Annotated in this window: 198 protein-coding genes, 1 tRNA gene, 2 pseudogenes and 2 riboswitches (2 of these 203 only partly in view); of the genes and pseudogenes, 88 read left to right on the top strand and 113 right to left on the bottom strand. The window is 65.7% G+C overall.

Annotation, left to right across the window (positions count from 1 at the left end; translation table 11 throughout):
* On the top strand, positions 1-18 hold the end of the coding sequence (locus AC59GX_RS13840; RefSeq protein ID WP_056057498.1) for a hypothetical protein. It extends 165 nt beyond the left edge of the window; only the last 18 of its 183 coding nucleotides appear in the window; its start codon lies beyond the left edge, outside the window; its stop codon occupies positions 16-18.
* A gap of 25 nt (positions 19-43) precedes the next feature.
* Here the strand turns inward: AC59GX_RS13840 and AC59GX_RS13835 are convergent, their stop codons facing one another.
* The 3 genes from AC59GX_RS13835 to AC59GX_RS13825 form a co-directional block, all read right to left on the bottom strand.
* Positions 44-691 (bottom strand): sigma-70 family RNA polymerase sigma factor, encoded by a 648-nt coding sequence (locus tag AC59GX_RS13835; protein WP_056489136.1) that lies wholly within the window; start codon positions 689-691, stop codon positions 44-46.
* A 96-nt stretch (positions 692-787) separates the two neighbouring features.
* Positions 788-940 (bottom strand): hypothetical protein, encoded by a 153-nt coding sequence (locus AC59GX_RS13830; protein ID WP_497301909.1) that lies wholly within the window; start codon positions 938-940, stop codon positions 788-790.
* 60 nt (positions 941-1,000) lie between these two features.
* Positions 1,001-1,804, bottom strand: a complete 804-nt coding sequence (locus tag AC59GX_RS13825) for a response regulator (RefSeq protein ID WP_353464037.1) — start codon at positions 1,802-1,804, stop codon at positions 1,001-1,003.
* A 347-nt stretch (positions 1,805-2,151) separates the two neighbouring features.
* On the opposite strand from AC59GX_RS13825, the gene AC59GX_RS13820 reads away from it, so the two are divergent.
* The 3 genes from AC59GX_RS13820 to AC59GX_RS13810 all read left to right on the top strand — a co-directional run bounded on the left by AC59GX_RS13820 (position 2,152) and on the right by AC59GX_RS13810 (position 4,304).
* A complete protein-coding gene (locus AC59GX_RS13820) occupies positions 2,152-2,241 on the top strand; it encodes a NepR family anti-sigma factor (protein WP_162236688.1) in 90 nt (29 codons plus the stop codon).
* Between the two features lie 86 nt (positions 2,242-2,327).
* Positions 2,328-3,869, top strand: coding sequence for a sensor histidine kinase (locus AC59GX_RS13815; protein ID WP_107953733.1), 1,542 nt, complete (start codon positions 2,328-2,330; stop codon positions 3,867-3,869).
* 300 nt (positions 3,870-4,169) lie between these two features.
* Positions 4,170-4,304 (top strand): entericidin A/B family lipoprotein, encoded by a 135-nt coding sequence (locus tag AC59GX_RS13810; protein ID WP_056055798.1) that lies wholly within the window; start codon positions 4,170-4,172, stop codon positions 4,302-4,304.
* A gap of 98 nt (positions 4,305-4,402) precedes the next feature.
* Here AC59GX_RS13810 and tatC read toward each other — a convergent pair whose 3' ends face one another.
* Genes tatC through AC59GX_RS13785 form a run of 5 tightly spaced genes read right to left on the bottom strand, consistent with a single transcriptional unit; the run spans position 4,403 to position 7,394 of the window.
* Positions 4,403-5,185: a twin-arginine translocase subunit TatC gene (tatC, locus tag AC59GX_RS13805; RefSeq protein WP_107953731.1), complete on the bottom strand. Its 783-nt coding sequence runs from the start codon at positions 5,183-5,185 to the stop codon at positions 4,403-4,405.
* Between the two features lie 43 nt (positions 5,186-5,228).
* Positions 5,229-5,753, bottom strand: a complete 525-nt coding sequence (gene tatB / locus AC59GX_RS13800; RefSeq protein WP_426281331.1) for a Sec-independent protein translocase protein TatB — start codon at positions 5,751-5,753, stop codon at positions 5,229-5,231.
* A gap of 38 nt (positions 5,754-5,791) precedes the next feature.
* Entirely contained in the window at positions 5,792-6,037 is a 246-nt protein-coding gene (locus AC59GX_RS13795) for a Sec-independent protein translocase subunit TatA (RefSeq protein ID WP_056055794.1), read from the bottom strand.
* 35 nt (positions 6,038-6,072) lie between these two features.
* Positions 6,073-6,675: an SMC-Scp complex subunit ScpB gene (gene scpB, locus AC59GX_RS13790; RefSeq protein WP_426281332.1), complete on the bottom strand. Its 603-nt coding sequence runs from the start codon at positions 6,673-6,675 to the stop codon at positions 6,073-6,075.
* A complete protein-coding gene (locus tag AC59GX_RS13785) occupies positions 6,672-7,394 on the bottom strand; it encodes a segregation and condensation protein A (RefSeq protein ID WP_426281333.1) in 723 nt (240 codons plus the stop codon). Before AC59GX_RS13785 ends, scpB begins: the two co-directional genes overlap by 4 nt.
* A gap of 106 nt (positions 7,395-7,500) precedes the next feature.
* Between AC59GX_RS13785 and AC59GX_RS13780 the strand changes: the two genes are divergently transcribed.
* Positions 7,501-7,707, top strand: a complete 207-nt coding sequence (locus AC59GX_RS13780) for a ParD-like family protein (protein WP_056055789.1) — start codon at positions 7,501-7,503, stop codon at positions 7,705-7,707.
* Between the two features lies 1 nt (position 7,708).
* Positions 7,709-8,482 carry a type I methionyl aminopeptidase gene (map, locus tag AC59GX_RS13775; RefSeq protein ID WP_426281334.1) on the top strand — a complete coding sequence of 258 codons (774 nt, stop codon included), beginning with the start codon at positions 7,709-7,711 and terminating at the stop codon, positions 8,480-8,482.
* 313 nt (positions 8,483-8,795) lie between these two features.
* On the opposite strand, the gene AC59GX_RS13770 is transcribed toward map, so the two are convergent.
* The 6 genes from AC59GX_RS13770 to nadC form a co-directional block, all read right to left on the bottom strand.
* A complete protein-coding gene (locus tag AC59GX_RS13770) occupies positions 8,796-9,797 on the bottom strand; it encodes a glycoside hydrolase family 3 N-terminal domain-containing protein (RefSeq protein WP_426281335.1) in 1,002 nt (333 codons plus the stop codon).
* Positions 9,798-9,835: 38 nt separating this feature from the next.
* Complete coding sequence (locus AC59GX_RS13765; RefSeq protein ID WP_426281336.1) at positions 9,836-13,987, bottom strand: translocation/assembly module TamB domain-containing protein; 4,152 nt, start codon at positions 13,985-13,987, stop codon at positions 9,836-9,838.
* On the bottom strand, positions 13,984-15,978 hold the full coding sequence (locus tag AC59GX_RS13760) for an autotransporter assembly complex protein TamA (RefSeq protein ID WP_426281337.1): 1,995 nt from the start codon (positions 15,976-15,978) through the stop codon (positions 13,984-13,986). The genes AC59GX_RS13765 and AC59GX_RS13760 overlap by 4 nt, the downstream gene beginning before the upstream one ends.
* A gap of 577 nt (positions 15,979-16,555) precedes the next feature.
* Positions 16,556-17,269, bottom strand: coding sequence for a ribonuclease T2 family protein (locus AC59GX_RS13755; protein ID WP_426281338.1), 714 nt, complete (start codon positions 17,267-17,269; stop codon positions 16,556-16,558).
* The gene (locus AC59GX_RS13750; RefSeq protein WP_056057452.1) at positions 17,266-17,724 is read right to left on the bottom strand and encodes a hypothetical protein; all 459 of its coding nucleotides are present in this window, start codon (positions 17,722-17,724) and stop codon (positions 17,266-17,268) included. Before AC59GX_RS13750 ends, AC59GX_RS13755 begins: the two co-directional genes overlap by 4 nt.
* Before the next feature lie 52 nt (positions 17,725-17,776).
* Positions 17,777-18,628: a carboxylating nicotinate-nucleotide diphosphorylase gene (gene nadC / locus AC59GX_RS13745; RefSeq protein ID WP_426281339.1), complete on the bottom strand. Its 852-nt coding sequence runs from the start codon at positions 18,626-18,628 to the stop codon at positions 17,777-17,779.
* Positions 18,629-18,794: 166 nt separating this feature from the next.
* On the opposite strand from nadC, the gene AC59GX_RS13740 reads away from it, so the two are divergent.
* On the top strand, positions 18,795-18,947 hold the full coding sequence (locus tag AC59GX_RS13740) for a hypothetical protein (RefSeq protein WP_167397683.1): 153 nt from the start codon (positions 18,795-18,797) through the stop codon (positions 18,945-18,947).
* A gap of 85 nt (positions 18,948-19,032) precedes the next feature.
* Here the strand turns inward: AC59GX_RS13740 and nadA are convergent, their stop codons facing one another.
* The 6 genes from nadA to AC59GX_RS13710 all read right to left on the bottom strand — a co-directional run bounded on the left by nadA (position 19,033) and on the right by AC59GX_RS13710 (position 22,750).
* On the bottom strand, positions 19,033-20,016 hold the full coding sequence (gene nadA / locus AC59GX_RS13735) for a quinolinate synthase NadA (protein WP_056057445.1): 984 nt from the start codon (positions 20,014-20,016) through the stop codon (positions 19,033-19,035).
* A 29-nt stretch (positions 20,017-20,045) separates the two neighbouring features.
* Positions 20,046-20,771: a DUF4230 domain-containing protein gene (locus tag AC59GX_RS13730; protein ID WP_253070842.1), complete on the bottom strand. Its 726-nt coding sequence runs from the start codon at positions 20,769-20,771 to the stop codon at positions 20,046-20,048.
* Positions 20,753-21,610 carry an MBL fold metallo-hydrolase gene (locus AC59GX_RS13725; RefSeq protein ID WP_497301904.1) on the bottom strand — a complete coding sequence of 286 codons (858 nt, stop codon included), beginning with the start codon at positions 21,608-21,610 and terminating at the stop codon, positions 20,753-20,755. The genes AC59GX_RS13730 and AC59GX_RS13725 overlap by 19 nt, the downstream gene beginning before the upstream one ends.
* A 249-nt stretch (positions 21,611-21,859) precedes the next feature.
* A complete protein-coding gene (gene grxD, locus AC59GX_RS13720; protein WP_056057434.1) occupies positions 21,860-22,183 on the bottom strand; it encodes a Grx4 family monothiol glutaredoxin in 324 nt (107 codons plus the stop codon).
* Between the two features lie 11 nt (positions 22,184-22,194).
* Positions 22,195-22,425: a BolA/IbaG family iron-sulfur metabolism protein gene (locus tag AC59GX_RS13715; protein ID WP_056489106.1), complete on the bottom strand. Its 231-nt coding sequence runs from the start codon at positions 22,423-22,425 to the stop codon at positions 22,195-22,197.
* A gap of 1 nt (position 22,426) precedes the next feature.
* Complete coding sequence (locus tag AC59GX_RS13710; protein WP_056489104.1) at positions 22,427-22,750, bottom strand: DUF1476 domain-containing protein; 324 nt, start codon at positions 22,748-22,750, stop codon at positions 22,427-22,429.
* A 161-nt stretch (positions 22,751-22,911) separates the two neighbouring features.
* Here AC59GX_RS13710 and AC59GX_RS13705 point away from each other — a divergent pair, with 161 nt between their 5' ends.
* Complete coding sequence (locus tag AC59GX_RS13705; protein WP_156362377.1) at positions 22,912-23,055, top strand: hypothetical protein; 144 nt, start codon at positions 22,912-22,914, stop codon at positions 23,053-23,055.
* A 23-nt stretch (positions 23,056-23,078) separates the two neighbouring features.
* Here AC59GX_RS13705 and AC59GX_RS13700 read toward each other — a convergent pair whose 3' ends face one another.
* The 10 genes from AC59GX_RS13700 to AC59GX_RS13655 form a co-directional block, all read right to left on the bottom strand.
* On the bottom strand, positions 23,079-24,077 hold the full coding sequence (locus AC59GX_RS13700; protein ID WP_497301901.1) for an NADPH:quinone oxidoreductase family protein: 999 nt from the start codon (positions 24,075-24,077) through the stop codon (positions 23,079-23,081).
* Positions 24,040-24,669, bottom strand: a complete 630-nt coding sequence (gene leuD, locus AC59GX_RS13695) for a 3-isopropylmalate dehydratase small subunit (RefSeq protein ID WP_056489099.1) — start codon at positions 24,667-24,669, stop codon at positions 24,040-24,042. The genes AC59GX_RS13700 and leuD overlap by 38 nt, the downstream gene beginning before the upstream one ends.
* A 97-nt stretch (positions 24,670-24,766) precedes the next feature.
* Positions 24,767-26,203, bottom strand: a complete 1,437-nt coding sequence (leuC, locus tag AC59GX_RS13690; protein WP_426281344.1) for a 3-isopropylmalate dehydratase large subunit — start codon at positions 26,201-26,203, stop codon at positions 24,767-24,769.
* Between the two features lie 153 nt (positions 26,204-26,356).
* Positions 26,357-27,271: an alpha/beta hydrolase gene (locus AC59GX_RS13685; protein ID WP_426281345.1), complete on the bottom strand. Its 915-nt coding sequence runs from the start codon at positions 27,269-27,271 to the stop codon at positions 26,357-26,359.
* Positions 27,238-27,921, bottom strand: coding sequence for a glutathione S-transferase family protein (locus tag AC59GX_RS13680; RefSeq protein WP_426281346.1), 684 nt, complete (start codon positions 27,919-27,921; stop codon positions 27,238-27,240). Before AC59GX_RS13680 ends, AC59GX_RS13685 begins: the two co-directional genes overlap by 34 nt.
* Positions 27,921-28,556, bottom strand: coding sequence for a 3-oxoacid CoA-transferase subunit B (locus AC59GX_RS13675; RefSeq protein WP_426281347.1), 636 nt, complete (start codon positions 28,554-28,556; stop codon positions 27,921-27,923). Before AC59GX_RS13675 ends, AC59GX_RS13680 begins: the two co-directional genes overlap by 1 nt.
* The gene (locus tag AC59GX_RS13670) at positions 28,556-28,864 is read right to left on the bottom strand and encodes a DUF5076 domain-containing protein (RefSeq protein ID WP_056047204.1); all 309 of its coding nucleotides are present in this window, start codon (positions 28,862-28,864) and stop codon (positions 28,556-28,558) included. Before AC59GX_RS13670 ends, AC59GX_RS13675 begins: the two co-directional genes overlap by 1 nt.
* Positions 28,864-29,742 carry an HAD family acid phosphatase gene (locus tag AC59GX_RS13665; protein ID WP_426281348.1) on the bottom strand — a complete coding sequence of 293 codons (879 nt, stop codon included), beginning with the start codon at positions 29,740-29,742 and terminating at the stop codon, positions 28,864-28,866. Before AC59GX_RS13665 ends, AC59GX_RS13670 begins: the two co-directional genes overlap by 1 nt.
* A 77-nt stretch (positions 29,743-29,819) precedes the next feature.
* Positions 29,820-30,530: a CoA transferase subunit A gene (locus tag AC59GX_RS13660; RefSeq protein ID WP_426281349.1), complete on the bottom strand. Its 711-nt coding sequence runs from the start codon at positions 30,528-30,530 to the stop codon at positions 29,820-29,822.
* Positions 30,531-30,741: 211 nt separating this feature from the next.
* Positions 30,742-31,641, bottom strand: a complete 900-nt coding sequence (locus AC59GX_RS13655) for an SMP-30/gluconolactonase/LRE family protein (RefSeq protein ID WP_426281350.1) — start codon at positions 31,639-31,641, stop codon at positions 30,742-30,744.
* 91 nt (positions 31,642-31,732) lie between these two features.
* Between AC59GX_RS13655 and AC59GX_RS13650 the strand changes: the two genes are divergently transcribed.
* A complete protein-coding gene (locus AC59GX_RS13650) occupies positions 31,733-33,376 on the top strand; it encodes a thiamine pyrophosphate-binding protein (RefSeq protein ID WP_426281351.1) in 1,644 nt (547 codons plus the stop codon).
* A gap of 293 nt (positions 33,377-33,669) precedes the next feature.
* Here AC59GX_RS13650 and alaS read toward each other — a convergent pair whose 3' ends face one another.
* On the bottom strand, positions 33,670-36,321 hold the full coding sequence (alaS, locus tag AC59GX_RS13645; protein ID WP_426281352.1) for an alanine--tRNA ligase: 2,652 nt from the start codon (positions 36,319-36,321) through the stop codon (positions 33,670-33,672).
* A 316-nt stretch (positions 36,322-36,637) separates the two neighbouring features.
* Positions 36,638-37,918: a M24 family metallopeptidase gene (locus tag AC59GX_RS13640; RefSeq protein WP_426281354.1), complete on the bottom strand. Its 1,281-nt coding sequence runs from the start codon at positions 37,916-37,918 to the stop codon at positions 36,638-36,640.
* Positions 37,919-37,989: 71 nt separating this feature from the next.
* Between AC59GX_RS13640 and AC59GX_RS13635 the strand changes: the two genes are divergently transcribed.
* Complete coding sequence (locus AC59GX_RS13635; protein ID WP_426281355.1) at positions 37,990-39,327, top strand: dicarboxylate/amino acid:cation symporter; 1,338 nt, start codon at positions 37,990-37,992, stop codon at positions 39,325-39,327.
* A 228-nt stretch (positions 39,328-39,555) separates the two neighbouring features.
* Here AC59GX_RS13635 and AC59GX_RS13630 read toward each other — a convergent pair whose 3' ends face one another.
* The 6 genes from AC59GX_RS13630 to AC59GX_RS13605 form a co-directional block, all read right to left on the bottom strand.
* Entirely contained in the window at positions 39,556-40,179 is a 624-nt protein-coding gene (locus AC59GX_RS13630) for a glutathione S-transferase family protein (RefSeq protein ID WP_426281356.1), read from the bottom strand.
* A gap of 18 nt (positions 40,180-40,197) precedes the next feature.
* Positions 40,198-41,034 carry a class I SAM-dependent methyltransferase gene (locus tag AC59GX_RS13625; RefSeq protein WP_426281358.1) on the bottom strand — a complete coding sequence of 279 codons (837 nt, stop codon included), beginning with the start codon at positions 41,032-41,034 and terminating at the stop codon, positions 40,198-40,200.
* A 517-nt stretch (positions 41,035-41,551) separates the two neighbouring features.
* The gene (gene recA / locus AC59GX_RS13620) at positions 41,552-42,625 is read right to left on the bottom strand and encodes a recombinase RecA (protein WP_056047175.1); all 1,074 of its coding nucleotides are present in this window, start codon (positions 42,623-42,625) and stop codon (positions 41,552-41,554) included.
* Positions 42,626-43,224: 599 nt separating this feature from the next.
* Positions 43,225-44,169 (bottom strand): 4-(cytidine 5'-diphospho)-2-C-methyl-D-erythritol kinase, encoded by a 945-nt coding sequence (locus tag AC59GX_RS13615; protein ID WP_426281359.1) that lies wholly within the window; start codon positions 44,167-44,169, stop codon positions 43,225-43,227.
* A gap of 327 nt (positions 44,170-44,496) precedes the next feature.
* Positions 44,497-45,774 carry a tetratricopeptide repeat protein gene (locus tag AC59GX_RS13610; RefSeq protein WP_497301895.1) on the bottom strand — a complete coding sequence of 426 codons (1,278 nt, stop codon included), beginning with the start codon at positions 45,772-45,774 and terminating at the stop codon, positions 44,497-44,499.
* A gap of 136 nt (positions 45,775-45,910) precedes the next feature.
* The gene (locus tag AC59GX_RS13605; protein ID WP_426281842.1) at positions 45,911-47,572 is read right to left on the bottom strand and encodes an electron transfer flavoprotein-ubiquinone oxidoreductase; all 1,662 of its coding nucleotides are present in this window, start codon (positions 47,570-47,572) and stop codon (positions 45,911-45,913) included.
* Positions 47,573-47,711: 139 nt separating this feature from the next.
* Here AC59GX_RS13605 and AC59GX_RS13600 point away from each other — a divergent pair, with 139 nt between their 5' ends.
* From AC59GX_RS13600 to AC59GX_RS13585, 4 genes are all read left to right on the top strand, one after another.
* Positions 47,712-48,494, top strand: coding sequence for a uracil-DNA glycosylase (locus AC59GX_RS13600; RefSeq protein ID WP_426281363.1), 783 nt, complete (start codon positions 47,712-47,714; stop codon positions 48,492-48,494).
* Positions 48,491-50,362, top strand: a complete 1,872-nt coding sequence (locus tag AC59GX_RS13595; protein WP_497301893.1) for a lytic transglycosylase domain-containing protein — start codon at positions 48,491-48,493, stop codon at positions 50,360-50,362. Before AC59GX_RS13600 ends, AC59GX_RS13595 begins: the two co-directional genes overlap by 4 nt.
* 5 nt (positions 50,363-50,367) lie before the next feature.
* Entirely contained in the window at positions 50,368-50,895 is a 528-nt protein-coding gene (gene moaB, locus AC59GX_RS13590; RefSeq protein WP_056057366.1) for a molybdenum cofactor biosynthesis protein B, read from the top strand.
* Between the two features lie 311 nt (positions 50,896-51,206).
* On the top strand, positions 51,207-51,452 hold the full coding sequence (locus tag AC59GX_RS13585) for a hypothetical protein (RefSeq protein ID WP_426281366.1): 246 nt from the start codon (positions 51,207-51,209) through the stop codon (positions 51,450-51,452).
* A 60-nt stretch (positions 51,453-51,512) separates the two neighbouring features.
* Here AC59GX_RS13585 and AC59GX_RS13580 read toward each other — a convergent pair whose 3' ends face one another.
* Positions 51,513-51,695: a hypothetical protein gene (locus AC59GX_RS13580; RefSeq protein ID WP_056057360.1), complete on the bottom strand. Its 183-nt coding sequence runs from the start codon at positions 51,693-51,695 to the stop codon at positions 51,513-51,515.
* Positions 51,696-51,864: 169 nt separating this feature from the next.
* Between AC59GX_RS13580 and AC59GX_RS13575 the strand changes: the two genes are divergently transcribed.
* Both AC59GX_RS13575 and AC59GX_RS13570 read left to right on the top strand, forming a co-directional pair.
* Complete coding sequence (locus tag AC59GX_RS13575) at positions 51,865-52,557, top strand: outer membrane protein (RefSeq protein WP_426281367.1); 693 nt, start codon at positions 51,865-51,867, stop codon at positions 52,555-52,557.
* A 43-nt stretch (positions 52,558-52,600) separates the two neighbouring features.
* Complete coding sequence (locus AC59GX_RS13570) at positions 52,601-53,671, top strand: PA0069 family radical SAM protein (RefSeq protein WP_426281368.1); 1,071 nt, start codon at positions 52,601-52,603, stop codon at positions 53,669-53,671.
* A 275-nt stretch (positions 53,672-53,946) separates the two neighbouring features.
* Here AC59GX_RS13570 and AC59GX_RS13565 read toward each other — a convergent pair whose 3' ends face one another.
* On the bottom strand, positions 53,947-54,306 hold the full coding sequence (locus AC59GX_RS13565) for a VOC family protein (protein ID WP_426281369.1): 360 nt from the start codon (positions 54,304-54,306) through the stop codon (positions 53,947-53,949).
* A 178-nt stretch (positions 54,307-54,484) separates the two neighbouring features.
* On the bottom strand, positions 54,485-56,020 hold the full coding sequence (locus AC59GX_RS13560) for an aminoacyl--tRNA ligase-related protein (RefSeq protein WP_426281370.1): 1,536 nt from the start codon (positions 56,018-56,020) through the stop codon (positions 54,485-54,487).
* Positions 56,021-56,106: 86 nt separating this feature from the next.
* On the opposite strand from AC59GX_RS13560, the gene AC59GX_RS13555 reads away from it, so the two are divergent.
* The gene (locus AC59GX_RS13555) at positions 56,107-57,000 is read left to right on the top strand and encodes a DMT family transporter (RefSeq protein ID WP_426281371.1); all 894 of its coding nucleotides are present in this window, start codon (positions 56,107-56,109) and stop codon (positions 56,998-57,000) included.
* A gap of 153 nt (positions 57,001-57,153) precedes the next feature.
* Here AC59GX_RS13555 and AC59GX_RS13550 read toward each other — a convergent pair whose 3' ends face one another.
* The 7 genes from AC59GX_RS13550 to glmU all read right to left on the bottom strand — a co-directional run bounded on the left by AC59GX_RS13550 (position 57,154) and on the right by glmU (position 66,398).
* Positions 57,154-57,678: a CcdC protein domain-containing protein gene (locus AC59GX_RS13550; protein WP_497301889.1), complete on the bottom strand. Its 525-nt coding sequence runs from the start codon at positions 57,676-57,678 to the stop codon at positions 57,154-57,156.
* Positions 57,679-57,901: 223 nt separating this feature from the next.
* Complete coding sequence (gcvPB, locus tag AC59GX_RS13545) at positions 57,902-59,563, bottom strand: aminomethyl-transferring glycine dehydrogenase subunit GcvPB (protein WP_426281374.1); 1,662 nt, start codon at positions 59,561-59,563, stop codon at positions 57,902-57,904.
* Positions 59,560-60,918, bottom strand: coding sequence for an aminomethyl-transferring glycine dehydrogenase subunit GcvPA (gene gcvPA / locus AC59GX_RS13540; RefSeq protein WP_426281375.1), 1,359 nt, complete (start codon positions 60,916-60,918; stop codon positions 59,560-59,562). Before gcvPA ends, gcvPB begins: the two co-directional genes overlap by 4 nt.
* 114 nt (positions 60,919-61,032) lie before the next feature.
* A complete protein-coding gene (gene gcvH / locus AC59GX_RS13535) occupies positions 61,033-61,404 on the bottom strand; it encodes a glycine cleavage system protein GcvH (RefSeq protein WP_333928474.1) in 372 nt (123 codons plus the stop codon).
* A gap of 1 nt (position 61,405) precedes the next feature.
* Positions 61,406-62,638, bottom strand: coding sequence for a glycine cleavage system aminomethyltransferase GcvT (gene gcvT / locus AC59GX_RS13530; RefSeq protein ID WP_426281376.1), 1,233 nt, complete (start codon positions 62,636-62,638; stop codon positions 61,406-61,408).
* A 48-nt stretch (positions 62,639-62,686) separates the two neighbouring features.
* Positions 62,687-62,794: riboswitch (glycine riboswitch) on the bottom strand.
* A gap of 1 nt (position 62,795) precedes the next feature.
* A riboswitch (glycine riboswitch) is annotated at positions 62,796-62,899 on the bottom strand.
* Between the two features lie 254 nt (positions 62,900-63,153).
* On the bottom strand, positions 63,154-64,977 hold the full coding sequence (gene glmS, locus AC59GX_RS13525) for a glutamine--fructose-6-phosphate transaminase (isomerizing) (RefSeq protein WP_497301886.1): 1,824 nt from the start codon (positions 64,975-64,977) through the stop codon (positions 63,154-63,156).
* Between the two features lie 26 nt (positions 64,978-65,003).
* Complete coding sequence (gene glmU / locus AC59GX_RS13520; RefSeq protein WP_497301884.1) at positions 65,004-66,398, bottom strand: bifunctional UDP-N-acetylglucosamine diphosphorylase/glucosamine-1-phosphate N-acetyltransferase GlmU; 1,395 nt, start codon at positions 66,396-66,398, stop codon at positions 65,004-65,006.
* A 62-nt stretch (positions 66,399-66,460) separates the two neighbouring features.
* Here glmU and AC59GX_RS13515 point away from each other — a divergent pair, with 62 nt between their 5' ends.
* Both AC59GX_RS13515 and AC59GX_RS13510 read left to right on the top strand, forming a co-directional pair.
* Positions 66,461-67,144, top strand: a complete 684-nt coding sequence (locus AC59GX_RS13515; RefSeq protein ID WP_426281380.1) for an HAD-IA family hydrolase — start codon at positions 66,461-66,463, stop codon at positions 67,142-67,144.
* Positions 67,141-67,500: a VanZ family protein gene (locus tag AC59GX_RS13510; protein ID WP_426281382.1), complete on the top strand. Its 360-nt coding sequence runs from the start codon at positions 67,141-67,143 to the stop codon at positions 67,498-67,500. The genes AC59GX_RS13515 and AC59GX_RS13510 overlap by 4 nt, the downstream gene beginning before the upstream one ends.
* Here the strand turns inward: AC59GX_RS13510 and AC59GX_RS13505 are convergent.
* The 4 genes from AC59GX_RS13505 to AC59GX_RS13490 are packed head-to-tail and all read right to left on the bottom strand — an operon-like array spanning position 67,497 to position 70,033.
* Entirely contained in the window at positions 67,497-68,486 is a 990-nt protein-coding gene (locus AC59GX_RS13505; RefSeq protein WP_426281383.1) for a nucleotidyltransferase domain-containing protein, read from the bottom strand. The two genes, AC59GX_RS13510 and AC59GX_RS13505, sit on opposite strands and share 4 nt — an antisense overlap.
* Positions 68,471-69,331, bottom strand: coding sequence for an HprK-related kinase A (locus AC59GX_RS13500; protein WP_426281385.1), 861 nt, complete (start codon positions 69,329-69,331; stop codon positions 68,471-68,473). Before AC59GX_RS13500 ends, AC59GX_RS13505 begins: the two co-directional genes overlap by 16 nt.
* Complete coding sequence (locus tag AC59GX_RS13495) at positions 69,328-69,603, bottom strand: HPr-rel-A system PqqD family peptide chaperone (protein ID WP_426281387.1); 276 nt, start codon at positions 69,601-69,603, stop codon at positions 69,328-69,330. The genes AC59GX_RS13500 and AC59GX_RS13495 overlap by 4 nt, the downstream gene beginning before the upstream one ends.
* Positions 69,604-69,607: 4 nt before the next feature.
* Entirely contained in the window at positions 69,608-70,033 is a 426-nt protein-coding gene (locus tag AC59GX_RS13490; RefSeq protein ID WP_426281388.1) for a hypothetical protein, read from the bottom strand.
* A gap of 213 nt (positions 70,034-70,246) precedes the next feature.
* Between AC59GX_RS13490 and AC59GX_RS13485 the strand changes: the two genes are divergently transcribed.
* The 9 genes from AC59GX_RS13485 (at position 70,247) to AC59GX_RS13445 (ending at position 79,220) form a co-directional block, all read left to right on the top strand.
* On the top strand, positions 70,247-71,473 hold the full coding sequence (locus tag AC59GX_RS13485) for an ATP-binding protein (protein WP_426281389.1): 1,227 nt from the start codon (positions 70,247-70,249) through the stop codon (positions 71,471-71,473).
* A 46-nt stretch (positions 71,474-71,519) separates the two neighbouring features.
* Positions 71,520-72,578 carry a substrate-binding domain-containing protein gene (locus AC59GX_RS13480; RefSeq protein WP_426281391.1) on the top strand — a complete coding sequence of 353 codons (1,059 nt, stop codon included), beginning with the start codon at positions 71,520-71,522 and terminating at the stop codon, positions 72,576-72,578.
* Between the two features lie 307 nt (positions 72,579-72,885).
* Positions 72,886-74,262, top strand: coding sequence for a phosphate ABC transporter permease subunit PstC (gene pstC / locus AC59GX_RS13475; protein ID WP_426281393.1), 1,377 nt, complete (start codon positions 72,886-72,888; stop codon positions 74,260-74,262).
* A complete protein-coding gene (gene pstA, locus AC59GX_RS13470) occupies positions 74,255-75,565 on the top strand; it encodes a phosphate ABC transporter permease PstA (RefSeq protein WP_426281394.1) in 1,311 nt (436 codons plus the stop codon). The genes pstC and pstA overlap by 8 nt, the downstream gene beginning before the upstream one ends.
* Positions 75,565-76,344, top strand: coding sequence for a phosphate ABC transporter ATP-binding protein PstB (pstB, locus tag AC59GX_RS13465; protein ID WP_426281395.1), 780 nt, complete (start codon positions 75,565-75,567; stop codon positions 76,342-76,344). The genes pstA and pstB overlap by 1 nt, the downstream gene beginning before the upstream one ends.
* 14 nt (positions 76,345-76,358) lie before the next feature.
* Positions 76,359-77,048: a phosphate signaling complex protein PhoU gene (gene phoU / locus AC59GX_RS13460; RefSeq protein ID WP_056057297.1), complete on the top strand. Its 690-nt coding sequence runs from the start codon at positions 76,359-76,361 to the stop codon at positions 77,046-77,048.
* On the top strand, positions 77,048-77,740 hold the full coding sequence (gene phoB / locus AC59GX_RS13455; RefSeq protein WP_055873047.1) for a phosphate regulon transcriptional regulator PhoB: 693 nt from the start codon (positions 77,048-77,050) through the stop codon (positions 77,738-77,740). The genes phoU and phoB overlap by 1 nt, the downstream gene beginning before the upstream one ends.
* Before the next feature lie 116 nt (positions 77,741-77,856).
* Complete coding sequence (locus tag AC59GX_RS13450; protein WP_056489016.1) at positions 77,857-78,222, top strand: hypothetical protein; 366 nt, start codon at positions 77,857-77,859, stop codon at positions 78,220-78,222.
* A gap of 98 nt (positions 78,223-78,320) precedes the next feature.
* A complete protein-coding gene (locus AC59GX_RS13445) occupies positions 78,321-79,220 on the top strand; it encodes an SDR family NAD(P)-dependent oxidoreductase (protein ID WP_426281397.1) in 900 nt (299 codons plus the stop codon).
* Between the two features lie 186 nt (positions 79,221-79,406).
* Here the strand turns inward: AC59GX_RS13445 and AC59GX_RS13440 are convergent, their stop codons facing one another.
* A complete protein-coding gene (locus AC59GX_RS13440) occupies positions 79,407-80,039 on the bottom strand; it encodes a S24 family peptidase (RefSeq protein ID WP_497301880.1) in 633 nt (210 codons plus the stop codon).
* A 113-nt stretch (positions 80,040-80,152) separates the two neighbouring features.
* Here AC59GX_RS13440 and AC59GX_RS13435 point away from each other — a divergent pair, with 113 nt between their 5' ends.
* The 4 genes from AC59GX_RS13435 to AC59GX_RS13420 all read left to right on the top strand — a co-directional run bounded on the left by AC59GX_RS13435 (position 80,153) and on the right by AC59GX_RS13420 (position 83,177).
* Positions 80,153-80,329, top strand: coding sequence for a hypothetical protein (locus AC59GX_RS13435; protein ID WP_165895153.1), 177 nt, complete (start codon positions 80,153-80,155; stop codon positions 80,327-80,329).
* Between the two features lie 2 nt (positions 80,330-80,331).
* Positions 80,332-80,652 carry a hypothetical protein gene (locus tag AC59GX_RS13430; RefSeq protein WP_426281399.1) on the top strand — a complete coding sequence of 107 codons (321 nt, stop codon included), beginning with the start codon at positions 80,332-80,334 and terminating at the stop codon, positions 80,650-80,652.
* Positions 80,653-80,719: 67 nt separating this feature from the next.
* Positions 80,720-81,904, top strand: coding sequence for an acyl-CoA dehydrogenase (locus tag AC59GX_RS13425; protein WP_056055772.1), 1,185 nt, complete (start codon positions 80,720-80,722; stop codon positions 81,902-81,904).
* A gap of 127 nt (positions 81,905-82,031) precedes the next feature.
* On the top strand, positions 82,032-83,177 hold the full coding sequence (locus AC59GX_RS13420) for a CaiB/BaiF CoA transferase family protein (protein ID WP_426281400.1): 1,146 nt from the start codon (positions 82,032-82,034) through the stop codon (positions 83,175-83,177).
* 61 nt (positions 83,178-83,238) lie between these two features.
* Here the strand turns inward: AC59GX_RS13420 and AC59GX_RS13415 are convergent, their stop codons facing one another.
* On the bottom strand, positions 83,239-84,534 hold the full coding sequence (locus tag AC59GX_RS13415; protein WP_426281401.1) for a sugar MFS transporter: 1,296 nt from the start codon (positions 84,532-84,534) through the stop codon (positions 83,239-83,241).
* 105 nt (positions 84,535-84,639) lie between these two features.
* On the opposite strand from AC59GX_RS13415, the gene AC59GX_RS13410 reads away from it, so the two are divergent.
* The 5 genes from AC59GX_RS13410 to AC59GX_RS13390 all read left to right on the top strand — a co-directional run bounded on the left by AC59GX_RS13410 (position 84,640) and on the right by AC59GX_RS13390 (position 89,622).
* Positions 84,640-85,185 carry a (2Fe-2S)-binding protein gene (locus AC59GX_RS13410; RefSeq protein WP_426281402.1) on the top strand — a complete coding sequence of 182 codons (546 nt, stop codon included), beginning with the start codon at positions 84,640-84,642 and terminating at the stop codon, positions 85,183-85,185.
* Positions 85,186-85,542: 357 nt separating this feature from the next.
* Positions 85,543-86,532, top strand: a complete 990-nt coding sequence (locus AC59GX_RS13405) for an RcnB family protein (protein WP_426281404.1) — start codon at positions 85,543-85,545, stop codon at positions 86,530-86,532.
* Positions 86,533-86,633: 101 nt separating this feature from the next.
* Entirely contained in the window at positions 86,634-87,317 is a 684-nt protein-coding gene (locus tag AC59GX_RS13400) for a prolyl hydroxylase family protein (protein ID WP_426281405.1), read from the top strand.
* Positions 87,318-87,722: 405 nt separating this feature from the next.
* Complete coding sequence (gene recJ, locus AC59GX_RS13395; RefSeq protein WP_426281406.1) at positions 87,723-89,486, top strand: single-stranded-DNA-specific exonuclease RecJ; 1,764 nt, start codon at positions 87,723-87,725, stop codon at positions 89,484-89,486.
* 61 nt (positions 89,487-89,547) lie between these two features.
* Positions 89,548-89,622: transfer RNA gene (locus AC59GX_RS13390), tRNA-Glu, on the top strand.
* Between the two features lie 543 nt (positions 89,623-90,165).
* Here the strand turns inward: AC59GX_RS13390 and AC59GX_RS13385 are convergent.
* Positions 90,166-90,453: a DUF2239 family protein gene (locus AC59GX_RS13385; RefSeq protein ID WP_426281407.1), complete on the bottom strand. Its 288-nt coding sequence runs from the start codon at positions 90,451-90,453 to the stop codon at positions 90,166-90,168.
* Positions 90,450-90,749 (bottom strand): DUF2239 family protein, encoded by a 300-nt coding sequence (locus tag AC59GX_RS13380; protein ID WP_426281408.1) that lies wholly within the window; start codon positions 90,747-90,749, stop codon positions 90,450-90,452. The genes AC59GX_RS13385 and AC59GX_RS13380 overlap by 4 nt, the downstream gene beginning before the upstream one ends.
* Before the next feature lie 282 nt (positions 90,750-91,031).
* Between AC59GX_RS13380 and asd the strand changes: the two genes are divergently transcribed.
* The gene (gene asd / locus AC59GX_RS13375; protein WP_426281409.1) at positions 91,032-91,883 is read left to right on the top strand and encodes an archaetidylserine decarboxylase; all 852 of its coding nucleotides are present in this window, start codon (positions 91,032-91,034) and stop codon (positions 91,881-91,883) included.
* 187 nt (positions 91,884-92,070) lie between these two features.
* Here asd and AC59GX_RS13370 read toward each other — a convergent pair whose 3' ends face one another.
* Both AC59GX_RS13370 and AC59GX_RS13365 read right to left on the bottom strand, forming a co-directional pair.
* Complete coding sequence (locus AC59GX_RS13370; protein ID WP_426281410.1) at positions 92,071-92,436, bottom strand: cupin domain-containing protein; 366 nt, start codon at positions 92,434-92,436, stop codon at positions 92,071-92,073.
* Between the two features lie 150 nt (positions 92,437-92,586).
* Entirely contained in the window at positions 92,587-93,249 is a 663-nt protein-coding gene (locus AC59GX_RS13365) for a TetR/AcrR family transcriptional regulator (protein WP_497301875.1), read from the bottom strand.
* 75 nt (positions 93,250-93,324) lie between these two features.
* On the opposite strand from AC59GX_RS13365, the gene AC59GX_RS13360 reads away from it, so the two are divergent.
* On the top strand, positions 93,325-94,287 hold the full coding sequence (locus AC59GX_RS13360; protein ID WP_426281412.1) for an alpha/beta hydrolase family protein: 963 nt from the start codon (positions 93,325-93,327) through the stop codon (positions 94,285-94,287).
* A gap of 224 nt (positions 94,288-94,511) precedes the next feature.
* Here the strand turns inward: AC59GX_RS13360 and AC59GX_RS13355 are convergent, their stop codons facing one another.
* Positions 94,512-95,870 (bottom strand): hypothetical protein, encoded by a 1,359-nt coding sequence (locus AC59GX_RS13355; protein WP_426281413.1) that lies wholly within the window; start codon positions 95,868-95,870, stop codon positions 94,512-94,514.
* Positions 95,871-95,962: 92 nt separating this feature from the next.
* Positions 95,963-96,178, bottom strand: a complete 216-nt coding sequence (locus AC59GX_RS13350) for a hypothetical protein (protein ID WP_426281414.1) — start codon at positions 96,176-96,178, stop codon at positions 95,963-95,965.
* A gap of 114 nt (positions 96,179-96,292) precedes the next feature.
* On the opposite strand from AC59GX_RS13350, the gene AC59GX_RS13345 reads away from it, so the two are divergent.
* Positions 96,293-96,781 carry a hypothetical protein gene (locus tag AC59GX_RS13345; protein ID WP_426281415.1) on the top strand — a complete coding sequence of 163 codons (489 nt, stop codon included), beginning with the start codon at positions 96,293-96,295 and terminating at the stop codon, positions 96,779-96,781.
* Between the two features lies 1 nt (position 96,782).
* On the opposite strand, the gene AC59GX_RS13340 is transcribed toward AC59GX_RS13345, so the two are convergent.
* The 13 genes from AC59GX_RS13340 to AC59GX_RS13280 form a co-directional block, all read right to left on the bottom strand.
* Positions 96,783-97,622 carry a glucosaminidase domain-containing protein gene (locus AC59GX_RS13340; protein WP_426281416.1) on the bottom strand — a complete coding sequence of 280 codons (840 nt, stop codon included), beginning with the start codon at positions 97,620-97,622 and terminating at the stop codon, positions 96,783-96,785.
* Positions 97,623-97,629: 7 nt separating this feature from the next.
* Positions 97,630-99,660: a serine/threonine-protein kinase gene (locus tag AC59GX_RS13335; RefSeq protein WP_497301872.1), complete on the bottom strand. Its 2,031-nt coding sequence runs from the start codon at positions 99,658-99,660 to the stop codon at positions 97,630-97,632.
* The gene (gene tssH, locus AC59GX_RS13330) at positions 99,661-102,315 is read right to left on the bottom strand and encodes a type VI secretion system ATPase TssH (RefSeq protein ID WP_426281419.1); all 2,655 of its coding nucleotides are present in this window, start codon (positions 102,313-102,315) and stop codon (positions 99,661-99,663) included.
* Entirely contained in the window at positions 102,312-103,352 is a 1,041-nt protein-coding gene (tssG, locus tag AC59GX_RS13325) for a type VI secretion system baseplate subunit TssG (protein ID WP_426281420.1), read from the bottom strand. Before tssG ends, tssH begins: the two co-directional genes overlap by 4 nt.
* Positions 103,316-105,232, bottom strand: a complete 1,917-nt coding sequence (gene tssF, locus AC59GX_RS13320) for a type VI secretion system baseplate subunit TssF (protein ID WP_426281421.1) — start codon at positions 105,230-105,232, stop codon at positions 103,316-103,318. Before tssF ends, tssG begins: the two co-directional genes overlap by 37 nt.
* Positions 105,232-105,744: a type VI secretion system baseplate subunit TssE gene (locus AC59GX_RS13315; RefSeq protein WP_426281423.1), complete on the bottom strand. Its 513-nt coding sequence runs from the start codon at positions 105,742-105,744 to the stop codon at positions 105,232-105,234. The genes tssF and AC59GX_RS13315 overlap by 1 nt, the downstream gene beginning before the upstream one ends.
* On the bottom strand, positions 105,741-106,448 hold the full coding sequence (locus AC59GX_RS13310) for a type VI secretion system accessory protein TagJ (protein WP_426281425.1): 708 nt from the start codon (positions 106,446-106,448) through the stop codon (positions 105,741-105,743). The genes AC59GX_RS13315 and AC59GX_RS13310 overlap by 4 nt, the downstream gene beginning before the upstream one ends.
* A 22-nt stretch (positions 106,449-106,470) precedes the next feature.
* Entirely contained in the window at positions 106,471-107,913 is a 1,443-nt protein-coding gene (locus tag AC59GX_RS13305; protein ID WP_426281426.1) for a hypothetical protein, read from the bottom strand.
* Between the two features lie 77 nt (positions 107,914-107,990).
* The gene (locus tag AC59GX_RS13300; RefSeq protein WP_056488962.1) at positions 107,991-108,476 is read right to left on the bottom strand and encodes an Hcp family type VI secretion system effector; all 486 of its coding nucleotides are present in this window, start codon (positions 108,474-108,476) and stop codon (positions 107,991-107,993) included.
* A 44-nt stretch (positions 108,477-108,520) separates the two neighbouring features.
* Positions 108,521-110,011, bottom strand: coding sequence for a type VI secretion system contractile sheath large subunit (gene tssC / locus AC59GX_RS13295; RefSeq protein ID WP_497301869.1), 1,491 nt, complete (start codon positions 110,009-110,011; stop codon positions 108,521-108,523).
* A 28-nt stretch (positions 110,012-110,039) separates the two neighbouring features.
* Complete coding sequence (gene tssB, locus AC59GX_RS13290) at positions 110,040-110,597, bottom strand: type VI secretion system contractile sheath small subunit (RefSeq protein ID WP_200924187.1); 558 nt, start codon at positions 110,595-110,597, stop codon at positions 110,040-110,042.
* Between the two features lie 94 nt (positions 110,598-110,691).
* Positions 110,692-112,473 carry an ATP-binding protein gene (locus AC59GX_RS13285; protein ID WP_426281427.1) on the bottom strand — a complete coding sequence of 594 codons (1,782 nt, stop codon included), beginning with the start codon at positions 112,471-112,473 and terminating at the stop codon, positions 110,692-110,694.
* A gap of 136 nt (positions 112,474-112,609) precedes the next feature.
* Positions 112,610-113,362, bottom strand: coding sequence for a response regulator (locus AC59GX_RS13280; RefSeq protein ID WP_056488956.1), 753 nt, complete (start codon positions 113,360-113,362; stop codon positions 112,610-112,612).
* 310 nt (positions 113,363-113,672) lie between these two features.
* Between AC59GX_RS13280 and tssK the strand changes: the two genes are divergently transcribed.
* Genes tssK through AC59GX_RS13255 form a run of 5 tightly spaced genes read left to right on the top strand, consistent with a single transcriptional unit; the run spans position 113,673 to position 121,043 of the window.
* Positions 113,673-115,019: a type VI secretion system baseplate subunit TssK gene (gene tssK, locus AC59GX_RS13275; RefSeq protein ID WP_426281429.1), complete on the top strand. Its 1,347-nt coding sequence runs from the start codon at positions 113,673-113,675 to the stop codon at positions 115,017-115,019.
* Complete coding sequence (gene icmH, locus AC59GX_RS13270) at positions 114,992-116,401, top strand: type IVB secretion system protein IcmH/DotU (protein WP_497301866.1); 1,410 nt, start codon at positions 114,992-114,994, stop codon at positions 116,399-116,401. The genes tssK and icmH overlap by 28 nt, the downstream gene beginning before the upstream one ends.
* A 3-nt stretch (positions 116,402-116,404) precedes the next feature.
* The gene (gene tssM / locus AC59GX_RS13265) at positions 116,405-119,800 is read left to right on the top strand and encodes a type VI secretion system membrane subunit TssM (RefSeq protein WP_426281431.1); all 3,396 of its coding nucleotides are present in this window, start codon (positions 116,405-116,407) and stop codon (positions 119,798-119,800) included.
* On the top strand, positions 119,797-120,279 hold the full coding sequence (gene tagF, locus AC59GX_RS13260) for a type VI secretion system-associated protein TagF (RefSeq protein WP_426281432.1): 483 nt from the start codon (positions 119,797-119,799) through the stop codon (positions 120,277-120,279). Before tssM ends, tagF begins: the two co-directional genes overlap by 4 nt.
* On the top strand, positions 120,276-121,043 hold the full coding sequence (locus tag AC59GX_RS13255) for a PP2C family protein-serine/threonine phosphatase (protein ID WP_426281433.1): 768 nt from the start codon (positions 120,276-120,278) through the stop codon (positions 121,041-121,043). Before tagF ends, AC59GX_RS13255 begins: the two co-directional genes overlap by 4 nt.
* 67 nt (positions 121,044-121,110) lie before the next feature.
* Here the strand turns inward: AC59GX_RS13255 and tagH are convergent, their stop codons facing one another.
* The 3 genes from tagH to AC59GX_RS13240 are packed head-to-tail and all read right to left on the bottom strand — an operon-like array spanning position 121,111 to position 124,831.
* A complete protein-coding gene (gene tagH / locus AC59GX_RS13250; protein WP_426281434.1) occupies positions 121,111-122,331 on the bottom strand; it encodes a type VI secretion system-associated FHA domain protein TagH in 1,221 nt (406 codons plus the stop codon).
* Positions 122,328-122,867 (bottom strand): DUF6931 family protein, encoded by a 540-nt coding sequence (locus tag AC59GX_RS13245; protein ID WP_426281435.1) that lies wholly within the window; start codon positions 122,865-122,867, stop codon positions 122,328-122,330. The genes tagH and AC59GX_RS13245 overlap by 4 nt, the downstream gene beginning before the upstream one ends.
* Positions 122,864-124,831, bottom strand: a complete 1,968-nt coding sequence (locus AC59GX_RS13240; RefSeq protein WP_497301863.1) for a type VI secretion system Vgr family protein — start codon at positions 124,829-124,831, stop codon at positions 122,864-122,866. The genes AC59GX_RS13245 and AC59GX_RS13240 overlap by 4 nt, the downstream gene beginning before the upstream one ends.
* 113 nt (positions 124,832-124,944) lie before the next feature.
* Between AC59GX_RS13240 and AC59GX_RS13235 the strand changes: the two genes are divergently transcribed.
* A complete protein-coding gene (locus AC59GX_RS13235; protein WP_426281437.1) occupies positions 124,945-125,934 on the top strand; it encodes a type VI secretion system protein TssA in 990 nt (329 codons plus the stop codon).
* 524 nt (positions 125,935-126,458) lie between these two features.
* The gene (locus AC59GX_RS13230) at positions 126,459-126,614 is read left to right on the top strand and encodes a hypothetical protein (protein WP_426281438.1); all 156 of its coding nucleotides are present in this window, start codon (positions 126,459-126,461) and stop codon (positions 126,612-126,614) included.
* A 401-nt stretch (positions 126,615-127,015) separates the two neighbouring features.
* Here AC59GX_RS13230 and AC59GX_RS13225 read toward each other — a convergent pair whose 3' ends face one another.
* Positions 127,016-127,882 (bottom strand): SDR family oxidoreductase, encoded by an 867-nt coding sequence (locus AC59GX_RS13225; protein WP_426281439.1) that lies wholly within the window; start codon positions 127,880-127,882, stop codon positions 127,016-127,018.
* A gap of 106 nt (positions 127,883-127,988) precedes the next feature.
* Between AC59GX_RS13225 and AC59GX_RS13220 the strand changes: the two genes are divergently transcribed.
* Positions 127,989-128,876, top strand: a complete 888-nt coding sequence (locus AC59GX_RS13220) for a LysR family transcriptional regulator (RefSeq protein WP_497301861.1) — start codon at positions 127,989-127,991, stop codon at positions 128,874-128,876.
* Positions 128,877-129,104: 228 nt separating this feature from the next.
* Here the strand turns inward: AC59GX_RS13220 and AC59GX_RS13215 are convergent, their stop codons facing one another.
* From AC59GX_RS13215 to AC59GX_RS13205, 3 genes are all read right to left on the bottom strand, one after another.
* Positions 129,105-131,480, bottom strand: coding sequence for a hybrid sensor histidine kinase/response regulator (locus tag AC59GX_RS13215; protein WP_497301859.1), 2,376 nt, complete (start codon positions 131,478-131,480; stop codon positions 129,105-129,107).
* Positions 131,481-131,643: 163 nt separating this feature from the next.
* Positions 131,644-132,000, bottom strand: a complete 357-nt coding sequence (locus AC59GX_RS13210; RefSeq protein ID WP_056488936.1) for a hypothetical protein — start codon at positions 131,998-132,000, stop codon at positions 131,644-131,646.
* Between the two features lie 283 nt (positions 132,001-132,283).
* Positions 132,284-133,849, bottom strand: coding sequence for an amino acid permease (locus AC59GX_RS13205; protein WP_426281444.1), 1,566 nt, complete (start codon positions 133,847-133,849; stop codon positions 132,284-132,286).
* 267 nt (positions 133,850-134,116) lie between these two features.
* Here AC59GX_RS13205 and katG point away from each other — a divergent pair, with 267 nt between their 5' ends.
* Positions 134,117-136,342 (top strand): catalase/peroxidase HPI, encoded by a 2,226-nt coding sequence (katG, locus tag AC59GX_RS13200; protein WP_426281445.1) that lies wholly within the window; start codon positions 134,117-134,119, stop codon positions 136,340-136,342.
* Positions 136,343-136,805: 463 nt separating this feature from the next.
* Here katG and kduD read toward each other — a convergent pair whose 3' ends face one another.
* The 5 genes and pseudogenes from kduD to AC59GX_RS13175 form a co-directional block, all read right to left on the bottom strand.
* Positions 136,806-137,561 (bottom strand): 2-dehydro-3-deoxy-D-gluconate 5-dehydrogenase KduD, encoded by a 756-nt coding sequence (gene kduD / locus AC59GX_RS13195; RefSeq protein ID WP_497301857.1) that lies wholly within the window; start codon positions 137,559-137,561, stop codon positions 136,806-136,808.
* A 117-nt stretch (positions 137,562-137,678) separates the two neighbouring features.
* Complete coding sequence (gene kduI / locus AC59GX_RS13190) at positions 137,679-138,521, bottom strand: 5-dehydro-4-deoxy-D-glucuronate isomerase (protein ID WP_497301855.1); 843 nt, start codon at positions 138,519-138,521, stop codon at positions 137,679-137,681.
* 110 nt (positions 138,522-138,631) lie between these two features.
* Positions 138,632-139,900: pseudogene (locus AC59GX_RS13185) on the bottom strand (exo-rhamnogalacturonan lyase family protein); the annotation flags it as partial.
* Positions 139,901-139,936: 36 nt separating this feature from the next.
* Positions 139,937-141,349 (bottom strand): annotated as a pseudogene (locus tag AC59GX_RS13180) (exo-rhamnogalacturonan lyase family protein); the annotation flags it as partial.
* A 20-nt stretch (positions 141,350-141,369) separates the two neighbouring features.
* On the bottom strand, positions 141,370-142,029 hold the full coding sequence (locus AC59GX_RS13175; protein WP_497301854.1) for a DUF6250 domain-containing protein: 660 nt from the start codon (positions 142,027-142,029) through the stop codon (positions 141,370-141,372).
* Positions 142,030-142,210: 181 nt separating this feature from the next.
* Between AC59GX_RS13175 and AC59GX_RS13170 the strand changes: the two genes are divergently transcribed.
* Genes AC59GX_RS13170 through AC59GX_RS13155 form a run of 4 tightly spaced genes read left to right on the top strand, consistent with a single transcriptional unit; the run spans position 142,211 to position 146,517 of the window.
* A complete protein-coding gene (locus tag AC59GX_RS13170; protein WP_426281449.1) occupies positions 142,211-143,002 on the top strand; it encodes a rhamnogalacturonan acetylesterase in 792 nt (263 codons plus the stop codon).
* Between the two features lie 29 nt (positions 143,003-143,031).
* On the top strand, positions 143,032-144,225 hold the full coding sequence (locus AC59GX_RS13165; protein ID WP_426281450.1) for a rhamnogalacturonan acetylesterase: 1,194 nt from the start codon (positions 143,032-143,034) through the stop codon (positions 144,223-144,225).
* 1 nt (position 144,226) lies between these two features.
* On the top strand, positions 144,227-145,201 hold the full coding sequence (locus AC59GX_RS13160) for an alpha/beta hydrolase (RefSeq protein ID WP_426281451.1): 975 nt from the start codon (positions 144,227-144,229) through the stop codon (positions 145,199-145,201).
* Positions 145,202-145,215: 14 nt separating this feature from the next.
* Positions 145,216-146,517 (top strand): oligogalacturonate lyase family protein, encoded by a 1,302-nt coding sequence (locus AC59GX_RS13155; RefSeq protein WP_497301852.1) that lies wholly within the window; start codon positions 145,216-145,218, stop codon positions 146,515-146,517.
* 12 nt (positions 146,518-146,529) lie between these two features.
* On the opposite strand, the gene AC59GX_RS13150 is transcribed toward AC59GX_RS13155, so the two are convergent.
* Positions 146,530-148,449, bottom strand: a complete 1,920-nt coding sequence (locus tag AC59GX_RS13150) for a rhamnogalacturonan lyase (protein ID WP_497301850.1) — start codon at positions 148,447-148,449, stop codon at positions 146,530-146,532.
* Positions 148,450-148,788: 339 nt separating this feature from the next.
* On the opposite strand from AC59GX_RS13150, the gene AC59GX_RS13145 reads away from it, so the two are divergent.
* The 11 genes from AC59GX_RS13145 (at position 148,789) to AC59GX_RS13095 (ending at position 166,046) form a co-directional block, all read left to right on the top strand.
* A complete protein-coding gene (locus AC59GX_RS13145; RefSeq protein WP_497301848.1) occupies positions 148,789-151,974 on the top strand; it encodes a TonB-dependent receptor in 3,186 nt (1,061 codons plus the stop codon).
* 134 nt (positions 151,975-152,108) lie between these two features.
* A complete protein-coding gene (locus tag AC59GX_RS13140; protein WP_056064869.1) occupies positions 152,109-152,912 on the top strand; it encodes an IclR family transcriptional regulator in 804 nt (267 codons plus the stop codon).
* A 10-nt stretch (positions 152,913-152,922) separates the two neighbouring features.
* Positions 152,923-153,687 (top strand): L-rhamnose 1-dehydrogenase Lra1, encoded by a 765-nt coding sequence (gene lra1 / locus AC59GX_RS13135; protein WP_426281844.1) that lies wholly within the window; start codon positions 152,923-152,925, stop codon positions 153,685-153,687.
* 14 nt (positions 153,688-153,701) lie between these two features.
* Entirely contained in the window at positions 153,702-155,222 is a 1,521-nt protein-coding gene (locus tag AC59GX_RS13130) for a rhamnogalacturonidase (RefSeq protein ID WP_426281458.1), read from the top strand.
* A gap of 73 nt (positions 155,223-155,295) precedes the next feature.
* Positions 155,296-155,610: an L-rhamnose mutarotase gene (locus AC59GX_RS13125; protein WP_426281460.1), complete on the top strand. Its 315-nt coding sequence runs from the start codon at positions 155,296-155,298 to the stop codon at positions 155,608-155,610.
* Positions 155,603-158,626, top strand: a complete 3,024-nt coding sequence (locus AC59GX_RS13120) for a glycoside hydrolase family 35 protein (protein ID WP_497301846.1) — start codon at positions 155,603-155,605, stop codon at positions 158,624-158,626. The genes AC59GX_RS13125 and AC59GX_RS13120 overlap by 8 nt, the downstream gene beginning before the upstream one ends.
* Positions 158,623-159,855: a glycosyl hydrolase 53 family protein gene (locus AC59GX_RS13115; RefSeq protein WP_426281463.1), complete on the top strand. Its 1,233-nt coding sequence runs from the start codon at positions 158,623-158,625 to the stop codon at positions 159,853-159,855. The genes AC59GX_RS13120 and AC59GX_RS13115 overlap by 4 nt, the downstream gene beginning before the upstream one ends.
* Positions 159,856-160,968, top strand: a complete 1,113-nt coding sequence (bglB, locus tag AC59GX_RS13110; RefSeq protein WP_426281465.1) for a beta-galactosidase BglB — start codon at positions 159,856-159,858, stop codon at positions 160,966-160,968.
* A 2-nt stretch (positions 160,969-160,970) separates the two neighbouring features.
* The gene (locus AC59GX_RS13105) at positions 160,971-163,547 is read left to right on the top strand and encodes a glycosyl hydrolase 115 family protein (RefSeq protein WP_497301844.1); all 2,577 of its coding nucleotides are present in this window, start codon (positions 160,971-160,973) and stop codon (positions 163,545-163,547) included.
* The gene (locus AC59GX_RS13100) at positions 163,537-165,081 is read left to right on the top strand and encodes an MFS transporter (protein WP_426281468.1); all 1,545 of its coding nucleotides are present in this window, start codon (positions 163,537-163,539) and stop codon (positions 165,079-165,081) included. The genes AC59GX_RS13105 and AC59GX_RS13100 overlap by 11 nt, the downstream gene beginning before the upstream one ends.
* Positions 165,078-166,046, top strand: coding sequence for a glycoside hydrolase family protein (locus AC59GX_RS13095; RefSeq protein ID WP_426281470.1), 969 nt, complete (start codon positions 165,078-165,080; stop codon positions 166,044-166,046). The genes AC59GX_RS13100 and AC59GX_RS13095 overlap by 4 nt, the downstream gene beginning before the upstream one ends.
* Here AC59GX_RS13095 and AC59GX_RS13090 read toward each other — a convergent pair.
* From AC59GX_RS13090 to rhmD, 7 genes are all read right to left on the bottom strand, one after another.
* Complete coding sequence (locus tag AC59GX_RS13090) at positions 166,043-166,879, bottom strand: alpha/beta hydrolase (protein WP_426281471.1); 837 nt, start codon at positions 166,877-166,879, stop codon at positions 166,043-166,045. The two genes, AC59GX_RS13095 and AC59GX_RS13090, sit on opposite strands and share 4 nt — an antisense overlap.
* Entirely contained in the window at positions 166,879-167,961 is a 1,083-nt protein-coding gene (locus tag AC59GX_RS13085) for a glycoside hydrolase family 43 protein (protein ID WP_426281472.1), read from the bottom strand. The genes AC59GX_RS13090 and AC59GX_RS13085 overlap by 1 nt, the downstream gene beginning before the upstream one ends.
* Positions 167,958-169,025 (bottom strand): L-rhamnose/proton symporter RhaT, encoded by a 1,068-nt coding sequence (gene rhaT, locus AC59GX_RS13080; RefSeq protein WP_426281473.1) that lies wholly within the window; start codon positions 169,023-169,025, stop codon positions 167,958-167,960. The genes AC59GX_RS13085 and rhaT overlap by 4 nt, the downstream gene beginning before the upstream one ends.
* On the bottom strand, positions 169,022-169,924 hold the full coding sequence (locus tag AC59GX_RS13075; RefSeq protein ID WP_426281474.1) for an amidohydrolase family protein: 903 nt from the start codon (positions 169,922-169,924) through the stop codon (positions 169,022-169,024). The genes rhaT and AC59GX_RS13075 overlap by 4 nt, the downstream gene beginning before the upstream one ends.
* A 221-nt stretch (positions 169,925-170,145) precedes the next feature.
* Positions 170,146-170,895, bottom strand: coding sequence for an SDR family NAD(P)-dependent oxidoreductase (locus AC59GX_RS13070; protein ID WP_426281475.1), 750 nt, complete (start codon positions 170,893-170,895; stop codon positions 170,146-170,148).
* Positions 170,892-171,749: a 2,4-didehydro-3-deoxy-L-rhamnonate hydrolase gene (locus AC59GX_RS13065; RefSeq protein ID WP_426281477.1), complete on the bottom strand. Its 858-nt coding sequence runs from the start codon at positions 171,747-171,749 to the stop codon at positions 170,892-170,894. Before AC59GX_RS13065 ends, AC59GX_RS13070 begins: the two co-directional genes overlap by 4 nt.
* A 43-nt stretch (positions 171,750-171,792) precedes the next feature.
* A complete protein-coding gene (gene rhmD / locus AC59GX_RS13060) occupies positions 171,793-172,977 on the bottom strand; it encodes an L-rhamnonate dehydratase (protein WP_426281845.1) in 1,185 nt (394 codons plus the stop codon).
* Positions 172,978-173,341: 364 nt separating this feature from the next.
* Between rhmD and AC59GX_RS13055 the strand changes: the two genes are divergently transcribed.
* Entirely contained in the window at positions 173,342-176,320 is a 2,979-nt protein-coding gene (locus tag AC59GX_RS13055; RefSeq protein ID WP_426281478.1) for a TonB-dependent receptor, read from the top strand.
* 145 nt (positions 176,321-176,465) lie between these two features.
* The gene (rpsU, locus tag AC59GX_RS13050) at positions 176,466-176,666 is read left to right on the top strand and encodes a 30S ribosomal protein S21 (protein ID WP_031393196.1); all 201 of its coding nucleotides are present in this window, start codon (positions 176,466-176,468) and stop codon (positions 176,664-176,666) included.
* A gap of 263 nt (positions 176,667-176,929) precedes the next feature.
* On the opposite strand, the gene AC59GX_RS13045 is transcribed toward rpsU, so the two are convergent.
* From AC59GX_RS13045 to AC59GX_RS13015, 7 genes are all read right to left on the bottom strand, one after another.
* Positions 176,930-177,133, bottom strand: coding sequence for a DUF5818 domain-containing protein (locus AC59GX_RS13045; RefSeq protein ID WP_120301000.1), 204 nt, complete (start codon positions 177,131-177,133; stop codon positions 176,930-176,932).
* A 148-nt stretch (positions 177,134-177,281) separates the two neighbouring features.
* Positions 177,282-177,641 (bottom strand): GIY-YIG nuclease family protein, encoded by a 360-nt coding sequence (locus AC59GX_RS13040; RefSeq protein WP_426281480.1) that lies wholly within the window; start codon positions 177,639-177,641, stop codon positions 177,282-177,284.
* Positions 177,642-177,681: 40 nt separating this feature from the next.
* Complete coding sequence (locus tag AC59GX_RS13035; RefSeq protein ID WP_426281482.1) at positions 177,682-177,870, bottom strand: hypothetical protein; 189 nt, start codon at positions 177,868-177,870, stop codon at positions 177,682-177,684.
* A gap of 100 nt (positions 177,871-177,970) precedes the next feature.
* The gene (locus AC59GX_RS13030; RefSeq protein WP_426281483.1) at positions 177,971-178,276 is read right to left on the bottom strand and encodes a cytochrome o ubiquinol oxidase subunit IV; all 306 of its coding nucleotides are present in this window, start codon (positions 178,274-178,276) and stop codon (positions 177,971-177,973) included.
* The gene (locus AC59GX_RS13025) at positions 178,273-178,899 is read right to left on the bottom strand and encodes a cytochrome c oxidase subunit 3 (RefSeq protein WP_426281484.1); all 627 of its coding nucleotides are present in this window, start codon (positions 178,897-178,899) and stop codon (positions 178,273-178,275) included. The genes AC59GX_RS13030 and AC59GX_RS13025 overlap by 4 nt, the downstream gene beginning before the upstream one ends.
* Positions 178,896-180,995 carry a cbb3-type cytochrome c oxidase subunit I gene (locus AC59GX_RS13020; protein ID WP_426281486.1) on the bottom strand — a complete coding sequence of 700 codons (2,100 nt, stop codon included), beginning with the start codon at positions 180,993-180,995 and terminating at the stop codon, positions 178,896-178,898. Before AC59GX_RS13020 ends, AC59GX_RS13025 begins: the two co-directional genes overlap by 4 nt.
* On the bottom strand, positions 180,992-181,870 hold the full coding sequence (locus AC59GX_RS13015; RefSeq protein WP_426281488.1) for a cytochrome ubiquinol oxidase subunit II family protein: 879 nt from the start codon (positions 181,868-181,870) through the stop codon (positions 180,992-180,994). Before AC59GX_RS13015 ends, AC59GX_RS13020 begins: the two co-directional genes overlap by 4 nt.
* A gap of 265 nt (positions 181,871-182,135) precedes the next feature.
* On the opposite strand from AC59GX_RS13015, the gene AC59GX_RS13010 reads away from it, so the two are divergent.
* A complete protein-coding gene (locus AC59GX_RS13010) occupies positions 182,136-183,893 on the top strand; it encodes an aspartyl protease family protein (protein ID WP_426281489.1) in 1,758 nt (585 codons plus the stop codon).
* 42 nt (positions 183,894-183,935) lie between these two features.
* Here AC59GX_RS13010 and AC59GX_RS13005 read toward each other — a convergent pair whose 3' ends face one another.
* The 6 genes from AC59GX_RS13005 to AC59GX_RS12980 form a co-directional block, all read right to left on the bottom strand.
* Positions 183,936-186,263 carry a GH92 family glycosyl hydrolase gene (locus tag AC59GX_RS13005; RefSeq protein ID WP_497301841.1) on the bottom strand — a complete coding sequence of 776 codons (2,328 nt, stop codon included), beginning with the start codon at positions 186,261-186,263 and terminating at the stop codon, positions 183,936-183,938.
* Between the two features lie 21 nt (positions 186,264-186,284).
* Positions 186,285-187,724 carry a glycoside hydrolase family 125 protein gene (locus tag AC59GX_RS13000; protein WP_426281493.1) on the bottom strand — a complete coding sequence of 480 codons (1,440 nt, stop codon included), beginning with the start codon at positions 187,722-187,724 and terminating at the stop codon, positions 186,285-186,287.
* A 14-nt stretch (positions 187,725-187,738) separates the two neighbouring features.
* On the bottom strand, positions 187,739-190,000 hold the full coding sequence (locus AC59GX_RS12995; RefSeq protein ID WP_426281846.1) for a GH92 family glycosyl hydrolase: 2,262 nt from the start codon (positions 189,998-190,000) through the stop codon (positions 187,739-187,741).
* 122 nt (positions 190,001-190,122) lie between these two features.
* Positions 190,123-191,301, bottom strand: coding sequence for a glycoside hydrolase family 43 protein (locus AC59GX_RS12990; protein WP_426281494.1), 1,179 nt, complete (start codon positions 191,299-191,301; stop codon positions 190,123-190,125).
* On the bottom strand, positions 191,301-194,372 hold the full coding sequence (locus tag AC59GX_RS12985) for a TonB-dependent receptor (RefSeq protein WP_426281495.1): 3,072 nt from the start codon (positions 194,370-194,372) through the stop codon (positions 191,301-191,303). Before AC59GX_RS12985 ends, AC59GX_RS12990 begins: the two co-directional genes overlap by 1 nt.
* A gap of 371 nt (positions 194,373-194,743) precedes the next feature.
* Positions 194,744-195,943 carry an ROK family transcriptional regulator gene (locus AC59GX_RS12980; RefSeq protein ID WP_426281497.1) on the bottom strand — a complete coding sequence of 400 codons (1,200 nt, stop codon included), beginning with the start codon at positions 195,941-195,943 and terminating at the stop codon, positions 194,744-194,746.
* A gap of 362 nt (positions 195,944-196,305) precedes the next feature.
* On the opposite strand from AC59GX_RS12980, the gene AC59GX_RS12975 reads away from it, so the two are divergent.
* From AC59GX_RS12975 to AC59GX_RS12930, 10 genes are all read left to right on the top strand, one after another.
* Complete coding sequence (locus AC59GX_RS12975; RefSeq protein WP_426281499.1) at positions 196,306-198,651, top strand: GH92 family glycosyl hydrolase; 2,346 nt, start codon at positions 196,306-196,308, stop codon at positions 198,649-198,651.
* Positions 198,652-198,724: 73 nt separating this feature from the next.
* Positions 198,725-200,650: a CocE/NonD family hydrolase gene (locus AC59GX_RS12970; protein WP_426281500.1), complete on the top strand. Its 1,926-nt coding sequence runs from the start codon at positions 198,725-198,727 to the stop codon at positions 200,648-200,650.
* Positions 200,651-200,836: 186 nt separating this feature from the next.
* Positions 200,837-201,010: a hypothetical protein gene (locus tag AC59GX_RS12965; protein WP_426281501.1), complete on the top strand. Its 174-nt coding sequence runs from the start codon at positions 200,837-200,839 to the stop codon at positions 201,008-201,010.
* A gap of 95 nt (positions 201,011-201,105) precedes the next feature.
* Positions 201,106-201,462, top strand: coding sequence for a hypothetical protein (locus tag AC59GX_RS12960; RefSeq protein WP_497301838.1), 357 nt, complete (start codon positions 201,106-201,108; stop codon positions 201,460-201,462).
* 41 nt (positions 201,463-201,503) lie between these two features.
* On the top strand, positions 201,504-201,869 hold the full coding sequence (locus AC59GX_RS12955) for a CsbD family protein (RefSeq protein ID WP_056064930.1): 366 nt from the start codon (positions 201,504-201,506) through the stop codon (positions 201,867-201,869).
* Positions 201,870-201,873: 4 nt separating this feature from the next.
* Positions 201,874-203,406 carry a PAS domain S-box protein gene (locus AC59GX_RS12950; protein ID WP_426281504.1) on the top strand — a complete coding sequence of 511 codons (1,533 nt, stop codon included), beginning with the start codon at positions 201,874-201,876 and terminating at the stop codon, positions 203,404-203,406.
* Positions 203,403-203,636: a hypothetical protein gene (locus AC59GX_RS12945; RefSeq protein WP_497301836.1), complete on the top strand. Its 234-nt coding sequence runs from the start codon at positions 203,403-203,405 to the stop codon at positions 203,634-203,636. Before AC59GX_RS12950 ends, AC59GX_RS12945 begins: the two co-directional genes overlap by 4 nt.
* Positions 203,637-203,674: 38 nt before the next feature.
* The gene (locus tag AC59GX_RS12940; protein WP_426281507.1) at positions 203,675-204,568 is read left to right on the top strand and encodes a hypothetical protein; all 894 of its coding nucleotides are present in this window, start codon (positions 203,675-203,677) and stop codon (positions 204,566-204,568) included.
* Positions 204,569-204,739: 171 nt separating this feature from the next.
* Positions 204,740-204,883 carry a hypothetical protein gene (locus AC59GX_RS12935; RefSeq protein WP_156348916.1) on the top strand — a complete coding sequence of 48 codons (144 nt, stop codon included), beginning with the start codon at positions 204,740-204,742 and terminating at the stop codon, positions 204,881-204,883.
* 124 nt (positions 204,884-205,007) lie between these two features.
* Positions 205,008-206,591, top strand: coding sequence for a phospholipase D-like domain-containing protein (locus AC59GX_RS12930; protein ID WP_426281508.1), 1,584 nt, complete (start codon positions 205,008-205,010; stop codon positions 206,589-206,591).
* 33 nt (positions 206,592-206,624) lie between these two features.
* On the opposite strand, the gene AC59GX_RS12925 is transcribed toward AC59GX_RS12930, so the two are convergent.
* A complete protein-coding gene (locus tag AC59GX_RS12925; RefSeq protein WP_426281510.1) occupies positions 206,625-207,227 on the bottom strand; it encodes a TMEM175 family protein in 603 nt (200 codons plus the stop codon).
* A 309-nt stretch (positions 207,228-207,536) separates the two neighbouring features.
* Between AC59GX_RS12925 and AC59GX_RS12920 the strand changes: the two genes are divergently transcribed.
* Entirely contained in the window at positions 207,537-208,379 is an 843-nt protein-coding gene (locus AC59GX_RS12920; protein WP_426281512.1) for an alpha/beta fold hydrolase, read from the top strand.
* 69 nt (positions 208,380-208,448) lie between these two features.
* On the opposite strand, the gene AC59GX_RS12915 is transcribed toward AC59GX_RS12920, so the two are convergent.
* Both AC59GX_RS12915 and AC59GX_RS12910 read right to left on the bottom strand, forming a co-directional pair.
* A complete protein-coding gene (locus tag AC59GX_RS12915) occupies positions 208,449-209,798 on the bottom strand; it encodes a DUF3999 family protein (protein WP_426281514.1) in 1,350 nt (449 codons plus the stop codon).
* Positions 209,795-212,686 carry a DUF2339 domain-containing protein gene (locus tag AC59GX_RS12910; protein ID WP_497301833.1) on the bottom strand — a complete coding sequence of 964 codons (2,892 nt, stop codon included), beginning with the start codon at positions 212,684-212,686 and terminating at the stop codon, positions 209,795-209,797. Before AC59GX_RS12910 ends, AC59GX_RS12915 begins: the two co-directional genes overlap by 4 nt.
* Before the next feature lie 230 nt (positions 212,687-212,916).
* On the opposite strand from AC59GX_RS12910, the gene AC59GX_RS12905 reads away from it, so the two are divergent.
* The 6 genes from AC59GX_RS12905 (at position 212,917) to AC59GX_RS12880 (ending at position 222,381) form a co-directional block, all read left to right on the top strand.
* Positions 212,917-214,086: a glycosyltransferase family 4 protein gene (locus tag AC59GX_RS12905; protein ID WP_426281516.1), complete on the top strand. Its 1,170-nt coding sequence runs from the start codon at positions 212,917-212,919 to the stop codon at positions 214,084-214,086.
* Between the two features lie 198 nt (positions 214,087-214,284).
* Positions 214,285-216,483, top strand: a complete 2,199-nt coding sequence (gene glf / locus AC59GX_RS12900) for a UDP-galactopyranose mutase (RefSeq protein WP_497302052.1) — start codon at positions 214,285-214,287, stop codon at positions 216,481-216,483.
* The gene (locus AC59GX_RS12895; protein ID WP_426281517.1) at positions 216,480-218,552 is read left to right on the top strand and encodes a glycosyltransferase; all 2,073 of its coding nucleotides are present in this window, start codon (positions 216,480-216,482) and stop codon (positions 218,550-218,552) included. Before glf ends, AC59GX_RS12895 begins: the two co-directional genes overlap by 4 nt.
* Complete coding sequence (locus AC59GX_RS12890) at positions 218,545-219,645, top strand: zinc-dependent alcohol dehydrogenase (RefSeq protein ID WP_497301831.1); 1,101 nt, start codon at positions 218,545-218,547, stop codon at positions 219,643-219,645. Before AC59GX_RS12895 ends, AC59GX_RS12890 begins: the two co-directional genes overlap by 8 nt.
* Complete coding sequence (locus AC59GX_RS12885; RefSeq protein WP_426281520.1) at positions 219,642-221,900, top strand: glycosyltransferase family 4 protein; 2,259 nt, start codon at positions 219,642-219,644, stop codon at positions 221,898-221,900. The genes AC59GX_RS12890 and AC59GX_RS12885 overlap by 4 nt, the downstream gene beginning before the upstream one ends.
* Before the next feature lie 100 nt (positions 221,901-222,000).
* Positions 222,001-222,381: a hypothetical protein gene (locus AC59GX_RS12880; RefSeq protein WP_235524733.1), complete on the top strand. Its 381-nt coding sequence runs from the start codon at positions 222,001-222,003 to the stop codon at positions 222,379-222,381.
* A 63-nt stretch (positions 222,382-222,444) separates the two neighbouring features.
* Here the strand turns inward: AC59GX_RS12880 and AC59GX_RS12875 are convergent, their stop codons facing one another.
* The 3 genes from AC59GX_RS12875 to AC59GX_RS12865 form a co-directional block, all read right to left on the bottom strand.
* On the bottom strand, positions 222,445-222,960 hold the full coding sequence (locus tag AC59GX_RS12875; protein ID WP_056489424.1) for a YciE/YciF ferroxidase family protein: 516 nt from the start codon (positions 222,958-222,960) through the stop codon (positions 222,445-222,447).
* 111 nt (positions 222,961-223,071) lie between these two features.
* Positions 223,072-223,674 carry an NAD(P)H:quinone oxidoreductase gene (gene wrbA / locus AC59GX_RS12870; RefSeq protein WP_426281522.1) on the bottom strand — a complete coding sequence of 201 codons (603 nt, stop codon included), beginning with the start codon at positions 223,672-223,674 and terminating at the stop codon, positions 223,072-223,074.
* A 171-nt stretch (positions 223,675-223,845) separates the two neighbouring features.
* The gene (locus AC59GX_RS12865; protein WP_426281523.1) at positions 223,846-224,565 is read right to left on the bottom strand and encodes a pirin family protein; all 720 of its coding nucleotides are present in this window, start codon (positions 224,563-224,565) and stop codon (positions 223,846-223,848) included.
* 223 nt (positions 224,566-224,788) lie between these two features.
* Here AC59GX_RS12865 and AC59GX_RS12860 point away from each other — a divergent pair, with 223 nt between their 5' ends.
* The 4 genes from AC59GX_RS12860 to ctrA all read left to right on the top strand — a co-directional run bounded on the left by AC59GX_RS12860 (position 224,789) and on the right by ctrA (position 229,973).
* Positions 224,789-225,694: a LysR family transcriptional regulator gene (locus AC59GX_RS12860; RefSeq protein WP_426281525.1), complete on the top strand. Its 906-nt coding sequence runs from the start codon at positions 224,789-224,791 to the stop codon at positions 225,692-225,694.
* A gap of 249 nt (positions 225,695-225,943) precedes the next feature.
* On the top strand, positions 225,944-227,662 hold the full coding sequence (gene mqo / locus AC59GX_RS12855; protein ID WP_426281526.1) for a malate dehydrogenase (quinone): 1,719 nt from the start codon (positions 225,944-225,946) through the stop codon (positions 227,660-227,662).
* A 365-nt stretch (positions 227,663-228,027) separates the two neighbouring features.
* A complete protein-coding gene (locus tag AC59GX_RS12850) occupies positions 228,028-229,119 on the top strand; it encodes an AI-2E family transporter (RefSeq protein ID WP_497301828.1) in 1,092 nt (363 codons plus the stop codon).
* A gap of 152 nt (positions 229,120-229,271) precedes the next feature.
* Entirely contained in the window at positions 229,272-229,973 is a 702-nt protein-coding gene (gene ctrA / locus AC59GX_RS12845) for a response regulator transcription factor CtrA (RefSeq protein ID WP_056064964.1), read from the top strand.
* A 191-nt stretch (positions 229,974-230,164) separates the two neighbouring features.
* On the opposite strand, the gene AC59GX_RS12840 is transcribed toward ctrA, so the two are convergent.
* Positions 230,165-230,686, bottom strand: the 3' end of a protein-coding gene (locus AC59GX_RS12840) for a phospholipase D-like domain-containing protein (RefSeq protein ID WP_426281530.1). Its footprint extends 918 nt past the window's final position; 522 of the gene's 1,440 nt are visible here — the last part of the coding sequence; the start codon falls outside the window, past its right edge — the gene reads right to left on this strand; its stop codon occupies positions 230,165-230,167.

Here is a 230,686-nt window from a genome sequence, read left to right as displayed (position 1 = left end):
CCGCATCGCCTCAATTGAGCAATGCGGCATTCGTTAGTTGGGTTTAGCGACCGCGGCTTAGTTCTTCGACATCGCCCATGATCGAATCAAGTGCGGTCTTGCTCGTGTCCGTCTCATGATCGCGTCGCGATGGTAGCGAACCATCGGTGAGGATCGTTTCGAGGGCAACGCGACCACGCGCAACGCGGCTTTTGATAGTCCCGACGGCTACGCTGCAAATTTCCGCGGCTTCTTCATACGCGAAGCCACCCGCGCCCACAAGGATCAACGCCTCGCGCTGCGGCTGAGGCAGATGCATCAACGCGCGCTGCATGTCACCTAGCTCGACGTGACGGTCCTGGCTAGCAGGAGCGGCCAGGATGCGGTCGGCGACCAGATCATCCCACTCGCCCTTGAAGCGCGCCCGGCGCATCTGTGACAGATACAGATTGCGAAGAATGATGAACGTCCACGCGCGCATGTTCGTCCCAGCCTGGAACCGAAGACGGGCGGCCCATGCCTTGAGCAGCGTTTCCTGTACGAGATCGTCGGCGAGATCGCGGCTACCCGACAACGAGCGACCGAATGCGCGCAAATGCGGGATCACCTGGGCAAGCTGAACCTTGAACTCGGCATCCGACAAGGAAACATGCTCAACCGGCTCGACAACGTTCTCGATTTCGTCATCCACGGGCGAAGCAGGCTGGGTCATGGTAATCCGATCAATCCCGATAAAACACTGCCGTACACGGACGACAGACATAGGCACAGGCCGCGGGAAATACCAGCGACCCGTTCATAATGCAGCTCAGCGCAGGATTATAAAGCCAAAGATAACAATGACCAAGACCAGGGAGATCGCCAGGATGTACCGGGTCATGTGCGGCGTGGCGCCAGCCCGTGCATCCTCGGTATCGATATGAATTGGTTCGTTCGGATCAGCCATAATCACCAAACTCACGAAAAACGTTTTGGGTCCGTAACCGTCTTGCGGTCACGAACCCGATACGCGCCGCCGCCTTCAGGCGGTCGGGACGGTCGCCTGGTCGAAGAACAGTGCCTGGCTGATCGCGGCCTTCACGGTCGACCGCTGGAACGGCTTGGTGATCAGGAACGTCGGCTCGGGACGCTCACCGGTCAGCAAACGCTCGGGGAACGCGGTGATGAAGATCACCGGGACCTCGAATTCGGCCAGGATGTCCTTGACCGCGTCGATGCCCGAGCTGTCGTCGGCGAGCTGGATGTCCGCAAGAACGAGACCGGGACGCGTTTCCATCGCCAGCGCGACGGCTTCGTCACGCGTGACCGCAACGCCAGTGACGTCGTGGCCGAGATCGCGGACGATCGTCTCGATATCCATGGCGATGATCGGCTCGTCCTCGATGATGAGAACCTTGGCGCGAGTCTGGTTTTCGATCTCGGACAACGCATCCGCAACCAGATCGTCGACCTCGCTGGTGTCGACCTCGATCAGATACGCAGCGTCCTCAGGCGTGAAACCTTCCATCGCGGTCAGCAGCAGTGCCTGACGCGACAGCGGAGTCATCCGGGCGAGACGGGCACGAGCAACGGCTTCGTGACCCTCCGCATCGCCGACGCTCTCGTCACCAACCTCGTCGAAGTTCGCCGAGTTCCAGATCGCCTGGAACATCCGGTACAGACCAAGACGGGGATCGACGTCGCGGGGAAATTCTTCGGGTGCGGCGACGATCGCCTCGAGCGTGGCGCGCACGTATTTGTCGCCGTGCATCTGGCTGCCGGTCAGGGCCCGGCCATAGCGCCGCAAAAATGGAAGGTGCGGTGCAAGTTGCTGTCCAAGAGACATGGGTAACGAATACTCCCTGATCCTACGCGGCCCCTCATGTGTCGGGTGGCTCGCGTCATTGCAATGGTGTCGGTCGAAAATGCCCCGTGTCCACGCCATCGCCGCCAGGTATCGGCCGCGATCGAGCGGAGATGCGTATTTTTCGCTCGGGTGTGGAACCATCCAGACGCTATTTGGTTTCACGAACATCTTTCGCGAGTATGTAGTCCGGTGCCCATGGGCGCAGTTTTGCTCGTCATCACATATTGGTTTGCGTCGTGCAGGGGGAAATTTTGAGTTTGGGCCACGACACGGAGAAGACAGTGCCTGCAACGAAGCCCGCCAAGGTCCCTGATAAGGACCAACAAATGGGTTCGGCGCTGCGTTCGGTGTATCAGAAGACCGTGGACGAGACGATCCCGGACGACCTTCTCGAACTCCTCGGCAAGCTGGACTGACGGTGGGCCGCGAGCCCATAGCGACCGCTTCAGATACGACCTCCCCGGAGCCAGCGCCGCTAGATAAACGCCGCTTGTTGTCTGCGATGGGCAGTTTGCCTACCGGCGCCAAACTTTTCCTGATTATCAGCGCGGCTCTTCTGCCGCTGGCCCTGATCGCCGTGTTTGCCACGTTGCAGACGACGCGACTGGCCGACGCGGAGGCGCGTGCTCGGTTGCGCGTGACGGCGGACGAAAGCGCGCGCGCCATCGCGATCGAACTCGTCGGCGACATGACCGCGCTTCGGGTTGCGGTGAACGCGCTGGGGACCGATCCTGCCGATGCCCCGAGTTGCGCGCGCGCTCAGGGCGTGTTCGCCCAGCAGTCGTCGGCTGGTACGCGCTTCATCATCACCGACCGCGCCGGCCATGTCCTGTGCGGCGTTCCGCTGCCCAACCCGGTGACCGTGCGGCAGGACAACATGCCCGTCGCCGCAGCGATCGTTCCCGACAACGGACTCATCCTCGCGATTTCCGGCCCTAGCGGCGACACATCCGCCCGCGCCTTCTTCCCACGCGCGTTCCTGGAGAAGATCGGACGTCCCTCGACTCGAGCGTCGGCATTCAGCAGCGCGATCGTACTCGACGAGGACGCGCTTCACCTCGAGACGATCGCCGACGAGCGCCCGCTCGATCGCATGGAGACGATGCGGACCGAACTCGGTGTCGCCGGGCTCGCCCTGCGGACGAGCATTCGCAGTGCGCCTGTGACGTCGTCGCTGATCGTGGCGATGCTGTTGCCGCTGCTGATGTGGATCGCCGCGGCGAGCATAGCGTGGTTCGTGGTCGACCGGCTTCTGATCCGCCCGCTCCGTCGCCTGCGCGGGGCGGTGGCCGCCTTCACACCCGGCGAGGAACTCGACTTCGGCACCGTCCACACGTTGCCCGCACAGGAAATTCGCGAACTGGGAGAAACTTTCCAGTCGATCAGCCGGACGGTTGCGCTGCACGAGGCCGGCCTTGCCGAAGGACTCGTGCGCCAGACCAAGCTTACGCGCGAGGTGCACCACCGGGTGAAGAACAACCTTCAGGTCATCTCCAGCCTGATCAACTTTCACGCCCGCAGCGCCCCCAGCCCCGACGCCACCGCCGCCTATTCGTCGATCCAGCGCCGCGTCGATGCGCTGGCCGTGGTTCACCGCAATCACTTCGCCGAGCTCGAGGAAAACCGGGGCCTGAACCTGCGGACGATGATCGGCGAGCTTTCCGCCAATATCCGCGCGACCGCGTCGGATCGCTCGCACGGCCTGGGCATCACGCTCGATATCGATCCGTATCTGGTCAACCAGGACGTCGCGGTCGCGCTGGCATTCCTGGTGACGGAGACGATCGAACTGGCGATGAGCTGCGATCCGGCGGCTCAGATCAGGATCGTGGTGAAGCCGGCCGACAAGCTTGCCGACAAACCCGACCGGGCTGTTGTCCGCGTTGTTTCGCGTGCGCTGGTCGAGAGCGATGCGTTCCGAGAGGCCCTGTCGCGCTATGGTCGCGTGATGGAAGGCCTGTCCCGCCAGTTGCGGTCGCCTCTCCACCACGATCCACTGGTTGGCGCGTACGAGATTGCCTTCGCTATTACAGGGCGCGACTAAGTCCGCCTCCAATCGTCTGATCGAAATCAAACGACGCATTTAATTGAATAGATTCGAAGAAAAGCGGGAACCGACCATCGCCCTTGCCGTTCTACACTTCGGATAGCGACTTTATGCCCCCCCGCTCTCGCTATCCAGAACACAGGCCCGGTAGCACACCCTCCCCCCCTGGTGATGCTGCCGGGCCTTTATTCCGAAAATTGCCTTTTCATGCCGGGCGTTGGTTCCAGCGGCGGAACGAATGGCGCCCCCGAACATTCCCCCTCCCGTGGCATTCAAGCCCTTCTAGGAGGAAGTATCATGCGTAAGTTGGTTGGACTGGCGATTGTAGCCAGCGCTTTGATGGTGTCGGCATGCAACACGGTCGAGGGCGCAGGCAAGGACGTGGCTTCGGCGGGCAAGACCGTCGCGAAGACCGCGGACAACGCCAAGTAAGCCTTTGCGCTTATGATAATGAAACGGGGCCCGGTGCACATGCACCGGGCCCCGTTTTCGTATTAGCACTGCTATTTGTCTAAGCGCCGTGGCTCGGGTCAGCTCTCGACGATGTCGGTGGACTCACCTTCGACCGCCTTGGCCTTCGCCCGGCTACGCTCGGTGAACCAGATACCGATCAGCGCCAGTTCGTACAGGATCACCAGCGGGATCGCGAGCAGCAGCTGCGAGCCGATATCCGGCGGCGTCAGCACCGCCGCAATCGCGAACGCCGCGACGATCGCATAGCGCCGCGCGCCGATCAGTTGCTTGCGCGTGACGATCCCTGCCCGCTCCAACAGCATCAGCAGGACCGGCAACAGGAACGAGATGCCGAAGCCGAACAGGAACTGCATCGTGAACGAGAGGTAGTTGCCGATCGCCGGCAGCGCTTCGCGATGGATCCCGCCGACCATCCCGTCGAAGCCGAGCAGGAAGTGCAGCGCCATCGGGATCGCGACGTAATAGGCCATCGCGGCACCCGTCAGGAACAGCACGGGCGTCGCGAGGATAAACGGCAGCAGCGCGCCGCGTTCCTTCTTGTACAGGCCGGGCGCGACGAACTGCCACACCTGGTTCGCGATCACGGGGAACGACAGCATCATCGCGGCGAAGAACGCGACCTTGATCTGGACGAAAAACGCTTCGAAAATCTCGGTATAGATAACCTTGTTCTGGCCTGCTGCGAGCAGCGGGTGAACCAGAAAGCCGAAGATGTTCTCGGCGAAATACATCGCCACTGCGAACGTCACGACCAGCGCGGCGATGCAGTAAAGCAGCCGGCGCCGCAGCTCGATCAGATGGTCGAGCAAAGGCGCCCGGCTTTCGTCGATCTCGCTCATGTCTGGCTTTCGGCGTTATGAAGGGTAGTCGCGGGCGCTGCGTTCACGATGACGCCACGTCGGACTTGCCGGTCTTGTCGTCGGGATGGGGCGCGGTCGCGGCCGGCGTATCCAGCGGTCCGTCGAACAGGTCCGGACCGCGATCCGCCAATGGCTTATGCTCTTGCTCGGACGGTACCGGCGAAGAGTGCCCGGACGCGGCAGTCACTACCGGCTTCTCGACCATTACCGGCTCGTCGGTATGATCGACGGACCGATAGTCACGGCGATGCTCCTCCGTCTCCGGCGAGTGCACCACCTGCGTGGTATCGGCCGTCGAGTCCGTGCCCGTCTGCGGATGCTCGCGCATGATGCGTTCGTTTTCCGACGCCCAGCGCTTTTCCATCTCTTCGAGTTCTGCCTCGCGAACCATCGAATCGAAGCCCGAGCGGAACTGCCGCGCGACGCCGCGCGCCTTGCCGACCCAATAGCCGACCACACGCATCGCCTTGGGCAGATCCTTGGGACCGATCACGACAAGCGCGACGAAGGCCACGAGCAGAAACTCGGAGGGCGCGATATCGAACATTCAGCCGCGCCTATCTAGGGTCGTCAACTCTGCCGGCTTCAGGCAGGACGGTCGTCGCGGACGCGATTGCCGTCGCGATCGAACGCGGGATCGGCAGTCTTCTGCGCTTCGATCCGGGCCGATGGCTTGGCCGGCGTCTCGTCGTCGTTCTCGGACATGCCCTTCTTGAAGTTCTTCACGCCCTTGGCGACGTCGCCCATCAGGTTCGAGAATCGGCCACCGCCGAGAAGGAGGATCGCGACGACCGCGAGAACAAGCAAGTGAATCGGGCTAAAACCGCCCATGGCAATTCTCCTGGAAACTGAACCCTATCTAAGCCTCATCCCGCCGCTTTGCCAGCCACCTCGCCATCTTCCCGATCGTCTTCGCCATCTTCGAGACGATCGAACGCCAGATCGACCGGATCGAGCAGCCCGGCGGCGCGCAAATCGTCGATTCCGGGCAGGTCGCGGCGGCTCTGCAGCCCGAAATGGACGAGGAACGCAGGGGACGTCGCGAACATCAGCGGGCGGCCCGGCACTTCGCGCCGCCCAGCCGGCTTCACCCAGCCCGCTTCCATCAGGACGTCGAGCGTCCCCTTCGAGATCTGCACCCCGCGAATCGCCTCGATTTCCGCGCGGGTCACGGGCTCGTGGTAGGCGATGATCGCCAGCGTCTCGATCCCTGCGCGGCTGAGCTTGCGCGGTTCCTCGCGGTCGCGGCGGAGCATGTGCGCCATGTCCGGTGCGGTCTGGAACTGCCAGCGCTCGCCGCGTCGGACGATGGCGATACCACGGCCGGCATAGTCGGCCGTCAGCTGATCGAGCGCCGCGCGGACGTCACCGCTGCCGACATGCGCGCGAACCGCGTCGAGCGTCAGCGGAGTCTCGGCCGCGAACAGCACCGCCTCGACGGCGCGCGTGAGGTCATCGGGCGGGGTCACGCGCGGGCTCTCAGATACAGCGGCGCGAAGGGTGACGCCTGGCGCAGTTCGATCCTGCCCTGCCGTGCGAGTTCGAGCGCTGCGACGAAGCTCGATGCCAGCGCCGACCGCCGGAGACCGTCGCCGGCTTCGGGGAGGAAGCTTTCGATCACGCTCCAGTCGATCCGTTCGCCGACTAGCATCGACACGCGCTCAAGCGCCGCCTCCAGTGTCATCACCTCGCGGTCGGCAACCACATGCATGACCGGACGAGTCCGCGCGGAAATGCGACCGTACGCGGCGATCAGGTCGAAGATCTCGGCCTGCCATGCGGCCTTACGCACCGTCCGCAGACCCTCGGGCGCGCCGCGCAGGAACACGTCGCGCCCGGTCCGGTCGCGCGCCATCAACCGCGCGCCGGCCTCGCGCATAGCGCTCAGGCGTTCAAGCCTTAGTTGCAGTCGCAGCGCGAGTTCCTCCGGGTCGGGCTCGGCGAGGGGGTCGCGTGGGAGGAGCAACGCCGATTTCAGATAGGCGAGCCATGCTGCCATCACGAGATAGTCGGCGGCGAGTTCCAGCTTCAGCGCGCGCGCGGAGTCGACGTACGCCAGATACTGCTCGACCAGCGCGAGGATCGAGATCTTTCGCAGATCGACTTTCTGCCCGCGTGCGAGCGAGAGCAGCAGATCGAGCGGGCCCTCCCATCCGTCGAGATCCAGGGTCAGTTGCGCATCGTTCATCGCCGGACGCTACAGCGCACGCTGCCGGGCATCCACCCTCCACGTTTGACGACCGACCATACGGACCGTAAACGTTTCATATGGTCAGGGTGAACGTGAGGCTTGAGTGGGTATCGTGAAGATCGACGACGCGCTGCACGAGGATGCACGGCGGGCAAGCCAGGTACTGTGCCGGTCGATCAATGCGCAGGCGGAGTTCTGGATGAAGATCGGCATGCTCGCCGAGGCCAACCCGACTCTGTCGTTCAACGATATCGTCACCGCGCAACTCGCCGCTGCGTCGGTCCGCGTTGCCGACAAAACGGCAGCCTGAGATGGTGAAGACGCCGGCAGAACTGGCGCTGATGCGCGTATCGGGTGCGTTGCTGGCGTCGGTGTTCGAGATGCTTGACGAGCAGGAGTTGGCGGGGCTGTCGACGTTGCAGGTCAACGACATGGTCGATCGCTACATCACCGACGACCTCGCCGCCCGGCCCGCGAGCAAGGGGCAATATGGCTTCGAATATGTCCTGAACAGCTCGATCAATCACGTCGTCTGTCACGGCGTGCCGAACCTACGCGACGTCATCCGTGACGGCGACATCGTCAATCTGGACATCACGCTGGAGAAGAACGGCTTCATCGCCGATTCGAGCAAGACGTATATGGTGGGCACCGTTCCGCCCGCCGCGAAGCGCCTCGTGCGGGTCGCACAGGAGGCGATGTGGCAGGGCATTCGGCAGGTCCGGGCGGGCGCGCATCTTGGCGATATCGGCTTCGCGATCGAGCGGCACGCGAAGAAGCACGGCTATGCGGTGGTGCGCGACTATTGCGGGCACGGCATCGGCCGCGAGATGCACGAGGAGCCGCAGGTGCTCAATTTCGGGCGCGCCGGGACCGGCATGACGCTGCGCGAGGGAATGGTGTTCACGATCGAGCCGATGATCAACCAGGGGACGCGCAAGGTGTCGACCGAGGATGACGGTTGGACCGTAGTGACCGACGACGGCAAGCTTTCGGCGCAGTTCGAACATACGGTGGCGGTGACGCGCGACGGGGTCGAGGTGCTGACTTTGCGGGGGGACGAGCGGGCTCGGGGGTTGGGGTGATCGCGGGGTTCGCAACCGTTCAACCCATTCCGTTCGTGCTGAGCAGACTCATTAGAGCTGTACCGAAGGTGCGTGTCGAAGCCCGGGATCCACGCGCCAACCTGTCCTTCGATACGCCGCTTCGACAAGCTCAGCAGCTACTCAGCACGAACGGGATGTCCCTTCACCAACACCACCCCGGCGCAGGCCGGGGCCCAATTGGAGGACGGTGGTAACGGAGGATCGCGCCCCGTTACCGCGACCTCTCCAATTGGACCCCGGCCTTCGCCGGGGAGGTGCGAGAAAAGACGCGCGCTACTCGTACCAAATCAGGTCATGCGCGCGCCAACAGCGCATCGCGCGTTGCGGTCAGTTCCGCGAAATCACCCTTGGCCGCGCCGACCGACTTCATTGCCCGATCGAGCCTCGCGCGCGACGCTTCCGAGATTTCGCCAAGCCGCCCGGCGATCTCGACCATCTCGTCCATGCGCGCCCAGCAATCGAGCACCAGATCGCACCCGGCGGCGATCGCGCCCGCCGCCTTGTCGCCGGCGGTGCCCGACAGCGCCTTCATGTCGATGTCGTCGGTCATCAGCAGGCCGTCGAAGCCTATCCGTCGACGGATGATCTCGTCGATCACGATCGGCGAGAGCGTCGCGGGGCGGTCGGCATCCCAGGCGTCGAAGACTATGTGCGAGGTCATGCCCATCGGCGCCTGGTTGAGCGTGCGGAACGGTTCGAGGTCGATCTCGAGGTCGGCGTCGGTCGCAGTGACGGTCGGGAGGTGATGGTGCGTGTCGACCTTCGCGCGGCCGTGGCCGGGCATGTGCTTGACGACACCGACCACGCCGCCTTCGGCCAGCCCTTCGAGCGTTGCGCGCCCGAGGGCTGCGACGCGCATGGGGTCGGAGCCGAACGTCCGCGAGGCGACGGCTTCGGTGGTGTCCGACTGCGACACGTCGAGCAGCGGCAGGCAGTCGACGGTGATCCCGACCTCGCTGAGCATCACGCCGAGCGCCTGCGCGTTGGCACGTGCCGCGTGGATCGCGGTCATTGGCGCGCGTTCATAGGCTGCATCGAACACCGGGCCTGCCGGGAATTCGGGCCATTCGGGCGGCCCCATCCGAGCCACACGCCCGCCCTCCTGATCGATCAGGATCGCCAGATCCTGGCGTCCAGCCAGCGCGCGGAGCGAGTCCGTCAGCGCGCGCACCTGCGCCCGGTCGACGATGTTGCGCTTGAACAGGATGTAGCCGGCCGGCTCGCATTCGGCGAAGAATGCGCGCTCGGCGGGGGTGATTACGGGGCCGGACAGGCCGAAGATGACGGGCTTCATGCGTTCTTCCTAGCGAAACCGGCGTGCGCGATCATCCGTCAATAATCCTTCGACACGCGGACGTTGGCGCTCTGGCGGCCGAGCGTGGAGATGCTCGACAGCAATGACAGCCAGCGGGTAACCTGGAACTCGACCTGCGTGGCGGAATAGCCCTGCCCGTCGGTGACGATCTCCGCATACAGCCGCCGCGTGACGTATTTGCCCGCCGCGATCGAGGTGCCCTGCCCGGTCTGCGGATCGGCGGGGAGGATGCGGAGGCGATCGAGTCCGGCGGCGCGGCGCACCGCGTTGATCGGGTTGAGACCGCTGCCGCCGCCCTGCAATGCCGCGACCGCCGCGGCCAACTGGAGAGCCTCGGGCGCGGACAGGTTGGTGATCGAGGTGCCGAACAACAGCCGCGAGAGGAGCTCGTCCTCGGGCAGCGCTGGCGTGCTGGTAAAGCCGATCTCGGGCTTCAACGCGTAGCCGGTGACGCGGATCGATGCGCTCAGGCCCGTCGAGTCCGCATTCGCCTCGATATCCAAAGCGGGGTTCGCCGGGACCTGACCGTCGAAGCGTATGATGCCCCGCGCCAACTCGAACTGCCGCCCCGCGAACTCGTAGTCGCCGCGGATCAGCGTGGCGCGGCCGGTGATCGCAGGGTTCTCGGGCTGGCCGGCGATCTGGAGGTTGGCCGACCATTCACTGGTGAGGCCGAGGCCGCTGACCATCACCTGGTTCGGCGCGCGGGCCTTGATCGCCAGCGTCCAGGGCTTGGTCGGGGTAGCGACTTCCTCGCCGCCGTCGGGCAGGTTGATTTCGCGGATGTTGAGCTGGGGCACCGCGCTGGCCGCGGTGGCCTGGCCGAGGCGATAGCGGCTCTTGTCGAGCACGACGTCGCCGGCGATCGTGCCGCCCGAGCCGTTCGACTTGAACGTCAGCAGCCCCGTCACGGTCGCGCCGATGTCGTCGCGGTTGATCATCACCGCCTTGTCGGCCTGTAGCGCGAGGTCGAGGCCGATCCCGGCGGCGGCGGCGAATTCGAACTGACCGGTGCCGGTGACGCGGCCGCCCTTGCCCGCGTCCGCGCCGAACCGGTCTATCACGAGCCGCGAGCCACCGAAGCGCCCGGTCGCCTGGACGTTGGTGAGGACGGTGCCGGTGGTCGCGCTCTCGATCCGCGCGCCGTTGGCCTGGACGACGCCGCGCAGGGTCGGGTTGGCAAGCGTGCCGACGACGTCCGCGCCGATCGCGACCGGGCCGGACAGGTCGAACAGCTCGACCCCGGTGAGGCGCCAGAGCGTGTCGGCCGGGCCGCTGTACCGCAGTTGTCCGAACAGGCGGGCGTTGCTGATTCGGGAGGCCAAGTCCCCCTGCCCCAGCGGCGCGAGTTGGACCTGGGCGCGGCCGATGGTCTTGCCGGCCGATGCGATGACGGCGCGCAGGCCGAGTTTGTCGGGGGAGAGCACCGCCGCGATGCCGACGTCGATCGGGCGCGACGAGAGGACGAGGCCGGCGCGGCTGAGCCCGCGGATCGTCACGTTCGCCTTGCCGGTCGGGGCTGCACCATTTGCGGTCGCGATCGTGAAGCTGCCCGACGCGCTGCCGCTGAGACCGAGGCCAGGATAAGCGATGTCGAGGATCGCGAGCGGCATGCGCGTCAGGCTGGCGTCGATCGCGGTGCTGGCGGCAGTGAAGCGGCCGCCGACCTGGGCCTCGCCGCCCGAGAAGCTGAGCTTGGTCGGCGCGAGGTGCCAGCCATCGTCTTCCTGGGTCAAAACCGCCGGCGTGAGCAGTTTCAGCGGGCGGCCGTCGAGCGTGCCTTGCGCGGAGATCGCGTAGCTCGTGGCGGTCACCTGCGTGACGCTCTGGATATCGAACGCCCGGCCGCGGGAGCCGGCGATCGATGCCTTGATCGTGCCGACGCCGCCGCGCAGCGACGCGGACCCGTTGAACCGCGCGAGGCTGAACGTGCCGCGGCGCAGGCCGAGGCCGGTCGCGGTCGCCTCGATCGAGGTGCCGGCGGGATCGAGCAACGTGACGAAATCGAGCTTGCCCTGGCGCAGCGCGATGCCGTCGAGCGTCGCGGCCTTTGCGGCGAGATGCCCTTCGACGCGCTGGATCTGGCCGACCGGGCGGAACAGGAGTTCGCCCGAAATGCCGCCGCCGGCAACCGCGAGCGCGCCGTTGAAGCCGCCATCGACGACCGCGATGTTCCCGCTCGCCTTGGTGCCGGCTACGTTCAGCGCGGCGATGGTGATCGTCGCACCGGCGCCCGGCGGCAACAGGATCGCGCCGTTGGTGGTGAACGGCCCGAGCCGCGATCCGCCCGCTGCGGTGAACGCGAAACCCTGCGGCGTCGGATCGAGATGCGCGCGGACGTTCGACAGCCCGAGCGTCGCGTTCGGGCTGGCGAAGACGAGATCGAGCGTCGGCTTCTCGATCTGGCCGTCGAGTTTCAGCGTCACCGGGCCGTAAGTCTGCTGGCGTCCGCCGCCCTCGAAATGGAAGGTCCCGTCGCGCCGCCGATAGCCGTTGCCGGTCAGCCGGATTTGCGGCGCGGTCAGCACGAGGTTGGTGAAGTGCATCACCCCGTCGGTGGTGCGTTCGAGGTTGGTGGTGATCCGCGGCAGTCCGCCCGCGAGGCTGCGGAAGAACGCGTTGTCGAGCCGCACAATCTGCGCGCTGCCCTGACCGATCACGCGCGTGCCGTGGCGGTTCGGGCCGGGGACGACACGTAAGGTCGATTTCACGTCAACGATGCCGAGACCGGGTATCAGATAGCGGCCGAGCCCGCCGTTGATGCCGACCTCGAACTGGCCGTTGCGCAGGTCGACCGCGAGATTGATGCTGCCGGTGAGTTTGTCCGAGCGGAGCTTGAGCGCGTCGCCGGTGAGCAGCGTCGGCGTCACGCGGAGCAGTCCGTCGACCGACAGGTTGCGCAGGATCCCGCCCGCGACGGTGCCAACGCCAGTCACACGCGCGGCGGTGAAGCGGATTGGGACGGTTACGGGTGCCGCGGACAGGCGGCCCTTGCCGGCGGCGTGCGCGTTCTCGAACCCGGTCTGGTCGAACGCGAAGCGGCTGGCATCGAGGCGGTAGTCGAACGCGGCGGTCGCGAACGGGCCGTCGAGGATCGCGCGAAGCTCGACCATGTTGCCGGTCATGTTGTTGAACAGCGCGGGGGGTCGGAGCAGTCGTGCCTTGATCCGCACGTCGCGGTAGGCGTTGGCGGCGAGATCGATGATGCCGGTCGTGTCGACGGCCAGCGCGGGCGTGCGCAGCGAGAGCTGGCCGTCGAGGCGGCGGTTGGCGAACCCGGCGCTGCCGTTGACGAGGATGCGCGGTGCGGTCAGCCGTTGCAGCCGGCCCTTCAGCAGCGACGACGGCGCGAGCGTGCCCGACAGCGTGTAGCGGCCGGCGACCTGCGCGAGCGCGAGATCGACGACTCGCGTCGTGCCGACGATGCCGTTCGCGCGGCCGTTCCACTTCGCCCAGCTGCCGTCGCCGGTGACCGCGACCGCGACCGCGACCGGGCCCTTCGCCTTGACCATCCGCGCGAGCACGCCGCCCGCAGCCCCCTTTGCGGCGACGTCGAGGTCGAAGCGGTCGCGGGCGGGCTCGGCGTCGATCCGGAGCTTCAGGTCGTCGCTGCCGGCAACGCGGGCCTTGAGGTCGACGAGTGCGCGGCCGGAGCGGATGTCCGCGCGGCCTTCGAGCGTCCCAATCCGCTCGGTCCCGAGCACGCGCTTGGCCAGCGTGAGGCGGCCGACCGAAAGCTTGCCGATATGGATGTCGAAGTCGGGCAGGATCGGGCCGCGCGTCTTCGACGGGCGCGTGCGCGGGGTATGCGTCAGGATCGCGCGATCGACGATCAGCCGGCGGATACTCAGGCGGTTCGAGAACCAATCGAACGGCGACCAGTCGAGCGTGACGTCGGGCGCCTGGAAGACCAACCCTTCGAGATCGTACACGCGGAGATCGGTCAGGCGGGTGTCGCCGTACAGCGAGCCGTCGATCCGACCGACCGTGAAGCGCAGTCCGTTCGCGGTCTTGATCGCCGCGATGCGGTCCGCGACGAAACGGTGGCCGACATCGGTGTCGACGATCAGCAACGCCGCTCCGACGATCGCGAGAAGCCCCAGGACCGCGCCGACGATCCAGCGCCACCAGGCTATCCGACGCTTCGGTGCGGGAAGGTCCTCGGTCAAAACGCCTGCCCCAGCGAGACGTAGACGGCGATGCGGCTGTCGCCGGGCTGCGGGTTGATCGGTGTGCCGACGTCGAGCCGAATCGGGCCGAAGTTCGAATAATAGCGAACGCCGATCCCCGTGCCGTATTGCAGCCCGGTGAACTTCGGCAGCGGCGAAGTGTAGATATTGCCCGCGTCGAGGAACGGCACGATGCCGAAGCTGCCCAGAACGCGGACGCGCGCCTCGATCGAGAATTCGGTGAGGCTGCGGCCGCCGATCGGGTCGTTGTTGGGATCGCGCGGGCCGATCGACTGGTAGCCATAGCCGCGCACCGACGCGCCGCCGCCGGCGTAGAAGCGGCGTGACGGCGCGACCTGATCGCGTGGGGCGCCGACGATGGTGCCGAGCCTGGTGCGCGCGGCGAGGACAACGCGGTCACCGAATGGTTGGTACACGCTGCCGTCAAACTGGGTGCGGGCATAACCGAATACCGAGCCTTGCAGCGACACTTCGGGGCTGATCCGGCCGCCGAGGCGGAAGCCCTTGGTCGGGTTGAGCAGATCGTCCGAGCCGTCGTAATTGAGGCTGGTCGGCAGCGCACCGATGAAGAAGGTGCGGCGCCGTGGAGCGCCGGTCGAGAGGATCACATCCTGCTCGTCCGACGCGAGCAGTTCGGCACCGACGGACCATGTCCAGGTCTTCTGGAAGAAGATGTTGGTCTGGCGCTCCAGCGTACCCGCGAGCGAATAGGTCTTCGCGTCGTAGGCGTCGCGGTTGGTATGCGCGGCGGACGCCTGAAGCGTCAGCACACGGTCGCGCGCCTTGAAGTTGTTGCGGCGGAAGACGACCGAGCCGAGCTGTTCCTGCGTTCCCAGAACCCCGCGCAGCGTCAGCGCGCCTTCGGGCGGGAACAGGTTGCGGTGCGTCCAGCTGAGTTCCGCCCGCGCGCCTTCGCCGGTGCCGTAGCCGAGTTCGCCCGCGACGGTGTGCGGCGGCGCGCGATCAAGCTTTACGGCAATGTCGACGGTATCGGGTGTCGCGCCTTGCACCGGTTTAAGATCGACCGCGGAGACGAGGCTAGTCTGGATCAGCGCGCGGCGGAGGTCGTCGAGCTTGGCGGCATCGTACAGGTCGCCGGGCGAGAAGCGCGCGATCTCTGCGACATGGTCCGCGCCGAACACCCGATTGCCGGGTAGCGCGACGACCTGTCCGAACTTGCGCGCACCGCCGGGTTGGACAGACAGGTCGAGCGTCGCGGTGCGGGTGGCGTGGTCGACGACGATGGCCGGATCGCCGACCTTGGCGAACGGAAAGCCCTCGCGCCCGATCTGCGTCGTCAGCTTGGCCTGCCCCGCAACGATCGCATCGGAATTGACCGGGTCTTCGGGCTTGATCCCGAACGCAGTCGTCAGCCCCGGTGCCTTGTCGCCTGCCGCGGCGATGCCATCGATCGTCACGCCCTTGAACTTGTAGAGCGTGCCGGGGGTGGCCGAGAGCACGACCATCGGCTTGGCACCCGGCTCGACGCGCGTGACGACGTTGGCGTCATAATAGCCTTCCGCGCGGAGCAGGCTGTTGAGCAGGTCGGCATCTTCGCGGGCGCGGCGATCGAGTTGCGCGGCGTTGGCGGCCTGGTGGTCGTTCGCGTCGAGCGTCGATAGCTGCGCGAACCGCTGTCGCAGCAGCGCGTCGTTGACCCCGTCTATGCCGTCGATCCGCCAGGCGTAGCGGCTCTCCGCATTGGCATCGACCGCGGCGACGGTGGCGGCCGGGTCCATTGGCGACGTCGCGAGATCGGGCCAGGCGACGCCGATGTCGGGGAGCGGGGCGAGCGGCGAATTGGGGTCGAGCGACATCGGTGTGTCGGCGGTCGAGCTTGCTTGCGTTTGCGCCGGCACGGGCGCGGTTTGTGCTCCTGCGGCACGTATGCCCGCGCAAGGTAGGGCACCCGCTGTCGTCAGAACGAAAAAGGCGGCGGCCGGCCCGGCTCGCCCGACGCGGAACACCATGTCCGGCTCCTAGCCGGGCTTGTCGTTGCGGAACAGTATCTAACGCCGTATTTCCGCCACGTTTCGTCCGGGCGGCGGATCAGATGTGGCGTGTGGCTGGCGTCCCATGGCTGCGCGTGGCAGGACATGGCGATGGCCGAACCGACTTCCCGCGACACCCTGCCCCCCCACAAGGACCCGAGCGCTGCGGGCGGGTTCCTTGTCGCGCTGGGGATGCTGGGTGGTGCGGGGGTGGGGTTTGCAATCGGGCAGGCGACGCCGGGGTTTCTGGTTGGGACGGGCGTTGGCGTGTTGGCGGCGGTGTTGGTTTGGTTGAGGGACCGGCGGTAGAGGGCGTTCGCCCGCCCATCTCCCGTTCGTCCCGAGTAGCCGTCGAGTAGCTCCAACGGAGCGTATCGAGACGGCGGATCGAAGGACAGGTTGGCGCGTGAGACCCATGCTTCGATACGCGCCCTCGATACGCTCCTGACGGAGCTACTCGGTCGCTACTCAGCACGAACGGGATGTGGGGTGGGCTCCCGTACCATGCTGATTTACCCGTGCCATGCTTATTTAGCGGCCACCTACCTCGTCTAGACTACCGACTCCCACGCCAGATCTGAAGCGGTGCGCTCGGGTTCAGCCCGCCCTGATGCACCGGACAACGACGATACCGAAAGCGGCGATCCAGGCAGATCCAGACCTCGTCGAGCCAGCCCTGCTTCGTCGCGGTAACCCGCATCATGTCAGCCTTCAGGCCGGGGTTCACGCCCGTCATCTCAGCCGCGAACCGGCCTGCAGTCAGTGGCGCACGCGACAACGCGTCCATGTCCGGATAGCGAAGCTTACCGTACAACCCGGCGGACTGGTTGAAATACTTCGCCGGACGATAGCCGGGCATACAGGTGCCGTGCTTGGCCCATTCGTGCTGGAGCAACTGCGCGGACGGCGTCGTGCAGAGATGCGCACGGATCACCGGAGGCGGTACGAACTCGGCGTCATGACAATATTGCGGCCAGTCCTTGCCGACCCCGTCCGGCCAGAGCCCATGCAGCGTGAAGCCGAACCGATTCCCCGCCCCGCACTGGAAGGTCGAGCCCGTCCGATCGCCATTCTCACGGCAATATTGCGGCGCCCAGGTGATCGCGAGCGTATAGCTGCCGATCGGGATATCGCGCTTCGGCTGGCTCTCCGACGGCAGGTCCGGGCGGACGCGCTCGACCGACGTGGGAGTCGAGCATTGATAAGCCTGCGCCTGCACGACGCTCGGCAGTGCGATCGCGACGGCGGCGAGGGTCAGCCTGGAGATCATGCGACGTTTCCTCTGTCGGTATCCGTGTCGAAATCGGCGTCGTCGTCCTGACCGAACCAGGCTTTGCTGCCGGGCCGGAAGAGGTGGACGGCGGCGGCGACGTAGAGTGCTTCTGCGATGAGCGAGAGGATCGATGCGGTGCCGACAATCGCACTTCCGGTCGCGAGCGTCGCAAGCGCCTGGACGGCGGCCCAGGTCGACAAGGCCGCGAGGATCACGACCACCCATTTCGCGACGACGCTCGGCGCACGCGCGGTGAAGTACCAGAGCAGCACCGTCACCGCGATCCCGATCGCCTGGAACGTCGGCAAAATCCACGTCGCCTTGGCGAGTACCGGATAGGCGGTGACGATCGCCTCGCGCTGCGTCCAGGTCATCGCCGCGACGATCGTATCCAGTATGAACGCCGCCCAATAGAGGCGCTCGTAGCGAACGATGGCAACCGGCCTGATCATGGTCCTACTCCCTGACCTGGCCAGCCGAAGGCCCGCGCCGGATCTGGCGGAGCTATTCGACGGTCGCGAAGTCCAGCCCTATATCTGCTGCGGGCGCCGACTGCGTCAAGCGGCCGACCGACACATAGGTCACGCCGGATTCAGCAATCGCGCGGATGGTGTCGAGATTGACACCGCCCGATGCCTCGGTGGGGACACGACCGGCGACGAGCGTCACCGCCTCGCGCAAGATCGCGGGCGGCATGTTGTCGAGCAGCAGGTGCGTTGCGCCCGCTTCCAGCGCCGGTTCGATCTGGTCGATGCGGTCGACCTCGACGATGATCTGCGCGATCCCCGCCGCCTTGGCGCGCCGGACCGCCTCGGCAACGCCGCCGGCAACCGCGACGTGATTATCCTTGATCATCGCCGCATCCCACAGACCCATGCGGTGGTTCTGTGCGCCGCCCATCCGCGTCGCGTATTTCTCCAGTACGCGGAGGCCCGGGATCGTCTTGCGCGTGTCTAGCAGGATCGCGCCCGTGCCCGCGATCGCGTCGACATACGCGCGCGTCATCGTCGCGATTCCCGACAGATGCTGGACGGTGTTGAGCGCGGATCGCTCTGCCGTCAGCATCGCGCGCCCTGCCCCTTCGAGCCGCATGAGTTCGGTGCCGGCCGTCACCTGCTGCCCGTCGCGGACGAGGCGTTCGATCCGCACGCCCGGGTCCAGCGCGCGGAAGAACGCGTCGGCGAGATCGAGCCCGGCGACGACGATCGGATCGCGGCTGTCCATCACCCCGGTGAACCGTGCGTCGGCGGGAATCACTGCGGCCGAGGTTATGTCGCCGATCGTGCCGAGATCCTCTGCCAGCGTTGCCGCGACGAAGGCGTCGATATCGAACGACTCGGGCAATGCTGTCTTCACCTGTCGTCTCCGGATTGTTCGTCGAAAATATGCTCGGCGCGCGGTGCCAAAAAAGAGACGGTCGGAACAGTGACTTCACGGTTCATTCGACTCATCGAATTATTTTTCCGATATAGGAACCATTCGAGACGTCGAGGGTTTGCCGATCACTACCGAGGATATTCTTATGCCCACCACCACGATGGCCGATACCGCACGCCTGCATGCCCTGCTGGACGAAGCTCTTACGCTGGCCGACACGCTACAGCTGCCGCTGGCTGCCATTCATATCGACCAGGCACTCGCCCAGTTGAGCGGTGCCGACGTCCCGGCGCTCTGAGCGCCCCCTGATCTTAACGCTTCGTGATCTGACCGCGTCGGGCTGGCATCATCCAGCCCGATCGACGACCAACCGAAACGGGCCTTCACTTCGGCCCGAGATCACCCTTCCCCACGGTATTCGATGCCATCGACAGCATGCGGTCGAGGCTTTTCTTTGCCTGTAGACGAAGGCCCTCCTCGATCTCGATCCGCGGCGAGAGATCGCGTAGCGCGACGTACAGCTTTTCGAGCGTGTTGAGCGCCATGTACGGACAGATATTGCAGTTGCAGTTGCCGTCCGCACCCGGCGCACCGATGAAGCGCTTGTTCGGGAGCGCCTTTTCCATCTGGTGGATGATGTGCGGCTCGGTAGCGACGATCAGCGTGTCGCCGGGCATCGCGAGCGCATAATCGAGGATGCCGCGCGTCGAGCCGACATAATCCGCGTGATCGAGGATGATCGGCGGGCATTCGGGATGCGCCACGACGGGCGCGCCGGGATGCTGCGCCTTAAGCTTCATCAGCTCGGTCTCGCTGAACGCCTCGTGGACGATGCACACGCCCGGCCACAGCAGCATGTCGCGGCCGGTCTTCCGCGCGAGGTAACCGCCCAGGTTGCGGTCGGGGCCGAAGATGATCTTCTGCTCGGGTGGGATCTGCGCGAGGATAGTGTCCGCCGACGAACTCGTGACGATGATGTCGGAGAGCGCTTTCACCTCGGTCGAGCAGTTGATGTAGGTCAGCGCGATGTGATCGGGGTGCTTCGCGCGGAAGGCGGCGAACTGCTCGGGCGGGCAGCTGTCCTCGAGGCTGCACCCGGCGTCCATGTCGGGAAGCACGACGATCTTGTCGGGCGACAGGATCTTGGCGGTCTCGGCCATGAACCGTACGCCGCAGAAGGCGATGACGTCGGCGTCAGTCGCAGCCGCCTTGCGCGACAGGTCGAGACTGTCGCCGACGAAATCGGCCAAATCCTGCAATTCGGGCTTCTGATAATAATGCGCGAGGATGACGGCGTTCTTTTCCTTGCGGAGCCGCTCGATCTCGGCGCGTATGTCGATGCCGGCGAAGTTCTGCTTCAATTCCATGGTCGTATCCCGAGTTTAGCGCCCGTCTTCTAGCGACGATTCCCTAGCACGTCCTGCAGCGAGCGCGAGGTGTCCCAGCGTTCGGTATTCGCGGTCGGCTCGTCGGCGAAGCGGACCGCGACGGTCGCGTCGATTCCGGCAGCCCGCAGCGGCATCGCGAAACTCCGTTCGACCGCACGGCGGGTGGCGTCGCGCGCGAGCTTGATCATCGCGGGCTCGCGCGCCTGGCGGATCAGTTCGATCTGGCCCGCACGGCGGTTGGCGGCGTCGAGGCGCTTTTCGGCATCGGTGAAGGTCGTCAGCACGCCGCCCGAGCCATATTCGCGCACCGCGTTCAGATCGACCTGCGGGCCATCGGCTTCGACGGCGGGCAAGCGCACGGACAGCGTCTTCGAAGTGCCGTCCCACGCGACATCCGACTGGGTCAGCTTGGCCATGTCGACTTCGTACCGGACCATCCCGGGCATGATCAGCGTCTTTTCGGTCGTGAAGCCGAGCTGCGATTGCTTCGAGGTGACGACCGCGACGTAGCGCGCGGCGAACGCGGAGAGCCGGTTCTGCTCGCGCAGTCCTTCGAGGCTCGCGCTGGCGATCGTCGTCGGATCGGGCGTGAGCCGGTCGCTGACGTAGCGCTGCACCCCCCAGAGCACGAGCAGCCCCGCGAGGACGAGAATCAAGACGATTCCGACGGCCTTTGCCAGGAACGGGGCCACCCCGCTCTTGCGTACGGGTTCGGTCACGCTGTCGTTCGCCATGTCTCGCCTTCCTCAATAACCAGTCCGCTGGTTTGCAGGTCGTACAGATGCGCCAGCACCGATCGTTCGGCGGCGGGCACGAGTTGCGCGCCGAGACCAACATACATGCGCTCGACCATCGCCGGGATCGCCAACGCGCCTTCGCGAAGCAGGCGAAGGATCTGCCCCTCGCGTTGCTTGCGGTGGCCGAGCATGCCGCGGACGAGCCGTTGCGGTTTGTCGATCGCCTCGCCGTGGCCGGGATAATAGACGCGGTCGTCGCGCCCCATCAGCTTTTCGAGGCTGGCCATGTACGCCGTCATATTGCCGTCGGGCGGCGAGACGATCGTCGTGGACCAGCCCATGACGTGATCGCCGGAGAACAGCGCCTTCGTCTCGGGTAGCGCGTAGGCGAGATGGTTCGAGGTGTGGCCAGGCGTCGCGATCGCCTCCAGCGTCCAGCCTTCGCCAGTAACGGTATCGCCCTCGGAGAGAACGCGATCGGGTGCGTAGGCGACATCGAACGACGCGTCTGCGCGCGCACCCGCGTCGGCGAGGTCGAACGGCGCAGCGCCGACGATCGAGGCGCCAATGAGCGACTGGAGCGGACGCGTGGCGGGGCTATGGTCGCGGTGGTGATGCGTGACGACGATCGCCTCGACCGGCCGCCCGTCGATCACGCGCAGCAGCGCGTCGATATGCGCGGGATCATCTGGACCGGGATCGATCACGGCAAGATCAGTCGTGCCAACGATATGCGTCTGCGTACCCGTATAGGTGTAGGGGGAAGCGTTGGGCGCGAGCACGCGAACGACGAGCGGCTCGAGCTGGATCGGGATACCGGTCGGATGCTCAGCCATGGATGCGAAATGGCGGCTCGACGCGGCGATGGCAAGACCTCGTTAGTCGCGGAGAGCTGTCGGAAACTCTTACAGGCCGACGTCGGGCCAAACCTGAGTTAACTATCGAACGTCGCCAAAACTGCGAACGGCGGGTTGTGGCACAGGCCATGCAACTGCTGCTCCGTCACCGAACGCGAACGCGTTCACAGGGTGGATCGACCGCTTTCCCTTCCGGTCTCGCGTCGATCCACCCACCCGGTGCCTTGATCAGTTGGCCTTCTGCGTCTCGAACAACTGCGCCAGCTCGCCGCTCTCATACATTTCCATCATGATGTCCGAGCCGCCGACGAATTCGCCATCGACGTAAAGCTGCGGGATGGTCGGCCAGTCGGAATAGCTCTTGATACCCTGCCGGATGCCCTGATCCTGCAACACGTCGACGCTCTCGAACTCGACCTCGAGATGGTTGAGGATCGCGATCGCGCGGCTGGAAAAGCCGCACTGCGGGAACAGCGGGCTGCCCTTCATGAACAGGACTACCGGGCTGGCTTTTACCAGGGCGTCGATGCGGGCGTTGGAATCGTCGGTCATGTCTTCGGTCCTCAGGAGATTGCGGTCGTAAGCTGTAGTGCGTGCAGGACGCCGCCCATCCGACCGCCGAGCGCGGCATAGACGGCCTGGTGCTGCTTCACCCGGCTCATCCCGGCAAAGCTGGCGGCGGTGACCTTGGCGGCATAATGATCGCCGTCGCCCGCGAGATCGGTGATCTCGACCTGGGCATCGGGGATCGCGTCCTTGATCATTGCTTCGATATCGTTGGCAGCCATCGGCATATCAATGCGACTCCAGCAATTGGCGACGCGCCTCGATCATCTGCTGCGCCAGCGCGCGGCGGACGGTGGCCTCGTCATGGTCGAGACCGGCCGCGGTCAGGTCGCCGACCAGTTTTCGCACGACATCGTCGTCGCCGCCGCCTTCCATGTCGGCATGCACGAGCGCAGTCGCATAGGCGTCCGTCTCTTCAGGGGTCAGCTGCATTTCCTGCGCCGCCCATCCCCCGAGCAGGCGATTTCGGCGCGCGGTGATCCGGAAGGCCATCTCTTCCTCGCGCGCGAAATTCGCCTCGCTGGCGCGTTCGCGGTCGTCGAAAGTGGTCATGTCGCGGGTCCCCGTTCAGTCTCGTCGTGGGCCCCGAGATAGGTCGGACGGAGCCCCCGCGCAACAATCGACGAAAACGTACAAAAACTACTGGAACTATGGTCTGGTTGTAACGATATATAAGTCGATCACGTGACACAGTGCACGGATAGGAGAGTGATATGACGACGCTATCCCAGCCGACATCCGTTTCCGTGGCCAAGACGCGCGCTACACCGCCGGTCGTGCACGGGCTTGCCTACGGAATTTTCGCGTCGATAGCGATGTGGGGGGCGATCGCCACCGTTGCGTATAACGTGTTTTGAACCCCCTGTAGAGGCGGCTGTACTCAGCCGACCTCTACGACGAGTTTCCCGATAGCACCACGAGCGGCCATCTTCGCGATGGCCTTGCCGCCGTCCTCGAATGCAAATGTCTCGGTTACGCGCGGCGCGATCCTTCCCGCTTCCCACAGATCGAACAGCGTTTCGATGTGCGCCTGGTTCGCCTTTGGATCACGCGCCGCGAACGCCCCCCAGAATACGCCGCACACGTCGCAGCTTTTGAGCAGCGTCAGGTTGAGCGGGAGTTTCGGGATGCCGGCGGGGAAACCGACGACGAGATACTTGCCCTCCCAGGCGATCGATCGCAGCGCAGGCTCGGCATAGTCGCCGCCGACCGGATCGTAGATCACGTGCGCGCCGTCGCGCCCGACCGCGGCCTTGAACTGCTCGGCGAGCGCCTTCGACTGGTCTTTGTCGAACGGGGCGCGGGCGTAGATCAGCGTTTCGTCGGCACCCGCGGACTTGGCGGCGGCGGCCTTCTCCTCTGACGAGACCGCGGCGACGACCTTTGCGCCGAACGCCTTGCCGAGTTCGATCGCGGCGAGCCCTACCCCGCCGGCTGCGCCGAGCACGAGCAGCGTCTGCCCAGCCTCGATGTGGCCGCGGTCGAGCAGTGCGTGGATCGTCGTGCCGTAGGTGAGGATCAGCGAGGCACCCTCGGCGAAGCTGCGGCCTTCGGGGAGGCGGTAGAGCTTGGCGGGGTCGGCGATCACCTTTTCGCACAGGCCGCCGTGGCCGAGCATCGCGATGACGCGGTCGCCGATTTTCCAACCGGTGACGCCCTCGCCGATCGAGTCGATCGTGCCGGCGATCTCGCCGCCCGGTGCGAACGGGCGTTGCGGCTTGAACTGGTATTTGTCCTCGATGATCAGGACATCGGGGAAATTGATCGCGCAGGCCTTGACCGCGACGACGACCTGGCCGGGGCCGGCTACCAGATCGGGCAGCTCGACCATTTCCAGAGTTTCAGGTCCGCCGACTGCCTTCGACACCAATGCTCGCATACCCGCTCTCCACCGTCGTCCAGGGGCGATTCGATGCGACCGCCTCCTCGAATTTCGAAATCTGGGTATCCCTTGCCAGCGTCAGGCCGACTTCGTCCAGCCCTTCCATGAGACACTGGCGACGGAATGCGTCGAGTTCGAAGGTGAAGCGGTCCTGGAACGGGGTGGTGACGGTCATCGTCTCGAGGTCGACGGTCACGGTCTGATCCTTGGCGACTTCGAGCAGGCGATCGATCGCCTCCTGCGGCAGAACGACGGGGACGATACCGTTCTTAAACGCGTTGCCAGAGAAGATGTCGGAGAAGCTCGGCGCGATGACCGCGGTGATGCCCATGTCGGCGAGCGCCCACGCGGCATGCTCGCGACTGGAGCCACAGCCGAAATTATCGCCGGCAATGAGGATCGGCGACCCGGCGTAGCGCGGGTCGTCGAAGATGTTGCCGGGTTGCGCGCGGACCGTCTCGAACGCACCGCGACCGAGGCCGGTGCGCGTGATCGTCTTCAGCCAGTGCGCCGGGATGATGACGTCGGTGTCGATGTTCTTCGCGCCCCAGGGATAAGCGCGGCCCGAGACGGTCGTGACGGGAGTCATCGCTGTTCCGTGCGCTCCGGAACCACACGCGCCGATGCGACATAGGCCGCGACGCCGCTGAGCATTGCGCCAGCCGCCAGCAATACGAAAACTTTCTTCACGCTCTTTCCCCCATCAACTCTCTGACGTCGCTCAGCTTACCGGTGACCGCCGCTGCCGCCGCCATCGCAGGTGATACCAGATGCGTGCGCGCTCCGGGACCCTGTCTGCCGACGAAATTACGGTTCGACGTGGAAGCGCAACGCTCCCCCGCAGGGACTTTGTCCGGGTTCATCGCGAGACACATCGAACACCCCGGTTCGCGCCATTCGAAACCGGCGTCGATGAAGATCCGGTCGAGCCCTTCGGCTTCGGCTTGGCGCTTGACGAGGCCCGAGCCGGGGACGACGAGCGCGCGCACGCCGGTCGCGACATGGCGACCGTCCGCGATCGCCGCAGCGGCGCGGAGATCCTCAATGCGGCTGTTGGTGCAGCTGCCGATGAAGACGTGCTTTATCGGCACGTCGCGCATCGCGGTGCCCGCCGTCAGCCCCATGTAATCGAGCGACTTCTGTGCGGCGGCCTGCTTGGCGGGATCGGCGAAGCTCGACGGTTCGGGGACGACTCCGGTGATCGGCACGACGTCCTCGGGGCTGGTACCCCAGGTGAGACCGGGGGCGATATCGGCTGCGTCCAGCACGACGGACTTGTCGTAAGTCGCGCCGGGGTCGGTCGCGAGGCTGCGCCACCACGTCACGGCCTTGTCCCAGTTCTCGCCAGTCGGGGCCATCGGCCGGCCTTTCAGATAGGCGAAGGTCGTGTCGTCGGGTGCGATCAGGCCGGCACGCGCGCCCGCCTCGATCGACATGTTGGCGATGGTCAGGCGACCCTCGATCGACATGTTGCGGATGACGCTGCCGGTGAACTCGATGACGTGGCCGGTGCCGCCCGCCGCGCCGATCTTACCGATGATCGCGAGGATGACGTCCTTGGGGCTGACGCCGAAACCGAGTTCGCCGTCGACGCGGACTTCCATCGTCTTGGCCTGCGACAACAGCAATGTCTGCGTGGCGAGGACGTGCTCGACTTCGCTGGTGCCGATCCCGAACGCCAAAGCGCCGAGCGCACCGTGCGCCGAGGTGTGGCTGTCGCCGCAGACGAGCGTCGTGCCGGGGAGCGTGAAGCCCTGCTCGGGGCCGACGACGTGGACGATGCCCTGCTCGATGGCGGTCGCGTCGATATAGTCGATGCCGAACTCGCTAGTGTTGCGACGGAGCGCGTCGAGCTGTTGCGCGCTTTCGGGATCGGCGATCGGCAGGACGCGACCGGCGGCGTCCTTGCGCGCGGTGGTCGGGAGGTTGTGATCGGGGACGGCGAGCGTCAGGTCGGGGCGGCGGACCTTGCGGCCTGCCACGCGGAGGCCTTCGAACGCCTGCGGACTGGTGACTTCGTGGACGAGGTGGCGGTCGATATAGATCAGGCAGGTGCCGTCGTCGCGGCGTTCGACGACGTGCGCCGCCCAGATCTTTTCGTACAGCGTTTGCGGAGTGGCCATGATGGAGCACGCGTTAACCGAAAAGGGGTGCGGCGCCAAGGTTGTATGTAATTTTCGATCGTTCAGACGGGCGTCAGGCTACAAGGAAGCTTGTTCTCCCGTGAAGGCGGGAGCCCAGTCTGGGTCCCCGCCTTCGCGGGGAAACAAGATGGATTACCGCGCGGGCATCGCCTTGTTCAGAAACGCGACGCTATCGACCAACACGGGCGCCTTACGGCGGAACGGTTTCGACAATGCCATCGCGACATTCTCGTGACTCAGACCCGGATAATCGATGTACGTCACCGGTGCCCCCAGCGCCTTAAGCCGCGCGGTGAGGTTGATCGCGTTGTGCGGCTTGACCTGCGTGTCGTCGCCGGCGGTGATCAGCAGCATCGGCGGGGCGTCCGCGCGCGCGAAGTGGATCGGCTGGGTCATCACCGGGTCGGCGGCGCCCTGCATCGCGTCGATCGCGCGCTTGGCGGTGAAGGGGTAGAAGTCGTACGGCCCGCACAGGCCAACCGCGGCCTTGATGATGTGCGGGTCGACGCCTTCGGCCTTCAGCCAGCGCTCGTCGAGCGTCAGCATCGCCACGGTGTAGGCGCCCGCGGAATGGCCGGCGACGGCGATCCGGTTCGGGTCGCCGCCAGCCTCTGCGATGTGGTCGCGGGTCCATTTCACCGCTTCGGCGCCGTCCTGGAGGAAGGCGGGGAAGCGCACGTCGGGGACTTTGCGGTAGTCGGGCATGACGACGACGTAGCCCGCCTTCGCATAGGCGCGCGCCGCGAACGCGTAGGCGCCGCGCGAGCCGTGGACCCAGCCGCCGCCATACCAGAAGATCAGCACCGGCAGGCCGGTCTTGGCGCCGCCGGATGGGCGCCAGACGTCGAGCTTCTGGCCGTGCGTGCCGAACGGGACGCCTTCGCGGATGCGGGCGGTGCCGCGACCGCCGCCCATCACGCCGTCGAGGACGCTGAGCGTGCCGGGGCCTGCGGTGAACGCGGTGCCTGCGATCAGGATGACGATCAGTGCTATGACGATCACGGCGCGGCGCATCAGCGGCGGAAGTCCGCAGTGATCGATCCGCATGCGACGAGGTCGGCCTCGTGGCTTTCCTCGCGCCACGTCTCGGCGAGCGCGGTCGCTTCCCATTCGCGCATCGCCGGGTGCGCGATGATCCGCTCGACCCAAGCGAGCCCAGCCGCACCGACGTCGATCCCGTAGGTCCGCACTCGGAACGCGACCGGCGCATAGAAGGCATCGACTGCCGCGAATTCGGCACCAGCGAGCCAGGGGCCGCCGAACCGGTCAAGTCCCTTGCTCCAGAGTTCAGCGATCCGCGCGACATCGCGGTCGAGCGCGTCGCTACCAGGGGCGGCGCTCACGCGGACGCCGACGTTCATCGTCCGCTCGTTGCGCAGCGCGGAGAACCCGCCATGCATCTCGGCCGTGGCGCAGATCGCCCACGCGCGTGCCTCGGCATCGACCGGCCAGACGCCGTCGTGACGGTCGGCGAGGTAGAGGACGATGCCGAGCGAATCCCACACCGTCCGCTCGCCGTCGATCAGCACCGGCACTTGGCCCGTCGGCGAGAAAGTGCGGAACGCCTCGTAATTCACGGGCGCCAGGAACGGCTCGATCCGGTCCTCGAAGTCGATGCCGAGCGCCTTCATCAAGGCCCAGGGGCGCAACGACCAGCTCGAATAATTGCGGTTCGCGGTGACGAGGGTGTAGCGCATCAGGCGGTGTAGCGCGCGGTGGTCTTCGCGGCGATCTCGTCCGCGGTGACGCCCGGCGCCATCTCGACCAGCTTGAACGGGCTGTCGTGATCCGCGCGCTGGAACACCGCCAGATCGGTGACGATCATGTCGACGACGTTCTTGCCGGTCAACGGCAGCGTGCACGACGGGATGAACTTCGGCGTGCCGTCCTTGGCGGTGTGGTCCATCACGACGATGATCTGCTTGACGCCCGCGACGAGGTCCATCGCGCCGCCCATGCCCTTGATCATCTTGCCCGGGATCATCCAGTTGGCGATGTCGCCGCCTTCGCTGACCTCCATCGCGCCGAGTACCGTCAGATCGATATGCCCGCCGCGGATCATCGCGAAGCTGTCCGACGAGCTGAAATACACCGACGAAGGGAGTTCGCTGATCGTCTGCTTGCCGGCGTTGATCAGGTCGGCGTCCTCCTCGCCCGCGTACGGGAACGGGCCGATCCCGAGCATGCCGTTCTCGGACTGGAGCGTGACGGTCATGCCGTCGGGGATATTGTTCGCGACCAGCGTCGGAATGCCGATGCCTAGGTTGACGTAATAGCCGTCCTTCAGTTCCTGCGCCGCGCGCGCGGCCATCTGGTTACGGTCCCAGGGCATCAGTGCATTCCTTCCTGGATGGTGGTGATGGTCGTGAATTGTTCACGGAGCTCGGTGCCGACGCCGTCGACGATCGCCTGCAACGCGGCGTCCTCGTCGAGACCCCAGGTGCCCGCATAGGCGCGCGCGGCGTGGCGGATCGTGTCGGCGAGGAGGTAGCCGAACACGGTCGGATCCTCGAGGATGCCCGCGTCGATCAGCACGTTGCTGCCGGCGCCGTTTGTGATCCAGATGCGCGCGACCTCGACCGATTCGCTGGTGAGTTGCGCGCCCTTGTCGAGCGCGATCGCGTTTGGGTGGTCGGCCATTAGCGTACGCCTCCTGTCGGGGCCCAGCGGACTGCTGGGGGGAATACCTCGTCGCGGTTGCCCTTCAGCGCGGTGCCGTAGACGGGGTTGGGGAGGACGAACCACCCTGCCCCCCATCTGGCCGCGATCGCGGGCGACTGGACCGCGGCGCGGCGCACGGCGGGGGTCTGGCCGGCGTTGAACAGGTCGCTGAAGTCGCCGAGCTGGTCGCCGCCCATCGCGACGACGCAGTATTTCGCGGCGATCATCTCGCGGCGGCCGTCCTTCTTCGAGCCCATCGCGTCGTCGCCGGCGAGGAACAGCGTCTCGCCGTGGCGCGCGGGGCCTAGGCCGGCGGCTTCGATCGTGGCCTCAGTTTGCGCGGCGTTGGCGGCGGAACGGTTGGTGTTGAAGATCACCGTGACGCCCATTGCGCGGAGTTGGCCGAGTGCGGCGAGGGCGCCGGGGACGGGCGCGACCTGCTTGACGCCGGTGCGCTCCCAGTCCTGCCAGCGGGGATCGGACCATGCTTGGCCGGAGGACGCGTCGTATTCGAAGCCGAGATTGAGGAGGATGGTTTCGTCGACGTCGAACACTGCAGCCTTAGGTTTGGTGCCGCAGTTGGTGAACGTCGGGGCAACGAGAGTGGCGCCTGGCGCAAGGACGACGGAAGTTGGCGCGCGTTGCGTACGGACGTAGCCTACGAGCGCGTTCCAGGCTTGAATGCTCACCGCGGCGGCTTCGCCCGAGGCGTAGAGATACTGCATCCCGGCTGGGACGCCATCGACGGTGATGGGCGCGGAAACAGTCGGCGTCGCTGCGATCGACGTCGGCGCGGACACGCTGACGCAGCCTTGGAGCGCCAGTGCCCCTGCGAACGCAGGGGTCCAGGATACCACCCGCAACGCTCGTGACCCTGGGCTCCTGCGTTCGCAGGAGAACGGGGAGCGTTTGCGATCAACCATCAGGCCTGACTTCACGCGGATACCCGCTCGCGGACGGTGCGGAATTCGATCTGCTTGTCGTAGGGCGCACCGACGATCATCCGTTTCACGTAGATGCCCGGCAGGTGGATCGTGTCGGGATCGAGGCTCCCGACGGGGACGATCTCCTCGACCTCGGCGACGCAGATCTTCCCCGCGGTCGCCATCGGCTGGTTGAAGTTGCGCGCGGTCTTGCGGAAGATGAGGTTGCCGCTTTCGTCCGCTTTCCAGCCCTTGATGATCGCGAGATCGGCGCGGATGCCGCGTTCGAGGATGTATTCCTGGCCGTCGAAGACTTTCGTTTCCTTGCCCTCGGCGACCTGCGTGCCGACGCCGGTCTTGGTGTAGAAGCCGGGGATGCCCGCCCCCCCTGCCCGGCAGCGTTCGGCGAGCGTGCCCTGCGGACAGAACTCGACCTCGAGTTCGCCGCTAAGATATTGCCGCTCGAATTCCTTGTTCTCGCCGACATAGGACGAGATCATCTTCTTCACCTGGCGCGAGCGGAGCAGTTTGCCGAGGCCCTGCCCGTCGATCCCGGCATTGTTGCTGGCGATCGTCAGGTCCTTCACCCCAGACGCCTCGATCGCGTCGATCAGCCGCTCGGGGATGCCGCACAGCCCGAACCCGCCCGCGCAGATCGTCATTCCGTCGAACAGCACGCCTTCGAGTGCCTTTGCCGCATCGGTGTAGCGCTTGTTCGCCATGCATCCTCCTCAGGTCTTTCGCCTCGCATAAGCCGGTGGTTGGCGCTCGGCAACGTAGCGCGGATCGACTTTTCACGATCCTCCCCCGCTAGGGGGAGGTGGCTGGCTCTTGCCAGACGGAGGGGGAGGAAAGGGAAACCTCTGCTCCGTGTCCTCCCCCTCCGTCACCTTCGGCGCCACCTCCCCCTGGCGAGGGAGGATCGAGTCGTTCTCAGTACGCCAGCTTCAACCCCGGCCGCTTCCAGCGCGTCTTCACCAGCCGGCCGCTGCCCGAGCAGGTGATGTAGGCATCCATCATGTCCACGCCGCCCCAGCAGATGTTGGTAGTGAACACATCGTCGGTCGCGACGAACTCGACCAGTTCCCCGGCGGGCGAGATCACGCTGATACCGCATTCGCCGATCGTTGCGACGCAGATGTTGCCGCATGCCTCGACGCCGAGCGAATCGAAGAACTTGTAGCCGGCCGGACGGTAGAGCGGCGTGCCCGAGGCGCTGGCGACCTTGCCGGGCGCGACGATGTCGAACGCCATCAGCCGGCAGGTGAACGTCTCCGCCGCGTAGAGCCGCGTGCCGTCCGGCGAGAGGCCGATGCCGTTGGGATTTTCGGTCGGGAAGATCACTTCTTCGAGCTGGGTCCCGTCGGCTTTCGCGTAGAAGATGCCGGTGATGTCGCGGGCGCGGTCGCGCGATTTGCCGTGGTCGGTGAACCAGAAGCCGCCGTGCGAATCGAAGACGATGTCGTTGGGTCCTCGCAGCACGCAGCCGAAATCGCCGTCCTTGTAGAGTATCTCGACCGCGCCGGTGGCGATGTCGATCCGTTCGATCCGGCCGCCGGAATAGTCGTCCGGCTGGCCGTGCGGGGTAAGGAAGCCGTTCGTCTCGCGCCATGCGAACCCTCCATTGTTGCAGCAATAGAGCTTGCCGTCCGGGCCGATCGCGAGGCCGTTGGGACCGCCGCCGGGTTCGGCGACCGTCGTTTTCGTTCCGTCAGGGGCGATGCGCGTGATGCGGCCGGGCTCGATCTCGACGAGGATGATGCTGCCGTCGGGCATCGCCACCGGGCCCTCGGGGAAACGCAGGCCGTCGGCGACGGTGGTGAAGTCGGTCATGATCCTCTCCGGACGAGTCGGGTTGGTCCCGGCTTCGATGTCAGCGTAACCGTTTCTCGACTTCACGCACAACGGACGGCAGGATACGGGGATGATCACACCACGCACCGGCGGCCGTATCCTGGTCGATCAACTCGTCGCACAGGGCTGCGACCGGATTTTCACCGTGCCGGGGGAGAGTTTCCTCGCGGTGCTCGACGCGTTGCACGATACGCCGGCGATCGACCTTGTCGTGTGTCGGCAGGAGGGCGGCGTCGGGTTCATGGCGTGCGCGGACGGGACGCTGACGCATCGGCCGGGGGTCGCGTTCGTGACCCGCGGGCCGGGCGCGACCAACGCGTCGATCGGCGTGCACGTCGCAATGCAGGATTCGCAGCCGATGATACTTTTCGTGGGCGATATCGATCGCGGCACGCGCGACCGCGAGGCGTTCCAGGAGATCGATTTCCAGGCGATGTTTTCGCCGATCGCGAAGTGGGCGGCGCGGATCGACGATGCGCGGCGGATCCCGGAATATGTCGCGCGCGCCTATGCGACGGCGATGTCGGGGCGACCGGGGCCGGTCGTGCTAGCGTTGCCCGAGGATATGTTGTTGGACGTAGTCGATGCGGTCGATCGGCCGCGGGTCGAGCGGGTGGCGCAGGGGTGTGACGCCGATACGATGGACTTGCTGGCCGATCTGCTGACCACCGCCGAGCGGCCGGTGGCGATCGTTGGCGGGGCGGGTTGGGATGTGGCGGCGTCCGGGGCGTTCTCGACCTGGGCAGATCGCAACGGCATTCCGGTCGCCGCGGCGTTTCGGCGGCAGGATGCCATTCCGAACGACTGTCCGGTGTGGGCGGGGAACCTGGGATATGGGCCTAGTCCGAAGCTGGTCGAGCGGGTGAAGGCGGCGGATCTGCTGCTGGTGGTCGGGCCGCGGCTTGGGGAGGCGACGACCGATGGCTATGCGCTGATCACCCCCGATCATCTGGGGCAGCGGCTGATCCACGTCCATCCCGATCCCGACGAGTTGCACCGGGCGTACCGCGCGGATGTGGCGGTATGTGCGGGGATGACGGAGTTTGCTGAGGCTTTGCTGGCGGTTGATCTGCCGGCGCGGTCTGCCGGATCGGAGGCGCATGCGGAGTGGCTTGCGTGGTCTACGCCGGTGCCGCGCGATCTGGTGATGGACCTTGGGCCGTGCGTGGCGGCGATGCGCGAGCGGCTGCCGGCGGACGCAATCATCTGCAACGGCGCGGGGAATTACTCAGGCTGGTGGCATCGGTACTGGGCGTATGCCGGGCCGGGGACGCAGCTTGCGCCGACCGCTGGAGCTATGGGGTACGGCGTGCCGGCGGCGGTTGCGGCGTCGTTGCGGCATCCGGAGCGGACGGTCGTAGCGCTCGCGGGCGACGGGTGTTTCCTGATGAACGGACAGGAACTCGCGACCGCGGTTGCGCATGGTGCGGACATGCTGGTGATCGTCGTGGATAATGGCGGGTACGGGACGATCCGGATGCACCAGGAGCGGGAGTATCCGGGGCGGGTGTCTGGAACCGGGTTGCGAAATCCGGACTTTGCCGCGCTGGGGCGGGCTTATGGGTGCTGGGCGGAGACGGTTTCTCGGACGGAGGATTTTGCGGGGGCGCTGGAGCGAGCGATGGCGCGCGGCGGGGTGCGGATGTTGCACTTGGTGACGGATATCGAGGCGATTACCGCTGGGACTACGCTGGCGAAGGTGCGTGGGGGCTGAGCCTCGTTTATTCGCGCAAACCACTTACCCAGTATTAGCACCACCCCGGCGAAGGCCGGGGCCCAATTGGGGGACGGTGGTAACTAAATGCGGCCTTCCGTTACTTCGGACGTGCCAATTGGGCCCCGGCCTTCGCCGGGGTGGAGGTGGTGGTAGCGGGTGACTTCATCAGCGCAGCCTGTTCCCCCGAGAAGGCCGGGGTCTAGGAGCCACGTACGCTGACGGTACTTAGCTGGGCCCCCGCGTCCGCGGGGGAACATTGCTTGGGGTTTAGCGTGCGGCGATGACGAGTTTCAGGCGCCCGCCGCCTCCAGCTTTGCTCGCACCGCCACGACTGCTTCCGCAGCCTTGTCTCCGTCAGGACCACCGCCCTGCGCCATGTCGGGACGGCCGCCGCCGCCCTGCCCGCCCAGCGTCGCCACCGCGATCTTGAGCAGGTCGACGGCATTGTGGCTCGCCACTAGGTCCGCCGTCACGCCGACCGCGACCGAAGCGCGGCCGTCGTTGATCGCTACCAGCATCGCGACGCCCGAACCCAGACGCTGCTTGGCTTCGTCGACCGCGCCGCGCAGGCCTTTGGCCTCGAACTCGTTGAGCACCTGGCCGATGAACGCAACGCCGCCGACTTGCTCCGGTCCTGCCGCTTCGCCCGATCCACCACCGCCCAGCGCCAGCGCCTTCTTCGCGTCGGCGAGTTCGCGTTCGAGGCGGCGGCGGTCTTCGAGCAGCGATGCGACGCGCGCCGGGACCTCGTCGGGGGTCGACTTCAGGACTGCTGCGGCTTCGCGCAGGCGATCGTCGCGGCCGGTCAAATACACGCGCGCCGCTTCGCCGGTGAGCGCCTCGACACGGCGGATGCCGCTCGAGACCGCGCCCTCGCCGACCACCTTGAACAGGCCGATATCGCCGAGCGCGGTGACGTGCGTGCCGCCGCACAGCTCGATCGAATAGGTGCCGTCCTCAGTCGACCCCATCGACACGACGCGGACCTCATCGCCGTATTTCTCGCCGAACAGCGCCATCGCGCCCATCGCGATCGCGTCGTCGGGGGTCATCAGCAGCGTCGTCACCGCACCGTTGCCGCGGACCTGCGCGTTCACGTCGGCCTCGACCTGCGCGATGTCGGCGGGGGTCATCGCGACCGGCTGCGAGAAGTCGAACCGCAGGCGGTCGGGGGCGACGAGGCTGCCCTTCTGCGCAACGTGCGTGCCGAGGCGTTCGCGTAAGGCCTCGTGCAAGAGATGCGTTGCGGAGTGGTTCGCGCGGATCTGTGCGCGGCGGGCGACGTCGATCTGGAGCTTGACCGGGTCGCCGACCTTGATCTCGCCGGCGTCGACGATCGCGTGATGGACGAACACCCGGCCGAGCTGCTTCGAGGTCTCGGTGACGTTCGCGCGCAGGCCGCTGTCGTTGGAGATGTGGCCCGCGTCACCGACCTGGCCGCCGCTCTCGCCGTAGAACGGCGTCTGGTTGACGACGATCGAGACCGTATCGCCGGTTGTGGCGTGGTCGACGCGCGTGCCGTCCTTGACCAGTGCGACGACCTCGCCCTCGCCGGTATCGGACGCGTAGCCGAGAAATTCGGTGCCGCCGGTCTGCTCGACGATGTCGAACCAGATGTCGTCCGAAGCCTTCGCGCCCGAGCCCTTCCAGGCGGCGCGGGCGGCGCGCTTCTGCTCGGCCATCGCGGTGTCGAAGCCGGCACGGTCGACCGCGATGTTGCGTTCGCGCAATGCGTCCTCGGTCAGGTCGTACGGGAAGCCGTAGGTGTCGTAGAGCTTGAACGCGACGTCGCCGGCCAGCGTACCGTCGGTCATCCCGGTGGTCGCTTCGTCGAGCAGCTTCAGCCCCTTGTCGAGCGTCTGGCGGAAGCGCGTCTCCTCCTGCTGCAACGTCGCCTCGATCAGCGGGCGTGCACGCGACAGTTCGGGGTACGCGGCGCCCATCTCGGTGACGAGTGCGGGGACCAGCCGATGCATCAGCGGCTGCTTGGCGCCCAGAATGTGCGCGTGGCGCATCGCGCGGCGCATGATCCGGCGCAGGACATAGCCGCGGCCCTCGCTCGCGGGCAGTACGCCGTCCGCGATCAGGAAGCCGGCGGTGCGCAGGTGATCGGCGATCACGCGGTGGCTGGCGGTGTTGGCGCCGTCGGTCGCGGTGTGCGTCAGCGCGCCCGACGCCGCGATCAGCGCCTTGAACGTGTCCGTATCGTAATTGTCGGTGACGCCCTGCATGACCGCGGCGATGCGCTCGAGCCCCATGCCGGTGTCGATCGAGGGCTTGGGCAGGTTGCCGACGATCTCGGCGTTCTCCTGCTCGTATTGCATGAACACGAGGTTCCAGATCTCGACGAAGCGATCGCCGTCCTCGTCGGGGCTGCCGGGGGGGCCACCGAAGATGTGGTCGCCATGGTCGTAGAAGATTTCCGAGCAGGGCCCGCACGGCCCGTTGTCGCCCATCGACCAGAAATTGTCCTTGGTCGGGATGCGGATGATGCGGTGATCGGGGAGCCCGGCAACCTTCTTCCAGAGATCGAACGCCTCGTCGTCGGTGTGGTAGACGGTGGCGGTCAGCTTGTCGGGCGACAGGCCCCATTCGCGCGTGAGCAACGTCCAGGCGTGGACGATCGCCTGTTCCTTGAAATAGTCGCCGAACGAGAAATTGCCGAGCATTTCGAAGAAGGTGTGGTGGCGCGCGGTGTAGCCGACATTGTCGAGATCGTTGTGCTTGCCGCCGGCGCGGACGCATTTCTGGGACGAGGTCGCGGTGGTGTAGGGGCGCGATTCGAGGCCGGTGAAGACGTTCTTGAACGGCACCATCCCGGCGTTGACGAACATCAGCGTCGGGTCGTTCTGCGGCACGAGCGGCGCGCTGGGCACGATCTGGTGCGCCTGCGATCCGAAATAGTCGAGGAAGCCGCGGCGGATGTCGTTCGTCGATGTCATGCGCGGGGACTTAGGCGAGCGGGGCGGTTCGCTCAAGTGGAGGTGTGGGGCTTGCCTTGCACGCATCGCATTGAAACGAAGATAGCGTGTTTCCCCGCGAAGGCGGGGATCCAGACTGAGCTCCCGCCTTCGCGGGAGAACAAGGTAGGTAAGAGCGGCCGTTCGCCCCGATGTTCCACCCCGGCGAAGGCCGGGGCCCAATTGGAGAGGTGGAAATAATGGAGAGCAGCGCTTCGTTATCGCCGTCCCCCAATTGGGCCCCGGCCTTCGCCGGGGTGGTGGAGTGCGCGGCGAGGGCGACTGCCTCGTTGGAGTATTACCCTAGTGGCGCATCCAGCGACTTAGGCGGCTCGCTGAACCATTTCGGGCCCGCATCGGTCATGTGGAAGCAGTCCTCGATGCGGACCCCGTATCTGCCGGGAATATAGATCCCCGGCTCGTCGGAGAAGCACATCCCCGCCGCCAGCCTGGTCGTCTCGCCGCGGACGAGGTTGACGGGTTCGTGGCCGTCCATGCCGATGCCGTGGCCGGTGCGATGCGACAGGCCGGGGACCTTGTACCCCGGGCCGTAGCCGAGCGTCTCGTAATGCCGCCGGACCGCGTCGTCGATGCTGCCGGCGGGTGCACCGATCTTGGCCGCGGCGAACGCGATCTGTTGGCCTCGGGCGACCTGGTCCCACGTCTTGCGCTGGTCGGCAGTTGCCGCGCCGTGCACCCAGGTGCGCGAGATGTCGGACTGATAGCCCTGGACGGTGCAGCCGCAGTCCATCAGCACGACCTGGCCGTCGGCGACGCGGTGGATTTCGCGGCTGCCGTGCGGGTAGGCGGATGCCTCGCCAATCAGCGCCAGCGCGAACTCGGGCGCGCCGCCGAGTTTCTTGGTCGCGGCGTTCATGAGCGCGCCGATTTCCGGGCCGGTCATGCCCTTCTCGACGCGCGGCTTCGTCCAGCGATACGCGGCCAGCGTGACCTCGGTCGCCGCCTGCATCAGCGCGATCTCGGCGGGGGTCTTGACCATCCGGCAGGTGCGGACGACCGGGTCGGCGGACACGATCTTCGCCTCGGGCAGCACGCGCGCGAGTCCGGCATAGGCAAAGTACCGCACCTCCGCCTCCAGGCCGATCGGCAGCGCGGCGAGCTTGCGGTCGCGCAGGAACCCGGCGACCACGGCGAGCGGGTTCTCGTCCTCCTGCCAGACGCGCATCTCGGCGGGCACGGCGAGCGTCTCGCGCACCGAGGGCTCTTCGAAGAACGGCGTGACGATGCACGGTTCACCCTCGACCGGAAGGATCGCCAGCGTCAGCCGCTCGCTCGTATGCCAGCGGACGCCGGTGAAGTAGATCATTGACGATCCAGGCTCGATCAACACCGCGCCGATGCCCGCCGCCTTCATCAGCGATTGCGCGCGGACCAGCCGCGCGGCGCGTTCGGTGGCGTCGATCGGCCTGGTGCCGCCGGTGATGTCGGACAGCGCCGACAGGTCCGGCTCGGCAGCGCGGAGGATCGCGGTGGTCGACAGCAACGGGGCCGCGATTGCGAGGCTCAGCAGGTCGCGGCGCGAGGGGCTGAAGGCGGGCTTGGGGCGTACGGTCGACATCGCCGGACGATAGGGTCCTTGACCCGGGCGCCGCAATCCCCTTCCCTGTCCGCACTTCTCGGGAGCGATTAATGGCCAAGCGGCTAACCTATTACATCTTGTTCGGCCTCGTCGCGGGGATGGTCGTCGGCTGGATCCTGAACGCGTCGATCGACAACGGCACGGCCGAGTCCGCCGAACGGCTGAAGGACATCGCCGGCTATTTCTCGATCGTGACAACGCTGTTCCTGCGGCTGATCAAGATGATCATCGCGCCGCTGGTGTTCTCGACGCTGGTCGTGGGCATCGCGCACATGGGCGATACCGGTGCGCTCGGGCGGGTCGGATTGCGCAGCCTCGGCTGGTTCATCTGCGCGAGCCTGTTGTCGCTCACGCTGGGCCTGATCCTCGTCAACGTGTTGCAGCCGGGCGTTGGCCTCGCGCTCGCGATCCCGCCGGCGACCGCGTCGAGTGGCGTCGACCGCGCGGCGTTCGATCTCGCCAAGTTCATCACGCACATCGTCCCCGATTCGATGATCGCGGCGATGGCGGGCAACGAGATCCTCCAGATCGTCGTGTTCTCGGTGTTCGTCGGCGTCGCGATCACCGCGGTCGGCGAGAAGGCCGCGCCGCTGGTCAAGGCGATCGAAGCGCTGGTCGCGGTGATGCTCCAGATCACCAACTATGTGATGCGGTTCGCACCGTTCGCGGTGTTTGCGGCGGTGACCGCGACGCTTGCCGAGCGGGGGCCGACCATCCTCGGCCAGCTCGGTTATTTCATGCTGAGCTTCTATATCGGGCTGGCGCTGCTGTGGGCGGTGCTGATCGGGATTGCGTTCCTGCTGATCGGTCCGCGGACGCGGTTGCTGGTGCGGTATATTCGCGATCCGCTGATTCTGGCGTTCTCCGCGGCATCGTCCGAGGCGGCATATCCGCGGACGCTGGAGGCGCTCGACCGGTTCGGCGTGCCCCCGCGGATCGCGAGCTTCGTGCTGCCGCTCGGCTATTCGTTCAATCTCGATGGGTCGATGATGTACATGACGTTCGCGTCGCTGTTCATCGCGCAGGCGTACGGCATCCACATGCCGATCGGGCAGCAGATCGCGATGCTGCTGGTGCTGATGGTGACGTCGAAGGGGATCGCGGGGGTGCCTCGCGCGTCGCTGGTGGTGATCGCGGGGACGCTGTCGATGTTCAAGATCCCGGAGGCTGGGATCTTGCTGATCCTGGCGGTGGATCATTTCCTCGACATGGGGCGCTCGGCGACGAACGTGATCGGGAATGCGGTGGCCGCGACCGTGGTGGCGAAGTGGGAGGGTGGGCTCGATGAGCGCGAGCCTGCCGATCGGGATTTTCCGCATGCGCCGACGGGGCATGGGCCGAGGGTGGACGTGGATAGTTACGAGAAGATCGGGCCGGGGCAGGTTTGAGGTTGGACGGCGCTGTTGAACCGATGAGCCTTGAAAGATGCCCTTTTATGCTGGCGGTCCACTGAAGAAGTACCTCCCCGGCGAAGGCCGGGGTCCAGTTGGGAGACGCCGATGGTGACCGCCGCCCCTCGTTAGTCCAACCTTTCCAACTTGGCCCCGGCCTTCGCTGGGGTGGTGTTTAGGGGGGGTTGCGTTCTCATCCTCAATGCAGTTTCCGATCTGCAGCCCTCAAGCGTAGGCGTAGGGGCCGCCCTTTTTCAGGCCGGCCTGATACGCTGGGCGCGCGTGAACCTTTGCCAGCCATGCGATCGTCGCGGGGCGGGACTCGTTGAGGCCGCCGCGGCTGCGGGCGGCTTCGAGGGGGAAGCTCATCATGATGTCCGCGGCGGTCATCTCGGCGCCGGCGAACCAGGGGCGCTTCGACAGTTCGGCTTCGACATAGTCGAGATGGACGTCGATCATCGGCTGGATCTTCTTGGTCGCCGCCTTGCCCAGGATCGGGATGCGCGCGAGCACGAGCTTCAGCAGCAGCGGCGGCATCATCGAACCTTCGGCATAGTGGAGCCAGAACCGGTACCGCAGCGCGTCGGCGCGGTTGGCCGGGGCGCCGAGCTTACCGTCCGCCTTGTCGACGAGATATTCGACGATCGCGCCGGTTTCGGCGACCACCTGGCCGTCATCCTCGATCACCGGCGACTTGCCGAGCGGGTGGACCTGCTTGAGCTCGGGCGGGGCGAGCATCGTCTGCTTGTTCCGCTCGTAGCGCTTGATCTCGTAGGGGAGTCCGAGTTCCTCGAGCATCCACAGGATCCGCTGCGATCGCGAGTTTTCGAGGTGGTGGACGATGATCATGCGGGCTCCCCTGTTGGTCTAATCAGCCGATTTGCGCGCGGTCCAGATCCAGGCGGCGGCGGGGAATTCCACCGTGTCGCCGCTTCGGTACCGGTCGCAGACCTGGGTGAGACGCGCGATGTGGCGCTCGCGTTCCTCGGGGGCGGCGTCGCGGATGGCGGAGGCTGCTGGACCGATGCGGCGGAAATAGTCGATCGCGTCGGCTACGGGGTCGGTGCCCTCCCCTGCCCGGTAGGCGAATTCGACACGCTCGGGTGACGCGACGTGCCAGCCGGATTGCTTGAGGATGCTCGCGACGTAGGTCGGGTCGGCGAAGGCGAAGGGACCGGGTGCGGTGGTTGCTGGAGCGTCTGCATTGCCACCGGTCGCGGTGATGATTTCGGTGGCCCAGCGGTTGGCGGCGCGGTCGGCAAAGCAGGAGAAGACGAGCGTTGCGTCTGGGGCGGCGGCTTCGGCCAAAGTGGTGAGGGCGGCGACGGGGTCTGCGAAGAACATGACGCCGTGGCGGGAGACGTAGAGGTCGATGGGGGCGTGGTTCGGGGCGGCGGCGATGATGTCCGCGCACTCGAAGTTGGCGTTGGTTTGGGTTTTGGCGCGGTGTCTGGCGATCTCGATCAGGCTGGGTGAGAGATCTATGCCAGTCATCTGCGCGGTCGGGAGCGCTTGCGCGGTGGCTAATGAGGTCGCGCCGGCGCCGCAGCCTATGTCGATGACCTTGCGTGTTTGGGGGGTGGCGGCGGAAAGGATCGCTGCGTTCAAATGCGGGGTCAGGTTGGTGAAGCTGCGGTCGGTTCGGCGCCATTCCTCTGCCCAGACGTCACCTATTCTGCCGGTCCAGTCGTAGGCGGTGGTCATTCGGTGATCCGTTTCATACTCGGGCGGGGGGACGATTGGACGGTCTAGAGGGCCTCACATAATCGGTACATTGGGTCCGAAGTGCACAAAGTGCAGACGCTGGCGCGGTATTTGTGACGCGGTGTTTTGCGGTCCGATGTAGGCGAGCATACTGACATCATTAGCGTTGTTTCCCGCGAACACGGGAATCCAGACTGGGCTGCCGCCTTCGCGTGAGAACAGGGAAGCATAAGAACAAGGGGAAGCAGGCTCGACGTCGAATGTGAGTTGCCGACTCGAACGAGCTTGGCCTGGCGCGGGCCTCTATTGCTGCATCATGCCAACTGGGCCCCGGCCTTCGCCGGGGTGGTGTTAGGGATAGGTTGGCACGGTTTCAGTTCGCTACGCGTCTGAACCGTCCGCCGTGCACATGCTTGGCCACCATGAGCCAAGCACTGGACACTACGTCCCGCGTGCCCTCACCCTCCCATTGCGGAGGCAACGGGTCCCTCTCCCCTGAGGGAGAGGGAAAGTAGGGTTACGCGTCGTCGCCTTCTTCGGGGCCGGCCATCATTTCCTCGGCGACCTTGTCGGTGCGCGCGCGGATCTGCTTTTCGAGGCGGTCGGCGGTTTCGGGGTTGTCCTTGAGGAAGGTCTTCGAGTTCTCGCGACCCTGACCGAGGCGCACGCTGTCGTAGCTGAACCACGCGCCCGACTTCTCGACGAGGCCCGCCTTCACGCCGAGATCGAGAATCTCGCCGAGCTTGGAGACGCCCTGTCCGTACATGATGTCGAACTCGACCTGCTTGAACGGCGGCGCGACCTTGTTCTTGACGACCTTCACGCGGGTCTGGTTGCCCGTGACCTCTTCGCCTGCCTTGATCGCGCCGATGCGGCGGATGTCGAGGCGGACCGAGGCGTAGAACTTCAGCGCGTTGCCGCCGGTCGTCGTCTCCGGGTTGCCGTACATGACACCGATCTTCATGCGAAGCTGGTTGATGAAGATCACCATGCAGCGCGAGCGGCTGATCGAGCCGGTCAGTTTCCGCAGCGACTGCGACATCAGGCGGGCCTGGAGGCCGACATGGCTGTCGCCCATCTCGCCTTCGATTTCAGCACGCGGCACTAGCGCTGCGACCGAATCAACGACGAGCACGTCGATCGCGTTCGAACGGACCAGCGTGTCGACGATCTCGAGTGCCTGCTCGCCGGTGTCGGGCTGCGACACAATCAGCTCGTCGATGTTGACGCCGAGCTTCTTGGCATAGACCGGGTCGAGCGCGTGCTCGGCATCGACGAACGCCGCGGTGCCGCCGCCCTTCTGCGCTTCGGCGATCACGTGGAGCGCGAGCGTGGTCTTGCCCGAGCTTTCCGGACCGTAGATCTCGATCACGCGGCCGCGCGGCAGGCCGCCGACGCCGAGCGCGATGTCGAGCCCGAGCGAGCCGGTCGAGATGACCTCGACCTGCATGGTTTCCTTGGAGCCCAGGCGCATTGCCGAGCCCTTGCCGAAGGCGCGGTCGATCTGCGCGAGCGCGGCGTCGAGCGCCTTCTGCCGGTCGTTGGTTGCGGTTGCCATGCCGGTGTCGATCACTTTCAGATTAGCGGCCATCGAATATGCTCCCATCGCTAAAGCAAGCGCGCGTGCCATTCAACGCGTCAAACACCATGTATTCTCTTTGTTCTTTTGGAACAAGTGGGGAACGATAGGTAATCCGGAAAAAGGTGTACGTTTGGTAACGCCCGCGGGTGGTTGCCAAGCCTAGTCATGCGGGGCTTGGTGAGCATGCGCCGTTCCGCGCTCGTCGACCATTGAGTACGCGGAGCGCTGGCCTCTGAACACGGCGGCGGCTGTCCCTTGCGCGTAAGTAAGACATGTCTCCCCGCGAAGGCGGGGATCCAGACTGGGCTCCCGCCTTCGCGGGAGAACAAGGCGAGGGCGTGGTGCCGTACGACTGCGGACTTACACATGTTCGAAGGAATAAGTGCCGAACACGTCGGGGTTGCGAAATACGCCGGGCGGAGTTTGGTCGAGAACGGTCCTGGTTGTTCGAGCGCGGGCTTGGCGGCGATCGACTCGTTGATGGTGTCGAGAACTGGTTGTGACCAGCGGTTTCGTTTGCCGCCCTGGATCCTGACTTTCGTCAGGATGACGGGTCGTGCCAATTGACGTGGTCGACCGTCAGATGCCTGCATTTTGGCGACGATCAATCAGGCGAGCTTTGTCGCGAGGATCCACCAGTCTTTGGCTTGGGCGGCGGTGGCGGCGGTGTCTCTGGCTTCGGGGGTTTCGAACAGGGCGAAGCAGGTGGCGCCGGAGCCGGACATTCTCGACAGGAGGGTGCCTTGGGCTGCGTCGAGGAGCGTGCGGACTTCGGCGATCACGGGAGCGAGGGTCAGCGCGGGGGGTTCTAGGTCGTTGCGGCCGGCTTTTGCACGGTCGAGAAGATTGCCTTCGGGGATCGGGCCTCGGTCGTGGCCGTCCCAGGTCTTGAAGACGGCGGCGGTGGAGACCGCGACACCTGGGTTTACGAGCAGGAGGGGGGTGCCGGACAGGCCTTCGAGGGTGGTGAGGGTGTCGCCTTTGCCGGTGCCTAGCGTGGTGCGGTTGGCGAGGCAGGCGGGGACGTCTGCGCCGAGCTTTGCGGCGATTTCGTGGAGGCGGGGGTCGGTTCGGGCTATGCCGTGGAGGCGGGCCAGCGCGCGGAGCGTGGCGGCGGCGTCGGCTGAGCCTCCGCCTATGCCTGAGGCGATGGGGAGGTGCTTTTCAAGGGTTATGGCGTGGTGGGCGTTTGGGGCGAAGGCGGTGGTGAAGGCGTCCGCTGCGGCGGTTACGAGGTTGCCTTGCCAGGGGGCGGCGCCTGTAGTGGCGCTGGACGAGTGCGGTGCTTCGTCATTGTCCGACTCCAATTGGGCCCCGGCCTTCGCCGGGGTGGTGTTGGGGATCGGGGTGGTGTTTTGGGCGGGGAGGAGTGCTGCGGCGAAGGGGCCGGTTATGGTGAGGCTGTTGGTTTGGGCGGGTGCTACCGTGATCAGGTCGCCGTCGGTGGCGAAGGCGAAGAGCGTTTCGAGGTCGTGGTAGCCGTCGGGGCGGCGGCAGCGGACGTGGAGGGCCAGGTTGATCTTGGCGGGGGCGGGTTCGATGATGGCGGGCATTGGGGGTCTCGGGGTTTGGCGGCGAAGGGGTCTAGCGCAGCTTAGCGTAATACGCGTGATGTCTGCGGGTTTAAGCGCGTCATCCTGACGAAAGTCAGGATCCAGGGTAACGATTGGTGCCGTGCTTGGCTCTGGATCCTGACTTTCGTCAGGGTGACGGGAGGGGATGCCGCACACCTCGCTAGTTGCTGGCGTTGTCACGATCACTTCCGCGGGTGCTCGGAATTAGTGGTGATCTCGCGAAACGGCCCCTTCGGCGTAAGCTCACCTTGCCCTCACCCTTCCCACGCCTGCGAGGCCCTTCCCTCTCCCAGCGGGAGAGCGGTTCTAGCGGCGGGCTTTTGGCGGGAGGCCGTTGGCGATCTTGGCGGTTATGCGCGGCGTGTCTGCGGGTTCGGCAGTCAGCAAGGCGGCGCGCCAGGCGTAGCGCGCTTCGTAGTTTCGGCCGGTGCTCCAATAGGCGTCGCCAAGGTGGTCGGCGATTTCGGCGTTGGTGGGTTCGGCCTGCGCAGCGGTTTCGAGCAGCGGGAGAGCGCGCGTGGTGTTGCCGGAGAGGTGATAGGCCCAGCCCAGCGAGTCGGTGATCGAGGCGTTGGTCGGGTCGATCCGGCTGGCGCGTTCCAGCAGCTTGATCGAGGCGGGGATGTCGTCGCCGTGCTCGACTTGCGCGAAGCCTAGATAGTTGAGCGCGAGCGGTTGCGCGGGGCCGCGGGCGACGGCTTTTTCGAGCGCATCGCGCGCTTCGGGCCAGCGGCCGGCCTGGTCGAGCGCGCCGCCATATTGCAGCCAGTTGCCCCAGCTGCCACCCTTCGCTCCGTCGGTAGCGATGATGCGCTGGTACCAGGTCGCGGCTTCGGCGGGGTTGCCGGTGGTCAGCAACAGGTCGGCGTAGCGTTGCCAGTCGGCGGGCTCAGACCCCTTCTGGTCGACGCGGTTCTTGGCGGCGGCAAGCGCTTCGCCGTTGCGGTCGGCGGTGGCGAGGATGTCGATGCGTTCGGCGGCGGCGGCCGGGGAGGAAGGGCTCTTTGCATCGATGGCGTCGAGGACGACCAGCGCGCGGTCGACCAGCTTGTTGCGGGCGAGCGCATCGGCGAGGAGGACGCGCGCCGCGTCGTAACTCGGGTCGGCGCGGAGTGCTGCCTGGGTCAGTGCGATCGAGAGTGGCGAGGGTTCGCCTGCGCTGAGGTCGCTGGCGAGGCGGGCGAGCAGGCGCGAGACGCCGATCGACAGCGTTTGCCTGCGCGGTGCCGCGGCGATCAGCGCACGCGTTTCGGTGGCGAAGCGGTTGGCGACGGGGTCCTTCGCAGCGGTCGCTAGCGAGGGTTCGGGGTCGCGGCCCTCGGCATGTGCGACCCACGCATAGAGCGAGGGTGCCAGGACCACGAGGGGACCGCTCGACAACGTGGAGATCGCAGCGCTCGCGGCCTTCGCATCGCCCCGTCGTGCAGCGTCGGAGAGCGGGATCAGCGCGGCGTCGGCGGGGGCTACGCCGGCCTTGTTCAGCACCGCGACGGCGCGGGTCGCGAGCGGCACGTCGCCGGCCTCCAGCGCCTCGCGATAGGCGCGGATCGCGACGACGGGATCGTCGGGCGATGCCGCCAGCACCCTAGCGTAGCTGGCGGCGGCCAGGCCAGTCTCGCCGGCAGCATCGGCGGCGCGGGCCTTCAGATAGGCGGAAAGGTCGGCCGGCGCCGCCGTGGCGGGCGCCGCCGCGGCGAGACCGAGTGCGATAAACAGACGCTTACATGTTGGGATAATTGGGGCCTCCGCCGCCCTCGGGTACGACCCAGTTGATGTTCTGGGTGGGGTCTTTGATGTCGCAGGTCTTGCAGTGGACGCAGTTCTGCGCGTTGATGACGAACTTCGGATCGGCCGTGTCCTCGCCGACGACTTCGTAAACGCCGGCCGGGCAATAGCGTTGCGCGGGCTCGTCGTACATCGGCAGGTTGTATTCGATCGGCACGCTCGCGTCCTTGAGCGTCAGGTGGACCGGCTGGTCCTCCTCGTGGTTGGTGTTCGAGACGAACACCGACGAGAGGCGATCGAAGGTGAGGACGCCATCGGCCTTCGGATAGACGATCGGCTTGACCAGATCCTTGCGCCACAGGCTTTCGTTGTCGGGGTGGTGGTGCATCGTGAAGGGCATCTTGATCCCCAGATGCTCGGCCCACATCGTGATGCCGGCGAGCCCCGAACCGACCAGGTCGCCGAACTTCTTGACCAGCGGCGCGACGTTGCGGACGACCGACAGCTCCTTCTTGACCCACGACTTCTCGAACGCCTCGGGATAGGCGGCGAGCTCGTCATGGCCACGCTGCGAGACGATCGCCTCGACCGCGGCCTCGGCGGCCATCATGCCGGACTTCATCGCGGTATGCGTGCCCTTGATCCGCGGCACGTTGAGGAAGCCGGCGCTGTCGCCGATGAGCGCGGCGCCGGGCATCACGAGCTTGGGGATCGACTGGAGCCCGCCATCGCTGATCGCACGCGCGCCGTAGCTGACCCGCTTGGCGCCCTTCAGCAGCGCGGCGATCTCGGGATGCGTCTTCCAGCGCTGCATCTCGCTGAACGGCGAGAGATACGGGTTGGTATAGTTCAGCCACGTGACGAAGCCGATCGAGACCTGGCCGTTCGCCTGGTGATAGATCCAGCCGCCGCCGTTCGAGCCGTCGGTCTCGGACAGCGGCCAGCCCTGCGTATGGATGACGCGGCCGGGGACGTGGAGTTCGGGATCGATGTCCCACAGCTCCTTGATGCCGAGGCCGTAGACCTGCGGATCGCTGTCCTTGTCGAGCGCGAAATTGCGGATCAGTTCCTTGGTGAGGTGCCCGCGGCAGCCTTCCGAGAAGAAGGTGTATTTGGCGTGGAGTTCGAGGCCGGGCGTGTAGTCGCCCTTGTGCGTGCCATCGCGCGCGACGCCCATGTCGCCGGTCGCGACGCCCTTGACCGAGCCGTCGTCGTTGAACAGGATTTCCGCCGCGGCGAACCCCGGGAAGATCTCGACGCCTAGCTCCTCCGCCTTGCCCGCGAGCCAGCGGCAGAGGTTGCCGAGCGAGCCGGTATAGGTGCCCTTGTTGTGCATGAACGAGGGCGTGACGAAGTGCGGCATCTCGCTCTTCTTCGTCTTGGTCAGGATCCAGTGATGGTTCTCGGTCACCGGCACCTCGGCGAGCGGGCAGCCGTCCTCGCGCCAGTTCGGCAGCAGTTCGTCGAGAGACTTGGGATCGATGACCGCGCCCGACAGGATGTGCGCGCCTACTTCGGAGCCCTTTTCGAGCACGCAGACGCTGATCTCGGCGTCCTTCTCGGCCGCCAGCTGTTTCAGGCGGATCGCCGCCGAGAGACCGGCCGGGCCAGCGCCGACGATCACCACGTCGTACGGCATCGATTCACGTGTCGTCATCATCGTCTCCCGGGGGATGTCCCCTCTTGCCTCAGCATTGCGCCCCACCCTTCGTTCGGGCTCGGGCGGGCACCGTCTTGTCCATTATGGCGATTGCCTGAGTTGACCGCCACGTCAACCGTGCAGCATAGGTTACTCCGTGGGGGCGGACCAAACCATCGACTGGCGAAATACAGCGGCGAGCGCGCTCGACTGGTGGCACGAGGCTGGCGTCGACACGCTGGTCGACGACGTCCCGCGCGACTGGTTTGCGGCACCTGAGCCGCTTGTCGTACCGGCCGTTGCACCCGCTGCGCCGGTCGTGGCACCGTCCGCCATGCCGCTTTTGCTGGCCGATTTCCTGGCCTGGCGGAGCAGTGCGGAGGTTCCCGAGGCGGACTGGAGCGGGGTTTCGCTCGCTGCCGTAGGTCCGGCTGACGCTACGGTCATGGTGCTTGTCGATTGCCCCGACCGCGACGACGGCGATGCGGGCGCGTTGTTGAGTGGCGCATCGGGACGGCTGCTCGACAAGATGCTCGCGGCGATCGGACTGACGCGCGACGAAGTGCATCTCGCGGCGGTCTGCGCGAAGCGGCCGACGGCGGGGCGGATCCAGAGCGAGGTCGAGGCCCGGCTGTCGGAAATCGCCAAGCATCACATCGGGTTGGTTGCGTCCAAGCGGCTGCTGCTGCTCGGCAATGCGGCGAGCCGTGCGATCCTCGGGATGGAATTACAGGCCGCGCGTGGGCGTTTACACGGATTTAACCATAAGACCGGACAAACGGGGTCCGGTTCGGCGTCTGACGAAGCTTCCGACGAGACGGGCGTGGTCGCGAGCTTTCATCCGCGGTTTCTGATCGAGAAGCCCGCGGCCAAGGCCGAGGCCTGGAAGGATTTGCAGATGCTGATGCGCGGACTGACGTCGCAAGAGGGTGTGAGATGATTCGGACTCTGGCTATCATTCTGGGGCTGAGCGCCCTCCCCCTTCCGGCTCTGGCGGCAACCGTTGCCGATGAGCCGGGCGGTAATGCGCGGCTCGGCACGACGCAGTTGATCGGCGCACCGACGATCGAACAGATTCCCGACCAGCTCGATGCCAGCCAGCGCGAGGCCTACAAGACGGTGTTCGCGGCGATCCGCGACGGCAAGTGGACCGACGCGCAGATCGGGCTCGACACGATGAAGCCCGGCCCGCTGCACGCGATCGCGCGCGCAGAGATGTATACGGCGAAGGGCTCGCCGCGCGTCGAGATGGAGCCGCTGGTCGCGCTGCTTAACGAAGCGCCCGAACTGCCCGAAGCCGCGCAGATCTCGCGCCTCGCGACGACCCGCGGCGCGGTCGACCTCCCTCCCCTGCCCGCAGCTCAGCGGCTGATCTGGCAGGACGGCGCGCCGCGTCGCGTCCGCGCCAAGAGCCTGCAGGGCGACATGATCGCCGCCGATCTGGCGCTGAAGATGCAGCCCTACGTGAAGGCGGACATGGGCCGCGAGGCACAGTCGCTGCTCGAGAGTACGCCGGGGCTCACTCCCGAGGCGCTGACCGAGTGGCAGCAGAAGATCGCGTGGATCTATTTCCTCCAAGGCGACGACGTGAACGCGCGCGTGATGGCGGCGAAGGCACAGGACGGCGTCGGCGACTGGGCGGTGCAGGGTCGCTGGGTCGGCGCGCTGTCGGCGTGGCGGCAGAATGATTGCGCGAATGCCGAGACCGGGTTCGAGGGCGTCGCGGCACGCGCTGGCGACGTCGATCTGCGTGCGGCGGCACTGTACTGGGCGTCGCGCGCGGACATGGTCTGCTCGCGCCCCGACAAGATCGAGGGCCGGCTGAAGGCCGCGGCACAGTTCGGCGAGAGCTTCTACGGCCAGCTCGCGCGCCAGCAATTGGCGATGAAGGACAAGGGCACGTCGGTCGGCGGGCTCGTGGCCAGCGACTGGAAGGTCGTCGGCAAGCGTCCGAACGTCCGCGTCGCGGCGGCACTGGTCGAGGTTGGCGAGACCGACCTGGCCGATACCGTCATCCGCCAGCAGGCGAAGATCGGCGATCCGCGCGAGTTCGCCAACCTGGTCCGGGTGGCGGAAGCGCTGAGCCTGCCCGCGACGACCGTCTGGCTCGCGCACAACTGCCCGCAGGGGGTCACGTCGACCGCCGAGGCGCGATATCCGACGCCGAACTGGACGCCCGACAGCGGCTGGCACATCGACAAGGCGCTGGTCTACGCGCACACGCTCGAGGAATCGCGGTTCCGCAACACGATCAAGAGCCCGGCCGGCGCGTATGGCCTGATGCAGATCATGCCCGCCGCCGCGACCGACTTCGCGCGTGAGCGTGGCACCTCGATCGACGTGAAGGCGCTGACCAAGCCGAGCACCAACATGGATGTCGGTCAGCGCCATCTCGAGCGGCTGCGCGACATGGCGGGCGTCACCGGCGGGCTGCTGCCGAAGGTGATCGCAGCGTATAATGCAGGCCCGCGCCCGGTCGGCGACTGGAACGCGATCGTCCACGATAACGGCGATCCGCTGATGTATATCGAGAGCATTCCGTATTGGGAGACGCGCGGCTACGTCACCACCGTGCTGCGCAATTACTGGATGTACGAGGCGCAGGGCGGCAAGAAGGCGTCGACCAGCCGCAATGCACTGGCGCAAGGCATGTGGCCCCGCTTCCCCGGCCTGCCGGGTGCGACCGCGGTGCGGCTGGCGGCCAAGCCGTACACGCAATATCGTGCCAGCACGGCGCCCTTGAATGCCACCGTCGCGGTGAATGCCAGCGTCGGTCCGCAATCCACCACTGTCACGCGCGCGGACTGAGTTTCATGCCGATCGATGAAAGCCGGACGTTCCTGCCGGTCCGGATCGCCGTGCTGACCGTGTCGGACACGCGTGGCCTTGCCGAGGATCGCTCGGGCGATACGTTGGTCGCGCGTCTGACCGAAGCGGGCCACGTTCTCGCCGACCGCCGGATCGAGAAGGACGACGTCGAGACGATCGTGTCCCGCCTGCACGCGTGGATCGGCGATCCGGAGGTAGACTGCATCATCACCACCGGCGGCACCGGCGTGACCGGGCGCGACGTGACGCCCGAAGCTGTGGAGCAGGTCGCCGAGAAGATGATTCCGGGGTTCGGCGAGCTCTTCCGGATGCTCAGCTACCAGACGATTGGCACCTCGACCGTCCAGTCGCGCGCGTGCGCCTGCGTGTCGCACGGCACCTACATATTCGCGCTGCCCGGCTCGACCGGCGCGGTGAAGGACGGCTGGGACGGCATCCTGCGCGACCAGCTCGACAGCCGCCACCGCCCCTGCAACTTCGTCGAGCTAATGCCGCGGCTGCTGGAGCGCTGAGCCTCTTGCTCGAGGGGTGCTGGTAACTCCCCTGCCGTCCCGTCCCCGGCTAGCTGCTGCCCCCCTGCCTGGCGTGCGAAAGAGCGGCGGGCGCCGAATACCGCCCTTCCCAATTTGCTGCAATTTTTGCCAAGTTGTGGCGCATCCCACCAGTCAGAACGGACCGGAACTGCGTCAGGAACTGGCGAAAATATCTTGCTGACTGAACACCTTCACCGCTGTGTGCTGCTGTGTTACCTAACTGGCACGGTCGATGCAGTAGTCGAGATACCGCCCAGCCGGGCGCGTCTCAACTACTGAAGGACGCTACCATGACCTCGATGATCCTGAAGAGCCTGGCCCTCGCCACCGTACTCGTCGCCAGCGCGCCCGCCTTTGCAGCACCTGCCCGCCCTCAGCAGACGGTCCTCAAATACGATGCGAAGACCCACCAATATTGCCTGACCGAACCCGCTGTGACCGGAAGCCTAATCGGACGAAAAACCTGCCAGACCGCCGCGCAATGGTCAGAAGCCGGATTGAACATGCCGAAGTCGATCGAGCTTGCACAGAAGTGACCGGCGCGACGCGGCTCGCCGGGTGGCGGGCCGCGTTGCGGCGTATGCACGACCAGACGGTCAGCCCTTGGCGGCGTGGATCAGGTCGACGAGCTGTTTGTTGATCGAAGCCCCGTGCAGATGGAGATGCACCGCGTCATACCCCTCGCGCCGCAACCGTTGGCGCAAGTCGTTGACCGAGTTGCACGCACCCGATCTTGCTAACTCGAAGGCGCGTTCCACCGTGGTGATCTGCTCCGTCATCTCTCTGCCCTAGGCGCTCTGCCGCACCTCTGCGAGCGATCTTTCGCACCGGTGCAAACAGATCGAAAACGAATGTTTCACTACCGAATTAACCGTCTGGAAGGCACGTCGAATCCATGAACCCGGCGTGGGATCGGCCAGGGGGCCGGTCCAAAGGGGACATCGTCGAATGTACAAGTTCATGCTTATCGCGGCACTCGCCGCAACGCCGGCGGCGCCTGCGTTCGCACAGTCCGACACCGGGCGGGATTTCGGTCGCGATGCCGGACCGGGCTACGGCGCAACCGACGGCGTCAGCGGCTTTCGTGCCGAGCCGCGCATCGGGTACGACCGCGTGATCACCGAATTGAACGTCGAGACCGCGGACGATTCGGCTAGCGTGCGCGAGGGGAAGAGCGGCGTCACCTATGGTGGCGAACTCGGCTACGACATGGTCGTGAACACCGACATGATGCTGGGCGTCTATGGCGGCATCGAGGGATCGAGCGTCGAGCAGTGCTTCCCCGGCAACGGGCCGGAAACGTGCCTTACCCCCGGCCGCAACCTGACGGCAGGCGTACGCGGCGGCTTCCTGCTGAACCCCAACACGGTGTTGTACATCAAGGGCGGCTATTCGAACGGCCAGATCCGCATCGGCTATTCGGACCGTGACTTTCCCCAGGACAATTTCCGCGTGTCGGACAATCTGAGCGGTTTCCATGCCGGCGCAGGCGTGCAGACCGCATTCGGGCGCAATTTCTACGGCAAGCTCGAATATGTCTACACCGACTATAACGGCTACGAGATCACCGACGGCACCGACAAGGCCAGCCTGGATTTCAGCCGGCATCAGGTAGTTGCGGGGCTCGGCGTTCGCTTCTGATTTCGTTCTTGCTATGTTCCCGGGCGGCGCTTAGTTTCAAGTCATGAAACAGGCCCGTCCGGTTCGTGGTGCGACGCTAAATAGCGAGAGCCGGCGGTTCAATCTGCCGCAGACCGAAGCAGATGGCGACTGGCTGGACATGCGCGAGGGAATCGACGGGATCGCGCCGAAACTTCGGACGACGGTGACAGTCGAGACCCCGCGCACGATCATAAGCCGCAACGCGTCGCCCGACGTGCCGTTCGACCGCTCGATCAATCCATATCGCGGATGCGAGCACGGCTGCATCTACTGCTTCGCGCGGCCGAGCCATGCGTTTCATGATTTGTCGCCGGGGCTCGATTTCGAGAGCAAGCTGTTTGCTAAATCGTCTGCGGCTGGCTTGCTGCGAGCCGAATTGTCGAAGCCCGGCTATGCCGTCGCACCGATGGCGTTGGGGACGAACACCGATCCGTACCAGCCGATCGAGACCGACTGGCGGATCACGCGCGGTATTATCGAGGTGCTCAGCGAGACGGATCATCCGTTGACGATCACCACCAAGTCGGACCGCGTGGTGCGCGATATCGACTTGCTCGCGCCGATGGCGGCGAAGGGGCTGGCGGCGGTGGCAATGTCGATCACGTCGCTCGATCCGAAGGTGGCGTTGACCGTCGAACCGCGTGCACCGCATCCGGAGCGGCGGCTGGCGGCAGTTCGCAAACTCGCCGATGCGGGGGTGCCGGTCTACGTTTCGATCGCGCCGGTCATCCCGGCAATCACCGATCACGAGATCGAGCATCTGATTGCACGGGCGGCCGAGGCTGGGGCGACGCGGGCGTTCTTCATTCCGGTGCGATTGCCGCATGAGGTGGCACCGCTGTTCCGGGCTTGGCTCGACGAGCATTTTCCGGATCGCGCGGGGAAGGTGATGGCGACGATCGCATCGCTGCGCGGCGGCAAGGATAACGATCCGAACTTCTTCACGCGAATGCAAGGGCAAGGGCCTTGGGCGGACTTGCTCGGGACACGGTTCCGGATTGCGTGCGCAAAGCACGGGTTGAACCGGGAGCGGGTAGCGTTGCGGAGTGATCTGTTCCGGGCGCCGAGGGGGCCGCAGGGGGAGTTGTTTTGAGCGAAGGCTTGGCGGATGCGCGGTAGATGGCTCGGCGGGCGATCCCCGCGCTATCCCCCACGCGGGTCAGACGTGCCGTTCTGCTCCCCTCCCCTGGAAGGGAGGGGTTGGGGGTGGGTCAGCTTCCGCGCGTCCGAACCGTCATGGCTCAATTGGGCCAACCCACCCCCGGCCCCTCCCTTTCAGGGAGGGGGGAAGTCTTGGCGCTCGCCCGGTCGAGTTCTAGTACGCCACGAACCCGGCAGCTCGTCAGACCAACTTAGCGCTTATCGTCCTCATGCAGCGCCCTCGGGTTGCCAGAGTTCGATCGGGTTGCCTTCCGGATCGTGGATGCGGGCGAAACGGCCGAAGCCGGGCATGTCCCACTCGGGATTGGCGATCACCGCAATCCCGGCCGCGCGGAGCGTTGCGATCAGGCCGTCGAGGTCGTTGACGCGAAGATTGAGCATCCACGGGCGATCCGCGGGGAAATAATCGGCGTCGACCGCGAACGGCGTGAAGACGCTGGGTCCGGCCTGCGTCTCCCACGATCCATAGGGCACTGAGCCGACACCGAGATGCTCGACATACCAGGCACGTATCGCCTCCGGGTCCTTTGCCCGGAAGAAGAAGCCGCCGATCCCGGTCACGCCCATAGCCGCCCCCTTAGTGTCGCCCCGCCAAAGCCAAGGCGATGATAGCAGACGGAGCATGGCGACACAGCCGACAGACCGGTCCGTTTCGGTTGCTCTATGGCATCGGGTGTCAAGGCTACTTCCGGCACAGCGCCGGTAAGCAGCCTTGGACGTGACGCCGGTCCCAGCTTGTCAGCGACTAGTAGGCGCGGCCGATCAGGATGCGTTCCACCGCGGGATCGCCAGTGAAGATGCAGGCGCCATCGTCGCACCCGGTTTGCCCCATCGGTGCGTTGCGGATCGTGAGCTTGAGCGCCTTGAGACGCTCGACGACCTTGTCGAGTGCCGCCCCCGTCGGCTTCGACCAGCGCACGTCGACCCAGCCGGGGTTCTTCACGCCGTCCGCAAAATGCGCCTCGACTGCGGCGAAGTCGTTGGCGGGGACGATATTGCCCTTCACGCGGTTCATCGACTCGACGTGGAGCGTCGCCTGCACTTCGGCCAGCATGCCCGAGACCTCGCCGACGAACGCGTCGCGCGGTGTGGCGACGCTGTCGAGCTTGCCGTCCTCACGGTAAAGCCGGTCGCGGCGGATCACGGTGACGTTGCCGCCCGCCATGTCGCGCCCGCCGACCTCGATCACGATCGGGGCGCCCTTCTTGACCCAGCCCCAGCGCTTGGTTGCGGCCTTGGCGGGCTTGAGGTCGAGCAACGCACGGACCGGCTCGCCGAGCGCGGACTGCTTGGCCAGTTCGGCCTGGAGCGACTTGCAATACTCGACGATCGCCGCGTCCTCGGGGACGTCGCGCATCATCGGGACGATCACGACCTGCCACGGCGCGATCATCGGCGGCACGCGCAGGCCGTCGTCGTCGCCGTGGACCATGATCACCGCGCCGATCATCCGCGTCGACACGCCCCAGCTGGTGGTGTTGCACAGCTCGAACTCGCCGCCCGCATTCTGGAAGCGGATGTTCTGCGCCGACGCGAAATTGGTGCCGAGGAAATGTGAGGTGCCGGCTTGCAGCGCCTTGCCGTCCTGCATCATCGCCTCGATCGAATAGGTCGCGACCGCGCCGGGGAAGCGCTCGTTCTCGGGCTTCTCGCCGGCGATGACGTGGACGCCGAGGCATTCCTCCGCGAAGTCGCGATAGACTTCGAGCATCTTGAGCGTCTCGTCACGCGCTTCGTCGGCGGTCGCGTGCGCGGTGTGGCCTTCCTGCCAGAGGAACTCGCTGGTGCGCAGGAACATGCGGGTGCGCATTTCCCAGCGGACGACGTTGGCCCATTGGTTGATCAGCACGGGCAGGTCGCGCCACGACTGGATCCAGCGCGCGAACGCGGCGCCGATGACCATTTCGGAGGTCGGGCGGACGACAAGCGGCTCCTCGAGCTTGGCGTCGGGATCGGGGATCAGGCGACCATAGCCATCGGCCTTGAGGCGGTGGTGCGTGACCACGGCCATTTCCTTGGCGAACCCGTCGACGTGCTCGGCCTCCTTCTCGAAGTAGGAGAGCGGGATGAAGAGCGGGAAATAGCAGTTCTCGTGACCGGTCGCCTTGATCCGGTCGTCGAGCAGGCGCTGGATGCGCTCCCAGATGCCATAGCCCCAGGGGCGGATGACCATGCAGCCGCGGACGCCGGATTCCTCGGCGAGATCGGCCTCGGAGATGACGGCCTGGTACCAGGCGGAAAAATCCGCCTCGCGGGTGACGGGGAGTGCGCGCTTTATCATGGGGTGCGGATAGCGGGTGTGGCTGTGTTCGTCACGTGTGAGTTGCGGGGGTGGCGACGCGGCGGTGGTTTGCGTAGGGGTCGCGCATGCCCACCGACCGCATCCTTCCCGCCATCGGCATGCGGTTGCTGTCGGTCGTGATCTTCGCGCTGATGAATACCGCGATCAAGCTGGCCGAGCGGCACGGCGCCAGTGTGTCGGAAATCCTGTTCTTCCGGCAGTTCGGCGCGTGTCTGCTGGTGTCGGCGGTGATCGTCGTGGGGCCGGGCCTGCCTTCGATCGCGACCAAGCGGATGCCGGCGCATGTCGTGCGGGCGATCGTCGGACTGTCGGCGATGGCATTTACCTTCAACGGGATCGTCGCGTTGCCGCTCGCGGAGGCGACGACGATCGGGTTCACGGTGCCGGTGTTCGCGACGATCCTGGGGGCGCTGGTGTTGCGCGAGCCGACCGGGTGGCATCGCTGGGCGGCAGTGGCCACTGGCTTTGCGGGGGTGTTGATCGTCGCGCAGCCGGGCGGGGATCACTTTCCGTTGTGGGGCGCCGGGTGTGCGCTGGCGGGGGCGTTCGGGACGGCGAGCGTGTCGATCCTGTTGCGGCAGATCGGCAAGACCGAGAGCGCGCTGACGACGGTGTTCTGGTTCTCGGCGCTTTCGTTGCTCCCGCTGTCGCTGTTCTACGGGCGAGCGGCGCAGTCGCATGATCTGGTCGCGTGGGTGTGTCTGGCGAGCGTCGGGACCTTCGGCGGGCTGGCGCAGATCGCGATGACGACGTCGTTGCGGCTCGGGCCGGTGTCGGTGGTGGTGCCGATGGATTATTCGAGTTTGCTCTGGGCGACGTTGCTGGGGTGGCTGGTGTTCGACACGCTGCCGGCGAAGGCGACCTGGGTCGGGGCGCCGGTCATCGTGGCGAGCGGGTTGTATATCGTGTGGCGGGAGCATGTGCGACGGCGGGAAGAGACGGAGCAGGCGGTTGCTTGATGGCGAACCCCTCGATCCTCCCCCGCCAGGGGGAGGTGTCGCCGAAGGTGACGGAGGGGGAGGATACGGAACCAACGTGGCTCCTTACCTCCCCCTCCGTCTGGCAAGAGCCAGCCACCTCCCCCTAGCGGGGGAGGATCAGCACGTAGCGCGCTATCTAACCCGCGCTGTCTCCAGCATCCGCTTCGCGCGCAGGTACATCTCGATGCGCTGCGTAGTGAACAGGCCGAGCGCCAGCGCGACCAGCATGTCGGTGATCGCGAAGGCATCTAGATGGAGCGCGTGGCCGTCGCCGATCACCGCGCGCGCGCCGGTTCGGACTGCGACGATCGCTACGATGAACAGCACCGCTGCCGGGGACGACGTCATGTTGAGCGCGTGGCTGTCGGGATCGATCGTGATCCGCATGAGCTTGCCGCGCTGCCAGCCGAGCACTGCGCCCATGACCAGGGCCAGCGCGCAGAACAGCCAGGCGAGGCCGTGCGGGGGGTACATCACGAACATGTAGAGCGCGACGGCGGCGTAGAGCGCGGGGAAAACCCAGAGGCGTTCGAGCCTGAGCGGCTTCACCACGCTCATGCGGCGCCAGCGAACCGCGAAGACGATGCCGATAATGACCGCGGTGATCGCGTAGCTGATCCAGCCTTGTGCTTCGGGCGCCTGCATTGCGTCCCCCACGCGATCACCTTCAGTTGGTGTAGCATGGCAGCAATACAGCCGAGGTAAAAGAGGCGGCATTTTTGAACTGCCACCCCGGCGGAGGCCGGGGCTCAATTGGATAGGTGGCAATAACGACACGCCGCCATCCCTTAGCAGCGTCTCCCAATTGGACCCCGGCCTTCGCCGGGGTGGTATTATTCTTCGGGTGGAAGCGTCACATCCCGAATATCACCTGCTTCCCTTACTCCGCCGCCTGCGCCAGCGGAGCCGGGTCCTTCCAGACCAGCACCGGCTTGCGTGCCGCGAGCGTCTCGTCGAGGCGGGCGCGGGGGGCGAAGTGGGGGGCGGTCTTTAGGCTGGGGTCGCCGGCTTTCGCGCGTTCGGCGACCGAGCGGAGTGCGGCGATGAACTGGTCGAGCGCCGCCTTCGATTCGGTCTCGGTCGGCTCGACCAGCATCGCGCCGTGGACGACGAGCGGGAAATACATCGTCATCGGGTGGAAACCCTCGTCGATCAGGCCCTTCGCGATGTCGATCGTCGAGAAGCCCGCGGCGAGGCCCGAGTCCGAGAACAGCGCCTCGTGCATGCACGGCCCCGACGGACCGAACGGTGCGTCGAGCGTGTCGTCGAGGCTGCGCAGGATGTAGTTCGCGTTGAGCACTGCATCCTCCGACACCTGGCGCAGGCCGTCCGCGCCGTGGCTGAGGATGTAGGTCAGCGCGCGCGTGAACATACCCATCTGGCCATGGAACGCGACCATGCGGCCGAAGCTACCGGCGTGATGTTCGCCTGCGGTTTCTTCCTCGACGAGGACGAACTGGCCGTCCTGATTCTCGACGAACGGGAGCGGTGCGTAGGGGGTCAAAGCTTCCGAGAACACGACCGGACCCGAGCCTGGGCCGCCGCCGCCGTGCGGGGTCGAGAAGGTCTTGTGCAGGTTGATGTGCATCGCGTCGATGCCGAGATCGCCTGGCCGGACGCGGCCGACGATCGCGTTGAAGTTCGCGCCGTCGCAATAGACGAAGCCGCCCGCCGCGTGCACCGCATCGGAGATCTCGCGCATGTCGCGCTCGAACAGGCCGCAGGTGTTGGGGTTGGTGATCATCACGCCGGCGACGTCGGGGCCGAGCCGGGCCTTTAGCGCGGCGGTGTCGACGCGGCCTTCGGCGGTGGCGGGGATGTCCTCGACGCTATAGCCGGCGAAGGCTGCGGTGGCGGGGTTGGTGCCGTGTGCGCTCTCGGGGACGAGGATGATCTTCCGCGCGCCTTCGCCCTTGGCTTCGAGTGCGGCGCGGATCGCGAGGATGCCGCAGAGCTCGCCGTGTGCGCCCGCCTTGGGGCTCATCGCGACCGAGGTCATGCCGGTGAGCGTGACGAGCCAGTGCGCGAGCTGGTGGATGACTTCGAGCGCGCCCTGCACGGTGTCGACCGGCTGGAGCGGGTGGACGTCGGAGAACCCGGGCAGCCGCGCCATCTTCTCGTTGAGGCGCGGATTGTGCTTCATGGTGCACGAGCCGAGCGGGAAGAAGCCGAGGTCGATGCCGTAGTTCTGGCGTGAGAGGCGCGTGTAGTGGCGAACGGTTTCCGGTTCGGAAAGACCGGGGAGGCCGATCGGTGCGGTGCGCGACAGGCCGGCCAAGCGGCTTAGCCCTCTCCCCTCCGGGGAGAGGGTTGGGTGAGGGGCTGTTCCGGGTGCAGCATTGCTTGGCTGCCCCTCACCCCGACCCTCTCCCCGGAGGGGAGAGGGAGCAGCGAAATCTACGCCGGTGGTGTGCGCGTCGCCGATCTCGAAGATCAGCGCTTCTTCCAGCATCAGGGCCTTGTTGCCGGTTACCGATGCGGGGACGTTACTCGTATTCTGCTCCGGCGAGGTCGGGCGCCAGCCGCTCTGGTTGATGCTCATGCCAGTATCTCCTGGAGTGCGGACGCAAGCGTTTCGACGTCCTCCGCGGTGGTCGTTTCCGTCACGGCGACGACGAGGCCGTTCGCAAGGGCGTCCTGCCCGGGGTAAAGACGGCCGAGCGACACGCCGGCGAGGATACCGCGATCGGCTAGCGTGCGGACCACGGGGCGGGCTTCGACGGGCAACTTCAGCGTGAACTCGTTGAAGAAGCTGTCGTTGACGAGTTCGACGCCGGGGATCTGCGACAGGCGCTCGGCGGCGGATACTGCGCCTGCGTGGTTCACTTCGGCCAATTGGCGCAGACCGGCTTCGCCGAGCAGCGTCATGTGGATCGAGAACGCCAGCGCGCAGAGGCCGGAGTTGGTGCAGATGTTCGACGTCGCCTTTTCGCGGCGGATGTGCTGCTCGCGGGTCGACAGCGTGAGGACGAAACCGCGGCGGCCGTCCGCGTCGACGGTCTCGCCGCAAAGGCGACCGGGCATCTGGCGGACGTATTTGTCCTTGCAACCAAACAGGCCGACGTAAGGCCCGCCGAACTGGAGGCCGACGCCAAGCGACTGGCCTTCGCCGACGACGATGTCCGCGTCCATCTCGCCAGGCGAAGTGATCGCGCCCAAGGCGACCGGCTCGGTGACGACCGCGATCAGCAGCGCCTTCTTCGCGTGGCACGCATCCGCGAGCGGGCGCAGGTCGGCGATGCGGCCGAGGATGTCGGGGTACTGGACGACGACGCACGACGTATCGTCGTCGATCTTCGCGATCAGCTGGTCGAGGTCCATGTCGGCGACCAATTCGGGCGCGGTCGTGTCGAGCACGTCGCCGGTGAACTTGGCCATCGTGTTCGCGACCGAGACGTAATGCGGGTGGAGACCCGACGACAGGATCGCCCTGCCCCGCTTGGTGATGCGCCTAGCCATCACGATCGCTTCCCAGCACGCGGTCGAGCCGTCGTACATCGAGGCGTTGGCGACGTCGGTGCCAAGCAGCCGCGCGACCTGAGTCTGGAACTCGAACAGCATCTGCAGCGTGCCCTGCGCGATTTCGGGCTGGTACGGCGTGTACGCGGTGAGGAACTCGCCGCGCTGGATCAGGTGGTCGACCGACGCCGGGACGTGGTGCTTGTAAGCGCCGCAGCCGAGGAAGAACGGCGCTTCGCCCGCGGTGAGGTTCTTTTTCGCGAGCGCCGACATGTGGCGTTCGACCGCCATTTCGGAGGCGTGCATCGGCAGGTCGCGGACCGGGCCGTCGAGGCGGGCGGCTTCGGGGACGTCGACGAAGAGGTCGTCGATGGTCGAGGCACCGATGACGGCGAGCATTTCCGCACGGTCGGGCTGGGTCAGGGGAAGGTAGCGCATTCTAGTCTCCTCCCCTCCCGTTCACGGGAGGGGTCGGGGGAGGGAATGAGACGGGGAACGACTGTAACAGCCCCTCCCCCGACCCCTCCCGCAAGCGGGAGGGGAGCAGTTAGATCAGAGCCCTTCGACGAAGGCTGCGTAAGCGGCTTCGTCCATCAGGCTGTCGAGCTCGCTCGGGTCGCTGAGCGTCAGCTTGAAGAACCAGCCTGCGGCTTCGGCGTCCGAGTTCACCAGGCTGGAATCGTCGGTAAGCGCCGCATTGCCTTCGGTGACGGTGCCCGAGACCGGGGAGTACACGTCGGACGCGGCCTTGACTGACTCGACGACCGCGGCTTCGTCGCCCTTGGTCAGCGTCTTGCCGGCTTCGGGGACGTCGACGAACACCACGTCGCCGAGCTGGCTCTGCGCGTATTCGGAAATACCGACGGTGCCGACGTCACCATCGACGTCGACCCATTCATGATCCTGCGTGAAGTAACGGCTCATATCACTTGGCTCCTGCGCGGACGTAGCGGTGGGGAATGAAGGGCATCGCGGTGACGGTGGCGGTGTGGACCTTGCCGCGTTGCGCGATCTCGATACGGGTGCCGGGCGTCGACAGCGCGAGCGGCACATAGGCCATCGCGATTGGCTTCCCGAGGGTGGGTGCGAAACCGCCGCTGGTGAGGCGGCCGATCGTCGCGCCGGTGTCGTCGATCACTTCGGCGCCCTCGCGCGCGGGCTGGCGGCCCTCGACGATCAGGCCGACGCGCTTGGTGGCGGGGCCATGCTCGCGCTGGGTAAGGATACGCTCGGCACCGGGGAAGTCGGCGGCTTCCCGGCGACGCTTCGAGAGCGCGAAACCGAGGTCGGCCATCACCGGCGTGATCTCGGGATCGAGGTCGTGACCGTAGAGCGGCAGGCCGGCTTCGAGACGCAACGAGTCGCGTGCACCGAGACCGATCGGCTTGATCTCGGGGAGCGCGAGCAGCGCGTCCGCGAACGCGACGGCATGTTCGGCGGGGAGCGAAATCTCGACGCCGTCCTCACCGGTATAGCCCGAGCGGCTGATCCAAAGCGGTACGTCGTTCCAATAGAACGCACCGGCGGTCATGAACACGAGGCCGTCGATACCGGGGACGATCCGCGCGACCGCCTCGACCGCTTTCGGACCCTGCACGGCGAGCAGCGCCTGGTCTTCGAGGATGTTGATGGTGACGTCGTCGGGCAGATACTCGATCAGATAGCTGATATCGTCATACTTGGTCGCGCCGTTGACGACGACGTAAAAGCTGCCGCTCGCGGTCGGCGACGGATGCAGTGGATCGTACGCTTCTGGCTCGACGTCCTGCGCGGAGAAGGGCGAAGGCTGATCGTCGGGCAGGCGCGTGGCCATCAAATCGTCGAGGATGCCGCCGTCCTGCGCGAGCAGCAGCGAATAGCGCATCTTGCCTTCGCCGAGCCCGGCGATGTCGCCCGGCAGGACGGTTTCGAGCGCGTGCGCGACGCCTTCGCCGGAGAAGACGAGCTGACCCATGTGGCTGACGTCGAACAGCCCGGCCGAGTCGCGCGTCCAGGCGTGCTCGGCCATGATGCCTTCATACTGGATCGGCATTTCGTAGCCGGCGAACTCGACCATCCGCGCGCCCTGCGCGCGGTGCCACGCGTCGAGCGGCAACGGCAGAATCTCGGGCTCGACGTAGTCGTCCGCCTGATCGATGATGCTGGCGTAATCGCTCATAAACGGTCTCCGTCGAAGGGGCGCGCGGCACCCTGTGGTGCAACGATCCAAACCCCCTCTGTCACGGGACCTGAGAGCTTTCGCGCGGGACTTGTCCAGCGCTTACCCCTTCGGTGGCCCTCGGCGCGAACGCCAGGACGCTTTCCAGAGTGTCGATCAGCCCCGCGCGGTCTCTGGTGCCTGAGAGATTCCGGGGTGGTTGCTCCTTCGGCGGTTCCATCAGCCCTGAAAGGACCGGAAACGCTCTCCCGCGCGGTGCCATGCCGGTTGCCCGACATCGACGCCGCGGGTTGTGACGCGACGCACAATCTTAGTCAATCTAGGGTTTGGCGCGGCGGCAAGAAATCGGTGGATACCCCGCCATTAGCACCACCCCGGCGAAGGCCGGGGCCCAGTTGGCAAGGTCGCCGTAACAGCGGACCATCCGTCGTTACTACCGTCCCCCAACTGGGCCCCGGCCTTCGCCGGGGTGGCGGACTTATCTCGAGGTGTACGACCCGACGGAAAGCTGACCGTTATTCGACCGTCACGCTCTTCGCCAGATTCCGCGGCTGGTCGACATCCGTGCCCTTGAGCACGGCCACATGATACGCCAGCAACTGCACCGGTACCGCGTACACCAAAGACGCGATCAGCGGGTGGACCTTGGGCATGGTGATCGTCGCCATGCAGCCTTCGCCGGCCGCCTGGATGCCGTCGTAATCCGAGATCAGCACGACCTTGCCGCCGCGCGCCATGACTTCTTGCATGTTGCTGACGGTCTTGTCGAACAGCGGACCCGACGGTGCGATGACGATGACGGGGACATGCTCGTCGATCAGTGCGATCGGGCCGTGCTTCATCTCGCCGGCGGCATAGCCCTCGGCATGGATGTAGCTGATTTCCTTCAGCTTCAGCGCGCCCTCGAGCGCCAGCGGATAATCCGTCCCGCGGCCCAGATACAGCACGTCGCGCGCGCCGGCGATGTTGTGCGCCATCGCCTCGATCGCCTCGTCATACGCGAGTGCACCGTTGAGCGCGGCGGGTGCCTCGGCGAGGTGGCGGACGATCTCGCGCTCCTGCTCCTTCGACAGCAAACCCTTCGCGCGCGCCAGGTTCGCGGCGAGTGCGGCGAGCACGGCGAGCTGGCAGGTGAACGCCTTGGTCGAGGCCACGCCGATCTCGGGGCCCGCGTGCGTCGGCAGCAACAGGTCCGCCTCGCGTGCCATCGAGCTGGTCGGCACGTTGACGACGACCGCGATCTTCTGGCCCTCGGCCTTTGCATGACGCAACGCCGCGAGCGTGTCGGCGGTCTCGCCCGACTGCGAGATGAACAGCGCGAGGCCACCGTCCTCCATCACCGGCGCGCGGTAGCGGAATTCGGAGGCGACATCGAGGTCGACCGGCACGCGCGCGAACTGTTCGAACCAGTATTTGGCGACCATGCCCGCGTAGAAGCTCGTGCCGCACGCGACGATCGTGACGCGCTTGATCGTGGACAGATCGAACTCGGGGATCGGCAGCGTGATCTCGCCTTCCATCCGCTTCAGATACGAGCGCAGCGTCTGAGCGACGACGATCGGCTGCTCGTAGATCTCCTTGAGCATATAATGCTTGTGGTTGCCCTTCGAGATCACGTCGCCGGTGATGCCCGAGATCGTGATCGCGCGTTCGACAGGCGTGTTGTCGCGGTCATAGACCTGCGCGCCATCGCGGGTCAGGACGACCCAATCGCCTTCGTCGAGGTACGCGATACGCTGCGTCAGCGGCGCAAGCGCCAGTGCGTCGGAGCCGAGATACATCTCGCCTTCGCCGTGGCCCACGACCAGCGGCGAACCGAGCCGCGCACCGATCAGTAGGTCAGGATGCTGGCGGAACAGGATCGCGAGCGCGAACGCACCGTGCAGGCGGGGCAGCACGTCGCGGACGGCGGCGATCGGGTCCATGCCCGCCTCGATCTTCTCGCTGACGAGATGCGCGACGACTTCGGTATCGGTCTCGCTGGTGAACGTCCGGCCGCGCGCGATCAGTTCGTCGCGCAGCGGCTTGAAGTTTTCGATAATGCCGTTGTGGACCACTGCGACCTCGCCGGTCGCGTGCGGGTGCGCGTTGTTGGTGGTCGGGCCGCCATGCGTCGCCCAACGCGTATGCGCAATACCGGTCTTGCCAGGCAGCGGATGCGCGGCGAGTTCGTTCGCCAGATTAACCAGCTTGCCCGACGCACGACGCCGCTCGATCGCGCCGTCATTGTCGGTCGCGATGCCAGCCGAATCATAGCCGCGATACTCGAGCCGCTTCAGCCCATCCAGGAGACGACCGGCAACATCCTCGCCGCTCAGGATTCCAACGATACCACACATTTACATCATACTCCGTGGAACGGGTCTTACTTGCCGCTTGCCTGCGCGGCCTTACGCGCGATCATGCCGTCGCGAAAGCGCTTGGCCCAGCCGGCCCTTGCGGTTTGCAGCGGGCGGACCAGCGCAAGGGCATCGGCCTCGACGTCCTCTGTCAGAACCGATCCCGCCGCGACGATCGCACCTGCACCGATCGTGACAGGTGCGACCAGTGCCGAGTTCGAGCCGATGAATGCGCCCGCGCCGATCACGGTGCGGTATTTGAAATAGCCGTCATAGTTGCAGGTGATCGTCCCCGCGCCGATGTTGGCGCCCGCGCCGATATCCGCGTCGCCGATATAGGTGAGGTGGCTGACCTTCGCGCCTTCGCCGATCACGGCCTTCTTTACCTCGACGAAGTTGCCGACCTTGGCATCCGCACGCAGGTCCGCGCCGGGGCGGAGGCGGGCGAACGGCCCTACGTTCGCGCCCTTGCCGACCGAGGCGCCCTCGATGTGGCTGAACGCGTGGATCGTCGCGCCGTCAGCGATGCACGCGCCGGGGCCGAATACGACGTTGGGTTCAATCACGACATCGCGGCCGAGCTGCGTGTCGTGCGAGAACCAGACGGTGTCGGGGGCGATCAATGTCGCGCCGTCCGCCATCGCCTGCGCGCGCCGCGTCGCCTGCCACGCGGCTTCGACACCCGCAAGTTCACCGCGGCTGTTGACGCCGGCTACCTCGTCCGCGCCGGTTTCGATGACGGCGGACGAGCGACCGGCGGCTGCGGCAAGCTCGACGATATCGGTGAGATAATATTCGCCTGCCGCGTTGTCGTTGCCGAGCCGGTCGAGCAGCGAGAACAGGTCGGTCGAGTGCACCGCCATCAGTCCGGAATTGCACAGCGTCACCGCGCGTTCCGCCTCCGACGCGTCCTTATACTCGACGATCCGATCCATCCTACCCGCGGCGTCGGCGATGACGCGACCATAGGCGCCTGGTTCCGCCGGGCGAAAGCCGAGCACGACGACGGCAGGCGTGTCGTCGCCGTGCAACCGGTCGACCATCCGCTCCATCGTGGCGGCGGTGACGAGCGGGACGTCGCCGTACAGGATCAGGACGTCGCCTTCGAACCCCGCCAGCGCGTCGCGAGCCTGCGCAACTGCGTGGCCGGTACCGAGTTGCTCTGCCTGGAGCGAAGTGGAAATACCGAGCGGCGCGACCGCTGCCTCGACCTGTTCACGCCCTGCCCCCGTCACGACGACGGTCTTCGCCGGCTGCAACGCCGCCGCGCTTGCGACGAGATGCAGTAGCATCGGCCGGCTGGCGATCGGGTGAAGCACCTTGTGAAGATCAGATTTCATCCGCGTACCCTTGCCGGCAGCGAGGATCACGACTGCGATGGGGTGGGCTGGAATCGGTTGGTCGATGGAATGCGTCGTCATGGAAGGATCGCTGCCACGAAAGCCTTGCCAATTCCATAGTCTCGCTGGCAGGCCCGCATCCAATGACGCATTTTTTATTCGATATCGTCGGGTTCGACCTGGACGGCACGTTGCTCGACACGAGCGGCGACCTAGCCGCCGCCGTCAACCACGCGCTCGCTACGGTCGGTCGCCCGCCCCTCACCGTCGAGGAGGTCAAGCCGATGATCGGCGGCGGCGCGCGGCATATGCTCAAGCAGGGCCTGACCGCGACCGGCGGGTATGACGAACCGATGCTCGATGCGCTGCACGCCGAACTGCTCGCCTATTACGAGGCGAATATCTGTGTGCTGACAAAGCCTTATCCGGGGGCGATCGATGCGCTGGACGCCTTGGCTGCGAAGGGCGTGACGCTGGGGATCGTCACCAACAAGGTCGAACGGTTCGCGCGGACCGTGCTGGGCGAACTTGGGCTGGCCGATCGATTTGCCTGCATCCTGGGCGGCGATACGATGGCGGAGTCGAAGCCCTCTCCGATGCCGATCCACGAGATGGTGAAGCTTTGTCGTGAAAGCGGGGGCGGCGGAGACCGCGCTGCGTTCGTCGGCGATTCGATCTTCGACATCCAGGCCGGGCAGGCGGCGGGCTTACCGACGATCGCGTGCAGCTTCGGTTTTCTGATGCAGCCCGTAGCAGAGCTTGGCGCCGACGCGGTGATCGACGGTTTCGACGAACTCGTCCCGACGCTCGAAAGGCTCGGCGCATGAACCGGACGACGCTCACGCGCGTCGCGCTGGTCGTCGCGGTGGTGTTCGCGGTGACGATGGCTTTGCTGCCGAAGCCGCCGCACATGCCGATCGACCAGTTCGGCGACAAGTTCGGGCATATGCTTGCATTTGCGACGATGGCGCTGCTGGCGGCGCTGTCGTTTCCGACCGCGCGGCTGTTCCGGATCGGCGAGAGGCTATCGTTTCTCGGCGCGATGATCGAGGTCCTGCAGGCCATCCCATCGCTGCACCGCGATTGCGACATCTACGACTGGATCGCCGATACGCTGGCGATCACGGTCGTGTTGCTGATCGTCTGGGCCGTCCGACGCAGGCGTGGCGCGCGTCTCAACTAAGCCTTGCGCCACTTCGTCCACAAATGGCGGGCAAGCATCGCTGGCGGCATGCGTAACCAATGCGAGCGGACGTAGAAGGCGAGCCGGGCGACCGGTCGGGTCGGCCTGCCCCAGCCGTCTCGCGCGGTGATGCGGCGAATGTAGAGACGATCGGCCCCGCGCGCGGTTCCTTTGGCGAAAAGCGCATCGACGAGGCGCAAGGACCGGGCCACTTCGCGGGATAGGCCGTGACGTTCTGCCTCCTCGTCGAGGCCGTCGGTGCCGAACTCCTCGATCAGACAGCGGATGTCCCACAGGTTGCGGAGACCACCGGCGAGGTCTCCATCGGCGAACAGATGCGCCGCCGCGTGTATAAGCATTCCGTTGGGGGAGAGGGTCCGCAGGCCGTTCTCCAGTGTGAAACACCCGGCGATTAACGCCGCCGCATCAGGCGTGATCCGCGCGGTCAGTGGCAGGATGGTGTGGTGGACATCGATCATCCGGTCGCGGTCGCGGTGGATCAGCGGCGGGAGCTCGTGCATCCAGCGGCGATAATAGACATCGTCATACGGGTCGGGCTTCACCCATTCCCAGCTAGCCGCGAGCAGCGCCGCCTCGACCGCATCGAGCGATGCACGCGGCACAAGAATGTCCAGATCGCCGATCGATCGCCCCTGCCCTGCCGATAAGCCTGCCGCGACGAATGCGGTGCCCTTTAGTAGGATGACAGGGCATTCGATCGCAGCCAGCGCTCGCCGTGCCATCTCGGCCTCCCATAGCGCGGCACGGCGGCCGTGTTCGGCGGCGGCGCGCGCGTCGGCCAGGATAAGCTTCACGCCATCCGGCATCGCCAAGCCGTCGAGACGCATCGCCAGCGTACCGATTAGCTGCTCCGCTCGCGCCATCGTCAGCAGTGCGGTCCAGCCGTCCGCATCGAGCCCGACGACGCTGCCCGGATCGGCGAGCGCGCGGGCTAGGATGCGGGCGTCGCTTACCGCGCGGACCATAGCGCCTCGACCTGCTCGATCGCGCTTGCCCCGTCCGGATAATCGATCGCGACCGAAGGGACGTCGGCGATCAGGCCCGTCAGCGCCCGAAAGCCGGCCTCGCCCAGCGCGACGTAATTGGTCGAGGCCTGCGTCATCCGCACGAACGCCTCGGCCGGCGGCACCGGTCGCGTCTCCGCCCCGAAACCATAGCGCGGAAACACCAGCAGCGCGGGGGTCGCAGGCACGTCCATCGCCGCGATCGCGCGCGTGTCGGGGACCATGTGGCGGATGTTGCCTTTCGGCGTCGCTGGCATCAGCGGCCCCATCCGCGCATCAGGCCACGCCGACTCGGCCGCAGCAATCGCTACGTTCTTGAGACTGATCAAGCGCGGGAACGCATGGATCAGCCCGGTCGCGGGATCGAGCAACGCGAACTCGTCCCCCATGAACCGCCAGCCCTTCGCCGCGAGCAAGGTTGCGAGCGTCGATTTCCCTGCGCCCGAGATGCCGGTCATCAACAGGGCACGACCATCGCGCTCGACTGCGGACGCGTGGAGCAGAAGATAACGACGGGCACCTAGGGCCATCTGGAGGTTCATCGCCATCTCGGCAGCCAGCAGTCCCTGGCGCAACGGCAGCGGTGCGGCTTCGGGAAGCATGTAATCGCCACCGATCTCGACAGATGGGCGTATGATCCTGCGCCACGGACGCCTCGCGAACAGGCGCACGGTGAAGTCCGGCACGCCGTCGTGCGGCTTAGGGTAATCGCGGTACAGGCTTTGGAGTTCGGTGATCGGCGCGCGCCAGTCGGAGCCGATGCGGAAACCGATCGGCCCGATGCGGACGAAAAAAACGTGCCTCATGCCCGCTCGATCAGTCCGGCTTCGACGAGTTCTTCGAGCCGTGCCGCCAAAGCCTCGCGCGTACCGTCATCGAGATCATAGTCTCGTCCAAGCCGCTCCAGGAGGACGTCCAGCGACGATGCTCCCTCACATAATACCGCCAGAATCTGCGGTGCGGGTTCGGTCAGCAGGTGCGTGATCCCCGACGCGCGATGATATACCGCGGTGAATTCATCGAGCGGCGCGATCAGCAGGCCTCCGTCGGGCGGTCCCCGAAAGATCGTCCCCGACACGGCTTCAGCCGCGCGGCATCTGCAACGATGCGAAGCAGGTGAAGCCGCCCTGGCCGCGCTGCAACCGACGGATATATTTGACGTACGCGCGGCTGCGGTCGGAGTCTGTGCCGGGCAGCGTGCTGCCGCTGGCCATCGCGCGCTTCACCTCTTCGCCCTTGAACGCGCGCGTCGAGGGTGGGAATGCGCCCTTGGTACGTGCCGGTACGACGCCGCCGTTCGCATCAATATAGCTGCCGGCGCGGCCCGGATCGGGCACCGGAATCTCGCAATTCAGCACCGAGCCCGCGGTCTGCGCGAGCGCCGGGCGAATCGACACTACCATGCCTGCGGTCACCGCTCCGAGCGCCAGCACGCGGCGACGCGTTGGAACGCCGGTGTCGGTCTCCGCGGTTGCGACCGGGTCTTGGTTGAGTTCGATGTCGTCCATGATGCCCCTGCTAGACCACAGCCCTTTCATAATCTTGAAGCGCTGACAACATCGCCGTATCGACGCTTGGGAGAGCGTGCCGGAGTAGGACGACTTCGCACGCCGTTCGATTCCGCGGTCGGCAAGTCGGCGGCGCCAACAGACGATACCGGTTTGCACCGTGCCGCTGTATGGCGCTGCGCATGGACGTCGATTCCGTCCCAGGAGACCGCAATGCTTTCCGGATTTGGCCTGCGTACGTTTTGGGCGATCGTCGTGGTCGTTATCGCTGCCGTGGCGGTGTTCGCGCTTACGCATGACGTGCAAAGCGCGATCGTCGCGCTTGTCGGGGGAATCGCAGCCGCGCTGGTGGCGGCCGGCACCGGGGACGAGACGCCTGCCATGGATGACGCGACGAGCGTGTCGCCGTCGGTGCTCGACGACGTTCTCGATGCGATCGTCGCGCCGGTGATGCTGGTCGAGGACGGCCGCGTAGTGGTCGCCAATCGTGCCGCGCGGACGTTGCTCGGCGCGCATATCCTTGGCGAGGACGCGCGCGTTGCGATCCGCCATCCTGCGGCGGCAGAGCGCCTCGGGACGCCGGGGCCGATCGACGGCGAGCGACCTATCGAGCTGGTCGGGCTCGGCACGCGGGATCAGCGCTGGGAAATGCTGCTCAGCGAGACGTCGGAAGGCCAGCGAATCGTCCACCTTGTCGACCAGACCGGCAACTATGCCGCCGAGCGGATGCGGATCGATTTCGTCGCCAATGCGAGTCATGAATTGCGCACGCCGTTGGCTTCGATTCTCGGGTTTATCGAGACCTTGCGCGACGAGGCGGGCGAGGATGCCGAGGTGCGCGCGCGGTTCCTGAAGGTGATGGACGACGAGGCGCGGCGGATGCAGCGGCTGGTCGAGGACCTGATCTCGTTGTCGCGCATCGAGGCGGAAAAGTTTCGCCTACCCGACCAGGCGGTCGATTTCGCGCAACTGGTCGAGGACACGCGCGAGGAACTCGCCGACGCCGCGGGTGATCGCGGGCATGATCTGGTCGCGACGATCGATCCGAACCTCTCCTCGGTGTCGGGGGATCGGGTGCAGCTGTCGCAGATGCTCCACAACCTAATAGGCAATGCGATGAAATACGGGCGTGCGGGGACGCCGGTGACGATCGAACTGAAGCGCGACGATGCCGGTATGATCCGCTTGTCGATCCGCGACGAGGGCGACGGGATCGCGGCGGTGCACATTCCGCGGCTGACCGAGCGCTTCTATCGCGCGGATGCGGGACGCAGCCGGTCGCTAGGCGGGACGGGTCTCGGGCTGGCGATCGTCAAGCATATCGTCGAGCGGCACCGCGGTCGGCTCGATATCGCGAGTCAGGTCGGCGTCGGTACGGTGGTTTCGGTCATCCTGCCCCCGAGCGGCGGCGCGACCAAAGGCGCTGTCATAAAAGGGTAACCCAACTGTCACACAGGATCGTCTTAAGTACCGCTAAGGCCGGTGCATGACGGGAATTCTGGTGCAGCGGTTCGTTCTTCTAGGGGTGGTTGGGGCTCTGGCCGCGTGCGTCGATCAGGCGAACGGCGGTGGTGCAGGGTCGCGCGACCAGATCACGGCGGTTGGGTCGTCGACGGTCTATCCGTTCACGACGATGATCGCCGAGCAGCTCGTCGCGAACGATCCCGATGCGAAGGCGCCGGTGATCGAATCGACCGGGACCGGCGCGGGGATGAAGCTGTTCTGCGCAGGCGTCGGTGCGGCGCATCCCGATATCGAGGATGCCTCGCGGCGGATGAAGGCGAGCGAGTACGCGACGTGCGCCAAGAACGGCGTGCGCGACGTGATCGAGATCCAGGTCGGGATCGACGGCATCGCCTTTGCCGAGGCGAAGAACGGCCCGAAGATGCAGCTTACGCCGACCGATCTCTACAAGGCGCTCGCCGCCAATCCGGGCGGCAAGGTGAATACCGCTCGAGTGTGGCGCGACGTGAATCCTGCGCTGCCCGCGGTGCCGATCCAGGTTTACGGGCCACCGGCGACGAGTGGCACGCGCGATGCGCTGGCCGAGCTGATCCTGACCAAGGGGTGCGAGGCGAGCGATCCTTCGGCCAAGGCGCTCGCGAAGTCGGATGCCGAAGCGCACAAGGCGCTGTGCACGCGGGTGCGCGAGGATGGGGTTTATGTCGATGCCGGTGAGAACGACAATCTGATCGTCCAGAAATTGCAGTCGAACCCGAATGCGATCGGCGTGTTCGGGTACAGCTATCTCGAAGAGAATAAGGACGACGTGAACGGGGTATCGATCTCGGGCGTGGCGCCGACCTATGCGACGATCGCGGACAATGCGTATCCGGGGTCTCGGCCGCTGTATATCTACGTGAAGAAGGCGCATCTGACCGCGATCCCGGGGTTGCGGAACTTGTTGAAGCTGTATGCGGCGAACTGGGGGGCTACGGGGCCGTTGGTGAAGCGGGGGTTGATTGCTTCGCCGGCGTCGATTCAGGCTCGGTCGGCGGCGATAATCGCGAATGAGACGGTGCTGGATCCGGCGGTGTTGTCGTGATGCCACTTCCGTTCAACTGCACGCCCTTGCTAGTTCCCCCGCGAACGCGGGGGCCCGTGAGCCGAGCGCACGATCGGAACTTAGCTGGGCCCCCGCGTCCGCGGGGGAACGGCGGCTTGGCGTCGGCAACATCACGTAACGGGGACACCACCCCGGCAGAGGCCGGGGCCCAGTTAAGCTGCGTTGCATTGGTGGGCGCTGCGCTCCGTTACCTCGACCTTTCCAACTGGGCCCCGGCCTTCGCCAGGGTGGTGGCTCGTGGGATAGCGCGTGCGCGCGCGACCAAACGCCACGGGCGAGAACTATAATGTCCCCCATCGCCCTCCTCTTCCTAGTCCTCGGCCTAGGCCTGATCGGCTGGCTCACCGCCCGAGTCCGCGCCACCCGGTTCCGCGCCGGCAGCACCGTGCGGTTCAGCTCGCTGCCGTCGCATCACGGCTGGTACGTCGCGCTATGGACCGCGATCCCGCCGCTCGTCTTCCTAGTGATCTGGTCGATGACCGCGCCCGCGCTCGTCACCGATGCTGTGCTCGCCACGCCCGCCGCGATCCAGCTCCCGCCCCCCGGCTTCGACCGCGCGTCGATCCTGTCCGAAGCGCGCAGCCTCGCGGACGGTCGCAGCTTCGGCGCGTTCCACGGGCTCGCCCGCACGCTCGCCCCGTCCTACGCCGCGGCGCAATCGCGCTACGACTGGATCGCCACCGCCGCCGCGTTGCTGCTCGCCTTTGCCGGCGGCGCGTTCGCCTTCACCCGCGTGAAGCCCGGGTTCGGCGCGCGGACTCAGGTGGAGCGGGTCGTGATGCTGATGCTGCTTGGCGCATCGCTGATCGCGATCCTGACCACGGTCGGCATCGTCGCCTCGCTGCTGTACGAGTCCGCGCGGTTCTTCTCGGTCGTGCCGATCACCGATTTCCTGTTCGGCACACACTGGAGCCCGCAGGTTATCGACGGCCGCGATCCGGGCGCGTCGCTCGGCGCGGTGCCGCTGTTCTGGGGGACGTTCTTCATCGGCGCGGTGATCGCGATGACCGTCGCCATTCCGTTTGGTTTGATGAGCGCGATCTACCTCACGCAATATGCAGCACCGAACACGCGCAAGTGGATGAAGCCGATCCTCGAGGTGCTCGCGGGCGTGCCGACCGTCGTCTACGGCTATTTCGCCGCGCTGACGGTCGCGCCTGCGGTGCGTGACCTCGCCGTGTCGGTCGGGATCAGCTGGGCGTCGTCGGAGAGCGCGCTCGCTGCGGGCCTCGTGATGGGCATCATGATCATCCCGTTCGTGTCGTCGATGGCGGACGACTCGATCGCGGCGGTTCCCTCTTCGATGCGCGACGGCAGCCTCGCGATGGGCGCGACCTCGTCCGAGACGATCCGCCGCGTGCTGCTTCCCGCCGCCCTCCCCGGCGTGGTCGGCGGCGTGCTGCTCGCGGTATCGCGCGCGATCGGCGAGACGATGATCGTCGTGATGGCCGCGAGCGGGGTCGCGACGCTGACGCTCAACCCGTTCGCCAGCACCACCACCGTCACCAAGCAGATCGTCGACCTGCTGACCGGCGAGGCCGAGTTCGACAGCCCCAAGACGCTCGCCGCGTTCGCGCTGGGCCTGACGCTGTTCGTGGTCACGCTCCTTCTCAACATCGTCGCGCTGCGCGTCGTCAAACGGTACCGCGAAGCCTATGAGTGACACGCTCGTGCCCCAAATTCCGGTGACCCCCTCCGTCATTGGCGCGGAGCCGGTGCGCCGCGTCCCGACCGACTGGACGACGCAGGCGATGCAGTCGCGCATCCGCCGACGCTATGCGTCCGAGCGCCGCTTCCGCTTCGCCGGGCTCGCCGCGGTGTGGTTGTCTGCCGCGTTCCTCGCCTATCTGCTGGTCACGATGGTGATGCAGGGCGCGAGCGGGTTCGTCGAGACGCGCGTGTCGCTCCCGGTCGATCTTGCTGCCGCCAAGCTGCCGATCGAGCCCGCCCGCCTCGTCGGTCGCGGCGCCGATCTCGCGCTTGCGGGTGCAGGGTTGGAAGGCACGGTCGACCTCGCCGCGACCAAGGCGTTCGGCAAGGACGGCACCGACCTTCTCTCCGACGGCGCCTGGGCGGTGGTCCGCGATGCGATCAAGGCCGACCCGTCGCTGCTTCAGCGCAAGACCGTGTTCGAGGTCCCCGTCTCCAGCCCGATCGACGTCGCCGCCAAAGGCAACGGCACGCGCGACGCCGAAGCGATCGTCGCGCGGCTGAAGGCGAGCGGGGCGTTGACCCGTGGCTTCAACGCGGGCTTCCTCACCTCGGCGGACTCGACCGATGCGACCCGAGTCGGGATTTGGGGGGCGTTCAAGGGGTCGCTGTTGACGATGATCGTCACGTTGCTGCTGGCGTTCCCGATCGGCGTGCTGTCGGCGCTGTACCTCGAGGAATATGCGCCGAAGAACCGCTGGACCGACCTGATCGAGGTCTCGATCAACAACCTCGCGGCGGTGCCGTCGATCATCTTTGGCCTGCTGGGGTTGGCCGTTTTCCTTGGCACGTTCGGGATGCCGCGTTCGGCGCCTATAGTGGGCGGCCTGACGCTCGCGCTGATGACGATGCCCGTGATCGTCATCGCCGGGCGCAACGCGATCAAGGCCGTGCCGCCGTCGATCCGCGACGCCGCGCTCGGCATCGGCGCATCGCCGGTCCAGGTCGTCTTCCACCACGTCCTGCCGCTCGCGTTGCCCGGTATCCTCACCGGCACGATCATCGGCATGGCGCGCGCGCTGGGCGAGACCGCGCCGGTGCTGATGATCGGCATGCGCGCGTTCATTGCCGCGCCTCCGTCCGGGCTAAGCGATCCCGCGACCGTGCTGCCCGTCCAGATCTTCCTGTGGTCCGATCAGGTCAGCCGCGGCTTCGTCGAGAAGACCTCCGCCGCGATCATCGTCCTGCTCGTGTTCCTGCTCGCGATGAACGGCGTCGCGATCTACCTCCGCAACCGATTCGAGACCCGCTGGTGATGCCAAAACATTCTAAGCCTCCGATCCTCAAGATGACGGCGCGCAACGTCTCCGTCGCCTATGGCAGCAAGCTGGCGATCAACGACGTCTCGATCGACGTCGACCAGGACGAGGTCGTCGCGTTCATCGGCCCGTCGGGCTGCGGCAAGTCGACCTTCCTGCGCACCCTCAACCGCATGAACGACACCGTCGCCAGCGCGCGCGTGACCGGCGAGATCAAGCTCGACGGCCAGGACATCTATTCGCCCGACATGGACGTGGTGCAGCTCCGCGCGCGCGTCGGCATGGTGTTCCAGAAACCCAACCCGTTCCCGAAATCGATCTACGAGAACGTCGCCTATGGCCCGCGCATCCACGGACTGGCCGGTGCGAAAGCGGACCTCGACCGGATCGTCGAGAAGTCGCTGCGGCGCGCCGGCCTGTGGGACGAGGTCAAGGATCGGCTGAGCGACAGCGGTACGGCGCTATCGGGCGGCCAGCAGCAGCGGCTGTGCATCGCGCGCGCGATCGCGGTCGATCCGGAGGTCATCCTGATGGACGAGCCGTGTTCGGCACTCGATCCGATCGCGACCGCCAAGATCGAGGAGCTGATCCACGAACTGCGCGGCCGCTACGCCATGGTGATCGTCACGCACAACATGCAGCAGGCGGCGCGCGTCAGCCAGAAGACCGCGTTCTTCCACCTCGGCACGCTGGTCGAATACGGCAACACCTCGGACATTTTCACCAATCCCCGCGAAGAGCGGACCAAGGATTACATCACCGGCCGTTACGGCTGAGTCGGGAAACGACCATGAACACGCATACGGTCAAGGCCTTCGACAACGACATCGGCGAGCTCCGCGGGTTGATCTCGCAGATGGGCGGGCTCGCCGAGGACGCGATCGACAAGGCGATGCAGGCGCTGCAACGCAACGACCTCGCGCTCGCGGAACAGGTGCGCGTCGCCGACAAGCAGATCGACGTCATCGAGGCGGAGGTCGAGCGGCTGGCGGTGCGGATCATCGCGCTGCGCGCACCGATGGCGGTCGATCTTCGCGAGGTGGTCGCCGCGCTGAAGATCGCCGGCGTCGTCGAACGGATCGGCGATTATGCCAAGAACATCGCCAAGCGCGTGCCGATGATCGAGAGCGAGCACCGGATCGAGCCGATCTCGATCCTGCCGGCGATGGGCCGAATGGCGAGCGAGATGGTCCACGACGTCCTCGACGCGTTTGCCGCACGCGACCCCGAGGAAGCCGTCCGCGTCGTCGAATGCGACAATGCGCTCGACGATTTCTACGACAGCATATTTCGCACGCTCGTCACCTACATGGTCGAGAACCCCCGGACGATCGGCCAGGTCGCGCATCTGCTGTTCGTCGCCAAGAACCTCGAGCGGATCGGCGACCACGCCACCAACGTCGCCGAGATGGTCTATTTCGCCGCGACCGGCACGCAGATGGTTGATCGCGAACGCGGCATAAAGAAGGAGCAGGCATAATGGCACGCGCAAAAATGCTGCTGGTCGAGGACGATGCTGCGCTGGCCGAATTGCTGGTCTGGCATTTCAAGCGCGAGGATTTCGAGATCGCGCATACCCCCGATGGCGAGGAAGCGCTGCTGCTCGCCAAGGAGAAGGTGCCCGACATCGTCCTGCTCGACTGGATGGTCGAGGGGCTGTCGGGAATCGAGGTGTGCCGCCGCCTGCGCCGCGCACCCGAGACGCAGAACGTGCCGATCATCATGCTCACCGCACGCGGTGAGGAAGAGGATCGCGTGCGGGGCCTCGAAACCGGCGCGGACGACTACGTGACCAAGCCATTCTCGCCGCGCGAACTCGTCGCGCGCGTGGGTGCCGTGCTGCGCCGGGTCCGCCCTGCCCTCGCCGGCGAAGCGCTCAGCTACGCCGACATCGAGATGGATACCGTCGGCCACAAGGTGCGTCGCTCGGGCGAAGTCGTGTCGCTCGGACCGACCGAGTTCCGGCTGCTCAAGCATTTCCTCGAGCATCCGGGCTGGGTGTTCTCGCGCGAGCGGCTGCTCGATGCGGTGTGGGGCCACGACTCGGATATCGAGAGCCGGACGGTCGACGTGCACATCCGGCGGCTGCGCAAGGCGATCAACGTCGGCGAGCGGCCGGACATTATCCGCACCGTCCGTTCGGCGGGTTATTCGCTCGATACGGGCGGATAACGACTCTGTCCCGCGATGGGGCGAATGGAATCGGATGCGAAACGAAGGACCCAAGCGCGACTTAGTGCGTTCAGACGTCGCGCTACCAAAATGGTGCACCCATTTAGGAGATTCACATGAAGTCCATCCTTCTCGCCGCTGCCGCTCTTCTCGCGTCGCCCGTGATCGCCCAGACGACGCCGCCGGCAGACCCCGCCGCGCAGACTGCGCCGGCCGATCCCGCGATGCAGACGGCACCGGCCGATCAGGCTGCCCCTGCCGACCCCGCAGCGCCTGCTGCACCGGCGGATCAGGCGATGGCCGCTCCTGCCGATCCGGCAGCGGCACCCGCCGCACCAATGGCAGGCGCACCGATGGCGCCTGGCGCGGGTCGCGTGACGTTCGGCCAGCCGACGGTAACGCCGCCGACGCCAGCACCGGCGACGTATCCGGTGTGCTCGAAGACGGTCAAGGACGGCTGCCGCAACCGCGGCGGCAAGTAACTGACGTCTGCGTAGGTGGCGGATCTATCCGCCGCTTGCACGGCTAGCTTTACGTTCTAGGAAAGGCGCTCCAACGATAAGAGAGGAGCGCCTTTTCCATGTCTATTCGCTTTGACGGCCGGGTTGCCATCGTGACCGGTGCGGGTGGCGGCTTGGGGCGCGAATATGCGCTCGAGCTCGCTCGCCGCGGCGCGAAAGTCGTCGTCAATGATCTCGGTGCGTCCCGCGACGGCACCGGACATTCCGACGCCGCGCTGAAGGTCGTCGAGGAAATCGAATCGGCCGGCGGCGAGGCGATGTCGAACGGCGGCAGCGTCATCGACTACGACCAGATGGTCGAAATGGTCGCCCGCGCCTCCGAGAAATGGGGCGGCGTCCACATCCTCATCAACAACGCCGGCGTGCTGCGCGACAAGAGCTTCGCCAAGATGGAGCCCGCCGACTTCAAGTTCGTCGTCGACGTCCACCTCAACGGCTCGGCCAACGCCACGAAGGCAGTGTGGGACACGATGCGTGCCCAGAATTACGGCCGCATCCTGATGACCGCGTCGTCGACCGGTCTCTTCGGCAATTTCGGCCAGGCGAACTACGGCGCCGCCAAGCTGGGTCTCGCCGGCTTGACCAAGACGCTCGCGATCGAGGGCGCCAAGAACAACATCAAGGTCAACACGATCGCGCCGACCGCGGGCACGCGGATGACGCAGGACATCTTCCCCGAGGAAGCGTTCAAGGCCTTCTCACCCGACAAGGTCGCGCCCGCCGCGGTGTTCCTCGTGTCGGAGGACGCGCCTACCAACATGATCGTCGGGGCCGGCGCCGGTGTTTTCCAGGCGGCGTACGTGACGCTGACGCAGGGTAAGTTGCTGACCGGCGACGACCTGTCGGTGGAGGGTGTCGCGGCACATTGGGACTCGATCATTGACCGGACTGGTGAGATCGTCCCGCAGTCGGGCTCGGAACAGTCGATGACCATCCTGAGCAAGCTGCAGGGGCGCTGACGGTCGCACTTAGTCCAGGTCGCAGAACGCCATCGTAAACGATCCTCCCCCGCCAGGTGGAGGTGGCAGGCGTCAGCCTGACGGAGGGGGCGGCATGAGATACGGTCCGTGCCGTGCCCTCCCCCTCCGTCACCTTCGGTGCCACCTCCCCCTAGCGGGGGAGGATCAGAGCATCGACCGTCACCCTTATCGTGGCTCGCGCATTTGCCAGACTACGCGGCCGATGACGGCGATCGCTCCGTCCGGCACAGCCGCCGCCGCCGGATTATCACTCGTCGCCACTAGCGCACCGCGTACCGAGGCCACGCGCTTCACCATCACCGCGTCGTCGATCCGGATGACATACACGCCGCCCTTCGCGCGCGGCGTACGGTCGGCGGTGTCGACCACGATGTGATCGCCATCGAACAATCCCGGCTCCATCGAATTGCCGCGCACGCGGATGATCGCCGCCCGCCCGTCCCTTAACCCGAGTTTCCGCGCGAGGCCGGGGTCCAGCGTGTCGGTGCCGAGCACGATCTCGCCATCGACCAGCGCGCCCGGCCCCGCCGACGCCGCGACGCCGAGCTTGCGGATGCGAAACCCTGCCGGCCCGTCGGCGGGTGCGCCCAGCGTTACCTTGCTCACCCCCAGATATTCCGACAGCAATCGACGGTCGCGTTCGCCGAGCACCCGCGGCGATCCACGCCGGACATATTGCTGAAGGTACGCCGCGTTGCGCCCCAGCATCGCCGACAGCGCCGCCAGACTGTCGCCACGCGCAGCGGCCAGCGTTGCCAGCGCGGTTCTTGGATCGGGATCGGACACGGTTCTAGCCACGCCCGAACCGTAGCGTAGGAATTTTCCTAGACAAGTAGGATTTGCCGGAACAGATCAAGAACGCAAACAAGGCTCGGCCAGGGACTCGGGGCCCAGAACAGGAAGGAACGACCATGTCCGTTCTCATCAAGATCGACCGATATCTGCGGCAGACCGGCATGCCGACATCGAAGTTCGGCCGGTTGGCGGTCGGCGATCCGCGGCTGGTCCACGATCTCCGACTCGGCCGCCAGCCGCGTGCGCCGATGGTGGCGCGGATCGAGACCTTCATAGAACGGCACGGATCGTGAGGATGGACGCGATCCGTGGCCCCGATGCGGGCACGCTGCTTATCCGTGCGCTTCGCGGCCATGCGGCGGCGACAGGCCTGACGATGCACGTCGAGTCGATCGCGTGCACGCCTTGGGCGAGCGCTACGTTCGTCGGCACGCTGCATCGGTTGACAGTCGCGGCGGTGCCCGTACCCGGTCTTCGAGACTGGATCGACGCGTTGTTCGAAGCGGAGTTCGCGATGCGCGGGCATATCGTCGCCGATCTGGTGGTCGACCGCATCGAGTCGATCGGCGACCGCGAGCATGTGACGATCACGGTGCTGACGCTGATCGACGCGTAAACGTCTCGACAGGGGTGGACTTTCGCTGGCCGAACCACGAAGTCGGCGGTCAACGAAGGAGATTCATATGGCCGGGATGGGCAAGTTCGACTGGGCGGATCCGTTCCTGCTCGACGATCAGCTGAGCGAGGACGAGCGAATGATCCGCGACAGCGCGAAGGCCTATGCCGACGACAAGCTCGCGCCGCGGATCATCGACGCGTTCCAGCACGAGCATACCGATCCCGCGATTTTCCGCGAAATGGGTGCGCTCGGGTTGCTGGGGCCGACCATCCCCGAGGAATATGGCGGCGTCGGCGCGTCCTATGTCGCGTACGGGCTGGTCGCGCGCGAGGTGGAGCGGATCGACTCGGGGTATCGCTCGATGATGTCGGTGCAGTCGAGCCTGGTTATGTACCCGATCAATGCGTTCGGGTCCGAAGAGCAGAAGCGCAAATACCTGCCCAAGCTCGCGACCGGCGAGTGGATCGGCTGCTTCGGGCTGACCGAGCCCGATGCGGGGTCGGATCCTGGCGGAATGACGACGCGCGCAAAGAAGACGGCCAACGGCTATGTGATCTCGGGTGCGAAGACGTGGATCTCGAATTCGCCGATCGCCGACGTGTTCGTGATCTGGGCGAAGTCCGACGAGCATGGCGGCGGCATCCGCGGCTTCATCCTGGAGCGCGGGATGAAGGGGCTGGAGACGCCCAAGATCGAGGGCAAGCTCTCGTTGCGCGCGTCGATCACGGGCATGGTGATGATGGACGAGGTCGAGGTCGGCGACGACGCGCTGCTGCCCGACGTGCAGGGGTTGAAGGGGCCGTTCGGCTGCCTCAACCGTGCGCGCTACGGGATTTCCTGGGGTGCACTGGGCGCGGCGGAGTTCTGTTTCCATGCGGCGCGGCAGTACGGGCTGGACCGAAACCAGTTCGGGACGCCGCTGGCGGGGCGTCAGCTTTTCCAGAAGAAGCTGGCGGACATGGAGACCGAGATCGCGCTCGGGTTGCAGGCGTCGTTGCGCGTCGGGCGGCTGATGGACGAGGGCCGGTTCGCGCCCGAGATGGTCTCGATCGTCAAGCGCAACAACGTCGGCAAGGCGCTCGATATTGCGCGGATGAGCCGGGACATGCATGGCGGGAACGGGATTTCGGGGGAGTATCAGGTGATGCGCCACCTGATGAACCTGGAAACGGTCAACACGTATGAGGGTGCGCATGATGTTCATGCTTTGATCTTGGGCCGGGCGATCACGGGTATTGCTGCGTTTTGAGTTCAACCCCTACGTCCTACCACCCCGGCGAAGGCCGGGGCCCAATTGGGGAACGCGCATTGGCTGATGCAGTGCGCTGTTACTTCGACCTTTCCAATTGGGCCCCGGCCTTCGTCGGGGTGGTGTTATGACGGAGGAACGCAAACCCTCCCCCCTTGCCGGTCTCAAGGTCGTCGAACTCGCGCGGATTCTCGCAGGCCCGTGGGCGGGGCAAGTCCTCGCCGATCTCGGGGCCGACGTCGTCAAGGTCGAGAGCCCGGCCGGCGACGACACGCGCACTTGGGGTCCGCCGTTTATCGACAACCCCGACGGCACGCGTGATGCCGCCTATTTCCACGCCGCCAATCGCGGCAAGCGATCGGTCGTGGCTGACTTTACCACGCCTGAAGGACAGGCTGTCGTGCGCGAGTTGATCGCCGATGCCGATGTCGTGATCGAGAATTTCAAGGTCGGCGGGCTTGCGAAATACGGGCTCGACTACGCCGCGCTCTCTGCGATCAACCCGCGCCTTGTCTATTGCTCAATCACCGGGTTCGGGCAGGACGGCCCCTACGCGCCGCGCGCGGGCTACGACTTCATCGTGCAGGGCATGAGCGGGATCATGGACCTGACCGGCGAGCCGGACAGCGCGCCGCAGAAGATCGGCGTCGCGTTCGCCGACATCATGACCGGGCTGTATTCCGTGATCGCGATCCAGGCGGCGCTGGCGATGCGCGAGCGGACCGGCCGGGGTCAGCAGATCGACATGGCGTTGCTCGATACGATGACCGGGGTGCTGGCGAACCAGGCGATGAACTGGTTTGCGAGCGGCGTGTCGCCGACGCGGGTCGGGAATGCGCATATGAATGTGTGTCCGTATGCGGTGTTTCCGTGCGCGGATGGGTGGTTCATCCTGGCGGTCGGGAATGACGGGCAGTTCCGGCGGTTCTGCGACGCGATGGGCTTGCCCGAGATGCGCGACGATCCGCGGTTCGCGACCAATGCCGGAAGGTTGGCGTTCAAGGACATCTTATTCGCTGGGATCGAGGCGGCGACGTCTCTGGTGCCTAAGCTCGAGTTGCTGGCGCGGTTGGAGGCGGTCGGGGTGCCGGCCGGGCCGATCAATACGGTGGCGCAGGCTTTCGACGATCCGCAGGTTGTCGCGCGGGGGATGGCGATCGACGTCGCGCGGCCGGATGGGTCGACGGTTCCCGGACTGCGTACGCCGATCCGGTTTTCGGATGCGGATCTGGCAACCGGACGGGCGGCGCCGATGCTTGGGTCTACCGACTAAGCATGTGTCCCCGCGAAGGCGGGGACCCAGTCTGGGCCCCCGCCTTCGCGGGGGAACACGCTTAGTAGGCCGCTTCGACCACCGGCTTCCGGGCATACAACCCGTACGCGAGGATCAGCGCGTAGCAGATCGCCGGGAGCAGCAACGCGAAGTGCAGGCTGCCCGACTTGTCCGCCAGCATGCCCGTCAGATACGGGACGATCGCGCCGCCGACGATCGCCGTAGCGATCACGCCCGAGCCTTCCGCCGCGCGCTTGCCGAGACCTTCGGAGGCCAGCGAGAAGATCGTCGGGAACATCACTGCGTTCATCAGGCCGATCGCCAGCAGCGCCCAGCCCGACACTGCACCCTCGGTGTTCGCCGAGATCAGGATCAGCGCCAGCGTGCCCGTCGCCACACCTGCCAGGACCTTGCCCGGCGACACCTTGTTCAGCACGTACGCACCGATGAACCGGCCGACCAGTGCGCCGCCCCAATAGAACGGCACGTGCTTGCCCGCCGCGACGTCGCTCAGGCTCATCACGCTCGGCTGCATCAGATAGTTGACGATCAGCGAGCCGATCGCGACTTCGGCGCCGACGTACAGGAAGATGCACGCCGTCCCCATCGCGAAGCGCGGGCGCTTGAGCAGCGTGAACGCGTGGAAGATGCTGCCGGTCTGGTCCTGCTCCTCGTTGAGCCGGTTGCGGCGGGTCCACACGACCGCGGCGACGATCAGCAGCGCGATCGCGAGGCCGATATAGGTGTGCACAACGGTCCGCGAAGACTCGGTCCGGTAGGCGTCGAGCGCGGCGCCGGTGAGCGTCGAGGAGTCGACCGTCGCCAGCCCGCCGAGGATCAGCGCGGAGCCGACATACGGGAAGATCGTGGTGCCGAGCGAGTTGAACGCCTGCGCGAAGGTCAGCCGGCTCGATGCGGATTTGGGATGGCCGAGCGCCGAGATCAGCGGGTTGGCGACGACCTGCACGACGGTGATCCCTGCGCCGAGCACGAACAGAGCGAACAGGAACATGCCGAAGCTCGCCTGCCCTGCGGCGGGGATGAACAACAGGCAACCCGCGGTCATCGTCACGAGGCCGATCGACGCGGTCCGCATATAGCCCGCTTTCCGCACGATCGCTGCGGCGGGGATCGAGAACAGTGCATAGGCGAGGAAGAACGCCGACTGGACCAGCATCGCGGTCGCATGGTCGAGCGTGAAGAGCTCCTTCATCTTGGGGATGATGATGTCGTTCAGCGAGGTGATGCCGCCGAAGATGAAGAACAGCGCGAACACGAACACGCGCAGGTCGGGCGCGTCGTAGCCGTGGCTGGCATCGCCTCCGGCTGCTGGTGTGGATTTGGTATCGACGTGCATCGTGGTGCGCCCCCTCGCGGTATTATCTGCGCGACATAAGCCGGGGCGACGGCGCGTGGCAATGCCGCGTGGTGCGATCCGTCCCGGCGAGCTAGGACGGCGGGCATGAGCCGCTTCACCGTCAACAACGAACCGATCGAATACAAGCTCGACAACGATACGCCGCTGTTGTGGGCGTTGCGCGATGCGTCGAACCTGACTGGGACCAAATATGGCTGCGGCACGGGGCAGTGCGGCGCGTGCACGGTCGATATCGATGGGCGCGCGGTGCGGAGCTGTCGGGTGCCGATCGGCTCGATCGAAGGCGCGTACGTCACGACGATCGAGGGGCTGTCGCGCGAGCGTAACCATCCGGTGCAGCTGGCGTTTATCGCGGAGTCGGTGCCGCAGTGCGGGTTCTGCATCCCGGGGATGATCATGGCCGCCGCGGCTTTGCTGAAGCGCAATGCCGACCCGAGCGAAGCGCTGATCCGCGAGCAGATCACGAACCTGTGCCGATGCGGGGTGTATCCGCGGGTGGTCGAGGCGGTGCAGCGCGCGGGGCGGGCAATGCGCGGGGAAGAGGTTATTCCTGCGGGTCCGCGGCCGGGGATCGACCCGGCGGACTCCGCGCGGCTGGTGCCGGCGCTGGTGCCACCGCCGGCGCGGTAGGGTACGCTTCAGTCCCAGCCAAAGCTTGTTCTCCCGCGAAGGCGGGAGTCCAGTCTGGGCTCCCGCCTTCGCGGGAGAACAAGGTTCGCGATGAACACGTCGGCGGTTTCCACCACCCCGGCGAAGGCCGGGGCCCAATTGGAACGTCCAAGGTGATAGAGCGCGCGCTTCATTACCTACCTTCCCCACTTGGGGCCCGGCCTCCGCCGGGGTGGATACTTCCGGGTGAGTAACAACCGGCCCAACTAAACCTGTCTAATCGCTGACGAACCCATTCAGCCTCGCCACACACCGCAACGTCTAGACCCTACACATCATAGGAGCCGGCTCGTGCGCCGGCAGTCGAGGACGACGGCGATGACGGGCAAGTTTCTCAAACTCTTGATGGCGGCTTCCGCGTTGGTGCCGGCAACCATGATGGCATCGACCGCGACCGCGCAACAGGTCGATCAGGACCGCGGTGATCGTGGCCAGCGGCCAGACCGGGGCCAGCGTCAGGATCGTGGCGATCGGGGCCCACGTCCGGACGGACAACCCTTCCAGCAGCAGCGCCCCGACCGCCCCGCCGCGCCCGACCAAGGCCAGCGCCCGCAACGCGCCGATCTCGGCACGCAGCCGCAAGTCCGCGGCGACCGACCGGATGGTCAAGGCCGTCCCGATTGGAACGGGCAGCGCGGCGGACAGGGTGGAGACCGTCAGGCTTGGAACGGCCAGCGCGGCCCCGGCCAAGGCTGGAACGGCCAGAACCGTCCCGACCCGCAGGCCGGTCAGACCCGCCCCGACTGGAACCGCGACCAGGGACGCCCCGGTTTCGATCGCGGCAGCCAGCAAGCGGATCGCGGCCAGTTCGATCGCAATGGTGGACGCGGCGATTGGCGCAACGACGGGCGCAATGACAACCGGGGCGACAACCGCGGCGACTGGCGCAACGGCGGCCGCGATGGCTACCAGAACCGCCAGCCCAACCGCGCCTACGGCAACGTCCAGGGCTATGGTCGCGGCGGCTACAACCAGGGGCATTACAACCAAGGCGGCGCATGGAACCGTGGCTGGCGTAACGACAACCGCTATGCCTGGAGCAATTACCGCGCATCCAACCGCGGCGCGTACCGCCTCCCACGCTACTACGCGCCGAGCGGCTGGGGTTCGGGCTATCGTCGCTTCGGCGTCGGCTTCTCGCTGAACAGCATCCTCTACAACCAAAATTACTGGATCCAGGACCCGTACACCTACCGACTGCCCGAGGCGTACGGCCCGTATCGCTGGGTGCGCTATTACAACGACGCGTTGCTGGTCGACCTCGACAGCGGCCGCGTGGTCGACACGGTGTACGACATCTTCTGGTAAGCTCCAGCTTACCGTCACGCAGTAACAGGGGAGAGCCCCGCGGTGGTCCAGATCACCGCGGGGCTCTTGCGTTTTGAAAACGTTTCGCCAAATCCTGCGACGTGGGTATCTTTTCAAAAGCCAAGAAGGTCGATCCGGCCGCGGCAGTCCGCCAAGCCTTCGGATCGCAGGTCGCCGCGCGCCTCGACGCCAATCCCGCGGTGCAGCGCATCGCGATGGACACGGTGCAGTTCTATTATCAGGACAAGTTCCTCGATCCCGCGACCTGCAAGCGGCTGATCGCGGTGATCGATTCCAAGCGGCGGCCGTCGACCCTGCTGTCCGATCGCCCGAACAGCAATTTCCGGACCAGCGAGAGCTGCGACATGGATCGCTGGTCGCCTGAGGTGCAGCCGACCGACGAGGCGATCGCGACGTTGCTCGGGATCGACCTGCTCCACGGCGAGACGATGCAGGGCCAGCGCTACGCCCCCGGCCAGCAATTCCGCGCGCACCATGATTATTTCCACGAGTCCGAGAGCTATTGGGCGAAGATGCAGGAGCAGGGCGGCCAGCGCACCTGGACCGCGATGGTGTTCCTGAACGACGTCCCCGAGGGCGGCGCGACCTGGTTCCCGCAGGCCGGCGTGAAGATCGCGCCGAAGCGCGGCATGTTGCTTGCATGGAACAACATGAACCCGGATGGGACGCCGAACGGGCTGACTTTGCACGAGGGCATGCCGGTGGTGGAGGGCGTGAAGTATATCGTGACGAAGTGGTTTCGCGAGCGACCGTGGATGAAGTGAGGGTTGCGTAGACCGTTGCGTCTCGTGCGCGGTCGCGTCCCCCCTTCCGTTCGTCCTGAGTAGCCGTCGAGTAGCTGCCTCAGCAGCGTATCGAGACGGCGTATCGAAGGACAGGTTGCCGCGCGGAACCCATGCTTCGATACGCGCCCTCGATACGCTTCTACGAAGCTACTCGGTCGCTACTCAGCACAAACGGGGGTGTCGGGACTTCGCCATCGTTAAGCCTCCGCCCTACCAACGACACCCCCCCCTTCACTACGTCATCCTGACGAAAGTCAGGATCCAGAGCCATGAGCGCCCGCCTGCCGTAATTCTGGATCCTGACTTTCGTCAGGATGACGGTACGAGCAGCCACCCCCTGCAAGGTCCGCTCGACAATCCCCCCAGAGCCACTACGTCCTAGGCATGACAGTTCTCGGCGTAACCTCCTCGATCCTCGGTCAACCCTGGCGCTGGCGCGCGCTCGCCGCAGACGGCCGTGACGGTTTCGGGATCAACGGTTCGGGCGACGACCTCGTCACCCAACTCCTCCTCGCCCGAGGCTGCCCCCGCGACGCGCTCGACGCGCACCGCACGCCGTCGATCCGCGCGTTCATGCCCGACCCGTCGATCTTCCGCGACATGGACCGCGCCGCCGATCGCCTCGCCGACGCGGTGCAAGCCGGCGAACAGGTCGCGATCTTCGGCGATTACGACGTCGACGGCGCCACCTCCGCCGCGCTGATGGTGCTCGTGCTGCGCGATCTCGGCATCGAAGCCCGCCCGTACATCCCCGACCGCCTGCTGGAAGGCTATGGCCCGTCGGGCGAAGCGCTCGTCCGCCTCGCCGGCGAAGGCGCCACGCTGATCGTCACGGTAGACTGCGGCGCCCAAGCGTTCGACGCGCTCGACACCGCCCGCGACGCGAAGGTCGACGTGATTGTCATCGACCACCACAAATGCTCGACCGCGCTCCCGCACGCGCTCGCACTGGTAAACCCCAACCGCCTCGACGAGACTGAAGGCGCCGCGCATGGCCATCTAGCCGCGGTCGGCATGTGCTTCCTCGCCGCCGCCGCGCTTGTCCGCACGCTCCGCACGCGCGGCTTCTTCAAGGACCGCGCCGAGCCCAAGTTGATCGACCTGCTAGACATCGTCGCACTCGGCACCGTCGCCGACGTCGCCCAACTCCGCGGCCTCAACCGCGCGTTCGTGTCGCAAGGCCTCAAGGTCATGGGCGCGCGCAAGAACATCGGCGTCGCCGCGCTGATCGAAGCGTCGCGTCTGACTCGCAACCCGACCTGCACCGACCTCGGCTTCGCGCTGGGCCCGCGCATCAACGCCGGCGGCCGGGTCGGTCGCGCTGACCTCGGCGTCCGCCTGCTCACCACCCGAGACCCCGACGAAGCCCGCCAGATCGCCACCGAACTCGACCGCCTCAACGAAGAACGTCGCGCGATCGAAACCGCGGTGCAGGAGGCCGCCGACCTCCTGTCCAGCCGCGACCGTGCAGTCGCCGTGGTCGCTGGGCGCGGCTGGCACCCCGGCGTGATCGGCATCGTCGCCGGTCGCCTCAAGGAGAAGCTAGGCCGCCCCGCGATCGTCATCGCGATCGACGAGAACGGTATCGGCAAAGGCTCCGGCCGCTCAATTCCCGGCGTCGATCTCGGCGCAGCGGTGATGGCCGCCCGCGAACACGGCCTGCTCGTGGCGGGCGGAGGTCACGCAATGGCCGCCGGCCTGACGATCGCCGAAGCCGCAATCCCCGCCTTCACCGACTTCCTCGAAGACCGCCTCGCCGCCGCGGTAGAACGCTCCAACGACGACCGAGCCCTGCTGCTCGATGCCGTCCTCGCGGCAGGCGGCGTTAACCCCGGCCTCGTCGAATCGATGGAAGCCGGCGGCCCCTACGGCATGGGCTGGCCAGCCCCTCGCGTCGCGATGGGCCCGGTCCGCGTCATCAAGGCGGACGTAGTCGGCAACGGCCACGTCCGCACGATCGTCGCGGGCGACGATGGCCGCAGCATCAAGGCGATGGCCTTCCGCTCGGCCGAAAGCGCGCTGGGCCAAGCCCTGCTAGGTGCCGCCCCCCACCGCAAGCTCTGGCTGGCGGGGCGCGCGAAGATCGACGACTGGTCCTCGCGCCCGTCGGCCGAGCTTCATGTCGAGGACGCGGCATGGGCGGACTAAATTCTTGCACCGAAACGCTTGACGCCCCGCCCCCTTCCCCTTAGTCGGCCTCCACCACGCAGGCCCCTTCGTCTAGCGGTTAGGACGCGGCCCTTTCACGGCTGAAGCACGGGTTCGATTCCCGTAGGGGTCACCATTCGCCACATTCGTGGCTGAGACGTGCGGCTAAGCCATTCCTTGCCCTTCGCTGGTACAGCAACCTGGTACAGCGAGCACCCAAAAATGGCCCTCATGGCGACATCCTGGAAGCACCCGACTACCGATTTTTATTATTTGCGTTGGCAGATACCGGCAAAGATGCGCCCAGCCTTCGGCGGTAAGGCGCTATGAAAGGTTCCGCTCAACACGAAGTGGGCCGCCGCAGCCCATATTCTGTTCCCGCAAGCCAACGCGGCTTTGAAGCAGGAGTTCGAGGAGATCCGGGTTCGGATCAAGACAACTGGCGAACCGCTTCCTTCACAGCGTGATCGGGCCGGCGACATGATCGCTGTGTACTTTAGGCGCCCCAAGCGCGATGCAGATGGATTGGATGGCACGGAACGCCTTCTCCTGGCTCGCCTGGAGATCGACCGCGGACTTTGGAACATGACGCCCACCGGGTGCTCTCCGGTTGCGGCGTCGACGACGTTCTCTCGATCGGTGGTTTGCAGCGGGCCGGTGCGTGCGCAGGCGACAATCCTCACGATCCTTCGGTTTTCCGATTGGGTTGGGCTAGCGTAAGGGCATAGTCCCGAACGTCTGGCGGCCACGTTGCCATTCGGCCCGCAAACGCTTTATCCTCACCAGCAAACGAGGCACGGATTGCTTCCTTGTAGCCGGGAAAATCGCCGGCCAGCCCAGACAGGAAGAGATACGTGCGCTCATGTGCGGCTTTGCGATCGGCCTGGCCGTCATCTGCACGACGCGCTTCGTCAACAAGGCGGCGCAACGCCTGCGAGGCTCCCCCCCGGGCTGCGTTGCAAGTCATTCCCGATGACGCGGCAGCAGCGTCACTTCGCGCGCAACCAGGCCAAGTTTTGGTCGGCGTCTCGATCGGATCGAGCTACCTGCCAGTTCGCGCCTCGCTGTCGCCAGCGCCTCGAGTTCGCCATGGTCTGTAGATCGCGTAACGATCTCCGCCGTAGTGCCTCGAAGGTCGAGGTCAATCACCGCGCCTGACGTATCATTGAAGGTAACGACAGGGCTCTGCGTGTCGGCTTCCGTCGATTGCTCATTCCGGAAATCGTCTATTTTTGCCTGAGAAACGGGAAAGATCGCGCTCAATGAATGGCCGCTATCAGGCCCCGGATCGGCACTCTGGACGTCCGGGCGTTGGCGAAACTACCCGGCAATGCGGGGCTTCGTAAGGGATTTACGAGCAGGCATTTACGCCCCCCTCCCCGCTGCCCGACTTCAGCCATTCGATCAGATTGAGAGGTGTCGGTTTCGGCGCCAAGCCGGCCTACTTCCGGCGATCAGGATACCTCGTCGCTTGAACGCGAATTGCGTAGGTCGGCCTGACCGTTCATAGCCCTACGAGGATGGTATCGACGCTCTGGAGTTCTGATGTCTGATCGCCTGCCGGTCCTACTCCAATACATATTGCCCAAGCAGAGCCTCACCACGCTGGCAGGTCACATCGCCAGGGCGCATGGGGGTGCGATGACAACGCGGCTCATCCGCTGGTTCGTTGGCAAATATTCCGTCGATATGAATGAAGCCGCGGATGCGGACATTCGGAGCTACAAGAGCTTCAACGAATTCTTCACCCGTCCCCTCAAAGCGGGGTCACGCCCTATCGCGGCTGCCGACTTTGTCTGCCCAGTCGACGGCGCAATTAGCCAGTTCGGCTCAATTGATGACCATCACATGCTACAAGCAAAGGGGCATCGGTTCACCACGACGCAGCTTGTTGGCGGCGACGCCGCACTGGCCAGTCAGTTTCGTCACGGCAGCTTCGCAAACCTGTACCTGTCCCCCAAAGACTATCACCGCCTGCACATGCCTTGCGATGGCAAGCTCACGCGCATGATCTACGTGCCCGGTAAGCTTTTTTCAGTAAACCCTGTCACAGCACGCGGCGTGCCGAACCTGTTTGCGCGCAACGAGCGAGTAGTTTGCGTCTTTGAATCGGTAGAGCACGGCTTATTCGTCATGGTGCTGGTGGGAGCCACCATCGTTGGAAGCATGGCGACTGTGTGGCACGGCGTGGTCAATCCTACGCGCATCAACAGGACGTCGGAGTGGGCATATACCGACCAGGACATCGTGCTGAAAAAAGGCGAGGAAATGGGCCGCTTTCTCCTTGGTTCAACGATCGTGATGTTGTGGAAGCGGGGCGCCATTGCGTTCAACGAAGACTGGATGCCGGAACGGAAGGTGCGCTTGGGCGAACTGATGGGACAGCGCGCGACCTGAGCTTCCTGCGCCGTTGGCCGGGATGGAAAGGCCCATTTCCCGACACGCAGGCGCGCTCTCCTACTTCCCGGATTCGGACGCTCGTTCATCTTGGCGAATTTACCGCTCTGACGTTCGGCTACCGGCTTACGAACGCCGTCATTTGGAAGCAGCGTACGTTCTCCTTAAGCGACGCGGATCGAGAAGGTCAGCTTAGCTGCTCTTCCAGGCTGCGGGTACGCAGGGTCATCTCATCGCCGGTGTGCTTGGTTTCGGCCGGCTCGATCAATAAGACCCAACACTCATCCAGTGCCACGGGATTATGCCGAATGCGGCTCGGCACTGTCAAAAAATCCCCTTTCTCGAGCTCAACCGCACAGTCTTCGAACTCGATCCGCAGGGAGCCTTTGACAATATAGAACAGCTCGTCTTGCCCGTCATGGGCGTGCCAGACCAACTCGCCTTTCAGCTTTGCAGCCTTTAGCAACTGGTTGTTGACCCGGCCGATCACCTTCGGCGACCAATAGTCGGTTACTCTATCGAACGCGGCCGCGAGTGCTGTAGGGGACAACATACCTATCTCCAGGTGGATATCGGATTGGATGCAATATACTTGAAGCGATAGACATTGGCGATCGTGCCGTCGCTTTTGCTCGTCAGTTTGGTGAGCGAGGAGGAAAAAGAGTAGCCGATGGGGTGGACGCATGTGGGCTGCCTGATCCGCTCACGAATGTGACTGCCGATGGCGTAATCCATCGATGAGCAGGTTCAGGATGCGCCCGGCATGCGCAGAGCCATCCTCGCCTGTCGCCACTCCAAGATTCCCAATCGCTCGCAGCAAGTCGTAAGGCTCGACATCGTCCCGCACTTCCTTCGTCGCTGCTGCCGCATCGAGTAGGGAAGCAAGCGCAGGCTCGAAGTGCGCTCGAAAATAGGCTGGCAGCTCGTCGAACGCCGGGTCGCCAGAGTGGAGAGCTACTGCGAGGCCCTTCTTCGTGCCAAGGAATTGCGCGTACCGTTTCAGCCAACGCTCCAGTGCCTCTCCAGGCGTGTAGCGTGTCGCCAGTGTTGCCGCTTCCGCAGCGCAGGCATCGACTTCGCGCCGAAATACCGCAGCAATAAGGTCCGATCGCTTTGGAAAGCGACGGTAGAGCGTGCCCATACCGACACCGGCCCGATCTGCGATCTGCCTCACCGTCGCATCGACGCCCGCCTCAGCAAAAAGAGCTTTGGCCGCCTCCAGCACAGCGTCTTCACTGCGCTGTGCATCAGCGCGAACGCGCCGCTTTGGTGCTCCTTCCGCGCTAGTCGCGGCCTTCTCACGTTCCGTCAAAGTACCATCCATCATAAACGGCTTGTCATACGGAGCATTGCTCCGCATATGCATATACGGAGCAATGCTCCAGCTAGCGCGGAATAGCCAACCGGCGTTGGCTTGCAAACAGATGAAGCGAGATATGACGTGAACAATCTTATCGACAAAGCTCGGCGGCTTCCCGTGAATGCGGCAGTCACCACCATCTCGATCAGCCCGGTAACTCTGTCGATCCCGGATCACGAGAGAGAGCTCGAACTCCGTATTACCGCGCCGATGAGCGGTCGCGACCTCCCGATCATCCTGCTTTCGCACGGACACGGTCCCTCGCTCTACATATCGTCGAAGGACGGTTACGCACCGCTTGCGAACTTCCTGGCGGAGCACGGCTTCGTCGTCATCCAGCCCACGCACGCAAATTCGAGGGCGGGAGGCCTGGCACCTGACGCACCAGGCGGCCCCCTGTTCTGGCAGGAGCGCGTTCAGGAATTGACCTGCATCCTCGATCAGATGAAAACCATCGATGCATCGGTTCCAGCCCTTACCGGCCGAATTGATCACGATCGGATCGCGGCTGTCGGCCACTCACTTGGCAGCCACACCGTAAGCGTGCTGCTAGGTGCCCGCCTCAGCGACCAAAACGAGGCAGCTCGCGACGTCGACATGCGTGACCCACGAGTAAAGGTGGGCGTGTTGCTCGCTGGGCTAGGTCGCGGCGAAGACCTCGACGGACCGATGGGCTCGCGCTACCCCGCGCTCAGACTCGATTTTTCCACCCTCACCACCAAGACCCTGGTCGTATCAGGGGACGCCGATGTTAGTCCGCACCTGACGACCCGCGGTGCTGACTGGCATGCAGATGCCTTTTCCGATGCCCCGGGGGCCGACAGCTTGCTGACCTTGGCGGGAGCCAAGCATGGCCTTGGCGGCATCGCCGGCTACGACGCGAAGGAGACGGACGACGAAGATCCCGACCGCCTCGGCGTCTCGCAACGCATGGTTTGGGCATATCTGTGGTCGGCCCTAAACCCAGGCAATGCCACTTGGCAGGACGCAATTTCAGCTCTCGAGAACGAAGCGACGGAGTTCGGTAAAGTAGATAGCAAATGAGTTCTGCCCTGGCGTTTTTTGACAACGGGCGACGGGGCAAAATCTGAAAAGAACCTATCGAACTTGCCGAACAGTCGCGGCTGGTGGTCGAGAGGATCGCGGCGTAGCGTCTGGCCGGCGTCAGGCGTTCGCGACCGATCGCGCCATCCAACGCGGACGCGATGGATGCAACACCCGCGGCGGTTGATGATCGAGCCAAAGCGTCTGGCTCTCGAATATCGATTTCAGGCCGAATGCCGGCGCGCGGGCGCGGCGCGCGGGGGCGCTCCCGGCAACGCCGCGAATTCCAGCCGCACCTCGCGTTCCCTGGCCGCGGTGCCGGGATCGTCCGGAAGCGCGCCTTTCATGATCCCGAACGCATCCTTAAGCGTCCCGATCGCATCGTTGAACATTCCGAACGCCGCAGCGGTAACCGCCGATCCTTCGCCATCCACCGCGAAGGTCGCTGCCGCGGACCCGCCACCGGCCCCGTTGAAGATCGCGGGGTAGTTTATCGCGGCAAAACCTGCGTTGGTCGTTACCTCCGCCGCCTGTACTGCCATCTCGACAAGCCCGGCGCGGCCGTCACGTGCGCGCAGATCACGCAGCTTTGTCGCATACGTCTCGGCCGTCTTCGTGCGCTCCGCGCACATCGCGATGCCGACGGGGATCGTGTAACGCCCCCGAAAGCCGACAAGACGTCCGCGCGCCGTGCCGCGTCCCTCGAGTAGCGCCGCGATGCTTCGGGCCACGCGCTCGTTGTCCTGCACTTGCTGTTGATCGAGCAGTTCCACCAGCCGCATCGTCATCCGATCGAGGAACGCGTAAAGATGGGCGACCTTGCCGCGATACACGGCAATGTTGCCCTCGATCGATGCGATCGACGGCGTCAAATCGCGACCGCTGACGAGCGTCGCGGCCTTGCCCAAGCCACTGCTTCTAAGAACGCCGCCCCCGATCTGGGTGGCTCGCCCAGCGCCCATCCCCCGATCATAGGCCCGATCGAGCGACTTCACGTCGTTGTCGATGCGGACGCCCCATTCGTCGACGGTCTTCCAGCATTGTACGAGCTTTTCCATCCCGTCGATGATGCCGCGCACCAGCCCGATGATCGCCGCCGCGCCGCTCACCCCCATGGTAAAGCCGGAGAGGCCGAACGCCGCGGCGCTGAGTGAAAGGGTGACGGTGACGATGGCGCCGTCTATCGCGGTGTGCTTGCGGACGGCATGCCACTCGCCAAGAGTGCTGTAGTGCTGGGCGATCTGTGCTTCGATCGCTTTTCCGACACCCGGGCTGTTATCCGCCAAGATCTTGCTGACGCTTGCCCGCAGGATATCGTCCACAGGCCAGGACGAATTTATCTTCGGCGCGATCTTGTCTCGAATCATGGCCTGCATTGTCTTCGACACGTGGGCCACCACGTGCTGGTAGAGTTGCCCGTGCTTATTGAGGTCGGCGGCGACGCGGTTCGGCACCTCGGCGATGACAACCAGTGGGATTGCGTCGAAGCGATCGTCGAACTCGTGCTTACCCGCGCCACGCAGGGCGCCGCCGAGCGTGTGAGTGTACAATTTGATCTTCTCGCGCGGCGGGCCAGCTGGCACGATCCCATCTCCTCTCCTGGACGGTGGCGACGGGATCGTCGCGCCTGGGGTTACGAGGACGGCAATAGCTTTCGGTGCACTTCAGCCGGATTTCAGATGAGCCGCTCTACGCTACGAATGACATATTCGGCGGACGCGTCGGTCGGAGGCGGCGGGGGGCCGGGCACCGCAAGCAGCTCCTCGTCGCTCGACAGTCGCCGTATGTCGGTATTGACGATCAGCACCGTCTCGTTCTCGTCGCAACTCGCGCCGTCTGCGGGTACGGCGGCATGAGCGTCGATCGGTGCTGCCGACGTCGATCGCGCCATTATCACTTTCTAATCCTAGTGCTCCAATGACAACGCTACTAAATCGGGTCGAGGGCACTTATTTTTCATTTCCAAAGGATTATAGCTTTGCGCTGAGAGCGGGATAGTATTCCAATGAAACTCGTTATGCGATCTGTGGTACTAGCCTTTGGTTTGGCGGCAGGTTTCAACGCTGGCACCGCCAACGCCGAACATACATGGGGTCGCTACGTAAACGATCGGTATCGATTCCAAATCTGCTACCCGGCGGCGCTGAAGGCGCAGGCAGAAGCGCCAAACGGCGACGGCCGTGTATTTCGTGCCGCGGACGGTGGAACGCTCACCGTTTTCGGCCGCAACGACGTGCTGAACGCCGGGATCGACGCTACCGCAAAGGAGGTCGCAGCTGATCTTGCCGGTCGAGGAGGTCGAACGACCTATGCTGCGGGACGTGGCAATTGGCGCGTCGTGTCGGGTGCCGATAGAGCCGGAACGATATTCTACGGCAAGGTGCTGCAACGCGGCGACCAGTTGGCAATCTTCCAGTTGCGATACCCAAAGACGGCCAACCGGTATCAGTCGATCGCTGCCCGGATGGGCGCATGTTTTTCGATGCTGAAATAGGCTATCGCGAGACTGCTGCCGGCGCGTTGTAGCGGTACAAGTCCCGGCTGCGCATGATCGTCTTGAGCAATGTTCCGTAGTGGGTGTCAGTAGCGTAGCGCCCGGTCAGTGCGTCGGCATAGGCGTCGGGATCATCGCTATGGCGACGCGCTTCGCCATAGGCTCGGTGCGTGGCGAGCAGCCGGCCATGCGCTTCGAACGCCTCGGCCAGGGTTGCGAACCTTCGGAACGGTGCGCGGATGTGGAAGGATCGGCCGCTGCGAGTCTCTTCGCGCGTGCGCACCGTGACCGACGGCTGCCCCGCCGCCGCCTTGATCCCGAACGGGTTGTTCGACCCGGGCGGCATATGCCGGCCCTCGCCGCTTTCGAGTATCCACTGGGCAATGCTGATCGAGGCGGGAACGTGCCAGCGCTGTTCCGACTGCCGGGCCGCATCGATCACCTCGATGGGGGGCTCGCGGCCAGCACGCCGGGCCGGTACGGCGTGCGATACCGGTCGCGGCGTGGGTGGTAGGACAGCACGCGGTAATACCGGCGACGGCGTCGAGGTCGCGCGGGGTGCGGCGCGCGGCACGGAGCGCATGGCGTTGAGCAACCGCAAGGTGGGGCCATTCGGATCGATGCGTCCGTCGGAGCGCGGTCGACCGACGAGGCGGTACTGCGCCTCGGCGATCGCACGAAGCGTTTGGGTCCCGCACATCCCGTCCACGCGCAAAGGCCGCGACGACCAGGCGGATCGCCGAATGTTTAGCAATTGCTGGATCGCGCGCACATCCGTCGACCGATTGACGCCGCCCCGGCCGACCGCGCCGCCGATCGTGACATGAGGATAGCCCGCCATGTCCCGTCTACCGCGACGATGCCGCCGGGCGGCCGTCGGCCCGAGAGTCGAGACGCGCCCACTGCCCGTTTACCTTGGTTTCGACGTGACCGTCATACCGCCGCAGCAACGTAAAGCCGTATTGCGCATAGCCCGAGAACCCACGCTTGAGCGCGGCAGAAATGCAGGCGTCGCGGCTGCGTACCCCGACATCCTGCCAGCGCCCCTCTCTGTAGCGGCGACAAAACGCGGATGCCTTGGTCGGCGGGGAAACCGAAGATGTTTCCGTTCCGACGGAGGTCGCCCCCTGCACCGGGTAACCGTCGGCGATCGGCGTCGAGGACGTGCCGGGTAATCCCCGACCGATTCGTGTCTGGGCAGTCGCCGGAAGGACGATCCAGGACACGATCACGGGCCAGTTCTTCCGAACGGCAAGGCTGCGGTAGCGTTCGATGCTGGCTCCCGCCGACGCCGCCGGCAATACCGGCAACGAGGACGCGCCATCGAGAACCGCCAGGACCGCGTTCCCCGGTTCGTTCGCGCAAAGCCGTACGCGGTATCGTCCCGCACCATCCTGTAGAACCGTCCCACGCCGATCCGCGGATCGTGCCCATTGCTCCGCGCTGCCCGAAACGAGTGTCCGCGGCTTGCCCGACGGCGAGACAAACACCAGCGTTGCCGTACGCGTGTCGACCATGCCGTCGATCGTCGCGGTGATCGTCGTGCCGCCGTTCCTCCGGCACAGAGCGGTTCCCCGGCGCCGGTCGGCGCTGGTAGCCGCAACGATCGACAAGGGTGGAAGCGCACTGCCGATCGGCGGGGATTGCGCAGCCGGTGAGGAGGACTGCGGCGGCGTTGCAGAGGGCGTTGCGGGCGGCATCGATCGAACCGACGCAATTGCAGGCCGTGATGTGGGAATGGCAGGCGCCGGCTTGGGACGAGACGGCTGCGAGTCCGTGCCGGGCCACGCCAGCCATACCAGCACCGACGCGACGATGACCGTGACGAGCGCAACGACCAGTTTCTTGTCGACCGATCGAGCCGGCCTGGACTTAGGGCGGCCTGCGCGTTTCGGCGTGGCGGGCGGCGCGACCGTCGGGCCGGCTGACGGCTTGGCCGACGGCGCGGCCGGCCGGCCGGCAGGTGGAGCGGCGGGCGACGCGGCAGGCGTCGCGGCCCGGACGATCGGTGCGCTATCGAGCGCTCCGACTACCGCATCCATCGACGCGGGACGCTCGGCCGGGTCCGGCTGCAGCATGGCGCGGAACAGCGGATGCAGACTATCGGGCAGCGCGGACAGATCCGGCACGCTGGATCGGCGCTCCATCGCCTCGGACATGGTCCGTCCCATGTCGATCGGTTCGGACCGCGCGAAGGCGAGCAGGACGAGCGCGGTGCTGTAGATGTCCGTCCACGGGCCGATGCGGTTGCCGTACAGGCCGAACTGTTCGGGGGCGACATACCCAAGTTTGCCGGCGAACCCCTCGATCACGACCGTCCGATCATCGGGCTCGACATATTTCGCGATGCCGAAATCGATGATCTTGGCCTCGTCGATCCGCCCCCCGGGAAGCAGGATGTTGTCGGGCGACATGTCGCGGTGGACGGCGCCGAGCTCGTGCGTGACTCGCAGTCCGCCCGCCAACCGCCGGATCAATCGCGCGACTTCGTCAGGCCCAGGAACCTCGCCATGCAAGCGCGCGGACAATGCGTCGCCGTCGATGAAGTCGGTGACGAGATAATGCACGCCGAGCGTCGCATCGCGCGCGAACACACGGTATTGAGCGACTGCCGGGTGCGCGACGCGGATCAGCAGTCGCGCCTCGCTGCGGAACAGCGACAGGATCTTCGGGTCTTCGGAGAGCCGCGGCAACATGACCTTGATCGCCACCAGCTCCTCGGTCTCGACATTGCTGCCGAGATAGACGTCGCCCATGCCGCCACGCGTCAGGAACCGGTCGATCCGGTAGATGCCGTTCAGGATGGTGCCCGCGCTCAACCCGAACGCTGCCGCGATCGCCGGCGAACTCTCGTGCGGATCGCGAATGCCGGTGTCCATCTATTCGGCCGCTTCCGCTCGAACGATCTGCGGTCCGGTCATCTCGATTGCGCGGAAGGCGAGTTCGTCGTCGTCGACCCACAGCGCGATCTCGGCAGGAAGGTCGCCGAGCGCCTGCGCACGGAGCACCATCGTCGACAGTTCCGGCAAGACGTCACCGGTCAGGATCGCATCGATCATGCGCCCCCCCGATGCCGATTCGCGACAGCGCGACACGATCAGGTCGACGACCGCCTCGTCCCAGCGCAGCCGGATCACGTGATTGTCGGCCATCCGCCGGGCAATCCGCCCAAGCTGGAGGCGGACGATCGCGGTCAGCGTGGCAGCATCGAGCGGCCGATAGGCGAGCACCTTGAGCCGACCGAGCAGGGCTGGCGGAAAGGTCTGCAACAGGTCGTCGCGGATCGCGTCGGCCAGCCTCGGCCCGTCCGGCGCGGTGAGATCGTCCGCACACAACGCCGCGATCGTGTCGGTGCCGATGTTCGAGGTGAGGAGGATCAACGTGTTGCGGAAGTCGATGAACCGCCCTTCCGCATCCTCCATATAGCCCTTGTCGAACACCTGGAAGAACATCTCGTGGACGTCCGGGTGCGCCTTCTCGATCTCGTCGAGCAGGACGACCGCATAGGGCCGCCGCCGGACCGCCTCGGTCAGCACGCCGCCCTGGCCGAAGCCGACATAACCGGCCGGCGCGCCCTTCAAGGTCGAGACGGTATGTGCTTCCTGGAACTCGCTCATGTTGATCGCGATCAGGCTGTCGTCGCCGGAATAGAGAAGTTCGGCGAGCGCGTGAGCGGTCTCGGTCTTGCCGACGCCGGATGGTCCGCAGAGCAGGAACACACCGACCGGCTTGACCGGATCATCGAGCCGGGCGCGGCTGATCCGGATGCGGCGTGCGATCGCGTCGAGTGCCGCGTCTTGGCCGACGACGCGCTCCTTCAGGCGGTCCTCGATAACAAGGGCCGCGGCGATGTCGTCCTTGACCATGCGGCCGACGGGGACGCCGGTCCAGTCGGCGACGACCGCTGCGATGGTGTCGGCATCGACCTCACCGAAGACCATCGGCTGATCGCTGCGCAACCCGCGCGATGCGGCGATGGCGTGGTCCAGCGCTGTGCCGGTGGCTTCGTTGTCCCCGAGTGCGTCCCTCGCCGCGTGGATTGCCGCGACGGCATCGCGCTCGGCGCGCCATTGCGTCTCGGTCTCGACGAGCGTGGCGCGGGCGAGTTCGAGCGTCTCGGCGAGCGGTGCCGCCGCCGCGCCGTCGGCGTAGCGCTGGCGCTGTTCGCGTTCGGCCGCCTCCAGCGCCGCCTCGACACGGGCGATCCGGCTGCGGGCGTCCTCGACCCGCGCAGGCGTCGCGTGCTGCGACACGCCGACGCGTGCCGCGGCGGTGTCGAGCAGACTCACGGCCTTGTCGGGAAGCTGGCGCGCGGGGATGTAGCGCTGTGACAGCCGCACCGCCGCGTCCAGCGCCTCGTCGAGAATGGTCACGCCGTGATGCCGCTCCATCGGTTCGCGTACCGAGCGGAGCATCGCCACCGCCGTCTCGTCGTCAGGTTCGCCGACCGCGACCGGCTGGAACCGGCGGCTGAGCGCGGGGTCCTTCTCGACATATTGGCGGTATTCGGCCCAGGTCGTCGCCGCGATCGTCCGCAGGCGACCGCGGGCGAGCGCTGGCTTGAGCAGGTTCGCCGCGTCGCCGGTGCCTGCCTGCCCTCCAGCGCCGATCAGCGTATGCGCCTCATCGACGAACAGGATCACCGGCCTGGCGGCGGTCTCGACCTCGTCGATGACCTGCCGCAACCGCTTTTCGAACTCGCCCTTGACCCCCGCCCCCGCCTGCAGGAGCCCGAGGTCGAGCGCATGGAGCGACACGTCGGCGAGCGCGGGTGGCACGTCTCCATCGGCGATACGGCGCGCGAGACCCTCGACGATCGCAGTCTTGCCGACGCCCGCTTCGCCCGTGAGGATCGGGTTGTTCTGGCGACGACGCAGCAGGATGTCGATCATCTGCCGGATTTCCGGGTCGCGCCCGACGATCCGATCAATCTCGCCGGCGCGGGCGCGTGCGGTCAGATCGACCGCATAGCGCGCGAGTGCCTCGCCGCCCGCGGTCGGCGCCGCAGCGGTGCCGCCAGTCATCGGACTATCCGCAGCGGCTGCCGACATCGTCCGCTCCGTGCTTCCCTGGACCAGCGTCTCGAACCGGTCGACGACCGTATCGGCGGAGAGGCGCCGGAAGGTCTCCGAGATCGCGAACAGATGCTCGCGCAGCCGCGGGGTCTTCAGGATCGCGACGAGGAGATGCCCGGTACGCACCTCGCCCGCGCCGAACAGCAGCGACGCGTAGAGCCAGCCACGCTCGACCGTATCCTCGATCTGGGGTGCGAAATCGCTGACCGCCGTGGCACCTGACGGCAATCGATCGAGCGCCGTCACGATATCCGCGGACAGACGCGCCTCGTCGAGCCCGCATGTCTGCACCAGCGCCGCGACGTCGGTATCGCGATCCTTCACCAGCATATGCAGCCAATGGACGAGTTCGACGTACGGGTTGCCGCGCAGGCGACAGAACCCCGTTGCGCTCTCGATCGCACGGGTCGCGGCGGGGCCGAGCTTCCCGAACAGCACCTGCCGTCTGATATCCGTCATGCCGGTTCCTTCCGTTGGGATTGCGTCATCGTCCGCGCGCCGGCGCCGAGCCGGATATCGGCGCGCGAGCCGGTCTCCAATCGCGATCCGAGCCACCCGGTCCATCCGAGCCGGGAGCCGCTACCGAGCCGAGCGGGCCGCATCGCGGCAGGCAACGTCTCGATTTCCACATCCCAATCGAGATGCGTCGGCACGAAGGCCGCGATCGCCTCCTCCAGCAACCGGTGGCGACCGCCGCCCGGCAACAGCGCGATCACCTCGCGGTGACTCCCGGCGGTGACCGTCACGCGAAACGCGTCGGCGACCGTGCGGACACGTCCGCCTGCCAGCGCCTCGCGACCGAGCACCATCATGCTACCGCCAAGCGTGGAGCGATCCTCCGGCTCGAGGTCGCGCCAGCGCGGCATGAATTCGGTGAGACGAACCGGCATCCGCATCAGATCGGACAGTGCGTCTGCGATACCCGCCGGGCTGCGCGGCGTGATGAACACCGGTGCATATCGGAGCCGCGCGCGCGCCGGGAAGGCGGAATCGTCGGTTGCGCCGTCCTGCGCGCCCGACAGCGCCGCGATCCGGTCAGCGGCGTAATCGTCATCGGGGCGATCGCCGCTCGCGGTGGGCGACGTGCTCGCCCAGGCGCGATAGAACAGCTGGAGCATCCGTCCGGCGATGACGTCGAGAAAGCCGTTGAACGGGCGCTGCTTCGAGTAGCGCCGTTCATACGACGCGAACTCGCTGATGTGCAGCGGTAACGGCGCCATGGGCCCCGTCAGGCCAAGCCAGTGCCCCTCGACGCGCGCGCGCTCGTCGTCCACCGCGATGCCTTCGATGGTCGCGGCAGGAAAGGCCAGCGACGGCGTCTGGGCAATCTCGACGACGTCTTGCTGCGGCAGCCGCGCGGTACCGATCCGCGGCAGCGCGCGCGCCCGCGCCTCCGCACCGCGCAGCAGCTCGAACGGGGCGAGTGCCTGCACGCGCTGGGCGCCAAGACGCAGGTACGTCAGATGGTCGGTCGACGACCGAGCCTTGCTGGCCATTGCGTCACGCCCTCCCTTCCCGTGGTTTCGAGTGCGGTTTCGGTGAAGCTGTTGATCGAGGCGAACTCGGCAAGGAACCGATCGATCACCGCCGCGAACAGCACCATCCGGCCATTGTCGAACCCGGCCTCGTCGAGACCCAGATGCAGGCGCTGGCCTCGCACGAACGCGCTGGGTCCCGCACCCGGAGCGCGCCGCGATACCGGTTCGGCACGTACCGTTTTGACCGCCTCGACCTGGCGCCGGGCGACGGCATCCTCGGGCCGCGCATACAGCGCCAGATGATGGCGCAGTGCGCCCGCGTCGCATTCGTCCGTGCCGCGGCCGGCAAAGCCGAACTGGTTGGGTGTCAGATGCGCGATCACCCGCCACGCCCCGTCGTTCAGCCCGAGCGGCGCACGCGGCGGCGTCGGCGGCCGCAGCATGGTGATGCCGCTGACCGCCACGCCGTCGATCGAGAAGGCGGTGCCGCGACCGCGGCCCATCCGTTCGGGCAGATCGCGGTTGGTGACCAGTGCGCGGATCGACAGTTCGTGGATGTCCTCCGTCCTGCTCGCGCGGGCGGGTGCAGATACGCTGATCCACGTTTCCGTGCCGACGTAATCGGACCGTCCATTCGCCCGGCGCTCGCGTGCGGGGAGACGTCGCGGCGTCAGGCGCGTGGCGTAGAACAAGGCGTCGCTCCAATCGTACGACAACCCGGCAAAGTCGTGCATCGGCACCACCGGCAGAGTACCACCGTCACGTCGGTGCGCGCGGACGTCGAGCAACCGGTTGACCTCGAAATCGAGCGGGCGCGTGCGATCGGCGATCGTCAGCCGCTCATGATCGAATGCAGTGACCGCGACCCGGTCGAGCTGCTTCTCGAACAGGTTGACCGCTGGGGTCGCGTACAGCCGCAGGTTGGCAGCGGTCACCGATCCGACGAGCGCGGTGGCGCGGCGGCGGAACAGGATGACCACGTCGCATTCGGTCGCCTCGCCGCACGCGGCGAAGCGACGAGCCAGTCCGTCGAGCGCAATGAACAGGAACCGTTCGGGACAGGCGAAATATTCGGACAGGAGACGGTATCCGCGATGCGTCCGTCCGTCGCTGGGGATCAGCGCGCACTCTTCCTCGAAGCCATGGGCACGCGGCAATGGCAGATCCGCCGAAGGAGCCCCAACGCTGTCGGTAGGGCACAATACGACCGACACCGCATCCGCCACCAGTTGCCGGTACAGCTCGCCCGGGATCGCCTGTGACCCATCGAGGTAGAGCGGGAGCGGACCGGGCGCGAGCTCCGACAATTTCGCGCCGCCCGTCGCGGTCAGGCGGATCCGAAGCCCGGCCTCGGCACCCTCCACGGCGCCCCTGCCCCCTGCGTCCCTGCCCCCAGCGTCCTTGCCCCCAGCGTTTTTGCCGAGGAACGGTGCCAGCGATGCGCGCGACGGGAGATACTCCGCCTGGGTCAGTTGCAACGGCCAGAGCGTCACGTCGTGCCCGGTCCGGAACGTGACGGTCGCGCCGTCCCGTTCGCCAGCGAGCGCATTGAGGTGACTGAGCCGCGGGATGTCGATGCCATCGGCCAGCGCGCCGTCATTCTCGCGCGGTTCGAACGCCACCACGCACATCGACGGCGTCGGCGCGAGGTAATTGGGCTGGAGCGCATGCAGCAGATGTTGGGTGAAATCAGGAAACTGATCGCGCAGCTTGAGTTGCACGCGCGCACCGAGAAACGCGACGCCCTCCAGCAGCCGCTCGACATGGGGGTCGACTTCGGCGGGAGACTGCAGGCCCAGCCGGCCCGCGACCGTCTGATGCTCTTCTCCGAACTCGCGCGCGGCCTCGCGCAGGTAGACGAGTTCGTCGTTATAGGCCTGGAGAAGACGCGGATCCATCAGCCGACCCTCAACGATACGCTGCCGGTGTCGATCTCGACCTCGGTCCGCAGTTCGACCGGCACCATGTCCGCAAGGTCCCCGCGGATCACGAAGCCGACGCTGTTGGGACGATCCGGATCGACGTCGACCTCGACGTCCAGGCTGCCATAATCGATCCGCGGCTCGAACCGGCCGATCGCCTCGCGCATGTCGCGCGCGCGCTGCTGCAGTTCCTGGCGGTAGAGCATCTTGCCGGTCAGATCGCCGAGGCCGTAGTTGAGCGTCGACAGCGCGACTTCGGGATATGCGGAAAGGTCGGCGACGGCGGCCAGATTGGTGGTGTTCAGCAACCAGTTCAGCTCGCGCAGCAGTGTCGCCCGCAACGCCTTGTCACCGAACCGATCAAGCCGCGGCACGGCATAATGCCGGAGCGCGCGGTCGAGATTCTCGACGTCGGAATCGTCGCGTAGCCCGTCGAGCGCGAGATCGCCCACCAGCTTGTCGAACAGCGTCGGTTGCGGACCACTCATGCGGTGTTCTCGAAGCTAAGGTGGCGAAACTCGAGGATCGGCACGTCATGCCCGGTTGAGGTCGTCCAGATCCGCTGGCCGACCCCGTGGATGCCGCCGCCATGTTCGCGCCATTCGGTGCGTCGAGCCAGCCGCAGCATGGTATCCGCTTCGGCGGCGGTGCCGGGGTAGGTCACGGGCAGGAGCGCGGCGAGCCCGCTGCCGTCGCGCAACCGGATCTGCGCGGGCAACCAGACCAGGTCGCGCAGGTCGACGGGGCCCTCGGTGTCGATCGAGAGGATGGTCGCGAACGGGATCAGCCTCCTCGTACCACCGACGACCGCCTCGAGATTCGGGCCGAACCGCGTGTCGCCGTCGAACAGGAAATCGAACCGCTGGCCGTCAACCTCGCCCGGCGTATCCGGCGCGTCGGTGAAATCGGCTTCCGCGATCTCGCCGTCGCGCGCCTTCATCGCCTCGATCGCCTGCGCATAAGCGCGTGCGAGCACCTGTAGATCGGGAGATTGACCGCCCAGCACGCAGAGCTGCGCCTGTGCGCGGTCCCAGTCCGCGCCGACGCAGAGGACCTGGAACAGGACCATGCGGGTATCGCGATCGCCGGGTGCGGCGCGCAGACGCGACGCCAACGCGGCCACCGCGCCGGACAGGTCGCCGGCGCGGACAACAGCCTCGATCTCGGGGCCAGCCAGGGTCGAACGCGTCATGCGAGGCCTTTCAGCGGCGCGATCATGCCGCAACCGCACCCTTCACCGCGCTGTAGGCGTCCAGCGCGCCCAGGCCGAATTCCTTCGACGTCGCGAGATACTCGACCTTGCAATCCTCCGAGATCGAAGACTTCGCTTCCTCAGGATAGTTGTGCCGCAGCGCGTTGATCACACCGCCGGCCGAGGCGCGCCATTCGTTGAGGGTGGTGGCAACACCGATGATGCCCGTCACGTTCGGGACCTCGCTGTCCGTGACGATACCGACCTTGCTGGCGAACCCCATCAGCGATCCACTCGTCAATGCTTCGGTCTGGCCCGCGAACCACATGCCGACTCCGAAGACGAGTGCGCCGCCCTGCTCGGCCGCATCCAACCGGTTCATCGTGGTTTCGCGCTGAAACTGCTGGACCTGCGTCCGCATCTTCTGTGCGATCACGCGCCCGACATCGTAATAGGTCTTCAGCCAGAGGATCGACACCTGGCCGCGAAATCCGTCTCGCTTGCGCGAGACGCCGGCCGTACCGCGCTCGTCGCCGATGATCCGCACGGCGAGCGCCTCGTTGGTCGCAAGCTTTGCCCTGTCGTTGGGGTCGGTCGACATCGCGAGCTCCTCGTCGACGTCCAGAAGGTCCATGAGGATCGCGGTGAGTGCGTTCGCCTCCTTGACGAGGTGCGACAGTTTGACCTCATATTCGGCGATCGCACTCTGAAAGCCCGATACCGATGGCCCCAGCGATCGTCCGTTGGCGAAGGGAAGCTGGTTCAGCTTCAGGTTGGTGGCCATGATGTTTGCAACGGCCTTCCCGCCGAGCGCAGCTTTCTTCGCCACGCCGCGGTTCGACTGAGCGCCGTGCAACTGGCTGCCATACGCCTCGCCCATCTTGCGCACGTGGCGCATGACGTTCGCCTCGGACGTCTGGACGTCTCGCCACGCGCCGGCGAGCGCGCCGATCGTGGTCGCGACCGCCGACCATGCGCCGAATATGGCGGGAATGGACGTCACGCCGAACGATGCGGCGGCACTGGCCAGTCCCGCGCCGGACGATACCAGCCCCATCACGCACTTGGCGCAAGTGAGCGCGTTTTCGACCTTCGCCTTGCGCCAGCGTCGCAGGCCGGCCTTCTGGCCCTGTCCCGCCTGCTGTACCCACAACGGCACATCGCTGGCCGCCTTTTTGAGGATCGGGCTGTTGGCGCTCAGCGTACCGGTCCGCTTGAATTCGGCGGCGAATTCGGGCGCGATCCTGGTCGACATCTGACGCCCTACCGCGAGCAGGATTTCGGTGTGAAGAAGAGGCGACCGCACGACCAGCTTGTACGATGCACGGTCGAGCTCTGCCGTGTAGACGACATCCTCCGCCTGCAAGCCGGGCGGTGCCGTGCCGCCGCCGGCCCGGAGCAGCGTCGCCGTCGTGCCGCGAAACACGACCAGCGGATAGGTCGTATTCGATGAGAAGATCGACATTCCTCGGCTCCGCTGATCAAAACGTCGTGGTCGCCGCAGGGCCCAAGCCCCGGCGGCGAACGTATCCATGGCGGGGATCAGGCGGCCTGATTCTTGCGGATGTCCCATTTGAAGGGAATGTCACCAGCCGAACCGCCGGTGGCGGACTGCGGCTTGTACTTGACGTTCACCTTCTCGAAGTTGAGCGTGACCGTCTCGGTGGTCAGCTCGTCGCCGAGGCTGCCGCCATGCTGGACACCGGATACGAACACCTGGTCCATCTCGATCTCCAGATATTCAAGCGGCGCGTCGCCACCGACCTTGCGGCAGAACAGCGTCGCCTTGGTGAAATGCTTGCCCTTGGCGCAGTTCTCGAGGATCGTGCTGGTCGCCTTGTCGACGTATTTGGTGATCGTCAGATCGTGGAAGCTCGCCTTGCCGGTGCCGGAGCCGCCGCCCAGATGGCCGGAGCCCTGGTTGGCGACACCCCAGTTCCAGGCGAGGATGTCGACCTGGTTCTCGTGACCATTCGCAATCGATTCGCCTTTGCACGCATCGAGATCGAGGAACATTTCGACGGCCATGATGATCTCCTAGACAGTAAAAAACGGAAACAGGACGTTGTGGATCAGTTCGACTTGGGGAGGCGCGAGACCATGCTCAGCGTCACGTCCATGCCTTCCAGCTGGTAGTGCGGCACCATCTGGAAGATGCCGCGGTAATAGCCCGGGTTCTCCGGGTCCGGCAGCACCTGGACGTTAGCCTGCTTGAGCGGCTTCCTGGCCTTGGTGTTCTCGTTCGAATGCTCGGGCTGCAGATCGACATACTGCATGATCCAGCTCTGCAGGTCGCGTTCGAGCTGCGGTGCCTCGCGGGTGCCGCCAATCCAGTCGCGGACCATGCATTTCAGGTAATGGCCGAAGCGGCAGCTGGCGAAGATGTACGGAAGCCGCGCTGACAGGTTTGCATTGGCGGTGGCGTCCGGATCTTCGTAGGCCTTGGGCTCGTGCACCGTCTGCGCGCCGATGAAGGTCGCGTGGTCGGTGTTCTTGCGGTGGATCAGCGCCATCAGCCCCGCCTTGGACAGCTCGGCCTCACGACGGTCCGAGATCGCGATCTCGGTCGGGCATTTGACATCGACGCCGCCCTCGTCGGTCGGGAACAGCGATACCGGCAGATCCTCGACCGTGCCGCCGGATTCCACGCCGCGGATGCGGGTGCACCAGCCATAGGTCTTGAACGCCTCGGTGATCCTTACCCCCAACGCATAGGACGCGTTGAGCCAGAGGTAATTATCGTGGTTGCCATCGACCTCTTCCTCGAACGAGAAATCGGCGACCGGTTCGGTCAAGGCACCGTACAACGGGCGACCGAGGAACCGTGGCAGGGTCAGCGCGAGGTAGCGGCTGTCATGCGAGGCGCGGAACGATCGCCACGCCATGTAATCCGTCGCATCGAACTGCTTGGCGATGTCGCGTGGATTGGCGAGTTGTCGCCAGCTGTCCATGCCGATCAACTGCGGGGCCGCCGCGGCGATGAACGGGGCGTGCGCCGCGGCGCCGATCTTGCTCAGGCCCTTCATCACTTCCAGGTCCGGGCCGTAGTGATCGAACTGGTAGTCGCAGATCACCGCACCGTAGGGCTGGCCGCCAAGCTGTCCGAACTCCTGCTCGTACAGCTTCTTGAACAACGGGCTCTGATCCCAGGCAGCGTCGCGATATTGCCGCAACTGCCGCCGCGTCTCTTCCTTCGAGATGTTGAGCACGCGGATCTTGAGATCGCGCCCGGTCGACGTGTTCCCGACCAGATACCAGAGGCCGCGCCACGCCGATTCGAGCGCCTGAAAATCGGGATGGTGCAGGATCAGGTTGATCTGCGCGGTAAGTTTCCGATCGATTGCCGCCTTCAGCGCGTCGACCGTGAGGTAGACGTCCTCGCCGATCACCGCGGTATCCGCCAGCGCCTGTTGCGCCATCGTCTTGACCGCCTGCTCGATCCGCGCCTGCTTGGCGTCCGAGCCGGATTTGAATTCGCGTTGCAGCAACGCGGTAAAATCGTCGACCACGGCGTCATGCACGGTCGGCTGCAACGCGTGGTCCTGCACCATCTGTTCGGCCATCACCTGTCTCCAGTTTGCGAGTTCGCGGTCACTTCTCGGTGCCGTCGGGGTCGATGGCGGACACGGCGTCGGATGCTGCGGCCGCATCCTCTCGTGCACGCTCTTCAGCAAGCGCCTGCATCAGCGCAGGATCCTTCAGCACACGGTCGAGCAGGTCCTGCGCACCCGCCTTGCCGTCCATGTACAGCATGAGGTCGTTGAGTTGCTCGCGTGCTTCCAACAGCTTGGCGAGCGCTGGAACGGTGCGCGCGATCCTGCCGGGCGAAAAATCCTCGAGCGTCCTGAACGTGATGTCGACGCCAAGCCGGCCTTCACCGGTCAGGCTGTTCTCCACCGCAAACGCGGCACGGGGGGCGATCGAGTCCATCCGCTCCTCGAAATTGTCCATGTCGAACTCGAGGAAGTCGCGCTGTTCGAAGGGCTTCTTCTCAACGTCGCTCTTGCCCGACAGATCCGACATTACGCCCATCACGAAAGGCAGTTCGATCTTCTGTCGGGACCCGTAGGTCTCCACCTCATATTCGATGTGGACGCGTGGTTTCCGGTTTTCGCGGATGAAGCGCTGTCCGCTCTTGTCCATCAGCATGTTTGGCCTCGCCGGTTGCTGCGGGCACCATGCCGGTGCCGCCTGCGCAAGAGATGCGGCTGCCGGGCTTCACCCGGATTTCAGATCGGGCGTTCTATGCTACGATTGTCACATTCGACGACACCCGCGGGTGGGTCGAAGGACCTTCGGGGGTGTTTGGAACCAGGCTCAGGGCAAGCGCATGGGCAAGGTTGGCGGGCTGGAATGGGTAACGGACAACCGCTCCCCCCTGTACCACCTGCCCAAGAAACTCGGGTTGCGGCACCGCGACGAGCAAGGGTGCCGTAATGCCCGCGATCCGCAGACGCGCGGCAAGTTCATCCGCCAACCGCGGATCGAAGCTTGCTACGACCGCAACGTCGATGTCCCCCTCGATAGCGTCGAGCGTCTCGGGACTGGTGATGCCGATCGGCTCATAGCCCAGCGCGGCGAACAATTCCTCGTCGTTGGACAGCCGTTGCCCGTCTGTGTTCACGATCAGCACCGTTTCGCCCGTACCCCTGTTGACGTCGCCCGCCAGCGGAGCGTCGCCGTCCGCAGCCAGCGGGATCCAGACCGTGAAACGGCTGCCGACGCCGACGATACTGTCGATGTCGATCGCGCCGCCAGCTGCCTCGATGATCTCGCGGGCCGTCGACAGACCCAGGCCTGTTCCGCCCTGCCGCGTGGTATAGAAGGCATCGAAGATGTGCGGGATCGCTTGGGCCGGGATCCCGCGCCCTTCGTCGGACACCGCGATGGTCGCGTAGCGTCCTCGGCGCAGCACGTTGTGGCTCAACTTTATCGGATCGTCGAGCAAACGAAACGTCGACACACAGGCGATCGCGCCGCCGCCCGCCATGGCGTTGTCGGCGTTGCTGCACAGGTTGAGCAGTACCTGTTGCAACTGCCCGAAGTCGCCCTCGACGTGCATTGGCTCATCGGCAGTTTGCCAGTCCAGCGTCACGCCGCTCGGCAAAGCCGCCGTGACGAGTTTGTGCGTTTCGGCAAGCAGTGCGGCCAGTGAAACCGTCTCCGCCGGCCCTTCGACCCGGCGGCCGAAATGAAGCACGTCCGACACAAGGCCGCTCGCGCGTTTTACCGCCTGCCCGATCTCAACGAGGTTGGCGGATACCACGCCGTTCGCTGGCACGTGCAACGCGGCGGTCGCGCGAAACCCGTCGATCGCGGTCAGAATATTGTTGAGGTTATGCGAGAGCCCGCTGGCCAGTGCGCCGATCGCCTCCATTCGACGACCGAGCGCCATTTTCTGGTCGATGACCAGCCGTTCGGTCTCCAGCCGGTGACGCTGCTCGAGTTGCAACGCGGTCTGCAGCGCGGAGGCGAGCCCGTGGATCGTCTCGGGATAGACGACCCATCGATTGCGCGCGGTCAAGCACAGCAGCACAAGGTCCTGATGCTCTCGCGAGCGCATCATCAATGTCGTCGCCCAAGTGCCGCGCTGTCGGGTCATGACCTGGTTCCAGGAGGCTACCGACCGCGCGCCCGGTTCGACCAGGATCGTATTTTCGTCCCAAGGAAAGCGATCAACGATCCTGGCGGTTCGCGCCTCCGCGTCCTGCTGAGTGAGAGCCTGGTGAGACCCGTCTGCGGACCAGCCGTAGAATGCGTCGACATCGGCATCCCCACCGACCAGAAGCCATACCTGATCCACACCGATGATCGAGCCAAGGTCGGCAAGCGCATCCTCGATCCGCAGACCGAGCTCCGATGACGGCCCGTCCAGCAACAGCGTGAATACGGCCGAGTGCATCGCTTCCAGACGCAAACGACGGTCATGTGCCCGCCGGTGGAGGCACCAGACCACGGCCATCGCAACAGCCAAGCCCAGCAAGATGATTGCCGGACCTGCCTCGCTCGGCAAATGTGTTGCCATCAAGTCGGTCTACTTGGTTCTACCGGCGGCAATCGCGCCTGGACCCTATGTGACGCCATGGGCGGCGGCGGCGCAGCACATCGTGCCCGCTCGTCCACGTGTCGGCGTGCTCGAGCATGCACGGATTTCACGGCGCTCAGTGGATCGTTACATCGGCGTCGAGAAGATAGCCGAGGCCGCGCTCGGTCCTGATCAGTCTGGGCGAACGCGGATCGATCTCCAGCTTGCGACGCAGACGCAGAATCTGGACGTCGATGCTACGATCGAACACGTCCTCGTGCAGACGGGTCGCCTGCAACAAATGCTCGCGGCTGAGCGGCCGGCGAGGCGCAGTGACAAAAGCGCTGAGCAGCGCAAATTCATTCTTGGTAAGCGTGACCGTCTCGCCCGTCGGGCTGATCAGCCGCCGCGTCCGCTGTTCGAAACGCCAGCCTGCGAACGCGTAATCGAGCTCGGCATGCCGCGCAGGCGCACTGCGATCCATCGTTCGGCGGCGGAGGTTCGAACGAATCCGGGCAAGCAGCTCGCGCATGTCGAATGGCTTCAGCAGATAATCGTCGGCACCCAGCTCCAGGCCCACGACCCGGTCGATCTCATCGCGCAAATGCCCTGTCATCAGAATAACCGGCACGACACTCTTGCCGCGAATCTCACGCAGGAGATCCAGGCCATCCTCTTCGCCAAGATGAATATCCATGACGATCAGGTCGGGTTCGCGCACCGCGAGGGTATGGAACAGCCCCTGGCGACCGGGAACGGCAGACGCACGGAGGTTATGCTCGTTCAAATAATTGACCACTGAGCGTCGCATTGAATCTTCGTCATCGACGACCAAAACACGCGCGGAATGAAACGAATTATTCGTAGAAATCGCTTCGATAAACGACATGCGGTACCGCTCCGACAGCTCGACGCTCTTTTTAAGCGAGCGCCTTGTTATTACCGTAAGAAAAATGTCACAAACATCAGCATAGACTTGATACTGAATTGCTAAGCACATTCTTACAATACCTACGTAGTCGAACTTTAAACCTTACTGGCAGATGAACGTCCAGACGGGCGGGACGGCGTCATGTTTCAACCGTAACCCGCCGTGCAGTCCTCGACACGGCGTTGAAACCGGAACGCCGCAAGACGGTGGCCATGTCCATCGTTTCGCCCCTCGACGTTCCGCCCGACGACGCCCGCAGGTCGCAGTCATGGTAAGCCGCAGCCGGGTCGCATGGCGTGAGGGCCTGTTCCTGCGCCAGCAGCATTTTCAGCAGCAGGATCGGCATCTGGACGCGGCGATCGCCGCGCAGGGACGCAATGCCGGACCGTACCGCTGGGGCGTGACCGAGCTGGTGATCGACCGCGAGCTCGCCGGACTGGGCAAGTTCGCGATCGAACGTCTGCGCGGCGTGATGCCCGATGGAACGTATTTCGCGATTCCCGACGATCTGCCGCCGCCAGCCCCGATGGACATGCCGGCCGATGCGCGCGACGCGATCGTCTTCCTCACCTTGCCCGCGAACCAGCCCGGTGCGGTCGCGTTTCGCAACGACGCGCATCCCGCCGCGCACACGACTCGGTTCGTGGTGGTGGAGGACGAGGTGATCGACACGTTCTCCGAAGATCGCAGCGCCGAGGCGGTCGAACTCGCTCGACCCAACCTCAGCTTCGGCGTTAGCCGCGACCAGACCTATGGACGCGTGATCCTGGGGCTGGCGCGGGTACGCGAGATCGTCAACGGTGCGGTGCAGTTCGACGCGCGCTATGTCCCGCCGGTGCTCGACATACGCGCAAGCGACCGCGTGTCGGCGATGCTGCGCGATATTCTCGGCCGCGCCGCGCAACGTATCGACGAACTGGCACTGCGCGCGGTGGAGGCGACCGAGGGCGGAGCCGAGACCTTCGTCAACTTCCTCCTGCTGCAGACGCTCAACCGCTGGCACGCGCAACTGGCGCATCTTACCGCGCTGCCGATGGTGCACCCGGAACGGCTGTACGAAATGTTGCTGGGCATGGCGGGCGAGATCACCACGCTGACGCATGTCGACCGGCGTCCGCCAACGTTCCCGAGTTACGATCACGAGCGGCTCGCGGACAGTTTCGAGCCGGTGGTGGAGTCGATCCAGGCCGCCTTGTCCGCAATCTTCGACCGTGCCGCCTTCCAGCTGCCACTCGAACAGGCGGGCCCCGGTGCGTACACGTCGCGCATCACGGACCCCGCGCCCTACGTATCGGGCTTCCTCTACATCGCGGTGAGCGCACGGATGCCGCTGGAAGACGTTCGCACGCGTTTCCCTGCGACCGCCAAGATCGGTCCGGTCGGCAAGATGCAGCAGATCGTCGAGTCCGCGCTGGCCGGCGTCCCCCTGCGTCACGTGCCGACCGCGCCCCCGCAGATCCGCACGCTGCCGGGCTACGCCTATTTCGAGCTCGACCGACAATCGCCTGACTTCGCGGCGCTCGCGACCTCGCCCGCGCTCGGCCTGCATCTGTCGGGCGACTGGCCCGAGCTGCAGATCGAATTGTGGTGCGTCAAGCGGGGGCCGAGGCGGTGAGCCGGCGCGGCGACGAGAGCGAGCAGACGATCTTTCGGCCGAGCCCGCTGCAGGAGTTGCGCGCGCGGCAACAGGGCGCGACGCTGTTCGTCTCGTCGGATCGGAATGATGCGCCGCCGGGTGTTACGCACGACTCCCTGCCGCCCCTGCCCCCTTCGTCCCTGCCCCCGTCGATCGACGAGGACTTCCCCGATCCCGGGGTCGCGCGGACGGCGCGCAATCCGGTGCGCGAGGCGGCGACCCCGCTGCTCGCGCTGATCTCCGCCGTGCGGTCCGGGCGGATAGACCTGCCGCTGCCCGAGCTTCATCGCCGCGCCAGTGCCGCCGCCGCGCGGTTCGACCAGGCGTTGCTGCACATCGGCCTCGACGTCGAGGAACAGCGGCGCGCGCGTTATGCGGTCTATGCCACCGTCGACGATGTCGCGCAGACGCTGCCGGGGCGCGGCGCGGAAGGCGTCGAATGGGCGCGGCGCAGCATGGTGGTCCGCGGTTTCGGCGAGAATATCGGCGGCGACCGGTTCTGGATGCTGCTGGCGGACATGCTCGCGCATCCGGCTGGTCATGCCGACCTGATCGAGCTTTATCACGCCTGCCTAGCCGCGGGGTTCCACGGCCGCCACCGGGTCGGCAACACCGGCAGCGCCGACCTCAACCGGACGATGGCCGACGCCTATGCCGCTTTGCCGCATGTCCGCGCCGTGTCGGAGACCGAACTCGTGCCGGCGTGGCGCGGCCGCCCCACGCCGCGCCGTACCGCCGGGGCATGGGCGCCGCTGTTGCTGGCCGCCAGCGTACTTGCCGGGGGGCTGCTTGTGCTGCTGCTCGTGCTGCGGCTTATCCTGGGGCAGACCGGCCAGCCCGCGCTGGCGGCGATGGCGGCGATCAATCCCCAGACCCCGCTCCGCCTGTCGCGCCGCGCCGATGCCGCCGCCCAGCCGACGAGTGCCCAGCAATCGCGGATCGCGGGGCTGCTCGCACCGGAAATCGCCCAGCATCTCGTCACGCTCGACGAGGATGCGAACAGCGTCCGCGTACGAACCACGATCGGTCAGCTCTTCCGTTCGGGCTCCGACGTGCTCGAACCCGGGCGGCAGGCACTGTTCGAGCGGATCGCGCGCGCCGTCGCGCAGGAGCGTGGCGCGATCCGGATCGAGGGGCATGCCGACAGCGATCCGGTGACCAGCCTGGCCTTCCCGGACAATCAGGCGCTGTCGGACGCACGCGCACAGGCGGCTGCGACGGTGTTCCGCGGGTTGCTCCCGGATCCTAAGCGGGTGTCATCGCAAGGCTTCGGGGCGACCCGCCCCATCGCCACCAACGCCACCGCAGCGGGGAAAGCACTCAACCGCCGCGTCGAAATCGTCGTGCCGCGCACGGAGTAGACGATGAGCGGAATCGAAAAACTGCAGCGCAACTGGTACGTGATGATCGTGCCCGCGGGCGTCATCATCGCACTGCTGGGCTCGGTCGGCCTGCCGATGCTGTTTCCCGCACTCAACAGCTCGCGCTTCCGGTTCGGGCTGATCATCGCGGTGGTCGTCGTGTTCGGCGCGGTCGCGGGATGGCGCGCATGGCGGGGACGCCGCAACGCCGGCGCGATCGCCGAGGGCATCGCCACACCCGACCGGGGCGAGGCAGACGCGGCGGCGGTTTCAACGCGGCTGCGCGAGGCCTTGGCCGAGTTGCGCAAGGCGTCCGGGCGCCGCAAGAACTATCTCTACGCCAAGCCGTGGTACGTCATCATCGGCCCGCCCGGCGCCGGCAAGACCAGCGCCTTCCTCAATTCCGGGCTGCGCTTTCCGTACGCCGACGGTGCGCTGAAGGGGGAAGGCGGCACCCGCAATCTCGATTTCTGGTTCACCGACGATGCCGTGCTGGTCGATACCGCCGGCCGCTACACGACGCAGGACTCCGACCCGCGCGGCGATGCCAAGGGGTGGGAGCGATTCTTGACGCTGCTGCGCCGGACACGCCCGCTCGAACCCGTCAACGGCATCATCGTCACGATCGGTGTCGACATGCTGGTATCGGAGGATCGCGAGCGGATCGACGCGCACGCCGCGGCGATCCGCCGTCGCCTCCAGGAACTTCGGTCCACGCTCCGGATCGCCGCACCGGTCTATCTTTTGCTGACAAAGACCGACCTGCTCGAAGGCTTTGGAGACTTTTTCGCCGATCTCGCCGCCGATGGCCGTCGCGCGGTGCTGGGTGGCACGCTGGCGATCGACGAGCCCGTCACCGCCGCGACCATGACCGCGGCGTTCGATCGGATGGTCGAGGCGATCGACGCACGAACCGCCAAGCGCCTGCAGGATGAGCCCGATCGCCAGCGCCGTAGCCGGATCATCGGTTTTTCCGCGCAATTGCTGTCGCTGCGCGAACGGTTTGCCCGGCTGGTGGGCGGCATGCTGCCCGAGGACGACGCGCCGGGCCATCGCCTCCGCGGCTTTTATTTCGCCAGCAGCAAGCAGGAGGGATCGCCGATCGACCGGCTGCTGGCATCGCTCGCCACCTCGTATGATGGCATTGCCAGTCCGGCGGCCACCACGCGAACGCGAGCGTTCTTCCTGAACCGCCTGTTCGCCGAGGTCATGTTTCCGGAGGCGGGGCTGGTCGAAGCGGAGCCCGTCGTGCAGCGACGCCGGCACCTCGCCAATATCGGCGGTATCGCCGCGTTCGCCGCGGTTGCGATCGTCATGCTGTTCCTGTGGGATGGCTCGTTCCAGGCCAACAAGGGCTTGCAGGCGGCCGACCTGTCGGGCGCGCGAGCGGCAGCGGCGGCAATCACTGCCAGCGGCGCCGACCTGGCGGAGGTGCGTGCCGACGATCCCGACCTGGAACAGATGCTGCCCGTGCTCGATCGGCTGCGGGCACTACCGGGCGGCTATGCCGCGCAACTGTCGGGACGGCCGTCGTGGCGAATGCGGCTCGGCCTCTACCAGTCCGGCCATGCGCAGGCGGCACGCGCGACGTATCTGGAGGCGCTGCAACGGATCATGCTGCCCCGCCTGTTGCTCGAACTCGAACAGGCGCTTCGGACCGACGCGCAGACGCCCATCCGACTGTACGATCCGCTCAAGACCTATCTGATGCTGGGCGGCTACGGCCCGCTCGACGCGCGTGCCGTGGGCGCCTGGGTCCGGAACGACTGGGCGACGACCGCCTTGCCGGGCGCGGACCGGGAGGATGTCCGACGCCGCCTGGCGGAACATCTCGATGCGCTGCTTGCCGACGACGATCTAGGGCGGGTGTGGGCAAACCGTCGGGCACCGCTCGATGGCCGGTTGCTCGCCCAGTCGAGAGCGGCGGTGATCGGGCTGCCGCTCGCCGACCGCGCTTATGCGATGTTGCGCCAGCGTGCCGCCGCCTCCGGGCATTCCGACTGGCTGGCAAGCGCGGTGATGGCCGAAAGCGATGGCCGCGCATTCCGCAACGGCGACACGGTCATGGCGCTGTCGGTCCCGTGGTTCTTCACCCGTGACGGCTATAAGCGGGCGTTCGGTCCGGGACTCGCGGACATCGGCGCGGAACTCGACCGCGACCTGTGGGTATTGGGGTCCGACGGGGCCAAGGTGTCGGTTCGCGATCAGTTGACCGCGATCAACGATACCGTCGCGCGCAGTTACGCACAGGACAATATCGCCGCGTGGGATCACGTGCTGGCAACGCCACAGCCGGCCAATTATTTTGGCGATCGCCAGGCGCTCGGCAGCTTCACGCGGACGCCATCGCCGCTGCGGACGCTGTTGGATCAGACCGTTAAGAACACCACGCTCGGGACGTCGCAAGCATCGAGTGCGCGGTTCGATGCGGGAACCGCGATCCAGGCACATTTCCGGCCAGCAGCGGCCTTCACGCGCGGCGAGGCCGGAGCACCGCCGCCGGTCGACGCGCTCGTCCAGGCGGTCCGGCAGGCTGCGTCAGCCGCGTCGGCAGGCGCCATGCCAGGCGCGAACGTCGGCGGTGATGCGCTGCGTGGCCAGTTCGCCTCGGCGCTGGGCGATCTCTCCACCGCCGGCGTGTCCGCCCCACCACAATTGCAATCCTTCGTCGGTGGTATCGGCCGCAACGGTCGCGGTGCCGCCGCCAGGACAACGGAGACCATGCTGAACGACCAGTACAGCGCGACGATCCTCGCCAGTTGTCGCACGACCACGAATCGCCGCTTCCCGTTCGACGCCGCCGCCACTACCGAGGTGTCGCCGGCCGAACTGCAACGCGTCTACGGCAACAACGGCGAAATCGACGGGTTCGTCCGCGGCAACCTCCAGCCGCTGCTCGTACAGGCACCGGAGCGGTGGCGCTGGCGGACGAACGACACGGTCGCCAGCCGGTTCTCGCCGTCGAGTGCCGACTCGTTCCGCAAGGCCGCGGCGATCCGCGACCTTACGGCCGGCGGGCTGGTCCTGCAGGTCTCGCTCCAGACCGCGGGCGCCGATGTCACGACCGTCGACCTCGCGGTCGGCAACACCCGTTATGCGCTGGCGGCGCGCGATCCGGCCTCGTACCCGATCGTCTGGACCCCGACGACACTGCCGCAGGCGTCGCTCGCGCTGATGAACGGCACACAGACGCTGTCGCGGATCGACCGGCAGGGCAGCTTCGCGCTGTTCCGGTTGATCGCCGCCGCCGAACGCATGCAGAATGCCGGCGCGCAGGCGATCGTCGTCTGGTTCGGCGACGCACCCCACCGCACCGCTTTGCGCGTGACCTACGCATCGGCCGCCAACCCGTTCGCGCGCAACGGCCCCTTCTCCTTCCGCTGCCCGGAGCGGTTATGAGCGAAACCCGCCCCTTCCTGTTCGGCAAACTGCCCGCGTTCGGCGATTTCCTGTGCCGTGGCCTGACCCTGGAAGCGCAGCGTATCTGGGACCGGCGCTGCATCGACACGCTAGCCACAACACGCGCGCGCGGCGGCGAGGCGTTCGACCGCATCCTCGAGACGACGCCGCCCCGTGGCTTCGTCCTGGAGCCGGGACGCGGCGAAGCCTATTGGCAAGTGGGGTGCGCGGCCTTTTCGTGCGACCGGGTCGGCCGGCCGTTCCTGTTCGTACTGGGCGTGGTCGGCGGTCGCGGACTGCGCGACGACGGCGAATGGATGGCGCCGAGCCTCGAACGCTGCCTGTACGACGCGTTCCTCCAGCAGCGTGATGCTGCCGCGATCCTCGACGACGCCGTCAACGCGCTGGCCAATATCCCTCCCAAGGCCGAGATCGCCTCCCCGCCGATGCGGGAATGGCAGGCGGACTGGACATTATGACGATGCGATCGCCGGCGGCCCTCCGTCTCGAGCAGGCATATCGGACTCATCCGGGCACGGTGCGTGCGGTCAACGAGGATGCAGGGGTGGTCCGTCTGCAAGCCGGGCTATGGGCCATCGCCGACGGGATGGGAGGGCATGAGCGCGGCCAATGGGCCTCGCGCACGATCGCCGACGCCCTGGAGCACATTGCGCTTCCGCTCGCCATAGAGGGCGCGGCCGATGCCGTGACGGAGGCCCTGAACGCTGCCAACGCCACGATCTGGGCCGCGACCCGCAAGAGCGGCGCACCGATCGGATCGACCGTGGCGGTATTGCTGATCCGCGACGACCGCTATGTAGTGTTGTGGGCCGGCGACAGTCGCGTCTATCGCCACCGGGCGGGTACGCTGACCCAGCTCACCACCGATCACACCGAGGTCGAACGAATGATCGCGCGGGGGCTGCTCGATCGGCGGGATGCTGCGGACCATCCCTTTCGCAACGTGCTCGCGCGGTCGGTCGGCACGTTCGAGGCCCTGCTGCTCGACCGGATCGAGGGATCGCTCGCGGGGGGCGACGTGTTCCTGCTATGCAGCGACGGGTTGAGCGGGATGGTCGATGATCGTGAAATTCGCCGTGCGCTCGTATCGGCATCTCCCGACCGGGTCGCGCAACTGCTGCTCGATCGCGCCCTCGAACGTGGCGCGCAGGACAATGTGACGGTGACGATCATCGGCTGCGAACAGGCGACCCAGATCGGCGCGCTGCTGCTCGAAATCTGATGGCGTGGGAACGGCGCTGTGACGATCGTTCCCCCTTTTGCGTTGGCGACCTGCGCCGATCTGCTGCCTATCGACGTGGGCGAGCAGCCGCCGCGGCATCCAGGCAGCGCGCGTATTCGGTGCGGAAGGCCCTGCTGAACAGGTCCATGAACGCTTCGTCGGCATCGCGCACCACGCCCTCGAATTCGTCTTCATAGGCATGCCACAACGCCGCGGCGCGCGCTTGCGGCAGCAGCTTCGCCAACCAGCCGCCACCCCGCCGCCGCGCGCGGATCGCGGCGGGCGAGAACCGCTTGATCGTCTGCTCGATCGCCGCACGCATCGCCGCCGCCGTCGCCATCTCGTGCAGCTGGATATCGCGGAACGCATCGTCGATCGCCAGCTCCGCCGGCATGAAACCCGGCTGCGGCGGCTGCAACAGCGTGTCCAGCATCCGCTCGGGCGACCGAATGAACTTGATCGGATTGTTGCCGTCGAGCTCGATCGTCGTCGACACGACGCCGAGATCCGCCTTGGCTCGCGCCCGTGCCTCGACCAGCGCGGCCAGGCCACCCAGCATCCGCAGCATCAGATCGGTGCGGGGCGGAACAGTGACGTCCGGCTCGGGATCGCGCGGTTCCGTGCTGTCGTTTCGCGGTTCGGTGCCGCGTGTCGGGACATCCTCCAACGCGCCCCAGCCACGCGCGACCTCGGGCGGCGGCGGAAGGACCGCATCGACCGGTTTCGTGCCGCGCTCCGCCAATTCTCCCCAGAGCTGCGCGGCGGACGGCGACAACTGTTCCGACGGTTCGCTCGCCCAGGCCGAGACCGAGAGCGGCGCCGGCGTGTCCCATCCACCCCCGTCGAACGGCAGCGGTACCGCCTCCTCGTTCGTGTTGGCGGTCGGTGAAGCCGACCGGGATGACGGTGCCGGCGCGACCTCGTTCCATTCGCTCCATCCTGGGCCGACGACCGCGGCGGGTGGCGATGCCGCGCCGGCACATTCCGCCAGCACCTCGTAAGCGCCGATCACGATCCGGTCGCCGTTCGCAATCCGGTGCGGCGCCGACAGCCGCTCGGTCGCACCGTTGACGAACGTCCCGTTGGTGCTGCGGTCGGTCAGTACATAGGTCCCGTCGCGGTAGCTGATCTCGCAGTGGCGCGACGACAGATGGTTCTTGCGGTCCGGCAAACTCCAGTCGGCATGGACCGACCGCCCGACGATGGCGCCGTGCCGTACCAGCCTCAGCATCGTCGGCGCACCATTCTCGAGCGTGTCCATGCCCTGTATCGACAAAACCAGCGTCATGCTGCGCACTCCATCGTTTCTGCCATCCGCGCACCGGCGTCGAGGACCGCGTCCAGCCCGGCATCGCCGTGCGGTGCCGCCGCCAGGATCACCGCCGCCGCGGCAAAGCGACCGGTCGCATCGCGCGGCGCGAGGAACGGCGCGGAACCCTCGGGGGCGACGGATCCGCCCGCCATGAACGCCGCCCAGGCGCATAGTCGCTCGGGTGTCGGCGTGCGCATGGTCCGCGCGATCGCTTCGGCGTCGCGACGGCGCACTTCCGACGGGTCGCGCAACCAGGCCGTGACGGTCGCCATCGCATCCGCGTCGGGCTGGCGCACGAGATCGTACACGCCCCGTGCCGCCCACAGCACCGCCTCGTAGCGCGGCATCGCCACCGCGAGGAAAGAGGCCGCGTCCGCCCCCCTGCGTCGTGCCCGCAGTCGCGCGAAGCAGTCATCGGGCGCCAGCCGGTCGTCGGCACCCGCCGGCCACTCCAGCAGCGATCGCACCTGCCCCGCCTCGGTCCATACCGATCCATGCCAGGGCTCATTCATGCGATGACCACCGCGCCGCCGAGCACGTTCACAGCCGCCTTGCCGTGGATCGTGCTGACGGTGCCTTCCCAGGTGAGCGCGGACAGGGCGTTGCCGGTGATGGTCGTGCCGTTCAACGTGATCCCGGCGGGCGTCAGGCTGATCATATTGGGGCCAACCGCGAGCGTGATGCTGGTCGAGGTCATCGTGATCCGCGACGTCCCCTGTGCAACGGTTATGGTCGCGGGGGTCATCAACACGCGGCTCGTGCCGACGCGCAGCATGATGCGCTGGCGTGCCTGCACGGTCGACGCGCCGCGGGTGATCGTCAGGCTGTGGTTGCCGGTCTCGACCGTCGTGCTGTCGTTGCGCCGGACGGCGGTCTCGCGGTCGCGGCCGACCCGGTTCGCCTGGTCGCGGTTCACGGTTTCCGCGTCGTCGTACAGCACGTCGGTGCGGCGATTGCGCTGCGCACGCAGATAGACTTCCTCGGCCCCGCCCTTGTCGTCGAAGCTGAGTTCGTTGAACGCCGGCGCGCGCGGCCTGGTCTCGGCCCCCCCATAGCTGCCCATCTTGCCGATCGTATTCGACCGGTACAGCGACCGCGTCCGATTGGCGGGCAGCGCGTAAGCATGTTGGTGACGTGAATTATAGACGCGGCCGGTCACGATCGGGCGATCGGGGTTGCCGTTGAGGAAATCGACGATCACCTCCTCGTCAAGCCGCGGCAGCGTCACGTGGCCAAAGCTCGCGCCCGCCGACGGATGCGAAACGCGCAGCCAGCATGACCGCGCCTTGATGTCGGCCTCGTCGGATTTCTTCCAGAGGAAGCGGACCCTTACCCGGCCCATGCGGTCGACGCGGCTGTCGTCGGCGCCGCCCTCGATGACGATCGCGGTCTCCGGCCCCGCGAACGGCGCCGGCGTCACGATCGGTGCGCGCCACTTCGTCTGGCTGGTGATCGCCTCGATCGAGACCTCGCGCCGTGCCATGTCGCCGTCGCTGCGCCACGGTTCCGCGTCCATGGCATAGTCTAGCGTGGTGACGATGAACTCGCGGCCACGATCAAAGGCGTCGGTGGAGTCAAGCTTGAACAGCCCCCCGCAGGCGATGCCGATCGTGTCGCCCGATCCCGTATAGACCCGTTGGTCGGCGCGCGCCGCCTCCAGCCGCACCTGCGCCCAATGCTTGGCCAGCGTCGGATCGACGAAGTCCCCAGTATAGTCGTGAATTTCCTGCGTATCGGCCGGGCCGCGCGTACCGCCGTCCGCGCGTCCATCGCGGACCAGGGTCTTCTCATAGTCGAAGCTCTGGATCAGCACGCGCCGTTCGCCGCCGCTCCGTACATGCTCGTGCCACTCCCACAGCGAGTCCTCGGTACCATGACCGCCGACGAGGTCGGGACGAAGCTTCACGGTCGCGGCGCGGGGCGAGGGCTTGTGAGCGGCCCGACTGTCGCACAGCACCATCGTGTGCTCGCCCTTCTCGTGGCGAAAGTAGAAATAGATCCCCTCTCGCTCCATCAGGCGCATGACGAACGACAGGTCGCTCTCGCGGTACTGCGCGCAGTAAGGCCAGGGCCGATAGGTCTCGGTCAGCCCGCCATAGTCGATATGTCGACTATGGGGCGCGAGCACATCGCGCAGCATCTGCACTACGGTCTTCTGCTCGAAGATCCGATACGCACGATTGCTGTCGAGCAGGTGCAGCCAAGGCCGCAGCACCAATGCGTAATGATGCCCCTCGTCGGTCTGTCGCAGGTGATGCGCCTCGATCACCAATCCATGGAAATACCGGACCGGCGCGTCCACCTCGTAAACCGTGATGCAGGCGGGCTTGCCCAGCGCAGGCAGGATGTCGACCCGGTCCTCCAGCACGACTTCCGCTTCGATCTGGAAAGGCTGGCTTAGCCGCTCGGCCGAATGGAAGCCAATCAACCGGGCCCTGGATCCCAGTGCCACATCGATCTCTGCCTGCCGCTTCATGCGACCGCTCTTGCGTTACGTTCGACATCATTGCGGCGATTGCTGCACGCCGATTGACGGGTTAGCCCGCATCGCCGCCATCGTGGCGTCACGACCGACACGGAGCGGCCTGCATGACGATCGATCTCGAACGCTTCCTCGCCCCGATATCCGGCGACGATCCCGCCGGACCGGACCTCGCCTACGACCCCGACCGTTTCCGCATCGAACAGGCGTTCGACACGACGTCCGGAGGCGATGGATCGACGGATGCTCCGGCTATTTCGGTCGACTGGCGCGAGATTGTCGCGCTGATCGTCGATCAGGCGGATCGCACCAAGGATATCTGGCTTGCCATCTATCTCGCCCGCGCCGGCGCGAGGTCGGGACGCCTGGACGTGACCGTTGCTGGCGTACAGGCGCTCGCCGGGCTTACCGACCGCTTCTGGGATACGGTCCACCCCCGGCTCGAGGATTACGGCTTTCCCGGCCGCCGCGGTGCCTGCGACACGCTCGCCAACTTCACGGCGTTCGTCAGTCCGCTCCAAGGTATCGCGCTGATCGAGCATGAACGTTTCGGACGCTTCGACGGCGCTGATCTGATCCGTTTTGCGCGTGGCGGTGCCAACGAGGACGGTTATGGTGCGTTTCGTGCCGCGCTCGACGATCCGGCGATCGGCCCGGAGAACTTGGTTGCAGCCATAGCGCATCTCGACGTGCTCACCGAGGCGCTCAGGGAGGTGGACGCAACGCTGGTTGCCTTCGCCGAGGGCGATACCGGCAGCAATTTCGCGCCTGTCTACGTTGCGATCCGCGCGATCCGGGCTGCGGCGAACGCGCTGCTGCCGGCGGAACTGCGCGACCATGCCGACACGGAAACGATTGTCGCGGTACCCGGCGGCAGCGCCCTCCCCGATGTCCTGAACGGTCGTGCCGACGTCGCCAAGGCGCTCGACCTGGTGATCGATTTCTATCGCCGGCAGGAACCCTCGAGCCCCATTCCTCTCCTGCTGGAACGCGCGAAGACGTGGATCCCGCTCGATTTCATCGAGATACTCGACGATATCGCCCCCCGTTCGATCGACGAGGTCAAGAACATCCTGTCCGCGCGTGCGCAACGTTGAAGGGCCAGGATCGCGCATGTTCGCCATCGTACTTTCCCGCGTTACCTTGACCTGCCAGACTGCTTAGGTCCGCGGGTTTGGCGGAGAAACATCATTTGAGTTTCAGACGAAACATCGGCCGCGCAGTTGCGAGTATGGGATCGACGTAGAAGGTATCGACACGAAGCCGCGCAGAGGCGAAACCCGTTTACCCGAACGAGGCGTCCATTAGCCAACTGCGGTGCGAACCAATTCACTGACAGGGCCAGCTTCAGCCCCAGCGCAAGCCCCAGCAACCGCGTGACGCGGGCATCGATCGGCTCGACCAACCCGCTCCGTGCCCGGACCGGCAGCCCATCTCCGTCGGTGCGATCGACGACAATCTCGCTCACCCGGGCCCTGCCCACTGGTCCGTTATCGAGCGCTACCGGCGAAGTGGCAGCCGCATCCTATGTTCGCGATCGTGATTGACACCGATGTGCTGGGCTCGTCCTGGCGATCGCTGACGACCTGGCGGCGTGCAAGATCGGGACGAGGTGTTCTCGATGGTGCGCGTCCAGAAAGACCTGATGAAAGGCAGCGTGGCACATCCTCAGTATATCAGGCCGTGGGCTACAGCGCTGACCCACAAGCTTGTGGGTATCGATCACGTCGACGCCGCGGCCACACCTGTATCGCTGCTGATCGCTTGGAAGTCCTGATCGAGGCAGGACACGACGCACCCGATCTATTCCAGGCGTTTCACCAGGAGCCGTGCCGCTCGAAGGCAAGACGGGGGTAGTGACGGCACCTGCGATAGGGTCGGCGACCGCCTCGTCCAGCTTGTCAGATGGCAGGGGACGCAGGTGGTCGCCGTCGCATCGACCAAGGACGGGGAGCTGATGCACCAGCTGCTACCGCTTCGTCGACTCTACCAAGGATGCGGCCAAGGATGCTATCGACGATGCGGAGCTTGTCGTTGACGCGGTCGGTGCCGCGAACATGGAGCGTTTGTCGCCTACCTTGAAACCGGGCGGTGGCCTTTTCATGGTCCAACCGCGCAACGGTCACAGTGCGTTTGCACAAAAAGGCGCATCGCCAGGTTCGAGGCATGCACTCGCTGCTAGCCAGCGGCGAGTGCCTCGGCAGTCTCGCGATAGGTGTGCAGTGGACGGCCCAGCAGTGTCGTGAGACGCTCGACGTCGTCTTCCTTCGGGATCATGCCGTCGCTGACGTAGCGCTCGGCCATCAGGCGCATTTCGTAGGCGCTCCACTTGGGCATGAAGGTCGCCATGTTGGACTCGAACCCGCTCGGATCGTCACCGCCGTACACCACGTGCCGGCCAAGCACGTCGGACCAGATCGCGGCGATCTGGTCGCCGGTGAGCGTCTCCGGGCCGACGACGTTGATCGTTGTCATCGGCAGTTTGCCCGGTGCCTCATCCCGACGGATCAGCTCTAGTGCGGCGAGCTCGGCTATGTCGCGCGCGTCGACCATGGCGACGCCCTTGCCGCCGATCGGTATTGGATAGACGCCGTGCTGCAAGATCACGTCCTTCACCATCACCTCGTTGTCGATGAAATAGGTTGGGCGCAAAATGGTCGCGCTGAAGTCCATTGCTTCGAGCATCCGCTCGGCACCGTATTTGACTGCGAAGTGCGGTACGTTGACCGCCCGGTCAGCGTCGAAGACCGACAGGTACACGATCCGCTCGACACCCGCCTCATGCGCAACGTTGAGGGTTACCAACGCCTGGGTAAACTCGTCGCCGGTCACGGCATTGAGCAGGAACAGCGTGCGGACGCCGACGAAAGCGGCACGCAGCCCATCGATGTCGAGCAGGTCTCCCTGGACGACCTCGACGTCGGCCGGGAAATCCGCCTTCGCAGTATCGCGCGTCAGGACACGAACACGGGCGTCGCGGTTCACGAGCTGGTCGACGACATGGCGGCCGACACGGCCGGTTGCACCAATCACGAGAATGGTCATTGGGTTACTCCTTCGATTTGTCTTGCTGACGAACCGAAGATGCGTGATCCATCCGCAAACGAATAGACGTGCAATCTGGACGCGCCGTCTCACCAGTGGAACGCTTATGGATCTGCTTGCGCTAGCCGACTTTACTCTTGTCGCCCGCCATGAGGGGTTCGGAAAAGCGGCGCGTGCGAGCCACCGCCCCAAGGCGACGTTGTCGCGACGCGTTTCCGAACTTGAAGCCGCGCTCGACGTGCGCCTGTTCGAGCGTGGTGCACGAACATTGAAGCTGACCGAAGAAGGCCGGGCGCTGTTCGCCCGTACTGGCCCATTGCTCGCCGAGTTGGAGGAGCCCGCCGTCGCGATCGGTTCGGGTGGCGAGACGCCGCGCGGGCGGCTGCGGATCAGCGCGCCGCTATTGTTCTCGCAGACGGCCATGGGTCGGCTGGCCGCGGAATTCATCCGCCGTTACCCGGATGTTCGCCTGGAAGTGACCACGGACGACCGAATGGTGGACATGATCGAAGAGGGCTACGATCTCGTCATTCGGGTCAATCCCGCGCCAGACGATACGCTGGTCGGTCGTCCTTTCCTGCATGACCGACTGGTGGTGGTGGCTGGTCCCGGCATGGTGCGGTTGGCAGCGGGGATCATGCCCGCCGTGGTGCGCGGCAACGACCCTGAGCGAAGCTGGACCGTCGACACGACGGGCGGCCCTATCGAGATCGCGGTCAACCCTGTGCTGCGCCTGTCATCGCTGATCATGATCCGCGATGCAGTGCGTACCGGGGTCGGCGTGACCAAGCTGCCATTATCGCTCGTCAGCGAGGATATTGACTGCGGGCGGCTGGTGCCTTGGGGCAACGTTGCGAAATCTGAGATTGCGTTATGGGCGCTCTACCCAACGCGTCGGCTGCTTAACGCTCGCGTATCCGCCTTCCTGGATTTTCTGAGAAACTCCTTCCCGCGGGCCGCACCAGAAGAACTCGCTGCCTATCTAAAGAGGTAAGGCCGGCATCGACATGCTCCCAATTCGATCCCAATCAGAGATGCGTTACGCTGTTGCATGAGGCAGGACGTAGACGTCCGGATACCTTAGCAGTCGCTTTCCTACTTTATCGCTATGGCGGTGGGGACGCTAGAAAACGCGCAAGGCCTGATAGACCTGATCATGCCCCCTGTTCGAGCTTGTCTACGGGAGCAAGGCGCGCGCGCCTGTTGCACTTCGCCCGCTCAACTACGCTGATGACGAAGAACTCCCGATCATCTCCGCAACCTTGGCTGCCAGCCCTTGCATCGTGAAAGGCTTGGTGAGCAACGCCATCCCGGGTTCGAGATGCCCGTTACCGACCGCCGCATTCTCCGCATAGCCGGTAATGAAGAGCACCTTCAGGTCAGGGCGGAGAGAACGCGCCGCGTCAGCGACCTGCCGCCCGTTCATGCCGTTGGGTAAGCCGACGTCGGTGATCAGCAGCTCGATCTTGGCACCCGATTGCAACACCTTGATGCCTGCTGCGCCATCCGCTGCGCCAATCACGGTATATCCCTGCTCGTCGAGCACCTCGTCGATGAGATGTCGGATCGTCGATTCGTCATCGACCACCAGGATCGTCTCGCCGCTAGCCAAGGCAGCGGATGCGATCGCCTCTTCCTGATCACTCGGCAAGGCATCGCCCGCATAGCGAGGAAGATAGATGCAGATCGTGGTTCCCTGCCCCAGCTCGGAGGAGATCCTCACCTGTCCACCCGACTGGCGAGCGAAACCGTAAATCATCGAAAGACCGAGCCCGGTGCCCTGACCAATCGGCTTGGTCGTATAGAAGGGTTCGAAGGCGCGCTCGATCGTTGCCGGCGACATGCCCGTGCCGGTGTCGGTGACGCAGACCGACAGATATTGGCCGGGCGGCAGGTCGCGCTCCAGAGCCGCGCGATCGTCCAGCGATGTCTTCGCCGTATCGATCGTGATCCGCCCGCCTTCGGGCATGGCGTCCCGTGCGTTTATGCAGAGATTGAGAATCGCGCTTTCGAGTTGCGTCGCGTCGATCATCGCGGGCCACAGCCCGGCCGCGCCCACCACCTCGATATTGGCGGTCGACCCGACCGTCCGGCGCAGCAGATCCTCCATTCCCGCGATCAGGCGATTGACGTCGGTTGGCTTGGGATCGAGCGTCTGCCGACGCGAAAACGCGAGCAGCCGCTGCGTCAGGGAAGCGGCCCGCCGTCCGGCACCTTGGGCAGCGTTGATGAAGCGCTCGGCGTCGTCGAGCTTGCCACGTTCCAGGCGCAACTGGAGCAACTCCAGGTTGCCCATCATGCCGGTAAGGAGGTTGTTGAAGTCATGCGCCAGACCACCGGTAAGCTGGCCGACCGCTTCCATCTTCTGTGCTTGGCGTAGCTGATCTTCGATTTGCCGCTGCCCGGTCATATCGACGCCGGTTCGCCGGACAGGTTTGCCGTTCTCGTCGAAATAGGTGTGTCCACGGGACAGCACCCATCGGACCGATCCGTCCGGATGAACCAATCGATATTCTAGCTCCAGATCTCCCGAGCGTTGCAGACCGCCAGACATTGTCTTCTGCAGCGAAATACGGTCCTGCGGATGAACGTTGGCGAGGAACTCCTCGCGAGGCAGGCCGGCGGCACCGCGCTCGGGGTCGAGTGCGTACAACGCCGAGACCGCCGCGTCGCAAAAGAAGAGGTCGGTGGCGACGTCGTAGGTCCACACGCCGACGCCCCCCACGGCCGACAGGGCGAGGCGCGCGAAATCCTGCTCGTCGTGCAGCCTCGCCTCCATCTCGCGCTCGGCCGTGACGTCGCGGCCGGTAGCGTAGGTGATGTCACCAGCCGGTGCGGCGACCCATGAGATCGTGCGGTTCGAGCCATCCTTGTGCCTATACCGGTTTTCGATTCTCAGCTGGTTCCCCGCCGCGGCCGTCTCATAGGCGTCGACCGTCTTGTCATGATCGTTCGGGACGACGAACTCGTTGACATGGTGTCCAATCAGCTCGTCGGGCTCATAGCCAAGAACCGTGGTCCAGGCCGGATTGACCCGGCGGAACATACCGTCGAAGTCGACCGCCACGAGAAGATCGGGCGAGGTGTCCCACATGCGGTCGCGCTCGGCCGTACGCTCATTGACCTGCCGCTCGAGCGTCGCGTTCAGCTTACGCAACTTCGCCTCGCTCGCTTGAAGAGCGGCCTCTGCATCGCGCCGGGCACTGATGTCGCTTGCCGCTCCGAACCATTCGATGATCTCGCCTGCCGCGCCCAGCAGCGGAACGGCGCGCGACTGCGTCCAGCCGACAGTGCCGTCCGAACGGACGACGCGATGTTCGAGATCGAACGTCGTCTTGAGCCGGATCGCGTCATCGATGGCTGCGGTCACCGCGGCGTGATCGGTCTCGGGAATATAGGACAGCAACCACGAACGATTCGGCTTCGACGAAGACGTGCTCGGCAGGAAGCCGCCGCCGTCGAGCTCCTTCATCTCTCCCCAGTCCGGACTCATTCGGTAGAGGACGTCCGAACTCGCTTCGGTCAGGAGGCGGAGGCGGGCTTCGCTCTCGCGCAAGCGCTGTTCGACGCTAACCGCATTCTCGGTCCGATCTGTCATAACGTCCTTAGCGCGCCGATCTATTCCAGCCATTTACCAACTGCCGAACACAGTGCAAATCGCACCTGATTACCTACGCAATTGAGGTGCTCCGATCGTTCCATAACGCGCCCGACCTCGGGCGGGTTCGAGCTGCGGCTTTGCGACTTTGCCGCGTATGCCGCTATTCGGATACGCGGTGTTTCAGCATGCTGGCTTTGTACAGAAGGCGTTCCATTTTTCCTATCGCGGCGCCCGACAACGTCAGGGGATCGTCGAGATCACCGGTGCCATCGCCGACGATCAGGCCCTCGGCGGTCAAATGCAGGAGCCAACGGGATGCTACTGCGGCTGGAATGCGGTGCAACTCGCTGATGTCTCGCCCGGTCATGCGGACACTGCGCGCGTCGGCAATGAACAGTTCGAGAAGAAAGTCCCAGCTGGGTTCGCCGAACAGCGATGCGGGAAGTTCCTCGGTACGGCTGCGCCGGAAGGCCAGCATGAACGCCGCCAGATCGGCAGCTTCGTCATGATCGATCACCCCACGGCACTCCGATCTTCGCGTCTCTTCACAAACAACACCTACACGACGTGGTGGTTGCGACGGTTCAAGACGAAGGAGGAGTGGGCGCGTCCGCGACCGGTTCAAGGTGGTCACGCGCCCTACACATTTGGCAGCCATCACGGTCAAGTGTTCTCATCCCCTCGACCGACAGGCTGATATATCAACAGCCCGACCAGATCGTCCGCACCTGTCCGCCCCTGCCCCGCGCTTTCGTCCAGGTCGGACGCCAAACCCTCTGAAGACAGCCCCCTGAAAAGGCTCAGGGCTGCTCCCCGACCGGTGCGACATACTCGCCCATGTCGGGAGCCTCATCCTGCAACTCGCCGCGCTGCAGGTTCGAGTGGCGGATGCCATAGGCGAAATACAGCACCACCCCGCCCGCCAGGTACCAGAGGAAGAACATCAGGACCTTCATCGGCACCGTCGTGATCAGGTAGACGCACGACGCGATGCCCAGCAGGGGCACAACCGGATACAGCGGTACGGTGAAGCCACGCGGCAAGTCTGGCGCGGCGCGGCGCAGATAGATGACCGACAGGCAGACGATCGAGAACGCCGACAGCGTCCCGACCGAAGTCATGTCACCGAGCACGTTGATGTCGAAGAACCCCGCCGCCACCGCGGTGATGACGCCGACCAGGACCGTGTTGACATAGGGCGTCTTGAACGTCGGATGCACGGTCGCGAACACCCGCGGCAACAGGCCGTCGCGCGCCATCGTGTAGAAGATCCGAGTCTGGCCGTACATCAGCACCAGCACCACCGACGTCAGGCCGATGATCGCGCCGATCTTGATGAGCTTGGCGAGCCAGCTCCAGGTCGGGCCGAAACTGTCGACTACCACAGCGACCGGATCGGGCACGTTGAGCGCGGTATAGGGCACCAGCAGGGTCATGATCGCTGCCACGAGCATGTAGATCAGCGTGCAGACGACCAGCGCCCCGATGATCCCGAACGGCATGTCCTTCTTGGGATCCTTCGCTTCCTGCCCCGCCGTCGAGATCGCCTCGAAACCGACATAGGCGAAGAACACGATCGAGGCGGCGCGCATCACGCCGTCGACGCCGAACTTGCCGTCGCCCTGGCTGGCGGGGATGAACGGCGTCCAGTTGCGCGCGACCAGTTCGTTGAAGTGCGACAGCACGATCGCGCCGCCGACCGCGATGAAGGCGACCAGCACGCCGACCTTGATCGCTACGATGATCGTGTTGACCTTGGCCGATTCCGCTACGCCCCGCACCAGCAGCGCGGCAAGTGCGAGGCAGATCAGGAACGCCGGCAGGTTGAAGATCGTCGTCACAGGGTGTCCGTCGACCAGCACCGGCACGCCGCCCCGCATAAGCGGGTAACCGGCCGGCCCGGTGAACTGCGGCGGAATGTGCACGCCAAAATCGCCCAGCAGGCTGACGACATAGCCCGACCACCCGACCGCCACCACCGACGCCGCCAGCCCGTATTCGAGCATCAGCAGCGCACCCATCATCCAAGCGACGAACTCGCCGAGCGTCGTGTAGCCATAGGTGTAGGCCGACCCCGACACCGGCAACGTCGACGACAGCTCGGCATAGCACAGCCCGGCGAACGCGCAGACGATACCCGCCACGACGAACGACAGCAGCACCGCCGGTCCGGCATGCAGCGCGGCCGCCGAGCCGGTGCGCACGAAGATGCCCGCGCCGATAATGCAGCCGATGCCCAGCATCAGCAGGTTCCATTTGCCCAGCGTTCGCTTCAGCTCGCTCGCCGCGGTTTCGCGTTGCACCTGCGCAATGGATTTGCGCGCGAACATGCGCTCGACGATGCCCCTCGCGGCCTTGGTTGCCATATTTCCCCCGGGGTCAGATAAGCCAGCCAACGCGTCTAAGCGCAGCGACCAACCGGGACAACGCAATCTTCCTACTTTCTAGGGGGTTAGCGTTTCGAAGCCCGTGCCATTCACACAGCTGCCCTACGCTCCGTTACGCGACACAAGGCCAGTGTTGGTGATCGACTGCTGTCATCAATCGTATCCGAATAATCGATTGGACAAATGTCGGTCATTTCCTGCATCTTCCGATCACGCAGGTAACACTGATTGAGAGAGGACGCCGACATGGCCGATTACGAACAGCCCAAGAGCAGCGGTTGCCCGATGGGCCCCAATGGCGGCGGCGAGGTCAAGGCCCGCTCGCTGCTGGGTCGCACGAACAAGGATTGGTGGCCGGATGCGCTGCCGATCGACATGCTGCATCAGCATGGCGTCTCCCCCGACCCGATGGGCGAAGAGTTCGATTATGCCGAGTCGTTCCAGCAGCTCGACTATGGCGCGCTGAAGGCGGACCTGACCGCACTGATGACCGACAGCAAGTCCTGGTGGCCTGCCGATTACGGTCACTACGGCCCGTTCATGATCCGCATGGCGTGGCACGCCGCCGGCACCTACCGCGTGACCGATGGTCGCGGCGGGTCGTCGTCGGGCCAGCAGCGCTTCGAGCCGCTCAACTCGTGGCCGGACAACGGCAACCTCGACAAGGCACGTCGCCTGTTGTGGCCGCTGAAGCAGAAGTACGGCAAGAACATCAGCTGGGCCGATCTGTTCATCCTCGCCGGCAACGTCGCGATCGAGAGCATGGGCGGACCGGTCTTCGGTTTCGCCGGCGGCCGCAAGGACGTCTTCGCCTCCGAGGGCGACACGTTCTGGGGCGCTGAGGAGCTCTGGGTCAACGAGGGTGCGCAGACGCGCATCAGCGAGGATATGCCCGAGCTCGAAGGCCCGCTTGCTGCGATCCAGATGGGTCTCATCTACGTCAATCCGGAAGGCCCGGGCGGTGATCCGAACCCGCTCCTGTCGGCACGCGACATGAAGGCGACGTTCCTGCGGATGGCGATGAACTCCGAGGAAACCGTCGCGCTGACCGCCGGCGGCCACGCGTTCGGCAAGTCGCATGGCGCCAAGCCTGCCCCGCATTTCAAGGCTCCGTCTTCGGAATCCGTGCACATGCAGGGTCTCGGCTGGCTGACCGACAGCGAGGAGATCGGCCAGGGCCACATCACGACCTCGGGCATCGAGGGCGCATGGTCGAACAACCCGACCAAGTGGACCGGCGATTACCTGCGCCTGCTGTTCAAGTACGACTATGAACTGACCGAGAGCCCGGCCGGCGCAAAGCAGTGGCAGCCGGTCAACCCGGCACCGGAGGACATGGCACCCGACGCACGCGATCCCAACAAGCGCGTGCCGACGATGATGACCACCGCCGACATGGCACTGAAGACGGACCCCGAGTTCCGCGAGATCGCGCTGCGTTTCCGCGACGATCAGTCGGCGCTCGACGACGCGTTCGCACGCGCCTGGTTCAAGCTGACGCACCGCGACATGGGTCCGCGGGTTCGCTACCTCGGGCCTGAGGTTCCGGAAGAGACGCTGATCTGGCAGGATCCGGTTCCCGAGGGCACCGCGCCGTCGGACGCCGACGCCGCTGCGTTCAAGGACGCCGTGCTGTCGAGCGGGCTGACGATCGGCGAGCTGGTCAAGACCGCCTGGGCGTCGGCATCGAGCTATCGCCGGTCGGACCACCGCGGTGGTGCGAACGGTGCGCGCATCGCGCTCGCCCCGCAGAAGGACTGGCCGGTCAACGAGCCAGAGCAGCTGAGCAAGGTCTTGGCCAAGCTCAACGAACTGCGCGGCGATATGTCGCTCGCCGATGCGATCGTGCTTGCCGGTTCGGCAGCGGTCGAGAAGGCGGCGCGCGATGCCGGTCACGACGTTTCGGTGCCGTTCCTCGGTGGACGCGGCGATGCCACGCAGGAGTGGACGGATGTCGAGAGCTTCGTGTGGATGGAGCCGCAGGCTGATGGCTTCCGTAACTACCTGAAGACGCGTCACCCGGTGAAGACTGAGGAGCTGTTGCTCGACAAGGCGTCGCTGCTCGGCCTGTCCGCGCCGGAGATGACCGTGCTGGTCGGTGGCTTGCGCGTACTGGGTGCGAACTTCGGCGACGCGCCCGAGGGCATCCTCACCGAGCGTAAGGGCCAGCTGACCAACGACTTCTTCGTCAACCTGCTCGACAACGACACCTTCTGGGATCTGGTCGACACGTCGAGCGACGAGAAGTTCATCGGCTATGATCGTGGTGGTCGCGAGAAGAAGTGGCAGGCGACCCGTACCGACCTGATCTTCGGCTCGAACTCGCAGCTGCGCGCGACGGCCGAAGTCTATGCCGAGAACGGCCACGAGCAGAAGTTCGTTCGCGACTTCGTCAAGGCGTGGGTCAAGGTCATGAACGCCGATCGTTTCGACGTCACGGCCAAGCCTGTTTCGTCAAACCAGGCGACCTGAACTTCGGTGACATGAATATAAGCCGTGGTGGGTCGGACAATGTTCCGGAACACCACGGCTTAGCTATGACTGGCCTATGTAGTTCATAGGCAATTACACGGTACCCGCCCTCGCTCGTCGTCTGGGGCCATTGCGCTACACACGTATGCGAGGCGGTCTGCGAAAGCGCCGGTTATCAGATCTTCGCGAAGATGATCGCATTCGTCACGCCACTTCAGGAACGCCCAAAGTCACCCGTTTCGGCGGTAGACAGACGGATCGCGTGATCGTGACAGCGCCAGCCAGAGAAGCCGATTTTGACAGGTTCCTGGTAAAGCTCATCGACCCAACCAAAGTTACGCGGATGCCTTAGCTCACGGCGCAGTCCGTATGAGCATTTCGCGCTAAATCTTATAACTCTCGGCAAAGGCTCGGGAGGAGACGGAACCCTAACGTCTCGCAATTCTCGACGATGAGTTGAAGATCACCGTGCGAGCCAGCCGCCATCGACGGCAAGGATGTGGCCTTGCACGTAGTTGGCTGCCGCCGACGACAGGAACACCGCCGCACCGCCGAGATCGCTCGCGTCACCCCATTTGCCTGCCGGTATGCGGTCGAGGATCGAACGGTTGCGGGTCTCGTCCGCCTGGAGTGCAGCGGTGTTGTTCGTCGCGATGTATCCCGGTGCGATCGCGTTGACGTTGATGCCCTTGGCCGTCCATTCGTTCGCGAGGAGCTTGGTGAGGCCGCCGATCCCCGACTTCGATGCAGTATAGCTCGGCACGCGAATGCCGCCTTGAAACGTCAGCATCGAGGCGATGTTGACGATCTTGCCGCCACCGTTCGCGATCATGTGGCGACCGGCCGCCTGGCACAGGAAGAACACCGACTTGAGGTTGGTGTCGATCACCGCGTCCCAGTCGGCTTCGGTGAAGTTGACCGCGTCGGCGCGGCGGATGATGCCGGCGTTGTTGATCAGGATGTCGAGACCGCCGAGCTTGGCCACCGTCTCGTCGACGACGCGCTGGACCGGTTCGATCGTCGACAGGTCGGCCGACACGATCTCCGCTTTCCGTCCGAGCGCGCGAATCTGCGCGAGGGTATCTTCGGCAGGCGTACGACCGACGCAGGCGACGTCCGCGCCGGCGGTCGCGAGCGCGAGGGCGATCGCCTGGCCGATGCCAGTGTTCGCGCCGGTGACGATGGCGACCTTGCCGGTGAGATCGAAGGGGTTTGTCATGCTTTCTCTCTCATTCCCCTCCCGCCTGCGGGAGGGGCTAGGGGAGGGGAAATGCGGACCAACGCTCGTGGACACGCCCTCCCCCGACCCCTCCCGTTAACGGGAGGGGAGCAGAAGTTACGCCAGCTGGCAGATATCCAGGACGTTCATGTCGGTATAATCCTGGTTCTCGCCCGCCATCGCCCAGATGAACGCGTACGCCTTCGTCCCCGAACCCATGTGGATCGACCAGGGCGGGCTGATCACCGCTTCCTCGTTCGCCATCACAATGTGGCGGGTCGCTTCGCCCTCGCCCATGTAGTGGAACACGCGATCCGTCTCGAGATCGTCGAGCTCGAAGTAGAAATAGATCTCGCTGCGACGTTCGTGGATATGCGGCGGCATCGTGTTCCAGACGCTGCCCGGCTTCAACACCGTGAGGCCCATCACCAGCTGTGCGCTGTCGCAGATCCCGGGAATGACCATTTGGTAGATCGTCCGCTCGTTCGAGTCCTCGAGGCTGCCGCGCTCCAGTGTCGTCGCATCACCGACCGAGATCACGCGGGTCGTGAACGCCTTGTGCGCCGGGCACGACGCCAGATAGAAGCGCGCGCCGTCGCCGGAAAACTGCACGTCCTTGGCGCCCATCGTCACGTACAGGCAATCCTTGTTGCCGAGCATGAACGTCTCGCCGTCGACCGTGACGGTGCCCGTGACCTTGCCGACGTTGACGACCGCGAGTTCGCGACGCTCGAGGAACGGGTGCCCTGCAGCCGATGCCGGCTCGGCCTGGTCGGGCAGCTTCACCGAGCCGCTTGCGACGGCGACGCCGCCGATAACGAAACGCTCGGCATGGGTGTAGTTGAGCACGCACTCACCGTCGCGGAACAGGTCCTGGATCAGGTATCGGTCGCGCAGTTCGTCGTTAGAGACGCACTCCATCATGTCGGGGTGCGTGGCGTAATAAGTGCGGTCGTACATGCGGGACTCCGATGGCCGAGAGATGGATGCCGGAAGCGACACCTCAGTTAATAGAACCGATACCGCTCCGCATATTTTGGCGCAAGTGACCACAATACGGGATTTTCAAATCAATCGCGTCCGGCGTCGCCAAGACGGCGTTTGCCCAATGTCTCCGGCGATTGGATGGTCGCGCGGTCGAGCGCCTCGGGGATCAGCGCCATGCACTGGATCGCGGCGAGACCCCATTGCGCGGACGCGTTGGTCGAAACGCCGGGCCATTCGGTGACGTGCCCCTCGGTATGCCGCGGATCGGTCGGCCATGTACCAAGCCCCGCATCAACAGACAGGAATTCGCCCGCCGCTCGGGCAGCGAGTGTCGCATCCTGCGTTTCGTGCGCGACGTACGCGGTGAGCCGCGAATGCGCCTCGCGGAGGTTGCGTGGGCCGAACGGTGCGCCGAACTTCGCCAGATATTCGGCCTGGGGCGCGTTGTACCAGCGACAATAGTCGAGCCAGGCTGTCCGATAGCGCGGCACATCGAGCAGGCGGATCAGTTCGGAACTCACCTCGACAGCGCCGAATACCGCGTTCAGATGCGAGAGCCGGATACCGCGGTTCTGGTCGACGAACCGTCCCGAGGCGAGATCGAACGGCGCGCTGCCGGTCATCCAGCCGTGCGGCAGCCGCCCTATGCTATCGAGCCCGGCGACGATCCGGTCGCGCCAGCGGGAGTCGCCGGTCCGCTCCCATTCGGTCAGCCACGCCGCAGCGAGCGGGCACCAGGTCGTGCCGAAGGTCATCTCGATCGTTCCCGTCGGCAATACCGGCTTCTTCGCCCCCGGTACCTTCCGCCCGATCTCGACCTGCTGGAGCGTCTGGTCGGAGGTGAGCAGGTCGCGCATCAGGTCGCCGACGCGCTCGTCCGCGGTCAGGTAATAGAAGATGCGGCGATAGCTGGCGTTGCTGACGCGTGGCTGTTTCGAGCTGTCGCTCCAGTGCTGGACGCCGTGGCGCGTGCCCATGCCGGCGAAGCGACCGCCGTGATACACGTCGACCTCGCCGGTGTGGCGAGTCATCGCCTCGGCAAAGCGGAACGCCTGCGCGTTGCCGGTGCGCAGGACCGAATACCAGAGCCAGAGGTCGGGCGAGAGTTCGCTGTTATCCCACGCGAACCCGCCGATGTCGTACCGCCAGCGATGCCGGTCGCTGTCATAGGTATGCATGATGTCGCCGTGGTTCCAGAATCCGTACCAGGACCGGCGGTCCACTTCACCAGCGTAGAAATCGATCAAATTGTCGAGCTGGTTCTCGATCGCGGTGCGGTTCGGCGTCGAGCGATCGGGCAGGCCCCAATCGCCGAACACGTGCGCGGCGTGGAGGTGTTCGGGGCTCGCCATCAATTGCGGCGGTGTCGCTTGAGCCTTCGCCATCTGCGCGAGCGTCGCGGTGTCGGGCGTCGCAGGCAGCGCCCAGAGCGTCAGTTCACTGGTGCGGGCGATGCCGGATGCGTCGTCCCAGCCGGGCTCGTAATCCTCATAGGTGACGGACAGCCCCTCGTTTTGCGCGGCAAATCCCTCCATCCCCATTGTGCCGTGATACGGACGCAGGTCCATCGCTGGCGCCTCGGGCGACCATAGCCAGACGGTCAACTGCGCGGTGTCGTGGTCTGCGCCATCGATGTGAAGCGCGGTCGGATGACGCTGCCAGAAATAGCGCTGGCCGAGCGCGACGCCGCCGTCGGGACCGCCGACATACGCAAGACCCGGCGCCCGCGCGCCCTCGTCGGCGTCGATCCAGCCCTGGCCGGGCGCGGTTCGCTTGGTCAGTTGCCAGCCATTGGCGTTGGGCTGTTCGAGGCGGAAGTCGCCCCAGGCCGGAATCCGTTCGAGCGTATCGCGCACTGCGCGCGCCATGCCCGCAAGCGGCGGGGTGGCGTGACCGGCGATCTGCGCCTCGCGGAAGGTACGACCGGGATCACGGCGCAGGCCGGTCAGCGGTCGCACGCCCTCGGCGAACATCTGGCCGTCGGTGGCGATGCGGACATGGCGATCGTGGAGCGCGCCACGCATCGGCACGGACGCCTGCACGCCCAAGCTCGCAAGAAAGTCATGGCCCGCATTGCCGTCGAACACGAAGCTGTGGACGATCCGCAACGCCGCCGATCCGGCATAGGCATAGAGCCGCACCGTAAAGGGGAGCCAGCGACGATCGGCCATCGCGTGCCGTCCCTCGATCTTGACGACCGCGCGGACGGGTCCGCGTTGCTCGATGGTGACCTTTTCGATCTCGCCGGCGAACGACACGGGTTCGCCGTGGAGCGGGTCGGGCTTGACCGAACCGACCAGAGAAACGGCGCCGAGCACGGGCTTCCCGGACTGGCTGGCCGAGCGGACCAATGCGGGGCCGGTGCGACCGATCTCCCAGCGCAAGTCACCGACGTCGATGACCACTGCATCGGTCGACTCGGTGACCTTCACCGCGCGCGTTGGTGCCGTCGCCCGACCGCGCGTGACGATCAGGCCAGCGGGCGCGACATCGGCGGGTATCGCATGGGCGGTCCATTTGATCGAACCGTCGGGCCAGGTCGCGGTGGTCCAGGTCTGCGCGGGTATGTCGGCACCATCGGCGGTGCGAACCGCCAGCGCGGTGTTGCGCTTCAGAACGCCGCGCGGCCACGCGACGCCAAACGTCTGCCCCAAGTGCATCGTCGGCGCGGCCCCGTCGATCCAGCGGATCGGGGCGGGCTGGAACGCAGGCGCAGGCGCGGCATCGAGCCGGACCGGCAACAAAGCGGTCGCACCGCCGAGCAGTGCGACCTTCAGCGTATCGCGCCGCGTAGGGTTCATTGGGGTCATGATCGTCTCCATCAGCGGCGCGTGATCGACAGGTGGCGGATGCGCAGGTGGCTCCACGTGGTCCGCAGCCCGAACTGTCCGGACGCATAGGGTGCGGGATCGTCGAGCGTGAACACCCGCCGCCCGTCGCGCTCGACCGCCACCGTCCACCCGTCCGCGATCAGCCGGATCGTCGTCCAGCGATTGGGCTGAAGCATGTCGGCGATGTCGCGCCTGTCGTGCTGGGGCAGCAGCGGCCGGTCGCCGACGCGGCCGACATAGCGGCGGAAGCGGGCCGTCGTGTTCCGGTTGCCGCCGATACCGACATAATAGGTGCGCAGGCTGTCATAGTCTGCGAACGCACCACTGCGACGGTGCGTGAACACCGATCCGCCGTCGTCTTCGTGCGCCATCCAGAACGCGTTGAGGTCGCTGGTTTTGTCGTTCGCGCCACCTTCGGACACCGCCATCGCCTCGAACCGAATGACGACCGGCGCCGCGACGGGTTTGCGCCACCAGAGCGTCAGGCCCTTCGCGGTATCGATATCGATGATCCCGCCGCGTTCGGTGACTCGCGCCGCGGGATCCTCGGCTTCGACGACCCAATCGGCGAGCGGCTGGCGGGCGATCGACATCGACGGCACGCTGGCGAGGATACCCGCCGCGATGTGAAGCCGTGCATTCAAGCGCATGCTGCCCTCCCCGTGCGCTGTCATCGCGCTCCGCCATTGCATAGGCCGCGAAATCGCCGCCGCCAAGTTCGTGCCGAATATTAGTTATGCATTCCACATGATGGTTATTTCATCGAGATGCCGGTTGCTCTTTCCGGAACCTCGTCGCATCATGCGGGAAAGAAGACGCGGGAGAGTGTGGGTGAAGAACGGCCTGTTAATAGCCATCGCTCTGGGTGCGCCTTCATTGGGTGGTGCCTCCCCTGCCCCGATGCGGATCTTCATCGCCAGCGACTCGACCGCGCAGGATTACAAGGCTGACCGGTATCCGCAGTCGGGTTGGGGAACGATGCTGCGTTGTGCGGTGGCGCCAAACGTCAGCGTCGAGAACCGCGCGATCGGCGGGCGCAGCACCAACAGCTTCATCCGCGAGGGCCGGCTCGACAAGATCGCCGCGGACCTGCGGAAAGGCGACACGCTGCTGATCCAGTTCGGTCACAACGATGCGGGTGTCGACAAGCCTGAACGCTTCACGACTATCGAGCAGTATCGCGCGAACCTTCGCCGCTTTCTCGACGTCGCCAGCCATGCGGGTGCGAAGGCAGTGATCCTGACCCCGGTCGCGCGACGCGATTTCAAGGACGGAGTCGAGCAACCGAGCTTTCCGACCTATGCCGACGCGGCGCGACAGGTTGCACGCGAGACGCGGACGCCGCTGATCGATCTCGGCAAGACGTCACAGGCCTGGGTGCAGGCGGCCGGGGCCGACGCGGCGAAGGGCTATTATTTGCATTACACCGGGGCGGCAGGAGCGCCCGGCTATCCTACCGGCGTGGCCGACGACACGCATTTCAGCGAAATCGGCGCGCGGCGGGTTGCCGATCTCGTGGCAACCGGGCTCCACCGTCTGAAGCTGCCGATCGCGCGCTACGTGACGCCCGGGACTCCCGCCCTGACACGCGCGACGCCGGCGGGTGGCCCGTCGTGCAGCTGATCGGCGCGCTGGCTCTGGGATTTGCTTTGATGAGTACGGCGGCCGAAGCGCAGGTGCGACGGTTCGTGTTCGGTGGTGGCGCGGCCCCAAAGGACACCGTCTCGGTGGCGGCCGGGCGCGCTTATGCGGACGGCTTCGGTTTCGAGGGCGGTAACCCCGCGCTGTTCTCGGTTGGGGTCCCGCCGGGCAATTACCGGGTCACGGTGACTCTCGGCCTGCCCAAGATTCGTACCGACACCAGTATCAAGGCGGAGTCGCGACGGTTGATGCTCGATGCGGTCGTCGTGCCGGCAGGGCGATCAATCACGCAGAACTTCGTCGTCAACGTCCGTAACGCCGCACTCACCCCGCCGCCGCTGAATGCGCCGGGTGGGACCGGGGTGCTGCTCAAGCCACGCGAGCGCGGTTCGTTCAGTTGGGACGACCGGTTGACGCTGGAGATGCTCGGAACGCACACCGGGGTGACCGCGATCGCGATCGAGCCGGTGACGGTGCCGACGATATTCCTGCTCGGCGACTCCACCGTCACCGACCAGCCCGCCGAACCTGCTGCGAGTTGGGGGCAGATGCTCCCCACGTTCTTCCGTCCGGACATCGCCGTCGCCAATCACGCGGAATCGGGCGAGACGATGAAGTCGTTCATGACCGAATTGCGCTTCGCCAAGGTGCTGGAGTCGGCGAAGCCGGGCGATTGGGCGCTGATCCAGTTCGGGCATAACGACCAGAAGGCGCAGTGGCCGCAGACCTACGCCGCAGCCGAGACGACCTATCGAGATTACCTTCGCGCGTGGATCGCGGAGTTTCGTCGACGGGGCGTCGAGCCTGTGCTCGTGACCTCGCCAGAGCGGCGGATGTGGACCGGCGACAAGATCCGCCCAACGCTCACGGACTATGCCGCGGCGGTAAAGGCGGTCGGCGCGCAATTGCGCGTGCCGGTGATCGACCTGAATGCCGCGAGCATCCGCTTCTACGAAGCGCTCGGATCGACGCGCGCACCGCTCGCGTTCAACGATGGCGGCAAGGACGCGACACACCACGACAATTACGGCGCGTGGGTGCTCGCGCGGGCGGTCGCGGCGGGCATTGCTACCGCGAAACTGCCGCTCGCCGAGCATCTGAAGCCGGACCTGACAGCATTCGACGCGGGCCATCCGCCCGACCCTGCCACGTTCCGGCTTGCGCCGAGCGTGGCGCATGATTCCACCCGACCGGACGGAAACTGAGATGACCACGCGACGTGCGATCCTGGCCGGTGGTCTCGCGAGTGGGCTCACCAGCCTGTTGCCCCTCCGCGCGTTCGCACAGGATACGACGCTGGCGGTGGAGCAGTTCGCGCTCTGGCCAGGTGCCGCACCCGGCGGCCCGACACCGGCGATTATCGACCAGTGGGTCAAGCGATCGCCGACCGGCGCGGCGGACGACATCGCCTGGCCGCATGTCGCGACGCCGATGCTGACGGTAGTGCGGCCGGCCAAGCCCAACGGCGCGGCGGTGCTGATCTGTCCCGGCGGCGGTTACGCACGCGTAGCGGTCGGCCGGACCGGCGGCGGCATTGCACGCGATTTCGCGGCGCGCGGCATCACCGCGTTCGAGCTGCTCTATCGCCTGCCGCACGATGGCTGGGCGGCGGGACCAGATGCGCCATTGCAGGATGCACAGCGGGCAATGCGCGTGATCCGCGCGGGTGCGGGGACGCGCTGGACAGTCGACCCGGCGCGCGTTGCCGTCACCGGCTTTTCCGCCGGTGGGCATCTCGCGGCACGGCTGGCATCCCGGTCGAGTACGCCGACCTACACGCCGATCGACGCGGCCGATCGCCTGTCCGCAAAGCCCGTGATCGCCGGGCTCTTCTTTCCCGTCGTGACGATGCTCGACGACGGGGTGCACGCGCAGTCGCGTCGCGAATTGCTGGGTCCGCACGCCGCCGATCCAGCCTGGCAGCGGCGCTATTCGACGCAGATCGACCTTCCGGCCGACATGCCGCCGAGCTTCGTGATGGCGAACGCCGATGATCCAGCAGTGCCGGCGCGCAACAGCATCCTGCTGTACGAAGCGCTGCACGCCGCCAAGATCCCCACCGAACTGATGATATTCGAAAAGGGCGGCCACGGCCCCCCTGCCCCACACCGCGACGGGACGGCGATACCGTGGATGGACCTGTTCCTGGCCTGGTCGCGCGACCATGGCTGGCCTGCCTAACGAAGGATCTGACGATGCGAAACAGTGTATTCGGGCTGAGCATCGCGCTCGCCATCGCCGCACCCTCGATCGCGGCGAAACCAGTCTCGTGGGTCGATGCGAAGACTGGTCACCGGATCCTGCGACTGTCCGACGCGCCCGGCAATTACGCGCTCTATTTCAACTACAACGCCTACACGCCGCAGGGCGACCTGATGATATTCCAGACTGCCGACGGTATCTCGGTGGCGGATACGAAGACGTGGGCGGTCAGATCCTTGCTGCACCGGCCGGGCGCTCACCTGCTGTTCGCCGGTCACAAGACACGCACCGCGTATTTCTCCGAACAGGCCAAGGGTGGCGACGACGCGCTGATCACGATCTTTGCCGCCGACATCGATACGGCCAAGGTCCGCAGGATCGCGGTGGTGCCGAAGGGTAGCCGCATCGATACGCTCAACGCCGACGAGACATTGCTTGCCGGGCAGGTCGCCTCGCGCGACATGCCGCTCCAGCCCAACGCGGCGGGGGTCGATATCAAGACCGGACAGACGGCGTACGCGGCGAACTGGCCCGACGGCCGGCCGATGGTCTATGCCGATGCCAAGGAATTCCGGCTGAACCAGCGGCTCGACGCCAAGATCCCGATGGAGATCTTCACCATCGACGTGACGACCGGGCAGCGGCGCAGCGTGGTGAAGGCGACCGACTGGCTCAACCACCTGCAATTCTCGCCGACCGACCCGACGCTACTGATGTATTGCCATGAGGGACCGTGGCACCGCGTCGATCGGATCTGGACCATTCGCACCGATGGCAGCCAGATGACCAAGGTTCACACTCGGACGATGAACATGGAGATCGCCGGCCACGAATTCTGGTCGCCCGACGGCAAGACGATCTGGTACGATCTGCAGACGCCGCGCGGCGAGGATTTCTGGCTGGCCGGCTATGACGTCGCTACCGCCAAGCGCCGTTGGTATCATCTCGAGCGCAACGAATGGTCGGTCCACTATAACGTCTCGGCGGATCAGACACTGTTCTCGGGCGACGGCGGCGACAGCGAGATGGTCGCGCACGCCCCCGACGGGAAGTGGATGTACCTCTTCCGTCCTAAGCCCGTGCCCGATGTCGCCGGGATCCGCGCCGACAATGCCGACAGCCTCATCGAAGCGGGAACCTTCGCCGCGGAGAAACTCGTCGACATGGGCAAGCAAGATTACAAACTCGAGCCCAACGCGCGCTTCTCGCCGGACGGAAAATGGCTGATCTTCCGTGCGAACATCGAGGGCAAGGCGGCGATCTACGCGGTGGAGATCGCCAAGGCTCGGCTCTGAGCGTCGGGCGCCTCAGTCGCCCTCGTCCGACGGCGTGAGGCTGCCCGGAAAATAGCCGAGATGCGGCGGCTGGTCATAGGCGGTGTTCTGCCACGCGACGCCCGCGCGGTAGACCGGGTCCTGCATCAGCGTGACGAGGCGGTGCCTGGCCGAGTACGGTGTCACGTAGATGCGCAGTTCGCGGTTGTCGGCCGAGCGCCAAACGACCTCCTCGCGCCAGTCGCCGAGAATGTCCGCCTGTAGCGCAGGGTTGGATTTGGTGCCGTTGTTCGAGGCGACGCCCTCCGGATGCAGCAATGGCGAGGCGGTGCCCGTCTTCCAGTTCCATTTGCTGATCGTCGTGCCGTCGAGCAGTTCCTGGAGCAGGTCGCCGTCCCAATAGAGCGCGAAGTTGGTCTGGCGCGGCGCCGGTCCGATCGCATTGCCCTTCACGTCGAACAGGTCGCGGCTGTTCGAGCCCCATAGCTCGGCCCCGACATGACGTGGGTCGATATCCGCGGCGAGCCCGCGGCCCGTGTCGGTATCGGCAGGCTTGGTCCACAGGACCGCGCCGGTGCGCGCGTCGAGCAGTGCCGAGCCGATCCCGCCATTGGTCTTTACCTGCTCATGCACACCCCATTTCTCGAGACCCGGACGCAACGGGTCGAGATCGGCGACATGCATCGCATCGCCGTGGAACAGCGGCACGGTCCACAATCCCTTGCCGTCGTCGTCGACCGCCATCGAGCCATAGATTACCTCGTCGCGGCCATCGCCGTCGACATCGGCGATGCTCAGCTGGTGGTTGCCGCGGTCGGCATAGTCGGCGTTACCCGGCGCCGCGCTGTCGAACAGCCAGCGCTTGGTCAGCTTGCCGCCGCGATAATCCCAGGCGGCGATCGCGGTGCGCGCATAATAGCCGCGGCCGAAGATCATGCTGGGGTGCTGCCCGTCCAGATACGCTGTCCCGGCCAGGAACCGGTCGGAGCGGTTGGCATAGCCATCGCCCCAAGTCTCGCGCATCTGGTCGAAGCTTGGATTACCGCCGGGATAGCGAGGTGGATCATAGGCCGCGGTAGCGAGCGCCTTGCCGGAGCGGCCATCGAACACCGTCAGATATTCCGGGCCCTTCAGGATGCGGCCGACAAGCGGCGCAACCTTGGTGCCATCCGCGAGCACCTTCGCGCCGGTCTTATCTGGTTGCGGAACTTCGCCGTCGCGACTGCGCCAGTCCGCCTTGGTGTCGCCGATCGTGACTCCGGTGCCATCGACGGTACCGTCCGCAGTCTTCATCGCGATTTCGGCGCGGCCATCGCCATCGTAGTCGGCAACCTGGAACTGCGTGTAATGCGCACCCGCGCGGATGTTGCGGCCGAGGTCGATCCGCCAGAGCCGCTTGCCGTCGAGCGTATAGGCGTCGACAAAGACGTTGCCGGTGTAGCCCGCCTGGCTGTTGTCGTGGCTGTTGGTCGGATCCCATTTCAGGATCAGTTCGTAACGCCCGTCGCCATCGAGATCGCCGACGCTGGCATCGTTGGCGATATAAGTGAACGCGTCGCCATCGGGCGTCGTCCCGCCGGGCGGGGGCACGAGCGGGATCGAGAGATATCCGTTCGGTGCCATCAGCGCGCGGGCACTCGGCGCCCCCGCCTTGCTGCCGACGAGGGCACGAATGGTATAGCGGGCGCGATCATTGCCCTGGCGATCAACGAACGACGTCGCGTCGGTGACCGGCTGCGGCGTGATCTTGCGGCCGTCGCGATAGACGTCGAAGCGGGTCGCGGACGGATCGTCCCGCAACAGCCGCCAGCTGACGAGCCAGCCGCCGTCCTTCGCGGGCGTCGCGACGACGCCGCGATCCAGCCGCTCTACCGCGCGGGACGGCGATGCCGCCAGCGCGGGCATCGCAACGCCGACCATGAGCGCCAGAAACGCGCGGCTGCCTATAGTCATCATCATCTCCATCGCGGCGTGCCAATTATCGCACTTATCCCAATTATTATGATTGCCCTTCAGGAAATGGCAAACTAATAAACGGGACAGAGCTTCACAATATGGTTTTTCGTCGGTCATGGTACCGGCGTTGGCGACGGTAACGACCGCGCCGAGACGAGGGGATGATGATGACTGGACCCAGCACAGAAATCGATCGCGCAACATGCCGCAAGGCCTGTCGCGTCCGTGCCTTGTCGACGCGCCCAGCTGGCTAGCCCAGCCACCTAGCACGGTGACTTCACGATGGGCCGGCTACCGCATGCGTTGCCGCCCGGAACGTCTTTCGGGGGAAATATGATGACACTTCACACTTGTTCGGTGCGCAATCTGGCGATCACGACATCTGCAATGGCGCTGATGCTGGGCTCGGCGACCGCCGCTACCGCCCAGACTACCGCACCCACGACGCCCGCCACAGACGTTGCGCAACCCGCACAGAAGCCCGCGCCCGACGCGACCCTGCCGGACGGCGCAACCTCTGAAGACATCCTCGTCGTCGGCACGCGCGCGTCGCTGCAATCGGCGATCGCCCGCAAGCGCAAGGCCGGCACCGTGGTCGACTCGATCGTCGCCGACGACATCGCAAGCTTTCCCGACAAGAACCTCGGTGACTCGCTGGCCCGCGTCACCGGCGTGCAGCTCGACCGCGACTTCGGCGAAGGCACCAAGGTGTCGATCCGCGGCGTCGAACCCGATCTCAACCGCATCGAGATCAACGGCGTCACCCAGGCCAGCGCCGATGGCAGCCGCTCGGGCGATCTGCGCGATCTCGCGACCGAACTCGTCAAGTCGATCGACGTCTACAAGGGCTATAGTGCCGACCTGACCGAAGGCGGTCTCGGCGGCACGGTCAGCGTCGAGACGCGCCGCCCACTCGAACTGGCAAAGCCACTTCTCAGCGCAGTGGCCTCCGCCCAGCATCTCGACACCGCACAGAAATGGCGTCCCCGCCTCACCGGCATCTTCGGGACACCCCATTTCCTGCTCGATGGCCTCGGCATTCTGGGCACCGTCAACTACGAGAAGAAACAGCTTCGCCAGGACTATATCAGCAACACCAACTGGAAGCGGATCGCGGATTTCGATCGCTCGGACGAGAAGACCGTCGCCAACCCCGCTTATGCCAATTTCAACACCTATGGCAGTTGCGCAGGCGTCGGCGGAGCGAATGCGGCAGCGGCGACGACGCGCCGGCTGGCTTGCGAGACGCAGTTCTTCGACTGGGTCCCGACCGTGCCGCGCCTGCGCCAGCGCCGGATCGACGACCAGCGCCTGTCCGCCGATCTCCAGGTCCAGTATGAATTCGCGCCGAACTTCCGCGCATTTGCCGAAGCGATCATCACCAACCGCAAGCAGCAGTTCAACGACGTCAACTACTCGCTCGATCTCGGCCGTTTCGAGCGCTTCAACTACGACGCTGCGCTGCCGGTCGGCCTGAACGGCGCCACGTCGCGTCCGCAGATCACCGCGGGCACGTCGACCAGCGAGAACCACGTCGTCACCAGCGCGCTGACCGCGCTCAATTCGGTCAACGTCGGCACCGCCGCTGCACCGGTCTGGAACGGCGCCAGCAACATTCTGGGCGTCCAGCGTCGCGATTTCACCTATGACCAGCGCACCCGGTATTACCTGACCGGGTTCGATTGGACGTTCGACGATCTCAAGATCAAGGCACTCGCGTCGCATTCGACGGGCCGAACCGTCAACAATACCAACCTACTCGCCTATTCGACCGGCATCGGCGGGATCACCGTCGACCGCCGCAACGACCTCGGCATTCCGGTGTTCGTGTTCCCCGAGAACTTCGACCCGAATTCGACCGGGGCCTATGTCCGCCCCGGCACGATCAACGCGCCCGGACGGCAGGCTGGACCGACCGTCCAGTACCGCCCGGAGGACAAGAACAACAAGGAAGACCAGCTCAAGCTCGATGCGGACTGGAACACCAACCTGCCGTTCCTCACGAGCATCGAATATGGCGGGCAGTTCCGCTGGCAGGAGTATGAGAACTACAACGGCGGCGGCTCGCGCCTGCTGACGCCAGCGGTTTCGGCGAATCCGTCAACCGGCGCCGCGGCCGTCCCTGCCGTGTATCAAACGAGCGCCAACGTTTCGTACACCACCGTCGTCACCGATACGCCGCCGGCCGTGCGCGCCGCGAACACATATTACATGACGCAGGCCCAGTACGCACAGTTCATCGCGGCCAATACCGGTGGCTTGCCGGGCGCGGGCCTGTTCACCGGGCTCAAGGGTGCGCCGGCCGGCCTGCCGTCGCAACTGTCGGTACCGACGATCAATTTCGACCGACTGGGCCAGATCTACGACCTGTCGGGCTTCGATCAGGATCTGGTCCGCAACGCCGATGGCCAGTCGCAGATCCCGACCGTTTTCATCAAGGAAACCGTCGCCGCAGCATATCTGAAGGGTAATTTCGAACAGGACGTCCTCGGCATGCGGTTCAGCGGCAATGCCGGCGTTCGCTATATCAAGACGACCGACAAGGGCACCGGCACCAACATCAGCCGCCAGACGCGGATCCGTCCCGGCACGGGCGTGCCCGGTATTCCCGCAGTGATCGAAACGGTCACGCTTGCGGCAAACTCGCTGTCGTTGAAGAACAGCTACACCGACTGGCTTCCCGCGTTCAACGGCGCGCTGGAAATCACGCCGAACCTGACCTTCCGCGCCAACTGGGCTCGCAATCTCGCCCGTCCCAAGCCGACCGATCTGGTCCCCAACGTCAATTGTCTCGATGACTCGACCGACATCACCGGGCTGCAGGACGCCTGCACCGCGGGCAATCCCGATCTCGTGCCGTATCGCGCCGATCAATGGGAAGTGAACCTCGGCTGGTTCCCGAACAAGGACACCGCGGTCAGCATTGGCTATTTCAAGAAATACGAGAAGAGCTTCGTCATCTCGAACGTGACGCGCGGCGATGTCGATCTCTTCCAGGACGGCTCGCTGTTCACGGTCCGCCAGCCGGTCAACGGCTTCGGCGCGTTGCTGGACGGGATCGAAGGGAGCGTACAAACCGCCTTCACGTTCCTCCCCGCACCGTTCGATGGTCTCGGGGCCAGCGGCAACTTCACCTATGCGCGCGCCATCCGGACCAACCTGACCAACGTCGCCACCGGTCAACCGCTCAACGACTATCCCGGCCTATCGAAATGGACCGCGAATGCGAGCATCTTCTACGACAAGGATTGGCTCAACATCCGCGTCAACTACAATTACCGGTCGAACTGGCTGGCGGTCGTGTCCGACGTCAACTTCGACAACAGCCCGATCTATCGTCGCGGCGAAGGCTATTTCGATGCGAAGGTGACGTTCCGGTTCCCCGAGCAGCACACCCAGTTGTTCATGGAGATCCAGAACATCAACAAGGAGTCGTCGGCGAGCTACATCGACAAGGCGCGGCCGGTGGAATATTATTACGCGGGCCAGCGGTTCTTCGCCGGTCTTCAGCTGAAATTCTAGAGCGCTCCCTCCTCGGCCGACCGGCACAAGACGGTCGGCCATTTTTTCTCGGTTTTCCAATCGTGTAGCGCGGCCGGAATCGACTCAAGATTCGCCGATTGCCAGCATGTAGGAGGCCGTCTTATGGAGTGGGCATGAACACTTCCACGACGAACATCGACAAGTCGGAGTCGGCCGGAAACGGCGTCGGTGCCGGCAGCCAGACCCTCATGCGCGGGCTCGACCTGATCGAGGCGGTCAGCCACGAGGTACTGACGCTGAGCGAACTCGCGGTGAAGCTCGACCTGACCAAGAGCACGACACACCGGTTGCTGAGCGCGCTGGTCGATCGCGGGTATCTCGCGTTCACGCCGCGCTCCGGATACCGGCTCGGACCCAAGCTGTTGCTGCTCGGCACGCTTGCGCAGGCGCAGGCCGATCTGGTGCAGGTCGCCCGGCCCTATCTGGAAGAGCTTGCCGCGTCGACCGAGGACACCGTGCATCTTGGCGTGTTCGACGGTGATTTCGCGCTGTATCTCGACAAGGTGCCGGGGCGGCGGCGGATCACGATTTCGAGCCGGGTGGGCGATCGCCAGCCGCTCAGTTCGACCGGGCTTGGCAAGGCGCTGATGATCGATTCCCCCCCCAAATATTGGCAGGAGCGCTTCGACGCGGACCAGGCGGCGGGTGCGCCCAGGGCCGATGCGAAAGTGTGGCGCGAGCGGATGCAAGGCTATGCGACCTGCGGGCGCGCGTTCGATCTGGAGGAGAACGAGGATCAGATCCGCTGCGTTGCCGCGCCGATCCGCGATGCCGCGGGCAAGATCGTCGGCGCGATCAGCGTGTCGAGCGCTGCACAGTATATGAGCGACGACCGCATGACGACGCTGACCGACGAGGTTCGCGGCACCGCGGGCGCGATCAGCCGCGAACTCGGCTTCGAGCCGCCAACCGACTAACTGGGAGAAAATAATGTTGCTCGAAGGCAAGACCGTGCTGGTGACCGGCGCATCGGCAGGAATCGGCCGCGCGGTGGCTATCGGTTGTGCGCGACACGGCGCCGACGTCGCGCTGAATTTCGCGCGTGACGTGGCGGGTGCCGAGAGCGCCGTGGCCGAGATCGAGGCGCTCGGGCGGAAAGCCCTCGCGATCCAGGGCGACGTCGCCGATCCGGATACCGCGCGCGACTTCATCGACAAGGCCGTAGCGGCGCTCGGGCGAGTCGACGTGTTCGTCAACAACGCCGGGATCTGCCCGTTCCACGCGTTCCTCGACATGCCGGTCGAGACGTTCGAGCGGACCATGCGCGTCAACCTGCATGGCGCGTATTACATGGTCCAGGCCGCGGCCAACCAGATGGTCGAGCAGGGCGACGGCGGGTCGATCATCGCGATGTCGTCGATCTCGGCGCTGGTCGGCGGCGAGTATCAGACGCACTACACGCCGACCAAGGCTGGCCTGCATTCGCTGATGCAGTCGGTCGCGATCGCGCTCGGCAAGCACGGCATCCGCTGCAACTCGCTGTTCCCGGGGACGATCCTGACGGACATCAACAAGGACGATCTCGCCGACGAGGGCAAGCGGTCGTACATGGAAAAGCGCATTCCGCTTGGGCGGTTGGGCAAGCCGGACGATCTGGTCGGACCGACCGTGTTCCTCGCGTCCGATCTCGCGCAATACGTCACCGGAGCCTCGCTGCTGGTCGACGGCGGCATGTACGTGAACCTGCAATAAGCGGCTCTGGGGCCTTGTCCCTGACGCGCCGCGACGTCGGGTTGGGGATCGGCGCGGCGCTGCTTCCCTTCCCTGCGCATGCCGCGATGGTGAACGACGTGCGCAAACTCGGCGCGCGCGGCGATGGGAGCGCGATCGATAGCGCCGCGATCAATGCGGCGATCGTTGCCGCCGCGCGGCAAGGCGGCGGGACGGTGCTGATCCCCGCGGGACGGTACCTGTGTTTCTCGATCCGGCTGCTGAGCCATGTGACGATCCAGCTTGCCAGGGGCGCGGTAATCGAGGCGGCCGATCCGGCGCGCTATGCCGGGCACTACGACCTGCCCGAAGACCGCGGCGAGCAACTGTACCAGGACTTCGGCCACAGCCATTGGCGCAACAGCCTGTTCTGGGGCGAGGATGTCGAGAACGTCGCGATTGTCGGCCCCGGCCTGATCCACGGGATCGGGCTGACACGCGACGGTCCCGGTGCGCGGTGGAAGGCACAGACGGGCGAGCGGCCGCTGTCGATGCGCCAAATGACCGCGGCTGAGATCGCCCGGCTCGAACCCGATGCGCAACGCATGAACGGTCTCGGCAACAAGGCGATCGCGTTCCGGAACGGGCGCAATATCCGCCTGTCCGGTTTCTCGATGCTCAAATGCGGGCATTTCGCGATCCTCGCGACGGGCACGCGCGACCTGCAGATCCACGACCTGACGATCGATACCGACCGCGACGGAATCGACCTCGATTGCGTCCAGCGTACGATCGTCGAGCGGTGCCGCGTCAACACGCCCAACGACGACGCGATCGTCATCAAGAGCAGTTTCGCGCTCGGCCGCGCGATCGCTTCGGAGGACGTGACCGTTCGGCATTGCGCGGTTTCGGGTTACGACCTCGGGACCATGCTCGATGGCACGCGGCGGACGACGCAACTGCTCGCGCCCGACCGCGACCGCGTGACGGGGCGGATCAAGCTTGGGACCGAGAGCAACGGCGGATACCGGCGCATCCTGATCGAGAATTGCAGCTTTACGCATTGCCGGGGGCTCGCACTTGAGACCGTCGATGGCGGCGTCATGGAGGACGTCGTCGCGCGCCGCATCACGATGCGCGACGTGACGACCGCGCCGCTGTTCCTGCGGATCGGTGACCGACGCCGCGGTCCAGCCGGAACGCAGGTAGGCGCGATCCGGCGGGTGACGTTAAGCGACATCGACGCGACGGGGATCGATGACCGCTTCGCCGCGGCGATCGCCGGGCTCCCCGGCCATCCGGTCGAGGACATCTCGCTATCCCGCCTCCATCTGTCCTATCGCGGCGGCGGCACGCCCGAAGATGCCGCACGCAGGCCTGAAGACCTCGCGGGTGCCTATCCGGAGCCGAGCATGTTCGGCATACTGCCCGCCTGGGGCTTGTGGGTCCGGCATGCGAAGGGCCTTGTAATCGACCGCCTCGACCTCGCGACGACCACGCCCGACGCCCGCCCTCCCTTCGTTGTCGAGGACGCGACCGGACTTTCGGTGACACGGACCCAACTCTGGCGCGGTTAGCGTTTGACCTGAGCCCGGAACGCCTTTACCAAATCGTACATAGCAATACCACATAGTGGATTGGGAGGGTGCGATGTCGATCCATGCGTTCAGGATGCAGCTGAAGCCTTGCGTGGTCGACGAATACCGCAAGCGCCACGACGAAATCTGGCCCGAACTGTCCGCCTTGCTGACCGAAAGCGGCATCCATGATTATTCGATCTTCCTCGACGAGACGACGCTGGCGCTGTTCGCCGTTCTGCATCTCGCCGAACCGAACACCCGCGATGCCCTCCCCGATCACCCGGTGATGAAACGCTGGTGGGATCACATGGCGCCGCTGATGGAGGTTGAGGATAACAACCGCCCGAAGGAATGGTCGCTCCCGCTGATCTTCCATCATGATTGATCGCACGCGCCTGATCGCGCTGGCGCTCGCCACCGCGCTGACGCCGGTCGTCGCGACGGCGCAGGTCGCACGCCCGACGCAGAACCTCGCCGCGCCGGTCAAGACATTCGGCCGCGTGTCGTACGATGCACGGTCGCTGATGATCGATGGCAAGCGTCAGGTGATCTGGTCGAGCGAATTTCACCCGTTTCGCCTGCCCAGCCCCGATCTGTGGCGCGACATCCTGCAGAAGATGAAGGCGAGCGGCTTCAACACCGTCGCGCTGTATTTCGACTGGGGCTATCACAGCCCCAAACAGGGCGTGTACGACTTCACCGGCATCCGCGACGTCGAGCGCGTGCTGGCGATGGCGCAGGAGGAGGGGCTCTACGTCATCACCCGCGCCGGGCCGTACGTGAATGCCGAGCTGTCGCGCGGTGGGTTTCCGGGCTGGCTGGTCAACCAGAAGGCCCGCGCGAGGACCGACGATCCGGCGTATCTCGCCGCGGTCGACGAGTGGCTCACCCACGTCAACGCAATCATCGCGCGGCACCAGATCAACGGCGACGGCAAGGGCCATAGCGGCAGCGTCATCTTCCACCAGATCGAGAACGAACTGGCGCTGACCACGCCTGCACAACGCCGCTACATGGACCATCTCTATGCCAAGGCCCGCGCCGACGGCATCACCGTGCCGCTGTTCCACAACGATCAGGGCCGCAACGGATACTGGGTACCCGAGACCTCGACCGTCGCGAACGTCGTCAAGGGACCGGGCAATCTCTACGCGTTCGACGGTTATCCGGGTGGCACCTGCACCGTCGCGGGCAAGCCGACGCGCGGCGTGGCGGCACCCGACTGGGGGTTCTACGGTCCCGGTGGCGCGAAGGGCGGCGCGTCCGCTTCGCCCGACACGCCGGCTTTCCTCGCCGAGTTCGGTGGCGGCTGGTTCGATTACTGGGGCTCGAACGGCGGCTACGAATGCAACGCGGTGCAGCGCGGCAAGCGGTTCCAGCGCGTGTTCTACGGCACAAATCTCGCCAACGGGATCGACATCCAGAGCTTCTACATGGGCTATGGTGGGACGAGCTGGGGCTGGCTCCCTGCCCCCGTCGTGTTCACGAGCTACGATTACGGCGCGGCGATCTCCGAAGCGCGCGAGGTGCGGAGCAAGGCCGAGGAGATGAAACAGCTCGGCGGGCTGATCGCCGCGGTGCCTGACCTGGCGGGCATGGTCCCCGCCGCGCCGGTACAGGTGTCGTCGCCGAACGTGCAGGCGTATCACAACCGCAGTCCGGAAAGCGATGCGCGCTTCCTGATGGTGACCCACAAGCCGTCCAACGGCCAGACCGACGACCGCTTCACGATCACCGCAGACCTGCCCGACGGGCGCTACACCTTCCCGCAGGCCGAACCCATGCGGCTGAACGGGTTCGACGCGAAATGGCTGGTCGCGAGCGTGAATGTCGGCGGGCAGCGGCTGGTCTATTCGACGTCCGAACTGCAGACCGCGCTGACGATCGATCGCGGCGACATGATGCTGCTGTACGGTCGCGCGGGTGAGACCGGCGAGACGGTGCTGCGCTATGCGTCCGCGCCGACCGTGACACTGCTCGAAGGCACCGCCACCACCGCGTTCGACGCAGCGAAGGGCGATCTCCGGCTCGATTATACGCATGCCGGGCGCGCGGTAGTGCGAATTACCGGCGGCGGGCGCCCTGCCCTCACGCTGATCCTGGCCGACGAGGCCGAGGCGGTACGCTATTGGCGGGGCAGCGACGCGGTGCTCGTGCGTGGGCCCGCGTTGCTGCGCTCGACCAAGGCGACCGGCGGCACGCTGGCGCTGACCGGCGATACTGCCGACACGACTCCGCTCGAAATCTGGGCTCCTGCCGCGCTACGGTTGGTGCGGTGGAACGGGACGGCGGTTGCGACGAAGACGACCGCGATCGGTAGCCGAAACGCGACGACGGCATTGCCCGGTGCAGCGCCCGTCGTGCTCCCAGCATTGACCGGATGGCGGGTGGCCCAGGGTTCGCCCGAAGTCACGAGCGGCTTCGACGACAGCAGCTGGCAGGCAATCGACGGACGCGGCAGCGCGACGACGACCGCCAAACCCGACGGCCAACCGAACCTGACGATGGACTCCTACGGTTTCCACGACGGCGACGTCTGGTATCGCGGCCGCTTCACCGGCACGCCCGATGCGAAGCAGATCGCGCTGTTTTACGGCGCGGGCGGCTCCGGCATGGTGCAGGTCTGGGTCGATGGTCAGTTCCTCGGCCAGAATGAGCTGCCGAGCGGACTGCCGCGGCCGATCACGACCGGGCTCGCACGGTTCGACCTGCCCGCCTCCGCACAGTCGGGCGGCGAGCACGTCGTCAGCGTGATGGTGCGCAACAACGGGCATAACTGGGACCTTGATTCCGACGATTATCACAAGGAAGCGCGCGGGCTGATTTCCGCATCGATCGAAGCGCCGGGCGGACGCAGCTTCGGCGTACCGATCGCGTGGAAGATCCAGGGCAAGCTCGGCGGCGAGGACCTCCCCGATCCGGCGCGCGGCCCCGCCAACAACGGCGGCCAATATGGCGAACGGGTCGGCTGGCACCTGCCCGGCTTCGACGACAAGGCCTGGGCCGCAGCGACGATCCCCGCCACCACGGCGACGCCCGGCACGACCTGGTATCGTACGCACTTCGATCTCGCCGTGCCGAAGGGCCAGGACACGACGATCGCCCTCGCATTCGGCGACACGACGACGCCGCGCTCGGTCGCCCGCTACCGTGCGCTGCTGTTCGTCAACGGCTGGAACATGGGCCAATTTATCGCGCATGTCGGACCGCAGCGCGTGTTCCCGATTCCCGAGGGCATCCTCAACCACCACGGGGCGAACACCGTCGCGCTCGCAGTCACGTCCGACGGCGCGCCCGGCGATGCGATCGAGCAGGTCCGCGTGGTGACGATGCGCAACGTCAAGGGCGGCGTGCCGGTGCGGATGGTCGCGGCACCCGACCGGCTGGGCGCCGCCAAATGATCACGCGCAGAACATTTGGCGCGGGCGCTGGGGCGGCCTGTCTCGCCGGCATCGCACCAGCCGCAAAGGTCGCGAACGTTGCGAGGCCGTGGCCGTATCTGATCGGCGCGGACGTCTCGTGGATCCCGGAGGACGAGTTCGCCGGGGCAACGTATTTTGAGAACGGCGTCGCCAAGGACCCGCTCGCAATCCTGCGCGATGCGGGATTCAACGCGATCAAGCTGCGGCTTTTCGTCGATCCTGCGAAGGGGTATTCGAGTGGCAAGCCGGGCGGGCCGTGGTGCGACCTGCCGCGCACGATCGCGTTCGCCAAGCGGATCAAGGCCGCCGGTTTCCACCTGTCGCTGACGCTGCATTATTCGGACACCTGGGCCGATCCGCAGCATCAGGACAAGCCCGCCGCCTGGGCTGCGCTCACGTTCCCCCAACTGGTCGAGGCGGTCCACCGCCATACCGTCGACGCGCTGTCGGCAATGAAGCGGGCGGGCGCCGCCCCCGACCTCGTCGTGATCGGCAACGAGACGACCTTCGGCATGCTCTGGCCCGACGGACGCGTGCCGCTGACGATTCCGACCGGCAATCCGCAGACCGATGCGGTGCACATGAACGTGCCCGGCGCCGGCGGGTACGACCGGTTTGCGCTGCTGTTGAAGGCCGGGATTGCCGGCGCGCGCGAAGCGACGCCCGAGGCACGGGTGGCGGTGCACAATCATCTCGGGCGGCATTGGCCGATCGTCCGCTACTGGATGGACAATCTGCTCCAGCGCGGCGTCAAATTCGATGCCACCGGCTTCTCCTGCTACCAGCAACAGGCGCAGGGCGACTGGGCGCGAACCTTTACCGAGTTCGCCCAGGCCTATCCCGATCACGGCTTTCTCGCGCTCGAATATTCGTCGCGCAAACGGTACGTGAACGACCTCGTCCACGCGCAGCCGCACGGCTGGGGCAGCTTCATCTGGGAGCCGACGCGGCACCAGGAAGCGATCTTCACGCATGAAGGCACGCCCGCCGGCGAAGGGCCAAAGCCCGACCTCCTCTCGCAGGGGATCAACGCCGCCGAAGCACCCGGCGCCGTGACGACACCAACCGCACCGACGCCACCGAACGGCACGACGCCATCGACCGGTCATGGCGGCCGCTACGACGCGGACCCCGAATTTCTCACCCTCTATCGGACGATGGCGCGCGACTATGGGCTCGGCCCTGCGCGTCCCAACAGGAGACTATAAGTGGCTGCCCTCACCCATAATGTGCCGCGCGCGGACGTGACCGCTGCGATCGCCAAGCTGATGGACAACCTCGTCAACATCAAAGACGAGACCGGCGAGTTCCTGCTGCGCCTCGAAGACGGCCGGATCATCGACACCAAGGGCTGGGCCGGCTGGGAATGGACGCACGGCGTCGGCCTGTTCGGGATGTGGCGCTATTACGAGCAGACCGGCGACGCGGGCGCGCTGGCGATCATCAAGCAGTGGTTCGAGGATCGTTTCGCCGAGGGCACGCCGACCAAGAACATCAACACCGTCGCGCCGTTCATCACGCTCGCCTATCTCTACGAGCGCGAACCCGACCCGCGCTACATCCCCTATCTCGACACCTGGGCCGAGTGGCTGATGGCGCCGGACGGGCTGCCCAAGACCGAGGAGGGCGGGTTCCAGCACATCGTCTACAATGACGAGAACCCGGGCGAGATGTGGGACGACACGCTGATGATGTCGGTGTTGCCGCTTGCCAAGATCGGCCTGCTGCTGAACCGCCCGCACTATGTCGAGGAGGCGAAGCGGCAGTTCCTCGTCCATATCAAATACCTGTTCGACAAGAAGACCGGGCTCTGGTTCCACGGCTGGGACTTTAACGGACGGCATAACTTTGCGGAGGCGCTTTGGGCCCGCGGCAATTGCTGGGTGACGATCGCGATCCCGGAGATCATCGAGATCCTCGACCTGCCGGTGGGCGACGCGTTCCGCACCTTCCTGATCGATACGCTCGCAGCGCAGGTGAAGACGCTCGCCGAGACGCAGGACGAGAGCGGCCTATGGCACACGCTGGTGATGGACCCGACCAGCTATCTCGAGGCGTCGGCGACCGCGGGCTTCGCCTACGGCATCCTGAAGGGCGTCCGGAAGGGCTATCTGCCGCGCCATTACGAGGTGGTCGGGATCAAGGCCGTGCAGGGCGTGCTCGCCAATATCGACGAGGCCGGTGAACTGAAGCAGGTCAGCTTCGGCACAGCGATGGGCGACACGCAGCAATTCTACAAGGACATCGCGCTCACCTCGATGCCTTACGGCCAGAGCCTCGCGATGGTCGCGCTCGCCGAGTTCCTGCGGACCTATATCTGACCTTGCGGCGTGCCTTGCTTGCGGCCGCGCTATGGCTCGGGGCGCCAGCCTCAGCCGAGCCGGTCGCACGTCTCGTGTCGTTCGAGCCCGGGGCGGGTCTCGCACTGGCGGACGCGCAAGGCACGGCGCGCGTGGTGACGGCGCCGGGTGACCACGAGGTCGTCCGGATCGCCGCCGCCGACCTGACTAGCGACCTCCGGCGCGTGACCGGTGCGACAACCGCCAACGGCACGCAGATCTGGCTCGGCACGCTCGGTCGCAACCCCGCGATCGACCGGTTGGTCCGGCGTGGCATACTCGACGTCTCGAAACTGCGAGACGCATGGGAGAGCTTCGTGATCGCCACCGTCGCCAACCCCGCACCCGGTATCCCGGCAGCGCTGGTGATCGTCGGCAGCGATCGTCGCGGGACCGCGTTCGGCGCGTACGAGCTGTCGCGCGCGATCGGCGTGTCGCCGTGGCATTGGTGGGCCGACGCGACGCCCGAGCATCACGCCGCGATTTTTGCGGCGACCGGTCTCCACCGCTTCGGGCCGCCATCGGTCCGGTATCGCGGGATTTTCCTCAACGACGAGGACTGGGGGCTGCAACCCTGGGCTGCCGGCACGTTCGAGCCAGAGGCCGGCACGATCGGGCCGAAGACCTATGCCAAACTGTTCGAGCTCATGCTGCGGCTGAAGGCGAACATGGTCTGGCCGGCGATGCACAAGGTCACCGCGCCGTTCAACGCGAACCCCGAGAATGCGCGCCTTGCCGACCGCTATGCGATCGTCATGGGATCGAGCCATGCCGAGCCGATGCTGCGCAACAATGTCGGCGAATGGACGGCGCCGGCGACAGAGTTCAACTATCTGACCAACCCCGCCCGCGTCGCGGACTATTGGCGCACACGCGTCAGGGCGAACGGCCAGTACGAGAGCGTCTGGACGCTCGGGATGCGCGGCATCCACGACAGCGGAATCGTCGGCCCGACCACCGACGATGCGCGCCGATCATTGCTCGAACGCATATTCACCGACCAGCGCGCGATGCTGGCGCGCGGCGTGAACCGGGATCCGACGCGCGTCCCGCAGGTCTTCACGCCGTACAAGGAAGTCCTCGACGTGTACCGCGGCGGGCTGAAAATACCCGACGACGTCACGCTGATGTGGCCCGACGATAATTTCGGGTATATCCGTCACGTCCCCGACGCCGCCGAGCGCGCGCGAACGGGCGGATCGGGCATCTATTATCATTTGTCCTATCTCGGGGCGCCGCTGTCGTATCTCTGGCTGTCGACCACACCGCCCGCGCTGATCCGGGAGGAACTGGGACGTGCCTGGGATGCGGGTGCACGGCGGATGTGGGTCGCCAATGTCGGCGACCTCAAGCCCGCGGAACTCGCGACCGATTATTTCCTGCAGCTTGCGTGGGACGTACCGGGCACGCGCGGCAAACCGATCGATACGGTCGTCGCGAACTGGGCGGCGGATACTGTCGGCGCGGATGTCGCGCCGGAGATCGCCGCGATCATGGCCGAGCATCACCGGCTGAACTTCCAGCGCCGGCCTGAGCATCTGCAATGGTGGCTGCCCGGCGAACTGTCGAAGCCGAGCCCGCTTGCCCCTGCCGACATCCCGACCCGCCTCGCCGCCTTCGATACGTTGCGCGCGCGCGTCCGCTCGATCGCGCCGCGCATTGCGCCCGACCGACGCGACGCGTTTTTCGAACTGGTCGACTATCCGGTGACCGCGGCGGCGCTCGCCAATACGCGCATGTTCGATGCCGAGGCGCATGCTCGCCTGCGCGATACCGATCCGGTTGGTGCGGCAGTCGCAGGCGAGCGTTCGCGCGCAGCGGATACGGAAATCACCGCGCTGACGTACCGCTACAATAATGAGATCGCGGGCGGAAAGTGGCGAAGAATGATGGCGGTCGAACCCGCCGACGGGCAGTGGCGTCGCTATCGCTTGTCGCCACCGATCCTGCCCGCCCCAGCTATAACTCCGCGGCGAAGGACGGGGCCCAATTGGAATGCTCCTGGTGAAATCGTGCCGTCCTCCGTTACCTCACTCACTCCAACTGGGCCCCGGCCTTCGCCGGGGAACCGGGCAGTTTTGCAGGCTTCGACGATCGTGGTTGAGGCGGAGACTTCGGATAGCCCGCGCAACGGCTGGCGCGTGGTCGACGGCCTCGGCCGCAACGGTGCTGCGGTAGCCGCGGCGGCGCTGGCAACGCTGTCGTACACCGTCACGCTCCCGCCTGGTCGCTGGCAACTCGCAGCGGAAATCTTGCCGACCTATCCTACGACCGAAGGCGCCGACCTCGCGGTAACGATCGCGATCGACGGCGGGGCGCCCGTTCGTGTCGGTGTTCCACGCAAGACCGGCGACCGGGCATGGGCGCTCGCGGTGCTCGACAACCGTCTCGACCTTGCGCTGCCGACACCGCTCGCGGCCGGACGGCACAGTGTGACGATCGGGATCGACGACCCCGCGATCGTGTTCGACGCGCTGCGCTTCGATCCGCTTCCCGCCTCATCTCCAGCCGCCTCATCTTCAGCCAACGCCGGTACCCAAGGACTTTCGCATGGCCACTGATCCGATCGCCGCCTGTCCGGCCCTGCCGCTCGCGCCTGCCCGTCCGGTACGCTGGTATAATCTGCTCGCCTACGGATCGAACGACGTGCTCGGCGCGGGGTCGATGGCGGTCATCAGCACGTGGATCCTGATCTTCTACACCAGCTTTTGCGGACTGTCCGCGGCGCAGGCGACGATCATCTTCGGCGTCGCGCGCGTGCTCGATGCGTTTACCAGCCCGACGATCGGCCACCTGTCGGACAATCTCGGGCGAAGCTGGCTAGGGCGCAAGTTCGGACGGCGGCGGTTCTTCATCCTCGCCGCGATCCCGCTGCTGCCGTCGTTCGCGATCATGTGGGTCGCGGGGCAAGGCTTCTGGTATTACCTCGTGACGTACGTGCTGTTCGAGATGGTCTACGCGATGGAGATCATCCCGTACGAGACGCTCGCGTCGGAGATGGCGACCGACTACCGCACCAAGGCGAAGTTCGCCGGTGCGCGTATCCTGTGCGGCCAGTGCTCGGCGATCGCGGCGGCGTTCCTGCCGGGCTGGCTGATCGCGTATCTCGGGCCGGATTCGCCCGACACGTATCTGTATATGGGCATGATCTTCTCAGGTTTGTTCATGGGCGCCGCGGGTCTGCTGTACGCGTTCAGCTGGGAGCGGCAGCGGCCGGAGGGGCTCGACGAGGTCCAGGCCGTCGAGAAAGCGTCGCTCGGCGCGGGGTTCAAGGCGCTGTACCGCAACCTGTTCTCGACGCTGCGGATCCGCGCGTTCCGTCTGCATCTCGGCATGTATCTGGGCGGCTATATCAGCCAGGACATCTACAACGCGGCCTTCACCTATTTCGTGATCTTCGCGCTCGCCGGATCGACCGCGATCGTCGCGAACCTGGTCGGCGTGACGTACATCGTCCAGCTGGTCGCGGTCGTGCTGGCGATCAACTTCGCGCTGCGGCTGTCTCCGGCGGCCGCCTACCGGTTCGCGGCGTTGAGCTTCGCGATCGGCGTGGTGATCTTCCTCGCGATGTACGCGGCGGGCTATACCGCCACGTCGGCGCTATTCTGGCTGCCGGTGGTGTTCGCCGGGTTGGGGCGCGGCGCGCTGAACTACATCCCTTGGGCGACCTACAACTACATGGCCGACGTCGACGAGATCGTCACCGGGCGCCGTCGCGAGGGCGCGTTCGCCGGCGTGATGACGTTCGTGCGAAAGATGAGCCAGGCGCTGGCGGTGATCTTGGTCGGGCAGGTCATGCAGGCATCGGGCTTCGTCTCGAAGGCGACCGCACAGAGCCCCCAGGCGATCTATGCGATCGTCGCGGTGCTGGGCGCGGGGACGATCGCGATGCTGGTGTTCGGCGTGCTCGTGTCGACGCGGTTCCGGCTGACGCCCGCCACGCATGCCATCCTGCTGGAGGAGATCGAGCATCTGCGGCGTGGCGAGCGGACGCCATCGACGCCGGACAACGCGCGCGTGGTCGAGGACCTGTCGGGCTGGTCCTATGACAAGCTCTGGGGCAACAACCCCGTCGCGGCGGCGGGCACGCGGTGATCCTGCTCGCCGCTGCGTTGCTCGCAGGCGCAGGCTCGCCAGTCGCGCCGAAGCCGCTATTTCGCGATCCGGTGCACGACGGCGCCGCCGATCCCTCGACCGTCTACGATCCCGCCCGCCGCGAATGGGTGATGTTCTACACCAATCGCCGCGCCGACCTGCCGATGGCAGACGCGAAGGACGTGCGCTGGGTGCACGGTACCGCGATCGGCACCGCCCGCTCGTGGGATGGCGTGCACTGGCGTTACGGCGGCACCGCGGCGATCCCCGCATCCTGCACCGGCGCGACCTTGTGGGCGCCCGAGGTTCAGTACCTCGCGGGCCGGTGGCACATGTGGCTGACCGTCGTGCCGGGCGTCTTCCGCGACTGGAACGCCCCGCGGTTCATCGTTCACCTGACCTCTCGCGACCTGAAGCGCTGGACGTGTGGCGAGCGGCTGTCGCTCGGCTCCGACCGGGTGATCGATGCGAGCGTCGCGGCACTCCCCGGTGGCGGTTATCGGCTGTGGTACAATGACGAGCGGCTGAACAAAGCGATCCGCTACGCCGACAGCGACGATCTGGTCCACTGGCGCGTGAAGGGCACGATCGTCGACACGCCCGGCGAGGGACCGAAGGCGTTCCGCTGGAAGGGCCGCTGGTGGCTGATCTCCGACGCGTGGAAGGGATTGCTGGCGATGCGCTCGACGGATGGCGAGCACTGGACGCGACAACCGGACTATCTGCTCGCGACGCCCGGCCGCGCCGAGACCGATCGCGCCAAGGGGCAGCATCCCGACGTCATCGTCGCCGGCGATCGCGCCTACATCGTCTATTTCGTCCAGCAGTCCGGCGAACCACAGTCCACGCGCGATCCCGAATGGCACCGCCGCAGCGTGCTTCAGATTGCCGAACTGAAGGAAGCCGAAGGTATCCTCACCGTGGACCGCGACGCGCCGACCGAGATCCGGCTCGCGCGCCGCTAGTCGAGAAAACCGACCTGCCGCAGCCACGCCTCGCACAGCGTCGGCCAGATCGAGACGGGCAGCCCCTGCGTATCCAGCGCGAAACCATGCGGCGCGTCGGCGAAGACGTGGAGTTCCGCCGCACCGCCTGAGGCCTGCCACGCCGTGTGGAGCCGGCGGACATTCTCGACCGGGACGACGGGATCGTTGCCGGCATAGACGATGAACGCAGGCGGCGGCGACGGCAGAAGTTGCGCATCGGGTTGCAGCCGATCGTACATCGCCTGCTTCTCGACCGGCGGCAGCGGCGGCTTGTCGGCGATGATCGTCCGCCCCGCCGCGTTGGTGGAGATCGGGGCATAGCCAATAACCATCACGTCGGGCCGCGTCGGCTCGTTGGGATGGCGCGACGCTGGCGGCGTCCACTCGTCCGGATACGCCGCGGCGAGGCATGCAGCGAGGTGACCGCCAGACGACAGTCCGACCACGCCGAGCCCTGCCGCCGCCAGACCGCTCGCGCGGATGCGACGCATCGCTTCCCGCGCGTCGTCGAGTGGTGCGGCAATACCGTTCGCAGCGTTGGGGAAGCGGTGGATCAGGACGAACGCATGATAGCCGAGCCCCGTCAGCCAGGCCGCGACCTGCACCCCTTCCCTGCCCGCCATCAACTGCGTGTAGCCACCGCCGCCAAGCACGAGCATCACCCGGCCGTTGGGCTTGGCGGCACGAAACCCGAGCAGCACCGGCTGGTCGACCGCCGTCACGACCGCAACCTCGGCCGCGCCCGACGAATCTTCGAACGTCACCGCGGGTTCGTCCCCCCACAGCGGCCACACATCATCTGCACCCAGCATCACGAACACCCCGGTTTAGCATTGTCGAACGACGAGTGCCCCGGCGTGCAGGGATGCGTCGGATACGCCTCGCCGTCGAGTTCGGTCGCCTCGCGTACCACCGCCAGCCGATCGCCCTCGTCGCGCATCTCGTAGAGCTTACCGAGCGCGAAGTTGAACGGGCGGTGGAGGATCATCATCAGCCTGCCGTCGAACGCACGGAACAGCATGCCGTGGCCGCTGTCGCGTTCGACGAGCGGGCCGAGTTGCTCCCACGGACCTTCGATGCTGCCCGATCGCGACCGCGCCTGCCCCTCGACATAGCCCTTCTTGCCATAGCTCGACCATAGCATCAGCAGCGCACCAGTTTTGCTGCGATACAGTTCCGGGCCGTCGGTGACATAGACCGTGTCGCCATCGGGTTGTTTCTGGCCGACCACCCAGGCGGCGTCGTTCGCTCTGAACAGGCGCTTCGCCGAGCCCGCCGCGGACAGGTCGTCGTTCAGCGGCACGGCTTCCATCGTGCCGATCGTCGTCTGCCACCATTCATGCGCGTAGACGAGCCACGGCTTGCCCTTCGGGTCGACGTACAGCGTGCCGTCGAGCGACATCTGGTCCTTCGACACGATCGGCTCGCCGCCTCGGACCAATGCATAGGGCCCGTCGATCTTGTCCGCGACCGCGAGGACGGTCCCGCGGCGATAGGTCGCGCGCTTGCCGTTGGGCGTCAGCGGCGAGGCCGGATCGTGGAACGTCGCGAAAAGATACCAGCGGTTCTTCCAGCGGTGTACTTCCGGCGCCCAGCTTCCCGCCTTGGCCCAGACGTCGCCGGGCAGCACGAACACCGGCTTGGGCCTGGTCCAGTGCTTCAGGTCGCGGCTCGCATACATCATCGTGCCCAGCCGTGAGTCGCCGGTCATCGCGACCTCGTTGCGGGTGAAGAGGTAGTAGGTGCGACTGGCCTTGTCGGCGACGATCCACGGATCGTGGAGGTGCATCGCGGTCATCACCAGCGGGGCGTCGGGCTCGCGCGGCGGGGTTGCGGGTGCGGCCCCCGCGAGTGCAAACAGGCTGGCGGCGATCAGGTGCGCGATCCGGGTCATGCGACGGTCTCCACCGCTATGCTGTTGCCATAGCCGATCACCACGGTCGCGATCAGCAGCAGTGCCACGCCCGCCCAGACCACAGCCTTGATCCGCGCGCCGGCGTCCTTCCACTCGCGGAATGCAAAGCCCCACAGCGTGCCGAAAATGATGATGCTCGCCATGTGCAGCGTCCAGCTCGAGAAGCCGAGGCGGCCCATCTGGCTCTCCCCCATCGTGTAGAAGAAGAACTGGAAATACCAGGTGACGCCAGCGAGTGCGCTGAGCGCGTAGTTGCACAGGAGTGGCGGGCGGGCGCCTTCGGCGGTGCGGCCGAGCCATTGCTTGGCGCTGCGGTTCTTCACGATCAGCCAAGCGCACCAGGCGCCGTTGGTGACGAGGCCGCCCGCCATGATCAGGCATAAAACGGGGAGCCCGGTCCAGAGCGACCCGGTCCCGGCGGTCGCCGACAGCGCCTTGATCGGCTCGCCCGCAGCCAGCCCGAACGCGAAGCACGCGGACATGATCCCGGCGCCGATCGCAACGACGATGCCCTTGCGGAAGTCGAACTCGGCGACGACCGCCAGCTTTTGCTCCGGCGTCAGCAGCGCATCCTTCATCGCGCCCGCGATCGCGACGACGACGATGCCGGCCAGCGTCAGGCCGATGCCGGCGAGGACGATATTGCCGGATGTGGTCGCGATCAGCTTTTCGTGGAACTCGCCCGTGAACGCCGGCGGGATCAGCGTGCCGAACACGGTGCAAAGGCCAAGCACCACCGCCATACCGAGCGACAGCCCGAGATACCGCATGACGAGCCCGTAGCCGAGTCCGCCGAACCCCCACAACACGCCGAACACCATCGGCCACCAGAACGCGGTCGACGGCGCGCGCCCGAACACGCCGAGCAGGTCGTGCGTCTGGAGGCTGGCGAAGAACCACGGCGCGACCAGCCACGATACGACGCCGCCCGTCAGCCAGTAGATCTCCCACGACCAGCGCTTCACGCCGCGATAGGGCACGTAGAAGCTGGCCGACGCGAGCCCGCCGAGCCAGTGATACAGTACCCCGAGCAGCGGGTTCACAGGTCGAGACCCAGCCGGTAGATCCGGTTCGCATTGCCGCCGAACAGCGCGCTGCGTTCGTCTTCTGCGAAGTCCGCGACCAGCGAGTGATAGGTTTCGAGGTAGCGATCGATCGGCGCGAACAGCGTGTCGGTCGGCGCGTCGCTGGCGAACAGGCAGCGATCGGTGCCGAACAGGTCGATCGCTTCGAGCAGGAAGGGCCGCACGCTTTCCGGCGTCCAGGCGCGCGCGATGAAGCCGAGCCCCGACAGCTTGATCGCGACATGCGGCAGCGCCGCGAGCGCGCGCAGGCCGTCGCGCCATTCCGCGATGCCATCGGGATCGGCGAGCACGGGCATGCCGAGATGGTTGATGATCACCGGGATATCTGAATGACGCGCGATCAGCGGCGCGAGGCCCGGCATTTGCGCGGGGTAGCATTGCAGGTCGAACGAGAGCGCGTGCGTACACAGCAGCGCATAGCCCGCCTGCCACTGGGCATTCTGCGTCAGGTCGCGCGCTGTATAGGTGCGGGCCGGATCGGCGTGCCAGTTGACGATCTGGCGAATGCCCCGAACATGGGGGAACGCCGCCTGCGCGGCGAGGTGCATATCGACGTCGGCATCGTCCAGCGGTGCGTAGGCGACGATCGCGTTGGGCAAGCCGTGCTCGGCGGCGATTCCCTCCAGCCAGCGCGTCTCGTCGAGCGCTTGCACCGGATCCGCACCCGCATCGACATGCACCGCGCCGACGACATTCCACCGCGCGAGCGCCGCGCGGTACTCGGCGATTCCGAAGTCGCGCGCAATTGGCTCTACGCTACCGTTGGGGCCATCATCGGCGAACGGCGGCGACAGCCACGGATAGCGGATGTGGCTCAGGTCCCACAGGTGGATATGCGCGTCGACGAACGGGATCATCGCCTTCTCTCCTGGGTTTGTTGAACCGTACCGCCTCGTGCCGGGCAGCGTTGGCTGAGCGATTTGGGATGACAGTCGGAACGATCCTCCCCCGCCAGGGGGAGGTGGCGCCAAAGGCGACGGAGGGGGAGGATACGGAACAGCGGTTCCCCCTTTCCTCCCCCTCCGTCTGGCAAGTGCCAGCCCCCCCCCCCCTGGCGGGGGAGGATACGAAAGTCCTCCTAGAACGTCGTCCGTCCCCCCGACGTGTCGAAGGTCGACGCCGTCGTGAAGCTGCATTCCTCGGACGCCATGAAGCAGACCATCGCGGTCGATTCCGGGATCTCGCCCAGTCGCCCCATCGGGATCTTCGAGCGCATATACTCGACCTGGCTCGCGGGCAGCTGCTCGAGGATCGGGCTCTCGAACGTCGCCGGGGTCAGCGCGTTGGCGATGATGCCCTTGCCCGCGAGTTCCTTGCCGAGACTCTTGGTCAGGCCGATCACCGCCGCCTTGGTCGCCGAATAGGCGGACGCGTTGGGATTGCCCTCCTTGCCCGCCACCGACGACACGTTGACGATGCGGCCATAACCGTTCGCCAACATCAGCGGCACAACCGTCCGGCAGCAATAGAACAGCCCGTTCAGGTTGATGTCGACGACACGCTTCCAGCTGTCGAGCGGGTATTCGTGGACCGGCGCGGTCGCCCCGGTGATCCCCGCCGAGCAGATCAGGATGTCGACCTTGCCGAGCACGGCCGCGCTCTCGGCCGCCGCCGCGACGACCGCGTCGACGTCGGACACGTCGAGCGCGACGACATGCGCCGCGCCGACCTCGTCCTTCGCGACTGCGAGCTTTGCGGCGTCGAGATCCCACAGCGCGACGCTGCCGCCCTCCGCGACGATCCGCTTGGCGACATCCTTGCCGAGCCCCGACGCGCCGCCGGTGACGATCGCGCAGCGACCGGCAAACCGCCCCCCATAGATCGTCATGCGATCGAACCTTCACCCAGATGGCGCCATTCGACGACCGACTGACGCTGCGTGCCGAGCCCGGCAATGCCGAGTTCCATCACGTCGCCGGCCTTCAGGAAGATCGATTCGGGCTTCTTGCCCTCGCCGACGCCCGGCGGCGTGCCGGTGATCAACAGGTCGCCGGGGTACAGCGTGATATATTCGCTGACGTAGGAAATGAGCTGCTTCAGGTCGAAGATCATCGTCTTCGTGTTGCCGGTCTGCATCCGCGCGCCGTTGACGTCGAGGTGCATGTCGAGGTCCTGCGCGTCGCCGATCTCGTCGGGCGTCACCAGCCACGGGCCGACCGGGCAGAAGGTGTCGTGGCCCTTGCCCTTGCTCCACTGCGACCCGCGCTGCTTCTGGTTGAAGCGCTCCGACACGTCGTTGGCGAGGACATAGCCCGCGACCTTGTCGAGCGCCTCGTCCTCCGAGACGTAGCGGCAGGTCTTGCCGATGATCACGCCCAGCTCGACCTCCCAGTCGCCATGCGTCGAACCGCGCGGCAGGACGACGTCGTCGTTCGCACCACTGAGGCTGGACAGCGGCTTCATAAACATCATCGGTTCGGTGGGGATCGGCAGGCCGGATTCGATCGCGTGATCGCGGTAGTTGAGGCCGATCGCGACGATCTTGCCAATGCCCTTGATCGGAACGCCGTAGCGCGGCGTACCGTCGACGACCGGCAGCGACGCGGGATCGGCCGCGAGCGCCTGCGCCAGCGTTGCGACGTTGAGGTCGTCGATCACGCCCGACAGGTCGCGGATCGCGCCGTCGGCATCGACGATGCCGGGCTTTTCCTGGCCGGGTTGGCCGTAGCGGCAGAGTTTCATGAGGGGACTTTCGGAAAAGAGAATGGCGAAAAGAGAGACTGGATCAATGCATGTAGGGGCGGTGCATCGCGATCTCGGGGTTGAGCGTGACGCCGAACCCCGGCGCATCGAGCGCGCTCGCCTTCATCCGGCCGTTCTGCGGCACGGGCTCGCCGAGCAGCTGCGGATGGAACATCGGCACCACCTCGGTCGGTCCCGGATGCATCATCAGGAACTCGGCGAACGGCGAATTGTGGCGCGTGATGACGAAATGGTAGCTGTAGACCGACGATCCGTGCGGCACGACCATCTTGCCGTGCGCATCGGCCAGCGCGCTGATCTTGAGCAGTTCGGTGACGCCACCGCACCAGCCGACATCGGGCTGGATGATGTCGCAACAGTCCATCTCGAGCAGCATCCGGAAGCCCCAGCGCGTCGCCTCGTGCTCGCCGGTGGTGACCAGCATGCCCTTGGGCACGTTGCGCTTCAGCTCGGCATAGCCCCAGTAATCGTCGGGGCTGATCGCCTCCTCGATCCATTTCAGACCATGTTCGTGCGCGGCGATCGCGAGCCGCGTGGCGTAATCGACGTCGAGCGCCATCCAGCAATCGAGCATCAGCCAGAAATCGGGACCGCATTTCTCGCGCATGTCGGCGATCATGGCGATGTTCTTCTTCATGCCCTCGGCGCCCTCGGCGGGGCCGTGGTGGAGCGGCATCTTGCCACCGATGAAGCCGAGCTCCTTGGCGACGTCGGGCCGCGCGCCGGTCGCGTAGAATTGCAGTTCGTCGCGTACCGCACCGCCGAGCAGGTGATAGACCGGCTCTTGGCGCAGCTTGCCCAGGAGATCCCACAGCGCGAGATCGACCCCAGAGATCGCGTTCACGACCAGCCCCTTGCGGCCGTAATATTGCGTCGAGAAGTACATCTGATCCCAGATCTTCTCGTACTCGGTCGGCGAGCGTCCTTCGAGGAAGCGCGCGAGGTGCTTCTCGACGATGAACGCCGCGGGCTCGCCACCGGTGGTGACCGCGAAGCCGACCGTGCCGTCCTCCGCCTCGATCTCGACGACCAGCGTGCCGAGCACGTTGATGCCGAAGCTCTGGCGCGACTCGCGGTATTCGGGATAGCGGCTCATCGGCGTCGCGATGTGGTCATCGATCCAGTGCCCCGCGCCCTGGTCGTGATAATCGGCACCACCACCACGGACGACGAACGCCCGGACGTGCTTGATCTTCGGCAAAGTCACAATCGCCACGCTCAACGCTCCTCATCCCCCGCGCCCCACCGAAGGCGCGTCGCACACACCATCGAACGATGTCCGCGTCCTGCCCGCCCGGTCTGCTCCGACCCGGCAACGCAGCACATTTACGTCTCACTCAATGATTTGCATCATCTCATTTTGTGAGACGAATGGTTACTTGATGAGAATGTCCGCGTCAAACGTAGACTTGAGCTGGTACCGGAAATCCCTCCTGCATGCCTGCGGACTGGCTCGCATCCGACCCCACGCGGAAAAGGCCTGACACGGCCGTAAATTGATGATATATGATCAGCCATCTTACAATGTGGTAAATCACCGAAGAGTGGTTCTGCGCAAAGGGGGGATACCAATGAACGGTTTACGTCTCACGGCCTGCATTCGTAGCGGCACATCGATGCTCGCGCTCCTCTCTGCCGGGGTTGCGACCACCGCCACGGCTCAGCAGGCATCCCCGCCGACGACGACAACTGCGGAGACGCCCCCCGAACCCGCCACGCCAGCCGACGCAATCCAGACCGACGACATCATCGTCACGGGTTTCCGCGCGTCGCTCACCACCGCGATCAACCAGAAGCGCAACGAGACCGCGGCAATCGACAGCATCGTCGCGGAGGACATCGGCAAGTTCCCGGACTCGAACCTGGCCGAATCGATGCAGCGCATTCCCGGCGTCGCGCTTGCCCGCGGCGACGGTGGCGAGGGCCGCAACATTTCGGTCCGCGGGCTGGGCGCGGCGTTCACCCGCGTCCGCATCAACGGCATGGAAGGCACGTCGCAGACCGGATCGTCCGACATCTATGGCGGCGGCAACAATGGCCGCAGTTTCGATTTCAACGTTTTCCCAACCGAGATCTTCTCGTCGCTCGCGGTGCGCAAGACGCCGTCCGCCGATGTCGAGGAAGGCTCGCTCGGCGCGACCGTCGACCTGTCCGCACCGAAGCCACTGGCCGGCAAGCAGGACTTCACGCTCAGCGCCACCGTACGCGGCGTCTACAGCGAGCTAGCAAAGAAGGTGAACCCGCGCGCCTCGCTGCTGATCGCGAAAAAATTCGACGACGGAAGGTTCGGCGTCCTCGGCTCGGTCGCCTATCAGGAGCGCGACATCCGCGAAGTCGGCTATTCCGCGGTCGACATCCTGTCCGCCAATACCAACGGGCTGTTCTGTTCGCCGGTCGGCTTCGCGCCCGCCACGCCGGCGATCGGCAGCAAGGGGGCCGATGCCGCGAACTGCTATCCCGGCACGCCGCGTACCAGCACCGCGGCGGCGTTCAACACGGTGCTCGCCGCGCGCCGCCCCGACCTGCCCAACACCGCCGGCAGCGGCGCGTTCTTCCCGCGCATCCCGCGCTATCTGAATTCGGAGCAGAAGCAGAAACGGCTCGGCGGGACGCTCAGCTTCCAATTCCAGCCCGACGCGGCGACCGATATTTCGCTCGACCTGCTCTATTCGCGCTTCCACGTCGTGCGCCGGGACAATTACATCGAGGCGATTTCGTTCGCGCGCTCGGCCGCGAACAACGGCCAGCCGGTGATGTCGATCAAGGACGTCCAGCTGACACCGCAAGGCGGCCTGATCTACGGCCTGTTCGACGGCGTCGACGTTCGCTCCGAAGGGCTGGTCGACGATTTCACGTCGACGTTCAAGCAGGCTAATCTCAACATCAAGCACGACTTCACCGACAGCTTCGGGATCACCGCGCTGTTCGGGCTCAACCAGGCCAAGGCGTTCGGCAAGCGGCGTTTCCAGTATTTCATGGACGCCATCGACACGCCCAATTTCTCGATCGACTACCGCGACGGCAAGGATACGCCGAAGCTCGGCTTCGGTTTCGACGTGTCCGATCCGACCCGCTTCAACTACGGACCTGCGCTTGCCGATGGCACCGTGCGCGGCGGCTACAGCTTCCAGGCGCGTCCCTCGACCAACACCAACAACGGACTGACCGCGGAAACGAACCTGCACTGGAAGGTCGCCGACGTGCTGACGCTGAAGGCGGGCGGCCAATATCGCCGCAGCGATTTCACACTGCGCAACGTCATTCCGTACACCGCCGACACGCTCACTAGGGCGCTGCCCGCCGGTACCACGCTCGCCGACATCACGCACCAGATCAGCGGCGTCGGCAATCTCTGGGGCAACGGCGCGCCGTCGAGCTGGGTTTCGCTCGATCCCGACAAGTTGATCAGCACGTTCAACCTGGATGCGGTGCGCTATTGCGGCACCGAATGCGGCGCGCAGTCCAGCCGGGTGCTCGAGGAAGTCTCGTCGGCTTATGCGATGGCGGCGTTCGATCTCGGCGACCGGCTCGGCGGCATCGGTGTCCGCGGCGATGCGGGCGTCCGCTTCGTCCACACCGACCAGCTGTCGTCGGGCTTCATCTCGGTCGCGCTCGCAGGCTCGCCAACCGGCGTGACCGGGCGGTTCGCCACCGCCAACAAGCGCTACAGCGACTGGCTGCCCTCCGGTAACCTCGTCATTGAGCCGATCGAAGACCTGTTGTTCCGCTTCTCGGGCGCGAAAGTGCTCGCCCGACCGGAACTCGGCGTGCTGACCCCCACCAGCGGCGTCAACGCGATCACGCGCAACGGCAGCGTACAGAACCCACAGCTCGATCCGATCCGCGCCAACACCTTCGATGCCGCGATCGAATGGTATTTCCGCCCGGGCGCACTGCTGTCCGCCGCGTTTTTCTACAAGGATCTGAAATCCTACGTGCAAAGCGTCAACACGCTCATCCCTTTCAGCGATCTCGGCCTACCGAACGAACTCCTTGCGGGCAGCAACACGTTGCCGAGCGAACAGTTCACGATCGCGCAGCCGCTCAACACGCCAGGTGGCCCGTTGAAGGGCGTCGAGGTCAACGCGCAGGTGCCGTTCACCTTCCTGCCAGGGTTCCTAAGGAACTTCGGCGCGCTGGCGAACTATACGCACGTCACCTCGCGGATCGACTATATCCTCGCCAGCGTGAACGGCGTGCCGACCGTCACGACCACCGCGAACCTGATCGGCCTGTCGAAGAACACCGCGTCCGGCACGCTCTATTACGAGGACAGTAAGTTCAGCATCCGCGGCACCGCCAATTACCGCGACGGCTTCATCCGCGGCATCCCCGCTTCCCCCGGCAGCGATCTCCAGGGCAATGACAGTACGCTGTTCGTCGATGCGTCCGCGTCGTTTGCGGTGACGGACACCGTGAAGCTCATCCTCGAGGGGACCAACCTGACCGACGAGCAGAACCGGCTTTATACCGACAGCGTCCGTCAGGACACGCTGTTCCAGACCCGGATCGGTCGCACGGTGACGTTCGGCGTCAACTTCAAGCTGTGACGATCGACCCAAACGGGTGAAAAATCCCCTTCAACGACGGCCGCGTGGTCGGCCAAGCCGATAGGGACTTGGCTTCCTGTCGCGGCGCTCATAAAGCGGGCGTTGATTCGAAAGACCGTCACGATAGCCGAGAGCCCTAGATAGCATGCAAATAATCGTTCGCGACAATAACGTCGACCAGGCCCTCCGCGCCTTGAAGAAGAAGCTGCAGCGCGAAGGCGTGTACCGCGAGATGAAGCTTCGTCGTCATTACGAGAAGCCGTCGGAGAAGCGTGCCCGCGAGCATGCTGCAGCTGTCAGCCGTGCACGCAAGGCCGATCGCAAGCGCGCCGAGCGCGATAACTGATCGTTCCCGGACCGGGCCTTGCACGAGAATGGTCGTGCAATGTCCGGTCCGACATAATGCGCCGTTCCGGAATGGCGCCTGCGGCACTGGCCGATTGATTCGCGACATCGCGTATCCACTCGATCCCGACATCCTGCCGACGTAACCGTGAGTTCACAGCAGCAGCATCGCTGCTGACGATCACGGCTGCCTGACGACTTTGACATTAGAGACCGTCCCAGCTCCGCCCTAGGCCTCACGCCGCCATCCATACCTTGACGCGTCTATTCCGGGGCGACACCGTCCGCGTTGACCAGGTCGGCGCCGACGAGAGTACCACGCACGCGCACCCGCTTCTCGACCAGATCGACCGGTACGCGGTGCAGCTCGAGCTGATAGCGACCGCCGATGTCCCGACGCAGATAGAATGCACCGCCATCGCGAAGCAGCATCCCGGTCTCGTCGATTACTGTCCCGATTGTCGTCATGCGCGTGCCATTCCCGTTGATCGAGATAGCGCGTATCCCAAGAAGCGAGGCGTTTCCATGCAGTTACGCCGCATATTATTTCTCCGCCCCAACGACTAGGTCGATCACTGCATAGAACGATAGTCTCCGCATCGATGCCAGCCGCACGCTAATGGCCGCCCTCGACCCACGGGACGCCCGCCTCTCGAAACGCATCGGCGAGCGCGGCTTCGAGTTCGAGCGACTCCCATTGCTGCATAGGGTTCAGATGCTCGACGAGCCCGGGCAGCAGATGCGCCCCGAACCTCCTGACCGCACCGCTCGCCTTGTACCCCAGCTTGTGCTGATCGAACCGCCAGTCCGGATCGCGCGACGTCTGCCCGACATATAGTCCCCAGCGCTCCGGGGACCGCGAGTCATGCAGCAACACGATATAGACGGAGTGCTTGGCGTTGCGCGAACCGGCGGTCGCGGCGCGAAAATTCTCACAGGCTCGCCGAGCCGCCGGCATCCAGCCGATCGATGTCATCCTCGTCGATTCGCCGACAGGTCGATACGGTCCGAAACCTCTAGACGTCTTTCCCAGTCTTGGTCTTGCCCGAGCGCGCCGGCAGGCGGTTCTCTTTCGCCAGTTCGGAGAGATGCTCCGCCGCCCGGATGTGCATGGCGCGGATCTCTGTAATCGGCGAGGCGACCGCCGCAGCGATATGCCTGGCCAGTTGTTCCCGCGGATCGTTCAGGAACGGTGATTGCGCCACGCTCTACTCCCCTACTACGCCGCGCACGTCGCGCGTGTCGGCTGCCGTTCAAACGCTGCGGGCCCTCGTTCGGTTCACCCCGCTACGCAGTCGCCTGCCCTCACCCCATCATCCGCCCACGAAGGTTGAACAGGATCACCAACGTACCCGACACCATCAGCGCGATGATGAGCGTGGAGAAGAGGATCAGTTGCAGGTCGTGCCGCGACGAGCGCTTCAGGCTGATGTGGAGGAAACAGCGGAACTGCACCGCCATCTGCACGAGGCCCAGCGCCAGCACGCCGCCGAAGATCGCACGCGCACCGAACGACGGCCAGCGGACCATCGCGAAGGCCGCCACGGTCAGCGCGAGCGACAAGGCATAGCCGACCGCATAGGTGCGCAGCTCGCGGGTCCGGTCGCTCATCCGATGTTCCCTTGCAGATAGACGACCGAGAAGATCGCGATCCAGACGATATCGAGCAGGTGCCAGAACAGCCCCAGCCGCAACAGGTTGATCCGCACTCGCGCATCGAGGCCGTACGCGCAGACCTGCCCGACCATCACGACCAGCCAGAAGCACGCGACCGCGACGTGGAGTCCGTGCAGCCCGACCAGCGCAAAGAACGACGACAGGAAACCGCTGCGCATCGGATAAGCACCGTGCGCGAACATCGTCGCGAAGTCGTTCGCCTCGAGCGCGAGGAAGACGAGGCCGAGGCCCAGCGTCGCGCCGAGCCACCCGAACAGCACGCGGCGCGGTTCGTCGTACTTCATGGCGATCGTCGCGCGGCCGAACGTCGCGCTGCTCGTCAGCAACAGCAGCGTCTCGACGAACGCGGGCAGCAGCTTGAACTCGGAGGCGGGCGTCGGGCCGCCGACGGTGCTGGCGATCATCGTGCCATAGGTCGCGAACAGCAGCGCGAAGATCACCGCGTCGCTCATCAGGAATATCCAGAAGCCGAAGATCGCGTTCTCCGCCTGGTCCTGCGTCAGCGCGCCGGTGTCGCCGAGGTTGAGGCCGGCATGCGACAGTTCGGGTTCGCTCACGCCACGATCTCCGCAAGGCCACGATTGACCGCGGCGGTCTCCAGTTGCCGCGGAATCGCGGGCGTCGCCCGGACGCGCGTCAGCCAGGCCTCATGCTCGCGCGCGACCTCCGCAGCGGGAATGGTCCGATGCTGGTCGCGACCGAAGCTGCGTAGCACGACCGCCGCGACGATCACCTGAAACGCGACGATCGTCAGCCCCCAGATCTCCCAGATCAGGCCGAACGCGGCGACTGCGGCTGTGAGCCCGATCACGACGCTGGTCGCGCTGCCCTTCGGCACGACGATGTCCTCGTAGGCTAGTGGCGAGGCGTAAGGATCAGGCTGGCCCTCGTCATGCTTGTGATCGTAGAACGGGTTGCGTCCGTCGATGAGCGGCAGCACCGCGAAGTTGTATTCGGGCGGCGGTGCGCTGACCGACCATTCGAGCCCGCGGCCATCCCACGGGTCGCCCGCTTCCACGCGTGTCTTGGCACGATCGCGGATGCTCACCCACAACTGGATGCCGAGCGACGTCAGTGCCGCCAGCAGGACGAACGCGCCGACGCCGGCGACGTACAGCCACGGCCAAAACGACGGTTCGAAGATCGCCTGCGTCCGCCGCGCCATCCCGCTCGCGCCGAGCACGTACAGCGGGAAGAAGGCGAGGTAGAACCCGACCACCCAGCAGGAGAACGCGATCCGCCCCCAGCGCTCGTCGAGGCGGAACCCGAACGCCTTGGGAAACCAGTAATGATAGCCCGCCAGCATCCCGTACAGCAGCCCCGGGATCAGCATGTTGTGGAAATGCGCGACCAGGAACAGCGTGTTGTGGACGAGGTAGTCGAGCGGCGGCATCGCCAGGATAATGCCGGTGAAGCCGCCCAGCACGAACGTCATCATGAACGCGAGCGCGTACAGCATCGGCACAGTGAAGCGCACCTCGCCGCGAAACATCGTCCAGATCCAGTCGTAGATCTTGACGCCGGTCGGCACGCCGATCGTCATCGTCGCGATCCCGAACGCCGCGTTGACGTTAGCCGACTGCCCCATCGTGAAGAAATGATGGACCCACACGGTGAAGCTTAGCACCGCGATCGCCATCGTCGCGATCACCAGCGAGGTGTAGCCGTACAGGTCCTTGGTGGAGAAGGTCGACACGACCTCCGAATACACGCCGAACGCGGGCAGGATCAGGATGTAGACCTCGGGATGACCGAACAGCCAGAACATGTTGGCATAGTTCATCATGTTGCCGCCGAGGTCGTTGGTGAAGAAATGGAACCCCAGGTAGCGGTCTAGCGCGAGCAGCAGCGTGGCGACGGTCAGCGGCGGCATCGCGAAGATCATCAGGATCGACGTGCACAGGCTGGTCCATGCGAACATCTGCATCCGCATGAACCGCATCCCCGGCGCACGCAGCTTGTAGACGGTGCAGGCGATGTTGATCCCCGCCATCGTCGAGCCGATCGACCCCAACGTCACCGCCCAGATCCAGTAGTCGACACCGACGCCGGGGCTGAACGCGCGCTCGGTATAGGGCGGGTAGCCGCTCCATCCGCCGGTCGAGAATTCGCCGACGACGAGGCTGGCCATCATCAGCCCCGCGGCGCCGATGGTGAGCCACAACGCGATCGAATTGGCCCAGGGAAATGCCATGTCGCGCGCGCCGATCTGGAGCGGCAGGACATAGTTGATCATCCCCGTCAGGAACGGCATCGCCATGAAGAAGATCATGATCGAGCCGTGCGTCGAGAACAGCTGGCCGAAATGGTCGGGCGTCAGGAAGCCGGGGTTCTCGATCGCCACCGCCTGCTGCATCCGCATCAGCACCGCCTCGACCAGCGCGCGCGACAGCATCACGAACGCGACGACGATATACATGATGCCGATCTTCTTGTGGTCGAGGCTGGTGAGCCACTCGGTCCACAGATACCGCCACTTGCCATAACGCGTCAGCAGCGCCGCGACGACGACCGCGCCGACCACCACCAGCGCGCCTGCGAACGCGCCGATGATCTCGCTGATCGTCGGGTTCTCCCATGCGCGCACGAACGGCAGGTCCTGCCAGCCGAACCGGCCGAGCACGGCGGGCCAGAGGGGAACGGAAACGGTCATCGAACGGCTTTCGGAGAAGAATGGGTCATGCCGCCAGTCGCGGCGACGACGTGCTCGAAAAGGTGTGGCGTGACATGCGCGAACTCGACGGGCCGGGTGATGATCGACCGCGCGGACAGCCGTCGCCAGGTTTGTGCGTCGAGCGTGCGCTTGCCGCTTCGTGTAGCAGCCGCCCAGCGGTCATAGTCGGCTGGCGACACTGCAACGACATCGAACTTCTGCTGCTGGAAGCCGGCGCCGTTATACTGCGTGTTCTCGCCGCGGAACCGTCCCGGCCGGTGCGCCTGGATATTCAACTCGGTGGTCATGCCGCCCATCGCGTAGATCTGCCCGGCGAGTTGCGGGATCAGCATCGACTGCATTACCGTGCCGCTGGTCAGCTTGATATGTACCGGCCGTCCAGCGTGAATGGTCAGTCGATCGACCGACGCGACGCCGAGGTCGGGATAGACGAACACCCATTTCCAATCGAGCGCGATCGCCTGAACCTCGACCGGCGCCGCGCCCGGCAACCGCCGATACGGATCGTCGATCTGTGTCCAGTGCCACAGCAGCACGGCGAGCCCGATGACAATGCCGGCGGGCGGGATCCAGATCAGGCCTTCCACCCACCAGGAGAAATTCCACTTCGGCCGGTACGCGTCGCCGCGGTTGGACAGCCTGTAATGCCACGCGAACAGCGGCGTCAGCAGCAGCACCGGTCCGGCGACGAACAGCAGCACGATCGATACGGTGACGAACAGGTCGCGCTCATGCCCCGCGACCGGCCCCTGCGGGTTGAAGAACCCGTGCGACAGCGCCGTGCAGCCCCCTAGCCCCATCAGGATCGAGAGCGGCGCCAACCGCGATAGACTCCACTTCAATCGAACGAACACCTGGCCCCCTTGTCGCACCGCCCGCGCCCAGGAACGGTTTCGCGCCGGCTCCGTAAAGAAGCCATCCCACAGCGTGATGCTCCAGGGTCCCCTTCGCCGCAACGCACGACTACCAGTACGGCTGCTCTTTAACAAAAACTTCATACCGATATCCGGTTTCCGTTCGATCGTCCAAATGCTCCGCGTGACACCGTCGTCACTTGCTCGTGACCGTCGCTTCGATAGTCTTCCGCCGGGGATCAAGGGTCGGGATCGGGAGACGGGCATGCGCGGACGGGTTCGGTTGGGTGTGCTCGCGCTGTTGAGCCTGACGGCGGCTGGGCCGGCGGTGGCTGCGTGCAAGGTCAGCAAGATCGCCGAACTGCCCGTGACCCTCACCGGTCGCCGCGCGATGGTCGATGCGAAGTTCGGCACGCACGACACGCGATTCATCGTCGATAGCGGCGCCTTCTACAGTACGGTGTCGCGCGCGTCGGCTGCGGAGTTCGGGCTGTCGAGCGAGCCGGCTCCCCCCTGGTTCCGGCTGCGCGGGGTCAACGGCGACACGTCCGCAGCGATCGCCAGCGCAAAGGACTTCTCGCTCGCCGGCCTGCCGATCCCGCGGGTGAGCTTCATCGTCGGCGGCACCGACACGGGGACGGCCGGTCTGCTCGGCCAGAACATCCTCGGTCTCGCCGATGTCGAATACGATTTGCCGCACAGCGCGGTGCGGCTGATGCGGGTCGATGGCTGCGGCAATGTCGGGCTGGCCTATTGGGCCGCGGGAAAACCGTTTTCGACGATCCCGCTCGAACGCGGCGGCACCGGACCGTGGAAGCCGCACACGATCGGCACCGTCCTGGTCAACGGCGTCAAGATGCGCGCGGTGTTCGATTCAGGCGCGCAAACCACCGTCATGACGCTCGCCGCGGCCAAGCGGGCAGGCATCACACCGACCAGTCCCGGCGTGACCGCGGTCGGATTGAACTCGGGCATCGGTTCGAAGCAGCTCGCGACCTGGCGCGCTCCATTCGATACGATCGACCTCGGCGGCGAGACCGTGCCGCACCCGAAATTCCAGATCGCCGACATCCGGATCGACGGCGACATGCTGATCGGGTTCGATTTCTTCCTGACGCACCGCATCTTCGTGTCGAACGCGAACCACCTGCTCTACATGACCTATGAAGGCGGCCCGGTCTTCGGGCTGACGCCGAGCGGCGCGCGTACCACCGCGGGCGAAAAGCTCGACCTGACCGACACCGCCGCCGTGCCGACCGATGCCGAGGGGTTCAGCCGACGCGCCGCGGTGTTCCTGTCGAAGCGCCGGATCGAGGAGGGGCTCGCCGATCTCGACAAGGCGGTGGCGATGGCGCCGACCGAAGGACGCTACGTGTATCAGCGCGCACAAGCCCGGCTCGCGCACGGCCAGCTCCTGCTCGCCGCGGCCGATCTCGACAAGGCCGTGACGCTCATGCCCGACAACACCGATGTCCGCCTGTTGCGCGCACGCCTCCGCTTGATGAGCCGCGATCCAGATGGCGCGGGCGAAGATGCCAAGGTCGCCGGTCGCGCGCTGCCGGCCGGGTCGGATCGCCGGCTCCAGCTTGCCGGCCTGTACGAAAATCTCGACCAGCCCGAGCTCGCGATCGTCAATTACGATGCCTGGCTGAAGATGCATCCCGAGGACGCCGCCCGCTCCACCGCGTTTAACGGCCGATGCTGGGCGCGCGCGCTGCTGAACCGCGAACTCGATCGTGCGATGTCCGACTGCAACACTGCCCTGAAGCTCCGTCCCGGCTATGCCGCGTATCTGGACAGCCGCGCGCTGGTGAACCTGCGTCTCGGCAAGCTCGACGCCGCGCTCGTCGACTATGACGCCGCGGTCAAAGCCAACCCGCGCAACGCCTGGTCGCTCTACACCCGCGCGATCGCGGAACGACGCGCGGGCAAGATTGAAGCGGCGGACGCGGACCGCAAGGCCGCGCTCGCGATCAACCCAAACGTCGCCAAACGCGCGGCGCGGTACGGGCTCGACGGCTGACCGGACGCCGACGTCTACCTGCTGGCGCCCGGCGCAGCACCCTTATCGCGGCTGAGACCCGAACGACGGCGGACGGTCCGCCTTGGCAGTGCCGAACGACGACGGCTTCGGTCCCATCGTGAATTCGAGTTCGCCACCCTGCGCGATGTCGGCGTGTGCGATCCAGTTCCGTGTCCAGGGCTTGCCGTTCCAGCGGACCGACTGGACATAGGGGCTGGCCGGCGCATTGCCCTTGGCGACGACGCGCAACGTGCGTCCCTGGCCGAGATCGACCTGCGCCGCGTCGAACAGCGGCGAACCGAAGACATAGACGCCACTGACCGGGTCGACCGGGTAGAAGCCGAGCGCGGAGAGGATGAACCACGCGCTCATCTGGCCGCAATCGTCGTTGCCGATGACGCCGTCGGGCTCGGCCTTGTACATCTCGGTCAGCAGGCGACGGACCATAGCCTGCGTCTTCCACGGCGCGCCCGCATAGGCGTAGAGATAGGCGGCGTGCTGGTCCGGCTCGTTACCGTGCGCGTACTGGCCGACCAGCCCGGTGATGTCGGGCGGCGCGTTCTTGGGCAGCGTCGACGGCGCGGTGAACAGCGCATCGAGCTTTGTCACGAACCCCGCATCCCCGCCGAACAGCGCAATCAGGCCATAGACGTCGTGCTGGTTGAGGAACGTCACCTGCCACCCGTTCGCCTCGGTATAGTCGCGCTGTTTCTCAGGGTTGTGGCCGAGCTGGATCGGGTCGTAATCGGCCCACCAGCTGCCATCGGCAAAGCGCGGCCGGGCGAAACCGATCCTGGGATCGATGACGTTGCGGTAGTTGAGGCTGCGCTTACGCAGCGCGGCGGCGTCGGCCTTGGCGCCTGCCGCATCGGCGAGCACCGCCATCGCCCAGTCGTCATAGGCATATTCCTGCGTGCGGCTGACCGACTCCCAGGTCTTGTCCGCGGGCACGAAACCGAGGTCGTAATAGAAGTCGCGACCGAGCGTGCTGTCGACGTCGGGAAAGCTGCGATCGAACGCACGGCTGCGGATCTGCGGCCACGCCGCAGCGTAATCCGCCTTGATCCCCTTGGCACAGGCTTCGGCGAGCACCGACACCGAATGCCAGCCGATCATGCACGCGGTCTCGACGCCCTGCAGCGGCCAGACCGGCGATCCGGTCGGGCTCTGCACCGTCTGGCGGACGAGATCGCGCGTAAATTGCGCCGCCTTGTCGGGCTGGACGAGCGTCAGCAGCGGATGCAGCGCGCGGTAGGTGTCCCACATCGAATAGGTGCTGAACGCGGGTTCGGCGGCGGTCGTCTGATGCACCTTGCGGTCGAGCCCGACATAGCGGCCGTCGCGGTCGGTGAAGAGCGTCGGCGACAGGAACGCGTGATACAGCGCGCTCGCCATGATCGTGCGCTGTTCGGGCGTGCCGCCATCGACGCGGACGCGGTCGAGTTCGGCCTGCCACGTGCGCGCCGCCGAGCGCCGCACCGCGTCGAACTGCCAGCCTGTGGCTTCACCCTGGAGCGCGGCCTTGGCACCCGCGACGTCGACCGCGGAGATGCCGGTTTTGATCAGGATTGGCGCGCCGCCCGCCTGGTCGAAGAACAACGCGACCTTCAGGCGGTTGCCGGTGACGCCCTTCGCGCCCGCCGGTGCAGGCGCGTCGTCGTCGCCGAAGAACTGGACGCGGTCGGGTTTGCGCGACAGCAGCATCGCGAAATGGATGCGCCGGCCCTTCGCCCAGCGGTGGACGCGGCGGCTGCCCGTCAGCATCCCGTCGGCGGAGATCGCCAGCGAGGCCTCGTCGATCAATGTCCCCTTGTCCCAGACGTCGAGGATCATGTGCGCGAAGTCGACGAGTATGTGCCCCGGCCCCTGCGGGAAGCTGTAGCGGTGGTGGCCGGTACGCTCCGTCACGGTGAGTTCCGCGAGCACGCCCGATTCGAGCTTCACGCGGTAATAGCCGGGTTCTGCTAGCTCGTCGGTGAAACGCTGGCGATACCCCTGTTCGGGTTTGCCGAGCGCACCGGGCTTCAGTTGCAACGGCCCGCGCGTCGGCACGACCAGCACGTCGAGCATGTCGCCAATCCCGGTGCCCGACAGATGCGTGTGACTGAAGCCCATGATTGAGCCATCGTCCTGGTGATAGCCCGAGCACGCATCCCAGCGGCTGTTGTCGGTGTCGGGGCCGAGCTGCACCATCCCGAACGGCAGCGATGGGCCGGGATAGGTATGACCGTGCCCGCCGGTACCGACGAACAGATCGGGTTTGCCCGCGACGGGCGCCTGCGCGGCCGCGGCGTTGGTGACGGGCAACGCAGCGGCGAGGCCAGCAAGCCCTGTGCCGGCGAGCACCTGGCGGCGGTTGGCGGTGGTCATGTGTATCTCCCGGAATTCATATCAGTAGCGGGCGGCCAGCAAGGCAGGCTTGCGGCGCTCGAGGTCGAGGATCAGCTCGCCGAACAATCCATTGGCCCAGGCGAACCAGCTGCGCGTGAACTTGGCCGGATCGTCCTTGTGGAAGGATTCGTGCATGAACCCGGTGCCGCCGTGCGTGGTCTTCAGCCACGCAAGGCACTGGCGGATCACGGCATCGTCATCGCTGTTCATCGCATGTGTGATGATCGACATCGGCCAGATCATGTCGAGCCCGATATGCGGCCCGCCGATCCCGCGCGCGGCGGTACCGGTGAAGAAATACGGGTTGCGATCGCTCCACGCGAGCGCGGCGGTGCGGCGGAACAGCGGGTCGCTGCGATCCGCCGCGCCGAGCAGCGGCAGGCCCGACAGGCTCGGCACGTTGGCGTCGTCCATGAAGATCGCGTTGCCGAAGCCATCGACCTCATACGCCCAGACCGCGCCGCCCTGCCCGTCCGGCATCCGGCCATGCGCGCGGAGCGCCGCCTCGACCTCGGTCGCCAGCGCCTCGCTGTCGGTCGCGCCCGCCATATCGCCGCGCGCCTCGCGCTGGACCGTCGCCAGCATGCGCAACGCCGACACCGCGAACAGGTTCGACGGGATCAGGAACGGATAGAGGCACGCATCGTCCGACGGGCGGAACATCGAATGGATCAGGCCGACCTTCCGCGTCGGGGCGCCATAGCCCTCGAACATCAGCGTCTCGGTCGGCGAGACGTTCAAGCGCTGGAAATGATACGGGCCCTTGCCATCCTTGCGCTGCTGTTCGCGGAAGGTCGCGATCGCGCGGCGCATCGCCTTCGCCCACAGATCGTCGAACGGCGTCTTGTCGCGGGTCGCGGTCCAATAGCCGTGCGCGAGCCGCATCGGGTAGCATAGCGAGTCTATCTCCCACTTCCGCTCGGCGACGCCCGGCTTCATGTCGGTCTGGTCGGTCCGCGCGCCGAGGTTCGACTTGGCGGTCGGATCCTCCATGAACGCGTTGGCATAAGGATCGATCAGGATGCAGCGTGCCTGCCGCGCGATCAGCCCGGTGAAGACGCGGCGCAAGCCGGCATCCTTCGGCGCGAGGTGCACATAGGCCTGCATCTGCGCCGAACTGTCGCGCAGCCACAGCGCCTCGATATCGCCGGTGATGACGAACGCATCGGGCTTGCCGTCGACCGTGCCGACCTTGACCGTGGTGTCGAGCGTGTTGGGATAGCAATTCTCGAACAGCCAGGCGAGTTCGGGATCGGCGATCTTCGCCTTCACGCGCGCGATCTCGGCCTCGACCGCGGGACTGACGAAGCGGCGCTGGCCGCGCGGCGGTCGCTTGCTTACGAGTAGCGCGGCGGCAGCGGCGGACGCGGCGCGCGGGAGGCTGGCGGTGACGGCCAGCGCGGCGGCGCCCGTCATCACGTCGCGTCGACGAAGGCGCATTCCGGTTTCCATGGTCAACGTCCCGCCACCGGTGCGCTCATCGAGAACGGCGCGTCGGCCTTTGCCGCACCCCAGGCGGTGTTCGGCGTCGGCCCCATCACGAACCGCAGCGTGCCGCCCTGCTGCAACGCCGCGCGCGTCAGCCAGGGCTTGTCGTGCGGAGTGCCGTTGAAGCTCGCCGACTGGATGTAGACATTGCCGGGGCCATTGTTCGCCGCCTCGATCGTCAGCGTCTTACCGCCCGGCATCGTCAGCTTCACGGTCTGGAACAGCGGGCTGCCGATCGCATATTGCCCGACCGCAGGCGTGACCGGGTAGAAGCCGAGCGCGGAGAACACGTACCACGCCGAGGTCTGGCCGTTGTCCTCGTCACCCGGATAGCCGTCCGGCGCGGGCGAGTAGAGCTTCTTCATCACGTCGCGGACGTGATATTGCGTCTTCCACGGTGCGCCGGCCCAGTCGTAGAGATAGGTCATGTGCTGGATCGGCTGGTTGCCGTGCGCATATTGCCCCATGTCGACGATCTGCATCTCGCGGATCTCGTGAATGGTCTGCCCGTAATAGCTGTCGTCGAAGATCGGGGGCGTGGTGAAGATCGAATCGAGCCGCTTCACGAACGCCTCGCGCCCGCCCATCAGGTCGGCCAGCCCCTGCACGTCCTGCATCACCGACCAGCTGTAATGCAGCGCATTCCCCTCGGTGAACGCGTCGCCCCATTTGTACGGGCTGAACGGCGTCGACCAGCTGCCGTCCTTTTTGCGGCCCCGCATCCAGCCGCTCTGCGTGTCGTAGAGCTTGCGGTAATTCTGCGCGCGCGCGGCGTAGAGCTTCGCATCTTCGGTCTTGCCCAGTGCCGTCGCGAGCCGCGAGATCGAGAAGTCCGCAGTGGCGTATTCGAGCGTGCGCGCGGCATTCTCGTTGATGCCGACGTCATACGGCACATAGCCGAGCCGGTTATAATATTCGACGCCCTCGCGCCCGACCGCGCCGACGACCTTGCCCTTCTTGTCGACCGGGCGGCCCTGCGACGTCGTCGCGTTCTTGACCATCGCCTGGTACAGCGTCTCGACGTCGAACCCGCGCACGCCGTTCAGATACGCGTCGGCGATCAGGTTCGCCGAGTTCGATCCGATCATCACGTCGCGGTGGCCGGGACTGGCCCATTCGGGCAGCCAGCCGGACTCCTTGTAGGTGTTGACCAGCCCCTGCATGATCTCGCTGTCGCGCTCGGGATACATCAGCGCGAAGAACGGGAAGACCGCGCGCCACGTGTCCCAGAAACCGTTGTCGGTGTAGAGGAAGCCCGGGTGCACCTTGCCGTCATACGGGCTGTAGTGGACCGTCTGGCCCTTGGCATCGACCTCGTGGAACATCCGCGGGAACTGCAGCATGCGGTACAGCGCGGAATAGAAGATCCGGCGGTTGTCGAGATTGGGATCGGTGACCTGGACGCGGTCGAACTCGCGCTGCCAGATCGCCTTCGCCTTGGTCTTGGTCTGCTCGAACCCGTCGCCGCCGATCTCGCCGCGCAGGTTTCGCTCGGCCTGTTCGAGACTGATGAACGACGACGCGACCTTGACGCCGACCTGCTCGCCCTTGCGTGTCTTGAAGCTGACGACCGCGCCGACATGATCGCCCTCGCGCGTCGGCGTCGCGGTGACCTGGCCCTTGCCGTCCCAGGTCTGGCTGACGGTGAAGTCATGGTCGAATTCGGCGACGAAGTAATTGTGGAAATTGTCGGGCACGCCGCCGTGGTTGTTGCGGACATAGCCGGTGATGCGGCGCTTGGCCTTGTCGATCGAGACCATCGAGCCGCCGGCATAGCCGTCGAGGATGATGTGCGCGTCGTTGCTCTGCGGGAAGGTGAAGCGGAACTGTGCGGCGCGGTTGGTCGGCGCGACCTCCGCGGTCACGTCGTAATCGGCGAGATAGACCTTGTAGCTGTACGGCCGGCTGTCCTCCGCCTTGTGGCTGTACCAGGACGCGCGTTCGTCCTCCTTCACCTTCAGCGCACCGGTCGTCGCCATCAGCGAGAACGCGGCGTAGTCGTTCATCCACGGACTGGGCTGGTGCGTCTGCTTGATGCCGTTGATCTTGTTCGCGTCGTAGGTGTAGCCCCAGCCGCTGTTCGTCTTGCCGGTGACCGGCGTCCAGAAGTTCATCCCCCACGGCACCGCCACCGCGGGATAGGTATTGCCGTAGGACAAGGTGTAGTCGGAATCGGTCCCCATCAGCGGGTTGACCAGATCGACCGAAGGCTGGTCCTGCGGCTGCATCGCGCCGTTGGCCGACGCGGCGGCCGTCGCCTTGGTCTGGGCCAGAATCGGCGCGGGCGCGACGAGAGCGAGCGACGCGACCGCCGCTACCGTGCCGCGCAAATTGGCGATCGCCCTGTTTCTCACATCGCTCTCCCTGAATTTCGTGTCGGCTTCTGCACGCCGATCGGTCGCGGCTTCACGCCCGTATTGGTCATCACCACCGGCTCGATCCGACCATCGGTGGCAAAGACCATCCTGTCGATCGCGATCTGGCGGTGTTCGCCGCGATCGGTCTCGAGCGGGCGGCGGTGATACGCGATGTACCAGTCGTCGGTACCCGGCACGTTGACCACCGAGTGATGCCCCGCGCCGCGCGCGATGCGCAGGTCCTGCGACAGGATCTTGCCGCGCGGCGTGAACGGACCGGTCGGTCCCGGCCCGGTCGCATAGGCGACGCTATAGTCCGGGCCGGTCCAGCCGCCCTCCGACCACATCAGGTAATAGACGCCCTTGCGCTCGATCATGAACGAGCCCTCGACATAGCCGGGTGGCGTCACTTCCTTGTAGGTCGAGCCATCGGCGAACGGCAGGATGCGCGTCAGGTCGGAGCTGAGCCGGACGACGTTGCAATGCTTCCAGCCGCCGTAGAACAGATAGACCTGGCCATCGTGATCGCGAAACGCGAACGGGTCGATCGGTTGCGCGCCGTTGTGGAACGCGCCGACCAGCGGCTTGCCGATCGCGTCCTTGAACGGACCACCGGGCCGGTCGCTGACCGCGAGGCCGATCCCGCCAAGCTCCGCATCGCTCTGGATGTCGTTCGCGCTGAAGAACATGTAATAGCGACCGTTCGCCTGGATCACCGATGGCGCCCAGATCGCATAGGCCGCCCACGCTGCGTTCCGCACGTCAAACACGTGGTCGTGCTTGGTCCAGTGCACCAGGTCGGGTGACGAGAACGCATTGAAGAAGGTCTGCATCCCGTAGGACTGACGCACCGTCTTGCGTTGCCGCGCGAGCGTCTGCGCGGCCGAGAAGCGGCTGGTGACGTCGGGCTTGCCGTAATGATCCGAATAGGTCGGATAGATCCAGTAGCGCCCGCCGAACACGCGGATCTCGGGGTCGGCATACCAGCCGGGAACGATCGGGTTCGACGCACTCGCCAGCCCGCACATCATCAGCGCGGACGCGGTCAGCGCGATCCGAACCCCGCGCCGACCGCGCGTTTCGCCAACATGCGGTGACCCGACGCCGCGAGAAAAGGGAGGGTAGCGCCGCGAAGGCGCCACCCGAGAGACAAGCCGATCAAACCAGGTCATCAGAAGTTGAACGAAACGCCCACATAGGCCCGCCGCCCGAAGTAATTCCGATAGGTGAAGCGGTCCTTCGTATCGTTGCCGAGATGGCGGCTTTCCTCCGCCTTGGTGAGGTTGATCACCGAGGCGGTGAGGTTGAGCCGGTCGGTCAGCGCATAGGCCGCGTTGAGATCGACCTGCGCATACGGATCGGTGTATTCGTTCAGGCCCGACTGCAACCCGCCGACGACTTCGCCGCGCCGGTTGTACGAGGCGCGCATCAGCACCTTGCCGTGCTCATAGAAAACCGAGGCGTTGACCTGCGTCTTGGCGCTGCCGACGAGCGCGGACGAACCGATCTTCTGCCCGTCGAGCGTCACGTCCGCCACCGACGTGTCGTTATAGGTGAAGTTGACCTGCGCGCCGAGACCGAACGACAGCGTGTGCTGCGCGTACAACTCGACACCCTGCGACCGCGCATTCGATCCGTTCGCGACCGTCGAGTAAGGCTGGATCAACTGCTGCGTTCCGTTGACGTCGCGCGTGACGTTGAGCACCAACGGCACCACGAAGTCCGACACATCCTTGCGGAAGAAGGTCGCGCCGAGCACCGAACCGCGGTGGAAATACCATTCGATGCCAAGGTCGTATTGCCACGCCGAGAATGGATTCAGGTCAGAGTTTCCGCCGCTGCCCGACCAGCCGGCGAACTCGCCGAACTGGCCACGATCGAACGCATACGCATCCGAGCGGAACGTGAGCGACCGCTGCGACCCCAGATTCTCGAACGATGGCCGCGCGATCACCTTCGCGACGGCGCCGCGAACGAGGAGATCAGGCGTGACTTCGTACGACACGTTGAAGCTCGGCAGCCAGTCCGTGTACGTCTTCGACTGGTCGGCACGCGTGTTGACGATCGTCTCGCGCACGCTGAGTGGCAGCACCTGGCAATTGCCATCGGGGCCGAGCGGACGGTTGGGATCGGCCGCCCCGCCGGGGCCGTTGACGCAATAGTCGTTGAGATATTGCAGGCGGTCGGACGTGTTGCCCGACTGTTTCGTATTGGCCATGCGGAGGCCGACGTTACCGCGAAGGCCACCGGTCCCGAAGTTTACCTGCGCATAGCCGGCGAAGACCCGCTCCCCCAGCGCATAGACAAAGTCGGGTTCGTACACCCGCACCGCCTGGCCGTAGGTCGAATTCAGATACTTCAGATATTCGTCAAAATTGATGCCCGGCACGACGTTCGCGTTGAAGCCGCCGTTAATGTTGCCAATCTGGTTCGCGTAAAAGAATTCAGGCCGCGCGACGGCACCGGCGGCGGTATCCTGGTAGCGAAGCAACGTCGCCGGATCGGCATACCAGTCGTTGCGGCCGGTCTCGCGGCCGATCTTGAGGTCGCGCCATTTGCCGCCGATCTGCACGGACTTCAGGAAGCCGTCGAACCGCCTTGTCAAGTCGAGCTGCGCATAACGCTGGCCGAGATCGCTGTTGACGAAGCTCGAGTTGGTCGAGCCCACGTCGATTTGTGCGATCCCGTTGCGGAGGTTGTTCTGCAGCTCGGGTGAGAACTCGAAATTGGCGATGCCGTCCGAGATATCCCAGTTGCTCACCAGATTGCCGTTCTGCTCCCGGCCCGGCGTCGTCAGGCGGGGCTTGGCGGCGACGCTGAAGCGCACCGACGGGCCACCGCTCGACTTGGTCTTGCCCAGTTTCAGGACGGCGTCGAAGCGATCCTGGCTATATTTGACCTCGGTCTCGAACGTGTTCGAAACCTGTTTCTCGCGACTGTACGTGCCGGCGATCTGCGGCGTCTCCATCGTGCACGGGGTCGGGCGCGCGAGACAGCCCGTTCCCGCCGCCGGCACCGCGAAATTGGCCGACTGGAAGATCGTCCCGCTCTTGTCGAACGTCGCGCCGGTAAAGAAATTGTCGTAGCCCCATTCGGGGATCTTCAACACGTTGGATGTATAGTTGCTGCTATAGCCGAACCGGAAATAGTTCGCGGTGACCGTGACCGCCTCGAACGGCTTGAACTGCGCGGTCGCCTGGATCCCGTAACGCTCGCGTTCCTGGTCGAAGACTTCGGCGTTGACCGACTGCGGCGCCCAATAGCCCGAATAATGCGTGCCATCGCGCGCGGTCGTGCCCTGGCCGGGCCAATAGGAGATCGCATCGTTGTTCGCGAAGGTCTTGCCCTCGACGTCGGTCGCGGGCTTCAGGACGTTGCCCTGCGCGTCGCGATCACTCCACCACAGCCAGCTCTCGGACGAGCTGCGCAACTCGCGGTTGGTGCGCTTCTGCCAGACGCCGCCGACCAGCAGGCCGAACGTCTCCTCCTTGTTCTTCCACGACACCTGCCCGCCAAGCTGCGGTTCGTACTTCTCGGTCGTGTCCGAATACGTCCCTTCGGCGGAGACGAAACCCGACCACGCCGGCACGTCGAACGGCCGCCGCGTGTTGAGGATGATCGTGCCACCGACGCCACCTTCCTCAAGCCGCGCTTCGGGCGACTTGTACACCTCGGTGCTGGCGATGAACGTGGACGGCAACAGCACGTAGTTGAACGACCGCTGCGGCTCGCCACTATCGGCGCCGGCGAGGAAATTGCCGTTGAGCAGGGTGAGCGTCAGGCCGGACTGGAGGCCGCGGATGCTGACCCGGCTGCCCTCGCCGCCGTCGCGGGTGATGACCACGCCCGGCACGCGCTGCAACGCATCGGCGACGTTCTTGTCGGGGAACTTGCCGACGTCTTCGGCGGTGATGACGTCGACGAACGCGTTCGCCTCGCGCTTCCGAGCGAGGCTCTTCTCGATCGAGCGCCGATACCCGGTAACGACGATGTCGCCAGTGTCCTGCGCCGACCCATCCGGCTGTGTCGTGCCGGCGGCTTGCCCGGACTCCGCCGTAGCAGTCGAGGCGGGCTGCGCCTGGTCGGACGGCGTCGCGCTCTGGGGAGGCATAGCGGAGGGCGCGGCCTGTTGAGCCTGCGCGGCACCGGCCAACGCAGCAGTAAGACTGACCGTGGCCAACATGAACGACAACGGACGATGGCGACGCGCCACGATCGAGCACGATTCTATGCTTGCGGTCATCAGACTTTCCTCTTCCTCGTGAGGATGCCTGCGCCCCCTCACTTACCCCTGCGAATAGCGCGCCTGCCCACCGTTTTCGGTTGGGCTGTCCGGTTGAATCGGATCCTGTCGGCGTGCAGTCTCGACCCGTCTATTTGCCAATTGTAAAAGCAAATTGTCAAATAGATTGTTGTGTTAGTTTTGGACCGTTGCGGACGCAACTCGGTGAATACCCTTCGATACGCCGATAGTCTGGGGGAAGACACCGCGAGGATTCACGCCTGCCGTCGCGTATTCGTACGCAAACGAAGACCAACAGCCCGCACTCGGCAACGCCAAGCGCACGGAGGCCTCACATGCCAAGATAGCGGTACTGAAACCGATTACCGGTGTCAGTCGGCTGCCACGCCAGAATCCTTCCAAAGCGCTGCGGCCTTGGGCAGCAGGAAATGACTGAACGGTAGGATCGCCGCACCAACGGCAGGCGCATCCTCCGACAGCGCGGCACGGCGGACCGGCGCGATCGCAGGCGCATCGGTCGCGTCCCGGATCAATGCGTTGACGCGCTCCGCCACCCGTTCCACCACCCGGCTCGGCAGGCGCCCGCCGATCAGGATTACCGCCGGATCGATCAGGCAGTTGATCGCATCGAGGGGCGTGCAGAGCGTATGCGCTGCCCGCTCGACCCATTCCTCCAGGCAAAGCTCGACGTCCGGCGCCCAATCGGCCTGATGCAGCACCTGCCCGATCTCGAACCCCGAATTCGCCAGATGCTCGGCGAGCCCGGATAGCGATACCAGTTTCTGCACGGTCTCGCGTCCCCGCTTGCCGCCGCCGGCCGCCATGAACCCCAGCTCGCCGCTGCGTCCATGCGTGCCGCGAACATACGCGCCATCCGCAACGAAGCCGCCGCCCAGCCCCGACGACACGAGGATGTAGAAGAAACTGCTGTAATTCTGTCCGAAGCCCAGCTGCATCTCGCCCATCGCGGCGGCGGCGGCATCGTTCTCGACGAACACCGGCAGCGACAGCGGCTTGTCGAACAGCGTCGCCATGTCGATTCCGTCCCACGCCGCATAGGCGGCCGGACGGCCCGGCATCGCGACCAGCGCGAGGTCATCGGGTCGCGCCACGCCGATGCCGACCAGCTTGGCGGGATCGACCTTCGCGCTTTTCAGCATCTGGCGTACCGAGCGCCGGAACAGATCGCGGACGTCGTCGGGCAGCGCGAAGCTGATCTCGATCGACTTGCGCGCGAGGATCTGCGCGAGAAAATCGACCAGCACGATCGTGATATGGTCGCGGTCGATATTGACGCCGATCGAGTAACACGCGTCGGCCCGGACGACGAGTTTGGTCGGCGGTTGACCACGTCCACCGCGGCGCTGCCCCGCCTCCTCGATCATGCCTTCCTGCAACAGCCGCCGCGTGATGTTGGCGATCGCCGGCCCGGTCAGCCCGGTGATCCGCGCAAGGTCGATTCGCGTCAGCGATCCGCCGAGGCGAATAGCATGCAATGTCACGCGCTGGTTGTGATCGGCGGCCCGCTCGAGGTTGGTTCCCGACAGACGCGGCGGCGTTTGAAGAGTCATGCGGACCGATAATCCAGGCTCGAGAACAGAAGACGAAGCCGCACTGCGCTGCAACATAGCGACTTCAGCGTCGGCGACGAAGTGATCCCGCGATTGCGAAGGCTTGGCAAGCGCACACTATTGGCGTTCAGTGAACGCGCGGCATATCGGCCCGGTCTGAAGACCATCTTCTGCATCCCCCTCGCTTCCAAACTGTTCGTTTGAATTATCCAATTTGATGTTCTAATCCACTTCTGCGGTTGCGCAAGAGCTGGCGATGAAGCCAGTCTGGCGACCGAACGAATAGAGGGGATGTGCGCGACATGGTTCACCTGGCACCCGGCAAGCTCCCCCGCCTATTTCCCTCCGAACGGGTGACCTCGATGTCCATCTTCACGCGATCGTGCCTCGTGGGTGCGCTGTTCACCACGATCCTCGCCGGCCCCGCCTTCGCGCAGGATGCTGCCAAACCGAGCGATGCGGTGGATCCGTTCATCGGCACCGGCGGCGAAGGCCACACCTTCCCCGGCGCGGTCGCCCCCTTCGGCATGGTCCAGTTGTCGCCGGACACCGATACCTCCTGCGTGATCCGCACCTGCTACGGCCACGCCGCCGGCTATCGCTACGACGACCCGACGATCGAGGGGTTCAGCCACACGCATTTCTCGGGCGCGGGACATTCCGATCTCGGCGACATTCTCGTCATGCCGGTATCGGGCGAGACCGTGCCGATGGACCCCGGCACGCCCGCCGCGCCCGGCTATCGCTCGCGCTTTTCGCATGCCAGCGAGGTCGCTAAGCCTGGCTATTATGCCGTTACGCTCGACGGGCCCGGCGTACGCGCGGAAATGACTGCGGGCACTCGGATCGGCGTGCATCGCTACAGCTTCCCCAAGGGTAAGGCCGCGCACCTCGTCGTCGATCTCCGGTCTTCGCTCTATAATTACCCCGGCAAGATCCTGTGGTCGGGGCTGCACCTGCGCGACGACGGCGTGCTCACCGGCTTTCGCGAGACGCGCGGCTGGGCACCAGGCCGCAAGCTCTACTTCGCGATGCGGTTCTCGGCGCCGCTGGTCGGCCACGCGCTGGTCAACCGCGAGAAGGACATCCCGTACAAAGGGTTCCAGGGCCCAGGCCGCGGCAGCGATGCGCTCGCGGAGAAACTCGGCCAGGCACTGGAAGCGCGGCTGGATTTCGGCCCGCTCGATGCACCGCTCGAAGTAAAGGTCGGGATCTCCGGCGTCGACGAAGCCGGGGCGCTCGCCAACATCGACAGCGAACCCGGCGGCTTCGACGCCGTCCGCGCCAAGACCGGAAACGACTGGGATACCGCACTCGGCGCGGTCAAGTTTGAGGCGCCCGCACCGATGCGCCGCATCTTCGCGACCGCGCTATATCACAGCCTGCTCGCCCCCAGCGTGTGGAGCGATAGCGACGGACGCTACCGCGGCCCTGACGACCAAGTGCGTCAGGCGTCCGGCTTCACCGTCCGCTCGACCTTCTCGCTATGGGACACGTTCCGCGCCGAACATCCGCTGCTGACGCTGATCCAGCCGGAGAAGACCAATAGCGACATCGTGCGCTCGCTGATCGCCAGCCAACAGCACAGCCCCGACGGCATCCTTCCGGTCTGGCAATTCGCCGGACGCGAGACGTGGACGATGATCGGCTATCACGCCGTCCCCGTCATCGCCGACGCGTATATGAAGGGCATTGGTGGCTTCGACGCGGACGCGGCGTTGCAGGCGATGGTCGCGAGCGCCGACCACGCCTCCTATGGCGGGCTCAGCGAGTATATCCAGCGCGGCTACGTCCCGATCGACAAGGAGCCGGAGGCCGCGTCGAAGACCGTCGAATACGCCTATGACGACTGGACGATCGCGCGGATGGCGCGGCGGATGGGCAAGACCGCCATCGCCGAGCGGTTCGAGACGCGCGCGGGCAACTGGCGCAACAGCTTCGACGCGAAGTCCGGCTGGCTGCGCGCAAGGCTCGCGAACGGAACGTTCCGCACGCCGTTCGATCCGACCGCGATCAATTACGGCTCCGATTATACGGAGGGCAATGCGTGGCAATATAGCTGGTTCGTGCCGCAGGATCAGGCGGGACTGTTCCGGCTGCTCGGCGGCGATGCGAAGACCGTCAGGAAGCTCGACGCGATGTTCGACTTCGACAATTCGAAGGTCGATTACAGCCATGCGGAGGATATCGCCGGGCTGATCGGCCAGTATATCCACGGCAACGAACCGAGCCACCACGTCGCCTATCTCTACAGTTACGCCGGCGCACCGTGGCGGACGCAGGAGCGGCTCGGCCAGATCGTGCGGAGCCAGTACGGCGCCAAGCCGGAAGGGCTGAGCGGCAACGACGATCTCGGCCAGATGTCCGCATGGCTCGTCTTCACCGCGCTCGGCTTCTACCCGGTCGCACCCGGATCGAACGAATATGTCATCGGCCGCCCGTTCCTGTCGCAGGCGACGCTAGCGCTGCCCGGCGGCAAGCAGTTCGCGATCCGGACCGACAATCTGTCGGACGCCAACCCGTACATCCAATCGGTCACGCTCAACGGCAAACCCCTCGCCCGCAGCTATCTGCGCGACGACGAGATTCGCCAGGGTGGCGAACTCCGCTTCGTGATGGCCGCGAAACCCAACAAGCTCTGGGGCAAGGGCGCGAAGGCCCGCCCGTTCTCGTCCTCGACCGCGCCATCGACCATGCCGCGCCACTAAAGACTGTCAGACCGATTGCCCCCGCGCCCCGGTTGCGCCTAGCTTCGCCCCAACGCTTCCGGAGTCCGTCGCCATGTCCGTCAAATTCGTCCTGTTCGCCTCGATCGCCCTCGCCACCACTGCAATCGCGCAGGACAAGACCGCACCCGTCGGCGGCGACATCCCCGCCAAGTTCGTGCCGCCGACCGCCGCGCAGGATTACGTGAAGCGCGAGGTGATGATCCCGATGCGCGACGGGACCAAGCTCTACACCGTCATCGTCTATCCCAAGGGCGTCGCGAACGCGCCGATCGTCCTCACCCGCACGCCCTACAACGCGAAGGGTCGCGCGAACCGCTCCGACAGTTCGAGCATCCTCGCCACGCTGCCGCTCGCCGACGAGATGTTCGTCAAGGCGGGCTATATCCGCGTCTACCAGGACATCCGCGGCAAATACGGCTCGGAGGGCGAGTATGTCGTGACGCGCCCCGTGATCGGCCCGCTCAACCCGACCAAGGTCGACCACGTCACCGACGCGTACGACACCATCGACTGGCTTGTGAACAGGGCGAACCTGCCGGAGTCTAACGGCCGCGTCGGCATGATCGGCTCGTCCTACGAGGGCTTCACGGTCGCGATGGCGCTGCTGAACCCGCACCCCGCGCTGAAGGTCGCCGCGCCCGAGAGCCCGATGATCGACGGCTGGATGGGCGACGACTGGTTCCACTACGGCGCGTTCCGCCTCGCCAACATCGCATGGCTCGGCAGCCAGACCGGCTACAAGGGTGCGGGCAAGGCACCGCCGACCGGGGGCTATGACGATTACGACAATTTCCGCGAGGTCGGCTCGGCCGGCGACTGGGCGAAGAAGTCCGGCTACGATCAACTACCCTATTGGCAGCGGATGGTGTCGCACCCCGCCTATGACGGCTTCTGGCAGGGTCAGGCGCTCGACAAGCTGCTCGCCGCCAACCCGTCGAACGTGCCGACGATCTGGGAACAGGGCCTGTGGGACCAGGAGGACATGTACGGCGCGATCACCGCTTGGGAAGCGCTGAAAGCCAAGGGCAAGCTCGGCAACAACCACCTCGTGATGGGTCCGTGGCGCCACAGCCAGATCAACCGCGAAGGCCGCAGCCTTGGGCCGTTCCAGTGGAATGGCGACACCGCGCAGCAATTCCGCGAGGACATGCTGCTCCCCTATTTCAACCAGTATCTGAAGGACGGCCCGGCCGTCACGCTGCCCGCCGCCGCGATCTACAACACCGGCGAGAATCACTGGGACAAGTTCGCGACATGGCCACTCGCCTGCGAGACGGGCTGCACCGCGCCGCTCAAGCCGATCTACCTGCAGGAGGGCGGCGCGCTCGGCTTCGGCAAGGCGGCGGCCGGTGGTGACAGCTACGTCTCCGACCCGTCGAAGCCCGTGCCGCATTTGCCACGCCCGGTGAACTTCGGCGACGGCCGCTGGGGCGACTGGCTCGTCAGCGACCAGCGCGGCGTCGATGGCCGTCCCGACGTGATGACCTACACCACCGAGGCGCTGACCGCGCCGGTGCGCGTGTCGGGCGCACCGATCGCCGACATCTTCGCCAAGACGACCGGCACCGATGGCGATTTCGTCGTCAAGGTGATCGACGTCTACCCGGCCGAGAACGCGACCGATCCCAAGATGGGCGGTTACGAACTGCCGATCAGCCTCGACATCTTCCGCGGCCGCTATCGCCAGAGCTTCGCCAAGCCGACCGCGATCCCAGCGGGCAAGGTGCAGGAATACAAGTTCCGCCTGCCGACCGTGAACCACGTGTTCCAGCCGGGCCACAAGATCATGATCCAGGTCCAGTCGAGCCTGTTCCCGCTTTACGATCGCAACCCGCAGACCTTCGTCCCCAACATCTTCCTCGCGAAGAAAACGGACTATAAGCCGGCAACGGTCACCATCGTCCGGGGCGGCGCATCGGCTAGCGCGGTCTGGTTGCCGGTCGTCCCGCTCGACCAGTCCGCGGCGCTGGCCAAGTAATCGATCGAACCAAGCCGACATAAGGATGGCATCGTCGCCCGGCCAACTCGGCCGCGGCGGCGTCCCCGCAGCGTCATTACCCCCTGACGCCAGACTGATCATACTACCGCATCGCCTAGTCGTTTCCGATCACGCGCGGCCGCCTGCAATTTCGTACTGAAGGCGCAGGTTACCAAGGGCAATGCGATGACGAAGGTTCAAGACGACAGCCACTTCCCCGCCGACGACAACGACGATTCGAGCTATTTTCAGCGTCGAGCCGAGTGGCATGAGGGCCGCGCCGAGGTCGCCGAGGATTCGAGCACGCGGTCGCTACATCTGCGGTTCGCGCGGCTCTATGCGGCGCGCACGACGTCCTGATATGGTACATTACAGCTAGTATTCTTACACAAAACTACCAGGAACCAAGAGGTTACCGGTAGGTTTATGCGTCCAGTCCCGTCGCGATACCCCGCGTGCGGCAAGATACTGGAGCTGCTCACATGAAGCGCATGACGTCCGCCACCGGGGCCCTGGCCCTGCTGGCGTCCATTGCCGGTTGCGCCGCGCCCGCGACGCGCATCTCGACCGGGCTCCAGCGCTACGGGCTCGATCAATCGCGCTCCGATTGCGTCGGCGGTCGGCTTCAGGCGAACCTCTCGCTCGGCCAGTTGCAGCGTCTGGGCAAGGCCGCCGCGGCGTACCGCCAGGGCGACACCACGCCCGGCGTGCTCACCCCGTCCGATCTCATCCGCGTCGCCTCCGAGCTTCGCGATCCGAAGATCGCGCTCGAAGTCGGCAAGGCCGCCGCGGGCTGCGGCGTGCTGCCGTAACCCGCGCCCTCTCCACCGAATTTCAAACGTAAGGATCTGACATGAACAAGGACGAATTCCAGGGCGGCGCCCGCTATGTCGGCGGCAAGGTCGAGAAGGCTGTTGGCGACACCGTGAACAGCCGCGACTGGCAGGTCGACGGCGTCGTCGACCAGGTCGCCGGCGGCGCACAGAACCTGTACGGCCGCGCCAAGTCGGCGATCGAGGATGCCGTCGACGGTGCCCCCGAACTCGCCGACAAGATCGGCAGCGAGGCGCGCGAAGCCGGCGATCGTGCCGCCGACGCCGCTCGTCGTGCGGCCTCGACTGCGCAGGCATCGGCCAAGGACGCGCCCGTCCTCTGGGCGCTCGGCGCCGCCGCAATCGGCTACGGCCTCGCCTGGCTCGTCCACGGCCAGCGCGACTGATCGCATGACCGTGGCGCCGCCTCTCAAGTCGCTTCGTGACTCCGCCGATCTGCGCCATCTGCGCCAGATCATCGCGGGGCTGGACGAAGGCGTCATCCTCGTCGATCCCGACCAGGACATCCTGTGGGCCAACACGGCCGCACTCGGGATGCACGGGGTCGATTCGGTCGAGGATCTCGGTGCCACGGTCGACGATTACCGCCAGCGTTTCCAGCTGCGCTACCGCAACAACCACAAGCTCAACGACGCCGACTACCCGATCGAACGCGTCGTGTCGGGCGAGGCCTTCTCGGAGGTCGTGGTCGAGGTCGCGGTCGCCGGTGAGGACGAGCCCCGCTGGGTGCATCAGGTGCGCAGCCTCGTCCTGACCAACGACGACGACGAGCCCGAATGCCTCGTCATGATCATCCAGGACGTGTCCGCGCGGTTTGAGGCCGAGGATCGCTTCGAACAATCGTTCAACGCGAACCCCGCGCCTGCGGTCATCTGTCGCCTGTGCGATCTTCGCTTCGTGAAGGTCAACCAGGGCTTCATCGACATGACTGGGCACGACCGCGATGCCGTCCTGTCGCGCACGGTCTATGATATCGACGTCCTCGAACGCGGCGAAAAGCGCGATCTCGGCAAGGAGCGCCTCGCCGAGGGCCGCACCATCCCGCAGATGGAGGCGGAGCTCAGCCTTCCCGACGGCGAGACCAAGCTCGTGATCGTCGCCGGCCAGCCGATCGACATGGGCGATCAGCCCTGCATGCTGTTCACCTTCGCCGACCTCGAACCGCGCCGGAAAGCCGAAACGCAGCTGCGTCATAGCGAGGAGCGCTTCATGCGGACCTTCTCGCTCGCACCCGTCGCGCTCGCGATCGGCGCGCGCGACGGTCACCGGCTGTGCGACGTCAACGAAGCCTTCACCAGCCTCACCGGCTATTCCTCGGCGGAGATCATCGGTCGCCCGCTCGGCGACGTCGACCTGTGGGAAACGCCCGCACTGCGCCATGCGATCGAGGCCGATATCGACGCCGGCCTCCCGATCCGCGACCGCGAAGTCCGTATCCGCGGCAAGGACGGCGACATCATCGACTGCATCGTCTCGACCGAGCCGATCCAGCTCGACGACGAAGCCTGCGTGCTGTGGGCGATGCGCGACATCAGCACCCGCAAAGCGTCCGAGCGCGAACTCGTCAACGCGATCGAGGCGGTGATGAAGGACACGAGCTGGCTCAGCCGGTCGATCATGGAAAAGCTTGCGCGGATCCGCACGCCGAACGCCGAGCCGGTCGGCGTCGGGCTCGACGAACTGACGCAGCGCGAGCGCGAGGTGTTGGCGCTGATCTGTCGCGGGCTCGACGACAAGTCGATCGCGCGCACGCTCGACGTTTCCAGCAACACCGTGCGCAACCATGTCGCGCGGATCTATTCGAAGATCGGCGTCAATCGTCGCAACGCCGCCGCCGCCTGGGCGCGCGCGCGGGGGTTCGATGGCGATTCCATCCCGCACGCGCTCCACCTCAAGGCGCCCTCGAAGGAGATCGCCGCATGACGCGCGACACGGACAAGCCGGACCAGGACGACGCCCGCACCCGCCAGGCGAAGGGCTCTATCCAGGAGGCGATCGGCAAGATCATCGGCAACGCCGCGATCGAACAGCGCGGCTCGCAGGAAAGCGAAGCCGGCGCGCGCCAAGCCAAGGCCGACGAAGCCTCGAAGGCCGGAACCGCGAAGACCGACAAACAGATCGACACACCCATCGATAGGCACGGCAAAGACTGACGCCGTTCCTCGAATATCGTGAATAACAGGAGTGAATTATGGCTAACCATGTAAATCCCGGCGTCCTGCCGACGGACGACTTCCGTCGCGTGAAGACCCCGACCCGCATCTCGTGGGGCGCAATCTTCGCCGGCGTCGTGATCGCGATCGCGATCCAGCTGGTGCTCGGCATCCTCGGCACCGGCATCGGCCTCAGCCTGGTCGATCCGGTCGAGGGCACGACCCCCGGCGCGACCGGCTTCGGCATCGGCGCAGGGATCTACTGGATCATCACGACGATCATCGCTCTCGGCGCGGGCGGTTATGCCGCAGCACGCGGCGCTGGCGTACATGATCGGTTCGACGGCCTGATCCATGGCCTCGTCGTCTGGGGCGTCACCCTGATCCTCACCATGTACCTGCTCACCTCGGCCGTCGGCGGCATCATCGGCGGCGCATTCCGCACCGTCGGTTCAGTCGCATCGGCAGCCGGCACCGGCATCGGCGCAGCAGCCCCGAAGGTTGCCGACGTCGCCAATGTCGACGTCACCGACGTTCGCGCCGAAGCTGCTCAGTATCTGTCGGACGCACCGTCGGATCCCGCGCAGATGACGCCGGAGCAGGCGCAGAAGGAAATCGCCAAGGAGCTGCCCGCACTCGCAAAGGGTGGCCAGGACGGCGCACAGGCTGAAAGCCGTATCGTCGACATCGTCGCGGCTCAGCGCAAGATCAGCCGTCCGGAGGCTCAGGCCCAGGTGACGCGCGCCAAGGCACAGTTCGTCCAGACCAAGAACAAGACGATCGAGACCGCCAAGTCGGCGACCGACACCGCCGCTGGCGCAGCCGCAGGTACGTCGTTCATGATCGTGATCGCGCTGCTCATCGGCGCTGCCGCAGCAGGCTTCGGTGCCACCACCGCCGCCCGCCGCCGCATCTACACCGACGCCGTCTGATACGGCCGATCGGTTCGTGTAACGGGCGCCGTCCGCGTAACGGGACGGCATCCCATTCGGCGAACGGCCGCGCAATCGCGCGGCCGTTCGTTCGTCAAACAGGTTACATCGTCGCTGCCGACCGAGTAAGGACCCGCGGCGAGGACCTGATAGAAATCCAAGGGTACCGAGATGACCACGTCGCAACAGGATCGCCGTTCGCTTCGCATTGCCATCGTCCGCGCGTTGCAACTTGCCGACGCCCAGGACGACCATCTCGTGGCGGCCTTGCTGGCGCAGGCGCTCGACGCAGCCGAAAACGAGCTGTCCGAATAAGATACCGATGATGCGTGCGCGCCACGAACATTTTATAATGAATGCTGCCCGCAGTTCGTCCATCGAGGGGCAAAACGCGCCTCCGTGGGTTGGCTGATCGCGCCAAGCCTGCGATGGCAGCACCATGAATTCTCACGGAACACTGCTCGAGCCCGGTCGCAACTGCTGGCGGATCGAACCCGCCAAGCAGGCCACCGTCATCGTCGACGCCGACGATTATTTCAAAGCCGCCCGCGCGGTGATGATGAAGGCCAGGAAGCAGATCCTGCTCGTCGGCTGGGATTTCGACGCGCGCATCCGCTTCGGTGGCGGTGACAGCGGCGGCGACGACGACGATGGCGGCCCCGAGCGCGTCGGCGAATTCGTCACCTGGCTCGCGCGCCGCACGCCGGGGCTCAACATCCACATCCTCCGCTGGGATACCGGGGCGATCAAGACGCTGTTCCACGGCCAGACGCTGTTGCGCATCGCCAAGTGGATCCGCGACCCACAGGTCCACCTGCGGCTCGACGGCCATCATCCCCCCGCCGGCTCGCATCACCAGAAAGTGGTCGTGATCGACGACGACGTCGCGTTCTGCGGCGGGATCGACATGACCGTCGACCGCTGGGACACGCGCGCGCACGCCGACGACGAACCGCGCCGGATCGAGCCCGACGGCTCGCCTTATGGTCCGTGGCACGACGCTACCACGATCCTGCAGGGCCCGGTCGCGCGCGCGCTCGGCGACATGTGCCGTGGCCGCTGGGAAGTGTCCGGCGGCGGCGCGCTGGAGCCGGTGACCGATGGCGCCGACTGCTGGCCCGGTCATGTGAAGGCCGACTTCACCGACGTCGAAGTCGGCATCGCGCTCACGATTCCAGAAATGGCCGAGCAGGAGCCCCGCCACGACATCGAGGCGCTGTACGTCGACCTGATCGCGCGGACGAAGCGCTTCTTCTACGCCGAGAGCCAGTATTTCGCGTCGCGCAAAGTGGCCGAGGCGATCGGCAAGCGGTTACGCGAACCCGACGGTCCCGAATTCGTCATCGTCCACCCGACCACGGCGGAGGGCTGGCTCGAACCGATCGCGATGGACTCCGCACGGGCGCGGCTGGTCGAGGCGCTGCACGAACAGGATCCGCACAATCGGCTGCGGCTCTACCACCCCTTCACCGCGGGTGGGCAGCCGATCTACGTCCACGCCAAGGTGACGGTGGTCGACGACGAAGTGCTCCGCGTCGGCTCGTCCAACTTCAACAACCGTTCGCTGCGGCTCGACAGCGAATGCGACGTCGTCATTGACGCCGCGCGCGATCGCAACGCCGGTGAGCGCGACACGATCGCCAGCATCCGCAACGGCCTGCTCGCCGAACATCTCGACACCGACGTCGCGACGATCAAGACGTCGATCGCCGAAACCGGCTCGCTGATCGAGACGATCGAACGGCTGCGCGGCGACGGCCGCTCGCTCCGCCCCTACGAGGTCCCCGAACTCGACTCCGTGCGCGAGTGGCTGGCCGACAACAAGATCCTCGATCCCGAGAGTCCCGGCGAAATGTTCGAGGGGCTGTCGGGCCGCAAGCCGCTGCTCAAGAACCTGCGTCCGCACCTCCACCGCGCCGACGGCAGCATCTCGCCGATCATGGCCGCGGTCGCGGTCGGCGGCACCGCGGCCGGCATTGCGCTGGTCGGCACGATGCTGTGGGGACTCCGCACCAAGAAATGACGCGCAAATCCTCCCCCCTCGAGGGAGGAGGACTCAGCCTCGAAGCTCATCCCCAAACGCGCGCACGATCCGGCGGTCGGGGATCAGCCACAGCGCAACCACCGCCACGTACAACGCGATCGCGAACCAGCGGCTGACGAACGCGAGCGGCACGCCGGTGAAATACAGCGCGATGCTGCCCCACCCCTTCCAGTCCGAACCGATCGCGCGCGCGACTGCGGACTCCTTGCCGTTGCAGGCGATGATCGCGCGTTCGGTCAGCGAATAGCCGATCGCCGCCAGCCCCAAGACGATGCCATAAGCTGCCGTCGCCCCCGCCGCGAACGTACTCTCGTCGAGCCAGCGGATCACGAACGGCACCAGGCTCAGCCAGAACAGCAGGAACAGGTTCGCCCACATCACGCGCCCGTCGACGCGCTCGACCGCGGAAAACATGTGGTGGTGATTGTTCCAGAACAGCCCGACGTTCACGAAGCTCAACACATACGCCAGCAGCACCGGCGCACTCCCGATCAACGCGTGCAGGTCGCCCGTTTCCGGCACCTTCAACTCAAGCACCATAATCGTGATGATGATCGCGACCACGCCGTCGGTGAAGGCCTCGACTCTCCCCGGCCCCAGTCGTCGTCCGCTCATAGTCGCCCCCCGCCAGCTCTCACCGTGAGCTTGGCCACAATAAGAAATGTGAATTCAGTATCTTGCAAGAAACCGGCCCGGTTTCCGCCGTGCCGATGCTTTTCCTATATCCGATCGACCGATCTATCCCAGTCCGATCCAGGCTTTTACATCACACGACGGCATGGCAGTCATGCGCGAACGCGGTTTCTGTTTGCCATTCTCCAGACGCGATCGACGCGCGGCAGATCAGGAAAACCTGTGTTCGGAGAGGCTTGACCCTGGATCGCACGCTTCCTTGCACTTCCATGACAAGACGGAGATACCGAAATGAGCAGCGGCTTCATCAAGACCGAAGACGGCGTCGACATCTTCTACAAGGATTGGGGACCGAAGGACGCGCAGCCGATCGTGTTCCACCACGGCTGGCCCTTGTCGTCGGACGACTGGGACACGCAGATGCTGTTCTTCCTCGCCGAGGGCTACCGCGTCGTCGCGCATGATCGCCGCGGGCATGGCCGCTCGTCACAGGCCGAAACCGGCAACGACATGGACCATTATGCCGCCGACGCCTCCGCCGTCGCCGAGCATCTCGACCTGACCAACGCAGTGCATATCGGCCACTCGACTGGCGGCGGCGAAGTCGCGCGCTATGTCGCGCAGTTCGGCCAGCCGCAGGGCCGCGTCGCCAAGGCCGTCCTCGTCAGCGCGGTCCCGCCGCTGATGCTCAAGACCGACGCCAATCCCGGCGGCACGCCGATCGCGGTGTTCGACGGGTTCCGCAAGGCCCTCGCCGAGAACCGCGCGCAGTTCTTCCTCGATGTCGCATCGGGGCCGTTCTACGGCTTCAACCGTCCGAACGCCGTCGTCTCGGACGGCGTCATCCGGAATTGGTGGCGCCAGGGCATGATGGGCAGCGCGCTCGCACATTACGACGGCATCAAGGCGTTTTCGGAGACCGACCAGACCGCGGATCTGGAGGCGATCACCGTGCCGATGCTGGTGCTGCAAGGCGATGACGACCAGATCGTCCCCTATGAAGACGCCTCGCTCGTGCAGGCGAAACTGCTCAAGAACGCCACGCTGAAGATCTACAAGGGCTTTCCGCACGGCATGCTGACGACGCACGCCGAGGTTCTCAACCCCGATCTGCTGGCGTTCGTGAAAAGCTGAACACCCGCCACGATCGGCCCGCAGCATAATCTGAATCCCGCTGCGGGCCGATACCTTGGACCCTGACCGTCAGCTCGGATCGCGCGGCGCTTGCGTCGCCTGTTGCCGCCACAGCATCCACGCCACCCCGGCCAGCACTGCCGTCGCCGCAAGCAGAACCGCCCACAGCACGATATTCCGCGTCGGCGCCCCCGCATCGCCGAGCGCCGACAGTGTCACCGTCGCGGCCGGCACCGACACCAGCCGCGCTTCGCCCGGCCTGCCCTGCCCATCGGCAAGATCGGCGGGCGACAGGAACACGTCCTTCGCCGCAGCGCGCCCGGCCGCCAGCGTGAACGGCGCGGTGCCGCTGGCGAGGAAGATCACGCCACGGTCCGCAAAACCGATCCGCAAGCGCGGCGCGACGGTGAACCCCGCGCTGCGAGCATCGGCCTCGATCCGGATCGCACGCGGTGCGTCGCCGGACAGCGCGATGTCGCGCCCGCCATCGCTGCGCGCGACGCCTTGCCCCAGCAGAGCCCAGGGCTGCTCGCGGTCGTCCCGCCCCAATATCCGAACCGGTACGACGCCATCGCCTTCGACCGGTATCACCCGCAAGCTCGCCATCGGTGTCGCGAACGGCACCGCGAAATCGACGATGCGCGCAAGCCCGGACGTCGGCGCGGGCGCCTGAGCCTCGACCGTTTCCGACGCCGCCGCACCGTCCGGCCGCACATCGAGCACGGCGCCACGGATCGCGACCGGCGCCAGCAACCGCGACCCCGCGCTCCACGTGATCCGCAGATACTCCCGCGCCACGGTGGCACCGTCCAACGCGACGATCGACGACCGCACCGCCTCGCCCGCGCGCCGATAGACCGTCGCCTTGCCCAACCGCCGCCACTCGCGCAGGTCGCCACTGGCCTCGACCGTCAACGTCACCGGCTGGCCCACCGGCAAGTCCGCGGCAACCGCAACCCGCTCGACCGCGCCCGACACCCGCCGCGCATCGAGCAGCACGCCGAGCAGCACGGGCGCGCCGCCAGCCGCAACCGGCTCGCCGCGCACTTCGGCGACCTGCGCCGCACCGCGCCCATCGAGCCTCAACGACACGCCCGACACCTTCAGCGCATCGGGCGCCCCCAGGATGGGCATCGGATCGAGCGACACATGGCCGACCACCGCGGACGCGCCTGCACGGGCGATCGGCATCGCCCGCCCCTTCGCATCGAACACGCGCAAATCATGCCCGTCGCGGGTCTGCAATCCTGCCAGCACCGCGGCCGGCAACGCTAGTCGCTGGACTTTCGCACCTGCCTCCACCGACAGCGGCAAGCGAAGCGCATAGCCGTCCGGCTCGCCATCCGATCCCGCCGGCGCCGCAGCGATCAACAGTACCGCGCCGACCAGTGCGCCCAACCGCCACCGAACCCCGCTCATGCCACCGCCCCGCGCTTCGTATCATCCGACGCGACCTTGGGTGGCAGCGGCGCCAGATACCCGACCAGCAGCATCAGCATCCCGACCGCGATGAAGGCGATGATCCGCGCGCCGCCGCCGGTCGCGTACAGGTCGACGACCAGCAGCTTGACGACGGTCGCCCCCAACAGGCTCGCCCCGGCCAGCCAAAGGCTGCGCGTTGCACGCCGATGCGCGACGACCATCAGCGTCAGCGCGATCACCGTCCACAGGATCGCGATCCCGGTCTCGACCAGTGCATTGCCGAGCAGCGTATCCGCCTCCCATTCCACGCCCGCCAGATGATGCGCCGTCCGCAACCACGCACCGTTCGCCGCGGCGAAACCAAGCGCGGCGATTGGCAGCCAGATGCGCTTGCTCGCCAACAGCGCCGCGCCCGCCGGCACCGCATCTGCAGCCAGCACTGCCCGCCGCCACTGCAACAGCACGCCCGCCGCCAGCGCGACCATCACGTCGACCGGATTGAGCAGCGGCACGAACGGCAACGGCGCGGTATCGCCCGACGAAAACAGCGCGATTGCCGCGGCGCCACTGAAGATACCCAGCGCGATCGGCACCGCCGCCGTCCAGGCATAGTCCACCGCATGGCGATCGAGCGGCCACCGCGTCGCGGCCCGGACGCCGCGCAACGCCGGTCCCGCCCACAGCGTCAGGCCCGCAAGCACCACCACCCCGCCCGCCAGGAACGTCACTTCGTTCCACGCCGTCGACCACAGTGCCGCGCGATCGATCCCGTACCACAGCATGTCGGCGATCAGGACCACCGCCAGCCAGACGCCCGCGACATGGCTTGCCGACGCCACCGCCCGCGTACCCGGTGTCGCGACGTCGTCACGGTCGCTGCGGAACAGCATCCAGCCATGCACCGCGAGCGCGACGATCCACAGGAAACAGCCGGGCGACGACAGCACGGTCCCGCCCCGATCGGCCTGCGCGACGAAGCCGATCCACAATGCGCCCACACTCACGCGCGCCGGCCACGCCGCGACCGGCCAGTCGCGACGCCGAGCGATCGTCTGGAACGCCGCTGCGCTGACCAGATACGCCAGCATCGCCAACAGGATCTGCACGTTCGTGGAGAACACCGACACCGGCGACAGCGATCGCTCGACCGCCGGATAAAGCCGCGTCGCCTCCATCAGCCAGCCGATCCACCACGCCGCAAACCCGGTGAGGAACGCAGGCGTCGCGATCACCGCCTCGCCCCGTGCATAGGCCCGCGCAAGTCGCGTCTCGCCGGGCACGATCGTCTCCTTCGCGAACCATGCCGTCGCTAACCAGCCGAGTGCCACCAGGATCGCACCGACGAACGCCGGATTGGCGAACGGCAGCGCCGCAACGTTGTCGTCGAGCGTGCCGAGATACAGCAAGGTCGCGACGACCTGCAGCGCCAGCCCGAACAGCCGCGGCATCCAGCGTGCCTGCCGCATCCCGACCCAGAACGCGCCCGCGCCTTCCAGCGCCCACGCCGCCGAGGTCCAGCGCGCGCCCAGCGCAAGCGGGATCGCCATCGTGACGAAGCCGATGCCGATCGCCAGCATCGCCTCGTTCATCACGCGCAGCCCCTGATCTTGCCGGCGCCGCGCCACCAGCGAGACACCCAGATACAGCGCCGCAAAGCCCAATGCCGCAAACGCGCTGCCGAACGGCCGGTCGCCGATCAGCGCGACCTCTAGCCCGAACCCGGCCAGCGCCGGCCCGAACAACAGCGTCGTATCGACCGCGTTGCCGAACTTGCCGGGCGTCGCCCGCGTATAAAGCACGGCGGTCACCACGTAGATCAGCACCGAGACGATGAGGAATATCTGTGCGATCAGGAAATGTTCGGGCCGATACGCGGTCGCGCCCCACAGGCTCGCAATCCCGAACGTCGCGAAGAACCCGACCAGGTTCAGCACGCGCCATGTCCGCGCCCGCGCGATGAACAGGATCGCGAGGTTCAGGATCGTCCCGTACCCGAACAGGCCGAGCGCATTGCCGCCCTCCCCGCCCAGCAGCAACGGCACCGCGAACCCGCCTGCGAACGCCGTCACCGCCAGCGCCTGCGAACGCTGCAACAGCGCCAGCGCACAGCCGAGCGCGCAGACTGCGATCATCAGCACGAACGCCGCCGACAGCGGTACGAGATCGTAGAAGCGCGCCGCCCCGAACAACGTCAGATAGATGATCGCGACGCCGCCGCCTTGCAACGCCAGCGCGAAATCCGGACGCTTGGTTCGCGTCCGGAAGCCGATGCCGAGCAACGCGATGCCGAACAGGCCGACCACCGCGAGACGGAACTCGATCGGAAACAGCCCCGCCGCCGCCGCATAGCTGGCAAGGAACGACAGTCCAACGAACAGGATGACGAGACCGAGCCGGACGATAGTGTTGCCGCCGAACAGCCAGCCGCGCGCGGCCGCAACGCCGCTCGCCAACCAGCCCGGCTCGCGTGGTTCGGCGGGCGCAGGTACAGACGCAACGCGGTCGCCCGAAGGCGGCGAACCCCACCGGCTTCCCGCCGCGGTATCGAAGTCGGTTAGTGCTTCACGTTGCGATACGACCTCCGGCGCGACCGTCGCGGTCGACGGCTCGGCGACCAACGGCTCGATCGATCGCGGCGTAGTGCGGACCTCGGGCACATCGGCGACACCGTCCGTGCGATAGCGCGGCGCGTCCATCAGTTCGTTGACGTGGGCCCGCAACAAGGCGACCTCGGCGCTCAGTACCGCCGTCTCGCGCACGATCTCGATCCGCATCGCCCGCCGCAACGCCCAGCCGATGCACAAGCCAACCGCCCCGCCCAAGAATAAAGCGGTTTCTGAAAAGCTTCCGAGCACCCAGCCGAGCAAAGCACCGACTATCGCCATCCAGATTAGCATCGTCCGCGCTGCCCTCGCCTAGTCATCGCCCCACCTACTCATGGACGTCTTTGCACTAACATGGCGCAAGCCCCCCCGCCGGTCGAGCGTGATTGCGAATACGCGCGCCGACTAAATTTAAGCTGCATGATCCCGTTTCTCGATTTCGCCCGTTAAGTGCCTGCCCTGCAACGAAAGGGTGCAAGACCAGGGGAGATACCGATGCAGGGAATGCGTGCATGGTGGCGTTGAGCGAACGACGATCGGTCGTCGTCATCAGCGACTGGGTCGACGGCTGGCCTCCCGCGGATCCCTCCGCCGCAACGCCTCCTCGCGACGGATCGGCATGGCGCGCGCTCGATCCCGCGAGCCAACCCTGGACGGGTGCCGCCGACCACCGCGAGCCCGTCGCCGGCGGGTATCTCGAACGCCTTCCCCTCGCGCTCGCCGCGGCCGGCATCGTCGAGCAGGCCGAGATCTGGCATCACTGGCGCGGCGACGGGGACCCGCCATTCCACCGCGATAGCCCGGTGCTCGCGCGCCGCGCCTTCCGCCTCGACCACGACCACGCACCGTTCGCCTCCACCGAGATGATCGATTTCGTGCGGACCTTCGGCGCACCGCACATCCTCGTCGTGCTGGGTCTCGGCGTCGCGCCCGAACTCCTCGCGCTCTGTGCGAACAGCATCATCCTCTACAATTCGATCGACGCGCCCTCGTTGCGCGTGCCGCCCGAAGTCAGCGAACATTTCGATCTCGTCATCACCGGCGCGCAGTGGCAGTCGGACGAAGTCGAGGCCCGCCACCCCGGCATGCGCACTGCGATCCTGCCGGTCGGTCCCGAATTCGCCGCGATCGACCAGTTCCGTCCACTCGGCAAACCCAAGGACGTCGACCTGATCTACGTCGCCGCCGCGCAACCGTATAAGCGCCACGACATCCTGTTCAACGCACTCGCACAACTGCCGCGCGACGTGCGTGCACTTTGCGTCTTCGGCTATGGCGAGGATGCCGACGCACTCCGCCAACGCGCACGCGACCAGAACCTCTCGATCGAATTCGTCGGACCGCCGGGCGTGCCTATCGACGAGGTCAACCGCCTGATGAACCGCGCCAGGTTCGGCGTCGTCTGCGGCATCGACGACGGCGCGCCGGCGATCCTCACCGAATACATGCTCGCCGGCCTGCCCGTACTCGCCAACGCCGAATTACGCTGCGGATTGCAGTTCATTCGGCCCGACACCGGCATGACGGCTTCGACGAACGGGTTTGCCGATGCAATTCTTACAATGCGCGAAACCTACGAAGAATATCGGCCCCGCCAGGCCGTGTTGGAACGTTGGACGTGGCAGCATAGCATCGTGCGTTTGAGGGCAATTATCCAGCAAATACATGATGCAAAGCAATGACATTTACATAGTCAGGTTTGAGGTGTGGGCTTAGGTTCTATCGACAACGCGGATAACCGCGGATTTGCGGATTGGAAGAGCGTGCACGGTATCGGACCTATTCTCACGCCCTCGAAGTCCGACGATGCCGCCCCGCCGCCGCTGATCTGCTTCTCGCATCTCCGCTGGGATTTCGTCACGCAGCGCCCGCAGCATCTGATGAAGCGGTTCGCGCAAACCCAGAGCGTGTTCGTCTGGGAAGAACACATCCCCTGCGACCATCCGCTGCCGTTCCTCGAACATCACCCGTTTCCCGCCGACAACGTGATCGCACTGCGCCCGCGGCTGCCGCATTGGTGGAATGCCGAGCAGGTCGAGGCGGGCTTGCGGCAACTGCTCGATATGCTTGTCGCGACGAGCATTCGGGCCAAGCCTTTGCTATGGTTCTACACGCCGATGATGCTCCCGTTCGCCGAGCATCTCGACGCCGCCGCGGTCGTCTACGATTGCATGGACGAACTGTCTGCGTTCCGCTTCGCCGACCCCGCGTTGCTCGACCGCGAAGGGAGGCTGCTCGCGCGCGCCGACCTCGTCTTTACCGGCGGCTACAGCCTCTACGAAGCCAAGCGCGGCCGTCACTGCGACGTCCACGCCTTCCCCTCGGCGGTCGACGTGGCGCATTTTGCACAAGCGCTGACCGGCAACAGCGAACCCGAAGACCAGAGCCACATCCCCGGTCCGAAGCTCGGTTTCTTCGGCGTCATCGACGAACGCATCGACCTTGCATTGCTCGACGCGGTCGCCGCGCAGCGCCCCGACTGGTCGTTCGTGATGATCGGCCCGGTCGTGAAGATCGACCCCGCGCACCTGCCACGCCGCGCCAATATCCACTGGCTCGGCGGACGTGGCTACAACGAACTCCCCGCCTATCTCTCCGGCTGGGACGTCGCGCTCATGCCGTTCGCGATCAACGCCGCGACGCGCTTCATCAGCCCGACCAAGACCCCCGAATATCTCGCCGGCGGCCTGCCCGTCGTCTCGACGCCGATCGTCGACGTGATCCGCCACTACGGCGACGCAGCGGCCGTCTCGATCGCCGCCGACGCGCCCGCGTTCGTCTCAGCGTGCAAGGCCGCGCTCGCCCTCCCCCGCGAAGGCGCATGGCGTGACGAAGCCGACCGCCTGCTCGCCACGCAATCCTGGGACCGCACGCAAACCGCCATGGCCACCGAGATCGACCGCATCTTAAACGGTAAAAAATACACTCCCGCCCCGAAGCTTGAACGCTACGACACGCTGATCGTCGGCGCAGGGTTCGCCGGCGCGGTCCTCGCCGAACGCCTGGCCAGCGACAGCGGCCAGCGCGTCCTCGTCGTCGACCGCCGCCCGCACATCGGCGGAAACGCGTATGACGAACACGACGCGGCGGGCGTGCTGATCCACCGCTACGGCCCGCACATCTTCCACACCAATTCCAACGACGTGTTCGACTATCTCTCGCGCTTCACCGACTGGCGACCGTACGAACATCGCGTCCTCGCCAGCGTCGACGACAAGCTCGTGCCGATGCCGATCAACCGCACGACGCTCAACGCACTCTACGGCCTGTCGCTCAAGGACGACGCAGAAGCCGCCGCCTTCCTCGCCAGCCGCGCGGAATCGGTCGAGGACATCCGCACCTCCGAAGACGTCGTCGTCGCCGCAGTCGGTCGCGATCTCTACGAGACGTTCTTCCGCGGCTACACGCGGAAGCAATGGGGCCTCGACCCGTCCGAACTCGATCGCGCCGTCACCGCGCGCGTGCCGACCCGCACCTCGACCGACGACCGCTATTTCACCGATAAATTCCAGGCGATGCCCGCCAACGGTTATACCCGGATGTTCGAGGCGATGCTCGATCACCCCGGCATCACGCTCGATCTTGGCGTCGAATATCGCGACGTGATCGACCGCATCGACGTCGACCACATCGTCTTCACCGGCCCGATCGACGAATATTTCGACTTCCGCTTCGGCAAGCTCCCCTATCGCAGCCTCCAGTTCCGCCACGAGACGCACGACGTCGCGCAGTTCCAGCCGGTCGCGGTCGTCAACTATCCCGACGAAGCCGTGCTCCAGACGCGCATCACCGAGTACAAGCACCTGACCGGCCAACTGCACGCGAAAACCAGCATCAGCTACGAATTCCCCAGCGCGGAGGGCGACCCGTATTACCCGATCCCGCGCCCCGAAAATCACGCGCTGTTCAAACGCTACGAGGCACTCGCCGACGCGGAGGAAGGCGTGACCTTCGTCGGTCGGCTCGCGACGTATCGCTACTACAATATGGACCAAGTCGTCGGGCAGGCGCTCGCGACGTATCGCCGCATGGTCGCAAAGTCGGCCGTTCTCGAGACCCCCGTTATGGCCGCCGAATGACCCGCATCTGCCTGTTGACCGACAGCCTCGCCCCGTCCGGCGTCGGCGCACACATGATGACGCTCGCCGAAGGACTGGGCGGAGACGAGATCGTCGTCGCCGCGCGCCCCGGCACCGGCCTGCTCGAACACGCAGCCGCCAGGGGTTATGCGGTGAAAGCGCTCGACGACGATGCAAACCTCGCGCGCTGGCTCGACCGCGCCGCGCCCGACATCGTCCACGTCCACGCCGGCATAGGATGGGAAGGCCACCCCGCAGTCCGCGCCGCGCACGCTGCCGGCGTCCCCGTGATCCGCACGGAACACCTCCCCTACCTCCTGACCGACTTCGCGCAGCGCGACGAGCACCGCGAAACCTCGGCCGCACTCGCGCGCCTGATCTGCGTCTCGGACGCAGTCGGCGACAGCCACCGCGCAGCCGGCGTCGATCCGGCACTGGTCGCGACGATCCACAACGGCGTCGGCGCGCACAAACCCTCGCGCTCTCGCGAAGCCCTCCGCAGCGAATGGGGCGTCGGCAATGCCCCCGTCCTCCTGATGGTCGCACGCTTCGCCAAGCAAAAAGGCCACGCTCTCTTGCTCGACGCGCTGCCCGCGATCCGCGCCGCGCACCCGGACGTGATCGTGCTGCTAGCAGGCGAAGGTCCCCTCCTCACCCAGACCGCACGCGCCATCGCCGCGAAGGGCTTGGCCGGCACCGTCCGCATGCTCGGCGCCCGCAGCGACGTCGCCGACCTCATGACGCTCGCCGACCTGCTCGTCCTCCCCTCCGCGTTCGAAGGCCTGCCGCTGGTCGCGCTCGAAGCGATGGCCGCCGGCCTCCCCGTCGTTGCCACCGTCGCACCCGGCAATGCCGAAGCGATCGAGGACGGCGTCACCGGTCGCCTCACCGCCGCAGACCCGGCCAGTTTCGCCGATGCCGTCGTCACGCTGCTCGCTGACCGCGACAGCCTGAAAACGATGGCCAGCGCCGCGATCGAACGCCAGCAGGACCTATTCTCGGCCGATCGCATGATCGCCGACACGCGCGCGGTCTACGCCGCCGTGCAAGACCAGACAGATAGACAACCAAAGGGAGACGGCGTGGAGCGGACACGGATCGGGTTCATCGGCGCAGGCGGGATCGCCAATCGCCATTTCGGCGTGCTGGAGCAGTTCGACGACGTCGCGATCGTCGCGGTCGCCGACGTCGACATGGCGCGCGCGACCGACGCCGCCGCCCGCTTCGGCGCGCGGGCGTTCAACGATGCCGCCGCGATGCTGGCCGCGGTCGAACTCGACGCGCTCTACATCTGCGTGCCCCCGTTCGCGCACGGCGAACCCGAGCGCCTCGCGATCGAGCACACGCTGCCGTTCTTCGTCGAGAAGCCCGTCGCGCTCGATCTCGGCACCGCGGAGGATGTCGCAGCGGCAGTCGACCGGCTCGGCCTCGTCACAGCGGTCGGCTACCACTGGCGCTATCTCGACACCGTGGACGAGGTGAAGGCGCTGCTCTCAGCGACCCCCGCACGCCTGCTATCCGGCTATTGGCTCGACTCCACGCCGCCCCCGCGCTGGTGGTGGAAGAAGGACGCATCGGGCGGCCAGATGCTCGAACAGACGACGCATCTCGTCGATCTCGCGCGCTATCTCGTCGGCGACGTCGTCCGCGTCTACGGCCAGTCGGGCCACATCGACCGCGCCGCCTTCCCCGGCCTCGACGTCGCGACCACCAGCACCGCGATGCTCACCTTCGCCAGCGGCGCGATCGCCAATTTCGCCTCGACCTGCCTGCTCAACTGGAACCACCGCGTCGGCCTGCATCTGTTCGGCGAAGGCCTCGCGATCGAACTCACCGACCGCGACGTGATGATCGACATCGGCCGCGGCCGCCCGGTCCGCGGCACCGGCAGCGATCCGGTCGTGCTCGAGGATCGCGACTTCATCGACGCGGTCCGCGGGGGCGAAAACCGCATCCGCTGCCCCTACCCCGCCGCGCTCGAAACGCTCCGCCTGGCGCTGGCGATCGAACGCTCCGCCGTCGAAGGCCGCGCGATCGACGTCCGCGAACGGGAGGTCGCGCATGTCTGAGTGGCGCCACGTCCGTTCGCTCGGCGTCGAACGTCCCGGCCAGGCCTATTTCTTCGGCTATGACGAAGCACCCCCAGGCGACGGCCAAGTCCGCCTCGACCTGCTCTACACCGGGTTCTCCGCCGGCACCGAACTCACCTTCGTCAAGAACAGCAATCCGTATCTCCACTCCCGCTGGGATGCTGGCCGCGGCGTGTTCGTCCCCGGCGAACCGAGCGCGCACTATCCGGTGCCGTTCCTCGGCTACATGGAATGCGCGCGCGTCAGCGACAGCCGGGTCGGCGATTTCGCCAACGGCGACGTCGTCGGCACCGTTTTCGGCCACAAGACCGGCCACACCGCGGACCCGTTCAACGACCTGCTGACCAAGCTCCCACCCGAGCTCGATCCGATCCTCGGCATTTATATCGGGCAGATGGGTCCGATCGCCGCCAACGGCATTCTTCACGCAGACGTCGAACTGCTCGGCCCCAACGTCGTCAACCTCGGCGACGGCATCCGCGGCCGTCCCGCTTTGGTGATCGGCGCAGGCATAGTCGGCATGCTGACCGCCCTGTTCGCACAAGCTGCCGGGGCAAGCGAAGTCGTGATCGCAGACCCCTCCCCCTTCCGCCGCCTGCGCGCCGAATGCCTCGGTATCACCGCGATGACCGAGGACCAGGCCTGGGCGTACGCCAAGGCACGCTGGCTCCACGGCGGCGACGATCGCGGCGCGGACGTCGTGTTCCAGACCCGCGCCGACGCCGCCAGCCTGCACGCCGCGATGCGCGCGCTGAGACCACAAGGCACGGTAATCGATCTCGCCTTCTACCAGGGCGGCGCCGACCGGCTCCGGCTCGGCGAGGAATTCCACCACAACGGCCTCAACCTCCGCTGCGCCCAGATCAACCGCGTCCCCCGCGGGCTAGGCTTCCAATGGGACCGTCGCCGCCTCGCGAATGAGACGGTGAAGCTCCTTCTCGCCCGCGGCCCCGAGATCCGCGCGCAACTCATCACGCACGTCGTGCCCTATGACGAAGCCCCCAAGTTCATCGCAAAGCTGGTCGGCGAGCGACCCGAATTCCTCCAGATCGTCTTCAAGGTCGGCGATTGAGCACCGCACTCACTGCCGACGCCCGCCCGATCCGCATCCTGTTCGTCTTCGCCTGGCTCGTCGTCGGCGGCGAGGAGACGGAAGTGCGTCTGCTCGCCCAGGCGCTCGACCCGACCCGCTACCGGATCGAGGTCGTCGCCTGCTTCCGAAAAGACGGCATGCCCGAGCAGACTCACGCGCAACTGGAAGCGATCGGCGTCCCCGTCGACCGCACCCCTTATGCGCTAGGTTTCGACGAGACCGTCGCCTACCTCGCCAGCAAGCTGCCTGCTTACGACGTCGTCGTCTCATGCCAGAACGTCGCGGACATCTATCCCGCGCTCGAACGCATGCACCTCCGCCCGCCATTGATCGAGCATGGCGGCCTCGTCTCCGAAGCGCTCGCCGGCCCCAAGCATTTCACCGCACGCTATGTCGGCGTCTGCGCCTCGATCCGCGACGCCGCCGCCAGCCGCATGCCCGGCCGCGAACACCACGCGATCGAGATCCCGTCGATGGTCGACACGCGCGCCTTCGATCCCACCCGGCGAGTCCCCGTCCGCGCGGCACTCGGCATCGCCGACGACATACCGCTGATCGGCTGGCTAGGCCGGCTCGACCCGAAGAAGCGCGTCGAAGACTTCATCGAAGCCGCCGCGCTCATCCACGCCCGCCACCCCCGCGCGCGTTTCGTCGTGATCGGCGGACCGGACGCCTTCATTCCCGAATACGCCGTCGCCCTCCGCAACCGCGCGCACGTCCTCGGCCTCGACACCGCCCTGACCTTCCTCGGCGACCGCGACGACGTGCCCGACCTGCTCGCCGCGCTCGACATCTTCGTCTGGCTCTCCCGCGGTGAAGGCATGCCGCACGTCATCGCCGAAGCCGGCGCCGCACGCCTCCCCGTCATAGCGACCCGAGACAACGGCTCCGAACAACAGATCGTCGACGGGATCAGCGGCCTGTTCGTGCCCCACGAAGACCCGTCCGCGGTCGCTACCGCCATCACGAAACTCATCGAAGACCCGGCACTCCGAACCCGCCTCGGCATCGCCCTCCGCGCTAAGGTCGACAGCGAGTACGTTGTCGCCGCGGTCGTCCCCCGCTGGGAATCCCTATTCGCCGAAGTCCTGTCCGACCGGTCACCTTTACCTCGTCCGACCGGACTTTTCCGCAGCTTCCTGCAAGGCGGCTTCGAATCCTCCACGCACCGCCGCGCGCATGACCGCAAGCGCGTCGACGTCATCGCCGCCAGCCATCACGACACCCTTGCCGCGCATGATTACAGCGAACTCGCCAAGCTCGGCATCCTGACGGTCCGCGACGGCCTGCGCTGGCATCTGATCGAACGCGAACCCGGCCGCTACGACTGGTCCAGTCTCGACCGCCAGCTGGAAGCTGCCAAAGCGATCGGCACCGAAGTCATCTGGGACCTGCTCCATTACGGCTGGCCCGACGACATCGACATCTGGACGCCCGCCTTCGTCACACGGTTCGCGGCCTTCGCCGCCGCCGCCGCGCGCCATATCGGCCCGGCCGCACCCGGCGAAACCCGTTTCTACGCCCCCGTCAACGAGATCTCGTTCTTCGCCTGGGGCGGCGGCGACGCAGCCTATCTCAACCCGTTCGCCCGAGGCCGCGGCTACGAACTCAAGGTCCAACTCGCCCGCGCGTCGATTGCGGCGATGGAGGCGATCCTTGCGGTCGACCCCGCCGCAAGGTTCGTCCACGCCGACCCGGTCATCAACGTCATCACCGACCCCGCCCGCCCGCACGACGCCCCCGCCGCCGAAGGCCACCGCCTCGCGCAATACCAGGCCTGGGACATGATCGTGGGCAAAGCCTGGCCGCAGATCGGCGGCCGACCGGCGTTGCTCGATATCGTCGGCGTCAATTTCTACCACAACAACCAGTGGATCCACGGCGGCCCCCCGCTAGCCTACGACCACCCCCTCAGCCGCCCGCTCCACACGATCCTCGCCGACGCCTACGCCCGCTATGGCCGCCCGATCTTCATCGCCGAAACCGGCATCGAAGGCAGCGCCCGTCCCGCCTGGATCCGCATGATCCTGCGCGAGGTGAAGATCGCCCAGTCGCTCGGCGTGCCGGTCGAGGGCGTGTGCCTCTACCCGATCCTGGACCACCCCGGCTGGGACGACGATCGCTACTGCCCCAACGGTTTGCTCGCTTGCTCGCCGGACCTCGCCGACCGCGTACCGAACGCCGCGCTGGCCGACGTGATCCGGCAGGCGCAGGGGCGCGATATCCTGCGTTAACTTGGGCCCGGATACTGATCGAAGTCGATACGATCGAGGGGACATTTCCGCCGCCACGTCGCGTTGACGGTCGCCACAAAGGCATGCGGAGAGAGATCACATGGCCATTAAATTTGCAGGAACGATGAACGCGATCAATCGCGGGCTCGACGCGACCAAGCCCACCAAGGGTGCCGACATGGTCGAGGATTGGGAAGCCGCGCTGGCCGATACCGACGTCTCCGGCGCCAAGGGCATCCTTCGCGATCTCGGCTCGCTGCGCAAGCAGTTGGAGAAGGACACGCCCGACGCGGACCGCGTCCACGCGCTGCTTCACCGCCTCGGTACCGCGACGACCAAGATCGCCGACAAGGCCGACAAGTCGCAGGACAAGCTGAAGGCACTCGGCGAAGCACTGACCGAAGCCGGTGAGGACGCGCCGGACGAGGAAGAGGACGTCGCAGCCGCCGCCGCACCAAAGCGCGCGCGCAAGAAGGCCTGAACGAAAAACGGGCCGGCGATCGTCAGATCGCCGGCCCGTTTCCTTAGTTACGTCGCGAAAACCTCAGGCGGTCACCGCCTCGGCTTTCGGATTGACCTTCGACGTCGCCATCGCGGTCAGCTTGTCGTCGGTCGCATATTCCTCGTCGAGCGTTTCCTTCAAGATCGCCGCGATCTCGCTGCGACCAAGCTGGTTCGCCCACGCGATCAGCGTGCCGTAGCGCGTGATCTCGTAATGCTCGACCGCCTGCGCCGACGCGATCAGCGCCGCATCGAGCACCGCCTTGTCGGCGATCTCGCCCGCGACTTCGTTGGCTTCCTTGATGATCCCGTCGATCGCCGGGCAGGTCACGGCCTTGGCCTTCTCGCCGAGCAGCTCGAAGATCCGCTCGAGCCGAACGATCTGTCCCTCGGTCTCGCGCAGGTGCGTTTCGAACCCGGCCTTCAGACCCGGCGCGGTCGCCTTGTCGGTCATCTTCGGCAGTGCCTTGGTGATCTGGTGCTCGGCATAATACACGTCCTGCAACTGGTGCAGGAACAGGTCTTCGAACGTCGCGATGTCCTTGGAAAACAAGCCCATGATCATATCCTCGCATAGCTGGTGCACGCGAAGCGAAATGCTCCGGTGGTGGGGAAACGCCCTTACCGCGGGGTAAGTTTCGTCTCCCCCAACCACCGGAGCGTCGGGGGATCAGCCCTTCAGCTTGGCCGCCGTCTCGGCGATCCGCTTGCCCTGGTAGCGCGCGCCATCAAGCTCGTCCTTGCTCGGCATGCGGCTGCCGTCGCCATCCGAGATCGTCGTCGCGCCGTAGGGCGAGCCGCCCTTGACCGCGTCGACACCCATCTGCGCCTGGAAGCCATAGTCGAGCCCGACGATCGTCATGCCGTGATGGATCAGGTTGGTGATGATCGAGAACAACGTCGTTTCCTGACCGCCATGCTGGCTGGCCGTCGAGGTGAACGCACCGCCGACCTTGCCGATCAGCGCGCCCGAGAACCACTGGCCGCCGGTCGTGTCCCAGAACTGCGCCATCTGCGCGGGCATCCGGCCGAACCGGGTCGGCGCACCGACGATGATCGCATCATACCGCTCGAGCGCGGCGGGGCCTTCGATCTCGGCGTGCGCGGTGTCGGTCTTGAAGTGCGCGGCCTCGATCACCGCCTGCGGTGCGGTTTCGGCGACGCGGCGGATGTCCACCTCGGCCCCACCGGCGCGCGCGCCCTCGGCGACGGCATCCGCCATCTGCTCGATATGGCCGTAGGACGAGTAATAGAGCACGAGAACTTTGGTCATGGTAATTTCCTTCTTAGGCTCCCCCTCCCGCAAGCGGGAGGGGGCTGGGGGGTGGGCACCCGGTTTCATCAAACGAGCCGGATCGAAGTGCGTATCTTCAATAACGATCACGGCGGAGGTGAGCGCGACCCCACCCCCTGCCCCCTCCCGCTTGCGGGAGAGGAAAGAAGCTTACTCCGAGTCTACCAGAACGATCTCGGCGTCCTCTTGAGCCGTGATCGTCACCGTCTGGCCGCCCAGCAACGCCGCTCCGTCGCGCGCTCCAAAGGCTTCGTCGCCGATCGTGATCGCACCAGTCGCTGGCACCAGATACACATGGCGCCCCTCGCCGACCGCATAATCGACGCTATCGCCAGCCTTCAAAGTCGCCGCCAGCACGCGGGCATTCGCACGGATCGGCAGCGCATCGCCGTCACCCTCGAACCCGCTGGCCAGCGTCACGAACTGGCCCGAACGCTCGCCCTTCGGAAACGGCTTGGCACCCCAACTCGGCGCGCCGCCCTTACGCGAAGGCTCGATCCAGATCTGGAAGATCGTCGTCGTCTCCGGCTCAAGGTTATACTCGGCATGCCGCACGCCGGTTCCCGCGCTCATCACCTGCACGTCGCCAGCCTCGGTGCGGCCTTTATTACCGAGCGAGTCCTGATGCGTGATCGCACCGCTGCGGACATAGGTGATGATCTCCATGTCCTGATGCGGATGCGGCGGGAAGCCCGAGTTCGCAGCGATCTGGTCGTCGTTCCACACGCGGATCGCACCCCAGCCCATCCGGGCCGGATCATAATAGCTCGCGAACGAGAAATGATGGCGTGCGTTCAGCCAGCCATGATCGGCGTGGCCGAGGCTGTCGAAGGGGCGGCGTTCAACTTTGGAAAGGGTCGTGGTCGTCATGATAGGTCTCCACTGGTTGAACCCAAGATAAGCGCTGCGATTACGCCGTAAATAGAAACGCTGGAAACCGATCGTTTCGGTGGCTAACATCCCCTACTTACCCCCCTCCCTGAAAGGGAGGGGTTGGGGGTGGGTCGGCCGCTTGGCGAATGCGACGTTCCCTCGATAGCGACCCACCCCCAGCCCCTCCCTTCCAGGGAGGGGGGAAGATCTGGAGACCCACATGCGCCTGCCCGATCTCGAAGCCTGGGCGATCTTCGCCAGCGTCGTCGAGCACCGCTCGTTCAGCGCCGCCGCCGACGCGGTCGGGCTCAGCAAGGCGACCGTGTCGAAGGCAATCACCCGGCTCGAAGCGCATCTCGGCCAGTCGCTCTTCCATCGCACCTCGCGCCGCCTCGCGCTCACCGAAGCCGGCAAGCCGCTCGCCGAGCACGCCGCGCGGATCCTCGCCGAAGCCCGCGCCGCCGAGGAATCCGCACACGACGCCGCCAGCGCGCATACCGGCCGCGTCCGCCTTGCCGCCCCGATGAGCTTCGGCGTCACCAACGTCGCGCCGATCCTCGCCGAGTTCCTCGTCGTGCACCCGGGTATCGAGGTCGATTTCCACCTCTCCGACGCGCGCGTCGACATCGTCGCCGAAGGGTTCGACGTCGCGCTGCGGATCGCCGAGCTTCCCGACAGCTCGCTCCGTGCGCGCCGCCTGTGCAGCATCCAGGCGCACACCGTCGCCGCCCCCAGCTACCTCGCGAAGCATGGCACCCCGACGCACCCGGCACAACTCGGCGAGCACCAATTGGTCGGCTATTCGAACGTCGTCGGCCCGTGGCGCTTCCACGGCCCCGGCGGCGCGGACGTCTCGGTCCGCCTGCAGGGCCAGCTCACCGCCAACAGCGGCGAGGCGATCGTCCCCGCGCTGATCGCCGGCCTCGGAATCGCGCGCCTCCCCGACTTCATCGTCGACCGGCATATCGCGTCCGGCGCACTCGTCACGATCCTCGAAGACTGGGCGCCCGCGAAGATCGGTCTCCACCTCCTGACCCCGCCAAGTCCCCTCCGCCCGGCCCGTGTCGAAGCACTCATAGACTTCCTCGCCGCACGCCTCCGGGATCCGAACGCAGGGCAAGCGTAAAGCGGCGACCTTGCGCAAAACCGGGCCGGATGCCATGTAAGAGGCTGGATAAACGCTCGAGTTTGCACCCCAGCGCGATCCCAACGACACCCGATACCGGGATGAGGACTTTGAGCAGCGGCCGCGCTCAGTCGGTAGTATTTGTATCGATTTACGTAATTTCCGCGTGGCTGACCCGATAATCCGGTCATGGATTCTCGTCGTCTTCGGCCTGTGTCGGGACAGCGGACCATGCCGAAACGAAAAGGCATGACCATGCGGCCAGACGCTAACGACACGATGTCCCCAGAAACCAAGACCGGCGTGACCCGCCGCAACCTGCTCGGCTCGGCGATCGTCGCCGGCGGTGCAGCCGCGTTGCCGATCGCGCACGCCGACGCCGCGACCACCGAGCGCACCGTCGACGTCCTGCTGATCGGCGGCGGCATCATGAGCGCGACGCTCGCCGTCCTGCTGCGCGAACTCGAGCCGACCTGGACGATCGAGATGGTCGAACGCCTCGACAAGGTCGCCGACGAAAGCTCGAACGGCTGGAACAACGCCGGCACCGGCCACTCCGCGCTGTGCGAACTGAACTACACGCCGGTCAACAAGGCCGACGGCAAGGTCGAGATCGCCAAGGCGGTCGAGATCAACGAGCAGTTCCAGGTCACGCGCCAGTTCCTCAGCCACCAGGTCGATACCGGCATCCTCGCCAACCCGCGCTCGTTCATCAATTCGACGCCGCACATGAATCTCGTGTGGGGCGATGCCAACGTCGCCTTCCTGCAAAAGCGCCACGCCGCGCTCCAGGCGAGCCCGCTGTTCTCGGGGATGGAATTCACCACCGACCCGAAGCAGATTTCGCAGTGGGTGCCGGTGATGATGGAGGGCCGCGCGCCCGGCACGAAGCTCGCCGCGACGCGCTCGCCGCTCGGCACCGATTGCGACTGGGGCGAAGTCACGCGCCAGTACATCGGCTCGCTCGCCAAGCAGGACAATTTCACGCTGACCACGGGGCATGAGGTCCGCTCGCTCGAACGCGAGACGATCGGCGGCAAGAAGGCGCGCTGGCGCGTCACCGCGCGCGACATGAAGACCGACGAGAAGCAGGTGATCAAGGCACGCTTCGTGTTCGCAGGCGCAGGCGGCGGCGCGCTGCCGATCCTTCAGAAGTCGGGCATCCCCGAGGCCGACGACTATGCCGGATTCCCGGTCGGCGGCTCGTTCCTCGTCGCGGACAAGCCCGCAATCACGCACCGCCATCTCGCCAAGGTCTACGGCAAGGCGGCGGTCGGTTCGCCGCCGATGTCCGTGCCGCATCTCGACACGCGCTTCCTCGACGGCAAGCAGGCGCTGTTGTTCGGCCCGTTCGCGACCTTCTCGACCAAGTTCCTCAAGGAAGGCTCGTATTTCGATCTTCCGGCGTCGGTCACGCTCGACAATTTCCGGCCGATGCTCGCGGTCGGCTGGGACGATTTCGACCTCGTCGAATATCTCGCGGGCCAGCTCATCATGTCGGACAGCGACCGGATGGACGCACTGCGCGAGTATTTCCCGGGCGCGAAGGACGCCGACTGGCGCCTGTGGCAGGCAGGCCAGCGCGTCCAGATCATCAAGCGCGATCCGGAAAAGGGCGGCGTGCTGCGCCTCGGCACCGAGATCGTCGCGTCGAAGGACGGCTCGATCGCCGCGCTGCTGGGCGCCTCGCCTGGTGCCTCGACCGCGCCGTCGATCATGCTCAACCTGTTGAAGAAGGTGTTCCCGAACCACCTCGCCACCGCCGGGTGGCAGGCGAAGATCCGCGAGATCGTGCCGACCTACGGCGTGATGCTCAACGAGACCCCGGACGTCCTTGCCGAACATTGGGCCTCGACCGCGGACACGCTGCAACTCGCGATCCCCTCGCCCACGGTCGGCGTCGCAGCCAGCCCACGCCCCGCGGCGATGCGCGTAAAGCCAGACCGTAGCCCCGACCTCGCACTTTAAGTTCGAACGACGGCTATACTGCAATCCTCCCCCGCCAGGGGGAGGTGTCGCCGAAGGTGACGGAGGGGGAGGACACGGAACGGCGGTCGTCGCTTACCGCCCCCTCCGTCTGGCAAGCGCCAGCCACCTCCCCCTGGCGGGGGAGGATCAGCGAGCGCCGTTTCCGGAACGTACCTTAAGTCCTTGGAACGGCTGTCCTACGCTGCGACGATCTGCCACGGTCGCAAGATGATCGCCCCGCCCTCCTCGCAAAACCGCCATCAAGCCAGCCTCGGATCCGCTCCAAAAGCCGGAAGTGCACACTCCGCACAAACCGCGCCAGCGTGTGCACTTTGTGAACTTCCGGCTTTTCGGCGGGCCGCGGCATGAACCGCCTGGCCCCCGATGCAGACGATTCGCGCTTCATCCGCCGCGTCATCCTGACCATCGTGATCGTCGCGGTCGTCGCCGCGCTCTACAAGGCCGGCGACCTGCTCATCCTCGCCTTCGGGTCGATGCTCGGCGCGATCGTCATCCACGCGATCGCCGATCTCTACCGCGACCATCTCCGCGTTCCACGCAAGCCGGCGCTAGGCCTCGGCATCGCCACCGTACTCGGCGTCATCGCGTTCCTGGTCTGGTTGTTCGGCGTGCAGTTCCGCAGCCAGGTCAATGTGCTGATCGCCCAGACACCGGCGCTGCTCGACCAACTCGCCGCGTATCTCTCGCAAAGCGCGGTCGGCGCGAAGCTCGTCGACGCCGTGCAACAGGCCTATGCCGGGTCGAAGGTCGCGCAGGACGTCGGCGGCCTCGTGACGGGCGCGGGCGAACTCGTCCTCAACTGCCTGTTGCTGCTGGTCGGCGCGCTGTTCTTCGCCGCCGATCCCAAGGTGTACGAACGCGGCTTCCTGCTGCTGATCCCGCGATCGAAGCGCGCCGCGGTCGAGGATGCGCTGTTCGACGTCGGCTCGACGCTGCGGCTGTGGCTCGGCTCGTCGCTGATCCTGATGACGACGATGGGCATCCTGGTCGGCATCGGTCTCTGGTTGTCGGACGTCCCCAGCGCTGCCGCGCTCGGCCTGCTCGCCGGATTGTCCGAGTTCATTCCGTATATCGGCCCCACCGCGGCGATGATCCCCGCTTTAGGACTCGCCGCGACGCAAGGGACCTCGTCGATCGTCGGCACGCTCGTCACCTATGCGGTCGTTCGGCTCGTCCAGACCAATTTCATCACGCCGTACGTGCAGAACCGCGTGATCTCTATCCCGCCCGCGATCACGGTTTTCGCGATCATCGGTATCGGTACGATCTTCGGCCTGTTCGGATTGTTCTTCTCGGCCGCATTGCTGGTGGTCATCTTCACGCTCGTCCGCAGCCTGTATCTGCGCGAGGTTCTCGGCGAGGATATCCCGAAGACGGTTCACCGGACGTTGCTCGGCCCCGACCTGACGCCGAGCCCTCCGAGTGAAGATTTGTAAAGAATTCAACTGCTCGGCAGTGATCCGATCGATTCGCCGCGTCAACCTTAGTTCGAAATTAACCTTTTGCCTTCAGATGTTGTGTGGTTAATGAATAGAAGTCGAGCGGCTGGCATGGGGTGTCGGACGGTCTTGCGAAGAGGGGACGACGCATGCGAGTGCTGCTGATCGAGGACGAGCCGACGACGGCCAAGGCTATCGAGCTGATGCTGACGACCGAAGGGTTCAACGTCTACATCACCGATCTCGGGGAAGAAGGCCTCGATCTGGGCAAGCTGTATGATTACGACATCATCCTGCTCGACCTGAACCTGCCCGACATGCACGGATACGACGTGCTCAAGCGCCTGCGTGTCGCCCGTGTCGCGACGCCGGTGCTGATCCTGTCGGGCGTCAACGAGATGGACTCGAAGGTCCGCAGCTTCGGCTTCGGCGCCGACGACTATGTCACCAAGCCGTTCCACCGGGAGGAACTGATCGCGCGCATCCACGCCGTCGTCCGTCGTTCGAAGGGGCACAGCCAGTCGGTCATCCGCACCGGCAAGCTGGCGGTCAATCTCGATGCGAAGACGGTCGAGGTCAATGGCAGCCGCGTTCACCTGACCGGCAAGGAATATGCGATGCTGGAGCTGCTCTCGCTCCGCAAGGGCACGACCTTGACCAAGGAAATGTTCCTCAACCATCTCTACGGCGGAATGGACGAGCCCGAGCTGAAGATCATCGACGTCTTCATCTGCAAGCTGCGGAAAAAGCTCAGCCTCGCCTGCGACGGCGAAAATTACATCGAGACCGTCTGGGGTCGCGGCTACGTGCTGCGCGAACCCGACGAAGTGCTCGAATCCCAGGTAGCGTAACTCCCCAGTTTTCGGGAGCACGAAGGCCGCGGCATCGGGGGGTGCCGCGGCCTTTCCTATTTTTCGGGATAGCCGCCGAATTTCGTCATCCTGACGAAAGTCAGGATCCAGGGTACAGAAGGCCGTCCTCGATTGCTCTGGATCCTGACTTTCGTCAGGATGACGGACTATTTTTCGAACGCAGCGCCCCGCTAGGCGTTACGCCGCCACCGCCGAAATAGCCCCCGCTGGCTGAGCGACTCGAACATCTCCTGAGGGCCCTCCGGATCCAGCACCTCGTTATCCGCCAACCAAGCCTCGACCGCAGTCAGGTCGGGCACCTCGTAACACCGCAGCGTCTTGCTCACGCCGACCCGCTCCTGCCGCAACCTCTCGATAGTCTCGATCAACGAGCCCGTCTCGGCGATCATCGCACTGACCACCTCAACCGCGACACCGAGATGCTCCGCCATCAACCCGTCCCGGATCGCCGCAATCCCCTCCGCGGTCGCCGCATCGACAGCCCGGATCGCCAGGTCGCACTCCGTATCGAGCCGCAGCGACCGATTATTGACGTTCGAAGACCCCAACCGAAACACGTCGTCATCGGCGATAAGGATCTTTGCGTGGCAATAGATCGGCGCGCCGTCCTTGGTGTACGGATGATACATCCGCAGCCGCCGGTGCGTGTCGCGCCGGTGCAGCGCCTCCATCAACCGCGCCCGCGCCGTATC

The sequence above is a fragment of the Sphingomonas sp. 320_CC genome (genome assembly GCF_059691795.1).
This window is presented reverse-complemented; position numbering and strand designations above follow the sequence as displayed.

Coding starts and splice junctions, on each gene's coding strand:
- AC59GX_RS13835 (WP_056489136.1), bottom strand. CDS start 691: ATGACCCAGCCTGCTTCGCCCGTGGATGACGAAATCGAGAACGTTGTC.
- AC59GX_RS13825 (WP_353464037.1), bottom strand. CDS start 1,804: ATGTCTCTTGGACAGCAACTTGCACCGCACCTTCCATTTTTGCGGCGC.
- AC59GX_RS13820 (WP_162236688.1), top strand. CDS start 2,152: ATGGGTTCGGCGCTGCGTTCGGTGTATCAGAAGACCGTGGACGAGACG.
- AC59GX_RS13815 (WP_107953733.1), top strand. CDS start 2,328: ATGGGCAGTTTGCCTACCGGCGCCAAACTTTTCCTGATTATCAGCGCG.
- AC59GX_RS13810 (WP_056055798.1), top strand. CDS start 4,170: ATGCGTAAGTTGGTTGGACTGGCGATTGTAGCCAGCGCTTTGATGGTG.
- tatC (WP_107953731.1), bottom strand. CDS start 5,185: ATGAGCGAGATCGACGAAAGCCGGGCGCCTTTGCTCGACCATCTGATC.
- tatB (WP_426281331.1), bottom strand. CDS start 5,753: ATGTTCGATATCGCGCCCTCCGAGTTTCTGCTCGTGGCCTTCGTCGCG.
- AC59GX_RS13795 (WP_056055794.1), bottom strand. CDS start 6,037: ATGGGCGGTTTTAGCCCGATTCACTTGCTTGTTCTCGCGGTCGTCGCG.
- AC59GX_RS13785 (WP_426281333.1), bottom strand. CDS start 7,394: ATGAACGATGCGCAACTGACCCTGGATCTCGACGGATGGGAGGGCCCG.
- map (WP_426281334.1), top strand. CDS start 7,709: ATGGTGAAGACGCCGGCAGAACTGGCGCTGATGCGCGTATCGGGTGCG.
- AC59GX_RS13770 (WP_426281335.1), bottom strand. CDS start 9,797: ATGAAGCCCGTCATCTTCGGCCTGTCCGGCCCCGTAATCACCCCCGCC.
- AC59GX_RS13760 (WP_426281337.1), bottom strand. CDS start 15,978: ATGGTGTTCCGCGTCGGGCGAGCCGGGCCGGCCGCCGCCTTTTTCGTT.
- AC59GX_RS13755 (WP_426281338.1), bottom strand. CDS start 17,269: ATGATCTCCAGGCTGACCCTCGCCGCCGTCGCGATCGCACTGCCGAGC.
- AC59GX_RS13750 (WP_056057452.1), bottom strand. CDS start 17,724: ATGATCAGGCCGGTTGCCATCGTTCGCTACGAGCGCCTCTATTGGGCG.
- AC59GX_RS13740 (WP_167397683.1), top strand. CDS start 18,795: ATGCCCACCACCACGATGGCCGATACCGCACGCCTGCATGCCCTGCTG.
- nadA (WP_056057445.1), bottom strand. CDS start 20,016: ATGGAATTGAAGCAGAACTTCGCCGGCATCGACATACGCGCCGAGATC.
- AC59GX_RS13730 (WP_253070842.1), bottom strand. CDS start 20,771: ATGGCGAACGACAGCGTGACCGAACCCGTACGCAAGAGCGGGGTGGCC.
- AC59GX_RS13725 (WP_497301904.1), bottom strand. CDS start 21,610: ATGGCTGAGCATCCGACCGGTATCCCGATCCAGCTCGAGCCGCTCGTC.
- grxD (WP_056057434.1), bottom strand. CDS start 22,183: ATGACCGACGATTCCAACGCCCGCATCGACGCCCTGGTAAAAGCCAGC.
- AC59GX_RS13715 (WP_056489106.1), bottom strand. CDS start 22,425: ATGCCGATGGCTGCCAACGATATCGAAGCAATGATCAAGGACGCGATC.
- AC59GX_RS13710 (WP_056489104.1), bottom strand. CDS start 22,750: ATGACCACTTTCGACGACCGCGAACGCGCCAGCGAGGCGAATTTCGCG.
- AC59GX_RS13705 (WP_156362377.1), top strand. CDS start 22,912: ATGACGACGCTATCCCAGCCGACATCCGTTTCCGTGGCCAAGACGCGC.
- AC59GX_RS13700 (WP_497301901.1), bottom strand. CDS start 24,077: ATGCGAGCATTGGTGTCGAAGGCAGTCGGCGGACCTGAAACTCTGGAA.
- leuD (WP_056489099.1), bottom strand. CDS start 24,669: ATGACTCCCGTCACGACCGTCTCGGGCCGCGCTTATCCCTGGGGCGCG.
- leuC (WP_426281344.1), bottom strand. CDS start 26,203: ATGGCCACTCCGCAAACGCTGTACGAAAAGATCTGGGCGGCGCACGTC.
- AC59GX_RS13685 (WP_426281345.1), bottom strand. CDS start 27,271: ATGCGGATCGATCACTGCGGACTTCCGCCGCTGATGCGCCGCGCCGTG.
- AC59GX_RS13680 (WP_426281346.1), bottom strand. CDS start 27,921: ATGCGCTACACCCTCGTCACCGCGAACCGCAATTATTCGAGCTGGTCG.
- AC59GX_RS13675 (WP_426281347.1), bottom strand. CDS start 28,556: ATGCCCTGGGACCGTAACCAGATGGCCGCGCGCGCGGCGCAGGAACTG.
- AC59GX_RS13670 (WP_056047204.1), bottom strand. CDS start 28,864: ATGGCCGACCACCCAAACGCGATCGCGCTCGACAAGGGCGCGCAACTC.
- AC59GX_RS13660 (WP_426281349.1), bottom strand. CDS start 30,530: ATGGCGAACAAGCGCTACACCGATGCGGCAAAGGCACTCGAAGGCGTG.
- AC59GX_RS13655 (WP_426281350.1), bottom strand. CDS start 31,641: ATGACCGACTTCACCACCGTCGCCGACGGCCTGCGTTTCCCCGAGGGC.
- AC59GX_RS13650 (WP_426281351.1), top strand. CDS start 31,733: ATGATCACACCACGCACCGGCGGCCGTATCCTGGTCGATCAACTCGTC.
- alaS (WP_426281352.1), bottom strand. CDS start 36,321: ATGACATCGACGAACGACATCCGCCGCGGCTTCCTCGACTATTTCGGA.
- AC59GX_RS13640 (WP_426281354.1), bottom strand. CDS start 37,918: ATGTCGACCGTACGCCCCAAGCCCGCCTTCAGCCCCTCGCGCCGCGAC.
- AC59GX_RS13635 (WP_426281355.1), top strand. CDS start 37,990: ATGGCCAAGCGGCTAACCTATTACATCTTGTTCGGCCTCGTCGCGGGG.
- AC59GX_RS13630 (WP_426281356.1), bottom strand. CDS start 40,179: ATGATCATCGTCCACCACCTCGAAAACTCGCGATCGCAGCGGATCCTG.
- AC59GX_RS13625 (WP_426281358.1), bottom strand. CDS start 41,034: ATGACCACCGCCTACGACTGGACCGGCAGAATAGGTGACGTCTGGGCA.
- recA (WP_056047175.1), bottom strand. CDS start 42,625: ATGGCCGCTAATCTGAAAGTGATCGACACCGGCATGGCAACCGCAACC.
- AC59GX_RS13615 (WP_426281359.1), bottom strand. CDS start 44,169: ATGCCCGCCATCATCGAACCCGCCCCCGCCAAGATCAACCTGGCCCTC.
- AC59GX_RS13605 (WP_426281842.1), bottom strand. CDS start 47,572: ATGACGACACGTGAATCGATGCCGTACGACGTGGTGATCGTCGGCGCT.
- AC59GX_RS13595 (WP_497301893.1), top strand. CDS start 48,491: ATGATTCGGACTCTGGCTATCATTCTGGGGCTGAGCGCCCTCCCCCTT.
- moaB (WP_056057366.1), top strand. CDS start 50,368: ATGCCGATCGATGAAAGCCGGACGTTCCTGCCGGTCCGGATCGCCGTG.
- AC59GX_RS13585 (WP_426281366.1), top strand. CDS start 51,207: ATGACCTCGATGATCCTGAAGAGCCTGGCCCTCGCCACCGTACTCGTC.
- AC59GX_RS13580 (WP_056057360.1), bottom strand. CDS start 51,695: ATGACGGAGCAGATCACCACGGTGGAACGCGCCTTCGAGTTAGCAAGA.
- AC59GX_RS13575 (WP_426281367.1), top strand. CDS start 51,865: ATGTACAAGTTCATGCTTATCGCGGCACTCGCCGCAACGCCGGCGGCG.
- AC59GX_RS13570 (WP_426281368.1), top strand. CDS start 52,601: ATGAAACAGGCCCGTCCGGTTCGTGGTGCGACGCTAAATAGCGAGAGC.
- AC59GX_RS13565 (WP_426281369.1), bottom strand. CDS start 54,306: ATGGGCGTGACCGGGATCGGCGGCTTCTTCTTCCGGGCAAAGGACCCG.
- AC59GX_RS13560 (WP_426281370.1), bottom strand. CDS start 56,020: ATGATAAAGCGCGCACTCCCCGTCACCCGCGAGGCGGATTTTTCCGCC.
- AC59GX_RS13555 (WP_426281371.1), top strand. CDS start 56,107: ATGCCCACCGACCGCATCCTTCCCGCCATCGGCATGCGGTTGCTGTCG.
- gcvPB (WP_426281374.1), bottom strand. CDS start 59,563: ATGAGCATCAACCAGAGCGGCTGGCGCCCGACCTCGCCGGAGCAGAAT.
- gcvPA (WP_426281375.1), bottom strand. CDS start 60,918: ATGCGCTACCTTCCCCTGACCCAGCCCGACCGTGCGGAAATGCTCGCC.
- gcvH (WP_333928474.1), bottom strand. CDS start 61,404: ATGAGCCGTTACTTCACGCAGGATCATGAATGGGTCGACGTCGATGGT.
- gcvT (WP_426281376.1), bottom strand. CDS start 62,638: ATGAGCGATTACGCCAGCATCATCGATCAGGCGGACGACTACGTCGAG.
- glmS (WP_497301886.1), bottom strand. CDS start 64,977: ATGTGTGGTATCGTTGGAATCCTGAGCGGCGAGGATGTTGCCGGTCGT.
- glmU (WP_497301884.1), bottom strand. CDS start 66,398: ATGACGACGCATTCCATCGACCAACCGATTCCAGCCCACCCCATCGCA.
- AC59GX_RS13515 (WP_426281380.1), top strand. CDS start 66,461: ATGACGCATTTTTTATTCGATATCGTCGGGTTCGACCTGGACGGCACG.
- AC59GX_RS13510 (WP_426281382.1), top strand. CDS start 67,141: ATGAACCGGACGACGCTCACGCGCGTCGCGCTGGTCGTCGCGGTGGTG.
- AC59GX_RS13505 (WP_426281383.1), bottom strand. CDS start 68,486: ATGGTCCGCGCGGTAAGCGACGCCCGCATCCTAGCCCGCGCGCTCGCC.
- AC59GX_RS13500 (WP_426281385.1), bottom strand. CDS start 69,331: ATGAGGCACGTTTTTTTCGTCCGCATCGGGCCGATCGGTTTCCGCATC.
- AC59GX_RS13490 (WP_426281388.1), bottom strand. CDS start 70,033: ATGGACGACATCGAACTCAACCAAGACCCGGTCGCAACCGCGGAGACC.
- AC59GX_RS13485 (WP_426281389.1), top strand. CDS start 70,247: ATGCTTTCCGGATTTGGCCTGCGTACGTTTTGGGCGATCGTCGTGGTC.
- AC59GX_RS13480 (WP_426281391.1), top strand. CDS start 71,520: ATGACGGGAATTCTGGTGCAGCGGTTCGTTCTTCTAGGGGTGGTTGGG.
- pstC (WP_426281393.1), top strand. CDS start 72,886: ATGTCCCCCATCGCCCTCCTCTTCCTAGTCCTCGGCCTAGGCCTGATC.
- pstA (WP_426281394.1), top strand. CDS start 74,255: ATGAGTGACACGCTCGTGCCCCAAATTCCGGTGACCCCCTCCGTCATT.
- pstB (WP_426281395.1), top strand. CDS start 75,565: ATGCCAAAACATTCTAAGCCTCCGATCCTCAAGATGACGGCGCGCAAC.
- phoU (WP_056057297.1), top strand. CDS start 76,359: ATGAACACGCATACGGTCAAGGCCTTCGACAACGACATCGGCGAGCTC.
- phoB (WP_055873047.1), top strand. CDS start 77,048: ATGGCACGCGCAAAAATGCTGCTGGTCGAGGACGATGCTGCGCTGGCC.
- AC59GX_RS13450 (WP_056489016.1), top strand. CDS start 77,857: ATGAAGTCCATCCTTCTCGCCGCTGCCGCTCTTCTCGCGTCGCCCGTG.
- AC59GX_RS13445 (WP_426281397.1), top strand. CDS start 78,321: ATGTCTATTCGCTTTGACGGCCGGGTTGCCATCGTGACCGGTGCGGGT.
- AC59GX_RS13435 (WP_165895153.1), top strand. CDS start 80,153: ATGTCCGTTCTCATCAAGATCGACCGATATCTGCGGCAGACCGGCATG.
- AC59GX_RS13430 (WP_426281399.1), top strand. CDS start 80,332: ATGGACGCGATCCGTGGCCCCGATGCGGGCACGCTGCTTATCCGTGCG.
- AC59GX_RS13425 (WP_056055772.1), top strand. CDS start 80,720: ATGGCCGGGATGGGCAAGTTCGACTGGGCGGATCCGTTCCTGCTCGAC.
- AC59GX_RS13420 (WP_426281400.1), top strand. CDS start 82,032: ATGACGGAGGAACGCAAACCCTCCCCCCTTGCCGGTCTCAAGGTCGTC.
- AC59GX_RS13415 (WP_426281401.1), bottom strand. CDS start 84,534: ATGCACGTCGATACCAAATCCACACCAGCAGCCGGAGGCGATGCCAGC.
- AC59GX_RS13410 (WP_426281402.1), top strand. CDS start 84,640: ATGAGCCGCTTCACCGTCAACAACGAACCGATCGAATACAAGCTCGAC.
- AC59GX_RS13405 (WP_426281404.1), top strand. CDS start 85,543: ATGACGGGCAAGTTTCTCAAACTCTTGATGGCGGCTTCCGCGTTGGTG.
- recJ (WP_426281406.1), top strand. CDS start 87,723: ATGACAGTTCTCGGCGTAACCTCCTCGATCCTCGGTCAACCCTGGCGC.
- AC59GX_RS13385 (WP_426281407.1), bottom strand. CDS start 90,453: ATGACTTGCAACGCAGCCCGGGGGGGAGCCTCGCAGGCGTTGCGCCGC.
- asd (WP_426281409.1), top strand. CDS start 91,032: ATGTCTGATCGCCTGCCGGTCCTACTCCAATACATATTGCCCAAGCAG.
- AC59GX_RS13370 (WP_426281410.1), bottom strand. CDS start 92,436: ATGTTGTCCCCTACAGCACTCGCGGCCGCGTTCGATAGAGTAACCGAC.
- AC59GX_RS13365 (WP_497301875.1), bottom strand. CDS start 93,249: ATGCATATGCGGAGCAATGCTCCGTATGACAAGCCGTTTATGATGGAT.
- AC59GX_RS13350 (WP_426281414.1), bottom strand. CDS start 96,178: ATGGCGCGATCGACGTCGGCAGCACCGATCGACGCTCATGCCGCCGTA.
- AC59GX_RS13345 (WP_426281415.1), top strand. CDS start 96,293: ATGAAACTCGTTATGCGATCTGTGGTACTAGCCTTTGGTTTGGCGGCA.
- AC59GX_RS13340 (WP_426281416.1), bottom strand. CDS start 97,622: ATGGCGGGCTATCCTCATGTCACGATCGGCGGCGCGGTCGGCCGGGGC.
- AC59GX_RS13335 (WP_497301872.1), bottom strand. CDS start 99,660: ATGGACACCGGCATTCGCGATCCGCACGAGAGTTCGCCGGCGATCGCG.
- tssH (WP_426281419.1), bottom strand. CDS start 102,315: ATGACGGATATCAGACGGCAGGTGCTGTTCGGGAAGCTCGGCCCCGCC.
- tssG (WP_426281420.1), bottom strand. CDS start 103,352: ATGGCCAGCAAGGCTCGGTCGTCGACCGACCATCTGACGTACCTGCGT.
- tssF (WP_426281421.1), bottom strand. CDS start 105,232: ATGGATCCGCGTCTTCTCCAGGCCTATAACGACGAACTCGTCTACCTG.
- AC59GX_RS13315 (WP_426281423.1), bottom strand. CDS start 105,744: ATGAGTGGTCCGCAACCGACGCTGTTCGACAAGCTGGTGGGCGATCTC.
- AC59GX_RS13310 (WP_426281425.1), bottom strand. CDS start 106,448: ATGACGCGTTCGACCCTGGCTGGCCCCGAGATCGAGGCTGTTGTCCGC.
- AC59GX_RS13305 (WP_426281426.1), bottom strand. CDS start 107,913: ATGTCGATCTTCTCATCGAATACGACCTATCCGCTGGTCGTGTTTCGC.
- AC59GX_RS13300 (WP_056488962.1), bottom strand. CDS start 108,476: ATGGCCGTCGAAATGTTCCTCGATCTCGATGCGTGCAAAGGCGAATCG.
- tssC (WP_497301869.1), bottom strand. CDS start 110,011: ATGGCCGAACAGATGGTGCAGGACCACGCGTTGCAGCCGACCGTGCAT.
- tssB (WP_200924187.1), bottom strand. CDS start 110,597: ATGCTGATGGACAAGAGCGGACAGCGCTTCATCCGCGAAAACCGGAAA.
- AC59GX_RS13285 (WP_426281427.1), bottom strand. CDS start 112,473: ATGGCAACACATTTGCCGAGCGAGGCAGGTCCGGCAATCATCTTGCTG.
- AC59GX_RS13280 (WP_056488956.1), bottom strand. CDS start 113,362: ATGTCGTTTATCGAAGCGATTTCTACGAATAATTCGTTTCATTCCGCG.
- tssK (WP_426281429.1), top strand. CDS start 113,673: ATGGTAAGCCGCAGCCGGGTCGCATGGCGTGAGGGCCTGTTCCTGCGC.
- tssM (WP_426281431.1), top strand. CDS start 116,405: ATGAGCGGAATCGAAAAACTGCAGCGCAACTGGTACGTGATGATCGTG.
- tagF (WP_426281432.1), top strand. CDS start 119,797: ATGAGCGAAACCCGCCCCTTCCTGTTCGGCAAACTGCCCGCGTTCGGC.
- AC59GX_RS13255 (WP_426281433.1), top strand. CDS start 120,276: ATGACGATGCGATCGCCGGCGGCCCTCCGTCTCGAGCAGGCATATCGG.
- tagH (WP_426281434.1), bottom strand. CDS start 122,331: ATGACGCTGGTTTTGTCGATACAGGGCATGGACACGCTCGAGAATGGT.
- AC59GX_RS13245 (WP_426281435.1), bottom strand. CDS start 122,867: ATGAATGAGCCCTGGCATGGATCGGTATGGACCGAGGCGGGGCAGGTG.
- AC59GX_RS13240 (WP_497301863.1), bottom strand. CDS start 124,831: ATGAAGCGGCAGGCAGAGATCGATGTGGCACTGGGATCCAGGGCCCGG.
- AC59GX_RS13235 (WP_426281437.1), top strand. CDS start 124,945: ATGACGATCGATCTCGAACGCTTCCTCGCCCCGATATCCGGCGACGAT.
- AC59GX_RS13230 (WP_426281438.1), top strand. CDS start 126,459: ATGGTGCGCGTCCAGAAAGACCTGATGAAAGGCAGCGTGGCACATCCT.
- AC59GX_RS13225 (WP_426281439.1), bottom strand. CDS start 127,882: ATGACCATTCTCGTGATTGGTGCAACCGGCCGTGTCGGCCGCCATGTC.
- AC59GX_RS13220 (WP_497301861.1), top strand. CDS start 127,989: ATGGATCTGCTTGCGCTAGCCGACTTTACTCTTGTCGCCCGCCATGAG.
- AC59GX_RS13215 (WP_497301859.1), bottom strand. CDS start 131,480: ATGACAGATCGGACCGAGAATGCGGTTAGCGTCGAACAGCGCTTGCGC.
- AC59GX_RS13205 (WP_426281444.1), bottom strand. CDS start 133,849: ATGGCAACCAAGGCCGCGAGGGGCATCGTCGAGCGCATGTTCGCGCGC.
- katG (WP_426281445.1), top strand. CDS start 134,117: ATGGCCGATTACGAACAGCCCAAGAGCAGCGGTTGCCCGATGGGCCCC.
- kduD (WP_497301857.1), bottom strand. CDS start 137,561: ATGACAAACCCCTTCGATCTCACCGGCAAGGTCGCCATCGTCACCGGC.
- kduI (WP_497301855.1), bottom strand. CDS start 138,521: ATGTACGACCGCACTTATTACGCCACGCACCCCGACATGATGGAGTGC.
- AC59GX_RS13175 (WP_497301854.1), bottom strand. CDS start 142,029: ATGCGCTTGAATGCACGGCTTCACATCGCGGCGGGTATCCTCGCCAGC.
- AC59GX_RS13165 (WP_426281450.1), top strand. CDS start 143,032: ATGAGTACGGCGGCCGAAGCGCAGGTGCGACGGTTCGTGTTCGGTGGT.
- AC59GX_RS13160 (WP_426281451.1), top strand. CDS start 144,227: ATGACCACGCGACGTGCGATCCTGGCCGGTGGTCTCGCGAGTGGGCTC.
- AC59GX_RS13155 (WP_497301852.1), top strand. CDS start 145,216: ATGCGAAACAGTGTATTCGGGCTGAGCATCGCGCTCGCCATCGCCGCA.
- AC59GX_RS13150 (WP_497301850.1), bottom strand. CDS start 148,449: ATGACTATAGGCAGCCGCGCGTTTCTGGCGCTCATGGTCGGCGTTGCG.
- AC59GX_RS13145 (WP_497301848.1), top strand. CDS start 148,789: ATGACACTTCACACTTGTTCGGTGCGCAATCTGGCGATCACGACATCT.
- AC59GX_RS13140 (WP_056064869.1), top strand. CDS start 152,109: ATGAACACTTCCACGACGAACATCGACAAGTCGGAGTCGGCCGGAAAC.
- AC59GX_RS13125 (WP_426281460.1), top strand. CDS start 155,296: ATGTCGATCCATGCGTTCAGGATGCAGCTGAAGCCTTGCGTGGTCGAC.
- AC59GX_RS13120 (WP_497301846.1), top strand. CDS start 155,603: ATGATTGATCGCACGCGCCTGATCGCGCTGGCGCTCGCCACCGCGCTG.
- AC59GX_RS13115 (WP_426281463.1), top strand. CDS start 158,623: ATGATCACGCGCAGAACATTTGGCGCGGGCGCTGGGGCGGCCTGTCTC.
- AC59GX_RS13100 (WP_426281468.1), top strand. CDS start 163,537: ATGGCCACTGATCCGATCGCCGCCTGTCCGGCCCTGCCGCTCGCGCCT.
- AC59GX_RS13090 (WP_426281471.1), bottom strand. CDS start 166,879: ATGCTGGGTGCAGATGATGTGTGGCCGCTGTGGGGGGACGAACCCGCG.
- AC59GX_RS13085 (WP_426281472.1), bottom strand. CDS start 167,961: ATGACCCGGATCGCGCACCTGATCGCCGCCAGCCTGTTTGCACTCGCG.
- AC59GX_RS13075 (WP_426281474.1), bottom strand. CDS start 169,924: ATGATCCCGTTCGTCGACGCGCATATCCACCTGTGGGACCTGAGCCAC.
- AC59GX_RS13070 (WP_426281475.1), bottom strand. CDS start 170,895: ATGACGATCTATGGGGGGCGGTTTGCCGGTCGCTGCGCGATCGTCACC.
- AC59GX_RS13065 (WP_426281477.1), bottom strand. CDS start 171,749: ATGAAACTCTGCCGCTACGGCCAACCCGGCCAGGAAAAGCCCGGCATC.
- AC59GX_RS13055 (WP_426281478.1), top strand. CDS start 173,342: ATGAACGGTTTACGTCTCACGGCCTGCATTCGTAGCGGCACATCGATG.
- rpsU (WP_031393196.1), top strand. CDS start 176,466: ATGCAAATAATCGTTCGCGACAATAACGTCGACCAGGCCCTCCGCGCC.
- AC59GX_RS13045 (WP_120301000.1), bottom strand. CDS start 177,133: ATGACGACAATCGGGACAGTAATCGACGAGACCGGGATGCTGCTTCGC.
- AC59GX_RS13040 (WP_426281480.1), bottom strand. CDS start 177,641: ATGACATCGATCGGCTGGATGCCGGCGGCTCGGCGAGCCTGTGAGAAT.
- AC59GX_RS13030 (WP_426281483.1), bottom strand. CDS start 178,276: ATGAGCGACCGGACCCGCGAGCTGCGCACCTATGCGGTCGGCTATGCC.
- AC59GX_RS13020 (WP_426281486.1), bottom strand. CDS start 180,995: ATGACCGTTTCCGTTCCCCTCTGGCCCGCCGTGCTCGGCCGGTTCGGC.
- AC59GX_RS13010 (WP_426281489.1), top strand. CDS start 182,136: ATGCGCGGACGGGTTCGGTTGGGTGTGCTCGCGCTGTTGAGCCTGACG.
- AC59GX_RS13005 (WP_497301841.1), bottom strand. CDS start 186,263: ATGACCACCGCCAACCGCCGCCAGGTGCTCGCCGGCACAGGGCTTGCT.
- AC59GX_RS13000 (WP_426281493.1), bottom strand. CDS start 187,724: ATGCGCCTTCGTCGACGCGACGTGATGACGGGCGCCGCCGCGCTGGCC.
- AC59GX_RS12995 (WP_426281846.1), bottom strand. CDS start 190,000: ATGCAGCCGCAGGACCAGCCTTCGGTCGATCTGGTCAACCCGCTGATG.
- AC59GX_RS12990 (WP_426281494.1), bottom strand. CDS start 191,301: ATGACCTGGTTTGATCGGCTTGTCTCTCGGGTGGCGCCTTCGCGGCGC.
- AC59GX_RS12985 (WP_426281495.1), bottom strand. CDS start 194,372: ATGACCGCAAGCATAGAATCGTGCTCGATCGTGGCGCGTCGCCATCGT.
- AC59GX_RS12980 (WP_426281497.1), bottom strand. CDS start 195,943: ATGACTCTTCAAACGCCGCCGCGTCTGTCGGGAACCAACCTCGAGCGG.
- AC59GX_RS12975 (WP_426281499.1), top strand. CDS start 196,306: ATGTCCATCTTCACGCGATCGTGCCTCGTGGGTGCGCTGTTCACCACG.
- AC59GX_RS12970 (WP_426281500.1), top strand. CDS start 198,725: ATGTCCGTCAAATTCGTCCTGTTCGCCTCGATCGCCCTCGCCACCACT.
- AC59GX_RS12965 (WP_426281501.1), top strand. CDS start 200,837: ATGACGAAGGTTCAAGACGACAGCCACTTCCCCGCCGACGACAACGAC.
- AC59GX_RS12955 (WP_056064930.1), top strand. CDS start 201,504: ATGAACAAGGACGAATTCCAGGGCGGCGCCCGCTATGTCGGCGGCAAG.
- AC59GX_RS12950 (WP_426281504.1), top strand. CDS start 201,874: ATGACCGTGGCGCCGCCTCTCAAGTCGCTTCGTGACTCCGCCGATCTG.
- AC59GX_RS12945 (WP_497301836.1), top strand. CDS start 203,403: ATGACGCGCGACACGGACAAGCCGGACCAGGACGACGCCCGCACCCGC.
- AC59GX_RS12940 (WP_426281507.1), top strand. CDS start 203,675: ATGGCTAACCATGTAAATCCCGGCGTCCTGCCGACGGACGACTTCCGT.
- AC59GX_RS12935 (WP_156348916.1), top strand. CDS start 204,740: ATGACCACGTCGCAACAGGATCGCCGTTCGCTTCGCATTGCCATCGTC.
- AC59GX_RS12930 (WP_426281508.1), top strand. CDS start 205,008: ATGAATTCTCACGGAACACTGCTCGAGCCCGGTCGCAACTGCTGGCGG.
- AC59GX_RS12925 (WP_426281510.1), bottom strand. CDS start 207,227: ATGAGCGGACGACGACTGGGGCCGGGGAGAGTCGAGGCCTTCACCGAC.
- AC59GX_RS12920 (WP_426281512.1), top strand. CDS start 207,537: ATGAGCAGCGGCTTCATCAAGACCGAAGACGGCGTCGACATCTTCTAC.
- AC59GX_RS12915 (WP_426281514.1), bottom strand. CDS start 209,798: ATGAGCGGGGTTCGGTGGCGGTTGGGCGCACTGGTCGGCGCGGTACTG.
- AC59GX_RS12910 (WP_497301833.1), bottom strand. CDS start 212,686: ATGGCGATAGTCGGTGCTTTGCTCGGCTGGGTGCTCGGAAGCTTTTCA.
- AC59GX_RS12905 (WP_426281516.1), top strand. CDS start 212,917: ATGGTGGCGTTGAGCGAACGACGATCGGTCGTCGTCATCAGCGACTGG.
- glf (WP_497302052.1), top strand. CDS start 214,285: ATGAAGCGGTTCGCGCAAACCCAGAGCGTGTTCGTCTGGGAAGAACAC.
- AC59GX_RS12895 (WP_426281517.1), top strand. CDS start 216,480: ATGACCCGCATCTGCCTGTTGACCGACAGCCTCGCCCCGTCCGGCGTC.
- AC59GX_RS12890 (WP_497301831.1), top strand. CDS start 218,545: ATGTCTGAGTGGCGCCACGTCCGTTCGCTCGGCGTCGAACGTCCCGGC.
- AC59GX_RS12880 (WP_235524733.1), top strand. CDS start 222,001: ATGGCCATTAAATTTGCAGGAACGATGAACGCGATCAATCGCGGGCTC.
- AC59GX_RS12875 (WP_056489424.1), bottom strand. CDS start 222,960: ATGGGCTTGTTTTCCAAGGACATCGCGACGTTCGAAGACCTGTTCCTG.
- wrbA (WP_426281522.1), bottom strand. CDS start 223,674: ATGACCAAAGTTCTCGTGCTCTATTACTCGTCCTACGGCCATATCGAG.
- AC59GX_RS12865 (WP_426281523.1), bottom strand. CDS start 224,565: ATGACGACCACGACCCTTTCCAAAGTTGAACGCCGCCCCTTCGACAGC.
- AC59GX_RS12860 (WP_426281525.1), top strand. CDS start 224,789: ATGCGCCTGCCCGATCTCGAAGCCTGGGCGATCTTCGCCAGCGTCGTC.
- mqo (WP_426281526.1), top strand. CDS start 225,944: ATGACCATGCGGCCAGACGCTAACGACACGATGTCCCCAGAAACCAAG.
- AC59GX_RS12850 (WP_497301828.1), top strand. CDS start 228,028: ATGAACCGCCTGGCCCCCGATGCAGACGATTCGCGCTTCATCCGCCGC.
- ctrA (WP_056064964.1), top strand. CDS start 229,272: ATGCGAGTGCTGCTGATCGAGGACGAGCCGACGACGGCCAAGGCTATC.